This window comes from Streptomyces sp. NRRL S-378 (assembly GCF_000720645.1).
Lineage (GTDB): Bacteria > Actinomycetota > Actinomycetes > Streptomycetales > Streptomycetaceae > Streptomyces.
The window spans coordinates 1-193,435 of record NZ_JOBX01000003.1; the positions used below are offsets into that span (position 1 = coordinate 1).

Annotated in this window: 179 protein-coding genes, 6 tRNA genes and 3 pseudogenes; 79 read left to right on the plus strand and 109 right to left on the minus strand. The window is 72.1% G+C overall.

All coding sequences use genetic code 11. The features are described from left to right. Positions 1-138: 138 nt before the first annotated feature. Positions 139-631: pseudogene (locus tag IH80_RS38775) on the minus strand (TMEM165/GDT1 family protein). A 521-nt stretch (positions 632-1,152) separates the two neighbouring features. Between IH80_RS38775 and IH80_RS0103095 the strand changes: the two are divergent. The 4 genes from IH80_RS0103095 (at position 1,153) to IH80_RS0103110 (ending at position 5,269) form a co-directional block, all read left to right on the plus strand. Continuing rightward, entirely contained in the window at positions 1,153-1,806 is a 654-nt protein-coding gene (locus tag IH80_RS0103095; protein WP_030957465.1) for an HNH endonuclease family protein, read from the plus strand. 163 nt (positions 1,807-1,969) lie between these two features. Then, on the plus strand, positions 1,970-3,628 hold the full coding sequence (locus IH80_RS0103100) for an alkaline phosphatase D family protein (RefSeq protein WP_030957466.1): 1,659 nt from the start codon (positions 1,970-1,972) through the stop codon (positions 3,626-3,628). 200 nt (positions 3,629-3,828) lie between these two features. Beyond that, complete coding sequence (locus IH80_RS0103105; RefSeq protein WP_078906303.1) at positions 3,829-4,470, plus strand: DedA family protein; 642 nt, start codon at positions 3,829-3,831, stop codon at positions 4,468-4,470. Between the two features lie 268 nt (positions 4,471-4,738). Continuing rightward, a complete protein-coding gene (locus IH80_RS0103110; RefSeq protein WP_234432102.1) occupies positions 4,739-5,269 on the plus strand; it encodes a hypothetical protein in 531 nt (176 codons plus the stop codon). A gap of 8 nt (positions 5,270-5,277) precedes the next feature. Here IH80_RS0103110 and IH80_RS0103115 read toward each other — a convergent pair whose 3' ends face one another. Together IH80_RS0103115 and IH80_RS0103120 are read right to left on the minus strand one after the other, a co-directional pair. Continuing rightward, positions 5,278-5,502: a DUF2277 domain-containing protein gene (locus IH80_RS0103115; RefSeq protein ID WP_030957472.1), complete on the minus strand. Its 225-nt coding sequence runs from the start codon at positions 5,500-5,502 to the stop codon at positions 5,278-5,280. Positions 5,503-5,518: 16 nt separating this feature from the next. Then, a complete protein-coding gene (locus IH80_RS0103120; RefSeq protein WP_234432103.1) occupies positions 5,519-6,193 on the minus strand; it encodes a TRADD-N-associated membrane domain-containing protein in 675 nt (224 codons plus the stop codon). A 128-nt stretch (positions 6,194-6,321) separates the two neighbouring features. On the opposite strand from IH80_RS0103120, the gene IH80_RS47310 reads away from it, so the two are divergent. Beyond that, complete coding sequence (locus IH80_RS47310) at positions 6,322-6,396, plus strand: 50S ribosomal protein bL37 (RefSeq protein ID WP_099895366.1); 75 nt, start codon at positions 6,322-6,324, stop codon at positions 6,394-6,396. A gap of 756 nt (positions 6,397-7,152) precedes the next feature. On the opposite strand, the gene IH80_RS0103130 is transcribed toward IH80_RS47310, so the two are convergent. Further along, positions 7,153-8,472 carry a UDP-glucose dehydrogenase family protein gene (locus IH80_RS0103130; protein ID WP_030957474.1) on the minus strand — a complete coding sequence of 440 codons (1,320 nt, stop codon included), beginning with the start codon at positions 8,470-8,472 and terminating at the stop codon, positions 7,153-7,155. A 427-nt stretch (positions 8,473-8,899) separates the two neighbouring features. On the opposite strand from IH80_RS0103130, the gene IH80_RS0103135 reads away from it, so the two are divergent. From IH80_RS0103135 to IH80_RS45255, 3 genes are all read left to right on the plus strand, one after another. Next, positions 8,900-10,150 carry a glycosyltransferase family 2 protein gene (locus IH80_RS0103135; protein ID WP_234432104.1) on the plus strand — a complete coding sequence of 417 codons (1,251 nt, stop codon included), beginning with the start codon at positions 8,900-8,902 and terminating at the stop codon, positions 10,148-10,150. Continuing rightward, positions 10,143-11,279, plus strand: coding sequence for a glycoside hydrolase family 26 protein (locus tag IH80_RS0103140; RefSeq protein WP_234432105.1), 1,137 nt, complete (start codon positions 10,143-10,145; stop codon positions 11,277-11,279). Before IH80_RS0103135 ends, IH80_RS0103140 begins: the two co-directional genes overlap by 8 nt. A gap of 77 nt (positions 11,280-11,356) precedes the next feature. Continuing rightward, complete coding sequence (locus IH80_RS45255) at positions 11,357-11,599, plus strand: hypothetical protein (RefSeq protein ID WP_030957480.1); 243 nt, start codon at positions 11,357-11,359, stop codon at positions 11,597-11,599. A 3-nt stretch (positions 11,600-11,602) separates the two neighbouring features. Here the strand turns inward: IH80_RS45255 and IH80_RS0103150 are convergent, their stop codons facing one another. Both IH80_RS0103150 and IH80_RS0103155 read right to left on the minus strand, forming a co-directional pair. Next, positions 11,603-12,424, minus strand: coding sequence for a glycoside hydrolase family 26 protein (locus IH80_RS0103150; RefSeq protein WP_234432106.1), 822 nt, complete (start codon positions 12,422-12,424; stop codon positions 11,603-11,605). Positions 12,425-12,916: 492 nt separating this feature from the next. Further along, positions 12,917-12,988 (minus strand) — tRNA-Val (locus tag IH80_RS0103155). A gap of 65 nt (positions 12,989-13,053) precedes the next feature. Between IH80_RS0103155 and IH80_RS0103160 the strand changes: the two genes are divergently transcribed. From IH80_RS0103160 to IH80_RS0103170, 3 genes are all read left to right on the plus strand, one after another. Continuing rightward, the gene (locus tag IH80_RS0103160) at positions 13,054-14,337 is read left to right on the plus strand and encodes a hypothetical protein (protein WP_030957483.1); all 1,284 of its coding nucleotides are present in this window, start codon (positions 13,054-13,056) and stop codon (positions 14,335-14,337) included. Between the two features lie 176 nt (positions 14,338-14,513). Next, complete coding sequence (locus tag IH80_RS38780) at positions 14,514-15,245, plus strand: DUF4383 domain-containing protein (protein WP_030957484.1); 732 nt, start codon at positions 14,514-14,516, stop codon at positions 15,243-15,245. A 42-nt stretch (positions 15,246-15,287) separates the two neighbouring features. Continuing rightward, a complete protein-coding gene (locus IH80_RS0103170) occupies positions 15,288-15,512 on the plus strand; it encodes an FmdB family zinc ribbon protein (protein ID WP_030957486.1) in 225 nt (74 codons plus the stop codon). A gap of 112 nt (positions 15,513-15,624) precedes the next feature. Here IH80_RS0103170 and IH80_RS0103175 read toward each other — a convergent pair whose 3' ends face one another. From IH80_RS0103175 to IH80_RS0103190, 4 genes are read right to left on the minus strand one after another with little or no spacing between them, the layout of a single operon-like run. Further along, positions 15,625-16,284: an O-methyltransferase gene (locus IH80_RS0103175; RefSeq protein WP_030957488.1), complete on the minus strand. Its 660-nt coding sequence runs from the start codon at positions 16,282-16,284 to the stop codon at positions 15,625-15,627. Beyond that, entirely contained in the window at positions 16,281-17,111 is an 831-nt protein-coding gene (locus IH80_RS0103180; RefSeq protein WP_030957489.1) for a hypothetical protein, read from the minus strand. The genes IH80_RS0103175 and IH80_RS0103180 overlap by 4 nt, the downstream gene beginning before the upstream one ends. Beyond that, on the minus strand, positions 17,108-19,684 hold the full coding sequence (locus IH80_RS0103185) for a phosphoribosyltransferase (protein WP_234432107.1): 2,577 nt from the start codon (positions 19,682-19,684) through the stop codon (positions 17,108-17,110). The genes IH80_RS0103180 and IH80_RS0103185 overlap by 4 nt, the downstream gene beginning before the upstream one ends. 8 nt (positions 19,685-19,692) lie before the next feature. Continuing rightward, complete coding sequence (locus tag IH80_RS0103190; protein WP_030957492.1) at positions 19,693-20,859, minus strand: HpcH/HpaI aldolase/citrate lyase family protein; 1,167 nt, start codon at positions 20,857-20,859, stop codon at positions 19,693-19,695. A gap of 205 nt (positions 20,860-21,064) precedes the next feature. Here IH80_RS0103190 and IH80_RS0103195 point away from each other — a divergent pair, with 205 nt between their 5' ends. Further along, entirely contained in the window at positions 21,065-21,832 is a 768-nt protein-coding gene (locus tag IH80_RS0103195; RefSeq protein WP_030957494.1) for a TerD family protein, read from the plus strand. A gap of 56 nt (positions 21,833-21,888) precedes the next feature. Here the strand turns inward: IH80_RS0103195 and IH80_RS0103200 are convergent, their stop codons facing one another. The 6 genes from IH80_RS0103200 to IH80_RS0103225 all read right to left on the minus strand — a co-directional run bounded on the left by IH80_RS0103200 (position 21,889) and on the right by IH80_RS0103225 (position 26,381). Next, complete coding sequence (locus IH80_RS0103200) at positions 21,889-22,629, minus strand: TerD family protein (RefSeq protein ID WP_030957495.1); 741 nt, start codon at positions 22,627-22,629, stop codon at positions 21,889-21,891. Between the two features lie 124 nt (positions 22,630-22,753). Then, positions 22,754-23,866: a DUF475 domain-containing protein gene (locus IH80_RS0103205; RefSeq protein WP_030957496.1), complete on the minus strand. Its 1,113-nt coding sequence runs from the start codon at positions 23,864-23,866 to the stop codon at positions 22,754-22,756. 34 nt (positions 23,867-23,900) lie between these two features. Further along, entirely contained in the window at positions 23,901-24,476 is a 576-nt protein-coding gene (locus IH80_RS0103210; RefSeq protein WP_030957497.1) for a TerD family protein, read from the minus strand. Between the two features lie 118 nt (positions 24,477-24,594). Beyond that, complete coding sequence (locus IH80_RS0103215; RefSeq protein WP_030657021.1) at positions 24,595-25,170, minus strand: TerD family protein; 576 nt, start codon at positions 25,168-25,170, stop codon at positions 24,595-24,597. A 139-nt stretch (positions 25,171-25,309) separates the two neighbouring features. After that, positions 25,310-25,768, minus strand: coding sequence for a peroxiredoxin (locus IH80_RS0103220; protein ID WP_030819487.1), 459 nt, complete (start codon positions 25,766-25,768; stop codon positions 25,310-25,312). 184 nt (positions 25,769-25,952) lie between these two features. Continuing rightward, positions 25,953-26,381, minus strand: a complete 429-nt coding sequence (locus tag IH80_RS0103225) for a DUF3052 domain-containing protein (protein ID WP_030841248.1) — start codon at positions 26,379-26,381, stop codon at positions 25,953-25,955. A 477-nt stretch (positions 26,382-26,858) separates the two neighbouring features. On the opposite strand from IH80_RS0103225, the gene aceE reads away from it, so the two are divergent. Then, the gene (aceE, locus tag IH80_RS0103230; protein WP_030957499.1) at positions 26,859-29,591 is read left to right on the plus strand and encodes a pyruvate dehydrogenase (acetyl-transferring), homodimeric type; all 2,733 of its coding nucleotides are present in this window, start codon (positions 26,859-26,861) and stop codon (positions 29,589-29,591) included. 81 nt (positions 29,592-29,672) lie between these two features. Beyond that, positions 29,673-30,506: a potassium channel family protein gene (locus IH80_RS0103235; RefSeq protein WP_078906304.1), complete on the plus strand. Its 834-nt coding sequence runs from the start codon at positions 29,673-29,675 to the stop codon at positions 30,504-30,506. Here the strand turns inward: IH80_RS0103235 and IH80_RS0103240 are convergent. Continuing rightward, positions 30,487-30,882 carry a peptidase inhibitor family I36 protein gene (locus IH80_RS0103240; protein WP_030957503.1) on the minus strand — a complete coding sequence of 132 codons (396 nt, stop codon included), beginning with the start codon at positions 30,880-30,882 and terminating at the stop codon, positions 30,487-30,489. The two genes, IH80_RS0103235 and IH80_RS0103240, sit on opposite strands and share 20 nt — an antisense overlap. A 426-nt stretch (positions 30,883-31,308) precedes the next feature. On the opposite strand from IH80_RS0103240, the gene IH80_RS0103245 reads away from it, so the two are divergent. The 4 genes and pseudogenes from IH80_RS0103245 to IH80_RS38785 form a co-directional block, all read left to right on the plus strand. After that, positions 31,309-31,956 (plus strand): TetR/AcrR family transcriptional regulator, encoded by a 648-nt coding sequence (locus tag IH80_RS0103245; protein ID WP_386390942.1) that lies wholly within the window; start codon positions 31,309-31,311, stop codon positions 31,954-31,956. Positions 31,957-32,193: 237 nt separating this feature from the next. Next, positions 32,194-33,333, plus strand: a complete 1,140-nt coding sequence (locus IH80_RS0103250; RefSeq protein ID WP_037878793.1) for an alpha/beta hydrolase — start codon at positions 32,194-32,196, stop codon at positions 33,331-33,333. A 75-nt stretch (positions 33,334-33,408) separates the two neighbouring features. Continuing rightward, positions 33,409-34,251 carry a DUF4429 domain-containing protein gene (locus tag IH80_RS0103255; RefSeq protein WP_030957506.1) on the plus strand — a complete coding sequence of 281 codons (843 nt, stop codon included), beginning with the start codon at positions 33,409-33,411 and terminating at the stop codon, positions 34,249-34,251. A gap of 52 nt (positions 34,252-34,303) precedes the next feature. Further along, positions 34,304-34,732: pseudogene (locus IH80_RS38785) on the plus strand (ATP-binding cassette domain-containing protein); the annotation flags it as partial. A 56-nt stretch (positions 34,733-34,788) separates the two neighbouring features. Here the strand turns inward: IH80_RS38785 and IH80_RS0103265 are convergent. Both IH80_RS0103265 and IH80_RS0103270 read right to left on the minus strand, forming a co-directional pair. Beyond that, positions 34,789-35,811, minus strand: coding sequence for an aldo/keto reductase (locus tag IH80_RS0103265; protein WP_030957507.1), 1,023 nt, complete (start codon positions 35,809-35,811; stop codon positions 34,789-34,791). Next, positions 35,808-36,224, minus strand: a complete 417-nt coding sequence (locus IH80_RS0103270; RefSeq protein WP_051808735.1) for a MerR family transcriptional regulator — start codon at positions 36,222-36,224, stop codon at positions 35,808-35,810. The genes IH80_RS0103265 and IH80_RS0103270 overlap by 4 nt, the downstream gene beginning before the upstream one ends. A gap of 78 nt (positions 36,225-36,302) precedes the next feature. Here IH80_RS0103270 and IH80_RS0103275 point away from each other — a divergent pair, with 78 nt between their 5' ends. Further along, on the plus strand, positions 36,303-37,121 hold the full coding sequence (locus tag IH80_RS0103275) for a serine hydrolase domain-containing protein (protein WP_030957509.1): 819 nt from the start codon (positions 36,303-36,305) through the stop codon (positions 37,119-37,121). Positions 37,122-37,166: 45 nt separating this feature from the next. On the opposite strand, the gene IH80_RS0103280 is transcribed toward IH80_RS0103275, so the two are convergent. Then, complete coding sequence (locus tag IH80_RS0103280) at positions 37,167-37,823, minus strand: pirin family protein (RefSeq protein WP_030957510.1); 657 nt, start codon at positions 37,821-37,823, stop codon at positions 37,167-37,169. 92 nt (positions 37,824-37,915) lie between these two features. Here IH80_RS0103280 and IH80_RS0103285 point away from each other — a divergent pair, with 92 nt between their 5' ends. The 5 genes from IH80_RS0103285 to fabF all read left to right on the plus strand — a co-directional run bounded on the left by IH80_RS0103285 (position 37,916) and on the right by fabF (position 42,814). Then, on the plus strand, positions 37,916-39,133 hold the full coding sequence (locus IH80_RS0103285) for a PucR family transcriptional regulator (protein WP_030957511.1): 1,218 nt from the start codon (positions 37,916-37,918) through the stop codon (positions 39,131-39,133). Positions 39,134-39,222: 89 nt separating this feature from the next. Beyond that, positions 39,223-40,140, plus strand: coding sequence for an ACP S-malonyltransferase (locus tag IH80_RS0103290; protein WP_030957513.1), 918 nt, complete (start codon positions 39,223-39,225; stop codon positions 40,138-40,140). A 19-nt stretch (positions 40,141-40,159) separates the two neighbouring features. Beyond that, a complete protein-coding gene (locus IH80_RS0103295; RefSeq protein ID WP_030957515.1) occupies positions 40,160-41,164 on the plus strand; it encodes a ketoacyl-ACP synthase III in 1,005 nt (334 codons plus the stop codon). A gap of 56 nt (positions 41,165-41,220) precedes the next feature. Next, positions 41,221-41,469: an acyl carrier protein gene (locus tag IH80_RS0103300; protein ID WP_030657054.1), complete on the plus strand. Its 249-nt coding sequence runs from the start codon at positions 41,221-41,223 to the stop codon at positions 41,467-41,469. Positions 41,470-41,548: 79 nt separating this feature from the next. Continuing rightward, positions 41,549-42,814 carry a beta-ketoacyl-ACP synthase II gene (fabF, locus tag IH80_RS0103305; protein ID WP_030957516.1) on the plus strand — a complete coding sequence of 422 codons (1,266 nt, stop codon included), beginning with the start codon at positions 41,549-41,551 and terminating at the stop codon, positions 42,812-42,814. A 75-nt stretch (positions 42,815-42,889) separates the two neighbouring features. Here the strand turns inward: fabF and IH80_RS0103310 are convergent, their stop codons facing one another. Beyond that, entirely contained in the window at positions 42,890-43,384 is a 495-nt protein-coding gene (locus IH80_RS0103310; protein WP_030957517.1) for a DUF3145 domain-containing protein, read from the minus strand. Between the two features lie 249 nt (positions 43,385-43,633). Between IH80_RS0103310 and IH80_RS0103315 the strand changes: the two genes are divergently transcribed. Further along, positions 43,634-44,530, plus strand: coding sequence for an SGNH/GDSL hydrolase family protein (locus tag IH80_RS0103315; protein WP_030957519.1), 897 nt, complete (start codon positions 43,634-43,636; stop codon positions 44,528-44,530). 87 nt (positions 44,531-44,617) lie between these two features. Here the strand turns inward: IH80_RS0103315 and IH80_RS0103320 are convergent, their stop codons facing one another. Continuing rightward, a complete protein-coding gene (locus tag IH80_RS0103320) occupies positions 44,618-47,143 on the minus strand; it encodes a glycoside hydrolase family 3 C-terminal domain-containing protein (RefSeq protein WP_078906305.1) in 2,526 nt (841 codons plus the stop codon). A gap of 115 nt (positions 47,144-47,258) precedes the next feature. Here IH80_RS0103320 and IH80_RS0103325 point away from each other — a divergent pair, with 115 nt between their 5' ends. Next, a complete protein-coding gene (locus tag IH80_RS0103325; RefSeq protein WP_030957523.1) occupies positions 47,259-47,834 on the plus strand; it encodes a TetR/AcrR family transcriptional regulator in 576 nt (191 codons plus the stop codon). 16 nt (positions 47,835-47,850) lie between these two features. Here IH80_RS0103325 and IH80_RS0103330 read toward each other — a convergent pair whose 3' ends face one another. Beyond that, positions 47,851-48,174: a putative quinol monooxygenase gene (locus tag IH80_RS0103330; RefSeq protein WP_030957525.1), complete on the minus strand. Its 324-nt coding sequence runs from the start codon at positions 48,172-48,174 to the stop codon at positions 47,851-47,853. A 92-nt stretch (positions 48,175-48,266) separates the two neighbouring features. Here IH80_RS0103330 and IH80_RS0103335 point away from each other — a divergent pair, with 92 nt between their 5' ends. Both IH80_RS0103335 and IH80_RS0103340 read left to right on the plus strand, forming a co-directional pair. Continuing rightward, complete coding sequence (locus IH80_RS0103335) at positions 48,267-49,175, plus strand: LysR family transcriptional regulator (protein ID WP_420708753.1); 909 nt, start codon at positions 48,267-48,269, stop codon at positions 49,173-49,175. A 4-nt stretch (positions 49,176-49,179) separates the two neighbouring features. Beyond that, entirely contained in the window at positions 49,180-49,896 is a 717-nt protein-coding gene (locus tag IH80_RS0103340; RefSeq protein ID WP_030957527.1) for a carbon-nitrogen hydrolase family protein, read from the plus strand. 37 nt (positions 49,897-49,933) lie between these two features. Here IH80_RS0103340 and IH80_RS0103345 read toward each other — a convergent pair whose 3' ends face one another. The 3 genes from IH80_RS0103345 to IH80_RS0103355 all read right to left on the minus strand — a co-directional run bounded on the left by IH80_RS0103345 (position 49,934) and on the right by IH80_RS0103355 (position 53,752). Then, a complete protein-coding gene (locus IH80_RS0103345) occupies positions 49,934-51,520 on the minus strand; it encodes a DUF2142 domain-containing protein (RefSeq protein WP_030957528.1) in 1,587 nt (528 codons plus the stop codon). Between the two features lie 13 nt (positions 51,521-51,533). Beyond that, positions 51,534-53,216, minus strand: a complete 1,683-nt coding sequence (locus IH80_RS0103350) for a hypothetical protein (protein WP_030957530.1) — start codon at positions 53,214-53,216, stop codon at positions 51,534-51,536. Positions 53,217-53,416: 200 nt separating this feature from the next. Beyond that, positions 53,417-53,752, minus strand: a complete 336-nt coding sequence (locus tag IH80_RS0103355; RefSeq protein ID WP_030957532.1) for a winged helix-turn-helix transcriptional regulator — start codon at positions 53,750-53,752, stop codon at positions 53,417-53,419. A gap of 96 nt (positions 53,753-53,848) precedes the next feature. Here IH80_RS0103355 and IH80_RS0103360 point away from each other — a divergent pair, with 96 nt between their 5' ends. After that, the gene (locus tag IH80_RS0103360) at positions 53,849-54,739 is read left to right on the plus strand and encodes an NAD(P)-dependent oxidoreductase (protein WP_030957534.1); all 891 of its coding nucleotides are present in this window, start codon (positions 53,849-53,851) and stop codon (positions 54,737-54,739) included. Positions 54,740-54,755: 16 nt separating this feature from the next. Here the strand turns inward: IH80_RS0103360 and IH80_RS0103365 are convergent, their stop codons facing one another. The 3 genes from IH80_RS0103365 to IH80_RS0103375 form a co-directional block, all read right to left on the minus strand. Then, the gene (locus IH80_RS0103365) at positions 54,756-55,556 is read right to left on the minus strand and encodes an EI24 domain-containing protein (protein WP_030957536.1); all 801 of its coding nucleotides are present in this window, start codon (positions 55,554-55,556) and stop codon (positions 54,756-54,758) included. A 65-nt stretch (positions 55,557-55,621) separates the two neighbouring features. Continuing rightward, positions 55,622-56,044, minus strand: coding sequence for an organic hydroperoxide resistance protein (locus IH80_RS0103370; RefSeq protein WP_030657091.1), 423 nt, complete (start codon positions 56,042-56,044; stop codon positions 55,622-55,624). 65 nt (positions 56,045-56,109) lie between these two features. Next, positions 56,110-57,132: an NADP-dependent oxidoreductase gene (locus IH80_RS0103375; RefSeq protein WP_030957538.1), complete on the minus strand. Its 1,023-nt coding sequence runs from the start codon at positions 57,130-57,132 to the stop codon at positions 56,110-56,112. 95 nt (positions 57,133-57,227) lie between these two features. Here IH80_RS0103375 and IH80_RS0103380 point away from each other — a divergent pair, with 95 nt between their 5' ends. Then, positions 57,228-57,650, plus strand: a complete 423-nt coding sequence (locus IH80_RS0103380) for a MarR family winged helix-turn-helix transcriptional regulator (RefSeq protein ID WP_030957539.1) — start codon at positions 57,228-57,230, stop codon at positions 57,648-57,650. A gap of 24 nt (positions 57,651-57,674) precedes the next feature. Here the strand turns inward: IH80_RS0103380 and IH80_RS0103385 are convergent, their stop codons facing one another. After that, positions 57,675-58,397, minus strand: a complete 723-nt coding sequence (locus IH80_RS0103385; RefSeq protein WP_030957540.1) for an SCO2400 family protein — start codon at positions 58,395-58,397, stop codon at positions 57,675-57,677. Positions 58,398-58,475: 78 nt separating this feature from the next. Between IH80_RS0103385 and IH80_RS0103390 the strand changes: the two genes are divergently transcribed. Continuing rightward, on the plus strand, positions 58,476-59,030 hold the full coding sequence (locus IH80_RS0103390) for a hypothetical protein (RefSeq protein ID WP_030957542.1): 555 nt from the start codon (positions 58,476-58,478) through the stop codon (positions 59,028-59,030). Here the strand turns inward: IH80_RS0103390 and IH80_RS0103395 are convergent. Both IH80_RS0103395 and IH80_RS0103400 read right to left on the minus strand, forming a co-directional pair. Beyond that, complete coding sequence (locus IH80_RS0103395; RefSeq protein WP_030957544.1) at positions 59,021-59,350, minus strand: hypothetical protein; 330 nt, start codon at positions 59,348-59,350, stop codon at positions 59,021-59,023. The genes IH80_RS0103390 and IH80_RS0103395 overlap by 10 nt on opposite strands. A 199-nt stretch (positions 59,351-59,549) precedes the next feature. Beyond that, the gene (locus IH80_RS0103400; RefSeq protein WP_030957546.1) at positions 59,550-60,260 is read right to left on the minus strand and encodes an esterase/lipase family protein; all 711 of its coding nucleotides are present in this window, start codon (positions 60,258-60,260) and stop codon (positions 59,550-59,552) included. Between the two features lie 211 nt (positions 60,261-60,471). Between IH80_RS0103400 and IH80_RS0103405 the strand changes: the two genes are divergently transcribed. Further along, positions 60,472-61,509: a rod shape-determining protein gene (locus IH80_RS0103405; RefSeq protein WP_030957548.1), complete on the plus strand. Its 1,038-nt coding sequence runs from the start codon at positions 60,472-60,474 to the stop codon at positions 61,507-61,509. Beyond that, a complete protein-coding gene (locus IH80_RS0103410) occupies positions 61,506-63,089 on the plus strand; it encodes a GAF domain-containing sensor histidine kinase (RefSeq protein ID WP_030957550.1) in 1,584 nt (527 codons plus the stop codon). Before IH80_RS0103405 ends, IH80_RS0103410 begins: the two co-directional genes overlap by 4 nt. 30 nt (positions 63,090-63,119) lie before the next feature. Here IH80_RS0103410 and IH80_RS0103415 read toward each other — a convergent pair whose 3' ends face one another. Next, positions 63,120-63,560 carry an Lrp/AsnC family transcriptional regulator gene (locus tag IH80_RS0103415; RefSeq protein ID WP_030957551.1) on the minus strand — a complete coding sequence of 147 codons (441 nt, stop codon included), beginning with the start codon at positions 63,558-63,560 and terminating at the stop codon, positions 63,120-63,122. A gap of 70 nt (positions 63,561-63,630) precedes the next feature. Between IH80_RS0103415 and IH80_RS0103420 the strand changes: the two genes are divergently transcribed. The 4 genes from IH80_RS0103420 (at position 63,631) to IH80_RS0103435 (ending at position 67,119) form a co-directional block, all read left to right on the plus strand. Further along, a complete protein-coding gene (locus tag IH80_RS0103420) occupies positions 63,631-64,293 on the plus strand; it encodes a LysE family transporter (protein WP_051808736.1) in 663 nt (220 codons plus the stop codon). 22 nt (positions 64,294-64,315) lie between these two features. Next, positions 64,316-64,777, plus strand: a complete 462-nt coding sequence (locus IH80_RS0103425) for a hypothetical protein (RefSeq protein WP_234432108.1) — start codon at positions 64,316-64,318, stop codon at positions 64,775-64,777. 120 nt (positions 64,778-64,897) lie between these two features. After that, on the plus strand, positions 64,898-65,680 hold the full coding sequence (locus IH80_RS0103430) for a sulfite exporter TauE/SafE family protein (RefSeq protein ID WP_030957556.1): 783 nt from the start codon (positions 64,898-64,900) through the stop codon (positions 65,678-65,680). Positions 65,681-65,748: 68 nt separating this feature from the next. Continuing rightward, entirely contained in the window at positions 65,749-67,119 is a 1,371-nt protein-coding gene (locus IH80_RS0103435; protein ID WP_030957558.1) for a carboxyl transferase domain-containing protein, read from the plus strand. 86 nt (positions 67,120-67,205) lie between these two features. Here the strand turns inward: IH80_RS0103435 and IH80_RS0103440 are convergent, their stop codons facing one another. Beyond that, entirely contained in the window at positions 67,206-68,048 is an 843-nt protein-coding gene (locus IH80_RS0103440) for an AraC family transcriptional regulator (RefSeq protein WP_030957559.1), read from the minus strand. 48 nt (positions 68,049-68,096) lie between these two features. Between IH80_RS0103440 and IH80_RS0103445 the strand changes: the two genes are divergently transcribed. Next, positions 68,097-68,459 carry a cupin domain-containing protein gene (locus IH80_RS0103445; protein ID WP_030957561.1) on the plus strand — a complete coding sequence of 121 codons (363 nt, stop codon included), beginning with the start codon at positions 68,097-68,099 and terminating at the stop codon, positions 68,457-68,459. Positions 68,460-68,519: 60 nt separating this feature from the next. On the opposite strand, the gene IH80_RS0103450 is transcribed toward IH80_RS0103445, so the two are convergent. Next, complete coding sequence (locus IH80_RS0103450) at positions 68,520-69,782, minus strand: MFS transporter (protein ID WP_030957562.1); 1,263 nt, start codon at positions 69,780-69,782, stop codon at positions 68,520-68,522. A 217-nt stretch (positions 69,783-69,999) separates the two neighbouring features. Between IH80_RS0103450 and IH80_RS0103455 the strand changes: the two genes are divergently transcribed. After that, positions 70,000-71,157, plus strand: coding sequence for a carboxylate-amine ligase (locus tag IH80_RS0103455; RefSeq protein ID WP_051808737.1), 1,158 nt, complete (start codon positions 70,000-70,002; stop codon positions 71,155-71,157). Positions 71,158-71,221: 64 nt separating this feature from the next. On the opposite strand, the gene IH80_RS0103460 is transcribed toward IH80_RS0103455, so the two are convergent. The 3 genes from IH80_RS0103460 to IH80_RS0103470 form a co-directional block, all read right to left on the minus strand. After that, positions 71,222-71,295: transfer RNA gene (locus tag IH80_RS0103460), tRNA-Ile, on the minus strand. 185 nt (positions 71,296-71,480) lie between these two features. Continuing rightward, a tRNA-Asn gene (locus tag IH80_RS0103465) sits at positions 71,481-71,553 on the minus strand. A 5-nt stretch (positions 71,554-71,558) separates the two neighbouring features. Further along, a tRNA-Asn gene (locus IH80_RS0103470) sits at positions 71,559-71,631 on the minus strand. A 145-nt stretch (positions 71,632-71,776) separates the two neighbouring features. Here IH80_RS0103470 and IH80_RS0103475 point away from each other — a divergent pair. The 4 genes from IH80_RS0103475 to IH80_RS0103490 all read left to right on the plus strand — a co-directional run bounded on the left by IH80_RS0103475 (position 71,777) and on the right by IH80_RS0103490 (position 77,433). Next, positions 71,777-72,082, plus strand: coding sequence for a hypothetical protein (locus IH80_RS0103475; protein ID WP_030957565.1), 306 nt, complete (start codon positions 71,777-71,779; stop codon positions 72,080-72,082). 96 nt (positions 72,083-72,178) lie between these two features. Beyond that, on the plus strand, positions 72,179-73,627 hold the full coding sequence (locus tag IH80_RS0103480; RefSeq protein ID WP_030957567.1) for an FGGY family carbohydrate kinase: 1,449 nt from the start codon (positions 72,179-72,181) through the stop codon (positions 73,625-73,627). Between the two features lie 153 nt (positions 73,628-73,780). Further along, positions 73,781-75,514 (plus strand): ABC transporter ATP-binding protein, encoded by a 1,734-nt coding sequence (locus tag IH80_RS0103485; RefSeq protein ID WP_030957568.1) that lies wholly within the window; start codon positions 73,781-73,783, stop codon positions 75,512-75,514. Next, positions 75,511-77,433 carry an ABC transporter ATP-binding protein gene (locus IH80_RS0103490; RefSeq protein ID WP_030957569.1) on the plus strand — a complete coding sequence of 641 codons (1,923 nt, stop codon included), beginning with the start codon at positions 75,511-75,513 and terminating at the stop codon, positions 77,431-77,433. The genes IH80_RS0103485 and IH80_RS0103490 overlap by 4 nt, the downstream gene beginning before the upstream one ends. A gap of 85 nt (positions 77,434-77,518) precedes the next feature. Here IH80_RS0103490 and IH80_RS0103495 read toward each other — a convergent pair whose 3' ends face one another. Beyond that, positions 77,519-78,658, minus strand: coding sequence for an RNA polymerase sigma factor (locus tag IH80_RS0103495; protein ID WP_420708754.1), 1,140 nt, complete (start codon positions 78,656-78,658; stop codon positions 77,519-77,521). Between the two features lie 161 nt (positions 78,659-78,819). On the opposite strand from IH80_RS0103495, the gene IH80_RS44525 reads away from it, so the two are divergent. The 3 genes from IH80_RS44525 to IH80_RS0103510 are packed head-to-tail and all read left to right on the plus strand — an operon-like array spanning position 78,820 to position 81,092. Next, a complete protein-coding gene (locus tag IH80_RS44525; RefSeq protein WP_030957573.1) occupies positions 78,820-79,263 on the plus strand; it encodes a hypothetical protein in 444 nt (147 codons plus the stop codon). Next, positions 79,263-80,624: a hypothetical protein gene (locus tag IH80_RS0103505; RefSeq protein ID WP_030957575.1), complete on the plus strand. Its 1,362-nt coding sequence runs from the start codon at positions 79,263-79,265 to the stop codon at positions 80,622-80,624. Before IH80_RS44525 ends, IH80_RS0103505 begins: the two co-directional genes overlap by 1 nt. Positions 80,625-80,627: 3 nt before the next feature. Then, positions 80,628-81,092, plus strand: a complete 465-nt coding sequence (locus tag IH80_RS0103510) for a hypothetical protein (RefSeq protein ID WP_030957577.1) — start codon at positions 80,628-80,630, stop codon at positions 81,090-81,092. A gap of 52 nt (positions 81,093-81,144) precedes the next feature. Here IH80_RS0103510 and IH80_RS0103515 read toward each other — a convergent pair whose 3' ends face one another. From IH80_RS0103515 to IH80_RS0103530, 4 genes are all read right to left on the minus strand, one after another. Then, a complete protein-coding gene (locus IH80_RS0103515) occupies positions 81,145-83,244 on the minus strand; it encodes a molybdopterin oxidoreductase family protein (RefSeq protein WP_234432109.1) in 2,100 nt (699 codons plus the stop codon). A 56-nt stretch (positions 83,245-83,300) separates the two neighbouring features. Beyond that, positions 83,301-83,666 (minus strand): hypothetical protein, encoded by a 366-nt coding sequence (locus tag IH80_RS0103520; protein ID WP_234432110.1) that lies wholly within the window; start codon positions 83,664-83,666, stop codon positions 83,301-83,303. 65 nt (positions 83,667-83,731) lie between these two features. Next, positions 83,732-84,502, minus strand: coding sequence for a glucose 1-dehydrogenase (locus IH80_RS0103525; protein WP_030957581.1), 771 nt, complete (start codon positions 84,500-84,502; stop codon positions 83,732-83,734). Between the two features lie 65 nt (positions 84,503-84,567). Beyond that, a complete protein-coding gene (locus IH80_RS0103530) occupies positions 84,568-85,182 on the minus strand; it encodes a SanA/YdcF family protein (RefSeq protein ID WP_234432111.1) in 615 nt (204 codons plus the stop codon). Between IH80_RS0103530 and IH80_RS45660 the strand changes: the two genes are divergently transcribed. The 5 genes from IH80_RS45660 to dnaG all read left to right on the plus strand — a co-directional run bounded on the left by IH80_RS45660 (position 85,181) and on the right by dnaG (position 91,120). Next, complete coding sequence (locus IH80_RS45660) at positions 85,181-85,477, plus strand: hypothetical protein (protein ID WP_234432112.1); 297 nt, start codon at positions 85,181-85,183, stop codon at positions 85,475-85,477. The two genes, IH80_RS0103530 and IH80_RS45660, sit on opposite strands and share 2 nt — an antisense overlap. Before the next feature lie 227 nt (positions 85,478-85,704). Then, on the plus strand, positions 85,705-86,427 hold the full coding sequence (locus IH80_RS0103535) for a sirohydrochlorin chelatase (RefSeq protein WP_051808738.1): 723 nt from the start codon (positions 85,705-85,707) through the stop codon (positions 86,425-86,427). Between the two features lie 36 nt (positions 86,428-86,463). After that, positions 86,464-87,789, plus strand: coding sequence for a deoxyguanosinetriphosphate triphosphohydrolase (locus IH80_RS0103540; RefSeq protein WP_030957587.1), 1,326 nt, complete (start codon positions 86,464-86,466; stop codon positions 87,787-87,789). Between the two features lie 93 nt (positions 87,790-87,882). Further along, complete coding sequence (locus IH80_RS0103545; protein WP_030957589.1) at positions 87,883-89,157, plus strand: NAD(P)/FAD-dependent oxidoreductase; 1,275 nt, start codon at positions 87,883-87,885, stop codon at positions 89,155-89,157. 34 nt (positions 89,158-89,191) lie between these two features. Continuing rightward, the gene (gene dnaG, locus IH80_RS0103550) at positions 89,192-91,120 is read left to right on the plus strand and encodes a DNA primase (protein ID WP_030957591.1); all 1,929 of its coding nucleotides are present in this window, start codon (positions 89,192-89,194) and stop codon (positions 91,118-91,120) included. Here dnaG and IH80_RS0103555 read toward each other — a convergent pair. Further along, positions 91,117-91,611 carry a gamma-glutamylcyclotransferase family protein gene (locus IH80_RS0103555; protein ID WP_051808739.1) on the minus strand — a complete coding sequence of 165 codons (495 nt, stop codon included), beginning with the start codon at positions 91,609-91,611 and terminating at the stop codon, positions 91,117-91,119. The genes dnaG and IH80_RS0103555 overlap by 4 nt on opposite strands. 312 nt (positions 91,612-91,923) lie before the next feature. Between IH80_RS0103555 and IH80_RS0103560 the strand changes: the two genes are divergently transcribed. Next, the gene (locus IH80_RS0103560; RefSeq protein ID WP_063757244.1) at positions 91,924-92,466 is read left to right on the plus strand and encodes a hypothetical protein; all 543 of its coding nucleotides are present in this window, start codon (positions 91,924-91,926) and stop codon (positions 92,464-92,466) included. 130 nt (positions 92,467-92,596) lie between these two features. Then, complete coding sequence (locus IH80_RS0103565) at positions 92,597-93,226, plus strand: class F sortase (protein ID WP_030957597.1); 630 nt, start codon at positions 92,597-92,599, stop codon at positions 93,224-93,226. Positions 93,227-93,240: 14 nt separating this feature from the next. On the opposite strand, the gene IH80_RS0103570 is transcribed toward IH80_RS0103565, so the two are convergent. From IH80_RS0103570 to IH80_RS0103580, 3 genes are all read right to left on the minus strand, one after another. After that, positions 93,241-94,017 carry a sulfite exporter TauE/SafE family protein gene (locus IH80_RS0103570; RefSeq protein WP_030957599.1) on the minus strand — a complete coding sequence of 259 codons (777 nt, stop codon included), beginning with the start codon at positions 94,015-94,017 and terminating at the stop codon, positions 93,241-93,243. Between the two features lie 36 nt (positions 94,018-94,053). Further along, a complete protein-coding gene (locus IH80_RS0103575) occupies positions 94,054-94,326 on the minus strand; it encodes a hypothetical protein (protein ID WP_030957601.1) in 273 nt (90 codons plus the stop codon). Between the two features lie 292 nt (positions 94,327-94,618). After that, positions 94,619-95,914: a ferric reductase-like transmembrane domain-containing protein gene (locus IH80_RS0103580; RefSeq protein ID WP_030957603.1), complete on the minus strand. Its 1,296-nt coding sequence runs from the start codon at positions 95,912-95,914 to the stop codon at positions 94,619-94,621. 157 nt (positions 95,915-96,071) lie between these two features. Here IH80_RS0103580 and IH80_RS0103585 point away from each other — a divergent pair, with 157 nt between their 5' ends. From IH80_RS0103585 to nirD, 3 genes are read left to right on the plus strand one after another with little or no spacing between them, the layout of a single operon-like run. Then, positions 96,072-97,418 (plus strand): NAD(P)/FAD-dependent oxidoreductase, encoded by a 1,347-nt coding sequence (locus IH80_RS0103585; protein ID WP_030957604.1) that lies wholly within the window; start codon positions 96,072-96,074, stop codon positions 97,416-97,418. Between the two features lies 1 nt (position 97,419). After that, on the plus strand, positions 97,420-99,945 hold the full coding sequence (gene nirB / locus IH80_RS0103590; protein WP_030957605.1) for a nitrite reductase large subunit NirB: 2,526 nt from the start codon (positions 97,420-97,422) through the stop codon (positions 99,943-99,945). Next, a complete protein-coding gene (gene nirD, locus IH80_RS0103595) occupies positions 99,942-100,274 on the plus strand; it encodes a nitrite reductase small subunit NirD (protein WP_030957607.1) in 333 nt (110 codons plus the stop codon). The genes nirB and nirD overlap by 4 nt, the downstream gene beginning before the upstream one ends. A gap of 21 nt (positions 100,275-100,295) precedes the next feature. On the opposite strand, the gene IH80_RS0103600 is transcribed toward nirD, so the two are convergent. Next, entirely contained in the window at positions 100,296-100,709 is a 414-nt protein-coding gene (locus IH80_RS0103600) for a VOC family protein (protein WP_030957609.1), read from the minus strand. Between the two features lie 123 nt (positions 100,710-100,832). Then, a complete protein-coding gene (locus tag IH80_RS0103605) occupies positions 100,833-101,288 on the minus strand; it encodes a group III truncated hemoglobin (protein ID WP_030957611.1) in 456 nt (151 codons plus the stop codon). A 440-nt stretch (positions 101,289-101,728) separates the two neighbouring features. Here IH80_RS0103605 and IH80_RS0103610 point away from each other — a divergent pair, with 440 nt between their 5' ends. Continuing rightward, positions 101,729-102,889, plus strand: coding sequence for an alkaline phosphatase PhoX (locus IH80_RS0103610; protein WP_030957612.1), 1,161 nt, complete (start codon positions 101,729-101,731; stop codon positions 102,887-102,889). Positions 102,890-102,982: 93 nt separating this feature from the next. On the opposite strand, the gene IH80_RS0103615 is transcribed toward IH80_RS0103610, so the two are convergent. From IH80_RS0103615 to dusB, 3 genes are all read right to left on the minus strand, one after another. Beyond that, positions 102,983-103,981 carry an ArsR/SmtB family transcription factor gene (locus IH80_RS0103615; protein ID WP_030957613.1) on the minus strand — a complete coding sequence of 333 codons (999 nt, stop codon included), beginning with the start codon at positions 103,979-103,981 and terminating at the stop codon, positions 102,983-102,985. Between the two features lie 387 nt (positions 103,982-104,368). After that, the gene (gene ppdK, locus IH80_RS0103620; RefSeq protein WP_030957615.1) at positions 104,369-107,077 is read right to left on the minus strand and encodes a pyruvate, phosphate dikinase; all 2,709 of its coding nucleotides are present in this window, start codon (positions 107,075-107,077) and stop codon (positions 104,369-104,371) included. A 364-nt stretch (positions 107,078-107,441) separates the two neighbouring features. Continuing rightward, entirely contained in the window at positions 107,442-108,584 is a 1,143-nt protein-coding gene (dusB, locus tag IH80_RS0103625) for a tRNA dihydrouridine synthase DusB (protein ID WP_030957617.1), read from the minus strand. A gap of 51 nt (positions 108,585-108,635) precedes the next feature. Between dusB and IH80_RS0103630 the strand changes: the two genes are divergently transcribed. Beyond that, complete coding sequence (locus IH80_RS0103630; RefSeq protein ID WP_030957618.1) at positions 108,636-110,084, plus strand: MFS transporter; 1,449 nt, start codon at positions 108,636-108,638, stop codon at positions 110,082-110,084. 289 nt (positions 110,085-110,373) lie between these two features. Here IH80_RS0103630 and IH80_RS0103635 read toward each other — a convergent pair whose 3' ends face one another. Beyond that, positions 110,374-110,829 (minus strand): MarR family winged helix-turn-helix transcriptional regulator, encoded by a 456-nt coding sequence (locus IH80_RS0103635; protein WP_030957619.1) that lies wholly within the window; start codon positions 110,827-110,829, stop codon positions 110,374-110,376. A 91-nt stretch (positions 110,830-110,920) separates the two neighbouring features. Here IH80_RS0103635 and IH80_RS0103640 point away from each other — a divergent pair, with 91 nt between their 5' ends. The 4 genes from IH80_RS0103640 to IH80_RS0103655 all read left to right on the plus strand — a co-directional run bounded on the left by IH80_RS0103640 (position 110,921) and on the right by IH80_RS0103655 (position 113,843). Next, complete coding sequence (locus IH80_RS0103640; protein WP_030957620.1) at positions 110,921-111,265, plus strand: DoxX family protein; 345 nt, start codon at positions 110,921-110,923, stop codon at positions 111,263-111,265. A 54-nt stretch (positions 111,266-111,319) separates the two neighbouring features. Continuing rightward, positions 111,320-112,378, plus strand: a complete 1,059-nt coding sequence (locus tag IH80_RS0103645; protein WP_037878780.1) for an aldo/keto reductase — start codon at positions 111,320-111,322, stop codon at positions 112,376-112,378. 21 nt (positions 112,379-112,399) lie between these two features. Beyond that, the gene (locus tag IH80_RS0103650; RefSeq protein WP_030957624.1) at positions 112,400-112,993 is read left to right on the plus strand and encodes a TetR family transcriptional regulator; all 594 of its coding nucleotides are present in this window, start codon (positions 112,400-112,402) and stop codon (positions 112,991-112,993) included. Positions 112,994-113,126: 133 nt separating this feature from the next. Then, entirely contained in the window at positions 113,127-113,843 is a 717-nt protein-coding gene (locus tag IH80_RS0103655; protein ID WP_030957625.1) for a VC0807 family protein, read from the plus strand. A 76-nt stretch (positions 113,844-113,919) separates the two neighbouring features. On the opposite strand, the gene IH80_RS0103660 is transcribed toward IH80_RS0103655, so the two are convergent. Next, positions 113,920-115,302, minus strand: a complete 1,383-nt coding sequence (locus IH80_RS0103660; protein WP_030957627.1) for a glycine--tRNA ligase — start codon at positions 115,300-115,302, stop codon at positions 113,920-113,922. 155 nt (positions 115,303-115,457) lie between these two features. On the opposite strand from IH80_RS0103660, the gene IH80_RS0103665 reads away from it, so the two are divergent. The 4 genes from IH80_RS0103665 to IH80_RS0103680 all read left to right on the plus strand — a co-directional run bounded on the left by IH80_RS0103665 (position 115,458) and on the right by IH80_RS0103680 (position 118,695). After that, positions 115,458-116,459 (plus strand): metal ABC transporter substrate-binding protein, encoded by a 1,002-nt coding sequence (locus tag IH80_RS0103665; protein WP_030957629.1) that lies wholly within the window; start codon positions 115,458-115,460, stop codon positions 116,457-116,459. After that, positions 116,459-117,277 carry a metal ABC transporter ATP-binding protein gene (locus IH80_RS0103670; RefSeq protein WP_051808743.1) on the plus strand — a complete coding sequence of 273 codons (819 nt, stop codon included), beginning with the start codon at positions 116,459-116,461 and terminating at the stop codon, positions 117,275-117,277. Before IH80_RS0103665 ends, IH80_RS0103670 begins: the two co-directional genes overlap by 1 nt. After that, on the plus strand, positions 117,277-118,140 hold the full coding sequence (locus IH80_RS0103675) for a metal ABC transporter permease (RefSeq protein ID WP_030957633.1): 864 nt from the start codon (positions 117,277-117,279) through the stop codon (positions 118,138-118,140). The genes IH80_RS0103670 and IH80_RS0103675 overlap by 1 nt, the downstream gene beginning before the upstream one ends. Before the next feature lie 126 nt (positions 118,141-118,266). Continuing rightward, entirely contained in the window at positions 118,267-118,695 is a 429-nt protein-coding gene (locus IH80_RS0103680; protein WP_078626133.1) for a Fur family transcriptional regulator, read from the plus strand. Positions 118,696-118,719: 24 nt separating this feature from the next. On the opposite strand, the gene IH80_RS38790 is transcribed toward IH80_RS0103680, so the two are convergent. The 8 genes from IH80_RS38790 to IH80_RS0103720 form a co-directional block, all read right to left on the minus strand. Next, positions 118,720-119,567, minus strand: a protein-coding gene (locus IH80_RS38790; RefSeq protein WP_199819205.1) for an IS5 family transposase whose coding sequence is annotated in 2 segments (ribosomal slippage) — positions 118,720-119,414 and positions 119,414-119,567 — 849 coding nt in all. Because the reading frame shifts where the segments join, the coding sequence is not laid out codon by codon here. Positions 119,568-119,598: 31 nt separating this feature from the next. Beyond that, entirely contained in the window at positions 119,599-119,871 is a 273-nt protein-coding gene (locus IH80_RS0103690; protein WP_234432113.1) for a hypothetical protein, read from the minus strand. A 95-nt stretch (positions 119,872-119,966) separates the two neighbouring features. After that, a complete protein-coding gene (locus IH80_RS0103695) occupies positions 119,967-120,515 on the minus strand; it encodes a YcxB family protein (protein ID WP_030957635.1) in 549 nt (182 codons plus the stop codon). Positions 120,516-120,564: 49 nt separating this feature from the next. Further along, positions 120,565-121,386, minus strand: a complete 822-nt coding sequence (locus tag IH80_RS0103700; protein ID WP_030957637.1) for an isoprenyl transferase — start codon at positions 121,384-121,386, stop codon at positions 120,565-120,567. 11 nt (positions 121,387-121,397) lie between these two features. Next, a complete protein-coding gene (gene recO / locus IH80_RS0103705) occupies positions 121,398-122,144 on the minus strand; it encodes a DNA repair protein RecO (RefSeq protein ID WP_030957639.1) in 747 nt (248 codons plus the stop codon). A gap of 63 nt (positions 122,145-122,207) precedes the next feature. Continuing rightward, a complete protein-coding gene (locus IH80_RS0103710; protein ID WP_051808745.1) occupies positions 122,208-123,509 on the minus strand; it encodes a phospholipase D-like domain-containing protein in 1,302 nt (433 codons plus the stop codon). Positions 123,510-123,692: 183 nt separating this feature from the next. Continuing rightward, a complete protein-coding gene (locus IH80_RS0103715) occupies positions 123,693-125,234 on the minus strand; it encodes a nucleobase:cation symporter-2 family protein (protein ID WP_078906309.1) in 1,542 nt (513 codons plus the stop codon). A 547-nt stretch (positions 125,235-125,781) separates the two neighbouring features. Then, on the minus strand, positions 125,782-126,477 hold the full coding sequence (locus tag IH80_RS0103720; RefSeq protein ID WP_030957648.1) for a TerB family tellurite resistance protein: 696 nt from the start codon (positions 126,475-126,477) through the stop codon (positions 125,782-125,784). A gap of 150 nt (positions 126,478-126,627) precedes the next feature. Between IH80_RS0103720 and IH80_RS0103725 the strand changes: the two genes are divergently transcribed. Next, positions 126,628-127,386, plus strand: coding sequence for an SDR family NAD(P)-dependent oxidoreductase (locus IH80_RS0103725; protein WP_199819206.1), 759 nt, complete (start codon positions 126,628-126,630; stop codon positions 127,384-127,386). 77 nt (positions 127,387-127,463) lie between these two features. Here IH80_RS0103725 and leuA read toward each other — a convergent pair whose 3' ends face one another. Further along, a complete protein-coding gene (gene leuA, locus IH80_RS0103730) occupies positions 127,464-129,227 on the minus strand; it encodes a 2-isopropylmalate synthase (protein WP_030957652.1) in 1,764 nt (587 codons plus the stop codon). Between the two features lie 405 nt (positions 129,228-129,632). On the opposite strand from leuA, the gene IH80_RS0103735 reads away from it, so the two are divergent. The 4 genes from IH80_RS0103735 to IH80_RS0103750 all read left to right on the plus strand — a co-directional run bounded on the left by IH80_RS0103735 (position 129,633) and on the right by IH80_RS0103750 (position 132,833). Continuing rightward, positions 129,633-130,706 carry a M4 family metallopeptidase gene (locus tag IH80_RS0103735; RefSeq protein ID WP_030957653.1) on the plus strand — a complete coding sequence of 358 codons (1,074 nt, stop codon included), beginning with the start codon at positions 129,633-129,635 and terminating at the stop codon, positions 130,704-130,706. 10 nt (positions 130,707-130,716) lie between these two features. Beyond that, a complete protein-coding gene (locus tag IH80_RS0103740) occupies positions 130,717-130,986 on the plus strand; it encodes a protealysin inhibitor emfourin (RefSeq protein ID WP_030957654.1) in 270 nt (89 codons plus the stop codon). Between the two features lie 28 nt (positions 130,987-131,014). Continuing rightward, a complete protein-coding gene (locus tag IH80_RS0103745; protein ID WP_051808748.1) occupies positions 131,015-131,842 on the plus strand; it encodes a GNAT family N-acetyltransferase in 828 nt (275 codons plus the stop codon). 295 nt (positions 131,843-132,137) lie between these two features. Further along, the gene (locus IH80_RS0103750) at positions 132,138-132,833 is read left to right on the plus strand and encodes a class I SAM-dependent methyltransferase (RefSeq protein WP_030957657.1); all 696 of its coding nucleotides are present in this window, start codon (positions 132,138-132,140) and stop codon (positions 132,831-132,833) included. A 30-nt stretch (positions 132,834-132,863) separates the two neighbouring features. Here IH80_RS0103750 and era read toward each other — a convergent pair whose 3' ends face one another. From era to IH80_RS0103765, 3 genes are all read right to left on the minus strand, one after another. After that, positions 132,864-133,814, minus strand: coding sequence for a GTPase Era (era, locus tag IH80_RS44530; protein WP_037878811.1), 951 nt, complete (start codon positions 133,812-133,814; stop codon positions 132,864-132,866). Positions 133,815-134,794: 980 nt separating this feature from the next. Continuing rightward, the gene (locus IH80_RS0103760; RefSeq protein WP_037878783.1) at positions 134,795-136,087 is read right to left on the minus strand and encodes a beta-xylosidase; all 1,293 of its coding nucleotides are present in this window, start codon (positions 136,085-136,087) and stop codon (positions 134,795-134,797) included. Between the two features lie 116 nt (positions 136,088-136,203). Continuing rightward, complete coding sequence (locus IH80_RS0103765; protein ID WP_030957661.1) at positions 136,204-137,247, minus strand: GlxA family transcriptional regulator; 1,044 nt, start codon at positions 137,245-137,247, stop codon at positions 136,204-136,206. 19 nt (positions 137,248-137,266) lie between these two features. Here IH80_RS0103765 and IH80_RS0103770 point away from each other — a divergent pair, with 19 nt between their 5' ends. Next, positions 137,267-138,598 carry an MFS transporter gene (locus tag IH80_RS0103770; protein WP_078906310.1) on the plus strand — a complete coding sequence of 444 codons (1,332 nt, stop codon included), beginning with the start codon at positions 137,267-137,269 and terminating at the stop codon, positions 138,596-138,598. A 184-nt stretch (positions 138,599-138,782) separates the two neighbouring features. On the opposite strand, the gene IH80_RS0103775 is transcribed toward IH80_RS0103770, so the two are convergent. The 12 genes from IH80_RS0103775 to hrcA all read right to left on the minus strand — a co-directional run bounded on the left by IH80_RS0103775 (position 138,783) and on the right by hrcA (position 149,393). Next, a complete protein-coding gene (locus IH80_RS0103775) occupies positions 138,783-139,139 on the minus strand; it encodes a cytidine deaminase (RefSeq protein WP_030957667.1) in 357 nt (118 codons plus the stop codon). Between the two features lie 141 nt (positions 139,140-139,280). Beyond that, positions 139,281-139,634: an MmcQ/YjbR family DNA-binding protein gene (locus IH80_RS0103780; protein ID WP_030957668.1), complete on the minus strand. Its 354-nt coding sequence runs from the start codon at positions 139,632-139,634 to the stop codon at positions 139,281-139,283. Then, entirely contained in the window at positions 139,631-140,932 is a 1,302-nt protein-coding gene (locus IH80_RS0103785) for a hemolysin family protein (protein ID WP_030957669.1), read from the minus strand. Before IH80_RS0103785 ends, IH80_RS0103780 begins: the two co-directional genes overlap by 4 nt. Next, a complete protein-coding gene (ybeY, locus tag IH80_RS0103790) occupies positions 140,929-141,426 on the minus strand; it encodes an rRNA maturation RNase YbeY (protein ID WP_030957671.1) in 498 nt (165 codons plus the stop codon). Before ybeY ends, IH80_RS0103785 begins: the two co-directional genes overlap by 4 nt. Before the next feature lie 13 nt (positions 141,427-141,439). Next, complete coding sequence (locus IH80_RS0103795; protein WP_078906311.1) at positions 141,440-142,477, minus strand: PhoH family protein; 1,038 nt, start codon at positions 142,475-142,477, stop codon at positions 141,440-141,442. 148 nt (positions 142,478-142,625) lie between these two features. Then, positions 142,626-143,720: a carbohydrate kinase family protein gene (locus IH80_RS0103800; RefSeq protein WP_030957674.1), complete on the minus strand. Its 1,095-nt coding sequence runs from the start codon at positions 143,718-143,720 to the stop codon at positions 142,626-142,628. A 179-nt stretch (positions 143,721-143,899) separates the two neighbouring features. Continuing rightward, a complete protein-coding gene (locus IH80_RS0103805; protein ID WP_030957675.1) occupies positions 143,900-144,805 on the minus strand; it encodes a ribonuclease Z in 906 nt (301 codons plus the stop codon). A 3-nt stretch (positions 144,806-144,808) separates the two neighbouring features. After that, on the minus strand, positions 144,809-145,168 hold the full coding sequence (locus IH80_RS0103810) for a histidine triad nucleotide-binding protein (RefSeq protein ID WP_030819289.1): 360 nt from the start codon (positions 145,166-145,168) through the stop codon (positions 144,809-144,811). Between the two features lie 79 nt (positions 145,169-145,247). Then, positions 145,248-145,991, minus strand: a complete 744-nt coding sequence (locus IH80_RS0103815) for a 16S rRNA (uracil(1498)-N(3))-methyltransferase (protein WP_030957677.1) — start codon at positions 145,989-145,991, stop codon at positions 145,248-145,250. Continuing rightward, positions 145,988-147,079, minus strand: coding sequence for a nitronate monooxygenase (locus IH80_RS0103820; RefSeq protein ID WP_030957679.1), 1,092 nt, complete (start codon positions 147,077-147,079; stop codon positions 145,988-145,990). Before IH80_RS0103820 ends, IH80_RS0103815 begins: the two co-directional genes overlap by 4 nt. Before the next feature lie 157 nt (positions 147,080-147,236). Next, positions 147,237-148,376, minus strand: a complete 1,140-nt coding sequence (gene dnaJ / locus IH80_RS0103825; RefSeq protein ID WP_030840893.1) for a molecular chaperone DnaJ — start codon at positions 148,374-148,376, stop codon at positions 147,237-147,239. After that, a complete protein-coding gene (gene hrcA / locus IH80_RS0103830) occupies positions 148,377-149,393 on the minus strand; it encodes a heat-inducible transcriptional repressor HrcA (protein ID WP_030027783.1) in 1,017 nt (338 codons plus the stop codon). A gap of 153 nt (positions 149,394-149,546) precedes the next feature. Here hrcA and IH80_RS0103835 point away from each other — a divergent pair, with 153 nt between their 5' ends. Together IH80_RS0103835 and IH80_RS0103840 are read left to right on the plus strand one after the other, a co-directional pair. After that, positions 149,547-150,266, plus strand: a complete 720-nt coding sequence (locus IH80_RS0103835) for an MBL fold metallo-hydrolase (protein WP_030957681.1) — start codon at positions 149,547-149,549, stop codon at positions 150,264-150,266. Positions 150,267-150,300: 34 nt separating this feature from the next. Next, entirely contained in the window at positions 150,301-151,116 is an 816-nt protein-coding gene (locus IH80_RS0103840; protein WP_030957683.1) for a DUF3097 domain-containing protein, read from the plus strand. A gap of 118 nt (positions 151,117-151,234) precedes the next feature. On the opposite strand, the gene hemW is transcribed toward IH80_RS0103840, so the two are convergent. From hemW to lepA, 3 genes are all read right to left on the minus strand, one after another. Then, a complete protein-coding gene (hemW, locus tag IH80_RS0103845; protein WP_030957685.1) occupies positions 151,235-152,467 on the minus strand; it encodes a radical SAM family heme chaperone HemW in 1,233 nt (410 codons plus the stop codon). Positions 152,468-152,595: 128 nt separating this feature from the next. Beyond that, positions 152,596-154,488, minus strand: coding sequence for an AMP-dependent synthetase/ligase (locus tag IH80_RS0103850; RefSeq protein WP_030957686.1), 1,893 nt, complete (start codon positions 154,486-154,488; stop codon positions 152,596-152,598). 234 nt (positions 154,489-154,722) lie between these two features. Next, positions 154,723-156,588 (minus strand): translation elongation factor 4, encoded by a 1,866-nt coding sequence (lepA, locus tag IH80_RS0103855; RefSeq protein WP_030957687.1) that lies wholly within the window; start codon positions 156,586-156,588, stop codon positions 154,723-154,725. 256 nt (positions 156,589-156,844) lie between these two features. Here lepA and rpsT point away from each other — a divergent pair, with 256 nt between their 5' ends. Continuing rightward, complete coding sequence (gene rpsT, locus IH80_RS0103860) at positions 156,845-157,105, plus strand: 30S ribosomal protein S20 (RefSeq protein WP_030030523.1); 261 nt, start codon at positions 156,845-156,847, stop codon at positions 157,103-157,105. Positions 157,106-157,302: 197 nt separating this feature from the next. Here rpsT and holA read toward each other — a convergent pair whose 3' ends face one another. Next, the gene (gene holA, locus IH80_RS0103865) at positions 157,303-158,295 is read right to left on the minus strand and encodes a DNA polymerase III subunit delta (RefSeq protein WP_199819207.1); all 993 of its coding nucleotides are present in this window, start codon (positions 158,293-158,295) and stop codon (positions 157,303-157,305) included. A 76-nt stretch (positions 158,296-158,371) separates the two neighbouring features. Between holA and IH80_RS0103870 the strand changes: the two genes are divergently transcribed. After that, entirely contained in the window at positions 158,372-158,614 is a 243-nt protein-coding gene (locus IH80_RS0103870) for a hypothetical protein (protein ID WP_030957691.1), read from the plus strand. A 12-nt stretch (positions 158,615-158,626) separates the two neighbouring features. On the opposite strand, the gene IH80_RS0103875 is transcribed toward IH80_RS0103870, so the two are convergent. The 14 genes and pseudogenes from IH80_RS0103875 to IH80_RS45260 all read right to left on the minus strand — a co-directional run bounded on the left by IH80_RS0103875 (position 158,627) and on the right by IH80_RS45260 (position 172,795). Then, positions 158,627-159,508 (minus strand): YceI family protein, encoded by an 882-nt coding sequence (locus IH80_RS0103875; protein ID WP_030957693.1) that lies wholly within the window; start codon positions 159,506-159,508, stop codon positions 158,627-158,629. A gap of 136 nt (positions 159,509-159,644) precedes the next feature. Continuing rightward, positions 159,645-161,867 (minus strand): annotated as a pseudogene (locus tag IH80_RS41785) (ComEC/Rec2 family competence protein); the annotation flags it as partial. Positions 161,868-162,013: 146 nt separating this feature from the next. Beyond that, positions 162,014-162,793, minus strand: a complete 780-nt coding sequence (locus IH80_RS38800; RefSeq protein ID WP_420708755.1) for a helix-hairpin-helix domain-containing protein — start codon at positions 162,791-162,793, stop codon at positions 162,014-162,016. 299 nt (positions 162,794-163,092) lie between these two features. Next, positions 163,093-163,938 carry a DegV family protein gene (locus IH80_RS0103890; protein ID WP_030957696.1) on the minus strand — a complete coding sequence of 282 codons (846 nt, stop codon included), beginning with the start codon at positions 163,936-163,938 and terminating at the stop codon, positions 163,093-163,095. 319 nt (positions 163,939-164,257) lie between these two features. Then, a complete protein-coding gene (locus IH80_RS0103895) occupies positions 164,258-165,007 on the minus strand; it encodes a hypothetical protein (RefSeq protein ID WP_030957697.1) in 750 nt (249 codons plus the stop codon). A gap of 132 nt (positions 165,008-165,139) precedes the next feature. Then, positions 165,140-168,004 (minus strand): leucine--tRNA ligase, encoded by a 2,865-nt coding sequence (gene leuS, locus IH80_RS0103900; protein WP_030957698.1) that lies wholly within the window; start codon positions 168,002-168,004, stop codon positions 165,140-165,142. Between the two features lie 253 nt (positions 168,005-168,257). Further along, positions 168,258-168,330, minus strand: a tRNA-Ala gene (locus tag IH80_RS0103905). 131 nt (positions 168,331-168,461) lie between these two features. Beyond that, positions 168,462-168,695, minus strand: coding sequence for a hypothetical protein (locus IH80_RS0103910; protein WP_008738908.1), 234 nt, complete (start codon positions 168,693-168,695; stop codon positions 168,462-168,464). A gap of 143 nt (positions 168,696-168,838) precedes the next feature. Continuing rightward, positions 168,839-168,911, minus strand: a tRNA-Ala gene (locus IH80_RS0103915). A 124-nt stretch (positions 168,912-169,035) separates the two neighbouring features. After that, positions 169,036-169,692 carry a histidine phosphatase family protein gene (locus IH80_RS0103920; protein WP_030957700.1) on the minus strand — a complete coding sequence of 219 codons (657 nt, stop codon included), beginning with the start codon at positions 169,690-169,692 and terminating at the stop codon, positions 169,036-169,038. After that, entirely contained in the window at positions 169,689-170,135 is a 447-nt protein-coding gene (rsfS, locus tag IH80_RS0103925) for a ribosome silencing factor (protein ID WP_030027741.1), read from the minus strand. Before rsfS ends, IH80_RS0103920 begins: the two co-directional genes overlap by 4 nt. Before the next feature lie 119 nt (positions 170,136-170,254). After that, positions 170,255-171,949, minus strand: a complete 1,695-nt coding sequence (locus IH80_RS0103930) for an LCP family protein (RefSeq protein WP_030957701.1) — start codon at positions 171,947-171,949, stop codon at positions 170,255-170,257. Positions 171,950-171,973: 24 nt separating this feature from the next. Further along, positions 171,974-172,591 (minus strand): nicotinate-nucleotide adenylyltransferase, encoded by a 618-nt coding sequence (gene nadD / locus IH80_RS0103935; RefSeq protein ID WP_030760999.1) that lies wholly within the window; start codon positions 172,589-172,591, stop codon positions 171,974-171,976. A 36-nt stretch (positions 172,592-172,627) separates the two neighbouring features. After that, entirely contained in the window at positions 172,628-172,795 is a 168-nt protein-coding gene (locus IH80_RS45260) for a hypothetical protein (RefSeq protein WP_037661433.1), read from the minus strand. A 139-nt stretch (positions 172,796-172,934) separates the two neighbouring features. Here IH80_RS45260 and IH80_RS0103945 point away from each other — a divergent pair, with 139 nt between their 5' ends. Then, a complete protein-coding gene (locus tag IH80_RS0103945) occupies positions 172,935-174,023 on the plus strand; it encodes a M48 family metallopeptidase (protein WP_030957702.1) in 1,089 nt (362 codons plus the stop codon). Here the strand turns inward: IH80_RS0103945 and IH80_RS0103950 are convergent. From IH80_RS0103950 to IH80_RS0103980, 7 genes are all read right to left on the minus strand, one after another. Continuing rightward, the gene (locus tag IH80_RS0103950) at positions 174,007-175,158 is read right to left on the minus strand and encodes a hypothetical protein (RefSeq protein WP_030957704.1); all 1,152 of its coding nucleotides are present in this window, start codon (positions 175,156-175,158) and stop codon (positions 174,007-174,009) included. The two genes, IH80_RS0103945 and IH80_RS0103950, sit on opposite strands and share 17 nt — an antisense overlap. A 68-nt stretch (positions 175,159-175,226) precedes the next feature. Next, the gene (locus IH80_RS0103955) at positions 175,227-175,793 is read right to left on the minus strand and encodes a hypothetical protein (RefSeq protein WP_030957707.1); all 567 of its coding nucleotides are present in this window, start codon (positions 175,791-175,793) and stop codon (positions 175,227-175,229) included. A 77-nt stretch (positions 175,794-175,870) separates the two neighbouring features. After that, entirely contained in the window at positions 175,871-177,154 is a 1,284-nt protein-coding gene (locus tag IH80_RS0103960) for a glutamate-5-semialdehyde dehydrogenase (protein WP_030957709.1), read from the minus strand. A gap of 234 nt (positions 177,155-177,388) precedes the next feature. After that, positions 177,389-177,790 carry a hypothetical protein gene (locus tag IH80_RS38810; RefSeq protein WP_386390950.1) on the minus strand — a complete coding sequence of 134 codons (402 nt, stop codon included), beginning with the start codon at positions 177,788-177,790 and terminating at the stop codon, positions 177,389-177,391. Between the two features lie 105 nt (positions 177,791-177,895). Further along, positions 177,896-179,023: a glutamate 5-kinase gene (gene proB, locus IH80_RS0103970; RefSeq protein WP_030957711.1), complete on the minus strand. Its 1,128-nt coding sequence runs from the start codon at positions 179,021-179,023 to the stop codon at positions 177,896-177,898. A 77-nt stretch (positions 179,024-179,100) separates the two neighbouring features. Beyond that, a complete protein-coding gene (locus IH80_RS0103975) occupies positions 179,101-179,538 on the minus strand; it encodes a GtrA family protein (RefSeq protein WP_030957713.1) in 438 nt (145 codons plus the stop codon). Continuing rightward, positions 179,535-180,530 carry a glycosyltransferase family 2 protein gene (locus IH80_RS0103980; protein WP_030957715.1) on the minus strand — a complete coding sequence of 332 codons (996 nt, stop codon included), beginning with the start codon at positions 180,528-180,530 and terminating at the stop codon, positions 179,535-179,537. The genes IH80_RS0103975 and IH80_RS0103980 overlap by 4 nt, the downstream gene beginning before the upstream one ends. A 178-nt stretch (positions 180,531-180,708) precedes the next feature. Here IH80_RS0103980 and IH80_RS0103985 point away from each other — a divergent pair, with 178 nt between their 5' ends. Then, positions 180,709-183,588: a bifunctional glycosyltransferase/CDP-glycerol:glycerophosphate glycerophosphotransferase gene (locus IH80_RS0103985; protein WP_030957717.1), complete on the plus strand. Its 2,880-nt coding sequence runs from the start codon at positions 180,709-180,711 to the stop codon at positions 183,586-183,588. Next, complete coding sequence (locus IH80_RS0103990; protein ID WP_030957719.1) at positions 183,585-184,733, plus strand: glycosyltransferase; 1,149 nt, start codon at positions 183,585-183,587, stop codon at positions 184,731-184,733. The genes IH80_RS0103985 and IH80_RS0103990 overlap by 4 nt, the downstream gene beginning before the upstream one ends. Before the next feature lie 85 nt (positions 184,734-184,818). On the opposite strand, the gene galE is transcribed toward IH80_RS0103990, so the two are convergent. The 6 genes from galE to IH80_RS0104020 form a co-directional block, all read right to left on the minus strand. After that, positions 184,819-185,832 carry a UDP-glucose 4-epimerase GalE gene (galE, locus tag IH80_RS0103995; RefSeq protein ID WP_030957720.1) on the minus strand — a complete coding sequence of 338 codons (1,014 nt, stop codon included), beginning with the start codon at positions 185,830-185,832 and terminating at the stop codon, positions 184,819-184,821. Positions 185,833-185,891: 59 nt separating this feature from the next. After that, positions 185,892-187,508, minus strand: a complete 1,617-nt coding sequence (locus tag IH80_RS0104000; RefSeq protein ID WP_037878785.1) for a glycosyltransferase family 2 protein — start codon at positions 187,506-187,508, stop codon at positions 185,892-185,894. Positions 187,509-187,578: 70 nt separating this feature from the next. Then, positions 187,579-189,024, minus strand: coding sequence for a GTPase ObgE (obgE, locus tag IH80_RS0104005; protein WP_030957724.1), 1,446 nt, complete (start codon positions 189,022-189,024; stop codon positions 187,579-187,581). A 177-nt stretch (positions 189,025-189,201) separates the two neighbouring features. After that, positions 189,202-189,456 (minus strand): 50S ribosomal protein L27, encoded by a 255-nt coding sequence (rpmA, locus tag IH80_RS0104010; RefSeq protein WP_030840805.1) that lies wholly within the window; start codon positions 189,454-189,456, stop codon positions 189,202-189,204. Positions 189,457-189,469: 13 nt separating this feature from the next. After that, positions 189,470-189,790: a 50S ribosomal protein L21 gene (rplU, locus tag IH80_RS0104015; protein ID WP_015033583.1), complete on the minus strand. Its 321-nt coding sequence runs from the start codon at positions 189,788-189,790 to the stop codon at positions 189,470-189,472. A gap of 275 nt (positions 189,791-190,065) precedes the next feature. Continuing rightward, the coding region (locus IH80_RS0104020; RefSeq protein WP_030957726.1) for an Rne/Rng family ribonuclease at positions 190,066-193,435 on the minus strand (3,370 nt) is incomplete at its 5' end.

A 193,435-nucleotide genomic window follows, 5' to 3' on the forward strand; every position in this document is an offset into this window, starting at 1 on the left:
CCCACCCCCGCCTCGCCCCTGCCGCTCGGCCCGCCCGGGGCCACGCGGCCGACCCCGGGGCCACGCCGCCGACCCGGTGCCGCGCGGCCGACCCCGTGCTCCGCGGCCGACCCCGGACACGCACCGCGCCCGGGCCGGTCAGCCCGCGATCGCCTCGTACAGCGAGAACACGGCCAGCGCCGCCATCACGCCTGCCGCGATCTTGGTGATCAGCCGCAGGGGTACGTACTTCATCAGGGTGCGGCCGCCCAGGATGCCGATGCCCGCGACCGCCCACAGGGCCAGCACGGCGCCGATGCCGACGGAGACGGGGTCGTCGTACCGTGCCGCCAGGTTGGCGGTCATGATCTGGGTCAGGTCACCGAACTCCGCCACCAGGATCAGCATGAAGCCGGCCCCGGAAGAGGACGCCGACGACGGCCTGGACGAGGCGGTGCGGGAGCAGGGTGAGCACGCTGCCGGCCGCGATGGCGAGGGCGACGTGCACGGCGAAGGCGGCGGCGACGCCCGCGAACACGTAGGAGGCGCGGTAGCGGGTGCCGAGCATCAGGCCGGCGAGGGCCGTCTTGTCGGGGAGTTCGGCAAGGAAGACGACGCCGAAGGCGATCGCCGTGATGCTGAAGCTGAACACGGGGGTGGAACCTCAATCGGTCGGGCAGGACGCCATCGGTACCGAGAGACCTGGGGTGTGTCAGGGGTCGCTTCGGCTCGGCGGCACCCTGGCTTGCGCGTGCGCGTACGGAACGCGCCCACGCCGGGACAGGACACTGCGGCCGAAGGTCTCGCTGGCCGGCCGCTGCTCACGGCTTGCCTCCGGGCGCCGGCTGGGTGACCCAGCAGTATGTCGACGGTCCGGCGAAGAGCTACTCCCCTTCTGCTCCGAACAGAGTACGCGACGCCGACGGCCGGCCGTCATGGGTCTTTGGTCCCGGCCTGCCCGGCCTTGTCCCCGGCCCTTCGTCCGCCACGAGGTCCCGCCGACTGCGGAATCTCAACTTCCATTTAAATCAGGGGCCTTGCGTGGCTTGATGTGACGTGCCCATGTCGCCACGCTGTCATCTGGCGCCCATCCCCTCGCAACCCGATGGCGCCAGCATGGCCGAGCCCCGCCGGGGCGACACGGCCGAACCCCCCGCACCCAGGGAGCCCCTCATGGCACTCGTACCCCACGTCTACGCGCGTCGAGTTGGCGTGCTCGCGTCAGCTGCTGCGCTGGCCGCACTCACCTCCCTCCTCAACGCCCCGGCCGCCCAGGCCGCCCCGCCCACCCCCATGAGCGCCTCGGCCGCCCGCGCCTACCTGGCGACGGTCACGCCGAAGACGGAAGGGTCCACCAGCGGCTACAGCCGCGACCTCTTCCCGCACTGGAGCACCGTCTCCGGCACCTGCAACACCCGCGAGACCGTGCTGAAGCGCGACGGGGTGAACGTCGTCCAGGACTCCTCCTGCGCCGCGGTGAGCGGCAGCTGGTACTCGGAGTACGACGGCGCCACGTGGACGGTCGCCTCCGACCTCGACATCGACCACGTCGTCCCGCTCGCCGAGGCCTGGCGGTCCGGCGCCTCCTCCTGGACCACGTCCAAGCGCCAGCAGTTCGCCAACGACCTCTCCCGCCCCCAGCTCATCGCGGTCACCGACAACGTCAACCAGGCCAAGGGCGACCTCGACCCGGGCAAGTGGCTGCCGCCGCGCACGGCCTACCGCTGTACGTACGCGCGCATGTGGGTCAACGTGAAGCAGTACTGGGGCCTGAGCATGGACTCGGGCGAGAAGACGGCCCTGGTCAACGTCCTGAACGGCTGCTGAAGGGCCGCTGACCGACTGCTGACCGACTGCTGACGGACCGGTCGTCGGACGCCGGCCCGCCGCCGCCCGCCCCGCCGGTCGATCTTTCCCCCGTCAGGGGGAGGCGTGGCTCCCCCTCCCCGTCGTACCGTGATCGAAGGGGCTACGGAGGAGGGGGAGTTGCATGGCCGGATTGCGTCTGGGTCCACTGCTGCGCCACGTCGACTGGGAGACGGGCGGAGCGGCCACGGTATGGGTCGAGGCGGACCGCCCGTGCACGGCCGAGGTGCGGTGCGCGGACGGGGCCGGCGGCAGCACGCGGACCTTCCAGATAGCCGGACACCACTACGCGCTGGTGACCGTGACCGGCCTGACGCCGGGTGCCACGACGGCGTATGAGGTGCTGCTCGACGGGCGGCAGGTGTGGCCGCTGCCCGACACCGGCTTCCCGCCGAGCACGATCACCACTCCGGCCGTGGCGGGCCCGGGTCGGCCCGGGCCCGGGCTGCGCGTCACCTTCGGCTCCTGCCGTCAGGCCGCGCCGCCCGCCGGCCGGCACGGGCCGCACGGCGCGGACGCGCTCGACACCCTCGCGGCGCGGCTGGCCGCCGACCCGGAGGCGGAGCGCCCGGAGCTCCTGCTGCTGCTCGGCGACCAGGTGTACGCGGATGCCCTGTCGCAGGAGACCCGGCAGTGGCTCGCCGCCCGCCGTGATCTGCGGGAGGCTCCCGGCGCTCAGGTCGCCGACTATGAGGAGTACACCCGGCTCTACTACGAGTCGTGGCTCGATCCGGAGATCCGCTGGCTGCTGTCGACGGTCCCGAGCCTGCACATATTCGACGACCACGACGTCATCGACGACTGGAACACGAGCGCGGCGTGGCTCGCCGAGATGCGGGCGACACCGTGGTGGCGGGAGCGCGTGCTCAGCGGCCTGATGTCGTACTGGGTCTACCAGCACCTGGGCAACCTCTCGCCGGCCGAGCTGGCGGCCGACGGGCTCTACGGAGCGGTCCGCGAGGACAAGGACGGCACGGACGCGCTACGGGCCTTCGCGTCCGCGGCGGACGCCGATCCGGCCTCGGTGCGCTGGAGCTACCGGCGCGACTTCGGGCGGACCAGGCTGCTGATGGTGGACACGCGGGCGGCGCGGGTGCTGGCCGAGGACGGGCGGGCGATGCTCGATCCGGCGGAGCAGCAGTGGCTGCGGGAGAACGCGCTGGCAGGGCACGGGAATTACGACCACCTGCTGATCGGGTCCTCGCTGCCCTGGTTGATGCCGCCGCTGATCCACGACGCGGAGACGTGGAATGCGGCGCTGTGCCGCGGTGAGCGCGGGCCGCGGTGGGCCCGGATCGGTGAGGATCTGCGGCGGCGCAGCGATCTGGAGCACTGGGCGGCGTTCCCGGCGTCGTTCGCGGCGCTGACGGATCTGATCGAGGAGGTGGGGACGGGGCCGCGGGCGCCGGCGACGGTGTGCGTGCTGTCGGGGGACGTGCACCACGCGTATGTGGCCGAGCCCCGAATACCGAGCACGGCACGGGTGTTCCAGCTGACCTGTTCGCCGGTTCACAATTCCATTCATACCGTGGTGAAGTGGGGTTTCCGGCTGGGCTGGTCGCGAACGGGCCGGTGGCTGGGACGTGGCTTCTCGCTGCACGGGCGGACGGGGCGGCCGCCGCTGAACTGGCGGCGTACGGGCGGTCCGTGGTTCGGGAACCAGCTGATGACACTGGCGCTGTCCGGGCGGACGGCGCGGCTGCGGCTGGACCAGGCGCACAAGCGGCGTCAGCGTGCCCGGTTGGTGACGGTGCTGGACCGGGAGCTCACCGCGGCGGAATAGCTGCCTCCGGCAGGCGCGGTGGGTGCGGGGCGGGATGGATGGCGACGGAGGGGACACGGCGGTGGTGCACGATGCGCCCCGGAGACCCGGGGCGGGAGTGCCGGGCGTACGCTGTATGGCTGTCAGCCGCCCCTGCCGCTCCCCCGCGACGTCGCGGCGCTTCATGCCGCAGCACGTCAACCGGACTGGGGAGTCCCGCTTTGTTTGAGACTCTGGGGTCGCTGACCGCGAGCCCATGGATCTACGCCCTGGTGGCGGTGTCCGTCGTGCTCGACGTCTTCCTCCCCGTGCTGCCGAGCGGGGTGCTGGTGATCACCGCTGCGGCGGCCGCGGCGGCCGCCGGTGCGGCGGGTCCGGTGCCGGTCCCGGGGCCGGAGCAGGTGCCGGACATCCTGCTGCTGCTCGTGATCGCGACGACGGCGTCGGTGCTGGGTGACATGGCCGCGTACCGGCTGGGTCGGCGCGGCGGGGCCAGGCTGGACCGGGCCATCGCCCGCTCGCGTCGGCTGACGCGCGCCCAGGAGCGCCTGGGCGCGGCCCTCGCGCGCGGTGGCGGGGCCCTGGTGGTGATCGCGCGCTTCGCCCCGGCGGGGCGCAGCGTGGTGTCCCTGGGTGCGGGCAAGACCCAGCGCAAGGTGGCGGAGTTCTTGCCCTGGTCGGTCCTGGCGGGCATGGCGTGGGCCGGCTACAGCGTGGCTCTCGGCTATTTCGGCACCCAGTGGTTGGGTACGCAGTGGCTGGGCACGGCGGTGTCGATCGTCGCCCTGTTCGCCGCGGGCGCGCTGGCGGCCTTCCTCGTACGCCGCCCGCCCTCGGCTCCGGCCGCGTCCCCGGCGGCGTAGCGGGCGCAGGCAGCGTAGGGACGCAGGGGCGCAGGGGCGCAGGGGGCGTGGGGGGGGTGACGTCCGGTCGATCCGCCGGACACGCTCCGGGGCGAGCGCCGGATTCGGGCGCGGGCTCACCCGGGCGGAGCAGTTGCTCACCCGTTCACCCGGCCCCGATCGCCGCTTCCGGCCCGGGCTCTTAGCGTCCGGAGCATGGTGCGCAACCGAATCCGCGTCACATCCGTGGCCCGGTCGCGCCGTTTCGAGGAGCCGAGGAGTTCTCTCCATGCCCGCCACGTCGCTCGCCCAGCCGCCGGCCACCGCGCCCCGTCCGCGGTCCGCCGCTCCGCGCCGTCTGATGACCGCCGCGGCCGCCGCCCTCATCGTCACCGCTGCCACACCCGTCACGCTCGCCTACGCGGCCCCGTCCGCCAGCGTCTCCCCCACCGCGGTCGCCCCGGGCGGCCGGGTCGCCCTGAACGTCACGGGGTGCGGCACCAAGGTCGCCCGGGTCACGTCGACCGCGTTCAACGAGGTGCGGCTGACTCCCGGCAACCTCGAGGCCACCAACCTCTTCGGCAACGCCACGGTCTTCTCGAACGCCATTCCCGGCACGCACCGGGTCACCTTCGAGTGCGGAGGCCCGGGCGGCGAGAGCGTCTCCGTCTCCCTCCAGGTCACCACGGGTGCCGCGCGCGGCGGAACGGGCGGCAGCGTCGGCTCGATGAGCCCGGCCCAGATCGCCATCGGCGGCACCCTCGCCGTGGGCGCCTTGGTCGGCGGGGTGTGGGTGCTGCGCCGCCGCGCCGCCGCGTAGTCAGCCGATCACGCCGGGGTGGTCTGCCCCCGTACGTGGACGCCGTCGAGCAGGGCCGCGGTGGCCTCGGCGACGGCGTCCACCGCCGCGTCGAACACCTCGCGGTTGTGCGCGGCGGGCACCCGGAACCCGGACACCTTCCGTACGTACTGCAGGGCGGCGGCCCGGATCTCCTCCTCGGTGGCCTTCTCGGGGATGGCGGGCGGACGCAGGGTCTTGATCGATCGGCACATATCTCCACTATCCCGCTCACCGGGGCAGTTCGGCCCCGGAAAGCTTCATGATCAGGCCGGCCTGGAGGCGGGCCCTCAGCTCCGGGTCGTCGACCGTCTCCAGCAGCCCGATGGCCTGCTGGGTCGTCTCGGCGGCCCTGCGGTCGTCGCGCAGCGCGGCGGTCTGGTCGGCCATGTGCCGCAGGGCGATGTCGGCCCGCCGGTGGAAGAGCTGACCGATCAGGGTGGTGACCAGGCCCGTCGCGCTGGTGACGATGCCGAGGTACAGCTCTCCGCCTGCTTCGGCCTTCCGGACGGCGAGCCCGATGCCGAGGAGCAGGATCGCCGCCCCCGCGCCTGCGAACCGCTGGCTAGTCCCGAAGCTGCTGCGCGCCTGCGTGAGTCCGTAGGCGTAGTACTCGACGAGGATCGGGGTGAAGTCGTCCCGCCGGTCGCCGAGTTGCGCGTGCATGTCCGGGGTCCGGATGCCGCCGACGTCCTCGAACTTCCGGGGCCCCGGCACGGCGAGGGTGGGCCCTGCCGCGGCGTCGTCGGGCCCGGCGGTTCCGGCGAGGTGCGCGAGCAGCCGTTCCCGCTCCTCGTTGCGTTTCCGCTCGAAGCCCGCGCCCAGGGAGCGCTCCGTGACCACCAGTACCAGCACGGCCGCGAGCACCGCCGCGGCCACCGCGCCCCACGCGAGCCAGTCGCCCATCCTCCGACGATCCCACGCCCCCGCGCAGCGGCCAAGACCGCGGACTCCGCGGTGCTGATGCGGACACGGCGGCCCGGGCCTAGACTGGCGGCGTCATGAAGGTCACCGAGAGTAGGGAGACTGTCACCATGGCCAAGCGAGGCAACAAGAAGCGAGCCCGCAAGAAGAAGAAGGCCAACCACGGCAAGCGCCCCAACGCCTGAGCCGACCGAAAGACCCCCGCCCCACCGGGCCGGGGGTCTTCGCATGTCAGGGGAGATGCGCGCCCGTCACGTCACGGATTCCCTCACGCGATCCAGTGGCATGACCCATATCCGCGTTGCGGGGTCTCGTGGCAAAAGCAATCCGCTCGCACGGCCCTGCCGGGGCGGCCCGCACAAGAAATGATGTGACGGTCACGCTTTCCACCCCCTCCTACGCCCTGCGATGGATTTGGCTGGTGAAATAGATTTCACCAGCCCGCACCACATCTCCCTGTTCTTCCTGCAGATCGCTTTCCTGCTGGTGAGCCTGGTCGCTTTCTTCGACCCTCGTCACCGGCCGATATCCGTGACCGCTCTTCGATTCAACGTCGGCGTCATACGTGGGAACACGCGTCAGCCCTTACTGCTCCCTGCTGCTCGGCACCGACGAGCAGCCACCGTTCCGCCTGGACTCGGGCAGCCCTGACCTCAGCCCGGCCTGACGCACCGAGCCCTCCGGGCTCACCCTTCGTCAGTGCGCTCCAGGACCGGGCCGACGGAGTCCGCTGCCGTCTTCGAGGTGCAGATGGGGCCTGTCCGAAGCTCCTTCGCCGGGTGGGAGCGGCAACCGAAGGTGCCCTGCGTGACGCTGCAGGCGCGCGAGTTCGCCATGGCGCAATCACGCGCCTCTGCCCGGCACTGGCGACACCTTCGGTTCGTGAGTTTCCGCAATGTCGATCAGCGCGTTTCCTCCCGCCCCCCCCGGAGGGGGGTGTGTCACGGCCGACCGAGTGCCCGATAGGTCCATCCGGCCCGACGCCACTGCGCGGGATCCAGTACTCCACGGCCGTCGACGACACGCGGTACGGCGACCACATCGCGAAGCGGCTCCGGATTCACATTGCGGAACTCTTCCCATTCGGTCAGCAGGAGGACGAGATGCGCCCCCTGCAGTGCGTCCTTGAGGCTCTGGGCATAGCCGAGGCTCGGGAAGGACTTGCGCGCGTTGTCCATGGCCACGGGGTCGTAGACCGTGACGTCACCCCCCATCAGCTGGATCCGGCCCGCCACGTTGAGCGCGGGTGAGTCCCTCACATCGTCGGAGTCGGGCTTGAACGCGGCGCCGAGCACGGCGATCCTGCGGCCCAGGAACTGCCCGTCGCACTGTTCCCGCGCCAGTTCGACGGTACGCGTACGGCGGCGCATGTTGATGGCGTCCACCTCCCGGAGGAAGGTGAGGGCCTGATCGACACCGAGCTCTCCGGCCCGGGCCATGAATGCGCGGATGTCCTTGGGTAGGCAGCCGCCGCCGAATCCGACACCGGGCCGCAGGAACCGGCCGCCGATGCGTTCGTCGTGGGAGAGCGCCTCGGCAAGCTTGCCGACGTCGGCCCCGCCGGCCTCACAGACCTCCGCCATGGCGTTGATGAAGGAAATCTTGGTGGCGAGGAAGGCGTTGGCGGACGTCTTGACGAGCTCTGCGGTCGGGAAGTCGGTGACGACGACGGGGGTCCCCCTGTCGGTTACCTGGCGATAGACCTCTTCGAGGGTCGTTCGTGACGTGTCGGACCGTACGCCGAAGACCAGCCGGTCGGGGCTGAGGGTGTCTTCGATCGCGAAGCCTTCGCGCAGGAACTCGGGGTTCCAGGCCAGCTCGGCGAGTTCGCCGACCGGTGCGAGTTCGGCCAGCCGATCGGCGAGGCGAGAGGCCGTACCCACCGGCACGGTCGACTTGCCCACCACCAGGCACGGCCGCTTCAGATGGGGCGCGAGTTGCTCGATCACCGCGTCGACGTAGCGCACGTCCGCCGCATAGCCGTTCTTGACCTGCGGCGTTCCCACGCAGGCGAAGTGCACGTCGCCGAATGCGGCCGCTTCCTCGTAGGACGTGGTGAACCGCAGGCGGCCACTGGCCACATGCTTGGCGAGGAGGCCCTCCAAACCGGGCTCGTAGAAGGGCGCCCGGCCGGCCTGCAGTGCGGCGACCTTCTCCGGGTCGACATCGACCCCGAGCACCTCGTGTCCGATCTCGGCCATGCAGGCCGCGTGCGTGGCACCGAGGTAGCCGGTCCCTATTACTGTGACGCGGAAAGGCATGCGGCCCCCTCGGTCAGCCGCCCTGTGTGCGGTTGTTTCGCGGTTTGGATCAACACCTTAAACCCACAGAAGTCCCACGAATTCACCAGACGACCTACAGTGGCGACCCGAGAAGGGTTGTAACGGATCGGGCATCATTTCGACATCAATCCTGGAACGATTGGGCTTCACAGTCGAGGCCATTGGGTCGTAATGACCGAATTGAGACAGTTCGGAGACTGGTTAGCTCCCATAGCTTGACCGAGTCCTGAGAATTCGCTCGACAGAGCCGTCGCAATCTCTTCACTCGTTCTACACACAGACGGGACATGTGCGGTCACGCGCCCTGCGCCTGACAGCCCGGTTCCGGGGATGGCACATGCTCGCGTTCTTGCTTGAGATCAGAGAATGGTGGAATCACGGGAGTATCTACCCGTTCGCCGTTTTCATGACCATGATCTGGGCACTCTGGGTGCTTCGCATCCTGCTGGCCCGCCGCTACAAGCCCTGGACCCGGACCTACAGCGCCTCCACTTCCGTCATCATCCCGGTGGTCGACGAGCCCGAGGACCTGTTCAGGTCGGTCCTCCAGCGCATCATCGACCAGCAGCCGACGGAGATCATCGTCGTGATCAACGGTCGACAGAACCTCGAGCTCGAACGGATCTGCAACGACGTCGGCGTGATGTGGCTCTGGACCGAGATCCCCGGCAAGCGCAATGCCCTGCGCGTCGGCCTGGAGCACGCCACGGGTCAGATCGCGGTGCTCGTCGACTCGGACACCATCTGGACCAAGGACACCCTGACCGAGCTGATCAAGCCGTTCCGCCACCGCAAAATCGGCGGCGTCACCACCCGCCAGCGCATCCTGGACCCCGGCCGTTCCGTCCTGACCCGCTGGGCGGACTGGCTGGAGAGCGTCCGGTGCCAGTACTCCATGCCCGCCATGAGCGTCGTGGGCACCGTCGGCTGCCTGCCCGGCCGCACCATCGCGTTCCGCAAGCACATACTCGACACATGCATGGAAGACTTCCTGAACGAGAAGTTCCTGGGAGTCTTCCTCGAGGTGAGCGACGACCGGACCCTGACGAACTACGCGCTCAAGGCCGGATACAAGTGCGTCTACCAGTCCACGTCCCTCGTGTACACGGACGCTCCCCTGGAACTGAAGAAGCTGGCGAAGCAGCAGTACCGCTGGGCGCGCGGTTCGCAGTACAACACGATGCGCATGTTCTGGTGGATGCTCCGGCACGCCAAGATCCTTTGGCTCTTCTACATGGCCGACATCCTCGTCCCGTTCGTCCTGCTCGGCACGTTCGCGTCATGGGGAGTCTCCGCCTTCCAGCGGGACAAGCCCGGTATATACAACGAGCTGCCGCTGCCCGAGGTGAACTGGCACGCACTGCTCTTCATCCTGGCCCTCGCGGCCGTCATGTCCATCCTCTCCATGGCGGTCAGGTTCGGCAGGCACTTCGCCTACCGCCCCCAGGACATGCTCTTCCTCCCGGTCTTCATGCTGATCAACACGTTCCTTCTGCTGCCCGTACGGCTGCTGGGGTTCTTCCGCATGGCGCACAACGCGAGCTGGGGCACGCGCGCCGACAGCTTCGCCGGTGAGAGCGCCCGCAGCCCCTTGGTCGTCGTCCCCTACCTCCTCGGCGCAGCCCTGCTGTTCGGATCGGTGATGATGAGTGTCTAGGGCCAGGGTCAACAGTCGGCGCCGCAAGCGCCTGCACTGGTGGAACCGCGGTACGGGCATCCGGCTTCGCCTGTGGATGGCCTTCAACCTGGTGCTGCTGTGCGGGCTCAGCTACGGCGTCTACCTGCTGGTGCAGTCCAACGCGGCCCCCGCCTTCGCGGGATTCGGACAGCAGGAGAACAAGCCGGGCCTCACCGAACGGCTCAAGCCGGGTTCGCCCGACAAGCCGATACCGAATCGCGCGGACTTCCTCGCGCCGAAGGGCAAGCACTTCGGCGTCAGCACCTTCGAAGCGCCGTGGTCCACCTCAGAGATCGACAAGGTGGCCACCGCAGCCGGCACCCGCCCCACCATGGTCGAGTACTTCGTCAAGTGGACGGAGGACTTCAGGCCGGAGGCGGTCGACGCCTCCTACCGGCAGGGCATGCTGCCCGTGCTCTCCTGGGAACCCTGGGCTGGCCCCAAGGCGGGGTTGGACCAGCCCGTGTACTCCCTCGCGTCCATCGCGGCGGGAGAGCACGATGCGTACATCAGTCGTTTCGCCAAGGGCGTCGGTGAGCACAAGTGGCCCGTCGCCCTGCGCTTCGCCCATGAGATGAACGGCAACTGGTATCCCTGGTCCGAGCAGCGCAGCGGCAACAAGCCGGGCGATTACATCAAGGCGTGGCAGCACATCCACGGGCTCTTCAAGGCCGCCGGAGCGGAGAACGTCATCTGGGTGTGGAGTCCGAACATCCTGCGCCCCGTACCGAAGGTGAGCCTCCAGGCCCTGTACCCCGGTAAGGAGTACGTCGACTGGGTCGGCCTGGTCGGCTACGCGGCAGAAGAGAAGAATGCCGCCCAGGTGTTCGACCCCACCCTGGAAGCCCTGCGCAAGTTCGCCGCCCACCCGGTGCTCATCACCGAGACCGGGGCCCGGCCCGGCCCCCTCAAGGCACCCTGGACCGCGGACTTCTTCACCTGGCTCGACAAGGTGCCGGACGTCATCGGGTTCATCTGGTTCGAGCGCAGTGAGAACGAGGGCGGCGGCGCCGACTGGCGCTTCACCACCGACGCGGCGACGACCCAGTCCTTCAGGACGGGGCTCGGCGGAATCGACCTCGTGTCCACCGCCGGACGGTCCGGCTGACCCTCTCCACCAGCCCAGGCAAACGCGGCCCGTCGTGGAGGGGCCGGCGGGCGGCCGGCGGCCTCGACGACGTCCTCGTGGTCACGGGCCGCAACGAGCCCGCCCTTGAGGACTACCGAGACGGACCGGGATGCGCTGCCGTACGCCCGCAAGAGGCCGACGACCACGGTGACGTCCTGCGCGTGACCGACCTGGTGGAGAAGGCCGGACCGGGAACCGCCCCGAGCAACCCCGCGGCCGTCGGCCGCCACGTCCTCGCGCCCGAAGTGTTCGGCGTCCTGCGCCGCACAACGCCCGGTGAGGCGGGGAGAACAGACTGACGCTCAGCCCGACGGGACCGGCTCGCCGCCCGGGGCGTCCGCAAGGTCCAGGTCGGCGAGCCCCCCGCGGAAGGCGTTCTGCGTCTCGGCGGTCTCCGCGAACCGCCAGTCCTGCTTGCCCCCCTGATCGATGCTCCGTTCGAACCACACGAAACCGATCACGTCGGGGCGCTCCCGCAGCCAGGCGAAGAAGTCCGCGATCCACAGGGCCTTGTCGTCGCCGGGCCGAGCGCCGGTCTCCGCGATCAGGACAGGCCTCCGAGTGAACGCCCGCATCTCCTGGAGAGCCGGCTCGAAGACGTCCGCGGCCCGCAGCTCGTGCTTGCTGTAGCCGCTCAGGCCGATGATGTCGACGTACTCGTCACCGGGGTACAGCGGCTGCAGACGGACCTTCTCCACCGTGCGCAGAATGTTCGGGCTCCACTGCCAGGCCACGTTGCGGACGCCGACCTCGGTGAAGATGTCGTGGACGTGGCGCCAGGCCTGCACGTACTCGCCGGCGCTGTTCCCGTTGCGCCGCTCCGCCCACGGGAACCACGTGCCGTTCATCTCGTGCGCGAACCGCAGGATCACCGGCCGGCCGTGTGCCTTCACGTCTTGGGCGAAGCGCCTGATGTAGGCGTCGTGGCGGCCGTTGGCAATCTCCGCCAGCGCGTACTGCGGCTGCTCCGTCCCGGCCGCCACCGAGCCCCAGGGCTCCCACGTCAGCAGCGGGACAGCACCCTGCTGATACGTCGCGTCGACGGCTTCCCGGCGGTAGCCCTCGGTCCACTTCGCGAAGTACTCCAGCAGGTTCGGCCGCACACCCGCCCGCTGCGCCACCATGTCCGTCTCCTGGGGCGACCACGGCGTCTTGAGCGTGCTGATGCCGAAGTACTTGCCCCGCGCCGGGATCAGTCGCTGAGCAACCGGAGAGACGGCCAGCGCTGTGGGGCCGGGAGGGGCCGTACTCTGCTCCGGAAGGCTTTCACGCGCGGCTGAGCCCCCTGCCGACCGTTCGGGAGCTCCCGCGCTGGAACAGCCCGACAGTACCGCCGACAGCGCCAGCAGCACCGCCGGAAAGGCCCGGCGGCTCGGCCGGACGGCCGCGGGCCCGGCGGCTCTCTCACAGGTAGACACACGGGAAACCTACCTGGTGGGCGCAGACCTTCTACCGGCGAGGCCGCCGGCCGTCCTGGCAGCACCAGGTGCCGGGAACCAGACGTTCCAGCAGAGCAGTGAGGTCGGCCGTACCGGGTCTGCCAGCGGCCAAGACAAAACGGGCTCCCGGAGAGTCTTCCGGAAGCCCGTTATCAAGAAGTGCCTGGTCAAGCACGGTGGGCGCGGACGGTTTCGAACCGCCGACATCTGCTTTGTAAGAGCAGCGCTCTACCCCTGAGCTACGCACCCGTGGATGAGTGGACAGCCTACATGGCGGGCAGGCCCCCCACGCAAACCGGTTCCCGTGGGAGAGAATGGACCGGGGCATGGCGGACACGTACGGGAGAGGGACTGTGACGACGGCATCCCGGCGGTGGTTCGGTGGGCGGGACGAGGGGCGGCGGGCGGATGCGCAGGCGGCCAAGGACGCCGCCGCGGCCGCGTTCTACGAGCTGGACACGGCGCAGCGGGATCTGCGGATCTCGATCGAGACCATCGCCGCGGCGGACGGTTCGCCCGCGGCACGGCAGGCGACCGAGGGGTTCGCCGCGCTCGGGCAGCGCATCGACCAGGTCAGCCATGTCTACATCGAGGCGGTCGACGCGCACGACCTGGACCGGGCGGAGTTGGACGCCTCGGTGGCCACGCGGGCGCGGGACCAGCTGACCCGCGCCCGCGAGGAACTGGTGCGGGTCAAGGGGGAACTGGAGCGGTTCGCGCAGGGCCTGCAGCCGCTGCTGGACAAGGCCGAGACGCAGCTGGCGCGGGTCGCGCCGGCCCGGGAGCGGGCCAGGGCCGCGCTGATCGGGGCCAGCGACGCGCTGGATGCCGTACGGGCCAAGGGGATGCGGGCGGACGACCTGGCGGCGCGGCTGGCAGCGCTGGGGCCGGAGCTGACCAAGCTGAACCAGGGCGCGGCGCAGCACGGGGTGCAGGAGACGGTGCAGCGGGCGGACCGGATCCTGCGCGACGCGGAGGCCATACGGGCCGAGGCGGCGCGGCTGCCCGAGCGGGCGGCGGAGATCGACCGGCGGCTGGTGAGCCTGCGGACGCGGGCGCAGGCGTTGCGCAATCGGGCGGACCGGGTGGACCCGGTGCTCAGCGAGCTGCGGCGGCGGTTCAGTGCGGCGTGCTGGCAGGACCTGCAGCACGTGCCGGACCAGGCGGTACGGGACGTGGCGCGGGCCGAGGAGCGGTTGCGGGAGGCCGGCCGGGCGCGTGACGAGCAGCGCTGGGGGGATGTGGGGACGCTGATCGAGGCGGTCCGCGGGGCGCTGGACGCGACGGACGAGGCGGTGTCGGCTGCGCAGGACCGGCTGACGCGGCTGGAGGCGGTGGCGCGGGACCCGCAGGCGGAGGTGGACCGGACCCGCTTCGCGATCCGGGACGCGCAGCGGCTGGCGATGGCGGGCCGCAGTGTGCCGGATCCGCGGCATGCGCGGCCGCTGGACGATGCGGTGGCCCGGGTGGGCCGGGCGTTGGAGGGGCTGGAGGGGCGGCACCCGGACTACTGGGCGTTCCTGCAGGAGATGGAGGCCGTACGCGCCTCGGTGAACGAGGTGGTGACCGGGATCCGGGAGGAGCGCGGCCAAGCCTAGGCGGTTCCCCACTCCCCTCCCCCGCCCCCCTTCAGGACTTCAGGGATCAGGACTTCAGGGATCAGGGCTTCAGGGCGCGCACGGCCTCCTCCGGCCGCCGCGGCTCCCCAGGCCGGTTGTCGTGGGGCGGTGGGCGGCGGATGCTGGGGGTACGGGGCGGAGCAGAGGAGGCCTCCATGGCTGCCCACACCTTCCACAAGCCGCGTGCATCCCAGGTACCCCCGGTGTCCCACGCGCCGTACGCGCCCCACGCGACGTACGGGTGCACCGAGCCCCACGAGCACTACGCGCCCTACGTGGCCCACGAGCCGTACGGGCCGGTCGTACCGCAGGATCCGCACCCGGTGGCGCGGCGCGTGCAGCGGGCGCTGCACCCCGTCAACGCCCGGCTCGACGAGCACCTGCCCATCGATCACAAGCTCAGCCAGGTGTACCGGGTCGGGGCGGGGCTGACGGGTCTGCTGCTGGTGGTCTTCGGGATCCTGGGCCTGGTCGACCGGATCGGGTTCTTCGACACGGGCGGCGACACGGTGCTCGCGCTGAACACCAACGGCGCGCTGAGCGTCCTGTCGATCTGCATCGGCGGCCTGCTGATCTTCGGGATGGTGGTGGGCGGGACCTTCGCCTCGACGCTGAACATCGTGCTGGGCGTGCTGTTCATCGCGAGCGGCTTCGTGAACCTCGCGCTGCTGGACACCGGGCTGAACTTCCTGGCGTTCAAGATCCAGAACGTGCTGTTCAGCTTCGTCGTCGGCGTGATGCTGATGTGGTTCGGGATGTACGGGCGGGTGGGCAGTGCGCTGCCGCACGACAATCCGTACTGGCGTGCCCGCCACCCCGAGCAGGCGGCCCGGGAGGACCGGGCACGCCTGGCGCAGGGTCGGCTCGCGCGGCCCGACACCGCCTGAGAGCCGTAGCGCGGGGGCGGCGGGCGCGCTTAGCCTGTGCGCATGCCTCGTTACGAATTCCGCTGCCGGACCTGCGACGACACCTTTGAGGTGAGCCGTCCCATGGCCGAGTCCTCCGCCCCCGCCGACTGCCCGGCCGGGCACGCCGACACCGTCAAGCTGCTGTCCGCGGTCGCCGTGGGCGGGGCGAGCAGCGCTCCCGCGCCCGCCCGTCCCATGGGCGGCGGCGGAGGCGGGGGCTGCTGCGGGGGCGGCGGCTGCGGCTGACCCCCGGCTCCACCGTCCGCCGAGCGCCTGCCGACTGCCACCTGCCGCGCTACCGCCCCGCCGCCGCCCGCCTTCCGCCCTACCGCTACCGCTGGCGGGGACCGCGCGACCGCTACCGCTTGCGCGAGAGCGTCAGGCCGTCCGAGATCGCCAGCAGGACGGAGTCCATGCGCGGGTCCGCCGCGACGTGGGCGTTGAAGGCGCGCACGCCCGCCGCCGAGCCGGTGGCCGATTCGTCGAGGACCGTGCCGTGGAACAGCGTGTTGTCCGTGACGATCAGGCCGCCGGGGCGGAGTCTCGGGACGAGCTCCTCCCAGTAGGAGATCTGGCTCTCCTTGTCGGCGTCCACATAGGCCATGTCGATGTGGGGCTCGGCGGGCATCGCGCGCAAGGTCTCCAGGGCTGGCGCGATGCGCAGATCGATGCGGTCCGCGACGCCTGCCTCCTCCCAGGCCTCCCTGCCGTACGCCGTCCATTCCTCGGAGACGTCGCAGGCGATGAGGCGGCCGTCGGGCGGCAGGGCCTGGGCCATCGACAGGGCCGAGAAGCCGGTGAAGGTGCCGACCTCGACGATGTGGCGGGCGCCGGTCAGGCGGACGAGGAAGGCCAGCAGCGGCCCCTGCTCCTCCGCGGACTGCATCCCTGCGACGTCGGGGAACTTGGCGTACGTCCTCGCCACGAGCCCCCGCTGGACGGCGTCCAGCGGGGGGTTGTGGTCGAGCATGTACTGGTACAGCTCGTCCGTGATCTTCGTGCTGTTGCCTTTGCTCATGCGTCCAGTCTGCCGAGCCGCGCGGCCTCGCGGGAGAAGGCCCGCACCATTTCCTCGCCCGCCAGGACGCCCGCCTCGGTGAGGGCCGTCACCGAGGGCGCGGTCCACTGCGCGTCGGCCAGTTCGCCGTGGCCGGGGCGCCAGGCGGCGTCGGCGGCGAGCAGCAGATCGGCGTCGAGGAGCGAGTCGCCGGCGGCCAGAGTCGTGGTCGCTCCGGTCCGGCGGGCGACCTCGTGCATCGCCGCGCTCTTGGTGAGCGGGCGCGGCACGGCGTAGATCTTCCGGCCCTGGAGGGAGACCGTCCAGCCGCGGGCGCCGGCCCACTCGGCCAGGGACTTGAGCCATTCGTCGGGGACCAGGGCGCGTTCGACGACGAGGTACGCGAAGAGGTCTTCGGCGAGCCGGGCCTTGCGCAGCCACGCCGGGTCGGCGGCGGCCAGCAGGTGCTCGTGGACCTCCTCCAGCGGGGCGCACTCCTCGGCGAGGCGCGCCGCGACCTGCCGCCGCCAGTCGCGGTCCGGTACGCCGTCGACGAGGAGCTGTCCGCCATTGGCGCAGATCGCGTACCGGGCGGGGCGGCCGGGGAAGCGGATGCGCTGGTACTGCTTGCGCGTGCGGGTGGTGGTGGGGACGAAGACGACGTACGGGTCCTCGGTGAGCTCCGCCAGCAGGGCCGCGGCCGTCTCCGTCATGTAGGACAGCGGCTTGTTCTCGTGGACCTCGACGCACAGCAGCCTCGGGGCGACCGGGTCGGGCATGGTCAGACCGAGGGCGGCCGTCGAGTAGATGAGCGTACGGTCGAGGTCACTGGCTACGAGGACGGTCACTTGGAGGCCACAGCCTTTCCGTCGGCGCCGGTGGCGCCGCGCGTGAATCGGGGGTGGATGAGGCCGACGCAGGTGTAGGGCAGGCCGTCGACCTCTTCCACCGGGACGCCGCGCTGCTCGGCGAGCAGGCGTACGTGGTCCAGGTCGGCCCCGGCGCCGCGCTGCGCCAGGATCTTCCACGGCACCCGGCGCAGCAGCACGCGGGTGGTCTCGCCGACGCCGGGCTTGACGAGGTTCACGTCGTGGATGCCGTACTCCTCGCTGATCCGCTCGACCGCCGCCCAGCCCTCCCAGGTGGGAGTGCGGTCGGCCGCGAGGAGTTCCTTGACCTCCTCGTCGACGGCGTCCGCCACTTCTTCGAAGTGGGCGGCGACGGCGTCGACGAATTCGACGGAGACGTCGGCTCCGGCGAGCTCGCGGTAGAACTTCGCGCCGTGGAAGTCGGCGGGTCCGACCAGGTCGGACCTGAGAACCGTACGCGAGATGAGTCCGGAGACGGTGGAATTGAGACAGGCGGAGGGGATCAGGAAGTCCTCGCGGGTGCCGTAGGTGGGCACGCAGGAGCCGGGGTCGGCGAGGACGACGATCTCCGGGTCGAAGCCGGGGAACTCCTGCAGGGCTTCCTTCAGCTCGCGGGTGATGGCGCCCTTGCCGGTCCAGCCGTCGACGAAGACGACGTCGGCGGGGTCGTGGTGGGCGGCCAGCCAGCGCAGGGCGTTGGCGTCGATGCCGCGGCCGCGCACGATGGAGACGGCGTAGTGCGGCAGGTCCAGGCCGTGCCGGACGCGGGCCCAGCGGCGCATCAGGACGCCGACGGGGGTACCGGCCCGGGCCAGGGAGACCAGGACCGGGGAGGGGGAGCGTTCGGCGAGGACGGTCTCGGTGACCGTGCCGACGGCGCGGGCCACACGGGCGGCCGAGGCGGTCAGCGCGCTGCGGTAGAGCTCCTGGTACTGGGGCGAGGGCTGGTACTCGACGGGCAGGGACTCGGCGTAGTGGGCGCCGCCCGCCTGGATGGCCTCCTCGCGCTCCTCGGTCGGGGCTTCGAGCCGGACGCCGGAGAGGTCCTGGAGCAGCCAGCCGACGTCCTCGGGGGCGTAGGAGGAGAAGGCGGGGCCGCGCAGAGGCTCGGGCATGGTCGGCTCCTGCCGATGGTGGGACGTGCGGGACGCCACGGGGAGTACGGACGGTACGGCGGCCCGGGGCGGTATGTAGGACGGGACGACGGCCAGGACGAGGCGGCCGGTGTGCGGGGCGAGGGCCGCGAGGAGTCCGGTGTGCAGTTCGGGGGTGTCGCCGGCCGAGTCCACGACGACGACCACGGTGTCGAAGCCGGAGCCGGAGCCGTGCGCGGGGCGGGCGACGTTGTAGGCGTAGCGGTCGCCGGGGCCGTCGGCGGGGGTGTCGTGGGCCGGGAAGACGAGCCGGGTGCGGATGGCGTAGCCCGGGTCGTCCACGGCGAGGACCGGGGAGCGGGTGGTGGTGGAGAAGCGGACCTCGCGGGCCGCGCCGGTCTCCTCCAGTGCCTTGGCCAGGCGCAGGGGCGCGTACATCAGCTCCTCGTTGCCGAGTACGAGGACCCGCCCGGGGTCGGTGCCGAGCGCGGCCGTGAGCCGGGCGGCGAGGTCCGGAAGGGCGGCTTCCAGACGCTGCCGGTGCGCGGGGGTGAAGCCGTGGCGGCCGCCGTCGGGAAGTCCCCGCGGCCAGCCCAGGTCCACCCGGACGACCTCCGGGGTCGCCGGCGGGGCCGCCGCGGGCGGGGAGGCGGCGGGCTCGTGCTGCTCCACCGGTGCCCGGCCCTCGGCCTCGTGCTGCTCCACCAGGGCCTGGCCCTTGGCCAGGACCCCGTCCGGGAGGGACACGGTGCCCGAGGCGAGGGCGATCAGGTCCACGCGGGCGCCCAGCTCGGCGGCGAAGGCCGTGAGCCGCTCGCGGTCGGCCGGGGAACGCATGTCGACGAGGGCGACGACCACGTAGCGCGAGCGGGGGTGGCGGGCGTGGAGGTCGCGGATGGTGTTCAGGACCGTGTTGCCGGTGGAGAACTCGTCGTCGACGAGGACCAGCGGCCCGTCGCCCGCGAGCAGCGCGGGGTCCTCGGGCAGCAGCAGGTGGGAGGTGGCGTGCGAGTGCGCCTCCTCGAAGCCGCCCGCGGCCGCGACGCCCGGCACGGGCCGGCGGGTGGAGTGCAGGTACGGGGCGGGGCCCAGGCCGTCGGCGACGCAGTGGCCGAGCCCGGTGGCGGTCTCGGCGTAGCCGAGGACCACGGCCGCCTCGGCGGCCTCCTCGCCGAGCAGTGCCCGTACGCGTGTCCCGAGCCCGTACCCGGCCGCGTACACCGTGTGCGGGGACTGCGGGACGTGCTTGCCCAGGACCTGCGAGACCAGCAGGTGCGCGCGCTTGGGGTTGCGCCGCAGGGCCAGTCCGAGCAGGTCCGTGAGCCGCGGGCTCAGCCGCGGTCCGGGCCGCGGGCCCCCTTCGGAGTCGTGCAGGGCGACTCCCAGCCGGTCCGCGACCCAGGTACCCGACCACACCTCGTCGATCGTCTCGTCCTTCCTCGTCGTCCGCTTCGGCACGGGCCCGCTCATACCTGGAGCCCGGCCGTGAGCAGGTCGACGAAGCCGACCTGCTCCCTCGCCACACCGAAGACCTCGGCGCGCAGCATGGTGCGCTCGGCCCAGGCCCGGTGGGGCTTCACCTCGTTCATTTTGTTCGTATAAGCAGATCGCATCACCCCGCCGCCGCCGCGCTCGGGTCGCAGGATGTCCTGGGCGTCGCAGAACTCCTCGTGGGAGACGACCGACAGGGCGTGCACGGGCGGGACGTGGGCGGGGTGGATGCAGGTCTTGCCGAGCAGGCCGTTGGCCCTGTCGAGCTCGATCTCGCGGAGCAGTCCGTCCAGGTCGTGTTCGATGAGCGCGGTGCGCAGTTCCTCGACGCCCTCCTCCAGGAAGGGGCTGCGGCGCAGCTGGGGCTTGAAGAGGCGCTGCTGGCTGCGGAAGTACTCCCAGACGGGGCCGGTCACGGTGAAGCCGGTGCCGTCGGCCCTGCTGAGGACGTTGACGACGTCCGCGATGACGCCGGCGACGATCTGGACGTCGTAGGCGGTCATGTCGGGGGTGCGGCGCAGGCCGTAGGCGGAGCAGAAGTCGGTCACGCCGAGACGGAGCGCGAGGACCCGCTCGCGGTGGCTGTTGATCGTGCGGGAGATGCCGGCGAGGGCCTCGACGCGGGTTTCGAGGTGGAGGAGCTCCGGGGTCTCCAGGACGGGCATGGCATACAGCCGGTCCTTTCCGGTCGCGGCCTCCGCGTCGGCGACGGCTTCGAGGAAGGGGATGCCGCGCCGCTCGTCGAACTTGGGGAGTACGAATCCGGCCAGGTGCCGCACGGAGCGGCCCAGGCGGCGCGCCAGGTCCGGGATCTGCTCGGGCGTACGGACGCGGATGAAGAGCAGCGGGACCTCGGCGGCGTCGCCGTCGAGGTCGGCGAACTGGCGGACGAGGTTCTCCTCGGCTCCGGTCACGTCGCCGTCGCTGATGGAATCCTCCAGGCAGAGGACCATGGAGACGACGCCGCGGCGGGCCTGCTTGCGGACGTCTGCGGCGAGCGCGGGGCGGGTGGCGGGGCTGTAGAGCGTCGCCCCGAGGGCCGCCGCGAGGACGCGGGCGGGTGCGGCTCCGGTGAATTCCGCCGGTTCCTGGTGGAAGAGGTCCTTACGGACCGTGGGCGATACGTGCCCAAAGTGACGCATGTGCTCTCCCCCGTACTGCCTCGGCGGCCCAACTGGCATGGCCGGTAATAGTACGTACGAACGTGAGTCAAGAGTTCCTCAAGCACATGAAGTTCAGGTAACCCTCTTGCACCATGCCCAGCTCGCGTGATCGGCACAAGGCCTGTGGGGGGCATACGGGGGGCCGCATTGTCCCGGTCCACCCCGGGAGGGCAGGATGACGTGCATGACGCACGCGATGCAGAAGGGCTCGAACATCCCGGTGGCCCCCGTGGCGGTCCGGGCGGTGCTGCGCTGGACCGGCGGCCCCGAGGTGCCGGACGTGGACGCCTCGGCGCTGCTGGTGGGCCCGGACGGCCGGGTGCGTTCGGACGAGGACTTCGTCTTCTACAACCAGCCCCGGCACCCCTCGGGAGCCGTCTGGCGCCTGGGCAAGAAGCAGGTCGGCGACGCGATCACCGATGCCGTCCAGGCGGACCTGCGCACGGTGACCCCGAGCGTGGACCGGATCCTGGTGGTCGCCTCGGCGGAGGACGTCCCCTTCCAGCGGGTCCGTGACCTGCGGATCCTGCTGTACGACGCCACCGCGACCGGCGGCTCCGAGCCGCTGGCCTACTTCGACGTGCGGCCCGAGACCGGCGCGGAGACCGCGCTGATCTGCGGCGAGCTGTACCGCCGCGGCGACGGGTGGAAGTTCCGGGCGCTCGGCGAGGGCTACTCCGACGGGCTGGTGGGACTGGCCACCGACCACGGGATCTCGGTCGACGAGAACGCCGCCGAGGCCGATGCGGGCGTGGCCTCCGGCCCCGCGGCGGCCACCACGGGCCCGGCCTCGGAGCAGACGGCCGCGATGGCCCCGCCGACGCAGGCCCCGCCGGCCGTCCCGCCCGCCTACGGTTACCCGCAGCCGGTGTCCCCGGCTCCGGTGCCGGGCCCGGGCGGCGACCCGTCCTTCCGGCTGCCGGCGCAGGGCCCGCAGTTCATCCGCCACTGAGCGGGACCGATCCGCCCCCCAGCGGGACACGCCCCGGGGCTCCGGGGGCTGCGGGGTCACCTCTTGGTGCTCTTGTAGCCCCGCCCCCACTGGAGCCCCCAGCCGTACAGCCGGTCCAGCTCGGACTGGAACCCGTACACGAACTTCACCTCGCGCTTGACGACGAGCTCGCCCTTGGCCTTCTCCAGGGAGACGACCGCGCAGGACCGGGCCTGCGGATGCCGCTCGTCCAGCGGGATCTCGATCCGCGGGCCCGTCACGGGGTAGAGGGTCACCATGGCGTGCGTCCGGTCGAAGGCCGGGGTCTGGTCGTAGATGTAGACGAAGACCAGCAGCCGCTTGATGTCGTCGGCGTGGTCGAGGTTGATGTAGAGGGTCTCCCCGGACCCCGATCCGAACCGGTCGTCCCCGCTGAGCTTGACGAACGGCGGGTCGTTGAGGTCGCCCAGCAGGTTGCCCAGCGGCTGGACGGCGCCGCGGGTGCCGTCGGTCAGCTCGTACAGGCAGCCCATGTCGAGGTCGACGTTGACCATGCCCTGGGTGTGCGCCTGCACCATGTCCGGCTTGAACAGCTTGAAAGGGTGGCGGAAGAGCTGGCCGCTCTGGCCGGAGCGGCCGCCGATGTCCGAGGTGCGCATGCGCCAGGACAGGTTGACGCGCAGGTTGCCGTGGACGGCGCCCTGCCTGGTGAGCGACACCGTCGCATGTCGCTTGGTCAGCTCGATCGCGTTCGACGAGGCACTGCCCGACTGGAACTGCACGGCCCGGCTGCCCATGATGCCGTCGAAGAATCCCATCCCCTACCCCCCTGGTCTCCTGATCCCCTGCTCCCCGCGAAGCCTACGGAAAACGGGGCGGCCCGCCGGGTCCGTGAACCCGGCGGACCGCCCCGCCATGGAGCGTTCCGCATTAACGGCGCGGTCATGCGTCGACGGTGGAACCCTCCAGTTCCAGGCGCTTGTTGCGGCGCACCGAGGACCAGAAGGAAGCCGCGATCAGCACCACGCCGATGAGGCCGGTGATGATCTCGCTGATCTCGTGCTGGATGGTGACCAGCAGGATGACCGCGAGCGCGCCGATCGCGTAGTGCGCGCCGTGCTCCAGGTAGACGTAGTCGTCCAGGGTGCCCTGACGGACCAGGTAGACCGTGAGCGACCGGACGTACATGGCTCCGATACCGAGGCCGAGCGCCATCCAGAAGATGTGGTTGGTGATGGCGAAGGCGCCGATGACCCCGTCGAAGGAGAACGAGGCGTCGAGGACCTCGAGGTAGAGGAAGAGGAAGAACGCGGCCTTGCCGGCCAGGCCGACCGCGGAGACGGGCTTGCCCGCGGCCTTGGCCTTCTCCTCCTCCTCGTGCTCGCGCTCCTCTTCCTCCTCCAGCTTGTCCTCGAAGTAGGAGGACAGGCCGCCGACGACCAGGTACGTGATCAGGCCGGCGACGCCGGCGAGCAGCACGGTGGCGGACTTGTCCTGGTGGCCGGTGCTGGTGTGGGCGTTGACGGCGAAGGTCATCGCCGAGACGAGCAGCGCGATCAGGGCGATGCAGACCGACAGCATGTCGACCTTGCCGAGCTTGGCCAGCGGGCGCTCCAGCCACGCGAGCCACTTGTGCTCGCGCTCCTCGAAGATGAAGTCGAGGAAGATCATCAGCAGGAACATTCCGCCGAAGGCGGCGATGGCCGGGTGGGCGTCGGTGACCAGGGCCTCGTACTGCTCGGGCTGGTCCAGGGCCAGCTCGATCGCCTCGATGGGGCCGACCTTCGCACTGATGGCGACGATGGCCACCGGGAAGACCAGCCGCATTCCGAACACGGCGATCAAGATGCCGACGGTGAGGAAGATCTTCTGCCAGAAGGCATTCATCTTCTTCAGGATTCCGGCATTGACGACCGCGTTGTCGAACGACAGGGAGATCTCGAGGATCGACAGGATCAGTACGACCCCGAAGGCCTCCCACCCCCACTGCCACGCGGCAAAGGCAAGGCCGAGCGCCGTGATGGCGAACGACCAGCCGAAGGTTTTCAGAACCACTGGCACCTGGCACCCCATGCGTCTGTGTACGGCTTTACGAAACGTTGACCCCGAAGTCTAGAGCGATGCCCCGCAGCCCCGACGCGTACCCCTGCCCCACTGCACGGAACTTCCATTCGCCCCCGTACCGGTAGACCTCACCGAAGATCATCGCGGTCTCGCTCGAGGCGTCCTCGGAGAGGTCGTAGCGTGCCAGTTCCTGGCCGTCGGCCTGGTTGACCACGCGGATGAAGGCATTGCTGACCTGGCCGAAGCTCTGCCGGCGGGTGTCCGCCTCGTGGATGGAGACCGGGAAGACGATCTTGTCCACGTTCGCCGGCACCTTGGTGAGGTCGATGATGATCGACTCGTCGTCGCCGTCACCCTCGCCCGTGAGGTTGTCCCCCGTGTGCTCGACGGAGCCGTCGGGGCTCTTCAGGTTGTTGTAGAAGACGAAGTACTCGTCCCCGAGCACCCGGCCGCCGTTGCAGAGCAGCGCGCTGGCGTCGAGGTCGAAGTCGGCTCCCGTGGTCGAGCGCGCGTCCCATCCGAGACCGATCAGCACCCTGGTGAGGTTCGGTGCGGCCTTGGACAGGGAGACATTGCCCCCCTTGGCGAGTGTGACGCCCATGTTGTGGTCCTCCCCGGACGACGGTGTGCGATGTGACGGTGGTGCGGTGCAGCGGGCGAAGCGCGTCCGGCGCCGTACACACAGTGCACGGCGCCGGACGGACGAACTGCTCTCGGACTCAGACGTTGACGCCGAAGTCCTGCGCGATGCCGCGCAGGCCCGAGGCGTAGCCCTGGCCGATGGCGCGGAACTTCCACTCGGCGCCGTTGCGGTAGAGCTCGCCGAAGACCATGGCGGTCTCGGTCGAGGCGTCCTCGGAGAGGTCGTAGCGGGCGAGCTCGGTGTTGTCGGCCTGGTTCACCACGCGGATGTAGGCGTTGCGGACCTGGCCGAAGCTCTGCTGGCGGGTCTCGGCCTCGTAGATCGAGACCGGGAAGACGATCTTGGCGACGTCGCCCGGGACACCGGCGAGGTTGACCTTGATCGCCTCGTCGTCGCCCTCGCCCTCACCGGTGGTGTTGTCACCAGTGTGCTCGACCGAACCGTCGGGGCTCTTCAGGTTGTTGAAGAAGACGAAGTTCGCGTCGCTGGCGACCTTGCCCTGGTCGTTGGTCAGGATCGCGCTGGCGTCGAGGTCGAAGTCGACACCGGTGGTGGTGCGAGCGTCCCAGCCCAGACCGACGATGACCGCCGTCAGGTTAGGCGCGGCCTTGGTCAGCGAGACGTTGCCGCCCTTGCTGAGGCTGACTCCCACGGGTCCTCCATTGGGTTCTGTGTGGGGCGGTGCCCCGTCGTGCGGTTGCTACCGGATCAACGTTTCGATCCTAGTGACGGGTTCCCGCCTGTTAGCGGTTTTCGCAGGGAACTGCGCGTAACGGCCCGCGCAGTCGCACTCAGAGGCTGTCGAGCGCCTTGATGTACTCGTTCAGGTCACGCGCGTCGGGCAGTCCGTTGACGACAGTCCAGCGCACCACGCCGTCCTTGTCGATGATGAAGGTGCCGCGGACCGCGCAGCCCTTGTCCTCGTCGAAGACGCCGTACGCGCGGGAGGTCTCGCCGTGCGGCCAGAAGTCCGAGAGCAGCGGGTACTCCAGGCCCTCCTGCTCGCCGAAGACCCGCAGGGTCGGCACGGAGTCGTTCGAGACGGCGAGGAGCTGGACGTCGTCGTTCTGGAAGCGCGGGAGCTGGTCGCGCAGCTCGCACAGTTCACCGGTGCAGACACCGGTGAAGGCGAACGGGTAGAAGAGCAGCACCACGGCCTTCTCCCCCCGGAAGTCGGAGAGCCGCACGGTGGCGCCGTGGTTGTCCTTGAGCTCGAAGTCCGGGGCCTTGTCGCCGACCTCGATCGCCATCTCTCGCATCCCTTCGTTCCCGCATCCCCGCGTTGGGCTGTTCGGGTGAGTCACAGCCTAGATCCTGACCCGGCGCACCCGGATCCGCGAAACACACGAATCACGGGAAACGCACACACCCCGCCGACCGGGATCACCTGGTCGGCGGGGTGTGGAAGCGTGTCCGCTCGGCGGCGGGCGCGGCTCAGCGCTTGGACTTGGCGGCGGTCTTGGGCGTCACCAGCTTGGTGGCGGCCCACTCCTTGCCGACGCTGACGCTCCTGGTCTGCGAGAGGCCGGCGGTCTCGGCAGCCTCGCTGATGTCGCTGGCCTCGACGTAGCCGTCACGGCCCGTCTTGGGGGTCAGCAGCAGGATCAGTGCGCCGTCCTCGACCAGCTCGGTGGCATCGACCAGCGCGTCCGTCAGATCGCCGTCGTCCTCGCGGAACCACAGCAGCACCGCGTCGGCGACGTCGTCGTACTCCTCGTCGACGAGTTCGCCGACGAGCTCTTCGACGAGGTCACGGAATTCCTGATCGACGTCGTCGTCGTAGCCGATCTCCTGGACCACCTGTTCGGACTGGAAACCCAGCCGGGCGGCCAGGCTCTCCGCGTGGTCCGCGGTCGCGCTCACGGGGTGCCTCCTGCTCATGTTCGGTGAATGTCTTCGGCGGCGCGCGTACGCGCAGCATTGGGCGTAGTCCACACGGGCGCGGCGGATCGCGCAAGTACCCGGCCGCCGAGACCGTCGAAACGGTGACGATTACGGCCGTCTCGCCGCAACTTTCAGCGTGCCCGTGTGCACCTCTGGTGATTCATCCCACACCATTCCAGCTCATTCGCATCGCATGAGGACTTTCCTACCTGTTTGAGCGACGAACGGTCTCCCGGAGCCGACGGCCGCCATGGGCGTAAGGTTGCGATTTGGTCGCACCCGCCAGCCCGCACCGCGGAACCGGACCCGTCCGTACGCCGGGTCCCCGCCACCCTGCCGGGTAACCCCGTCGGTCGCAGGGATTACCCAGTGGTACGGATGACGATTACGGCCGAGCGTAAGACCATGGGAGGCGGCGAACCCAAGGCACGACTCCCCCGACAGCGAAGGAACAGCGTGGCTTCCGCATCCGATCGCAATCCGATCATCATTGGCGGCCTCCCGAGTCAGGTCCCGGACTTCGATCCGGAGGAGACCCAGGAGTGGCTCGACTCCCTGGACGCAGCGGTCGACGAGCGGGGCCGTGAACGCGCCCGCTACCTCATGCTGCGGCTGATCGAGCGGGCGCGCGAGAAGCGCGTGGCCGTGCCCGAGATGCGCAGTACGGACTACGTCAACACGATCGCCACCAAGGACGAGCCGTTCTTCCCCGGGAACGAGGAGATCGAGCGCAAGGTCCTGAACGCCACCCGGTGGAACGCGGCCGTCATGGTCTCGCGCGCCCAGCGTCCCGGGATCGGCGTCGGCGGCCACATCGCGACCTTCGCCTCCTCCGCCTCCCTCTACGACGTGGGCTTCAACCACTTCTTCCGGGGCAAGGACGAGGGCGACGGCGGCGACCAGATCTTCTTCCAGGGCCACGCCTCCCCCGGCATCTACGCCCGTGCCTACCTCCTGGACCGGCTCACCGAGCAGCAGCTCGACGCGTTCCGCCAGGAGAAGTCGAAGGCCCCGTACGGCCTCTCCAGCTACCCGCACCCGCGGCTGATGCCGGACTTCTGGGAGTTCCCGACCGTCTCGATGGGCCTCGGCCCGCTGGGGGCGATCTACCAGGCCCGGATGAACCGGTACATGGAGGCGCGCGGGATCGCGGACACCTCCAGGTCCCACGTCTGGGCGTACCTCGGCGACGGCGAGATGGACGAGCCCGAGTCGCTCGGCCAGCTGTCGATCGCCGCCCGCGAGGGCCTGGACAACCTGACCTTCGTCGTGAACTGCAACCTGCAGCGCCTCGACGGCCCGGTGCGCGGCAACGGCAAGATCATCCAGGAGCTGGAGTCGCAGTTCCGGGGCGCCGGCTGGAACGTCATCAAGCTGATCTGGGACCGCTCCTGGGACCCGCTGCTGGCCCAGGACCGCGACGGCATCCTGGTCAACAAGATGAACTCCACCCCCGACGGGCAGTTCCAGACGTACGCCACCGAGTCGGGCGCGTACATTCGCGAGCACTTCTTCGGCGGGGACCAGCGGCTGCGCGCCATGGTCGAGAACATGACCGACTACCAGATCCAGCACCTGGGCCGCGGCGGTCACGACCACAAGAAGGTCTACGCGGCATACGCGGCGGCCAAGGCGCACAAGGGCCAGCCGACGGTGATCCTGGCCCAGACGGTCAAGGGCTGGACGCTCGGCCCGAACTTCGAGGGCCGCAACGCCACGCACCAGATGAAGAAGCTGACGGTCGACGACCTCAAGGGCTTCCGCGACCGCCTGCACATCCCGATCACGGACGCGCAGCTGGAGAGCGGCGCGCCGCCGTACTACCACCCGGGCCGCAATTCGCCCGAGATCCAGTACATGCACGACCAGCGCAGCGCGCACGGCGGCTACGTGCCGACCCGCGTGGTGCGGGCGAAGCCGCTCCCGCTGCCGGACGAGAAGACCTACGCGGCCGCCAAGAAGGGCTCGGGCCAGCAGTCGATCGCCACCACGATGGCTTTCGTCCGCATCCTGAAGGACCTGATGCGGGACAAGGAGATCGGCAAGCGCTTCGTGCTGATCGCGCCCGACGAGTACCGGACCTTCGGTATGGACGCCTTCTTCCCGAGCGCCAAGATCTACAACCCGCTGGGCCAGCAGTACGAGGCGGTCGACCGCGACCTGCTCCTCGCGTACAAGGAGTCCCCGACGGGCCAGATGCTGCACGACGGCATCTCGGAGGCGGGCTGCACGGCTTCGCTGATCGCCGCGGGTTCGGCGTACGCGACGCACGGCGAGCCGCTGATCCCGGTCTACGTCTTCTACTCGATGTTCGGTTTCCAGCGCACGGGTGACCAGTTCTGGCAGATGGCCGACCAGCTGGCGCGCGGTTTCGTGCTGGGTGCGACCGCCGGGCGGACCACCCTCACGGGTGAGGGCCTGCAGCACGCGGACGGTCACTCCCAGTTGCTGGCCTCGACGAACCCGGGCTGTGTGGCGTACGACCCGGCCTACGGGTACGAGATCGCGCACATCGTCCAGGACGGTCTGCGCCGGATGTACGGCCCCGAGGCGGAGGACGTCTTCTACTACCTGACCGTCTACAACGAGCCGATCCAGCACCCGGCGGAGCCGGCGGACGTGGACGTGGACGGCATCCTCAAGGGCATCCACCGCGTCTCGCAGGGCACCGCGGGCACCATCGGGGCGCAGATCATGGCGTCCGGCGTGGCGGTGCCGTGGGCGCTGGAGGCGCAGCGGATCCTCGCCGAGGAGTGGAACGTCCGGGCGGACGTCTGGTCGGCGACCTCCTGGAACGAGCTGCGGCGCGAGGCCGTCGAGGTGGAGGAGTACAACCTGCTCCACCCGGAGGAGGAGCAGCGCGTTCCGTACGTGACGCAGAAGCTGTCGGGTGCCGAGGGGCCGTTCGTGGCGGTCTCGGACTGGATGCGGTCCGTTCCCGACCAGATCTCGCGGTGGGTGCCCGGCGCGTACACCTCGCTGGGCGCGGACGGCTTCGGCTTCGCGGACACGCGCGGTGCGGCGCGGCGCTTCTTCCACATCGACGCCCAGTCGGTGGTGCTGGCGACGCTGACCGAGCTGGCCAAGGCGGGGAAGGTGGACCGCTCGGTGCTGAAGCAGGCCGTCGACAGGTACCAGCTGCTCGACGTGACGGCGGCGGACCCGGGCGCGGCCGGCGGCGACGCGTAGTCGCCGCGCGGCGGGCGCGGGTGCGGGTCCCGGCTTCGGCCGGGGCCCGCACCCCTGCGTGCGTTGCCTACGATGCTCCGCATGAAGGAACCATCCCGCCGGCTGCTGTGGGAGCGGCGGAGCCAGACCCCGCTGCTCGTCCTCGCCGTGGCCTTCGCCGTGGCGTACGCCGTGCCCATCGTCGCTCCGGACGCGAGTGCGCGGGTGCACGGCGCCTGCACCTCTGTGGAGTGGGTGGTGTGGGGTGCCTTCGCCGCCGACTACCTGGTGCGGCTGGCCCTCTCCGAGGAGCGCGGGCGGTTCGTGCGGACCCACTGGCTGGACCTGGCGGCGGTGGTGCTGCCGCTCGTGCAGCCGCTGCGGCTGCTGCGGCTCGTGGCCACCTTGATGCTGGTGGGCCGGCGGGCCCGGATGGCCCCGCAGATCCAGCTGACGACGTACGTGGCCGGGTCGGTCGTCGGGCTGCTGATGTTCGGCTCGCTGGCCGTGCTGAGCGTGGAGCGGGACGCGCCCGACGGGAACATCAAGAACCTGGGCGACGCGGTGTGGTGGTCCTTCACCACGATGACGACGGTCGGGTACGGCGACCACTCTCCCACCACCGGCCTCGGCCGGGTCCTGGCAGTCGGGCTGATGCTGTCCGGTATCGCCCTGCTCGGTGTGGTGACCGCCAACATCGCGGCGTGGTTCATCTCCCGTTTCGAGCGCGACGACCAGGCGGAGCGGCTCCAGCTGGCGGCGATCCTGGAGCTCCAGGCGGAGGTACGGGCGCTGCGCGGCGAGGTCGCCCGGCTGGGCGGGGCGGCGGACCCGGCCGCCGCCCCGCCGGCTATCGCCGTGCCGGCTCCCGCTGTGCCGGCTCCCGCCGTGCCGGGAGCCCCGGCGCAGCGCGGAGCTAGCGCTCCCACACCTTGAAGGCGCGCACCTGGTACGGGGACTGGGGCAGCCAGACACCGTCGCCCGGATAGGTCTGGAACTCGCCGGTCTCCGCGCACTCCGCCGATTGGTACGTGGTGACCGGCCGGCCGGTCCGGTTGGCCAGCGACTGGGCGCTGGTGCCGGGGGGCAGGGCGGTGCAGCTGTTGATGTCGAGGGTGCTCAGCTCGTGGGTCTGCCGGGTGCCCTTGAAGTCCGGTTTCGCCCACAGGCACAGCTGTCCGCTCGCGCAGGCCCCGAGGCCCGGCGGGCCCGCGGCGTGCGCCGTGCCGGCGGTGGTCGGGATGAGGGCGGTGAGGGCCAGGGCGGTCGCGGCAAGGGCGGTGGTGACGCGGGTGGTTCCACACGTACGCATGACGGGTCAACTCCTTGTGGACGGCGGGCGCCCGGACCGCTTCCGGTGCTCCGCCGACACCACGCTGACCTGCGACGACGGCCGTACGGAAGAGGGGCGGGCCGGGTCCACCCTGATAGGCGACAGCCCGCGCGGAACCGTCCGGGGGGCCGTCCGCCCGTACGGAGTTGACCCCTCCGGGTGCCCTCGCGGCGGGCCCGCGCCCGCCCCGGTACGGCTGCGGACGCCGTTCGCGGCCGACCCGAACGTGTCATCCGCGACCCGCCGATCGCGTGACCGGACGGGGTCGCCTCGCCTTCGCGAAACGGCTCGGCGGATCGGCCGCCGCGCCGTCGGTGACGGGTACTCTGACCGCCCTCGGCGTCAGAAAGGAGCCCGGCGGTGACGATCGAGGAGCGGACGGCACCGGCCGCGCCGGCGGCCGCGGTGACCGGGGTGCCCGCGGTGACCGGCGTGAGCGGACTGCGTGAACGCAAGAAACGGCGCACCCGGAGCGCGCTGCTGCGTGCCGCGCTCGTGCTCTTCGTGTCGCAGGGGTACGAGCGCACCACCGTCGACGAGATCACCGCCGCGGTGTCCGTGTCCCAGCGCACCTTCTTCCGCTACTTCGCCAACAAGGAAGAGGTCGTCTTCGCCGTCCAGGAGCTGATGGAGTCGCACTTCGTCGCCGAACTGCACGCCCGGCCGCCGTCCGAGGGCCCCCTCGAAGCACTGCGGGGCGCCGTGCTCGCCGCGTGGGACACGGTCGACGGCGCCCTCGGCGGGGTCGTCCCGGTCGACCTCTACATGCGCAGCTACCGGCTGATCGAGTCCACGCCGGCCCTGCTCGCCGTGCACCTGCGGCGCTCCACGGGGCTGGAGGAGCGGATCTCCCGGCTGATCGCCGCCCGCGAGGGCCTGGACGTGGACGCCGACCCGCGGCCCCGGGTGGCCGTCGCCGCGTTCTTCGGAGTGATGAGGGTCACGGGACGGCTCTGGGGGCAGGGTGACGACACCAGCGTGGAGGCGATCCGCCGGCTGACGGACACTTACCTCGACGGCATCACCCCAGCTCTGGCCGGGCGCTGGCGCTGAGTCACCACCATAAGTGGCATTCCGGATCTTTCGCATGAAATCCGTCGGCCCGTGCTCCACCCCGTACGGGGTCCCACGGTCGGGCGTGAACCCCGTCACCCGGCGCGCCACGGCCGGAATCGGTCTCCTACGCTTGTCCCAGTGAATCTGCCCGGCCTCGCCCACCCCACCGTTACCGGCGCCGACCCGCGCCCGGCCGCCCTGCGCACCCTGCTCGCGCTGGCGGTCGTCTTCATCATGCTGGCGACGACCGGATGGACGGCCGTGCACCGGCCCGAGGGGGGCACCCCGCTGCGGGCCGCCGCCCTCGACGCCTGGTCCACGGCCCTGTTGGACGGCCGCCCGGTGCCGCCGGCGGACGCCCCCGTGCGGACGGTGGCCCGCTTCTTCGCCGGCCTCGACGGTGCGCAGCGGGCCCGTCTGGCCGACGGGCACCCGCTCGTCGTGGGCAACCTCGACGGGGCGCCGGTCACCACGCGGTACCGGGCCAACCGGCGCGGCCTGGAGAAGGCCCGCCTGGTGGAGGAGGCCCGCAGCCGCGACGTCGCGCTGACCCCGGCCGACCGGGCCGAGGCCACCCGGCGTTCCCACCGCTTCGCCTCGCTCGCCGAACCCGGCCGGCAGATCCTCGCCTTCGACCCCACCGGCGGCGGCCGGGTGGCCGAGGTCTTCGGCGACCTCGACGACGCCGAGCGGGTATCGGTGATCGTTCCGGGTGTGGACACCGACCTCCTCACCTTCGAGCGCACCCAGCGCCGGCTGACTTCCCCGGTCGGCATGGCCGAGGCCCTGTACGGGGCCGAGCGGGCGGCCTCGCCGAAGAGCCGGACGGCGGTCATCGCCTGGGCCGGCTACACCGCCCCCACCGGGGTCGGCGTGGACGCCGCGACGGGCCGGATGGCCTTCGACGGCGCCGTCCGGCTGAAGGACCTGACGGTGTCCCTGCCCGGGAACTCCAGCGTGGCGCTGTTCTGCCACAGCTACGGATCGGTGGTGTGCGGGGTCGCCGCGCGCGAGCTGCCCAAGCGGGTCACGGACGTGGTGGTGGCGGGCAGCCCCGGCATGCGGGCGGAGAACGTCGAGGACCTGCGCACCTCGGCCCGGGTCTGGGCGACCCGCGACGAGGGCGACTGGATCGCGGACGTGCCGCACCTGGAGCTCGGCGGTGTGGGCCACGGCGCCGATCCGGTGTCCCCGGAGTTCGGTGCACGGCTGCTGTCCTCGGCCCGGGCCAGGAGCCACACCGGCTATTTCGCGCCAGGTACGGACTCGGTCGCCAACTTCGCCAAGATCGGAACCGGCGCGTTCGCTTCCGTTGTGTGCGCTACCGGCGACGACGCGTGCCGGCGCGGAATTTCCGGGACAGAGCAGGACTGACGCGCGTAGAGGCGCGGAAATCGGCCACTGCATCGAGGGGGACGCACGGGGGTGGCTCCCTTTACCATGTGGCGCATGGGTGACGTACTGGCCGGAAACCATGCCGTCTGGGAGTTCGACTCGGACTCGGTGCTCATCCGCTTCGCACGGGGGATGCGAACGCCGAGACTGTGGCAAGCGCTGGGTTCGCGCCGGATCCCCCTGGAAGCGGTGTCCACCGTGACCGTGACCGCCGGAAGGCGGGACACGGTGGTCCTGCGTGCCGTCCCGCGCCCGGGCGCCGATCCGCTGATGGAGGCCGCCGCGGGTCAGCTCAAAGAGGCGTGCGACCCGTACCGGATGGTGCTGCCGGGCGACCGGGCGACATCGGCCGCCGCGTTCGCCGCCGCCCTGCGCTCCCGGCTCGGGCCGGACGCCGCCGAGCCGGCCCCGCGCTTCCTGGTCGACGTACCGGAGCCGCCGCTCCAGCTGAAGGCGTACGACGCGCGGGTGGGCTTCGACGGCTCCTCGGTCGCCTTCCACTGGTCGCGCACCGGCGCCACCGGCACGAAGTGGAAGGCGGGCGACCAGCAGTACCCGCTGGCCGAGCTCGCCGGCGTCGAATGGCGCTCCCCGGCCGGCACCGGCGGTCACCTGCGGCTGCTGCTGCGAGAGCCCCAGCAGACCCCGGCCGACCCCCGCCCCGACCACGACCTCTCGACGGCCGTCTTCGGCGTGGGCTACGGGGCGGTGCACGAGTCGCTGCCGTTCGCCGCGGCCGTCCTGGCCGCCACGCGCAGCCGCACGCCGGTCGGCGCCGCCCGCGGCCGCTCCGGCGACGAGCGGCTGCGGCACCTGAGCGAGCTCTACTCGGCCGGCCTCCTGACCGACGTCGAGTACGCCACCCTCCGGGACCGCTTCACCGCCGGTTCGCACTAGCCGCACCAGCCCCCTCAACACGCCTGACAAGGCAGCCCGTTGACGCTACGCACGACGGCGCGGCTGGGCCCTGCGCGACTGCTCCTTCCGGCTGCCCGCCCACCGCGTGTGCGCGCTCGTCGGGCCCAACGGCGCGGGCAAGTCGACCCTGCTGGCGCTCGCCGCGGGACTGCTCCGGCCGACCGAGGGCACCATCGGCGCACCGCCGCGCGAGGAGACCGCGTACGTCGGCCAGGACAAGCCCCTCTATCCGCAGCTGACCGTCGACGAGACCCTCCGCATGGGACGCGAGCTCAACCCGGGCCGCTGGGACGCGCAGAGCGCCGAGCGGATCGTCGCGGAGGGCGGGCTCGACGGCGGCGCCCGGATCCGGTCCCTCTCCGGCGGCCAGCGCACCCGGGTCGCCCTGGCCCTCGCCCTCGGCAAGCGCCCCCGCCTGCTCCTGCTGGACGAACCGATGGCGGACCTGGCCGCACTCGCCGTCTGGGGTGCCTTCGCGGTGCTGCGGAAGCGGCACCCCTGAGGGGCCGGAGGCGGTCACGCCTCCCGGGCCACCGAGGTGAAGGTCATGTCCGGGTAGCGGTCCCCGGCGACCTGCGCCGCGATCGGCTCCAGCAGCGCCAGTTGCGCCGGCGTGAGCGTGATCCGGGCCGCCGCGACGTTCTCGCGCAGTCGCTCCGCCCGGCGGGTGCCGGGGATCGGGACCACGGTCAGCCCGTGCACCGCCGCCCGCCGGTGCACCCAGGCGAGGGCGATCTGCGCGGGGCTCGCCCCCAGTTCCCGGGCGATCTCGCGGACCGGGGCCAGCAGCGCCGCGTTGGCCCTCGCGTTGTCGCCGGTGAACCGCGGCTGGCCACGCCGGAAGTCGTCCCGCGACAGCTCGGCCGACGCGTCCGCGAAGGCCCCGGTCAGGAAGCCCCGGCCGAGCGGGGAGTACGGCACGAAGGCCACGCCCAGCTCCGCCGCCGCGGCCACCGCGCTGCGCTCCACGTCCCGGCTGAACAGCGACCACTCGGACTGGAGCGCCGCGATCGGGTGCACGGCGTGCGCCTCGCGCAGCTCCGCGCCGGTGACCTCGCTCAGCCCGAGGTGGCGCACCTTGCCCTCCCGCACCAGCTCCGCCATGGCGCCCACCGACTCGGCGAACGGCACGGCCGGGTCGCGCCGGTGCATGTAGTAGAGGTCGATGACGTCCACGCCGAGCCGGCGCAGGCTGCCCTCGACAGCGGCGCGGACGTACGCACGGTCGTTGCGGACACCCCGGAAGGCCGGGTCGTCGTTGCGCTCCATGGCGAACTTCGTCGCCAGCGTGATCTCGTCCCGGTGCGCGGCCACGAACGGGGCCAGGAACTCCTCGTTGCGGCCGCGGCCGTAGACGTCCGCCGTGTCGAAGAGGGTGACCCCGGCCTCCAGCGCCGCCTCCAGGGTCTGCCGGGCGGCCGGCTCGTCGGTGTCACCGTAGAACTCGCTCATACCCATGCAGCCCAGGCCCTGGACGCCGACCCGCGGGCCGCCCCTGCCGAGTTCGGCCTGCTGCAGGGTGTCTGCGTACTCCGTCATTGCCGTCCCTTCCCCGAGACCGTCTTCATCGCATACATGTCGATCTTGTAATCCAGTACGGCCAGGGCGTCCGTCAGCTCCGCCATCCGCGCCCGCACCTCGCTCCGTGTCCGTTCCAGCAGGTCACGGCGTTCCTCGACGGTGTGCTCGCCCTCGCGGACGAGCTCGGCGTAGCGGACCATGTCCGCCACCGACATCCCCGTGGCGCGCAGCTTGCCCACGAAGCGCAGCCAGTCGAGGTCCTTGTCGGTGAAGCGGCGCTGGCCCGAGTGCGAGCGGTCCACGTGCGGCATCAGGCCGATCCGCTCGTACCAGCGCAGGGTGTGCTGGCTCAGACCGGTCCGGACCTCCACCTCGCTGATGGTGTACCGCGTCTGCGTCAGGCTCAGGCTCTGGCTCTGGCTCCGGCTCATGGGCCCACGCTAAAACCCTTGAGTGCACTCCAAGCAAGTAGGCTCGGCCGCATGGACAGCAAGGAGGCCGTGAGCGGCATGGAAAGCCTGCGGATCATCGAGACCTGGCCCGTGGACACCGCCGCGGCGGCCGTCGTACGCGCCGACGGGAGCCTCGCCGGCTCGCACGGGCCCGTCGACCACCGCTTCGCGCTGGCGTCGGTCACCAAGCCCCTGGCCGCGTACGCCGCCCTCGTCGCGTACGAGGAAGGGGCGATCGAGCTGGACGAACCGGCCGGGCCCGAGGGATCGACGGTCCGTCACCTGCTCGCGCACACCAGCGGCCTGGCCTTCGACGAGCACCGCGCGATGGCCGCGCCCGGTACGCGCCGGCTGTACTCGAACGCCGGCTTCGAGGAGCTCGGCGACCACATCGCCAAGGCCACCGGCATCCCCTTCGCGGAGTACGTGCACCAGGCCGTCTTCGAGCCGCTGGGCATGGCGTCGACCACGCTGGACGGGTCGCCCGCCAAGGACGGCGTCTCCACCGTCTCCGACCTGCTGCGCTTCGCCGCCGAACTGCAGGCGCCCCGGCTGCTCGACGTCCGCACGGTCGCCGAGGCCACCTCCGTCGTCCACCCCGGGCTCAAGGGCGTCCTGCCGGGGTACGGGAGCCAGTCCCCCAACGACTGGGGCCTCGGCATGGAGATCCGCGACGGCAAGTCCCCGCACTGGACGGGCCTGACCTCCTCCCCGCGCACCTTCGGCCACTTCGGCCAGGCCGGCACCTTCCTATGGGTGGACCCGGACGCGCGCGCCGCGTGCGTGGCGCTGACGGACCGGCCCTTCGGCCCGTGGGCGGTCGAGGCCTGGACCCCGTTCACCGACGCGGTCCTGGCCGAGCTGCGCTCCGCCTGAGCGGCGGCGGCCAGGGGGCGTCCGCCCCTGATCCGCCGGACACCCCTAGCCCGGCAGTTCCCAGATCAGCAGTTCCCCCGGGGACCCGGCGACGATCTCCAGCCCCTTCTCGTCGGTGATCCGCGCCGAGTCGCCGGGGCCCAGCTCCGCCCCGTCCAGGCGCAGGTCCCCGCGTACGACGTGCAGGTACACCCGCTCGGCGGCCGGTACGGCGACCCGCTCGCCGGCGCCCGGGCGCCGCACGTGCAGGGCGGCCCCGGCCGCGCGGACCTCGTAGGGCGTGCCGTCGGGGACGCCCCGCAGCACCTCGTACGAGGGGTCGCCGCCCGCGGCGAGCGGCGAGAGCCACATCTGCACGAAGCGCAGCGGCCGGTCGCCGTCGTTGCGCTCGACGTGGCGCGCCCCCGATCCGGCGCTGAGCCGCTGCACGTCTCCCGGCCGGACGAGGCTCTGCTCCCCGGTGCTGTCCTGGTGGGTGAGTTCGCCGTCGATCACCCAGGTCACGATTTCGGTGTGGCTGTGCGGGTGCTCGTCGAAGCCCGCGCCGGCCGCGAGGGTCTCCTCGTTGCAGGCCAGGACGGGACCGAAGCGCAGGTTGTCCGGGTCGTAGCAGGACCCGAAGGAGAAGGCGTGCCGGGTGGTGATCCCGGCGGCCGGGTCCCCTCCCTCGTACCGGTCGGCGCCGCGGCGTACATCAATCATGAGGGCCACGGTAGCCCCAGCCGCGGGACGGGGCCGGGCCCGGACACGGGACCGGACTCGGCGCAGCCCTCCCGATAAGGCAGTCTTGTCCCGTGCCTCAACCCGAACGTGAGCATTCCCCCGCCACACACTCAGCGCATCCCGCTCCCGCGCATCCGCACGCCGCGACGCTGCGCCGCCTGGAGAAGTCCTCCGGCCGGCTCGCCGCCAACGCCATCGCGCGCATGGACGAGACCCTGCCGTGGTACCGGGCGATGCCACCCGAGAACCGCTCGTGGATCGGCCTGGTCGCGCAGGCCGGTATCGCCGCGTTCACCGAGTGGTTCCGGCATCCGGAGACCCCGCAGGCGATCTCCACCGACGTCTTCGGTACGGCTCCGCGCGAGCTCACCCGGGCGATCACCCTGCGCCAGACCGTCGAGATGGTCCGCACCACGATCGAGGTCATGGAGACCGCGATCGAGGAGGTCGCGGCCCCCGGTGACGAGTCGATCCTGCGTGAGGCGCTGCTGGTGTACGCGCGGGAGATCGCCTTCGCGACCGCCCAGGTGTACGCGCAGGCCGCCGAGGCGCGCGGGGCGTGGGACGCCCGGCTGGAGTCCCTGGTCGTCAACGCGGTGCTGTCGGGTGAGGCCGACGAGGGCGCGCTGTCGCGGGCGGCGGCGCTGGGCTGGAACTCCCCGGAGCACGTGTGCGTGGTGCTCGGGACCGCGCCCGAGGGCGACAGCGAGCTGACGGTCGAGGCGATCCGGCGCGCGGCCCGCCACCACAAGCTGCAGGTCCTGACGGGTGTGCTCGGGGACCGTCTGGTCGTGATCGCGGGCGGCAGCGACAACCCGCTGCAGGTGGCGAAGTCCCTGATCGGGCCGTTCGCGGCGGGTCCGGTGGTGGCCGGCCCGGTGGTGGCCGACCTGCTGAACGCGACGAAGTCGGCGCAGGCCGCCGCGGCCGGACTCAAGGCCTGTACGGCGTGGCAGGACGCGCCGAGGCCGGTCCTGGCGGATGATCTCCTGCCGGAACGTGCGATCGCCTCCGATCCGGCAGCCAGGGAACAACTGGTGGAGGAGATCTACAGACCGCTTGAGGAGGCGGGGTCGGCGCTGCTGGAGACGTTGAGCGTCTACCTGGAGCAGGCGAGCAGCCTCGAAGGGGCTGCTCGGATGCTGTTCGTGCACCCCAATACGGTGCGCTACCGGCTGCGACGTGTGACCGACGTCACCGGATGGTCGCCGTCCGATGTCCGATCGGCGTTCACCCTGCGGATCGCCCTGATTCTGGGGCGTCTGGCCGACGGCGACACCCAGTCCTAGCATTTTGTGGGACATCAACAATTACCCCGACCGTTCTTGGTCCCTGTCCCCACGGGCGGCAGGGACCATCCACAAGAGAGAGTGTGAGGGTGCTCGTACTCGTCGCTCCCGGCCAAGGCGCTCAGACGCCCGGCTTCTTGACCCCCTGGCTCGACCTCCCCGGTGCCGCTGACCGCGTCGCCGAGTGGTCGGACGCCATCAAGCTGGACCTCGCCCGCTACGGCACGACGGCCGACGCCGAGGAGATCCGCGACACCGCGGTGGCCCAGCCCCTGCTGGTGGCCGCCGGTCTGCTGTCCGCCTCCGCGCTGGGTTCCACCGCGGCCTTCGGGGCCGTCGCGGGCCACAGCGTCGGTGAGATCACCGCCGCGGCCATCGCCGGCGTACTGCCCGAGAAGGACGCGCTGTCGTTCGTCCGGACCCGCGGGCTGGGCATGGCGGAGGCCGCCGCCGTCACCGAGACGGGCATGGCCGCGGTGCTCGGCGGGGAACCCGCCGTCGTCGTCGCACACCTCGAGAAGCTCGGCCTGACCCCGGCCAACATCAACGGCGCGGGCCAGATCGTGGCCGCCGGCACGATGGAGCAGATCGAAGCCCTGCAGGCCGACAAGCCCGAGGGTTCCATGAAGGTCGTTCCCCTCAAGGTCGCGGGCGCCTTCCACACGCACCACATGGCCCCCGCGGTCGCCGAGCTGGAGAAGGCCGCCGAGGCCCTGTCCCCGGCCGACCCGGCCCTGAAGTACGTCTCGAACAAGGACGGCCTCGTCGTCGCCACGGGCGCCGACGTCGTCGCCCGCCTGGTCGGCCAGGTCGCGAACCCGGTCCGCTGGGACCTGTGCATGGAGACGTTCGCCGAACTGGGCGTCACGGGGATCATCGAGCTGTCCCCCGGTGGCACCCTGACGGGTCTGGCCAAGCGCGCGCTGAAGGGCGTACCGAGCGTGGCGCTGAAGACCCCGGACGATCTCGAGAAGGCCGCGGCGCTGGTCGCCGAACTGACGGCCTGAGAGAAGGAGCCCACACAGCATGTCCAAGATCAAGCCGGCCAAGGGCTCCCCCTACGCCCGCATCCTCGGTGTCGGCGGCTACCGCCCGACCCGTGTGGTGCCCAACGAGGTCATCCTCGAGACCATCGACTCGTCCGACGAGTGGATCCGTTCCCGTTCCGGCATCGCGACCCGGCACTGGGCCTCGCCCCAGGAGACCGTCGCCGCGATGTCGGTGGAGGCCTCGGGCAAGGCGCTGGCCGACGCCGGTGTCGCCCCCGAGCGGATCGGTGCGGTGATCGTCTCCACGGTCTCGCACTTCAAGCAGACCCCGGCCGTCGCGACCGAGATCGCGCACCGGGTCGGCGCGGTGAAGCCCGCCGCCTTCGACATCTCCGCGGGCTGTGCCGGTTTCGGCTACGGCCTGACGCTCGCCAAGGGCATGGTGGTGGAGGGTTCCGCGGAGTACGTCCTCGTCATCGGCGTGGAGCGGCTCTCGGACCTCACGGACCTGGAGGACCGCGCGACGGCCTTCCTGTTCGGTGACGGCGCCGGCGCCGTCGTCGTCGGCCCCTCGGACGAGCCGGCCATCGGCCCCACGGTGTGGGGTTCGGAGGGTGACAAGTCCGACACGATCAAGCAGACCGTGCCGTGGGACGAGTACCTCGGCAGGGACGCCGGAGAGAAGTTCCCGGCCATCACGCAGGAGGGTCAGGCGGTCTTCCGCTGGGCCGTCTTCGAGATGGCCAAGGTGGCCCAGCAGGCGCTCGACGCCGCCGGGATCACCGCGGACGACCTGGACGTCTTCATCCCGCACCAGGCGAACATGCGGATCATCGATTCGATGGTGAAGACTCTGAAGCTGCCGGAGCACGTCACGGTCGCCCGTGACGTGGAGACCACCGGCAACACCTCGGCCGCCTCGATCCCGCTCGCCATGGAGCGGCTCCTGGCGACCGGAGCGGCGAAGAGCGGCGACACCGCGCTCGTCATCGGCTTCGGGGCGGGGCTCGTCTACGCCGCGACGGTCGTTACCCTCCCCTAGGGCCGGGATCCGCATCCCGGTCTGTCTTACCCAGTTACCCAGAGAAGGAGCGCCACATGGCCGCCACGCAGCAGGAGATCGTCGAGGGCCTCGCCGAGATCGTCAACGAGATCGCGGGCATCCCGGTCGAGGACGTCGAGATCGACAAGTCCTTCACCGACGACCTGGACGTCGACTCGCTGTCCATGGTCGAGGTCGTCGTCGCCGCCGAAGAGCGCTTCGACGTCAAGATCCCGGACGAGGACGTCAAGAACCTCAAGACGGTCGGCGACGCCGCGGACTACATCCTGAAGCACCAGGCCTGAGCCTGACGAGCGTTTGTCGCCACCCGGCGGTGGCGCCGTGACAATTCAGCACCCTCTGAGACGTGGAGAAAGAATTCCTGTGAGCCCGACCAATCGCACCGTGGTCGTCACCGGTATCGGCGCAACCACTCCGCTGGGTGGCGACAGCGCTTCGACCTGGGAAGGTCTGCTCGCCGGCCGTTCCGGCGTCAAGCCCCTGGAGGGCGAGCGCTTCGCCGAACTCCCGGTACGGATCGCCGCCCCGGTCGCCGTGGACCCCAGTGAGGTCCTGCCCCGGCCGCTGGCCCGCAAGCTGGACCGCTCGGCGCAGTTCGCCGTCATCGCGGCCCGCGAGGCGTGGGCCGACGCCGGCTACACCGCCCCGGCGGGCGAGGACGAGTCCGTCGCGCCCGACCGCCTGGGCACCGTGATTGCCTCCGGCATCGGCGGTGTCACCACTCTGCTCGACCAGTACGACGTACTGAAGGAAAAGGGCGTGCGCCGGGTCTCCCCGCACACCGTCCCCATGCTCATGCCGAACGGCCCCTCGGCCAACGTCGGCCTCGAGGTCAACGCCCAGGCGGGCGTCCACACCCCGGTCAGCGCCTGCGCGTCCGGCGCCGAGGCCATCGGCTACGCCGTCGAGATGATCCGTACCGGCCGTGCCGACGTGGTCGTCGCGGGCGGCACCGAGGCCGCGATCCACCCGCTGCCGATCGCCGCCTTCGCCAACATGATGGCGATGTCGAAGAACAACGAGAGCCCGCAGACTGCCTCCCGTCCGTACGACAAGGCCCGTGACGGGTTCGTACTGGGCGAGGGCGCGGGCGTCGTCGTCCTGGAGTCCGCCGAGCACGCCGCCAAGCGCGGCGCCCGGGTCTACTGCGAGGTGCTGGGCCAGGGTCTGTCCGCGGACAGCCACCACATCGCGCAGCCCGAGCCGACCGGCCGCGGTGTCGCGGCCGCGGTGCAGAACCTGCTCGACAACACGGGTCTCGACCCGGCCGAGCTGGTCCACGTCAACGCGCACGCCACGTCCACCCCGCAGGGTGACACGGCCGAGATCAAGGCCCTGCGCAAGGTCCTGGGCGACGACCTCGACCACATCGCGATCTCCGCGACCAAGTCGATGACCGGTCACCTGCTGGGCGGCGCGGGCGGCATCGAGACCGTCGCGACCGTGCTGGCCCTGTACCACCGCGTGGCCCCGCCGACGATCAACGTCGACGCGCTCGACGACGACATCGACGCGGACATCGTCGTGGACGAGCCGCGCAAGCTGCCGGCCGACGGCCCGATCTCCGCGATCAACAACTCCTTCGGGTTCGGCGGCCACAACGTCACCCTGGCGTTCCGCAGCGTCTGAGCCGGCCCCTTGTGGAAGGGCCCCGCACGGCAGTCGCGTGCGGGGCCCTTCCACGTGTACGGGGTACGTCCCGGCTCAGACGACCTGGTGGAGCCAGCGGACGGGTGCGCCCTCGCCCGCGTGGCGGAAGGGCTCCAGTTCGTCGTCCCAGGGCTTGCCGAGCAGTTTGGCGATCTCCGCCTCCAGGTCGGTCTCGCCGCGCACGGAGCGGGCCAGCGCGGCGCGCAGCCGGTCCTCCGGGATCAGGATGTCGCCGTGCAGACCGGTGACGGCGTGGAAGATGCCCAGCTCCGGTGTGGAGCTGTAGCGCTCCCCCTCGGCGGTCGGGCAGGGCTCCGCGGTCACCTCGAAGCGCAGCAGGTGCCAACCGCGCAGGGCGGAGGCGAGCTTCGAGGCGGTGCCCGCCTCGGCCTGCCAGGAGAACTCGGCTCTCCAGGTGCCCGGGGAGGCTGGCTGCCTGATCCAGTCGAGGTTCACCCGCACCCCGAGCACGCCCGCTACGGCCCATTCCACGTGCGGGCAGAGCGCGCGTGGTGCGGAATGCACGTACAGAACTCCACGTGTCGTCACCGGGACCTCCAGTGGTGGACGAGGTCGGGAATAAACTCCAGAAAACGGACAGTTTGTGACGTGATGTAATGTAACGGAAATTATTTGACATTGCGCTACGGGACCTGCGGCCGAAACGCCACGGGAAAAAGCTACCGTGCGCCAGGGGTCCTGGTGTGACGTACGGTCGCTCCAAGGCCGGTAAACACGGAGCTTTCACTCAGCAGGACCCCCCGGACGACGCGGGGTCGACAAGGAGGGGTCCTTCCCATGCGCACCACCCCCGCCCGCCACCGCGCGCGCCGTGCTCTCGCGGGCGCGGGCGCCGTGGTCGCGCTGCTGGCCGGGACCCTGACCGGGTGTCAGTCGGGCGGGCAGGCCGACCGGGGCGAGCGGGGGTCGCAGTCGGCGCCGCGGTGGAACACGGCGCCCACCTCGATCGCGGCCGTCGGTGATTCCATCACCCGTGGATTCGACGCCTGTTCGGTCCTCGCCGACTGCCCCGAGGTCTCCTGGGCCACGGGCAACGACCCCTCCGTCCGCTCCCTCGCCGCCCGGCTGCTCGGGGACGCCGCGGTGCCCGAGCGCAGCTGGAACTACGCGGTGACGGGCTCGCGGATGGCGGACCTGCCGGGCCAGCTGACGGCGGCCGCCGCGCACAAGCCCGACCTGGTCACGGTGATGGTGGGCTCGAACGACGCCTGCCGGCCCACCGCTTCGTCGATGACTCCGGTGGCGGAGTTCCGGTCCGGTTTCGAGCAGGCCCTGGCCCAGCTGCGGGCCGCGTCCCCGACCTCCCAGGTGTACGTCTCCAGCGTGCCCGACCTGCAGCGGCTGTGGGAACAGGGCAAGGACCTGCCGATGGTGCGGCAGGTCTGGAAGCTGGGCATCTGCCAGTCGATGCTCGCCGATCCGCTGTCGCTGGCCACGGGGGCCACGGCGCGGCGCGAGCAGGTGCGGGCGCGGGTGGTCGAGTACAACGAGGTGCTGCGCGAGGTCTGCGGGAAGGACGCGCTGTGCCGCTACGACGGCGGCGCAGTCTTCCAGTACCCCTTCGCGGCGGAGCAGTTGAGCCGCTGGGACTGGTTCCACCCGGGCAAGGACGGGCAGGCGCGGCTGGCGGAACTGGCGCACCGCCAGGTGACGGCCGCCGAACCGCCGCGTTGACGCCGCCGCGCGCGGAGGGTCCGGGGGCGGGTGTCAGGTCCCGCCCCCGGACCGCCTTTCAGGGGTGATTTCCGGCCATACGGTGTGTCACGCGATGTCGAGTGTGGCCGTCAGCCGGGTGTCGCCGTGCGCGTGGCTCGCGCGGACCTCGTAGGCGCCGCCGATCCGCCGCCAGGCGCGAGCTTCCTCGTCCCAGATCTCGAAGGCCCGGGCGGGCAGCGGGATCTCGGTCTCGACGCTCTCGCCGGGGCCCGCGGTGACGCTCGCGAAGGCGGCCAGCCAGCTCGCCGGCCGCTCCACGGTGTCCTCCAGGGGCGCCAGGTAGACCTGGACGACCTCGCGGCCGGGCCGGGTGCCGGTGTTGGTGAGGCGGACCCGTACGGTGTCGGCCGTGGCCTCCAGGGAGTCGTACGCCCAGTCGGTGTAGCCGAGGCCGTGCCCGAAGGGGTAGGCGGGGACGACGCCGTGCCGCTCGTAGGCCCGGTAGCCGATGAAGAGGCCCTCGCCGTACTCCAGGCGCCCGCCGGTGGGCACGACCTCGGTGACGGGCGCGTCCGCGTACCGCGCGGGCCAGGTGGTGGGCAGCCGCCCGCCCGGCTCCGCCTCCCCGAGCAGTACGTCGGCCAGCGCGGCCCCGCCCTCCTGCCCGGGGAACCAGGTCAGCAGGACGGATGCGACGTCCTCGCGCCACGGGAGTTCCACCGGGGAGCCGGCGTTGACGACGACCACGGTGTTCGGGTTGACGGCGGCCACGGCGCGCACCAGGTCGTCCTGGCGGCCCGGGAGGGCGAGGTCGCTCCGGTCGAAGCCCTCGGACTCCACGCGCTCGGTGGTGGCGACGACCACGACCGCGGTGTCGGCGGCGCGGGCGGCCGCGACCGCCTCGGCGATCAGCTCGTCGGGGTCGCGCCGCGGGCCGAGGTGGAGCAGCGAAAACATGACGGCCCGCATCGGGAGCCCGCTCGTGTCGGGGACCTGGTAGGTCAGCGACACCTCGACGGGCTCGCCCTCGGTGAGGGTGACGCCGCCCCGCACGCTGGGCGCCCCGAAGAAGGCCTCGAAGGGGTCGGCCTCGTCGCCCATCTCCTGGACGCCGCTCCACAGGGGCCGTCCGCCTACGGCGAGGGAGAAGGCGCCGAGTCCGCGGGTGCCGAAGGCGTGCTCGCCGCTCTCGCGCGGCATGAACGTACCGCGGACCTCGATGCTCGCCATGGTCGCGTAGGTGACGCCCGCGGGCAGGTCGTCGCCGATCCACTGGACCTGGCCGGTGGGCAGGGCCGCCTCGCCGAGGACCGCACCGGAGGCGTCGCGGCACACGGCGACGAGTTCGAAGCCCTGGCCGGCGGGGGTCGGCTCCTCGGAGGGGTCGGCGCCGACGGCGTAGGTGAGGGCCCCGTCCGGGAGGGCCGCGGCCAGTCCGTCGAGCGGGGAGACGATCCGTTCGGGGAAGACTGTGGCGCTGCCGCCGCCGAGCACCCGGGCGTCGCGCGCGGCGGCCCCGAGGAGGGCGACGGTGCGGCCGGCCGTGGCGTCCAGCGGCAGGGCGCCGTCCTCGTTGCGCACGAGGACGAAGCCCCGGGCGGCGAGCTCGCGGGCCAGCGCCTGGCCGTCGACCGGGGCCGGCGGGGTCTCGACGACCGCGGGGGCGCCCTCCAGGGCCCCGACGCGGGCGGCGAGGCGCAGGACGTTGCGCACGGCGTCGTCGACGGCGGACTCGGGAACCTCGCCGGCTCGGACGGCCCCGGCGAGGGCGGGTCCGTAGACGGTGGTGGGGCCGGGCATCGCCACGTCCATGCCGCCCAGGATGTCGGCGGCGGTGGAGCGGGCGGCCATCCAGTCGGAGACGTTGCAGCCGTCGAAGCCCCACTCCCCGCGCAGGACCTCGTTCACCAGGTGGTGGTGCTCGGTCATCGTCGTGCCGTTGACCTGGTTGTAGGCGGTCATGATGCCCCATGGGCGGGCGTTCTCGACGATGGCCTCGAAGGGGGCCAGGTACAGCTCGCGCAGTGGGCGCGGGGCGATGACGCTGTCGACGGTGAACCGGTCGGTCTCGGCGTCGTTGCCGACGAAGTGCTTGACCGTGGTCCCGACGCCGCCGTCCTGGACGCCGTTGACGTAGCCGCTGCCGATGACGCCGGTGAGGTAGGGGTCCTCGGAGTAGCACTCGAAGTGCCGGCCGCCGAGCGGCGAGCGGTGCAGGTTGACGGTGGGCGCGAGCAGGACGTGGACGCCCTTGCGGCGGGCCTCCTGGGCCAGGAGCCGGCCCGCGCGGCGGGCGAGCTCCGGGTCCCAGGCGGCGGCGAGGGACGTCGGGGAGGGCAGGGCGACGGACGGGTCGTCGGCGGTCCAGCGCACGCCGCGCACCCCGATGGGGCCGTCGGACATGACCAGGGAGCGCAGCCCGATGGCGGGGACCGCGGGCAGGGACCACATGTCCTGGCCCGCCAGGAGCAGGGTCTTGGTGTCGAGGTCGAGCTTGTCGAGCGCCGCCTCCACGGCGTCTTCCCGGATCTGATCGCGGACCTGATGGGCATCGGTCACGGCCGAGCCTCCTCGTCGAGAGCGGTGCGGTTGCGCGGTGCGGTGCGGTGCGGTGCGGTGCGGTGCGCCCATCGTGAACTCGATACCTGTCGAACGGTAGGGTTTGTTACCTTTTCGTGATATTCGAATGCCGTACGGTCCTCCTACGGTCCTGCCGACGGGAGTGGACGGAAGGGGTGCCATGGCGATGGCCAGGGCGAGGAGCGAGGAGCGCCGCGGGGAGATCGTCCGCGCGGCCGTCGAGGTGATCGCGGAGCGCGGCTACCGGGGGGCGTCCCTGGGTACCGTCGCGGAGCGCGTGGGCCTGACCCAGCAGGGGCTGCTGCACTACTTCCCGACCAAGGAGGCGCTGCTCGTCGCGGTGCTGGAGGAGCGCGACCGGTGGGACACCGGTGGCGGCTCGCGCGCGGCGGCGGGCACCTGGCGGCTGGACCTGCTGGCCTCGCTGGTGGACTACAACGCGATGCGCCCGGGCATCGTGCAGACCTTCTCGGCGCTGCTGGGCGAGAGCGTCACGGACGGGCACCCGGCCCGGGAGTTCTTCACCGAGCGCTACGCCCAGGTCCGCGCGGAGATGGCGGCGGTGCTGCGTGCGGAGTTCGGCGACCGCCTCCCGTCGGGTCTCACCCCGCAGGAGGCGGCGCCGCTGCTGACGGCGGTCATGGACGGCCTCCAGTACCAGTGGCTGCTGGACCCGGAGTCCGTGGACATGCCCGCCGCTTTCCGCGCCTTCCTGACCCTGCTGCGGGGCCCGGAAGCGTAGGTGTCGCAGTCGTCGTCTAGTCGACCTGGAGCTCGCCCATCCGGCTCCAGCCGGTCGCGCCCTCGATGGTGGTGCTGACGATCTCGGGCGTACGGGTCACCATCGGCCGCATGGTCTCCAGCGCGGCACGGAAGTGCTCGGAGGTGACGTGCGCTTCGGCGGCGTCGTCCTGGAAGGCCTCGACCAGCACGTAGGTGTCCGGCTCCTCCAGGCTGCGGGACCACTCGAACCAGAGGTTCCCTGGTTCGGCGCGGGTGGCGCGGGTGAACGCCGCGACCTTGTCGGGCCACGCGTCGACGTATTCGGGCTTGACGGGGAATTTCACCACAATGAAGATCACACAGGCATTTTATGCAGGTCGATCCATACCGTCAGCCCGTGGCCACGGCACGGCGGGTGACGGGCCGCCCATGAGCACGGCACATCCCTAGCATGGCCGCCATGCCGACTCCGCACAGCTTGTACGAGGTCTTCCTGCACGTCGCCCGTCTGGCGTCCTTCACGGCCGCCGCCCGCGTCCTCGGGTACACCCAGTCCGCCGTCTCCCGGCAGATCCAGACCCTGGAGGACGAGTGGGGCACCCCGCTCTTCGACCGCCTCCCGCGCGGCGTCCGCCTCACCGAGGCCGGCCGTCTCCTGCTCCCGCACGCCGAGGCCGTCGGCGAACGCCTGCGCACCGCCCGCGCCGAGCTCGACGCGCTGCGCACCCTCGGCGCGGGGCGGCTGCGGATCGGCTCCTTCTCCACCGCGGACGCCGCACTGCTGCCGCGCGCACTGGCTGCCTTCCGGGCCCGGCACCCCGCCGTCACGGTCACCCGTACCGAGGGTCCGTCCGCCAAGCACCTCGCCCTCCTCGCTGCCGGGGAGCTGGACCTCGCCGTGGTCGCCGACACCTCGGGGCGGCCGCCCCGGGACTGCACCCCGCACCACCTGCTCGACGAGCGGATGTACGTGGCCCTGCCGGGCGGCCACCGGCTCGCCGGGAGCACCGGGCTGCGGCTGGCCGAACTGGCCGACGAGGACTGGATCGCCGCCGGCACCCGCCCCGAGGAGACCCTCATGCACTCCGCGCTGGCGAGCGGCTTCCGCCCCCGCACGGGCTTCGTCGCCGCCGACTGGATCGCCAAGCAGGGCTTCGTCGCGGCCGGGCTCGGCGTCACGCTGGTCCCGGAGCTCGCCGCCTCCTCGGTCCGGCCCGACCTCGTACTCGTCCCCCTGCACCCGGACGACGCCCCGCGCCGCGGGGTCTACGCGGCCACCCCGCGCGGCATCTCCCCCTCCCCCGCCGCCTCGACCCTGCTGACCCTGCTGAAGGAGGCCGCGGACGGGTTGGCATCCTGAACCGGTGAAGATCGCCGCCGCACAGATGACGTGCGTCCCCGCCGATGTCCGCGCGAACGCCGCGCACGCCGCCGCGCTCGCCGTGACGGCCCGTGAGCAGGGCGCCGCGCTGGTGGTGTTCCCGGAGTTCACGCTCACCGGCTACGAACTCGACGCGCTCGCTGCCGACCCCGGTCTGTGGACCGGCGCGGACGACCCCCGGCTGGACCCGCTGCGCGCCGCCGGGATCGCCACCGCGGTCAACGTGGCCCTGCCGGGCGACGGCCCGCGGCCCGCCATCGCGACGCTGGTCCACGGCGCGGACGGCGCGCACGTCACGACGTACCGCAAGCAGCACCTGTTCCGGCACGAGCAGGACGTCTTCGAGGCCGGCACGGGCGACGGGTGCTTCGAGCTCCTCGGGGTCCGCTTCTCGCTGGGCGTCTGCTACGACAACCACTTCCCCGGACTGCCCGGCCGGGGCGCGGCCGCCGGCTGCCGGGTCCACCTGGCGAGCTCCCTGTACGGCACCGGCGACGGGATCCGCGAGCGCGCCACCGTGTACCCGGGGATCGCGGAACGGCACGGCCTGTACGTGGTCCTCGCCAACCACGTCGGCCCGGCGGGCCCGTGGACCGGCTGCGGCCGCTCGGCCGTGTGGGCCCCGGGCGGCGCGCTGCTCGCCGAGGCCGACGACCGCACCCCGTCGGTGGTGACCGCCGCGATCGGCCCCGCCGTCTGACGGGGCCCCCGGGCGGGACGGCGGCGGGCAGGATGCGTCAGGCGGGCTCGGGCACCCGCGAGCGGCGGCCCGTGCGCGGACTTGCGAGGTCCGGGAACCGCGGGGCGTCGTCCCTGCGGTCCGGGAGCAGGGCGGGCAGCACGACGGCGCAGGCCGCCGCCGCGTACAGGCAGGTCCACACGACCCACCCGCCGGGCGGGGCCCAGTGCGCCGAGGTCGCCACCCACGACCCCGCGGTGCCGACGGCGAACCGGCGCAGCGTCCAGTAGAAGGCCGCCACGTCGGCCAGGACGAGGGCGACGACGGAGAGGCCGACCAGCCGCCGCCAGGGCAGGCCGTGGTCGGGGGCGCGGGTGGCGCAGACGGCCACGGCCATCAGCGGCAGGCCGACGGCGAAGGGCAGCAGGTAACGGCCCTGCCACACCATGCCGATCCGCTCCGCCTGCGAGGCCTGCGCGACCACCGGCACCATCACGACGGCCACCAGCATGCCCAGCAGGGCGACGACGTCCCGGGCCCGGCCGTGGACGAGGGCCAGCACCACGACGGTGGCGAGCACCGCCATCCACACCAGGTACATGAAGGCCGGGGCGGGGGTGTCGAGCCAGCCGAAGAAGCCGAGCATCTGCTTGATGTAGACCTCGGTGTTGCCGAGGGTCCGCTTCGCGGCCACGCCCGTGGTCAGCGAGTCGGGGATGTCGATCTTCGAGTTGTCGGGGTGCTTCGCCGCCCAGAGCAGCGCACCGGCCGTCGCCAGGCCCAGCAGGGCCGTCCAGAGCCACAGGGCCTTGCGGCGCAGCACCTGTCCCAGCAGCCCGCGCCGCTGCGTCAGCAGCAGGCAGAAGACGACCGCCCCGCCGAACCAGATCAGCCCGAGCGGCCGGATGTTGATCAGCACCAGGCCGCCGATGCCGAGCCGGGCCAGTCTGCGGTTGAGCAGCACGGGGTCGGGCGACAGGACGATCGACAGCAGGGCCGTCCACACCAGGATCCCGGCGGCGATCTCGCCGCCGCTGGGGTTGACCATGCCGGACATGTAGAGCGTCATCGGCGTGGCCGCAACGAACACGCCGAGCATCGCCAGCGAGCGCCGCCGCCATTCGGCGGCCGTGACCACCGCGCTCGCCAGCAGGGCCGAGCAGAGCAGCGCCGACATGAAGCGCATGAGGTACAGCCCCTTGGGGCCGTCGACCAGCAGGCTCGGCCAGCCGGTCACCAGGTAGTAGCCGGGGTGGTAGCGGCCCGCTGCCGTGGTGGCCTGCGCGGTCTTCTCGGAATTGCCGAGCGAGGGCGCGCAGGATGCGGGCTGCCGCTGCTTCCACGAGTAGCACTCATGGACCCCGGGCAGGTTCCGGTACCACTCGGGGAGCTGCACGCCGGTCTCGGCGAAGTGCCCCTCGATGCCCGCGACCGTGTGCGGGACCATCACCTCGGTGCCGCCGATCTGGCCCCGGGCCACGGCGGCGGCACGGATGAAGTGCGCGTGCTCGTCGGGGGAGCTGCCGAGGGGGCTGGCGGCCGCCCACGAGCCCGTGAGCGTGAAGAACAGCGCGAACGAGATCAGCCAGAGCCGCCGGGGCGTCCCGGCCGACCAGTCGGCGAGTCGTGTCAGTGCGGAAGTCATCGGTCCCCCGGGGTCATCGGATGAAGCCGAGCCAGCTCTGGTCGCCGTCCTTGGAGCACGTGCCGCCGGGCGCGTACTTCGGGCAGCTCCCGTCCCGCTCCGTGATGGTGTGCGACACCCAGGGCAGGATCCGGTACGTGTTCTCCTTGGCCGGCATGTAGCGGTCGGCCATCGAGGAGGAGACCGTGCCGAGGAGGAGCAGCAGGGCGCACAGGGCTCCGATCACCGCGCCCTCACGACCGGGGAAGCCGGTGCCCGCCGTGGTCCGCGCCGGCCCGGCGTCCGCCGCGGGCTGCGTGCGGCGCTCGGCCATCCGCAGCGAGACCAGGTGGACGACCAGCGCGCACAGCAGCAGCCCGCAGTAGAGCAGCTGGTTGTTCGTGCGGGTGTAGAGCTGGACGGTCTGCGTCTCGTACATGTGCGAGGCGATGTACATGCGCATCACCCACGCGCTGATGAACATGGCGGCGATGGTGACCACCATCGGCTTGCGCATGCCCAGCCAGATCGCGGCGCCGAGGCCGACGAAGGTGACCAGGGCGAACAGCCCGACCCCGCCGTACTCGCCGGGCAGCGGCCACTCGCCGACCTTGCCGGGCATGTCCGTGCGCCACATGAGGTAGTACGCCGGGTCGGTGAAGTTGTCGAACCGGAAGTTGTAGTCCTTGGTCGTCTGGCCCTCGGTCAGCATGACCATGAGGTAGCGCCCGGCGACCACGAGGAACGCCGCCAGGGAGGCGCCGAGGAAGGCCGCGCCCTTGATCCGGCCGAGCCGGCCGTCCCGCCACGGGAAGTACAGCAGCGCGGCGAACAGCACGCCTCCCGCGCTCCACAGGAACCAGCCCGAGTAGGTGAGGAACATGAGGCCGAGCAGCGCGCCGAATCCCGCGCCCCTGAGCAGCAGCGGCCGCCAGCTCTGCGTGCCGCTGCGGCTCAGCGACACCACCATCGCCACCAGGACCGGGACCAGCACGACGAGGACGGTCTGGCTGTACGGCTTGTACGCGTCGATCAGCGCGAAGGCGGGGGCGACGCCGAAGGCGAGGGCCCGGACCGGGCCGAGGAGCATGCGCCAGCACAGGTAGACCAGCGGACCGAACGCCGCGGCGCCGAGGATCTGGAGGTCCTTGAACGCGTACGCGGTGTTGCCGCCGCGGAACCACTCGGCGTAGTGGCCAAGGGTGTGGAGGGGGGCCGGGGGGTAGACCGGCGAGCCCGAGGGACGGCCGTTGGCCACCGCCTGGGCCCATTCGACGATGCGGCCGCTGTCGCCGTTGAGCCCGAACATCGGCCAGGGCGTCCCGTGGAGGGCGAGGACCGCTCCGGCGGCGACGAAGCCGCTGGCCAGGCCGGCGAGGGCGGCGGAGGCGAACCGGGTGGCGAGGTCGAAGTGCCGGCCCCCGCGCAGTCGCACGGCCAGCGCCACCGCACCGATGAAGACCAGGCCTATGAGCGCGAACCGCAGCTGGATCGCGGCGAGGCCGCTGACCTGCGCGATCCGGTCCAGGGGGTTCAGCTTGAAGCCGCGGACCAGCAGCGGGAGCACGAGCGCCGCGGCGAAGGCGACGACGGCTTCGAGGAGCAGGAGCGTGCCGCGGGAGCCGATCCCACGCCGGGCGGCCGGTATCGGGCGGGCGGGCGCGGCCGGTCCGCCCGGGGGCAGCACGGTCGCCGTGCCCTCGGTACTGACTGTCACTGCTGTGTCCCTACTGCTGGTCGGTCCTCGGCCCGGTGGCCGGTGGTGGCTCGGCAAGCCGCTGCGCGACTCCGGCCCCCCGCCGAAGCTCCGGGCCAGGGCGGACTCAAGGGCAGTGGGAGACAGCCTTGGCATTTGCTGCCATGCATACTACGGGTCCGCCGGGGATGGACGGGGTCCGGCAACCGGTCTCCGGCCGGCTAGGCCGGATCCGGGAGGAGGTGCTTCGTACCCCACTGCCCCAACGGCTCCAGGGCCGCGTTCAGATCCTGTCCCAGCGCGGTCAGGGAGTACTCGACGCGCGGCGGCACTTCGTCGTACACCTCGCGGTGGACGATGCCGTCGGTCTCGAGCTCGCGCAGCTGGGCGGCGAGCACCTTCTCGGAGACGCCGGGGACGAGCCGGCGCAGCTCGCCGAAGCGGCGCGGGCGCTGCTCCAGCGTCCACAGGAGCGACACCTTCCATTTGCCGTCGATCACGGACATCGCCGCGGCGATCCCGCACTCGTCCGCACCGGGCCTCCGTGTCACCGCCATCGCACATCCTCCCCACCTGCTCGCTCACCTCGGGGTAACCACCCACTCCGAAGTGCGTACTTGAGCACCGCACTGCCTGCAACCAGGCTAAACGCCATGACCGACACCACATCGCGGAAATCGCTCACCCTGCTCGGCCTCGGCGACATGGGCACCACCCTCGCCCGCACCTGGCTCGCCGCCGGGCACTCCCTGACCGTCTGGAACCGCACCCCCGCCAAGGCCGCACCGCTCGCCGCAGAGGGCGCCGTCGCCGCCCCGAGCGCCGCGGCGGCCGTCGCGGCGAACGAGCTGGTCGTGACCTGCCTCCTGGACGACGCCAGCGTGCGTTCCACCCTGGACGGCATCGACCTGACCGGCAAGGACCTCGTCGACCTCACCACCGGCACCCCGGCCGAGGCCCGGGCCCGGGCCGCCTGGGCGGAGGCCCGCGGCGCCCGGTACACCGATGGCGGGATCATGGCCACGCCCACGATGATCGGCGTTCCCGAGGCCGGCGGATACGTCTTCTACAGCGGCTCGCGCGCCCTCTTCGACACCCACCGCGCGACGCTGGAGGTCCCGGCCGGTGCCCGCTTCGTCGGGGAGGACCCCGGGCACGCCGCCCTGCACGACGTGGCGCTGCTGAGCGCGATGTACGGGCTGTTCGCCGGCATCTCGCACGCCTACGCGCTGACCGAAGGCGAGGACATCGCCCCGAAGGACCTGTCTCCGCTGCTGTCCGAGTGGCTGGGTGCGATGGGCTTCTTCGTCGGCAACGCCGCCGAGCGGCTCACCTCGCGGGACTTCACCAGCGGGGTGGTGTCGAACCTCGCCATGCAGGTCGCAGCGAGCGGCACCCTGCTGCGCACCGCCGAGGAGCAGCAGGTCAGCGCCGAGCTGATCTCCCCGTACCTGGATCTGATGCGCCGCCGGCTGACCGCGGACCCGGCCGCCCACGGCGGGGAGGACACGGCGGGGGCCATCCTGCTGCTGAAGCAGCGGTAGGGCTCCGCGGGGACGCCTACGAGAACGCGGGCGGCGGCGGTCCGAAGCCGGCGGGTGCGGCCTCGGCGGCCGGGGTGTCGTCGGTGCGCATCAAGTCGCGCGCCATCAGCGTGGCCCCCGCCACCGCGCCCGGCATCAGGAACACCGCGACGAGCGGCACCAGGAAGGCCAGCACCAGCGGCACTCCGAAGCCCAGCACGAGCAGCCGCCGTGACCGCAGCAGCACCAGCCGCTCGGGCAGCTCCATCTTGCGGCGCTGGAGGGCCACGGAGGTGAGCTCCTGGGTCAGGAAGTAGCCGGAGACGCAGAAACCGAGCACCGGGACGACCGTCTGGCCGATCACCGGGACGAAGCCGAGCGCGAAGAGCCCGATGCCGTACAGCACCACCCGGCCCAGCACCTTGAGGCTGTCCCGGGCGGAGATCCACAGCTCCCGCCAGAGCGGGAGGCCCGACTGCGGGACCTCGCCGCCCTCGCTGCGGTCGACCTGCTCCGAGAGGGACTCGTAGAAGGGCTGGCCGATCAGCAGGGTCACCGCGGTGAAGGTGATCACCGCGAGGAAGAGCCCGAAGCCGAAGAACAGGGCGGTGAGGAAGCCGCGGAAGAGGCCGAGCCAGGGGGCTGACCAGTCGTCGGCGAACGGGGTCGCCCAGGCGGTCAGGTCGTCGGCGCCGTAGCCGAGCCCGATGAGGGCGCCGGCGTAGAGGGCGAGCGAGACGAGGCCGGGCAGCAGCCCGAAGCCCAGCCACCGGCCGTGTCGCAACACCCATCGCTGTCCGGCCAGCAGGTACCGGAAGCCCCCCGCAAGATCGTGCATGGCGCCAGTCTACGGCGAGGGCCGCACCCCGATCGGGGTGCGGCCCTCGCTGTGCGGCTGCCGGATCAGACGGCGAGCTCGACGGTGATGTTGCCGCGGGTGGCCTTGGAGTACGGGCAGACCTCGTGGGCCTTCTCGATGAGCTCCTTGGCGGTGGCGGCGTCCACGTTCGGGATCACGGCGGAGATCTTGACGATCAGGCCGAAGCCCTCGTCGTTCTTGCCGATGCCGACCTCGGCGGTGACCGTGGAGCCGGAGATGTCGGCGTTCACGTTCTTGGCGACGACGCCCAGGGCGCCCTGGAAGCATGCGCTGTAGCCGGCGGCGAAGAGCTGCTCCGGGTTGGTGCCGGCGCCGCTGCCGCCGAGCTCCTTGGGCGGGTTCACGACGACGTCGAGCTGGCCGTCGTTCGTGGCGACTCGGCCGTCGCGGCCGTTCTCGGCGGTGGCCACGGCGGTGTACGCGACGTCGGACTGCTGGATGGACATGAAGAATGTTCCTCCTGGTAATCGCCGCGACTCGCGCCCACGGTCACGACGGTTGTGGGGTGAGCCTAACCGGTGAAGGAAACGATCATCTTTCCGGTGTTCTCTCCGCGGAGCATGCCCAGGAAGGCGGAGGTGGCGTTCTCGACGCCCTCGACGACCGTCTCGTCGTAGCGCAGCTCACCGGAGCGCAGCCATCCGGCGACGTCCTGGACGAACTGCTGCTGGAGTCCGGCGTGGTCGTTGACGAGGATGCCCTGCAGGCGCAGCCGCTTGCCGATGACCTGCATCAGGTTGCGCGGGCCGGGGGCGGCCTCGGTGTCGTTGTAGTGGGCGATCGCACCGCAGAGGGTGGCGCGGCCTCCCACGTTCATGGAGGAGATGGCGGCCTCCAGGTGGTCGCCGCCGACGTTGTCGAAGTAGACGTCGATGCCCTCGGGGGCGGCGGCGGGCAGCTGCTCGGCGACGGGGCCGTTCTTGTAGTTGAAGGCGGCGTCGAAGCCGTACTTCTCCGTGAGGAGCGTCACCTTCTCGTCCGAGCCGGCGGAGCCGACGACCCGGGACGCGCCCTTGATCTTCGCGAACTGGCCGACGAGGCCGCCGACCGCGCCCGCGGCGCCGGAGACGAAGACGGAGTCGCCCTCCTTGAAGGAGGCGACCTCGAAGAGGCCGGCGTAGGCGGTCAGGCCCGGCATACCGAGGACACCGAGGTAGGTGGAGAGCGGGGCGAGGGAGGCGTCGACCTTGGTGGCGTGCTTGGCGTCCAGGTCCGCGTACTCGCGCCAGCCCAGGCCGTGCAGGACGTGGTCGCCGACGGCGAAGCCCTCGGCGTTGGAGGCGACGACCTCGCCGACCGCGCCGCCCTCCATCGGCCGGTCGAGCTGGAAGGGCGGGATGTAGGACTTCACGTCGTTCATCCGGCCGCGCATGTACGGGTCCACGGACATGTGCAGGTTGCGCACGAGGATCCGGCCTGCGGCGGGCTCGGCGGACACGGGCACCTCGCGCAGGGCGAAGTCCTCGGCGACGGGCCAGCCCTGCGGGCGACGGACGAGGTGCCACTCGCGGCTCACGGCGGGGATCTCAGACATTGCGGCGCTCCTGGTCAGAACGAATTGCTTCACTAGGTGAAACAACCATGCGCCTGGATATTTCATGTTGTCAAGTAAATGGGTACGCTGGATCCATGCCCAGTCATCGCGCAGACCCAGTGACCGTCGAGGTCGTCGAACTCATCGGCGACGTCGTGAGCCGGTACCACATGGAGTACGAGCACGCGGCAGCCAGCCATCAGCTGACCGGCGCCCAGGCCAAGGTGCTGAACCTGCTCTCCCTGGAGCCGACGCCCATGCGCCGCATCGCACAGAAGCTCCGGTGCGAGCCCTCGAACGTGACGGGCATCATCGACCGGCTGGAGGGCCGCGGCCTGGTGGAGCGCCGTCCGGATCCCGCCGACCGGCGGGTCAAGCTGGCCGCCCCCACCGAGGAGGGCCTGCGGACGGCGGAGCGGCTGCGCGAGTCGCTGGACTTCGCGCGCGAGCCCCTGGCCGGGCTGTCCCCGGCGGAGCGGGCCGTGCTGCGGGACCTGCTCAAGCGGATGCTGGCCTGATCCGGCCGGACCGCGGGCAGGGGGCTACGAGCAGAAGATCCAGAGCACGCAGCTCTTGGTCGGCTTGGGCGTGGGCGACTGCGTCGGCGGAGCCGGGGGCGGCGCCTGGGTGCTGCCGGTGACGCCCTGCGAGGGCGTGCCGGAGCCGGAAGCCTGTACGGACGGCCCGCGCCCGGGGGTCACCGACGCCGAGCCCGACAGGGTCGGGGCGGGGGCGGACTCCGTCGGGCCGGGCTGACCTGCGCTCCCGGTGGGCGCCCCGCTCCCGGACTTCTTCGTGGTCGAGCCGCCGGACTTCGCGGTGGCCCTGCCGGAGCCGGTGGGCACCGCGGCCGTCGGTGCCTGCGACAGCTGAGCGGGATCCCTGGGCGCGTCGTCCACCAGGACGACGTCGGAGGCCCGGTCGGTGCGCTCCCCGTCGGCAGCCATGCCCGCCACCATCAGGGAGCCCGCGGTCGCGAGCAGCACCCCGAGCGAGAGGGACACCACGGTGCGGCGGCGGCGCCGGTTCGCGGCCCGGCGCCGGGCGCCGGACCTGCGTCCCTCGGGGGCGGAGAGGACCACGAGCGAGTCCGCGTACACGTCGGCCGGGGCGGCCGGCGGATCGGCGGCGGGCCCCTCGACCGCGGGCGGCGGGGGCGGACCGGCAGTGGGGGCGGCGGGTATCAGGTACTCGGCGGGCGTTCCGCATCCGGCGCACGCCAGTGCGCCGTTGAGGTGCCTCCGGCAGGCGTGGCAATAGTTCATGGCGCCCGCAGGCTACGTGCTGGGGGACAACATCCGGATCCCGAGAACGTAAGGATCCTGTGTGGAATCGTTCCCTCCATGACTTCTTTCGGGCCGGCCGCGTTCCAGTTGGTGCTGTTGCGGCGGATGGCGGACTTCCAGCCGGACCTCGCCGACGAGGCCCGCCGGCGGCTGGGCGCCTCGCTCGCGGACCAGCGGGAGGCGAACAAGCGCTGGCAGGCGATGGTCCGCTCACCGCGCTCGCGCGGGGCGCTGGCCCGGTACCGCTCGGTGCTCGGACCGCCCGAGTCCACCGGGCAGCGCGCGATCGGCGACCTGGAGTGCGAGGCCCTGCTGTGGCGGCTGCCGCTCTGGCCGGACCTGCGCTTCGAGGTGCTGGCCGCGCCGGACGGGGCGGTGTGGAACGAGTGGCTCGTACGGGCCCCGGGCGCGCGGGGGCCCGTACTGGAGTCGCCGGACGACCTGCTGCCCTGGTCGGCGACGGTGGACGAGGTGGCGCGGGCCTTCGCGCCCGTACGGCCGATGGAGGGCACCGCGCCGACCCGCTGGCGCCTCGCCTTCACCGCGCGGGGGCGGCCCTGCGTGGCGGAGTTCACCTACGGCCTGCTCCAGCGCGTGGGCCCTCAGACGTGATGGTGGGCGCCGCGGGCTGGGCGCGTGATCCGTCGGACGCGCGACAGGGCGTATCCGGCCGTCACGTACCCCGCACCGGCCGACAGGGGTCCGAGCGCGGCGAGGACCGGCAGGGCCGACGACCCCAGCGGGTCGCGGGGCTGCTCCCGGCGGTGGCCGGGGCAGGGGGGCGGCAGGCCGCCGGCCGGCTCCGGGCAGGAGGCGGGCGCCAGGACGACCGTGCTCTCCGGGCCCAGTTCGAGGACCGGCTCGCTGCCCCTGCTCACGGCCTGCCGCGCGAGCAGGAGGACGACGGCGAGCAGTGCCGTCCCGGCCGCCATGCACACTCCGCCGTAGAGGCAGGTAAGGCGCAGACGGGTGACGGAACGCCGTGGCGGCGCAGGCCGCTCGTGGGTGGCGCGGGAGCGGACCCGGTCCGGCATCGGCACTTCCCCCTCAGGACGCGGCGGCCTCCCCCACTGCCGCCCGTACCTCCCAAGCAGCGCGTCGGCAGTGGCCGCCGCCCGGCCCGGGGGCGCGCTACGACGCGAGGAAGGCGCGCACTCCGGCCGAGGTCCCGTCGTCGCCGAGCAGGTCGTTGTGCGCCAGGCAGCCGACCGGTGTGTTGGTGGCGCCCGTGAGCGGGACGCTGTCGTCGGGGTTGATCACCTCGTCGCAGTCCGACCAGAAGGTCGCGTACTTCACCTCACCCGGGGTGGCGTCCCCGCTGCCCAGGTTCTTCACCACGTACGACCCGGGGGTCATGTCCCGGCAGGCCTGGTCCCACAGGGCGCAGGCCCAGGCGGTGGAGGTGCCGCGGTTGGGGCCGGCCAGGGACACCCAGTGGTCGACGGTGGCCGTGCCCCCGCCGAACTTGACGTACCAGCGGCTCACCAGCGAGCCGAAGGAGTGCGCCACGACGTCGACCTTGGCGGCACCGGTCTCCCGGCGGACCTGCTCGACGTAGGCGCCGAGCCGCCCGGCGAGGACCTCGTTGACGGACTGGTGGGTGTCGTAGCCGAAGGAGAACAGCTCCGCGTCGGTGTACCCGGCGGCGCGCAGGTCGCCGCGGAGTGCTCCCCAGACGCCGGGGTCGGCGTTGTACCCGTGCACGAAGACCACCGGGCTGCGCGGTGATGCCCGGTCAGCGGCGGGGGCGGGGCCCCGGCCGGAGGCATGGGCCGCGGCGGACGCCGTGAGCGCCAGGCAGAGCGTCAGGAGCGCGACCAGTCCCTGTCGTACCGTCAGCATCGGTGCCCCCTTACCTTGTTACGCGCGAGTAGCGCGTGCGGTGCGGGCATGGTGGTGCCTGTCGGTACAGAAATCCACCCCCATGCAGCCGCGACACACCCACGGCCGGAGCATTCCAACGGGCGGATAGTCCGAAATGCCCGAGATGATAGGACAAGCGACCGGCACTTCCGCCGGTCCTCTTGCGTCAGCGCTCTCGGGAGGTACTGCCGTGACCGTCAGTCTTGAGCAGTTGCGCCGCTGCCACGTCGCCGTCGACCTGGGGGCGGCCAGGACCCGCGTGTACGTCAAGGGCGCCGGCCTCGTGGTCGACGAACCCAGCGTCGCCGCGGTCAACACGCGCACCGGCGCACTCATCGCCGTCGGCACCTTCGCCGAGCGGATGACCGGCCGCACGCCCGACTACATCAGGGTCGTGCGCCCCGTCTCCGGCGGCACCGTCGTCGACATCGAGATGGCCCAGCGGATGCTGCGCCACCTCCTCGGCGAGAAGCTGCGGCGCGCCCTGCGGCGCAAGCCCCGGCTGCGGGCGGCCGCCTGCACCCCGCACGACGCGGACCCGCTCGCCCAGCGGGCCGCCGTGGAGACCCTGGTCGGCCTCGGGGCGCGGCGCGTCGAACTGGTCGACACCCTGATCGCGGCGGCCGTCGGCTGCGGACTGCCCGTGGAGCAGCCGACCGCGACGATGATCATGGTGTGCGGGGCTGCGGCCACCCAGGTCGCCGTCCTCTCCCTCGGCTCGATCGTCACCGCCCAGCGCATCCCCGTCGGCGGCGAGGCCATCGACCACGCCGTCGTCCAGCACCTGCGCCACGCGCACGAGCTGATGCTGCCCAGCCAGGCCGTCCGGCCGCTCCAACTGGCCCTGCACGGCAACGGCCTCACCTCCGAGGGACCGGCCTCCACCCTCATCCACGGCCGTGACGTGGCCACCGGCCTGGCACGCTCCGTCCACGTGGACACCGCGGCCGTGCGCGACGCCATCCACACCCCGCTGACCGCCGTCCTCGACGGGATCGGCAAGGTGCTGCGCGACTGCCCGCCCGACCTCGTGGCCGACCTGACGGACCGGGGGATCATGATGGTGGGCGGCAGCGCCCTGCTGCCGGGCCTGGACCAGATGCTGCGGGACGCCACCGGGATGCCGGTCGCCATCGCCGAACGGCCGGACGTGTGCGCCGTACTGGGTCTCGGCGCGATGCTCGAAGGGAAGATCGCACCCATGGTCCTCAACCCGCTGGCCGGATGACGGACGCAGGGCAGGAGAGGCCCGCCGACCGGTCCGACGAGGACCCGGCGGGCCTCCCCGTGCTGCTGGAGGCGGTACTGAGCGTCGGCTCCGAACTGGAACTGCGCGCCACCCTCCAGCACATCGTGGACTCCGCGGCCACGCTGTGTTCGGCCCGGTACGGCGCGCTCGGGATCCTCGACCCCGAGCGCGTCCTGGTGACCGCGCTGTTCACGTCGGGCCTGACCGAGGAGCAGCGGGCGGCCGTCCCCCACCTGCCCGACGGCCGCTCCGGCCTGCTCGGGGTCCTCGCCCGGGACCCTCGGCCGCTGCTCCTGGACGACCTCACCCAGGACCCCCGGGCGGCCGGCTTCCCGCCCGGCCACCCGCCCATGCACAGCTTCCTGGGCGTTCCGATCCGGGTCCACAACGAGGTCTTCGGCAACCTCTACCTCACCGAGAAGCGCGGCGGCGGCCCCTTCACCGAGGAGGACCTCGCCCTGGTGCGCGTCCTGGCCGCACAGGCCGGCATAGCGATCGGCAACGCCAGGCTGTACGAGACCGCGCGCCGCCGGGAACGCTGGATCGACGGGGCCGCCGCCGTGACCACGACCCTGCTGGCGGGACGTCCCGCGGCGGACGCCCTGATGTGCGTGGCCGAACGGGCCCGGCTGCTCGCCGACGCCGCGGCCGGGGTGGTGCTCCAGCCGACCCCCGAGGGCGGCATGAAGATCGTGGCCGCCTCCACCCAGGGGGATCCCGGGGACCTCGTGGGGACGGCCATCGCCCCCGGATCGCCGGTACTGGAACAACTCCTGGGCGGCGAACCCGTCTTCGTCGACGACTCGGCCACCGACCCGCGGATGACCACGCACGTGCGGACGCGGTTCGGGCCGAGCATGATGCTTCCGCTCCAGAGCGGCGGCCAGCTGATCGGCACCCTGGCCCTGCCGCGCGCCCGGGGCGGCCCGGCGTACGACGCGGTGGACCGGCTGCTCGCCTCGCAGTTCGCCTCGCAGGCCGCACTGGCCCTCGTCCTGGCCGACGCCCAGCACGACCGGGAACAGCTCGCGGTGTACGAGGACCGCGACCGGATCGCGCGGGACCTGCACGACCTGGTGGTCCAGCGGCTCTTCGCCACCGAGATGATGCTGGAGAGCACGCGGCGGCGCGCCGAGAACGCCCCCTCCGGGGACACCGTCGGCGACGAACTCACCCGCGCCGTCGACGAGCTCGACTCCACCATCCAGGAGGTCCGCACGGCCATCTTCGCCCTCCAGCAGCCGCCGACCGACGCCCCGACCACCTTCCGGGGGCGGGTCCTGCGCGAGACGGACGGCGCGGCGGTCCTGCTCGGCTTCCAGCCGTCGGTGCACTTCGCGGGCGCGGTGGACGCCCTGCTCCCGCCGACCGTGGCGGGCGACCTGCTCACGGCCCTGCGCGGAGCCCTGGCCGCCGCGCACCGGCGCAACCGGGTCACCTCGATCGAGGTGGTGGTGGACGCGTCGTCCCCGGGCCGGGTCCGTCTGACCGTGACCGACGACGGGCGTACGGAAGCGGGGGCGCGGGGCACGACGCTGACGTGGGAGTCGGCGCTCTGACGGCGTCGGCGCGGCCGGCCCGGGACTGCGTCAGAGCCGGCCGGGGCGGTCGGCCGCGCGCAGGGCGATCCGGGTGTTGGACTGGGCCACCCCGGCCTCCCGCTTCAGGCGGCGCAGCAGACCGTCGAGGGCTGCGGGGTCGGCGGCCCGGGCGCGTACGAGGTAGTCGTGCGCGCCGGTCACGTGCACGACCTCGGTGATCCCGGGCAGCCCCGCGACCTGACGCTCGAACTCCTCGTTGGTGGTGTCCTGGCGCAGGGTGACGTCGATGAAGACGACGAGACCGCCGGCGGTGTCGGCGGCAGGATCCACCACGACGGTGAACCCGCGGATCACCCCCTCCCGGCGCATCCGCCGCACCCGGTCCGCGGTGGCGTTGGCGCTGAGGCCGACGCGTACGCCGAGATCACGATACGAGATCCGCGCATCCTGCTGCAGGATGCCGAGGATTTCCCTGTCGAGGCGGTCCATGCCGCGATTCTCGCAGTCGCACCCGATATTCGCGTCCATAGCGCGGGCGCGAGGCCCGACCCTCGCCCGTATGAGCGAACTGATGACGCCGGCCCTGGCGGGCGCCGCCGCCGGTCTGGGCGTGGCGATGCCGATGGGTGCGATGAGCGTGCTGCTGCTCCAGGAGGCGATGCGGCACCGCCGGACGGCGGTGGCCGCGGCCACGGGCATCGCCGTGGTCGACCTCGGCTACGCGGCCCTCGCCACCGCCCTGGGCCCCTGGGTGGCTTCCCACATCGCCCCCGTCGAGGCGTGGGTCCGGCTGGCCTCGGCCGTGATCCTGCTGGCCATCGCGGCCCACGGCCTCTCCGGAGCCCGCTCGAAGGCGGCGGTCCCGCCGGTGCCGGATCCCGGGCAGGACTCCGTCCCCGGGGGCACCACGCGCACGGCCACCGACCTGCGGCCGGCCAAGGCCTTCGCCCGCTATGTCGCCCTGACCGCGGTCAACCCCACCACCGCCCTCTACTTCGCCGCCCTCACCACCGCCCAGGGCGCCACCCTCGGCTCCGCCCCGGCCGGGGCGGCGTTCCTCGTCGGCGTCGGCGCCGCCTCCCTCCTCTGGCAGCAGGCCCTCGTCGCGCTCGGCTCCCTCGCGGGCACCCGCATCTCGGCCGCCGCCCGCGTCTGGACCTTCCGCCTGGGCTACGGCCTGGTCGCCGCCTACGCGGTGAGGATCGCCCTGCCGCTGCCGTGACGGGCTGTCGGTGCCGCGTGTGATGCTCGCCGGCATAGGTGCTCTCTTCGGCTACTACGCCGCCCACGACTACGATGACGCCGAGCGGGCGGTGCGGCGCGACGGCGGCGGACCGACCGGCACCGGATACGACCAGTTCGTGGTGAAGGGCATGGATCCGGTGGTGGAGCTGCTGCCCGCCGAGGTGCTCCTCACGGGCCGGTCGGCGGAGGCCGTCGAGGCCGATCCCCGACACGGCGGGCTGATCGCGACGGCCGGAGACGGCGAGGTGATCAGCGTGTCGCTCACCGACGCCTTCCGCGACTCCCTCGCGGTCTCCGGCCCCGAGCAGCTGGACCCGGTTGCACGCGCCTGGTGCGGCTCGGACGTCTTCGCCGCGCCGCCCGGACCGGAGGCGCTCGCGGAGTTCCTGGACGCGCTCGCGGCGTTGGCGCGCCGGGCCGTCGCACACGACCGGCGCCTGTACGGCTGGATCTCGCCGTAGGGCCGACCGCCCTGCCGCCGTCCGCAGCGACTGCGGTGTTCACGAGAACGTCATGGACCTGGCCCGCCCGCGGGGCGAGGCTTGGACCGGTGGGCGGTGATCTTCCGGAAGGCGGCGGGCATGACGTGGTCGGCAGGGCTGCTCGGGTTCGCCGCCGGACTGCTGATATCGGTGGTCACCGCGCCCGTGGGGATCTCCGGGGCGGTCTTCCTGCTGCCCGTGCAGGTCAGCGTGCTGGGGGTGCCGAGCCCGGCGGTGACACCCACCAACCTCCTCTACAACGTCGTGGCCGGTCCCGGCGCCCTGCTGCGCCACCACCGGACGGGCGGCCTGAAGGGGCCCCTCACCCGTCTGCTCGTCGCCGGGACCGTCCCCGGCGTGGTCCTCGGCGCGGTGATCCGCGTGTTCGCCGTCCCCGGCCCGCGCGTCTTCCGCCTCCTCATCGCCGCACTGCTGCTCCCCCTCGGACTGTGGCTGCTGCTGCGGACCCTGCGCCCGGCGCCCGCCCGCACGGCCCGCCCGCCCTCGCCGCGCGCCACGACGGCGCTGGCCCTGACCGTCGGCGTGGCCGGGGGCGTCTACGGCATCGGCGGCGGCTCCCTGCTCGGCCCCGTCCTGGTCGGCCGCGGGGCGCCGGTGGCCGCCGTCGCGCCCGCCGCCCTGGCCGCGACCTTCGTCACCTCGCTCGTCGGGGCCGTCACCTACGCGCTGCTCTCCCTCGCCACCACGGGCTCCGTCGCCCCCGACTGGCTCCTCGGGCTGTCGTGCGGGGCCGGCGGCCTGATCGGCGGACACCTCGGCGCCCGGCTCCAGCCCCACCTGCCCGAGAGGGCCCTGCGGCTGCTGCTCGGCGGCCTGGCCACGGCCGTCGGGGCGCTGTACGCCGTCCAGTTCGTGGGCTGACCGCCACCGCCCGGCCGAAGTACTGTCGCCCGGAGACGACTTCGACCGATCCGACCTGGGGTGCACCCGTGACGACGACCCGCCTCTCGGCCCGCGCGGCCATCGCCTCCGTGACCGACCCCGGCTCCTTCGCCGAACTGCCCGCGCCCCACCGGGAGTCCCCCGCCGACGGCCCGCTGGCCTGGTCCGGGTACGACGCCTCCCGCGCCCGCGCCACCGAGCGCACCGGCGAGCAGGAATCCGTCGTCACCGGCACCGCGCTCATCGGCGGCCGCGAAGCCGTCCTGATCTCCTTCGAGTTCGGCTTCCTCGGCGGCTCCCTGGGGCAGCGCACCGGCGACCGGCTCGAAGCCGCGTACGCGCACGCCCGCGAGCACCGCCTGCCCCTGGTCTCGCTCATCGCCACGGGCGGCTCCCGGATGCAGGAGGGCATGCTCGCGCTGACGCAGCTGCAGCGCGTGGCCCGTCAGAGCGTCCTGACCCGGGCCGCCGGACTCCCCCAGCTCGCCGTCCTGCGCGATCCGACCACCGGCGGCGGCTGGGCCACCCTCGGGGCCGGCGCCGACGTGGTCCTCGCGCTGCCCGGCGCCCAGGTCGGCTTCGCCGGGTCCCGGGTGCGGCCGGCGGACGCGGACCCGGCGGCGTACAGCGCCGAAGGCCAGTACGCCGCCGGTCAGGTGGACGCCGTGGTCCCCGCCGCCCACCTGCCGGGCACCCTCGCGCACTGGCTCCGCGTCCTGGCCGCGCCCCGCTCCGGCGAGCCGGTCGAGCCCCCGGCCGCGCTGGCCGACGTACGCCCGCCCGCCACCGGCTGGGACGCGGTACGCCAGGCCCGCGACCCCGGCCGGCCGCGCGCCGAGGCGTACCTGGACGCGTACTTCGAGCTGCGCCTGCACCTCTCCGGGGACCGGGCGGGCGGTACGGACCCGGGCATGCTGTGCGGGTTCGGGCTGCGGGAGGGCCGGGCCGTGGCCTACGCCGCCCAGTGCGGGACGGCCACCCGCCCGGCGGGTTACCGCACGGCCGCCCGCGTGGTCCGCCTCGCGGACCGGCTCGGCATTCCCGTCCTCACCCTGGTGGACACCCCGGGCGCGGCCAACGACGCCGCCGCCGAGCACGCGGGCGCCGGCGCGGCCATCGCCGACACCTTCGCGGCGCTGGCGGCGGCCACCGTCCCCGTCACCACCCTCCTGATCGGCGAGGGCGGTTCGGGCGGCGCCCTCGCGCTGGCCGCCCCGGGGAACACCTGGGTGACCCCGGACAGCTACTTCTCGGTCATCGCCCCGGAACTGGCCGCGGCCATCCTCAAGCGTCCCCCGTCCGCCGCCGCGGCCACGGCGGACCAGCTCCGCATCCGCCCCCAGGACCTGGTCTCCCTGGGCGTCGCCCGCGGCGTCGTCGGCCCCGACGGCCCTCGGGACAGAGCCGACAGGGCCTAGCGTCGGCGGGCCAAAGGCCCCTGCGGTGGGAGCGTCTCACCTGCCGGGGGTGATGGCGGGCCCCCGGACGGATCCGTGCCCCTCCTTCACACGCGGGATCGGGCGAACCTGGCCGGGCTGGTCCCGACGTGCCGCGCGAAGTGCCGCGCGAGGTGGGCCTGGTCGTAGAAGCCGGCTTCCGCCGCCGCCTGCGCCGGCCGGGCCCCCGCGAGCAGCAGGCCCCGCGCGACTGCGACCCTCCGCCCCGTCAGGTACGCGTGCGGCGGCAGCCCGTAGGCCGTCCGGAAGCTGCGGATGAGGTGGGTGGGATGGACGTGGCCGAGCCGGGCCGAAGCCTCCTCCAGCGTGACCCCCTCCACCACCCGGGCGTCCAGGAGCTCGCGCAGCCGTACGGCCAGCCGCGTGCCCGGCGCCGACCCGGCCGCACTGGTCGCCCCGGCCGCCGACGGCTCCCCGCGCCCCGCCAGCCACCCGTGCAGCCGCTCCTGTACGAAGGCCAGCCGTGACTGTGCCTCCAGAGGGTCCCGCTCCCGCTCCCCGAGCGCCAGGTGCAGCCCGTGCACACGCTCGCGCAGCGCGGGGTCGGCCAGCAGCGGCGCGTCCACGGCGGCTCCGGTCAGCCGCTCCGGCAGCACCGAGGTGTCCAGGTACAGGACGCGCTTGCGAAAGCCCGTCTCGGTGACGGTCCGACCGTCGTGGACCACCCCGGGCGGCAGCAGGACCACCGCGTCCGACACCCCGGCGCCGTGGCGTTCCCGGTCGAGGGCGAAGTCCACCCGCCCGCCGTCCACGATCATCAGCGCCCAGGTGTCGTGCACATGGGCCGGATACGCGTGCTCGGTGAAGCGGGCGTGGAAGACCTCGGCGATGCCTGGCACCGGCGGCTGCCAGGCGCACACGGTGCTGCGCGGCGAAGGTATCGCGGCCATGTCAGGAACGTACAAGACCGGCCGCCCGCCCGGCACCAGGCTGTCCGCATGACGACACAGAAGATCGACATCGCCGGGAAGCTGGCCGGTTTCACCGAGCAGTGGTCGCCGCGCCGCATCGCCCGCGTCAACGACTACGAGGTCAAGGTGGCCAAGGTCCGGGGGGAGTTCGTGTGGCACGCCCACGAGGACACCGACGAGCTGTTCCTCGTCGTCTCCGGCACCCTGACGATCCGCCTGCGCGACGGGGACGTGGTCCTGGGCCCGGGCGAGATGTACGTCGTCCCGCGCGGGGCGGAGCACTGCCCGTCGGCCGACGAGGAGGCCCACATCCTGCTCTTCGAACCCTCCGGCACCGCCAACACCGGCGATGCGGGCGGCGAACGCACCCGCGAGCCGGTGGACGCGTAGCCGGTCCGACCTGGTGCTGTGACCGCCGAGGTTCACCGGGTCGCGGCGCCCGGCACGGCACTAGGCCTGCGGGGCGTGGGCGTCGTAGCGGGCGAAGTTGCGCCAGCGCAGGGCGAGCAGGCCCACCACCAGCACGCAGGCCAGCCCGCCGCCCGTGACCGCGGCGGCCGGGGAGGTCAGGTCGGCGGCGGTCCCGGCGAGGAAGTCCCCGAGCCGGGGCCCGCCCGCGACGACCACGATGAAGACGCCCTGGAGGCGCCCCCGCATGTCGTCGGGGGTGGCGGCCTGCAGCATGGTGGTGCGGAACACCATCGAGACGGTGTCCGCGTACCCGGCCAGAGCCAGGAAGAACAGCCCGAGCCACAGGTGCCGCGTGAGGCCGAACACCGCGATGGCCAGCCCCCATCCGGCGACGGCGAGCAGGATCGCCAGCCCGTGCCGCCGGATCCGTGCCTGCCAGCCGGAGAAGAGCCCGCCGAGCAGCGCCCCGGCGGCGATCGCGGCCACCATGAGGCCGACCGTCTTCGCGTCGTCCCCGTACCAGAGCACGGCGATGGCGGGGAACAGCGCCTTCGGCTGGGCCAGCACCATCGCGGCCATGTCGGTGAAGAACGTCATCCGGATGTTGGGCCGGGTACCGAGGAAGCGCAGTCCGTCGGCGACGGAGGCCCTCCCCCGCGCGCCCTCCGCCCGGTCCGGCTTCATCGACGGCAGCCGCCACATCGCGTAGAGCGCGGCGGTGAAGGTGAGGGCGTCGACCAGGTACGCCCACTCGTACCCGCCGAGGGCGACGATCAGGCCGCCCAGGGCAGGGCCGACCATCGTCCCGAAGGTCATGGTCACGGAGTTCAGGGCGTTGGCCGCGGGCAGCTGTTCCGCCGGCAGCAGCCTCGGGATCATGGCGGACCGCGCCGGGCCGGTGAGTGCCCCGCAGACGGCCTGGAGCGCGACGACGGCGTACAGGAACCAGACGTGGTGCCGGCCGAGCAGCGCGGCCACGGCGAGCGCGACCGACAGCCCCGCGGCGCCGAGGGAACTGTAGAGGCCGAGCTTGCGCCGGTCCACGGTGTCGGCGATGGCCCCGCCGTAGAGGCCGAAGACGATCAGGGGGACGAGGGAGAAGAGCCCCACCAGCCCGACGGCGAAACTGGAGCGGGTGATGTCGTAGACCTGGAGCGAGATCGCGAGGGCGGTCATCGCCTGGCCGACCCAGGAGATCGTCCCGCCGAACCACAGTCTCCGGTAGTCCGGGGACGTGCGCAGCGGGGTGAGGTCGGCGAATATCCGCCGTCGGGGGCGGGTTGGCGAACTGGTACGAGTCACATCGGATGATAAGCATCGACCCGTCGGCCCCCACCGGGGTGCCGCCCACCCGCTTCACCCACCGGCAACAGTCGCCCCATCCTGCTCCGGGCTCCCGGAGCGGGCGAAGCGTTGCCGGTAACTCGCCACTATCACCGCACATTTGACTGATTCGCCGCGCGCTCCTCACCTCGTGTTCAGCTCATGATGAAAAGACTCGTATGTCCAGGGAGGCGTAGTGATCGATCCTGGCAACAGCACCACGAGCACCGGCACGACGCACAACACGGTGCGCCCCACCGTGCCCCTCACCCTCGGCGTCGAGGAGGAGTTCCTGCTCGTCGACGCCCGCACCCTCCGGGTGGTCCCCGCCGCCCCGCTGGTCCTGGCGACGGCCGACGGGCTGCCGGGCGAGATGCATCCCGAGGGCACCCGCTACCAGGTGGAGATATCCACCCCGGTCGCCGACTCGGCGTCCTCGCTGCGCGCCGAGCTCGCCGCCCTGCGGCGCACCCTCGGCCGGGCGGCCCGCGCCCACGGCTGTCGGCTCCTGGCCGCGCCCTCGCCGGTCGTCGCGGTCGACGGGCCGCTGCACCTGACCGATGACGAGCCGCGCCAGCGCGAGCAGCACCGCCGCTTCGGCGCGCTCACCGACACCCTGGTCAGCTGCGGCCGCCACATCCACATCGGCACGCTCGACGTGGACACGGCGGTGGCGGTCTCCAACCGGATCAGACCATGGCTGCCCACGCTGATCGCGCTGGCCGCCAACTCGCCGTTCTGGGGCGGCCGTGACACCGGTCACTGCAGCTGGCGGGCGATGGCCTGGTCCGGGTGGCCCTCGGCGGGGCTGCCTCCGCACTTCACGTCCACGGCCCACTTCCGGCGCTCCGTGCAGACCCTGCTCGGTTCGGGGGCGGCCCTGGACACCAAGATGGTCTATTGGGACCTCCGGCCCTCCGGGCACTGGCCGACGCTGGAGTTCCGCGCACCGGACATGTCCCCGGGCGTCGACTCTGCGGTCCTCCAGGCCGAACTGGCCCGCGCGCTGGTGGCCACGGCGCTCCGCGAGATCGCCGAGCAGCGCCCGGAGCCGGCCGTACGGGACGACGTACTGCGCCTCGCGCGCTGGCGGGCGGCCCACGACGGCCTGGAGGGCTTCGGCCTCGACCCCTACACGGGCGCGGAACTCCCGGCGGCCGACCTCGCGGAGGCCCTGCTGGACCTGGTCGCCCCGGAACTGGCCGCCGCCGGTGACCTGGACCACGCCGCCAAGACCCTCGCCGGGCTCCTGCGCGACGGCTCGGGCGCCCACCGCCAGCGCACGGCCTACGCCCGCCGCCAGGACCTGACGGACGTCCTGCGCCACCTCGTGGACGAAACGGAGGACTTCTAGCCGGGCCGACCCCCGGAAACGCCGAAGCCGCAGGTGCGATCGTTTCTGCACCTGCGGCTCGCAGTGGGGCGGGTGGGACTCGAACCCACGGCCGACGGATTATGAGTCCGCTGCTCTAACCGGCTGAGCTACCGCCCCTTCACGGCGTGGCGCGTACACGTGTGCGCGCCGTCTGCCGCAGCATAGCCGCTCATACGATCTCCTGCTTCGGATGCCTCGCATGATCGGCTTCGTCTGTCCAGAGAGACCGCGCTGAGGGCTGCCCGGTTCCCGGAACGGGCGACAAAGCAAGAAGAGGACCCCGTAGGGTCCTCTTCTCCTTGCTCCCCCGGCTGGACTCGAACCAGCAACCCTCCGGTTAACAGCCGAATGCTCTGCCAATTGAGCTACAGGGGACTGCGCTCCCCCGACTGGACTCGAACCAGTAACCTGCCGGTTAACAGCCGGCTGCTCTGCCAATTGAGCTACAGGGGATTGCTGCGGTGCATCGAACGGCCCACCTCCGGCCTTGCCGGGGGGCGAGCGCTCGTTGCGAGACATAGATTAGCGCAAGCAGGGGGGTGCTCCGCCAATCGGTATCGACAGCAGGCCGGGCACCACACGACGAAGGGTGACAGGCATGCGGTACAAGGTCACGTTCGTGGTCGGACTGGCCCTCGGGTACGTGCTCGGAACCCGGGCCGGGCGCGAGCGCTACGAACAGCTCAAGAAGTCCGCCCGTCAGATCGCGCAGAACCCGGCGGTGCGCAACGCCGCCGAGACCGCCGGCCACACCGGCCGGGAGTACGCCGGGAAGGCCTTCGCCGCGGTGAGCGAGAAGGCCGGCGGCGCCGTGCCGGAGTCGCTCGCCCGACGGGTGCCCGGCCTGCGCGGCCGGACGGGTGGCGGGGTCGGCGACGACGAGTGGGGCACCAGCAACACCTGATGCGCCACCGGCCCTGCCCGGAGCCCCTGGGACCCATGTGGTTTCAGGGGCTCCGGGACGGTCAGGACCGGCCCCGCGTGCGGCAGAATTCTCCGCATGGGGATAGTCGCCGGGCTGGACAGCTCTTCCGCCTTCACACGCATCGTGGTCTGTGACACCGAGACCGGCGCCGTGCTGCGCCAGGGGTACGCACCCCATCCGCAGCCCGTGGGCGAACCCGACGGCGCCAGCCCCCACGAGACCGACCCGCAGGCCTGGCTGCTCTCGCTCGGCGAGGCCGCCGGCGGCGGGATCCTGGAGGGCGTCCAGGCCATCGGCGTCTCCGCGCAGCAGCACGGCCTGCTGCCGCTGGACCCGCAGGGCTCACTGGTGCGCCCCGCCCTCGTCGGCAACGACAAGCGCGGCCAGGTCGCGGCCGCCGACCTCACCGAGGCCCTCGGCGGACGGCACGCCTGGGCCGAGGCGGTGGGCTCGGTCCCGCACTCCGCGCAGCCCGTCGCGAAGCTGGCCTGGCTGGCCCGCACCGAGCCCGAGGCGGCCCGCCGGGTGGCCGTGCTGATGTCGCCGCACGACTGGCTGGTCTGGCAGCTGCTGGGCCGCCCGGCCCGGCGGACCACCGACCGCGGCGGGGCCTCGGGAACCGGCTACTGGTCGGCGGCCTCCGGAGCCTGGCGGCCCGATCTGGTGGAGCTGGCGCTCGGGCACCGGGCCCTGCTGCCGGAGGTGCTCGGCCCGGCCGACGCGGCCGGGACCACGCCGGAGGGGCTGCTGATATCCGCCGGTACCGGCGAGACGATGGCCGCGGCCCTCGGCCTGGGGCTCGGCCCCGGCGACGCGGTCGTCTCCCTCGGTGCCTCCGGTTCGGTGATGGCGGTGCACCACGAGGCGCTGTCGGAGCCGGGAGGGCTGATCACCTCCCTGGCCGACGCCACCGGCATGCACCTGCCCGTGGTGAACACCTCCAACGCCGTACGGGCCCTGCGCGGCACGGCCGAGCTGCTCGGCACCGACCTGGAGGGGCTGTCCGAGCTCGCGCTGAAGTCCACTCCGGGCGCGCACGGCCTGGTGCTCCTGCCGTACCTGGAGGGTGAGCGGACGCCGAACCTGCCGCTCGCCGCCGGGACCCTCACCGGGCTGCGCCGGGACTCGATGAAGCCCGAGCACCTGGCCCGGGCGGCCTTCGAGGGCATGCTGTGCGGGCTGGTGGACGCCCTCGACGTGCTGCGTTCGCGCGGGGTCGAGATCCGCCGGGTGTTCCTGCTGGGCGCGGCCGCCGAGCTGCCCGCCGTGCAGGCCGCGGCTCCCGGGCTGTTCGGGACCCAGGTCGTCGTGCCCGCACCGGCGGACTACGCGGCGCTCGGCGCGGCCCGCCAGGCGGCCTGGGCCCTCGGTGTGGCGCAGGGCACCCTGGCACCGCACACCCCGCCGGTCTGGCCGGCCCCCGCGGCGCAGGTCTTCGAGCCGGACGAGGACTTCCCGGCCTGGCAGGGAGTGCGCCAGCAGTACATCGCCACGCGGGAGCAGATCCACCCCGGGGCGTTCTGACCGCGGCCGGATCCGGGCGGGCGCGGGGGTCGTAGGACCCGCGCCGTGCGGCTGGTCCTTTTGACCGGCCTTTGCGAAATCCGGTGGGGATCGGTGGGCCGATTGGCCGAAGATGGGTTGAACCCCCTCGATCGTGCCGACCGGAGCCTGCGCGTGCTCATACGACTTCTGCGGACCCATCTGGGTCCGTACCGGAAACCCATCGCGGCGCTGGTCCTGCTGCAACTCCTGCAGACCAGCGCCAGCCTCTACCTGCCCACCCTGAACGCCGACATCATCGACAACGGTGTCGTCAACGGCGACACCGGCTACATCCTGCGCTTCGGCGCGCTGATGCTGGGCGTCTCGCTCGTCCAGCTCGTCTGCAACGTCGGAGCCGTCTACTACGGCGCCCGCACGGCCGCGGCCGTCGGGCGCGACGTCCGTGCCGGCGTCTTCGACCGGGTGCAGAGCTTCTCCGCCCGGGAGCTGGGCCATTTCGGTGCCCCGTCCCTGATCACCCGTACGACGAACGACGTCCAGCAGGTCCAGATGCTGGTGCTGATGACCTTCACCCTGATGGTCTCGGCGCCGATCATGTGCGTCGGCGGCATCGCCATGGCGCTCTCGCTGGACGTGCAGCTGTCGGGCGTCCTGCTGGCCGTGGTGCCCGTGCTCGGGATCTCGGTCGGCGCCATCGTCTACCGGACGCGGCCGCTGTTCCGCCGGATGCAGGACCGCCTGGACACCGTGAACCGGGTGCTGCGCGAGCAGATCACCGGCAACCGGGTGATCCGCGCCTTCGTCCGCGACGACTACGAGAAGGACCGCTTCCGCGAGGCCAACGCCGACCTCACCGGCGTCTCGCTCGCCTCGGGCCGGCTCCTCGCGCTCATGTTCCCGACCGTGATCCTGGTCGTGAACATCTCCAGCGTCGCCGTCATCTGGTTCGGCGCGATGCGCGTCGACACCGGCGGCATGGAGATCGGCCAGCTGACGGCCTTCCTCGCCTACCTGATGCAGATCGTCATGGCCGTGATGATGGCCACCTTCATGTTCATGATGGTGCCGCGGGCCGAGGTGTGCGCGGAGCGCATCCAGGAGGTGCTGGACACCGAGTCCAGCGTCGTCCCGCCCGTCGACCCGGTGCGCGAACTCACCCGCCGCGGCGTCCTGGAGCTGCGCGGCGCCGACTTCCGCTACCCGGGCGCCGAGGCCCCGGTCCTGCGCGGCGTGGACCTGGTGGCCCGCCCCGGCGAGACCACGGCGGTGATCGGCTCCACCGGAAGCGGCAAGTCCACGCTCCTGGGGCTGGTCCCCCGGCTGTTCGACGCGACCGGTGGCGAGGTGCTCGTCGACGGCGAGGACGTACGCCGGCTCGACCCCGAACTGCTGGCGAAGACGGTCGGCATGGTGCCGCAGAAGCCCTACCTGTTCTCCGGCACCGTCGCCTCCAACCTGCGCTACGGCCGCCCGGACGCCACTGACGAAGAGCTGTGGCAGGCCCTGGAGGTGGCCCAGGCCAAGGAGTTCGTCTCGGCGCTGGAGGGCGGCCTGGAGGCACCGGTCACCCAGGGCGGCACCAACGTCTCCGGCGGCCAGCGCCAGCGCCTGGCCATCGCCCGCACGCTGGTCCAGCGCCCGGAGATCTACCTCTTCGACGACTCCTTCTCGGCCCTGGACTACGCGACGGACGCGGCGCTGCGCGCGGCGCTCGCCCGCGAGACCGAGGACGCGACCGTGGTCATCGTCGCGCAGCGGGTCGCGACGATCCGCGACGCCGACCGGATCATCGTCCTGGACGAGGGGCAGGTCGTGGGCGAGGGACGCCACCACGAGCTCATGGCCGGCAACGAGACCTACCGGGAGATCGTGCTCTCCCAGCTGACGGAGGCGGAGGCCGCATGAGCGGGCCCGGAGGACGGATGATGATGGGGCCGGCCCAGCGGTCCCTGGACTTCAAGGGATCGGGCAAGCGGCTGCTGGCCCAGCTCGCGCAGGACCGGGCCAAGCTGTGGGGCATGGTCCTGGCCGTCGTCGGCAGCGTCGCCTGCGCGGTCGTCGGACCGAAGATCCTCGGCGAGGCGACCGACCTGGTCTTCGCGGGGATCGTCGGCCGGGAGATGCCGGCCGGTGTGACCAAGCAGCAGGCGCTGGACGGGATGCGCGCCCGCGGCGAGGACGGCATGGCGGACATGCTGTCCGGCACCGACTTCACCCCGGGCCAGGGCATCGACTTCGGCGCCGTCGGGGTCGTGGCGATCTGGGCGCTGGTGGTCTTCACCCTGGCGGGCCTGCTGATGCTGGTCGCGACCCGGCTGTCGAACCACGTCATGAACGGCACCCTGTACCGGATGCGCGAGGAGCTCCAGGCGAAGCTGTCGCGGCTGCCGCTGTCGTACTTCGACCAGCAGAAGCGCGGCGAGGTGCTGAGCCGGGCCACCAACGACATCGACAACATCGGCCAGACGCTCCAGCAGACGATGGGTCAGCTGCTGAACTCGCTGCTGACCATCGTCGGCGTGCTGGCGATGATGTTCTGGATCTCGCCGCTGCTGGCGCTGGTCGCGGTGGGGACCGTCCCGGTCTCGGTCTACGTCGCCGCGAAGATCGGCAAGAAGTCGCAGCCGCAGTTCGTGGAGCAGTGGAAGACGACCGGCACGCTCAACGCCCACATCGAGGAGATGTACTCGGGGCACAACCTGGTCAAGGTCTTCGGCCGTCAGAAGGAGTCCGCGGCGCTCTTCGCCGAGCAGAACGAGGCGCTGTACCGGGCATCGTTCAAGGCGCAGCTCGTCAGCGGCATCATGCAGCCGGTGATGTTCTTCATCTCGAACATCAACTACGTGCTGATCGCGGTGGTCGGCGGGCTCCGGGTCGCCTCCGGCACCCTGTCGATCGGTGACGTGCAGGCCTTCATCCAGTACTCGCGGCAGTTCTCGATGCCGCTGACCCAGGTCGCGTCGATGGCGAACCTCGTGCAGTCCGGTGTCGCCTCGGCGGAGCGGGTGTACGAGCTGCTGGACGCCCCGGAGCAGGAGCGCGACGCCGACGTGCCGGAGCGTCCGCAGGAACTGCGCGGCCAGGTCACCTTCGACAAGGTGGCCTTCCGCTACGAGCCGGACCGGCCGCTGATCGAGAACCTCTCGCTCTCGGTGGAGCCGGGCCACACGGTCGCGATCGTCGGCCCGACGGGCGCCGGAAAGACCACCCTGGTGAACCTGCTGATGCGGTTCTACGAGGTCACGGGCGGGGAGATCGCCCTGGACGGGGTGGACATCGCCAAGATGACCCGCGAGGAACTGCGCGGCGGCATCGGCATGGTGCTCCAGGACACCTGGCTGTTCGGCGGGACCATCGCGGAGAACATCGCCTACGGCGCCTCGCGCGAGGTCACGCGCGCCGAGATCGAGGAGGCGGCGCGGGCGGCGCACGCGGACCGGTTCATCCGGACGCTGCCGGACGGCTACGACACGGTGCTGGACGACGAGGGCGCGGGTGTCAGCGCGGGCGAGAAGCAGCTGATCACCATCGCCCGGGCGTTCCTGTCGGACCCGGTGATCCTGGTCCTCGACGAGGCGACGAGCTCGGTGGACACCCGTACCGAGGTGCTGATCCAGAAGGCGATGGCGCGGCTCGCGCACGGCCGTACGTCCTTCGTGATCGCGCACCGGCTCTCCACGATCCGCGACGCCGACCTGATCCTGGTGATGGAGAGCGGCTCCATCGTGGAGCAGGGCACGCACGAGGAGCTGCTCGCGTCGGGCGGGGCCTACGCCCGGCTGTACGCGGCGCAGTTCGCCCAGGCGGTCGCCGAAGTCGACTGAGACCGGACGGTCCGGACCGGTCCGCCGGGGAGCGGGGGTGGGGGCGTCCTTCGGGGCGCCCCTTGCCGTTCGGGCAGTGCCGGCTTCAGTCGAGGTATCCGCGCAGCTGGTCGGCGAAGGCATGGTCGCGGAGCTTGTTGAGGGTCTTGGACTCGATCTGGCGGATCCGCTCGCGCGTCACGCCGAAGATGCGGCCGATCTCCTCCAGGGTGCGCGGCCGTCCGTCCGCGAGCCCGTACCGCAACTGCACGACCTTGCGCTCGCGTTCCCCGAGGGTCGACAGGACCGCTTCCAGGTGCTCGCGCAGCAGGAAGAAGGCGGCCGACTCCACGGGGGAGGCGGCGTCCCCGTCCTCGATGAGGTCGCCGAGCGCGACGTCGTCCTCCTCGCCGACGGGGGCGTGCAGGGAGACCGGCTCCTGGGCGAGGCGCAGCACTTCCAGGACCCGCTCGGGGGTCAGCTCCAGGTGGACGGCGACCTCTTCGGCGGTGGGCTCGTAGCCGCGTTCCTGGAGCATGCGGCGCTGGACGCGGATGACCCGGTTGATCAGCTCGACGACGTGGACGGGCACGCGGATGGTCCGGGCCTGGTCGGCGAGGGCACGGGACATGGCCTGCCGGATCCACCAGGTGGCGTAGGTGGAGAACTTGTACCCGCGGGCGTAGTCGAACTTCTCGACGGCCCGGATCAGCCCGAGGTTGCCCTCCTGGACCAGGTCGAGCATGGTGAGCCCGCGGCCCACGTACCGCTTGGCGACGGAGACGACCAGCCGCAGGTTCGACTCGATGAGCCGGCGTTTGGCCATGCGCCCCATGACGACGAGCCGGTCGAGGTCGAGGGCGAGCCGGGAGTCGAGGTCGGGGGTGTTGCCGAGCTTCTCCTCGGCGAACAGTCCGGCTTCGACGCGCCGCGCCAGATCCACCTCCTCGGCGGCGGTGAGCAGCGGGATCCTGCCTATCTCGCGCAGGTACTGCCGGAACAGGTCGGCGGAGGGTCCCGCTCCGCCCCCGCTCCCGTCGCTGTCCCGCCGGCGCTGCAGAGGTACCGGCTCGATCAGTTCCAGTACCTCGGGCTCTTCGTCCACGGCTTCGGCCTCCGAGGACTCGCTCGCGTTCACGGTCAGGGTCCGGGTCTGCACGGGGGCGACCTCCAGGGCTCCGAGGACGGGGGCACCGCATTCAGTGTGGGGTAAGACACATGGCTGCCACGAGGGGCGTGCGAGCACTTTCTGAGTCCGGTGCGTGACCGATGGTTACCCTCGGCCGGGAACCCCGATGCGGATCGGACGCATGTCCGAGATGATCGATTGCCGGACCGCGGGAGACGACTGACCTCCTGTCAAAAACCGGTACCCCAGTGCGAATCGGGGTGTGCGAGGCTGGGGACATGACGTTCGATTTCGAAGCGGAATGGACACGGGCGAAGGGGGACGCCGCCCTGCGTCTGGCCTCCGCCGGGCCGTCGCCGTCTCCGGCTCCCTCAGCGAGCCCCTCCGCGACCCCGGCCCCTGCGGCGGGGGACCCCGACCTCGCCCTCGTCCACGGCCCCGTGCGCTCCAAGGCGTCCGGGATCCGTACGGCGAGCGCCGAGGCCCGGGGCAGGTCCACGCTCGACGACGCCGAGGCCGTGGGCCGCAGCCACGCCGGATGGGCGGCGGGGACGGCCAGCAACGACTGCGTGACCGCCTGGCAGCGCCGACTGCGGGAGCTCGCCGACCTGGTCGACGACGCGGCCGACGCCCTGACCACGGGCACGAACGCCGTCAACGCCGAGGACCAGGCGATAGCCGACCGGCTGCGCGCGGCCGGCGGCGTGCTGGAGGACGCCTGATGGTGTCCGTACCCGAGCTGAAGCAGGCCGATCCGCAGAAGTGGCGCACCGCAGCCGACGACGCGGTGGCCGTGGCGAAACAGTGCGACGGCCTCGCCTCGTACGCGCGCCAGGACGTCGCCCGGACGGTCGACCGGTGCTGGGTCGGCGAGGCCGGACGCGCCGCCACGGAACGGTTCGTGAAGCACGCCGACGACTACGAGACGTCCGCCTTGGCCCTGCGCGCGATGGCCAAGGCCTACGACGACCTGGCCGAGGCGATCGTGGGGGCACAGCGGGACCTGAACAGCGCCCTGGACTACGCCCGCGCCCGTGACCTGAAGGTCGACGACAGCGGCCGGGTCCAGCTGGCGAAGCCCGTCATGGTGCCGCAGGGCAGCACCGAGCACCTCGAACCGGTCAACCACGCGCAGGGAATCATCACCGAAGCCCTGCGGAAGGCCGGCCAGGCCGACGTGGACACGGCGCGCGCCCTGCGCACGATCGAGGGGCTGACCGCCGTCTCCGACCCGAAGCTGGCCAAGGAGGCCCTGACGCCCGGGTCCCCGCTGGCGGTCGCCCTGGCCCTGGCAGGCGGTACGGACGGACTCCACCCGATCAACGTCTCTCCGGCCCAGTTCGCCGCGGTGAACCGGGCCGCGGCCGAGACCGGCATCAGCCGCAAGCTGCTCCTGGCGATCCTGTGGCAGGAACAGCAGTGGTACCAGAACTTCAGCCCCGGCCTGACCGGTCCGCTGGCCCAGGCGGGACGGATCTTCAACTGGACGCTGCAGCAGACCGTCAAGCCCGACAAGTCCCTCGGCATCACGCACATGAAGCCGGACACCGCGCGGGCGGTGATGGACGACAACCGGAGGGCGTTCACGCTCCCGGACGGCACCTTCCTCGGGGACCTCGACGACGCGCGGCTCACCAAGTACATCGAAGAAAATCCCGACGAGAACATCCGCATGAGCGCCTACCACCTGCAACGCCTGCAGGAAGAGCCCTACGGGGCGAAGACCGACAAGCAGCTCTTCACCCTGTACGCGGCGGACACCCCGGGGGTGCGGGAGCTGAACGAGCAGTACGGCGACGAGTCGGGCGAGCGGGCCAACGACATCAGGACCCGGGGCGAGAACTGGGACAGGCTGGAACCGCACCTGGACGACGCGATGGCCTGGCACGCGCTCACGGATGAGCAGCGGGCCGGCGCCGTGCGGCAGCTCGAGTCGCAGACCCCGGCCGGACACCACGTCTCCGTCGACCCGATCTACCACGAGGGCGGCGGGCCGCACACCGGAACGGGAACCGGTCCCGCAGAACCGGGTACTCCCTCCCCGAGCCCAGGCCCGGCGCCCACACCGCCGAGGAGCAACTGACGCATGCGCACACCGAAGTGCGTCCCCCTGCTGCTGGGGGTGCTGCTGACCCTGAGCGCGTGCGGCCTCGTCGACAGGGACCGAGGACGCCCTCCGCTGACGCCGATGCCGAGCAACGTGCCGACCGGCCCCGAGTACGCCTCGGTCGACGACGTGGTCACCGCCCTGGGGAAGGGCGGCTTCGACTGCAAGGTGACCCTGCGGAACGAGAACAAGTTCGGCTCGGACGCCGTCTGCGAGGTGCAGCACCGTGGGACCACGGTCTACAACCATGTCTCTGTGCTGAGCACGGCCCGCTTCAGCAGGGACGAGGTGGGCGACAGCATCGAGGTGGGGCGCCGGGCGTACGGTCACACCATCGTCGCCGCCGGCAACTGGTTCATCTGGGTCCGGCCCGGGGTCTACGCCTACGACATGGCCGCGGCACTGCCCGGCAGCGTGGTCCTGGAGCCGCTCCCCGCGAAGTAGGCGGGGCCGGCCCGGGTCTGCCCTCGCGGCGCTCCCCGGCCGGCCCCGCCGATCAGGCCGGGCCCTGGGCCGGCTCGACGCGGACCGCGCAGACCTTGAACTCCGGCATGCGGGAGGTGGGGTCGAGGGCCGGGTTGGTCAGGGTGTTGGCGCGGCCCTCGCCCGGCCAGTGGAAGGGCATGAAGACCGTGTCCGCGCGGATGGTGTCCGTGATGCGGGCCGGTGCCACGGCGCGCCCGCGGCGGGAGGTGACGGCCAGCGGGCTGCCGTCGACCGCGCCTATGCGGGCGGCGAGGCGGGGGTGCAGTTCCACGAACGGGCCGGGTGCGGCCTCGTTGAGCTCTTCCACCCGGCGGGTCTGGGCGCCGGACTGGTACTGGGCGACCACGCGGCCGGTGGTGAGCAGGATCGGGTAGTCCGCGTCGGGGACCTCGGCGGCCTCACGGTGGGCGACGGGGACGAAGCGGGCCCGGCCGTCGTCGGTGGCGAAGCGGTCCAGGAAGAGGCGTTCGGTGCCCGTGGAGCCCTCGGGGCAGGGCCAGAAGACGCCCTGTTCGGCCTCGATGCGGTCGTAGGTGATGCCGGAGTAGTCCGCCGGGCCGCCGGCGGAGGCGCGGCGCAGTTCGTCGAAGACCTCTTCGGGGGAGGTGGGGAAGCCCTTCTCGACGCCGAGGCGGGCGGCGAGCCCGTGCAGGACGTCCAGGTCGCTGCGGACGCCCGGGGGCGGGGTCAGGGCGCGGCGCCGCAGCAGGACGCGGCCCTCCAGGTTGGTGGTGGTGCCGGTCTCCTCCGCCCACTGGGTGACGGGGAGGACGACGTCCGCGAGGGCGGCCGTCTCGGAGAGGACGACGTCGGCGACGGCGAGGAAGTCCAGCGAGCGGATCCGGTCCTCGATGTGTGCGGCGCGGGGGGCCGAGACGACCGGGTTGGAGCCCATCAGGAGGAGGGACTTCACGTCGGTGCCGAGGGCGTCGAGGAGTTCGTAGGCGCTGCGGCCGGGTCCGGGGAGGCTGTCGGGGTCGACGCCCCAGACCGCGGCGACGTGCGCCCGGGCGGCCGGGTCGGTGAGCTTGCGGTAGCCGGGGAGCTGGTCGGCCTTCTGGCCGTGCTCACGACCGCCCTGGCCGTTGCCCTGGCCGGTGAGGCAGCCGTAGCCGGAGAGCGGGCGGCCGGCCCGGCCGGTGGCCAGGCACAGGTTGATCCAGGCGCCGACGGTGTCGGTGCCCTTGGACTGCTGCTCGGGGCCGCGGGCGGTCAGCACCATCGCGGAGTCCGGTGCGCAGAAGAGGCCGACCGCCTCGCGCAGGGCCGGGACCGGGACGCCGGTGATGCGTTCCACCAGCTCGGGCCAGTGGGCCATGGCGGCGGCCCGGGCCGCTTCCCAGCCGGTGGTGCGGGCGGCGATGAACTCCTCGTCGGTGCGGCCGTCGGCGACCACGAGGTGCAGGAGGCCGAGGGCGAGGGCGAGGTCGGTGCCGGGGCGCGGGGCCAGGTGCAGGTCGGCCTGTTCGGCGGTGCGCGTGCGGCGCGGGTCGATCACGATGAGGGTGCCGCCGTTGGCCTTGAGCTCGGTGAGGTAGCGCAGGGCGGGCGGCATGGTCTCGGCCAGGTTCGAGCCGACGAGGATCACGCAGCCGGTGCGGGGGATGTCCTCCAGCGGGAAGGGCAGGCCCCGGTCGAGCCCGAAGGCCTTCTGGTGGGCGGCGGCGGCCGAGGACATGCAGAAGCGTCCGTTGTAGTCGATCTGCGAGGTGCGCAGGGCGACGCGGGCGAACTTGCCGAGCGCGTAGGCCTTCTCGTTGGTGAGCCCGCCGCCGCCGAAGACGCCGACCGCGTCGGGCCCGTGTGCGCGGGCCGTACGGGCGAGGCCCGCAGCGACCGCGTCGAGGGCCTCCTCCCAGGTGGCGGGTTCGAGCCGCCCTGCGTGGGTGCGGACGAGCGGTTCGGTGAGGCGCACCCGGGAGGAGAGCACAGCGGGGGCGGTGCGGCCCTTGCCGCACAGTGCGCCCCGGTTGACCGGGAAGTCGGCGCGCTCTTCCACCGTCACACCCGCGCCGCCGGCCTCGGGGCGCAGGTTCATCCCGCACTGCAGCGCGCAGTAGGGGCAGTGCGTGGCGATGGTGGATCCCGGCGTGTGCATACGGTTCAGCATGCGTCGGTGGTGTTACACGGGCCGCCGCTCCGCGTTACGGCTCGGGGTGCTCGACCTCAGCGCGGCCCGCCGCCCCCGGTGAGGGCGGCACGCAGCGCCGGCCGCAGCTCGGGCCGGTCGAGGACCTCCACGAACATGATCCGGCCGTGGACGACGTCGATCAGGTGCCCGCGGGCCGGGAACAGCGCCACGTTGCGGTGGCCCGGCCCGGAGGGCGTCCCCGGCGGGTGGGGCGCGGTGCGGAAGCTCCGGCAGAAGTCGTCGCCGCAGCCGCAGTCGGCGAGGGGACGGAGGTCGTGTGCGCAGAGGGCGAGATCGCGTTCGCCCTCCTCCTCCAGCAGCGTCACGAGTTCGGCGCTCAGCTGCGGGAGGACGTCGCGCAGCAGGGGTGCTGGTGCGGTGGTGTGCTCGTCCTGTTCCACAGGGCGGACCGTAGCCCTGCGCTCCGGCCGACGGCACGCACATGGTGCGCGCCCGCCGGGTGGGGTCAGTGGCCCGTCAGGTGTTTCACCGTCAGGCCCGCGGTCCAGCCGCCGTCCACCGCGAGCTCGGCACCCGTGATGTAGCCGGCGGCGTCGGAGAGCAGGAACGCGACCGCGGCGGCCACTTCCTCGGGGACGCCGACGCGGCCCATCGGGGCGCCCGGGTAGTTGCCCTCGCCCGCCCGGATGCCGACCGGGGCGGTCATGGGGGTCAGCGTCATCCCGGGGTGCACGGAGTTGACGCGGATCCCCGCCTCGGCGAGCTCGACCGCGCCGATCTTCGACAGGCCGCGCACCCCCCACTTGGAGGCGCCGTACCCGGCGGTGAGCGCGAGCCCGGTCAGGCCGGCGGCGGAGGAGATGTTGACGATGGACCCGCCGCCCTGCGCGCGCAGCAGCGGGACGGCGGTCCTGATCCCGATGAACACGCCGACCAGGTTGATCTCGACGACGCGGCGGAAGCTCTCGACGCTCTCGTGTTCCAGCAACCGGCCGGAGGCTATGCCGGCGTTGTTCACCAGGCCGTCGATCCGGCCGAACTCGGCGACCGCGTAGTCCAGCGCCGCCGCCCAGTCGGCCTCGCTGGTCACGTCGTGCCGCAGGAAGCGGGCCGCGCCGCCGAGCTTCGCGGCGGTCTCGGCGCCCTCCGCCTCCAGCACGTCGGTGATCAGGACCCGGCCGCCGCCGTCCACGACGGCCTGCGCCGCCGCGGCTCCCAGTCCCCGGGCCCCGCCGGTGATGACGACGGCCTTGCCGCCCAGATCCACTCCAGCCACGGTTCCACCCCTGACGCTCGCACCGGCCGACCTCGCATATGACGATTCGTCATATGCGGCGGTGCTCACTCTGCCAGAGCCGCCAGGGCCCGCGACACCCCGTGCTCCTTCGGTCCCAGGAAGTGCGGGGCCGGCTTGAGGGCCGCGTCCACGGCCGCCTTGCCGGCTGCGAGGAACTCGCGCGCCTGGCCGTAGCGCCAGGTGGCGTCGTGCACGTCGGCGACCCCGACGCCGTACGAGTCCAGGCCCGCCGCCTGGCACAGGGCGACGGCCCGGCGTATGTGGAAGCCCTGCGTGACCAGCACGGCCCGGTCGACCCCGAAGATCTCCTTGGCCCGCACGCAGGAGTCCCAGGTGTCGAAACCCGCGTAGTCGCTGACGATCCGCTCGTCCGGCACCCCCTTCCCGGTCAGGTAGGTGCGCATCGCGTCGGGCTCGTCGTACTCCTTGCGGCTGTTGTCCCCGGTGACCAGCACCACCCTCACCTTGCCCGTGCGGTACAGCTCGGCGGCGGCGTCGAGCCGGTCGGCGAGATAGGGGGTGGGCCGCCCCCGCCACAGGCCTGCTCCGAACACCACCGCCACGTCGGCGGCGGGCGCGTCGGCCGTCGTCCGGAGCCGGTCGGCGGCCGACGCGTGCGTCCACGCCGACGGGAGCAGTGCCAGCACACAGCCCGCCATGACGGCCTGCACCGCCAGCCGTCTGCCCCGGACTCCCCGCAGCCGCCGCGGCCACCCCGCCCGCCGGTCCGCCACCGCTCTCACCGCCACGCCCGCGCGCGCCCTCGCCCGCACCCTCACCGTCGCCATCGCCGTCGCCCAGCCCTTGATCTTCATGACCGCCCCTCCCGCACAGCGCCCGCACACGCCGTTCGCACACCCGCTCATCCGCGCACCTCGTTCGCACACATTGACGATCACCAACGGCCCGGAGTTCCACCACCACCCCCTTTCACTCGTACGAAGGACCGAGTGAGCCCCCCGCAAACACCTGTCACCCCGGCGCAACGCACCGGCAATCTGCAACCCGCAGGATCGGTTCATGACGGAGCCGGTGCACCCTCCCGACAACCTCTCCCTTCCTTCGTTCCCCTCCCTCCCGTTCGGCAGCGCGGCCGAGCTGCTGACCCGGATCACCGCCCAGCTCGGCACGCAGCTCAGCGGGCTGCGACCGCCCCGCACCCGCCCCCTCGGAGACCCCCCATGGAGCAGCCCGTCCTCGTCGCCGTGGCCCACGGCAGCCGCGACCCGCGCGCCCTGCACACCGCCCTCGCCCTCCTCGAACGGGTCCGCGAGCTCCGCCCGCGGCTCGACGTCCGGCTCGGCCACGTCGAGCTGAACGAGCCGCTGCTCGACGACACCCTGCGCGCGGTGTCCGGCGCCGCCGTGCTCGTCCCGCTGCTGCTCGGCCGCGGGTACCACGTCAAGCGCGACCTGCCCGCGGCAGCCGCCCGGGCCACCCACCTGGACACCCGCGTCGCCGCCCCGCTGGGACCGCACCCGCTGCTCGTCGAGGCCCTGTACGAACGGCTCGTGGAGGCCGGCTGGACCGCCGGAACCGCCGTGGTGCTCGCCGCCGCCGGTTCCCGCGACCCCGAGTCGGCCGCCGACACCCGCCGCACCGCCGCCCTGCTCTCCGGCCGCCTCGGCGATGTCCCGGTGGTGCCCGCCTACGCCTCGGCCGCCGCGCCCACCGCCCCCGAGGCCGTCCGGGCGCTCACCGCCCGCGGCCACCACCGGATCGCGGTGGCCTCGTACTTCGCCGCTCCCGGCCGGTTCGCCACCCAGACCGCCGCGGCCTCGCCCGCCCTCGCGGCCGCCCCGCTGGGCGACCACCCGGCCGTGGCCCGGCTGTTGCTGCACCGCTACGACGAGGCCCTGCGCCGCCCCGCCTCCCGCACCCGGCCGGAACTCGTCTCCGCCTGATCCCGGTTTGTCAGTCGTTGCGGTTACCGTCTTGTCATGGAAGGCACCACGCACGCCCCCGCAGACGACCTCGACTCGCCCTACGGCCCGGCCGACACCGAGCGCTGGGCCGCCGAGCCCGACAAACGCCCCGGCCGCACCGCCTTCCAGCGCGACCGCGCCCGCGTCCTGCACTCCGCCGCGCTGCGCCGCCTCGCCGGGAAGACCCAGGTGGTCACGCCCGGCACGCGCTCCTACGACTGGGACGCCAGCCCCCGCACCCGCCTCACGCATTCCCTGGAGTGCGCCCAGGTCGGACGGGAGCTCGGCGCCGCGCTCGGCTGCGACCCCGACCTCGTCGAGGCCGCCTGCCTCTCGCACGACATGGGTCACCCGCCCTTCGGCCACAACGGCGAGGAGGCGCTCAACGAGTTCGCGAAGGACTGCGGCGGTTTCGAGGGCAACGCCCAGTCGCTGCGCCTGCTGACCCGGCTGGAGCCCAAGCGGTTCGTGCCCGGCCCGGAGGGCGGGGAGCCCGTCAGCGTCGGCCTCAACCTCACCCGGGCCTGCCTGGACGCCGCCACCAAGTACCCGTGGGCCCGCGGCGGCCACCCGACCGACCCGGACTCGGTCAAGTTCGGGGCGTACGAGGACGACCTGCCGGTCTTCGAGTGGCTGCGCCTCGGCGCGCCCGCCGACCGCAAGTGCTTCGAGGCGCAGGTCATGGACTGGGCGGACGACGTCGCGTACTCCGTGCACGACTTCGAGGACGGCCTGCACGCCGGGCACCTCGACCCCAACCTCCTGTTCGCCGAGCCCGAGCGCGCGGCGATCTGGCAGGTCGCCATCGGCCGCTACGTCCCCGCCGGCACCTCCCCCGAGGAGCTGCGGGCCGCCCTCGACCGGCTGATGGAGCAGGAGTGGTGGCCGCACGGGTACGACGGCTCCGCGGTCGCCCAGGCCCGTCTGAAGGACGCCACGAGCCAGCTGATCGGCCGCTTCTGCCTGGCCGCCGAGGGCGCCACCCGCGAGGCGTACGGATCGGGCCGCCTCACCCGGTACGGCGCCGAACTGGTAGTCCCGCGCGAGGCGCGCCACGAGTGCGCGGTCCTCAAGGCGGTCGCCGACCTGTACGTCATGCAACGCGACGAGCAGGAGCGCATCCGCGCCGACCAGCGCATCGTCCTGGCCGAACTGGCCGAGGCGCTCAGCGCCCGGGCCCCCGATGGGCTGGACCCGCAGTTCCGGGCCATCTTCGACGCCGCCCCGGACGAGCGGGCCAGGAAGAGGGCGGTCATCGACCAGATCGCGTGTCTCACCGACGCTTCCGCCCGTTCCCTGCACGCGCGTCTCACCCGCCGCACCCGACGCGCCGAAGGGTGAGCTGATCGAGCCACTCCCCCTTCACGCGGCAGGCTCAGTGAGGGACGCTCGCATGTGGTCGCATGTGGCGCAGAGGTTATGAGGAGGCATCAGGTGGTCGACGCACACCGGACATTCGTCATCGTCGGTGCAGGGCTCGCGGGGGCGAAGGCGGCCGAAACACTGAGGTCCGAGGGGTTCACGGGGCGGGTGATCCTCATCGGCGACGAGCGTGACCATCCGTACGAGCGCCCCCCGCTGTCCAAGGGGTTCCTGACGGGCAAGGAGGAGCGGGAGAGCGTCTTCGTGCACGAACCGTCCTGGTACGCCGCCTCCGACATCGAGCTGCACCTCGGCCAGCCGGCCGTCCACCTCGACCGGGAGGCCAAGAAGGTCGTCCTCGGGGACGGCACAGTCGTGCACTACGACAAGCTGCTGCTGGCCACCGGCGCCGAGCCGCGCCGCCTGGACATCCCCGGCACCGGGCTGGCCGGAGTGCACCACCTGCGCCGACTCGCGCACGCCGAGCGGCTGCGCCACGTCCTGGCGGGCCTCGGCCGGGACAACGGCCACCTGTTGATCGCGGGCGCCGGATGGATCGGCCTGGAGGTCGCCGCGGCGGCCCGCGGGTACGGCGCCGAAGTGACCGTCGTCGAGCCGGAGGCCACCCCGCTGCACGCCGTGCTCGGCCCCGAGATCGGCCGGCTCTTCGCCGACCTGCACGCCGACCACGGGGTCCGCTTCCACTTCGGCGCCCGGCTGACCGAGATCATCGGCCAGGACGGCATGGTGCTGGCCGCCCGTACCGACGACGGGGAGGAGCACCCCGCGCACGCGGTGCTCGCCGCGATCGGGGCCGCGCCGCGGACGGCCCTCGCCGAGACCTCCGGGCTCGCCCTCGTGGACCGGGAGCACGGCGGCGGGATCGCCGTGGACGCCGCGCTGCGCACCTCCGACCCCGACATCCACGCGGTCGGTGACGTGGCGGCCGCCCACCACCCCGTGCTCGGGACCCGGCTGCGCGTCGAGCACTGGGCCAACGCGCTGAACGGCGGCCCGGCCGCCGCCCGGGCGATGCTGGGTCACGACGTCACCTACGACCGGGTGCCGTACTTCTTCTCGGACCAGTACGACGTGGGCCTGGAGTACTCCGGGTACGCCCCGCCCGGCGGCTACGACCAGGTGCTGATCCGCGGCGACGTCGGCAAGCGGGAGTTCATCGCCTTCTGGCTGTCGGAGGGGAAGGTCCTCGCCGGAATGAACGTGAACGTGTGGGACGTCACCGAGCGCATCCAGGCTCTGATCAGGTCAAAGGCCCCGGTGGACCGCGAGGCCCTCGCGGACCCGTCGGTTCCGCTTGCCTCGCTGATCCCGGCGGAGGGGGCCTGACGGGTTTGTCCGCGCCCGGCCGTAGACTTCACGGGTGGCAGGACGGATCAACGACGACGACGTGAAGGCGGTACGGGACGCGGTCCCGATCGACGCCGTGGTCTCCGACTACCTCCAGCTGCGCAACGCGGGCGGGGGCAACCTCAAGGGCCTGTGCCCCTTCCACGACGAGAAGTCCCCTTCCTTCCAGGTGAGCCCCAGCAAGGGCCTCTACCACTGCTTCGGCTGCCAGGCGGGCGGGGACACCCTCGACTTCGTCATGAAGATCGACCACCTCTCCTTCTCCGAGGCGGTCGAGCGCCTGGCCGGCCTGGCCGGGATCACCCTGCGGTACGAGGAGGGCGGCTACACCGCCGGCACCAGCGGCCGCGGTGAGCGCATCCGGCTGGTCGAGGCACACCGGGAGGCCGCCCGGTTCTACGTCGACCAGCTGGACGGACCCGAGGCCGAGATCGGCCGCAGGTTCCTGGCCGAGCGCGGCTTCGACCAGGCCGCGGCCGCCCACTTCGGCGTCGGGTACAGCCCGGCCGGATGGGACCACCTGACCCGCTTCCTGCGCGGCAAGGGCTTCACCGACAAGGAACTGATCACTTCCGGGCTCGCCCAGGACAGCCGCAGCGGCAAGCCGATCGACCGCTTCCGCGGCCGGCTGATGTGGCCGATCCGCGACACCAGCGGCGAGGTGGTCGGCTTCGGCGCGCGCAAGTTGCGCGACGACGACAACGGGCCGAAGTACCTGAACACGCCCGAGACCGCGATCTACAAGAAGTCCCAGGTGCTGTACGGCATCGACCTGGCCAAGAAGGAGATCGCCAAGACCTCCCGGGCCGTGGTCGTCGAGGGCTACACCGACGTCATGGCCTGCCACCTGGCGGGCGTCACCACCGCCATCGCGACCTGTGGCACCTCCTTCGGCGGGGACCACATCAAGATCCTTCGCCGTCTGCTGATGGACAACGCCACCGCCGAGGTGATCTTCACCTTCGACGGTGACGCGGCCGGGCAGAAGGCCGCCCTGCGGGCCTTCGAGGACGACCAGAAGTTCGCGGCCGAGACCTCGATCACCATCGCCCCCGGCGGGATGGACCCCTGCGACCTGCGCCTCGCACAGGGCGACGCGGCCATCGTCGCCCTGGTGGAGGCCCGCACCCCGCTGTTCGAGTTCGCGCTGCGGCACATCGTCGCCCGGCACAACCTGGAAAACCCGGCGGGACGGGCCGCCGCGCTGGACGAGGCGGCGCCGGTCGTCGCCAACATCAAGAACATCGCCATCCAGCACGAGTCGGCGGTCCAGCTGGCCGGCATGCTGGGCATCCGCGACGAGCAGTTCGTGGTCAAGCGGGTCGCGCAGCTCGCCCGGTGGGCGCGCGAACGCGGCCAGGGAGGCCAGGGCGGCGCACCGCAGGGGGGCCGGCCCGGCGGGAACCACCAGCGGGGCCGTCAGGCCTACGAGGACGCGCCCGCCGCCCAGCCGGCCGGCGGCCCCGCGCTGAACCTGCGCAGCCCCGCCCACCGCACCGAGCGCGAGCTGCTGAAGCTGGCCCTCCAGCGGCCCGCGCTGGTGTCCCCGGCCTTCGACGCCTACGGGATCGACGAGTTCACCGCGCCGCCCTACGCCGCCGTGCGGCGGGCGATCCAGGACGCGGGCGGCGCCGCCTCCGCCGCCGAGGACTATGTGGCCCGGGTGCGCGAGGCCGCGCCGAACGACACCGTGCGCGCCCTCGTCACCGAGCTGGCGGTGGAGGCGATCCACGCGAAGACGGTCGACGAGGTCTACGCGGGGGTCCAGCTGGTCCAGGTCCGGCTGCGCGCGGTCGACCGGCGGGTCCACGAGATCCAGGGCTCGCTGTCACGGCTCGGCGTGCAGGCGCCGCCGGAGCAACTGGCGGCGGTCCAGGAGGAGCTGTGGGTGCTCCAGCAGTACGGGCAGCGCCTGCGCAACCGCGGCGCCGAGGGACTCTAGGACATCTCCCGGCCGGCCTCAGGGTCGTGTCCGGACGGCTCGGCCGAGCGGTTGAACCAGTCTCCCCCGGGTATCTCCGTCCCCCTTTCCCGCAGGTCGCGGGCGATCAGCGGGGACGCCAGGTAGACCCAGGCGCGCACCGCGGTGCCGTCGGGGCGCAGGGCCTCACGGGCGAACCGGTCGTAGACGTTCCCCGGCCGCCCCGGCCCCTCGTACTCCTCCAGCCGGTCCAGCTCGGCCAGCAGCTCCCGGTACGCGCCGGGCTCGGCGGTGATCAGCTCCCCGACGACGGCGGTGCCCGGCCGGTGGACCGCGAACGGATAGCCCGGACCGTCGTAGAGGACCGCGTCCGGCAGGGTGGCGGGCTCCTCGGCGGCCGTGCGGCCGCGCAGGAACAGCGCGTGGTTGACCTCGCCGGGGCGCAGGGTCCCGTACACGAAGAACGGGAGCGCGGCGGTGGTCGTCTCCTGCGGCCGTTCGACCGGTGTCACGGAGCCCTCCCTCGGTTGTGGCGCAGCGCTCCACGGCCGGGCCGGCAGTCCCGGCTCCGCTGCGCCCCACCACCGTACGCACCGCTGTCGCACGACCGGCCGGCGCCTGTGCGCAACAGCCTCGGCGGCCGTCCGGGGCACCGGGTCACCCGGACGGCGCGGGCGGCCCGGATGGCTGCACTCCCACCTTGACCTGCGGGAACGTCCCGCAGTGACACACAGCGGGGCTGACCTGACGGGACATCAGCAGGCGCGGGACGGGCGGGCCGGGTTTCCTCGGACACACGACCCCGTGTCCTCAGGGAGAGTCCCATGCGCCGACGTACCGCACACGTGCTGACCGCGACCGCGCTGACCGCCGTCGCGTTCACCGGCCCGGTCGCCGGCGCGGTCGCCGCCGCGGACCTCGGCATGGTGGGTTTCGCACCCGGGGACTTCGCCCCGCTGGAGGTCTGGCCGAAGTCCGCCGCACCGGGGGCCACCGTCACCGTGAACACCACGGCCTGCGGCCCCGGAAGCCACGCGGACGGCGATGCCACCACGGTCGGCGGCGGCCGGTTCAAGCTGGTCCCGGGCACCCACAAGGAGGTGGTCGTGGGGCAGTTCCAGGTGGCCCGCGGCACCCGTCCCGGCACCTACGGCATCGGCGCGACCTGCGCGAACGGCAAGTTCGCGACCGGCGACCTGGTGGTCACCGAGCGCGGCCCGCAGGGTCACGTCAACTCCGGGGTGGGCGGTGGCACGACCACCACCACCGACCCCGCCAAGATCGCGGCGGGAGCGGCCCTGCTGGCCGCCACCGCCGTCGGCGGTACCTGGCTCCTGCGTCGCCGGGCGAGCGGCACGCGGAGCTGACGGACGCCCACCGCGGCTCCGGCCGCGGTCCGACCGGTACCGTCCCCCGTCGCCCGCCCCGCGAGGTCCCCCCGTTCGCGGGGCCGGGCGACGGCCAGTCACCTTCGGACGAGAGGCGGAGGGGGTACGCATGGCCCGCGACTTCCGTCCGACCGCCCGCCACGGCGGCCTCGTCGCTCTCGCCGCCTGCATCGGCGTCTGGCTCGTGACCAGCGGCTCCCGGGAGCCGGTCGGGCCCCCGCTGCCCTCCCCCGCAGAAGCGCTCACCGCCGCCGGCGTCGTGGGCCCCGGCATCGCCCCGCTGGTCGGCTCGCCGCCCGGGCGGATCAGGATCCCCTCCATCCGGGTGGACGCCCCGCTGATCGGGCTCGGGCTGGACCGCAACGGCCACCTCGAGGTGCCTCCGCCCGACCGGCGCGACCTCGCCGGGTGGTACCGCGAGGGCATCACCCCGGGCGCCACCGGCACCGCCGTGATCGCCGGGCACGTGGACGACTCCGCCGGGCCGGGGGTGTTCTACCACCTGGGTGCGCTGCGCCGCGGCGCCTCGATCGAGGTCCCGCGCGCGGACGGCCGTACGGCGGTGTTCACGGTCCACGCGGTGGAGGTCCACGACGCCAGGACCTTCCCGGACACCCGGGTGTACGGCCCCTCCCCGCGCGCCGAGCTGCGGGTGATCACCTGCGGCGGCGGGTTCTCACCGCGGACGGGCTACCGCGGCAACGTGGTCGTCTTCGCCCACCTCACCGCGACGTACTGACCGGCCGGGGCCGGTCAGCCCCACTGCTCCAGGCCGAGTTTGACCACCAGCGCGCCGACCACGGTCAGCAGCACCCCGCGGACGAAGCCGCTGCCCTTCTTGAGCGCCATACGGGCGCCGATCATGCTTCCGGCCAGGTTGAACACCGCCAGCAGGGCGGCGAGCTGCCACAGCACCATGCCCTGGTAGGCGAACATCGCGAGCGCCCCCGCGTTGGTGCAGCAGTTGACGATCTTGGCGGTGGCGGAGGCGGTGACCAGGTCGAGGTGGAGCAGGGCCGTGAGCGCGAGCACCAGGAAGGTGCCGGTGCCAGGCCCGATGAGGCCGTCGTAGAAGCCGATGCCCAGGCCGGCCAGACCGATGGCGAGCAGCACCCGGGCACGGCTGACGGGCGAGGTGGAGGGGGCGGTGCCGAAGCCGGGCCGGAAGAGCACGAACCCGGCGACGACCACGAGCACCACCATGATCATCGGCCGGAGTGCGTCCTTGCTGATGCCGCCTGCGAGCGCGGCGCCGCACATCGATCCGGCGAGCGCCGCCAGGCCGATGCGGACGGCCAGCTTCACGTCCACCGGGGCCTTGCGGACGTACGTCACGGCCGCACCGGCGGTGCCGACGATGGCCACTGCCTTGTTGGTGCCGAGGACGGTGGCGGGGTGTGCGTGGGGCAGGCCCAGCAGCAGCGCGGGCAGGAGCAGCAGGCCGCCGCCGCCCACCACTGCGTCGATCCAGCCCGCAGCCGCGGCCGCCACACACAGAACGATGATCATGGTCGTTGATATGTCAGGCACGAACCGACCCTATGGAGCTGTCGGTGCAGCGACCATTCATTTCCCGGAAAGTTGCGCAAAGGTTGAGCTTTGCCGGGCCGGGACCCGGTCCGGAGCCACCGGAGCGGCCGGTTCCACGACCGCCGTGAGGACGGTGGCGGCCAGCACGCCGGCCGCCCCCAGCCCCACCGCGAGCCGCCCCGCCGGGGGTACGAGGGCCAGCGCGGTCCGGACCGGCGAGGGTCTGCGCGGCTTGCGGTGCCGGGCGCCCGTCGCCGGGGCCGGGACTCCTACGGGCACGGACAGGGCGACGTGCAGCGGGTGACGCATGGGGCGATGACTCCTCGGGGACGCGGGAACGCAGGGGGACGGCGGCGTGACGACAGGGCACGGACGGGGCCGGTGCGCGGGCGGGGCGGTGCGGGGCGGTGCGGGGCGCGGGACGGTGCGGGCGGTGCACGGGGGGGTGCGCAGGCGGTGCGCGGACGGGACGGTGCGGGCGGTGCGCGGACGGGACGGTGCGCGGGCGGTGCACGGGCGGGACGGTGCGCGGGCGGTGCGCGGGCGGGACGCCGACGGGACGGTGCGGGCGCGGGACGGCACGGGGCGCACCCCTCGCGGCTCAGAAGCTGAAGCACTCCGTGTGGATCCGGCCGCCCGGCACCCCGGCCCGCAGCAGCGCGCCCCGGGTCGCCTCGGCCATCCCCGGCGGCCCGCACAGGTAGACGTCGTGCTCGGCCAGGTCGGGCACCAGCGCGGCCAGCGCCTGCGGGGCCAGCGGGTCGTAGGCGGCGCCCGACGGCCCCAGCAGGTAGTGCAGCCCCGCCCGCCGCTCGGCGGCGATGGCCTCCAGCTCGGCGCGCAGCACCAGATGCTCCTCGGTACCGGCCCGGTAGAGCAGGGTGATGTCCCCCGGGCCCCCCGGCAGCGTCTCGAACAGGGCCCGCATCGGGGTGATCCCGGCCCCGCCGGCGATCAGCAGCACCTTGGGCCGGGTCCGCCGGGCCGCGGTCAGCGCGCCGAACGGCCCGGTGGCGAGGACCCGTGTGCCGGGACGCAGCCGGCGGATGCGGCGGGAGTGCCCGCCGATCCCCTTGACGGTGATCCGCAGCGTGTCCCCGCGGACGGGGGCGGACAGGGAGAACGGCAGGGCGGTCGGCCACAGCCCCCGCTGCAGGAACCGCCAGCGCAGGAACTGCCCCGGTTCCGCGCGCAGCTCCGCCAGGTGCTCGCCCCGGACGACGACGGAGACGACCCCCGGCCCCTCGAAGCGGACCTCCGCGACCCGCAGCGCGTGCCGCACGGCCTGCCGTACGGGGACCACGGCGCGGTACCAGACCAGCAGCGCGGCGACGACGGCGTGGGCGAGTGCCCAGAACCAGACCGCAGCGACGAGGTCGGGCCCGGCGAGCTGATGGCCGAAGCCGAGGGCGGCCGCGAGGTATACGAGCAGATGCACCCCGCGCCAGGTTTCGTACGACATCCGGCGGCGTACCGCCCGGGCGGACGTCGCACCGACCGCGGCCAGGAGGACGGTCCCGGCCGCGGCGGCGGCTATGGCGGGGTAGCCGAGCAGCTCCCGGACGGCACGGACCAGGTCGGCCCCCGTGTGCACGGCGTATCCGAGCAGGGCGAACAGCCCGTGTCCGAAACAGAGGAGCAACACGTGGCGGCCGCCGAACGCGTGCCAGCGGGCGAGCCGGCCGGCGCCGACCCCGTGCTCGACCGCGGGCACCCGGGCCATCAGGAACAGCAGCACCAGCACCCCGTAACCGGCGAGCAGACCGGTCAGGTGCGCGGCGGTGGCGAAGAGCGCGTCGGGCCGCGCCGAGGGCCGCACCTGCACCGCCCAGAGCAGGACCACCACCCCCGCCCCGCCCAGGATCCCGCCCCTGACCCGCACCGCCACATCTCGCATGCGGCTCACGCTAAGGGCCCCTGCGGCGGCCCCGAGGGGCTTTAAGGCGGCCTTGAGGAAGGCCTCACCGACCCTTAAACCGGACGCTGAGGCCGGCGTTCCGTCCGGGTAACAGGGGCGATGCGGAGGGGAAACAGCGGCCGCGCACCCTCATGGCATGACCTCGGAAAAGCGTGTGGTGGTGATCGGCGGCGGCCTCGCGGGCCTGCGGCTCGCGGACCGGCTGGGCCCGGCCGCGGCGGTGACCGTCCTCGGCGAGGAGTCCCACGCCCCGTACAACCGGGTCCTGCTGGCCGAGGTCCTGGCGGGCCGGTACGCGCCGGAGGTGACCGCCCTCCCGGCGCCCGGCCCGGTGCTGCGGCGCGGTGTCCGCGCCGTGCGCGTCGACCGGGCGGAGCGGGCCGTGCACTGCGACGACGGCACGGTGGCCGGGTACGACACGCTGGTGCTGGCCACCGGCTCGAACGCGGTCCTCCCGCCGCTGCGCGGGCTGTTCGAGCCCGAGGGACGGGAACTGCCGGACGGGGTCCACGCGTTCCGCACGATGGACGACTGCCTCGCGCTCTCGGCGGCCGTGCGCCCCGGGGTGCGGGCGGTGGTGATCGGCGGGGGCCTGCTGGGCGTCTCGGCCGCCCGGGCGCTCGCCGCGCGCGGAGCGGTGGTGGTCCTGGCCCAGCAGGGCGAGCGCCTGATGGAACGCCAGCTGGACGCGGACTCCTCCGCCCTGCTGGCGACGCACCTGACCGGCCTCGGCGTGGAGATCCACACGGAGTGCCGGGTACGCGGGCTCGTCACCACAGGACCGCCCACGGCTCCGCTGCCGGGGCTCCGCCCCGGAGCCCGCGCCTCAAACGCCGCCGGGGCTGGTTCTCCAGCCCCGGCGTTCGAGGACCGGGTCCGGGCGGCGCCCGGGACACGGCGCGGCGCGGACACTGTGCGCAAGGTCACCGGCGTCGAGCTCGCCGACGGCTACCGGCTGGACGCCGACGTCGTCGTCCTCGCCTGCGGCGTGCGCCCCCGCACGGGCCTGGCGCAGGCCGCCGGTCTGGAGATCCGCAAGGGCATCGTCGTCGACGACGAGCTCCGCACCAGCGACCCCCGCATCCACGCCATCGGCGACTGCGCCGAGCACGCCGGGCAGGTCTACGGCCTCGCCGGCGCCGCCCTGGAGCAGGCCGACGCCCTCGCCGCGGTCCTGACGGGCGGCTCGGCCCCGTACACCGGCACGCGCGCCCTCACCCGCCTCACCCTCGGCGGGACCGGCGACGGCTCCCTGGACCTCGCCGCCTTCGGCGAGACCACCCCCCTCCCCGGCGACGACGTGGTCCGCCTCACCGACGGCACCCGGCGGACCTACCGCAAGGTCGTCCTGCGCGGCGACCGCCTCGTCGGCGGGGTGCTGCTCGGCGAACTCTCCACGGTGGGCGCCCTCGCCCGCACCTGGGAGGGCGGGGAAGCACCGCACGACCTGTTCCACCTGCTCACCGACGACGGAGGCCACTGACATGACCGAGCCCTCGCCCACGATCGTGCTCATCGGGCACGGCATGGTCGGCCAGCGCTACCTCGAAGCGCTCGCCGAGCGCGGGGTCACCGCCACGCACCGGATCACCGTGCTCTGCGAAGAGCCCCGGCCCGCCTACGACCGCGTGCACCTGACCTCCTACTTCTCCGGCAGCACCCCCGAGGACCTCTCCATGACGCCCGCCGGGTTCATGGAGGAGCACGGCATCTCCCTCCACCTCGACGACCCGGCCGAGCACATCGACCGGGAAGCCCGCACCGTCACCTCCCGCTCCGGGCAGGTGTTCCCGTACGACGTGCTGGTCCTGGCCACCGGCAGCTACCCCTTCGTGCCGCCCGTCCCCGGCAAGGAAGCCCCCGGCTGCTTCGTCTACCGCACCATCGAGGACCTCCTCGCCATCGAGAAGTACGCGAAGGACAAGACGACCGGCGCGGTCGTCGGCGGCGGACTCCTCGGCCTGGAGGCCGCCGGCGCCCTCCAGGGGCTCGGTCTCGCCTCCCGCATCGTGGAGTTCGCCCCGCGCCTGATGCCCGTCCAGGTCGACGAGGGCGGCGGCGCCGCCCTGCTGCGCACCATCGAGTCCATGGGCCTCACCGTCCACACCGGTGTCGGCACCCAGGAGGTGGTGACCGGCGAGGACGGCCGCGTCAGCGGAATGCGGCTCTCCGACGGCTCCACCGTCGCCACCGACCTCGTGGTCTTCTCCGCCGGAGTCCGCCCCCGCGACCAGCTGGCCCGCGACGCCGGGCTGGACGTCGGCGAGCGCGGCGGCATCGCGGTCGACGCCCGCTGCCGCACCTCCGACCCGCACGTCTACGCCATCGGCGAGTGCGCCCTCGCCGTCGACGGCCGCGTCTACGGCCTGGTCGCCCCCGGCTACGAGATGGCCGAGACCGCCGCCGACGACCTGCTGGGCCGGGAGAAGGAGTTCACCGGAGCCGACCTCTCCACCAAGCTGAAGCTGCTCGGCGTGGACGTGGCCTCCTTCGGCGACGCGCACGGCAACACCCCCGACAGCCTCGACGTCGTCTGGTCCGACTCCCGCTCCGGGATCTACAAGAAGCTGGTGGTCTCCCCCGACGGGGTCCTCCTCGGCGGGGTCCTGGTCGGCGACGCCGACGCGTACGGCCTGCTGCGCCCGCTCACCGGCAGCGTCCCGCCCGTCGCACCCGAGCAGCTGGTCCTGCCCGCGGGCGTCGGCGCACCCGTCGCGCTGGGCCCGTCCGCCCTGCCCGACACCGCGGTGATCTGCTCCTGCCACAACGTCACGAAGAAGGCCATCACCGCCTGCTCCACGCTCCCCGAGGTCAAGAAGTGCACCAAGGCGGGCACCGGCTGCGGCAGCTGCATCAAGGTGATCGGGCAGCTGCTCCCGGCCGCCGCCGACAAGGGGCTGTGCGGCTGCTTCCCGTACACGCGGGCCGAGCTGTACGAGATCGTCCGCACCCGCCGGCTCACCTCGTACGAGCAGATCCTCGACGGTCACGGCCGTCCCGAGGCGCGCGGCGGCGACGGCTGCGAGGTCTGCAAGCCGGCCGTCGGCTCGATCATCGCCTCGCTCGCCGCGACGCTCGGCGCGAGCGGCTATGTCCTGGACGGGGAGCAGGCCGCCCTCCAGGACACCAATGACCACTTCCTCGCGAACATGCAGCGCAACGGCTCGTACTCGGTCGTGCCGCGGATCCCCGGCGGTGAGATCACCCCCGACAAGCTGATCGTGATCGGCGAGGTGGCCCGCGACTTCGGCCTCTACACGAAGATCACCGGCGGGCAGCGGATCGACCTGTTCGGCGCGAGCGTGGACCAGCTCCCGCGGATCTGGGCACGGCTCGTCGACGCCGGGTTCGAGTCCGGTCACGCCTACGGCAAGGCCCTGCGGACGGTGAAGTCCTGCGTCGGGCAGACCTGGTGCCGCTACGGCGTCCAGGACAGCGTGCGGATGGCGATCGACCTGGAGCTGCGCTACCGGGGGCTGCGCGCCCCGCACAAGCTGAAGTCGGCGGTGTCCGGCTGCGCCCGCGAGTGCGCGGAGGCGCAGAGCAAGGACTTCGGGGTCATCGCGACGGCGAGCGGCTGGAACCTCTACGTGGGCGGCAACGGCGGCGCCACTCCGCGCCACGCCGACCTCCTCGCCCAGGACCTGTCGGACGCGGAGCTGATCCGGCTGATCGACCGGTTCCTGATGTTCTACATCCGCACCGCCGACCGGCTGGAGCGGACCTCCACCTGGCTGGAGCGGCTGGAGGGCGGCCTGGACCACCTGCGGGACGTGGTCGTGCACGACTCGCTGGGGCTGTGCGCGGAGCTGGAGTCCCTGATGGCCGACCACGTGGCGCACTACCGGGACGAATGGGCCGAGACGCTCCAGGACCCGGAGCGGCTGCGCCGGTTCGTGTCCTTCGTGAACGCGCCGGGCGCTCCCGACCCGACCGTGAAGTTCGTCCCCGAGCGCGACCAGGTCAAGCCCGACCTGGCCGTCCTGACCATAGGAGGCTCCGTCCGATGACCGTGGAACTGCAAGTGGCGCAGGGCTGGCTGACGGTGTGCGAGTTCTCGGCGCTCGTCCCCGGGCGCGGGGTCGCCGCGCTGCTGCCCGACGGGAGCCAGGCCGCGGTGTTCGTCGACCGCGCGGGCCGTGCGTACGCCATCGGCAACCAGGACCCCTTCACCGGCGCGCACGTGCTCTCGCGCGGCCTGGTGGGGGCGGCGGCGGGCCGGCCCTTCGTGGCCTCCCCGCTGCTCAAGCAGCGCTTCGACCTGGAGACGGGGCGCTGCCTGGACGACGAGGAGGTGGCGGTCCGTACCTACCCGGTGCGGACCGCCGCGACCTCCTGACCGGAAGGGGTGGGCCGGCGGTCAGTCCTGCTTCTGGACGACGGCCGGGTCCATCCACATGATCTCCCAGGTGTGGCCGTCGAGGTCGTCGAAGGCACGGCCGTACATGACGCCGTGGTCCTGGGCCGGTCGGGGTTCGGTGGCGCCTGCCGCCAGGGCCCCGTCCACCAGCTCGTCGACGGCGGCGCGGCTCTCGGCGCTCAGACACAGCAGGACCTCGGACGTCCTGGTGGCGTCCGCGATCTCCTTGTGGGTGAAGTCCTTGTAGCGGGCCTCGGTCAGGAGCATCGCGACGATGGTGTCGCTGATGACCATCGAGGCGCAGTTCTCGTCGGTGAACTGGGCGTTGAAGGAGTAGCCCAGCTTGCCCCAGAAGGCCTTGCTGGCGTCCAGGTCCTTGACGGGCAGGTTGACGAAGATCATGGTCGCGGACATCGAGGTCTCTCTTTCCGGCTGTTCGGTCGGTGCTTTCGAGAGGTAGACCGAAGGGCCGCCGAAAACTCATCGCCGTGCGCGACGTTTTTTTGAGGTTTTCTTCTCGACCGGCGAAACCGCAGGTCAGGCGGCCGAGCGCAGCTCCAGCGCCGCGAGGGGGACGAAGCCCGTGGTGCCCTCGCCCCGCAGGTCGGCGTCCGGGCCGGCGAGGCGCCGGTGGAGGGTCAGCGCGATCCGCTCGCCCTGGGCCTTGGCCCGCTCGGCGTTCGGCCCGCTGTGCAGCCCGTCGATCGTCGCGTGCCACAGCTGGACCCAGCGGCCGAAGTCGGCGGCGGTCAGCGTCCGCACCGAGTGCAGCGCGGCGTGCGGGGCGAAGGCGTTGCGCCGGTACGGGGCGGTGCGGAAGAGGGAGCGCTCCCAGAAGTCTGCGATCCGGGGCAGGTGGACCTCGAGGTCCGTGCCGGCGATGCGGGTGAAGTAGGGCCCGATCCGCGGGTCGGCGAAGGCGGCCGTGTAGAAGCGGCGCAGCACGACGTCGAGGTCGGCACGGCCCGAGATGTCGGCGGCGAAACGGTTCATGCCTCCACCGTCCTCCTCCCCCGGGCACCTTCCCAGGGCCCAAGGTCCCGTCATGGGTCGTTTCACGCCACCGTGTGCGGCCGCCTCCTAAACCCCGGGCGCCGAGACAGGCCGGAACTGGCGGGTGCGGCGCACCGGGCCGACCGTACGGCGGGCGCCGGGCCGCCGGTGTCTTCGCGGACGCGGCGCTGTGCGAACGCCGCCGGCCGTACGCCGGGCCGGGCGCGGGAATCCCGCCGGTGCCGATGCCGCGCGGGCCGGGGTGGGCCCGGGGAAAAAGGGCCGGGCGCCGCGAAATCCCCGCCGAGGGATTGAACGCCGAGCGGTCGCTCGGGCGTAATGAGGATTTGGCGCCGCGTCAACCGGCGTCTCCTAGGTTCCTCGACGCGTGCGACCCCGCGTCCGACCGGCCGCGGGGCCTTCCTCCCACAGGAGTGACCGTGGAACGTCGTACCTTCCTGCGCGGCGCAGTGATCGGTTCGTCGGCGGCCGCCTTCGGCGGCACGTTGATGCACGGGGCGGCCTACGCGGCGCCCGCCCAGCCCGGTGCCGGTCCCTACGGGGCGCTCGGCGCGGCCGACGCCAACGGGATCATGCTCCCGAGCGGTTTCACCAGCCGGGTGATCGCCCGCTCGGGCCAGACCGTCGGCGGCACCTCGTACACCTGGCACAGCGCCCCCGACGGTGGTGCCTGTTACGCCGACGGCTCGGGCTGGATCTACGTGTCGAACTCGGAGATCAACCCCTCCGGCGGCGCGAGCGCGGTGAAGTTCAACTCCTCCGGCACCGTGACCGGCGCCTACCGGATCCTGTCGAACACCCGGCAGAACTGCGCGGGCGGCAAGACCCCGTGGAACACCTGGCTGTCCTGCGAGGAGGTCGACCGCGGCTTCGTCTACGAGGCCGACCCGTACGGCGTGAACGCGGCGGTCCAGCGCCCGGCGATGGGCCGCTTCAAGCACGAGGCCGCCGCCGCCGACCCGGTCCGTCAGGTGATCTACCTGACGGAGGACGAGTCGAGCGGCTGCTTCTACCGCTTCATCCCCACCACCTGGGGCAACCTCTCCTCCGGCACCCTCCAGGTCCTCAAGGCCGGTACGGCCACCTCCGGCTCCTTCACGTGGCAGAACGTCCCGGACCCGGACGGCTCCCCGACGGCGACCCGCAGCCAGGTCTCCGGCTCCAAGAAGTTCAACGGCGGCGAGGGCTGCCACTACGCCAACGACACCGTCTGGTTCACCACCAAGGGCGACAACCGCGTCTGGCAGCTCAACCTCACGAACAACACCTACGAGCTGGCCTACGACGACTCGCTCGTACCCGGCGGCGCGGCTCCGCTGACGGGTGTCGACAACGTCACCGGCTCCTCCTACGGCGACCTGTACGTCGCGGAGGACGGCGGCACCATGGAGATCTGCGTGATCACCCCGGACGACGTGGTGGCGCCCTTCCTGCGGATCACCGGACAGTCCTCCTCGGAGATCACCGGCCCGGCCTTCTCGCCCGCAGGCGACCGGCTCTACTTCTCCAGCCAGCGCGGCACGAGCGGCAGCTCCTCCGGCGGCATCACCTACGAGGTGACGGGCCCGTTCCGGACCTGACGGACGTTCCCGCGGCCCCCGGTTCCCCCGGCCTCCGGCCCTGGTGGGGCCGGGGGCCGCCGTCGTATCAGGAGGCGACGGCCCCGCCGGCTCTCAGGAGGCCACGGCCCCGCCCTTGAGCAGCGCGGCTCCCAGCGGGGTCACGGTGTGCAGGACCGCGTTGCCGCGGCGCAGGGTGGTGACCAGGCCCGCCTCGCGCATCACGCAGGCGTGCTGGCTCGCGGAGGCCAGTGAGACCCCGGCCCGCCGTGCCAGCTCGCTGGTGGTCGCGCCGTCCCCGATGGCCCGCAGCACGACCGAGCGGGTGTGCCCGACCAGCTTGCCCAGGGTGCGCTGGCGCTGCTCCTCGGCGGGCCGGGCCGCCTCGCCGCTCCCCGGCGCGGAGGCCAGCTGCGCGGCGGCCGGGTACACCAGCACCGGCGGCAGTTCCGGGTCGTGCAGGGTCACTGCGGTGCGCCGGCAGAAGAAGGACGGCTGGAGCAGCAGCCCGCGTCCCCGCAGCCGTACGTCCCGGTCCACCGGGTAGTCGCACTCCAGTACCGGGGCCCGCCAGCGCAGCATGGGCGGCAGCGAGGCCAGCAGCTCGTCGGCTCCGCCGTCGAGCAACGCGCGGCCGCGTGCCGCCCGTTCGGCTTCTATCTGGGCCTGTATGTGGGTCCAGTACGGCTCCACGGCGGCCCGGTGGTAGGCGCGCAGCTCGCCCATCAGCCGCGGGAGCTGCTTGGTGCCGCCCTCCATGAAGTCCCGCAGCCGTGGTGTCGCGGGCGCGCCGGCGCCCAGCAGCTGGAGCTCCCGGCGCATGCGCTCGGGGCGGATCCCGCGCAGCGCGTCGAGGCCCACGTCCCACCCGTACTGCCCCTCCACAGGGGTCAGGAAATCGGGGAAATAACCGCGACTCGGTATGAGCATACCGAGCGTGCGTGTTTCACTATTCAACCTGCTCCGGGTTTCCGTACGCCATTCACCGAACAACCGGGCATCGCGCCGGTCTCTTAAGCGGTGAAAGCTGAGAATCGTCTCCCACAACGCATCGGGACGCCCTGCCATCCGTACGCGTGCCAGGTCCACTCCAGTGAAATGGATACGCAGCACCGAACCCCCACCTGTGCAACCGCAATCCCCCCGCCCCATGAGTATGCACGCAGTCACACGTGGTCACCACGCCCTTTCGGCCACAGTTGAAACCCCTTTCGGCAGGGGCGTGACAACCGAAATCCTGTACTCCGCCGGGCACACTCCGGTGCGACCGAAACGCTCCGCGAAGGCCGTGGGGGGCTTTGCGGGGCCTGGCGGTCGGTCGCACTGGGAAGCGCCGACGTGCCCGGCAGAATGACAGCGGCGGTGGACGGGTGGGGATCCGTCCACCGCCTGCTGGCGTAAAGACTTGTTGAACAAGAAATTGAGGCGCGCCCGCCCCCGGGCAGTCAGGGAACCCGGGGACAGGCGCGGTCTGTGGGGCCCTTGTGAGGGGCCGGTGGGTCAGCGGCTGTCGCTGCCCTTCGCCTCGGCGGCGGCACGGCCGGCCTCCAGGCGCGCCACCGGAATCCGGAAGGGCGAGCAGGAGACGTAGTCGAGGCCGACCTCGTGGAAGAAGTGGACGGACTCGGGGTCACCGCCGTGCTCACCGCAGACGCCGAGCTTGAGGTCGGGGCGGGTGGCCCGGCCCTGCTCGACCGCGTGGCGCACGAGGGAGCCGACGCCGTCCTTGTCGATGGTCTCGAAGGGCGAGACCCCGAAGATGCCCTTCTCCAGGTACGCGGTGAAGAAGCTGGCCTCGACGTCGTCGCGGGAGAAGCCCCACACCGTCTGGGTCAGGTCGTTCGTACCGAAGGAGAAGAACTGCGCGGCCTCGGCGATCTGGGCGGCCGTCAGGGCGGCGCGCGGCAGCTCGATCATGGTGCCGATGGAGAGCTTGAGGGTGGTGCCGGTGGCGGCCTCGACCTCGGCGATGACCGCGTCGGCCTCCTCGCGGACGATCTCCAGCTCCTGGACGGTGCCCACGAGCGGGATCATGATCTCGACGCGGGGGTCGCCCTTGGCGTTCTTGCGCTCGGCCGCGGCCTCGGCGATCGCCCGGACCTGCATGGCGAACAGACCGGGGATGACCAGGCCCAGGCGGACACCGCGCAGACCCAGCATCGGGTTCTGCTCGTGCAGCTTGTGGACGGCCTGGAGCAGGCGCAGGTCGTTCTCGTTGGCGTCCTTGCGGGACTCGGCGAGGGCGACGCGCACCGACAGCTCGGTGATGTCGGGCAGGAACTCGTGCAGCGGCGGGTCGAGCAGGCGGACGGTGACGGGCAGGCCGTCCATCGCCTCGAACAGCTCGATGAAGTCCTTCTTCTGCAGCGGCAGCAGGGCACTGAGTGCCTCGTCGCGCTCGCCGTCGGTGTCGGCGAGGATCAGGCGCTCGACCATCTCGCGGCGCTCACCGAGGAACATGTGCTCGGTGCGGCACAGGCCGATGCCCTGGGCGCCGAAGCGACGGGCGCGCAGCGCGTCCTCGGCGTTGTCGGCGTTGGCGCGCACCCGCAGGCGGCGGACACGGTCCGCGTAGGCCATGATCCGGTGCACGGCGGCAACGAGCTCGTCGGCGTCGTCGGCGCCGGCGTGCATGCGCCCCTCGAAGTACTCGACGACCGGGGAGGGTACGACGGGTACCTCGCCGAGGTAGACCTTGCCGGTGGAGCCGTCGATGGAGACGACGTCGCCCTCTTCGATGACCGTCTCGCCGACCGTCATGCGGCGGCGCTTGGTGTCGACGTCGAGCTCCTCGGCACCGCAGACGCAGGTCTTGCCCATGCCGCGGGCGACGACGGCCGCGTGCGAGGTCTTGCCGCCGCGCGAGGTCAGGATGCCCTCGGAGGCGATCATGCCGTCCAGGTCGTCGGGGTTGGTCTCGCGGCGGATCAGGATGACCTTCTCGCCGGAGCGGGACCACTTGACGGCCGTGTAGGAGTCGAAGACGGCCTTGCCGACCGCCGCGCCCGGGGAGGCGGCGATGCCGCGGCCGAGCAGGGTGGTCTTCGCGCCCTCGTCGAAACGCGGGAACATCAGCTGGGCCAGCTGGTGGCCGCTGACGCGCTGGAGGGCCTCGGCCTCGTCGATCAGGCCCTGGTCCACGAGCTGGGTGGCAATGCGGAAGGCGGCGCCGGCGGTGCGCTTGCCGACACGGGTCTGGAGCATCCACAGCTGGCCGCGCTCGATCGTGAACTCGATGTCGCAGAGGTCCTTGTAGTGGGTCTCCAGCGTCGTCATGATCGTCATGAGCTGGTCGTACGAGGCCTTGTCGATGGCCTCCAGGTCCGCGAGCGGCACGGTGTTGCGGATGCCCGCGACGACGTCCTCGCCCTGGGCGTTCTGGAGGTAGTCGCCGTAGACGCCCGCGTGGCCGCTGGCGGGGTCACGGGTGAAGGCGACGCCGGTGCCGGAGTCGGGGCCCAGGTTGCCGAAGACCATGGAGCAGACGTTGACCGCGGTGCCCAGGTCGCTCGGGATGCGCTCCTGGCGGCGGTACAGCTTGGCGCGGTCGGTGTTCCACGAGTTGAAGACGGCCTCGACGGCGAGGTCCATCTGCTCGCGGGCGTCCTGCGGGAACTCGCGGCCGGCCTCCTTCGCCACGATCTTCTTGAAGACCTTGACGAGCTTCTTCAGGTCGGCGGCGTCGAGGTCGGTGTCGACGGTGACCTTCTTGGCGGCCTTGGCCTCGTCCAGGGCGTCCTCGAAGAGCTCGCCCTCGACGCCGAGGACGGTCTTGCCGAACATCTGGATCAGGCGGCGGTAGGAGTCCCACGCGAAGCGCTCGTCACCGGCCTGGGAGGCGAGGCCGGTGACCGACTCGTCGGAGAGGCCGATGTTCAGGACGGTGTCCATCATGCCGGGCATCGAGAACTTGGCGCCGGAACGCACGGAGACCAGCAGCGGGTCGTCCGACTGGCCGAGCTTCTTGCCCATCTTCGACTCGAGGGCGGCAAGGTGGGCGCTGACCTCGTCGCGCAGCGCGGCCGGGGCCGAGCCGCTCTCGAGGTAGACCTTGCAGGCCTCGGTGGTGATGGTGAAGCCGGGAGGGACCGGCAGACCCAGGTTGGTCATCTCGGCGAGGTTGGCTCCCTTGCCGCCGAGGAGGTCCTTGAGGTCGCGGTTGCCCTCGGTGAAGTCGTAGACGAACTTCTGATCTTTGTTTTCCGACACGGGTCTCGACTCCTCGAGGCTCGGTGGCTGCCCTGACGGCCAGGAACATACCCAGATCGAAGGCTTCTGGGTACGTCCACTTGGCCGTCATGCGGACGTAACCACCCGTGCGCCAGCAGATCGAAAGTAACTCAAGGGTAACCAGAAAGTACGAAGAGCGTTCAGATCCCGAAGGGGCAGGGGGCTCCTGAGGCCTGTTCACGCTCGGATGAGCGATCATCGATACATTTGTGTTCAAGTATTGAACACACAAAGGGTGGCACCCAGTGCCACCCTTTGAAAGTCTTACCCGTGACTTACGCGCTCATCTGAGCGAAACCTCTCCCATGCGTGGCGTATATCACGCACCACGGAGGGCGATTTGTCAGCCTCCGGAGGTGTCCAGTTCCGCGTCCTCGCTCACGCCCGCGCAGTCGTACGGGTCCTTCAGCCAGCCGTCCGGCAGGACAACTCGGTTGTTTCCGGACGTCCGGCCGCGCGGGCCGTCCGCGCTCTCCGGCCACTCTTGATCCAGATCGAGCTCGCTCAGATGAGCGTTCAACTCGGCCAGGGAAGAGGTGACCGCGAGCTTCTTGCGCATCTCGGACCCGACCGAGAAGCCCTTCAGGTACCAGGCGACGTGCTTACGGAAGTCGATCACGCCGCGCGTCTCGTCGCCGATCCACTCGCCCAGCAGCTGGGCGTGCCGGTGCATCGTCTGCGCGACCTCGCGCAGCGCGGGCCGGTGGAAGTCCTCGGGCCGCCCCTCGAAGGCCGCCACCAGGTCGTTGAACAGCCACGGCCGCCCCAGGCACCCGCGGCCCACGACCACGCCGTCGCAGCCGGTCTCGCGGACCATGCGCAGCGCGTCCTCGGCGCACCAGATGTCGCCGTTGCCCAGTACCGGTATCTCCGGCACGTGCTCCTTCAGCCGCGCGATGGCGTCCCAGTCTGCGGTGCCGCCGTAGTGCTGCGCCGTGGTCCGCCCGTGCAGGGCGATCGCGGTGACCCCCTCCTCGACGGCGATGCGGCCGGCGTCGAGGTAGGTGAGGTGGTCGTCGTCGATGCCCTTGCGCATCTTCATGGTCACCGGCAGGTCACCGGCCCCGGCGACGGCCTCGCGCAGGATCGCGCGCAGCAGGTTGCGCTTGTAGGGCAGCGCGGAGCCGCCACCCTTCCGGGTGACCTTGGGGACCGGGCAGCCGAAGTTGAGGTCGATGTGGTCGGCACGGTCCTCCTCGACGATCATGCGGACCGCCTTGCCCACCGTCACCGGGTCGACCCCGTACAGCTGAATCGACCGGGGCTTCTCGGTCTCGTCGAAGTGGATCAGCTGCATGGTCTTCTCGTTGCGCTCGACCAGGGCGCGGGTCGTGATCATTTCGCTCACGAACAGCCCCTTGCCGCCCGAGAACTCCCGGCAGAGGGTACGGAACGGGGCATTGGTGATGCCGGCCATGGGCGCGAGCACCACCGGGGGCTGCACGGTGTGCGGGCCGATCGCGAGAGGCGGAGGGAGCGTGGTCATCCGCCCATTGTCCCGCATGCCGAGGGGGTCGGGCGGACGTAGCATCGGCGCATGATCGAGCCGAGTCACCGGCAGCGCACGATCGTCCTGGCGATCTGCTGCATGAGCCTGCTCATCGTCAGCCTCGACAACACCGTGCTCAACGTCGCGCTCCCGTCGATGCGCCGCGAGCTGGACGCCTCGGTCGCCGGCCTCCAGTGGACCATCGACGCGTACACGCTCGTCCTGGCCTCGCTGCTGATGCTCGCGGGATCCACGGCCGACCGGATCGGCCGCCGCAAGGTGTTCGTCGCCGGTCTGCTGACCTTCGGCCTGGGCTCCCTGCTCTGTTCGCTCGCGCCGAGCCTCGGCTGGCTCATCGTCTTCCGGATGGTGCAGGCGGTCGGCGGCGCGATGCTCAACCCGGTCGCGATGTCGATCATCACCAACACCTACACGGACCCGGCCGAACGGGCCCGGGCCATCGGCGTGTGGGGCGCGGTCGGCGGCATCTCCATGGCGGCGGGCCCGCTGATCGGCGGGGTGCTGGTGGACTCGGTGGGCTGGCGCTCGATCTTCCTGATCAACGTGCCGATCGGCCTGGCGGCGCTCGCGCTGACCCTGCGCCACATCCCGGAGTCCCGGGCGGCCCGCCCGCGCCGCCCCGACCCGCTGGGCCAGGTGCTGGTCATCGCGCTGCTCGGCAGCCTGACGTACGGGATCATCGAGGCGCCCGCCGCCGGCTGGCGGTCGCCGCTGATCATGGGGTGCGCGGTGGTGGCCGTCGCCTCCTTCGTCGGGCTGCTGGTCCATGAGCCCCGGTGCGCGGAGCCGCTGATCGACCTCCGGTTCTTCCGCAGTGCGCCCTTCAGCGGCTCGACGGTGATCGCGATCAGCGCCTTCGCCGGGCTGGCCGGCTTCCTCTTCCTGAACACGCTCTACCTGCAGGACGTACGGGGGCTCAGCGCCCTGCACGCCGGGCTGTACATGCTGCCGATGGCCGGCCTGACCGTGCTGTTCGCGCCGCTGGCGGGGCGGCTGGTGGGCAGCCGGGGGCCGCGGATCTGCCTGCTGATCGCGGGGGTGGCGATGGCGACCAGCGGGCTGCTGTTCGCCCTGTTCGAGGCGGAGACCTCCAACCCGCTGCTCTTCACCGGGTACGTCCTCTTCGGGCTCGGCTTCGGCATGGTGAACGCGCCGATCACCAACACGGCGGTGTCGGGGATGCCGCGCTCCCAGGCGGGTGTCGCGGCGGCCATCGCCTCCACCAGCCGGCAGACGGGCGGCACGCTGGGCGTCGCGGTCATCGGCTCGGTGCTGGCGGCGGGGCTGGCCGGTGGCGCCGACTTCTCCGGGGCGGCCCAGCCGGCCTGGTGGATCATCACGCTGTGCGGGCTGCTCGTCCTGGTCGTGGGCGCGGCGACGAGCGGCAACTGGGCCCGCGGGACGGCGGAGCGCACGGCCCGCAGGCTGGAGGAGTCGGCGGGCCCCACGGCGCCCGTGGGCTCCCCGCGCGGCTAGGCGCTGCCCGGCCCTGATCCGCCGCGGTGCCGCCGGGGGGCGTGTCCGCAGGGGCCGCCTGTCCCGTGGCGACCGGCCCCGCACCTCACCGCGCCGCCGGGGCGCGCGCGAGTACGTCCCGTACTCGGCCGGGCCGGCGTGCGGGGCTCCCCCTCGGCCCGGCGGCCCGGAGAGGGCCCCGTGGCAGCGGACGCCCGCCCGGCCCGACCTCCGGGCGGGCGGCGCTACGTCGCGGACACGCCCCCGGGCGCGTCCTTTCGCGTCCTGCCGGTCACGGCCCCGGACGGGGTCACTCGTCGCAGGCGAAGTCCTCGGCCGAGGCGTTGACCCGGTCGAGGAGGGTGCGCAGGTGATCGCGTTCCTGGGCCGACAGGCCCGCGAACATGCCGTCCTCGACCTCGTCGAGGGCGGCGTTCGTCTTCGCGAGGGCGGCTTCCCCGGCGGGGGTGATGCCCACGTTGTGTCGGCGCCGGTCGGCGGGGTCGCGGCGGCGTTCGGCGAGGCCTTCGCCCTCCAGGTCGTTCAGGATCCCGACGAGGACGCTCGGGTCCACCTCCAGCCGGTCGGCGAGCGCCCGCTGGCTGATGGGGCCGCCCTCCAGGTGCATCAGCGTCATCGCGTGCCGCGCGGTGAGCCCGGCCGCGCCGAGGGCGCGCTTCATGCGGGTCTGGGTGACCGCTCCGTGCCAGGCCAGCAGCAGGCCCAGTCGCTGCGGGGGGTGCGATCCGTCCTGGTCTGGGGTCATGGTCCACATCGTAGCAACCGGGAAATGATTGCGATGAGCACATCGTTGATGCTATTCAATGATCTGACATCGCCAATCATTGGAGCTCCCCATGTTCCTCGGCTACGCCGTCGTCGGCGGCCTGCTCGCCCTCGTCCTGGCCGCCTCCGCCGCCTTCACCCTCCAGCGCAACGACCAGATCGTCGCGAGCATGCGGAAGGTCCAGGTCCCCGACTCCTGGCTGCCACGACTGGCCACCCTCAAGGCCGCGGGAGCGGCGGGCCTGGTCGCCGGCCTCTGGATCACTCCGCTCGGGGTGGCCGCGGCGGTAGGCGTGACCCTCTACTTCGTCGGCGCCGTCATCAGCCACCTGCGGGTCAAGGACTACGAGCTGGCACCGGCGGCCGTCCTCGCCCTGGCCGCCGCGGCTGCGCTGACGCTGCGGATCCTCGCATGACACCGACGAGTGACAGATATTGAAATCTGTCACTCGTCATGCCATTCTCGTTCCATGACCACGAACGAGCGCTTCGGCGCGACCACCGCAACCACGACCGCACGGCGGCGCCTCGGCAGCACCGGCCCCGCCGTCTTCCCGGTCGGGCTGGGCTGCATGGGGATGTCCGCCCTCTACGGCGAGGCCGACCGCTCCGAGTCCATCGCGACCATCCACGCGTACCTGGACGCCGTCCCCGAGGGCGCGAGCGCACTGCTCGACACCGGCGACTTCTACGGCATGGGCCACAACGAGCTGCTGATCCACGAAGCCCTGCGCACAGCACCCGCGGCGGCCCGGGACCGGGCGCTGACCAGCGTCAAGTTCGGCGCGCTGCGCACGGTCGAGGGCGGCTTCACCGGATACGACGGCCGGCCCCAGGCCGTCAGGAACTTCCTGGCCTACTCGCTCCAGCGGCTCGGCCGGGACCACATCGACGTCTACCGGATCGCCCGGGTGGACCCGGACGTGCCGATCGAGGAGACCGTCGGGGCCATCGCCGAAGCGGTCGAGGCCGGGCACGTGCGCCACATCGGCCTCTCCGAGGTCGGTGCCGACACCCTGCGCCGGGCCGCCGCCGTGGCCCCGATCTCCGACCTCCAGATCGAGTACTCGCTGATCTCGCGCGGGATCGAGGACGCGATCCTGCCGACCGCGCGCGAGCTCGGCATCGGCGTCACGGCGTACGGGGTGCTCTCCCGCGGTCTGATCAGCGGCCACTTCACCCGTGACCGGGCTCTGGCCCCGGGGGACTTCCGCGGGATGAGCCCCCGCTTCCAGGGCGAGAACCTCCACCGCAACCTGGACCTGGTCGACGCCCTGCGCAAGGTCGCCGACGACAAGGGCGTGAGCGTCGCCCAGACCGCCATCGCCTGGGTGCTCTCGCGCGGTGAGGACATCGTGCCGCTGGTGGGCGCCCGGCGCCGGGACCGCCTCACCGAGGCACTGGGTGCCCTGCGGATCGACCTGGGCCCGGCGGACCTGGCCGCCATCGAGGCGGCCGTGCCCGTCGGCGCGGCGGCGGGCGACCGGTATCCCGCGGCGCAGATGGCCCACCTCGACAGCGAGCACTGAGCTGGCGGTACGGTCGTACCCATGCCACCCGCTGCCGCCGAGCCCCTCACCCCCGAACGCATCCTCGAGACCACCGAGGAGGTGCTGCGCCGCTTCGGCCCCACCAAGGCGACCGTCGTGGACGTGGCGCGCGCCCTGGGCGTCAGCCACGGCAGCGTCTACCGGCACTTCCCCTCGAAGGCCGCGCTGCGCGAGGCGGTCACGGACCGCTGGCTCGCCAAGAGCGTCGTGATGCTGGAGCAGATCACCTCGGCCCCCGCCGAGAGCACGCCCGGCAAGCTGGAGGCCTGGCTGGAGGCGCTGTTCGAGGCCAAGCGCCACAAGGCCGGTGACGATCCCGAGCTGTTCGCCACGTACACGGTGCTCCTCGCCGAGAACAGCGGGACGGTGGAGCAGCATCTGACCGAGCTGATCGACCAGTTGGCGCGGATCATCGCCCAGGGCGTCGCCGACGGTTCACTCGCGGCCCGCGACGTGCCGGCTGCGGCCCGCGCGGTCTTCGACGCCACCGGCCGCTTCCACGACCCGCAGTACGCGGCGGAGTGGTTCTCCCCCACCATCGTCACGGAGTTCGAGGCGGTCACGGCTCTGGTGATCCGGGGCCTGCGCGCCTGACACGCGCCCGATCATCCCGAACGGGCCGTCCGGCACGGTTTTGTGATCCTTTTGGGTACGCCGCACTTGTTCGTGCGCAGTCAAGATTCATACGGTTCCCCCACCAGCCTCATCAGGCATCTACGGGGGAACCATGTCCGCTCAAGACAACCGGACGGAACGACCAGCGCCTCCGGCGCGTTCGGGCGGCGCAGCCGCCCTCGGATGGCTCCTGACCATCGGGCTCAACGTGGTCGCGCCGATCATCACGTACCACCAGCTGCGCGACCACGGCTGGAGCGAGTTCGGCGCGCTCCTGCTCAGCAGCGCGTGGCCCGTGCTCGACAGCGCGATCAATCTGGCCTGGCGCCGCAAGCTCGACGAATTCGCCGTCGTCACCCTGGTCTTCCTGGTGATCACGGCGGTCGTCTCGCTGATCGGCGCGCATTCGGCCCGGGCCCTGCTGATCAAGGACTCAGGGGTGACCGGGCTGTTCGGTCTGCTCTGCCTGGCCACGCTGCTCGCGCCCAGGCCGCTGATGTTCTACTTCGGGCGGAAGTTCGCCACCGACGGCACGCCCGAGAGCACGGCCTGGTGGAACGGCCTGTGGCAGTACGAGGGCTTCCGCCGGACGATGATCGTGATGACCACCGTCTGGGGCGTCGTGTACCTCGCCGAGGCGGCGGTGCGGATCGCCCTGGCCTTCGTCGTGGACACCGACACGATGGTCGTGGTCAGCCCGGTCATGATCTACACGGTTCTCGGCTGCCTGGGCGTGTGGACCGCTCTGTACGGCAAGCGCTCGCAGGCCGAGGGCGAGAGGCGGGCCGCCGAGGCGGCCGCCGCGGAGGCGGAGGCCTCGGCGGCCTGACCGCAGCAGAGAAGAACGACCGGTGGCCCGGGGCGCAATGTGCGCACCGGGCCACCGGTCGTTCGTGCGACGGTCGTCAGCAGCCGAGCAGGCGGCTGCCGAGGTAGCCCTGGATCTGGTCCAGGGACACGCGCTCCTGCTTCATGGTGTCGCGCTCGCGCACGGTCACCGCGTTGTCGTCCAGGGTGTCGAAGTCGACGGTGACGCAGAACGGCGTACCGATCTCGTCCTGGCGGCGGTAGCGGCGGCCGATGGCACCCGCGTCGTCGAACTCGATGTTCCAGTTCTTGCGCAGGTCGGCGGCGAGGCCCTTGGCCTTCGGCGACAGCTGCGCGTTGCGGGACAGCGGCAGGACGGCGACCTTGATCGGGGCCAGGCGCGGGTCGAGGCGCATCACGGTGCGCTTCTCCATGACGCCCTTGGCGTTGGGGGCCTCGTCCTCGTTGTACGCGTCGAGCATGAAGGCGAGCATGGCGCGGTTCACACCGGCCGCCGGCTCGATGACGAACGGGGTGTAGCGCTCGCCGGCCTCCTGGTCGAAGAAGGAGAGGTCCTGGCCGGAGGCCGCGGAGTGCGCCTTGAGGTCGTAGTCGGTGCGGTTGGCGACGCCCTCGAGCTCGGAGAACTCACTGCCACCGAAGTTGAAGCGGTACTCGATGTCGGCGGTGCGCTTCGAGTAGTGGGACAGCTTCTCCTTCGGGTGCTCGTACCAGCGGATGTTCTCCTCGCGGATGCCGAGGTCGCGGTACCAGTTCCACCGCTCCTGCATCCAGTACTCCTGCCACTGCTCGTCCTCGCCGGGCTTGACGAAGAACTCCATCTCCATCTGCTCGAACTCGCGGGTGCGGAAGATGAAGTTGCCCGGCGTGATCTCGTTGCGGAAGGACTTGCCCATCTGCGCGATACCGAAGGGCGGCTTCTTGCGCGAGGTCACCTGGACCTGGGCGAACTGCGTGAAGATGCCCTGGGCGGTCTCGGGGCGCAGGTAGGCCTTGGAGCCGGTGTCCTGGGTCGGGCCGAGGTGGGTCTCCAGCATGCCGGAGAACTGCTTCGGCTCGGTGAACTGGCCCTTCACACCGCAGTTGGGGCAGTTGATGTCGGCCAGACCGTTGGCGGGGAGGCGGCCGTGCTTGGCCTCGTACGCCTCTTCCAGGTGGTCGGCGCGGTGGCGCTTGTGGCAGGAGGTGCACTCGGTCAGCGGGTCCGAGAACGTGGCGACGTGGCCGGAGGCCACCCAGACCTCGGGGGCCAGGATCACGGACGAGTCGAGACCGACGACGTCCTCACGCCCGGTGACCATGGCCTTCCACCACTGGCGCTTGATGTTCTCCTTGAGCTCGACACCCAGCGGACCGTAATCCCAGGCAGCCCGGGAGCCGCCGTAGATCTCACTGCACGGGAAAACGAAGCCACGGCGCTTGCTCAGGCTGACGATGGTGTCGATCTTGTCGGCGGCCACGGTGCTCTCTTCATTACGAGGACGAACGGCGAAGTCCTTAGGTTACCGGCGCCCGCACCCCCCCTTTCAAATCGGTTCCCCTTCCACGGCAGCCCACCCGGCTCTCCCACCTGGGTTTTTGACAACCGTTTCCATCTTTGATGAAAATGGATGTCATGAACGTACGACGCCTCATACCCACCGCCGCCCTCGCCGGCGCCGTCGCCCTCGGCGCCACGGCCCTGACCGCCTGCTCCGGAGCGGGCGCCACCGGCGGCGAGGACGGCAAGCTCGGCGTGACGGCGTCGTTCTACCCGCTGCAGTTCCTCGCCGAGCAGATCGGCAAGGAGCACGTGAAGGTCGACGGTCTGACCAAGCCGGGCGTCGAACCGCACGACCTGGAGATCACTCCCCAGCAGACCGCGCAGCTCGGCGAGGCCGACGTGGTCCTCTACCTCAAGAACCTGCAGCCCGCCGTCGACAAGGCCGTCGCCCAGTCCGGCGTGAAGAACATCGTCGACACCGCCACCCTCACCTCGCTGGAGGCCCACGGCGCCGGGCCGGGCCACGGCGAGGAGGGCCACGCGCACCAGGAGGGCGACGAGCACGCCGGGGAGCACGCCGGCGAGCACGAGGGCCACGACCACGGCGGGAGCGGCACCGACCCCCACGTCTGGCTCGACCCCGTCAAGTACGCGGAGGTCGCCAAGGGCGTCGGCGCGGCCCTGGAGAAGGCCGACCCCGGCCACGCGGCGGACTACCGGAAGAACACCGACGAACTGGTCGGCAAGCTGGCCGCGTTGGACACCGAGTTCAAGGACGGCCTGAAGAACACGGCCTCCCGGACCTTCATCACCACCCACTCCGCCTTCGGTCACCTCGCCGAGCGCTACGGCCTCGACCAGGAGGGCATCGCCGGCGTCGACCCCGAGTCCGAGCCCAGCCCGGCCAGGATGAAGGATCTTCAGGCCGTCGCGAAGAAGGACAATGTCACCACCGTGTTCTTCGAGACGCTGGCCAGCGACAAGACGGCGAAGACCCTCGCGACGGACACCGGCCTGAAGACCGACGTCCTCGACCCCATCGAGGGCATCACCGACACGTCCCAGGGCACCGACTACTTCGAGGTCATGCGGTCCAACCTGAAGAACCTCCAGAAGGCACTCGGAGCCAAGTGATGACAGCAGCAACGGAGGCGCGAGCCATGCAGTCCCCGCCCCGGCCGGCCGACGACCGGCCCGTCATATCCCTGCGCGGGGCCAAGGCCTCGCTCGGCTCGCGCCCCGTGCTGCGCGGAATCGACCTCACCGTCCACCGCGGCGAGGTCGTCGCCCTGCTCGGGGCCAACGGCTCCGGCAAGTCCACGGCCGTCCGCGCCGTGGTCGGGCAGGTCCCGCTGACCGACGGCTCCCTCAGCCTCTTCGGCACCGACTTCAAGCGCTTCCGCGACTGGTCGCGCATCGGGTACGTGCCACAGCGCACCACCGCCGCTGGCGGCGTCCCGGCCACCGTCCGCGAGGTCGTCTCCTCCGGCCGCCTCGCCCGCTCCCGTTTCGGCCTCCTGCGCAAGGCCGACAAGGCCGCCATCGAGCACGCCCTGGAGCTGGTCGGCATGGACGCGCACGCCGACGTCTCGGTGGACGCCCTCTCCGGCGGCCAGCACCAGCGCGTCCTCATAGCCCGGGCGCTCGCCGTCGAACCCGAACTGCTGATCATGGACGAGCCGATGGCGGGCGTGGACCTCGCCAACCAGGAGGTCCTGGCGAGCGCCCTGCGCGCGCAGGTCGAAGCCGGCTCGGCCGTCCTGCTCGTCCTGCACGAGCTGGGTCCGCTGGAGCCCCTGATCGACCGCGCCGTCGTCCTGCGCGACGGCTGCGTCGTCCACGACGGCCCGCCCCCGGAGGCCGTGGGCCAGCACGCCCTGCCCGGCCACGACCACGTACACCCCCACGCGGCGCACGACGCCGAGCCCCTGCGGACGGGACTGCTCAGCTGATGGACATCCTCGAGTACGCCTTCATGCAGCGCGCGCTGATCGCGGCCGCCCTGGTCGGCGTCACGGCCCCCGCCATCGGCACGTACCTCGTCCAGCGCCGCCAGGCGCTCATGGGCGACGGCCTCGGCCACGTCGCCATGACCGGTGTCGCCCTCGGCTTCGTGCTGCAGTCCAGCCCGGTCTGGATGGCGACCCTGGTCGCCGTCGTCGGCGCCGTCGGCATGGAACTGATCCGCGCCCGTGGCAGGACCAGCGGGGACGTCGCCCTCGCCATGCTGTTCTACGGCGGCCTCGCCGGCGGCGTCATGATCATCAACCTCGGCGGCGGCCAGACCGCCAGCCTCCTGGGCTCCATGTTCGGCTCGATCACCACGGTCGCCGCCGAGGACGTGACCGCGATGGCGATCCTCGCCGCCTTCGTCCTCGCCGTCGCGATCGGCCTGCGCCGGCAGCTCTTCGCCGTCTGCCAGGACGAGGAGTTCGCCCGGGTCACCGGCCTGCCCGTCCGCGCGCTGAACCTGCTGATCGCGGTCACCGCCGCGGTCACCGTCACCGTCGCCATGCGCATCGTCGGCCTGCTGCTGGTCAGCGCGATGCTGGTGATCCCGGTCGCCGCCGCCCAGCGGCTCACCCGCAGCTTCGCCACCACGCTGGGGCTGGCCATGGCCATCAGCGTGACCGTCTCCCTGACCGGCACGGCCGCCACCTACTACATCAACGTGCCGTCGGGCGCGACGATCGTGCTGCTCGCGATCGGCGTCTTCATGGTGCTGACCGCCCTTTCCGCCCCCCTGGCCCGCCGCCGGGCCAGGGCCGCGCAGACGGCCGAAGAGGTCTGCACGCGCGACGATGTGAAGGTCTAGGGGGTCTTGCCGGTCAGGCCGGATCAGGGTGCCGGAGCCCACGAGCCCGGCATGATCGACAAGGCGCCCCCTGGGGGCCTTGAAGGGCTGGCACAATGGCGGCAAGCCCTATACGAGGAGGAACCGGTGGCGACTGCGCCTGGCGAGATGAATACCGCGCCAGTACGAGGACGGTCCACCCGCCAGCGGGCCGCGGTGGCGGCCGCACTGGACGAGGTGGACGAGTTCCGCAGCGCCCAGGAACTCCACGACATGCTCAAGCACCGCGGTGATTCCGTGGGCCTGACCACCGTCTACCGCACCCTGCAGTCCCTGGCGGACGCGGGCGAGGTCGACGTCCTGCGCACCAGCGACGGCGAGTCCGTCTACCGCCGCTGCTCCACCGGCGACCACCACCACCACCTGGTGTGCCGCAAGTGCGGCAAGGCCGTCGAGGTCGAGGGCCCGGCCGTGGAGAAGTGGGCGGAGTCCATCGCCGCCGAACACGGCTACGTGAACGTCGCCCACACGGTGGAGATCTTCGGCACCTGCGCCGACTGCGCCGCCGCGGGCTGACCGGCCTAGGCCGTTTCTCTCGGATCATCGCGCTGACCAGATGAGGATGGCTGCGACGTGGAGTCCGGCGAGGTAGACGGTGGCGGTCTTCTCGTAGCGGGTGGCAATCCCTCGCCACTGTTTGAGGCGGTTGATGCATCGCTCGACGGTGTTGCGCTGCTTGTATGCCTCGCGGTCGAAGGCAGGCGGCCGGCCGCCGTGGCTGCCCCGACGGAGCCGGTGGCCCTGCTGGTCGGCTGGGACCGGGATGACCGTCCGAATCCCTCGCCGTCGCAGGTGTTCGCGGATGGCCCGGGAGGAGTACGCCTTGTCGGCCAGAACCATGTCGGGCCGAATCCGGGGACGCCCGACGCGTCGGGGGACGCGCAGTCTTGCCATCACTTCGGTGAAGGCGGGCGCGTCACCGGCCTGTCCGGCCGAAAGCACGAAAGCCAGCGGCCGGCAGTTGCCGTCGGCGGCGAGGTGGATCTTCGTAGTCAGCCCGCCTCGGGAGCGGCCGATGGCGTGGTCCCGCTGGCTCGTCGGCTGGAGCCCCTTTTTGCGGGCTCCAGCCGCATGCTGATGTGCCCGAACGACCGTGGAGTCGACGGATACCACCCAGCTCAGGTCCTCATCGGCGTCCGCCTGGGCCAGCAGGGTGGTGAACACTCGCTCCCAGGTCCCGTCGATCGCCCAGTTCCGCAGACGGCTGTAGGCGCCTTTCCACGAGCCGAACTCCCGGGCAGATCCATCCACGGAGATCCAGTCCGGTATTTCCAGGCGATCGCGTCGATCACCTGCCGGTGATCACGCCACCTTCCCCCTCGGCGGGGAGTCCGGTCCGGCAACAGGGGCTCGATCCTGGCCCACTGGGCGTCGGTCAACACGCTCAATACAACGAGGGGTCGCCTGTGCCGCAACGCCTCAGAACCCAGCCATGGACTTGTCGAGCACCCCGCCCAGCGCGCCGTAGACGCTGCAGCGGACCGAGTGCTTCGCCCTGCGACGCAGCGCGAACCCCACGATGAACGACAACGCGAAGAGCCCGCCGAGGACCGTCGCTAGGAGCGGGTTGTAGACGAAGCACACGAAGCACGTGATACCAGCCCAGACCAGGATCGGCAGGAGCGAGCCGCGCAGCACCGTCCCGAACCTGATCGGTTCCGGCCCCGACGGCAGTACACGTTCATGCCACACCTCGATGTGGTTCCTGGTCACACAGCGCTCAGGTCGCATGAAGCCATCACACCACCAACAGCTCGGGTCTGGTGCAGTGATCCGTAAGAAACTGCCTAGAGCCGCCTCAGGTTCGCGTCCAGGATCGCCCGCAGTGCGTCGGCGTCGCCCGGCGCTCGGATCCCCCGCTTGGGCAGGACCGTCATGGACACTGCCTGCTTGTCGTCGCTCAGCATGACGAACGCGTCGTCCGTCTCCACGTACCTCGGCTGCGCGGACCAGCCGATGCGCGACTCGCAGGCGGCCGCCGTCACCAGGACTCCCGAGCCGTCGATGACGGCCCGGGTCTCCCCCGACCTCTCCAGCAGTCCGCGGAAGGCCCGCGCCTGGAGCCGCGGACCGAACAGGGTGATCACCCAGAGCAGCACGCCGGCGGCCACCAGCCCCAGCGGTGCTCCGACGACGGTCCCGTCGGTCACCATCACCAGGACGCCGACGCCCATTCCGAACGTTCCGGCGAGGGGGAAGGCCCATCGCCTGCGCCGTCCCGCCGCCGTGTGCGCGTCCCGGGCACGGAGCGCCCGCGCGATGTCCGTCGTGGTGGTCCGGTAGACGAGCTCGAGCGTCCGCTCGTCCCGCCGGACCGCCCGATCATTCGTGTTCATGACAGGGGACCCTACCGGCGGGACGGCGCCCGACTGCCACGCGTCCCCGTCACCCGGCGGAACCCTCGGGCTGGTTGGGCACGGCGCCGCCGAAGCGGCGGTCGCGCTGGGCGTACTCCAGGCACGCCGCCCACAGGTTGCGGCGGTCGAAGTCCGGCCACAGCACGTCCTGGAAGACCATCTCGGCGTACGCGCTCTGCCAGATCAGGTAGTTGGAGGTGCGCTGCTCGCCGCTCGGGCGCAGGAACAGGTCCACGTCCGGCATGTCGGGGTAGTAGATGTACTTGGCGAAGGTCTTCTCGTTGACCTTCGAGGGGTCGAGCTTGCCCGCCGCCACGTCCCGGGCGATGGCCTGTGCCGCGTCGGCGATCTCCGCGCGGCCGCCGTAGTTCACGCAGAAGTACAGCGTCATGGCGTCGTTGTCGACGGTCTGCTCCTGTGCGACCTGGAGCTCCTGGACGACCGACTTCCACATCTTCGGCATCCGGCCGACCCAGCGGATGCGGATGCCGAGCTCGTTCATCTCGTCGCGGCGGCGCCGGATGACGTCGCGGTTGAAGTTCATCAGGAAGCGGACCTCGTCGGGCGAGCGCTTCCAGTTCTCCGTCGAGAAGGCGTACAGGGAGAGGTTCTTGACGCCCATCTCCAGGCAGCCCTTGAGCACGTCGAGCACGACGCCCTCGCCGACCTTGTGCCCCTCGGTGCGCGGCAGGCCGCGTTCCTTGGCCCAGCGGCCGTTGCCGTCCATGACGACGGCGACGTGGTTCGGGACCAGCTCGCCGGGGATCTTCGGCGGGACCGCACCGGAGGGGTGCGGCTCGGGAACCTTGTACTCCCGGCGAGAGCGTCCCAGAATCCCGCGTCGTGCCATGTGCCCAGCTCCTATTTCTCGACGTATCGCAGGGAGCGTAGCCCGCGCTCCAGATGCCAGTGCAAATAGGCGGAGACCAGCCCGCTGCCCTCCCGCACGTGACGCGCCTCACACGCGTCGGCATGCCCCCAGTCGCCCGTCAGCAGTGCGCTGAGCAGGGCGATGGCCTCCGACGAGGGTACGACGCTGCCGGGCACCCGGCAGTCCCCGCATATGATCCCGCCCGCGGCGACGGAGAAGTGCCGGTTGGGTCCGTGGATACCGCACTTCGCGCAGTCCTCGAAGCTGGGCGCGTAGCCGTTGACGGCGAGCGAGCGCAGCAGGAAGGCGTCCAGGATGAGGTGCGGCTCGTGTTCGCCGCGCGAGAGGGTGCGCAGGGCTCCGACGAGCAGCAGGTACTGCTGAACGGCGGGCTCGCCCTCGTTCTCGGTGAACCGCTCGGCGGTCTCCAGCATGGCGGTGCCGGCGGTGTAGCGGGCGTAGTCGGTGACGATGCCGTTGCCGTACGGGGCGATGATCTCGGTCTGGGTGCAGAGCGGGAGGCTGCGGCCGACCAGTTCGCTGCCGCGGGCGAAGAACTGCACGTCGGCGTGGGAGAAAGGTTCCAGCCGGGCGCCGAACTTGGACTTCGTGCGCCGGACCCCGCGGGCGACGGCCCGCACCCTGCCGTGGCCCCTGGTCAGCAGCGTGATGATGCGGTCCGCCTCACCCAGCTTCTGGGTGCGCAGCACGATGCCGTCGTCGCGGAACAGACTCATGCGCCCATTGTCCCGCACCGGCTGCGGGACAACGGGCGCCGGTTCCCGCCGTGCGCGCGGGTCCTACTGGAAGGGGACCGCCTGGGGCGGCCGGCAGATGCCCTTCTTGTCCCCCGTGCCGCTGAGCACGTCGTCGAAGTTGTTCTCGAACTGCTGGTACACGGTGCGGTCGGAGATCTTCAGGAGCGTGTCGTCGTGACCTCGCAGGGTCGGGACGGTGTAGTTGGCGCTGCCCGTGAAGACGAGGGCAGTGTCGTCCACGTCGCCGTACGCACCTTCGATGAGCAGGTACTTCGAATGCAGGCCCACGCCCTGGCCGGGCTGGTTCGGCGAGTCGGCCACGCAGGCGGTCCGGGCGCTGAGCTTGCGGACCTTGCCGCTGTCGAGGGCGGTGATCACATCACCGCTCACGGAGCTGCCCTCGTCGGTCTTCGTGTAGCCGTTGTAGAAGACGTAGACGTGGCATCCCTGGTCGCGCAGTGACGCCAGCTTCTTGGCCACTTCCTCGCGGGTGAAGGCGAACATGGCGACGCGGACCTTGGTGCCCTGGTCGGGCAGGCACCGGACGTTGTCGAGCACCGAGACCACGGTGTCGGTGGACGCGTCCGTCACGGGAGCGCCCTGCTTCTCCTGGCGGGGGAAGAAGAACGTCTCGTAGGGGCCGTCCTGGCGGGTCTTGTAGTAGTGCGTGAGGCCGGGACCCTGTCCTCGGGTCACCAGCTCCTGGTGGTACTTGCGGTAGGTGGAGTGGAGACCGGCGTGCGGGATGACGACGGCGTTGTTGTACAGGTTGTTGCGCTGGCTCTCGGTGAGGTTCGCGGAGGACTGGTAGACGACGTTCTGCGCGCCGGCGACCTTGCTGAAGAGGAAGAACTTGTTGTGGTTGATCGGTGCGCTGTTCAGGCCCGTGCGGGCGCCGATGCAGCCCCGGCCGGCCGGGCAGCTGAAGAGGTAGGACCCGGCGGCCGTGTCGGTGCCGAGTGCCTCGCGCAGCCTGGGGACCTGGGAGTCCTTCTGTTCCAGCGCCTTGGCGTCGACGATCATCCTGACCTTGACGCCCCGGACCGCCGCGCGGATCAGGGCGGTGGCGACGGGCTCGTCGTTGAACAGGAAGACGGTGCCGTTGATCTCGGAGCCGTTGTCCGCCCGCTGGATCAGGTCGACGAGTTCGTTGCGTACGGCGTCGCGCTTGCCCGCGTCCGCCGACATGGGGTCGTTGAAGACCGCCGTCGCCTGGGTGGGGACTGTGTACGCCGGGTTGCGGAGGGGGTCCTCGGCGGCCCCCGCGCCGCTGGTGGTGAGCAGGGCGGCCAGGGTGGCCAGGGCGGTTGCGGCGGCGGTGCGGCCGAGGAGGCGCATGCGCATGTAGGGGTCCGTTCGTCCGGGAAGGTGCTGGCTTCGTGGGGGGGCTCCGCGCGGAGCGAAGATGATCTTAAGAAGCCGGCGCCCCTCCGCCGTAGCGGTTTTCGGACGGGGACGGAGCGGGGACGGCGACGGCCCCTCGTCCGGACGTCGGTCCGGACGAGGGGTCGGCACCCCTTGGGAGGGTCAGGGAGCGGACGGGGACGGCGAGGGGTCGGCGTCGTCCGCCTTCTCGGCTGCGGGAGCGGGGGCGGCGGCCTGGGCGGGCACCGCCGCGGGGACCTCTGCGGGCGCGGGGCCGGTGCCGGGCGCGGTGTCGACCTCGGCCTCGGCGAGCGCCTGGGCTCCGGCCGCCGGGGCGTCGTGGGCGTTGTCCTTCGCCGGGCCGTTGAAGATGAGGTTGAGCACGATGGCGGCCGTGGCACCCAGCGTGACGCCGCTGTTGAGCAGCGAGGACAGGTCCGCGTCCATGTGCTTGGTGAAGAAGACCGGGACGGTCGCCGGGAGCAGGGCGAAGGCGAGGGAGACGCCGACGATCAGCGCGTTCTTCTCCTCCTTCAGGTCCACCTTGCCCAGGGTCTGGATGCCGGCCAGCGCGACCATGGCGAACATGACGGTCGCGGCGCCGCCGAGGACTCCGTGCGGGACGGCGGCCACGATCGCGGCGGCCTTGGGCAGCAGCCCGAGGATGATCATGAAGACGCCCGCGGCGACGACCACGAACCGGCTCTTCACCTTCGTCATCCGCACCAGGCCGACGTTCTCGGCGAAGGCGACGTACGGGAAGGAGTTGAGGACGCCGCCGAGGGCGGTGGCGGCGCCGTCGGCGCGCAGGGCGCGGGCCACGGTCTCGCTGTCGACCTCCTTGCCGACGATGTCGCCGACGGCGTACGTGTCACCGGTCGTCTCGACCATGGTGATCAGCATGACGATGAGCATCAGGACGATGGGGAACCACTCGAACTTCGGGACACCGAAGTGGAAGGGCGTGGTGACGCCGATCCAGTCGGACTTGGCCACGTCGCCGAACTTCGCGTCGCCGAGGAGGAAGGCGACACCGGTCCCGACGACCAGGCCGAGGAGGATCGCGATGCTGGAGAGGAACGGCCTGCCGAGCTTCATCAGGATCAGGATGAAGAGCATCGTGCCGCCGGCGTAGGCGAAGTTCTTCGGCTCGCCGAAGTCGGGGCTGCCGAGGCCGCCGGCCGCGTCGTTGAGGCCGACCGGTATCAGGACGATGCCGAGCACGGTGATCACCGTGCCGGTGACGACCGGCGGGAAGAGCCGCATGACCATCCGGAAGGCCTTGGCCGGCAGCCAGGCGAAGGCGAAGGTGGCGATACCGGCCGTGATGACCGCGCCGTAGATGACCAGCAGGGCGGCCGTTCCGCCGCCCGCGCCGAGGCCGATGGCGATCATCGGGGACACGGCGGTGAAGGTCACGCCCTGGATCAGCGGCAGTCGCGCGCCGATCCGGCCGATGCCCCAGGCCTGGAGGATCGATGCGATGCCGCAGGTGAAGAGGTCCGCGTTGATCAGGTAGACCAGCTGTTCAGGGCTCAGCTTGAGCGCGCTGCCCACGATGATCGGGACGATCACCGCGCCGGCGTAGAAGGCGAGTACGTGCTGGAAGCCGTACAGCGCGAGCTTGGGGACGGGGAGCACCTCGTCGACCGGGTGCGTGCTCTGCTTTCCGTCGGCGGAAAGCCGGGCGGCGACACGTGCCATCTCAGCCTTGCCCTTCAAGGTAGGTAAGTGAGAGGAGATCTGGTTATCCCTGGGCGAAGTGGGTCGTTAACCCGTTGGTTCGCCAGGGTTTTCAGTACGTTCACGTGGGTCGAAGTCCCGCTGTGCGGGGCGGCGGCTTCTCGGCGTGTGACCGGAATTGAACGCCTGTGGGAGGCCTCACAGATATCGTCGACTTCTACAAACTGTTGACCGTCCCCGGCTTCAGATCTGTAGATTTCTCCAGTGGTGGCGGAACCTGCGCAGGCGTATGAGCCGGGCTTTCCGAAGAAGGCTGTTCCGGCTTCGCGTGAGCGAAGTGCATCGACCACGACCCGCTGCGACCTGCCGGGACGCACTGTGCAGCCGTTCAGCTACGCAAAAAGGAGAGGCCCGTTCCGGCGGCCTCGGAGGCGGCCTGAACGGGCCCGGAGTCTTCGGCTCCGCTGTTCACAAAGTGTTCACCAGGCGAGATTTCGGCCCCCGCGAGGCCGGATCGTTACGTCGGACCGCCGTGTTCCGGCCGGTCCGGGGAGCGCTGCGGCTCCGCTCAGGGCGCGCGCACCGCCGACAGCAGCCGCGCCACCTCGTCCGCGCCGATCCGCAGCGCCGATCCGACGGTGGCCAGCACCTCGCGCTCGGCCGGGATGTACGGGCCGTCGGCGAGGGCGATCCGGGCGCCCTGCAGCAGGATCGACTCCCGGCCCGGACCGGCCAGGTGCGGGGCGAGCGGCTCCAGCGCCTCGTGGAGCTCTATCGACAGCGCGGCCCCGCAGCACTCCGGGATGTCGTACAGCCCGAGCCGGCCCTCGTCCGTGGACAGCGCCTCCACGAGGGACTCCAGCTGCTCCTCGGTGCAGTCCTGGAAGCCGGCGGCCCGTACGGCGCACACGGCGGCCTCCAGCGCGCTGCGCGAGGCCGTCCCGCCCGCCGTGAGCACCGCCAGGGCGACGGTGTGCACGGCGTCCCGCAGGAGGGCCGTGAACCGGGTGGTGGTGAGGTGGTCCAGGACGTCGGTGCCGAAGCGCTCGCGGCAGCCCTGGCACTCGACGACGGGCCCCGCCTGCCCGCGCGGCAGCAGCGGCACCCCGAGGACGGTGAACCGGCGGCGGCCGGTGCGCCTGCGGTAGTTGCGGTCCCCACCGCAGTCCGGGCAGAAGAACTCCCCGTCACCCACGGTGCTCCAGGTGGTACGGATGCCCCAGACCGTCAGCTTCCGGCCGTCCCCACCCCGAACTGGCAGCACGTCGCACCTCCGTGGTCGTCCGGCAGCATCGCCGGGTTGGCGTGATGTTAGCCACATCGGTGAGGATGCGTCAGTCGTGCGACAAGACAACATGTCCCGCGCCCGGGAGTTGGCCGATCTGCGCCCACGGTTCCGCTTATGGTCTGGCGCATGAACGAGAAGTCGTGTCTGGTGACCGGGGCCGCGAGCGGGATCGGCCGGGCCACCGCCGTGCTGCTGGCCCGCTCCGGCGCCCGGGTGACCGCGGCCGATATCAACGGCCCCGGGGTCGAGCAGCTGCGTACGGATCTGGCCGGCGAGGGCCACACGATCACCGTGGTGGGCGGGGACGTCTCCGACCCGGACGACAACCGGGCGATGGTGGCCGCCGCGGTGGAGGCCCACGGACGCCTCGACGTCGCCGTGGCCAACGCCGGAGTACTCCCTCTTTCGGATGTACGGGAGACCACTGCGCAGGACTGGGACCACGTCATGGCGGTCGACGGCCGTGGGATGTTCCTGACGTGCAAGTACGCCATCGAGGCGATGACCGCGCAGCCGCGCCCCGGCGGGGCCCTGGTCTGCGTGTCCTCGATCTCGGGCGTGGCCGGGCAGGCGCGCCAGGCGGCGTACGGGCCCGCGAAGTTCGTCGCGTCGGGGCTGACCAAGCACCTCGCGGTCGAGTGGGCGGCGCACGGGATCCGCGTCAACGCGGTGGCTCCCGGAACGATCCGGACGGAGCGGGTGATCGCGCTGGACGACGAGCCCGGTGGGCCGGAGTACCTCGCGCAGGTCACGGCGGCGCACCCGATGGGGCGGCTCGGCGAGCCGGAGGAGGTGGCCCGGGTCATCGCCTTCCTCGCCTCGGACGCGGCCTCGTTCGTGACGGGCGTGGTCCTGCCCGTGGACGGCGGCTACCTGGCCCGCTGAGGCCCGTGGCCCGCGAGCCCCGGTGACGACGGAACCCCGCCCCTGCGGAAGGAGGAGCGGGGTTCACGGACGAGCGGTCAGCGGCCCGCGCGGTTGACGGCGGAGATGACCGCCTTCAGAGAGGCACGGGTGGTGTTGGCGTCGATGCCGATGCCCCACAGGACCCGGCCGTCGATCGCGCACTCGATGTAGGAGGCGGCCACGGCGGACGCGCCCTCGCTCATGGTGTGCTCGGTGTAGTCCAGCAGGCGGGCGTCGACGCCAATGCCGGCCAGCGCGTCGAAGAAGGCCGAGATCGGACCGTTGCCGGTGCCGTTCAGGACCGTCTCCACGCCGTCCACGACCGCCTCGACGGTCAGCGTGTCCGTACCGTCCTTGTCGGTGGCCGTCGAGCCGGAGCGCAGCTGGATGCGGCCCCACGGGTTCTCCGGGTTGGGCAGGTACTCGTCGGAGAAGACGTCCCAGATCGCCTTCGGCGTGACCTCGCCGCCCTCGGCGTCGGTCTTGGCCTGGATGATCTTCGAGAACTCGATCTGCATGCGGCGCGGCAGGTCCAGCTTGTGGTCGTTCTTCAGGACATACGCGATGCCGCCCTTGCCGGACTGCGAGTTGACCCGGATGACCGCCTCGTAGGAGCGGCCGACGTCCTTGGGGTCGATGGGCAGGTACGGCACGGCCCACTCGATGTCGTCGACGGTCTTTCCCTGGGCGGCCGCGTCGGCCTCCATGGCGTCGAAGCCCTTCTTGATGGCGTCCTGGTGGGAGCCGGAGAAGGCGGTGTAGACCAGGTCGCCCGCGTAGGGGTGGCGCGGGTGGACCGGCATCTGGTTGCAGTACTCGCTGGTGCGGCGGATCTCGTCGATCTGCGAGAAGTCGATCTGCGGGTCGATGCCCTGGGAGAACAGGTTCATGCCCAGCGTGATCAGGTCGACGTTGCCGGTGCGCTCGCCCTGCCCGAACAGGCAGCCCTCGATGCGGTCGGCGCCGGCCATCAGGGCCAGCTCGGCGGCTGCGACGGCGGTGCCCCGGTCGTTGTGCGGGTGCACGGAGATGCAGATGTGCTCGCGGCGGGTCAGGTTGCGGGCCATCCACTCGAAGCGGTCCGCGTGGGTGGACGGCGTCGAACGCTCCACGGTGGCGGGCAGGTTCAGGATGATCTCGCGGCCCTCGGACGGCTGCCAGACGTCACAGACGGCCTCGCAGACCTCCAGGGCGAAGTCCAGCTCGGTGTCGGTGAAGATCTCCGGGCTGTACTGGTAGCCGAAGGTGGTCTCGGGGCCCAGCAGCTTCTCGGCGTACTCCATCACCAGGCGGGTGCCGTCGACCGCGATCTGCTTGATCTGCTCCTTGGAGCCGCGGAAGACGACCCGGCGGAAGGTCGGCGCGGTCGCGTTGTAGAGGTGCACGGTGGCGCGCTTGGCGCCGACCAGGGACTCCACGGTCCGCTCGATCAGGTCCTCGCGGGCCTGCGTCAGTACGGAGATGGTGACGTCGTCCGGGATCGCGCCCTCTTCGATGATGGAGCGCACGAAGGCGAAGTCGGTCTCGCCGGAGGACGGGAAGCCGACCTCGATCTCCTTGTAGCCCATGCGCACCAGCAGGTCGAACATCTCGCGCTTGCGGGCGGGGGTCATGGGGTCGATCAGCGACTGGTTGCCGTCCCGCAGGTCGGTGGACAGCCAGCGGGGGGCCTTGGTGACGCGGGCATCGGGCCAGGTGCGGTCCGGGATGTCCACCTGTTCGTACGCGCCGTACTTGTGGATCGGCATCCCGGAGGACTTCTGGGTGTGGGTCGCGTTCGTGATGGGCGTGGGGCGACCGACAAAAGGCTGCTGGCTCATGGCGTTGGGCTCCTCGCGTGTCCGCGGTAGTTCGCTGGGACGGCCGACGGCGGTAGTGAAAACCGCAACACCAAACTCCGCGGGGAGGGGGCCGGCCTACGACTACAGACCCTCGCCGCGGCAGCTAAGGAGAAGCAGCCCGAAACGCATGATGGACCGAGCCTAGCCGAGCCGCGCCGTAACGCGAGGACCTGTTTCAGTATGCAAGACCCGAGCGTCCGATTTGCACCAAATGTGAGCCAAGCCTCCTTTCCGCCCCCAGGTCGGGGCGATCCCCCCAAAGCGCCCCGGCCCGGCCGTGCGATGACACCAGGCACGTTTCTGCGGAGACGGGAGGTGACACAACCGAATGAATCATGGTTGCAACTGGTGACATGGCGGTGACTCGGTGCCACATTGCCGGGCATGGATGCCTCCCACACTCACCGCCACCCCGTCTTCTGCACGGTCGTGCCGCCGCACCTCCTCGACAAGGCCGCGCTGTCCGCGGACACCCGGCGCGCCGACCTCGCCCAGCGCACCCTCGAACGTGACTCCCTGCTGCGCACCCGGCGCCGGGTCACCGCCGTGCGCGGGCTCGTGCCCACGCCCGCCGCACCGGCGGGCGACGATCCGCAACGGACGATCTTCGACGCCCAGCACCGTACGCAGCTGCCGGGGACGAAGGTCCGCGAGGAGGGCGACCCGCTGAGCAAGGACGCCACCGTCAACCGTGCCTACGCGGGCCTCGGGGCGACGTACGAACTGTTCCTGAAGGGCTTCGGGCGCCGCTCGATCGACGACTCCGGGCTCCCGCTGGACGCCACCGTCCACTACGGCGAGGACTACAACAACGCCTTCTGGGACGGGCAGCAGATGGTCTTCGGCGACGGGGACGGTGACCTCTTCCTCGACTTCACCGTGTCGGTGGACGTCATCGGGCACGAGCTGACCCACGGCGTCACCCAGTACACGGCGAACCTCCGCTACCGCGGCCAGTCGGGCGCCCTGAACGAGTCGATGTCGGACGTCTTCGGCTCCCTGATCAAGCAGTACTCACTGGAACAGACCGCCGACCAGGCCGACTGGCTGATCGGTGCCGGACTGCTCGGACCCGACGTGACGGGGGTCGCCCTGCGCTCCATGAAGGCGCCGGGCACCGCGTACGACGACGACGAGCTCGGCAAGGACCCGCAGCCGGCCACCATGGACGACTACGTCAACACCCACAGCGACAACGGCGGGGTCCACATCAACTCCGGCATCCCCAACCACGCCTTCTACATCGCGGCGACCGAGCTCGGGGGCAAGGCCTGGGAGCGGGCCGGACAGATCTGGTACGACACCCTGACCGGCGGGGACCTCACCCCCAAGGCGGACTTCGCGGACTTCGCCCGGCTGTCGACGGCGGCCGCCGCCACCCGCTACGGGGACGGCGGGGCGGAGCACCAGGCACTCCAGAAGGCATGGTCGGTCGTGGGCGTCCCGTTCTCGGGGTAGGACGGCTCCCATGCGGATTCTGGTGGTACGGACGGGCGGCTTCGCGGGCATCGAGCGACGGGCCGAGGTGGACACCTCCGGCCTGCCGGACGAGGACGAGTGGCAGGCCCTGGCCCAGCTCGCGCTGCGGCCCGGCCCGCCCGGCGACCCGGCGGACCGGGTGCGGGACGGCTTCTCCTACCGGATCACGGTGGACGGCCGGACGGTCTCCTGCGCCGAGCCGCGCCTGTCGGAGGCCCAGCGGGCGCTGATCTCCCGGGTCCTGAAAGAAGGTGCCTGACCACCGGCCCCTTTGCTTGGATGGCCGGATGACCCATCACATGATCGATTCGCCGCTCTCCGAGCTGGAGCGGTACTACGACACGGTGCCGCGGGTGGGCGGGGCCCGGGCCGAGGACTTCGGGCCGCTGACCCTGTTCGTCCAGGAGGGCGCGGGCTGGCCGTACTACGCGCGGCCCGCGCTCGGCGGCTCCGACGCGACGGCCGCCGACGTGGAGCGGGTCCTCGCCCGCCAGCGCGAACTCGGCGTGCCCGAGTCCTTCGAGTGGGTCGCCGAGACCAGTCCGGCGCTTCGCGCCGCTGTGGAGGCGGCGGGTCTGCACGTCCACGCCCACCCGCTGATGGTGCTGGAGGCCTCCGAGGACCTGCCCCCGCACCCGGAGGTACGGCTGCTCGACGCCGAGGACCCGCTGCTGTCGGCCGCACTGGCGGTACCGGCGCTGGCCTTCGCGGACCCGGGCACGGCGGTGGGCGAGGCCGGGCCGGCGGAGCTGGCGGCCGCGCTGGAGGACCCGTCGGTGGAGACCCGCCGGGCGAGCGTCTCGGCGAAGCTGGCGGCGGGCACGTCCGGCATGGCCGCGGCCGTGCGCGACGGCGTGGTGCTCTGCTCGGGCATGTTCAACCCGGTCGGGGACGTCGCCGAGGTCGTGGGCGTCGGCACCCTCCCGTCCGCCCGCCGCCAGGGACTGGCCCTCGGGGTCACCTCGGCCCTCGTCGCGCAGGCCCGCGCGCGGGGCGCCCGTACGGTCTTCCTCTCGGCGGGCGACGAGGACGTGGCCCGGATCTACGGCCGTGCCGGCTTCCGCCGGGTGGGCACCGCCCTGATCGCCGAGCCGCCGGCGGAGCCCGGGGCATGACCGGCCGGCTCCGGCTGCCGTGGCGCCGCAGCCGCACCGGCCGGCAGGGGCCGGCCACCACCCGCCGAGGACGACGAGCAGTGGGCGCGCGGGCGGCGCGCCCCCGCCGGCCTTGCGGGAGTGACGCGAGGGGGGCCTGACCAACCCCCCGCACCTGCGGGGACCGGACTGGGGCCGGCCCGCGCCCCTCTGCCCCGGCCACGTCCCGTTTGCCGGGTCGGCAACATTGTTTGCCGAGCGGGGCGGGGTGGGCGCAGCATCGGGGGCACGAAGACCCCGAGCGGAAGAGGCCCCCATGGCGACGCACCAGCACGACCACGAGCACCCGCACGAGCACGCGCACGAGACGCAGGAGAACGGGAACGGGCCCGTCGCCGGCGGCGCGGAGTTCTGGGACGAGCGCTACGGCGAGAGCACGCGCATCTGGAGCGGCAACCCCAACGCCCTCCTGGTCCGCGAGGCCCAGGACCTCGCCCCCGGCCGGGCCCTCGACCTCGGCTGCGGGGAGGGCGCGGACACCGTATGGCTGGCCCGCCGCGGATGGCGGGTCACCGCCACCGACATCTCGAAGGTGGCCCTCGGCCGCGCCGCCGAGCACGCCGTCGAGGCGGGGGTCGAGGACCTCGTCGACTGGCAGCAGCACGACTTCGCGCAGTCCTTCCCCGAGGGGGAGTTCGACCTCGTCTCGGCGTGCTTCCTGCACAGCTACGGGGACTTCCCGCGCGAGCGGATCCTGCGCCGGGCCGCCGCCGCGGTGGCCCCCGGCGGGACCCTCCTCGTGGTGGGCCACGCGGGCGGGCCGTCGTGGAACCCGGAGGCCCTCGCCGACATCCACTTCCCCACCCCGCACGAGGTGCTGGCGCAGCTGGATCTGCCGGAGGGCGGCTGGGAGGTCCTCACCGCGGCCGAGCACGTGCAGGCCATGACCGACCCGGAGGGCCGGCCCGGGACCCGTCCCGACAACGCGCTGAAGATCCGGCGCATCGCCTAGAGCGCGTGCCGGGCGGGCCCGGGCGGCCGGTCAGAAGCCGAGCTTGCGCAGCTGCTTGGGGTCCCGCTGCCAGTCCTTGGCGACCTTCACGTGGAGGTCGAGGAAGACGGGGGTGCCGAGCAGCGCCTCGATGTGCTTGCGCGACTTCATCCCGACCTCCTTCAGGCGGGAGCCCTTCGGGCCGATGATGATGCCCTTCTGGCTCGGCCGCTCGATGTAGACGTTGGCGTGGATGTCGAGCAGCGGGCGGTCGGCCGGGCGGTTCTCCCGCGGGATCATCTCCTCGACGACCACGGCGATGGAGTGCGGGAGCTCGTCCCGTACGCCCTCGAGGGCGGCCTCGCGGATCAGCTCGGCGACCATGACCATCTCGGGTTCGTCGGTGAGGTCGCCCTCCGGGTAGAGCGGCGGGCTCTCCGGCAGCAGCGGCGCGATCAGGTCGGCCAGCAGCTGGACCTGGTTGTCGCCGACCGCCGAGACGGGGACGATCTCGGCCCATTCGATGCCGAGCTCGGCGCCGAGCTGGTGGATGGCGAGCAGCTGCTCGGCCAGGGCCTTGGACTCGACCAGGTCGGTCTTGGTCACGATGGCGATCTTGGGGGTCTTCTTGATCCCCGCGAGCTCCTTGGCGATGAACTTGTCGCCGGGGCCGAGCTTCTGGTCGGCCGGCAGGCAGAAGCCGATGACGTCGACCTCGGCCCAGGTGGTGCGCACGACGTCGTTGAGCCGCTCGCCGAGCAGGGTGCGCGGCTTGTGCAGGCCGGGCGTGTCGACGAGGACGAGCTGGGCGTCGGGGCGGTGCACGATGCCGCGGACGGTGTGGCGGGTGGTCTGCGGCCGGTTGGAGGTGATCGCGACCTTCGTGCCCACGAGTGCGTTGGTCAGGGTCGACTTCCCGGCGTTGGGACGGCCGACGAAGCAGGCGAAGCCCGCACGGTGCGGGGCGGTGGACTCGGGGGAACGATCGCTCATACGGGCCATTCTCCCCGATGCCGCTCCCAGCGCCGACCAGCCCAGGGCGATGACGGCGAGCACAGCCGCGAGCGGCGGGTGCGCGGCGTAGGCGGCACGGCCCTGAGCTGTGGTTCCGTCGGACCACGCCCGCACCGCCACCCGCGCCCATTCGACCGTGGGCGGGCCGTCCCAGCGGGCCCGCAGGCGCACTTCCTGACCCGGCAGCAGTTCGGCGGGCAGCCCGGAGAGTCCTCGGTCGAGCAGCCGGCGGCCGAGCGCACCGTCGGCGGTGAGGGTGGCCCGGGGGCGGAGGGTGACGTTGCCGATGTTGTGGAGGGTGTACGAGACCTCCGCGTCGGCGCCGCGACGGTCCACGGTGACGTCCCGGACGGCGAGGGCGGGCGCGGTGGGGCCGGTGACCCGCAGGTACAGCCGGGCGCCGACGGCCTGCTGCACCCCGATGCCCCGCGGGGCGGCGGCTCCGGGCGGCCGTTCCTCCAGGGCCGCGACGGCGCCGGGGTGGTCCCCCGGCGCGGCGCGGTCGGGGACGGTGAGCGTGAAGCCGACGCGGACCGTACCGCCGGCCGGGACGGTGACCCGCTCCCGCTCGAGCTTCGTCCACGCGGCGACGGCCCGGCGCGGCTCGTCGGGCCCGCGGAGGGCGAAGCCGCCGTCGCGGGCGGTGTTGTGGGCGTCGGCGACGTAGAGGCGGAACGTGCGGGGGCGGTCGGTCCCGTTGGTGACGGTGACGGCGTCGGAGACGCTCCGGCCGGGCGCGGCGGCGAGGTGGAAGCAGGGCCGCCGGCCGACGGTGCTCGCGGCGGGCAGGACGGACCACCGGCCCTCCTCGGCCCGTGCCGGCCCGCCGGGCAGCAGGACGAGGCCCGTCGCGGCCACGGCCGTCGCCAGCACGGCGGCCGACCGGAGCCAGGGGCTTCGCACCGCGGCGCCGCCCGGGGCCCTGCCCCCGGGCCTCCGCGCCCCGGTCGCCCGCGAGGCCGGACGCCTCACGACAGGGTCAGCGTCAGGACCGCCGTGTAGGCGCCCGGCGGGGTGTAGGGCGGCACGTGCAGGGTGACCGCCGCGTCGATCGTGAAGGTGCCGCCGACCAGTGGTGCGTCGGGGGTGGAGGCCAGGAGCGCTCCCTCCGGGCCGACGACGCCCGCACTGCCCGGCGTACAGGGGCTGGGGCTGCCCGGGGCCGCCACGCACGACGGGGTCCAGGACAGGGACGCGCCCGGGATGCGGATCCCGCCCGGTCCGGTGAAGTCGGTGACCTTGCCGGTCAGGGACCAGCCGGCCGGACCGCCGCGGTCGTCGGTGACGGTCACGGTGCCGATCCGGCCGGGGGCGGCTCCGCCGTCGCCGTACGGGACCGCGCCGAGGGTGATGTCCTCGCCCGCCTGGGTCATGCCGAGCCCGCCCGGCTCAACGGTGGCGGTGACCTTCTGCGTGCCCGACGTCGGCGGCGCCGCGTCGACGACCGTGTACGCGGCCGGACCGGAGCCCTGCCGCGCGGACCAGGCCGCACCCTCGTAGGCGATCATGGCGGTGGTGGCCCGGTCGGTGACCGGCAGCTCCACGACCGCCGTGCCCAGGCCGTCGGCGGTGGCGCTCACCCGGTCCGCGGTCTCGGCGGCGCCGGCCCGCCCCGCGACGGTCACGGCGGCGCCCGGCGGGAAACCGGCGGCGGTGACCTTCACCCCGGCTCCGGGCCTACCGTGGGCGGCCGCGAGGAGGACGGTGCGCAGGTTGGCCGTGGGCAGTCCGGTGGCAGTGAGGCGGGCAGAGACGGGCGCGGCGTCCGGGGCGGCGGCGGTGCAGGTGGTGTCGAGGTCCACCCGGTGGCCGGTGTGCAGGGTGTAGGCGCCCGGGGCCAGGGTGATCTCGCCGGGCGCGGTGACGGTGAACGTACCGGTCATGGTGACGGCGGGCAGGGACGCGCCGGCCGGGACGGGGTCGTTGCGTTGCGCGCCGACGACGGTGACCTCGCCGCTCTGGGCGCCCGCCAGCAGGATCCGGCCGGCCGGGGTGAGCGTGTCGGCGGGGAGTTCACCGCCGACCGGGTTCAGGGCCGGGGTCCCGAGCACCTGGTAGGTCACGGTGACGGTGTCACCGACCCGGGGTGCCGGGTCGTCCACGGTGATCCGGGCGGTGGTCCGCCCGGCGGCGGGCGGGAGTCCGGCCTCCTGGGGCGCCAGGCACTGCGTGGGGAAGTCCACCTGTCCCGGGGGCGTCTCCCCCTCGGCCGCGGCGGGTGCGCCGAGGGCGCCCCCGGCCGAGGCCGCGAGAGCGGCCACGGCGACCGCTGCCGACCATCTCCGGTTCCGCGCCCGTGTTCGCACTGCCCGCCCCCTGGGTTCCCTCGCGCCGCGCCCCGCGCAGGGGGCCATTCACGAGCGGACGACGGGAGAAGTCAATGCACGGACCCCACATCGACTGATGGCCCATCAGGAGATGGCGGCGTGGTGTCGCTGCCTCCCGCTCCTGCGGTGGCCCGGAAGGTCCGCCGGTAGGCCGTCGGACTCACCCCCAGCGCCGCCTGCACGTGCTTGCGCAGCGACTGCGCCGTCCCGAAGCCGCTCTCCCGCGCGACCTGTTCCATCGACAGTTCCGTCTGCTCCAGCAGCCGCCGCGCCCGCTCCACCCGCCGACCGGTGATCCACTGGCCCGGGCTGACGCCCGCCTCCTCCCGGAAGCGGCGGGTGAAGGTCCGTACCGACATGGCCTCCTGCCGGGCCATGTCGGTCAGCCGGAGCGGCTCGTGCAGCCGGTCCAGCACCCAGGCGCGGGCCGCGGTGGTGGTGGCGAGCTGCGGCTCCGGCATCGGGCGTTCGATGAACTGCGCCTGTCCGCCCTCGCGGTGGGGCGGTACGACGGTCCGCCGGGCGGCGTCGTTGGCGACGGCCGCCCCGTGGTCGCGGCGCACGATGTGCAGGCACAGGTCGATGCCGGCGGCGACGCCCGCGGAGGTCAGCACGTCCCCGTCGTCGGTGTAGAGCACGTCGGGGTCGACCCGCACGGCCGGGAAGAGCTGCTGGAAGTGTGCGGCGGAGGCCCAGTGGGTGGTGGCCCGCCGGCCGTCCAGGTAGCCGGCGGCGGCCAGCACGTAGCCGCCCGTGCAGATGGAGACGAGCCGGGTCCCGGGCCGGATGTGCGCCAGCGCCGCCGCGAGCTCGTCGGTCAGCCTGCCCTCCTCGTGGACCGGGCCCAACTCGTACGAGGCCGGCACGACCACCGTGTCGGCGGTGGCGAGCAGCTCGGGGCCCCGTGCGACGTGGATGTCGAAGTCGGCGTCCGTGGGAACCGGGCCGGGGGCGAGCCCGCAGGTGAGGATCCGGTACAGCGGCCGCCCGTCCCCGTCCTTGGCGCGGCCGAAGATCCGGTGGGGGATCCCGAGCTCGAAGGGCAGCAGCCCCGGGAGGGCCAGGACGACGACGCGGTGGGGCGAAGACTCCATGGCCCGATCGTATCGAAGCATGACAGTCAGGCCACTGTCGGCGGGGGCCCGCCGGCCGGAAGCTGTCGGCGTGACACAGACAGCCCCCGCCCCCGGCACGCTCCCCCACTCCCCTCCCCCGCCGAAGACCGCACGCGTCCACCGCGCCTGGTTCGTCGCCGCCGTCACCTTCGTGACGATCATCGGCGCCGCCGGTTTCGCCTCCCTGCCAGGACTGCTCATCGAGCCGCTGCACGAGGAGTTCGGCTGGTCGCACGGCACCATCGGCGTGGCCGTCTCGGTGAACATGGCCCTCTACGGGATCACCGCGCCCTTCGCCGCGGCGCTGATGGACCGCTTCGGCATCCGGCGCGTCGTGGCGGTGGCCCTGACCGTCATCGCGGGCGGTGCGCTGGCCACGGTCTGGATGACCGAGCCCTGGCAACTGGTGCTGTGCTGGGGCCTGCTGGTGGGACTGGGCAGCGGCTCGATGGCCCTGGCCTTCGCCGCGACGGTGACGGGCCGCTGGTTCACCGCCCGGCGCGGCCTGGTCACGGGCATCCTGACCGCCGCCGGGGCCTCCGGGCAGCTGGTCTTCCTGCCGCTCCTGGCGTGGCTGGTGGACCGGCACGGCTGGCGCCCGGCGACGGTGACGGTCGCCGTGGCCGCGCTGGCCGTCGTGCCCTTCGTCTGGCTGCTGCTGCGCGACCACCCGGCGGACGTGGGGCTGGCGCCGTACGGCGGCACGTACGCGCCCAGGCCCGCCCCGGCGGCGGGTGCGGCCCGGCGCACGCTGAAGGTCCTGGCCGAGGCGGCCCGGACCGGCCCCTTCTGGCTCCTCGCGGGCACCTTCGCGATCTGCGGGGCCTCGACGAACGGGCTGGTGCGGACGCACTTCGTGCCCGCCGCGCACGACCACGGCATGCCGGTGACGGCCGCCGCCGGGCTGCTGGCGGTGATCGGCGTCTTCGACGTCGTCGGCACGATCGCCTCGGGCTGGTTCACGGACCGCTACGAGTCCCGGCGGCTGCTGGCCGTCTACTACGCCCTGCGCGGGGTGTCGCTGCTGTTCCTGCCGATCCTGCTGGCGCCGTCGGTGCGCCCGCCGCTGGTCTTCTTCATCGTCTTCTACGGCCTGGACTGGGTCGCGACCGTCCCCCCGACGATCGCCCTGTGCCGCGAGCACTACGGGGACGACGGCGCGATCGTCTTCGGCTGGGTGCTGGCCTCGCACCAGATCGGCGCGGCCGTGGTGGCCTTCCTGGGCGGCCTGGCCCGTGACCTCACGGGCTCGTACGACGTCGTCTGGTACGCGTCCGGTGCCTTGTGCGCGATGGCGGCCCTGATGGCCATGGTCATCCGCCGCCGCTAGCCTCCCGGCGGGGCAGCCGACCTCCCCCGCGCGGGCCCGCCGTCAGCGCCACCGCCGGACCCGCCGGCCACCCGGCCGGGCCGGGCCAACCCCCAGCCCCGCCGGCGTGGCTGGAAGGGCCGGGCGGGGCCGCCTGGGCGTCCGCCGGGCGGCGGCCGCACGGGACGGCGACCCCGCCGGGAGGCTAGGGGCCGGCCGGGGTCGTGGACTTCAGCGTGCCGTCCGGGGCCGCCAGGAGGACCGGGGTGTCCGGCCCGCCGAGGTCGCGGACCGCCGCCCGGTCGGCCTCGGCCGGAGCGTCGGCCGCGCTCACCACGGCGGCGGCCTCCAGGGACCGCGCCCCGCTGGCCACGGCCATCGCGACCGCGGTCTGCAGCGCGCTCAGCTTCAGGGAGTCGAGCTCCACCGTGCCCGCGACGTACGTCCGTCCCGTCTCGTCCCGCACCGCCGCCCCCTCGGGCACCCCGTTGCGGGCCCGGGCGCTGCGCGCCAGCGTGATGATCTTGCTGTCCTCGGGGTCGATCCCGGTGCTCTCCGTCATGGTCGAAAGCATAGGGAGCCCCCCGCCCGGGCCGCGCAACGACCCCGCCGCGGGCCGGGATCGGGCCGTGATCGGGCCGGGATCGGGCCGTGATCGGGCCGGGATCGGGGCCGGCACCGGGCCGGGATCGGGCCGCCGGGGTCAGGGCCGGTCGAGCTTCAGGCGCTCCGCACGCGGCAGCCCCGCGACCACCAGGTCGTAGGAGTCCTCGACGAGCTCGCGCAGCATCGCGTCGGGGATCCCGCCCACCGTCACCGTGTTCCAGTGCCGCTTGTTCATGTGATAGCCCGGCGCGATCGCCCCGTGCTCCTCGCGCAGCCGCACGGCCAGCTCCGGCTCGCACTTGAGGTTGACCTTCAGGGGCTCGGCGTCCAGCGCGCTGAGCGCGAACATCTTGCCCTTCACCTTGAACACCGAGGTCTCCGGCGTGAAGGGGAACTCCTCCACCGCCGCGTTGAATCCCAGACAGAACTCCCGCAGCTGCGCCGGGGTCATTCCCCCTCCTCCCCCGCGGCCGCCGCGGCCACCGGTTCGACGAGCACCGTCACGATCTTGTTCCGCCGGCCCGCGGGCGCCTCCGCCGTCAGCCGCAGCGGACGGCCGTCGGGCAGTTCCACGACCGCCGAGGCGCCCGCGATCGGCACCCGGCCCAGCGCCTTCGCCAGCAGTCCGCCGACCGTCTCGACGTCCTCGTCGTCGAAGGCCTCGACCTTGAACAGCTCACCGAGGTCGGTGATGTCCAGGCGCGCCGTGACCCGGTAGCGGTCCTCGCCCAGGTCCTCGACCGGCGGGAGCTCCCGGTCGTACTCGTCCGTGATCTCGCCGACGATCTCCTCGAGGATGTCCTCGATGGTGACGATGCCGGCCGTGCCGCCGTACTCGTCGATGACGACGGCCACGTGGTTGCGCACCTGCTGCATCTCGCGGAGCAGATCGCCCGCGTTCTTGGTGTCCGGCACGAAGACGGCCGGCCGCATCGCCGTCGACACCAGGTCGGCCTCGGACTCCCGGTTGATGTGCGTCTTGCGGACCAGGTCCTTGAGGTAGACGATCCCGACGATGTCGTCCTCGTTCTCCCCGGTGACCGGGATGCGCGAGAAACCCGACCGCAGGGCGAGCGTGGTCGCCTGACGGACCGTCTTGTAGCGCTCGATGCAGACGAGGTCGGTGCGCGGCACCATCACCTCGCGCACGAGGGTGTCGCCGAGTTCGAAGACCTGGTGCACCATCCGGCGCTCGTCGTCCTCGATGAGCGATTCCTTCTCGGCGAGGTCGACCATCGCCCGCAGTTCGGCCTCGGAGGCGAAGGGCCCCTTGCGGAAGCCCTTGCCCGGCGTGAGCGCGTTGCCGATGAGGATCAGCAGCTGCGGGATCGGCCCCATGATCCTGGCGAGCGGTACGAGGACGTACGCGGCCGCCGTCGCCGTGTTCAGCGGGTGCTGGCGGCCGATCGTGCGCGGGGAGACGCCCACGGCGACGAAGGAGACCAGCACCATCACGGCGATGGCCACGAGCAGCGCGGTCCAGTTCTCACCGAACGCGTCGAGGCAGACGTACGTGACGAGGACCCCGGCCGCCATCTCGCAGGTGACCCGGACCAGCAGGGCCACGTTGAGGTAGCGGGTGGGGTCGCCGGCGACCTGGGCGAGCTTCTCGCTGCCGCGCCTGCCCTCCCGTACGGCCTGCTCGGCGCGGAAGATCGAGATGCGGGCGATGCCGGACTCCGCGCACGCCGCGAACCAGGCCACGACCACCAGCAGCACCGCGCCGGTGATCAGTTGCGGGGCGCTCACGAGACGGTCGGAGCCGGGGACGGGCCGGTCAGCCCGCGCTCACCGCGCCAGCCGTCCACGATGGCCGCCTGGAGGCCGAACATCTCGGCCTTCTCGTCGGGCTCCTCGTGGTCGTAGCCGAGCAGGTGCAGCACTCCGTGGACGGTCAGGAGCTGGAGCTCCTCGTCCATGGAGTGCTGCGTCGGAGCTTCCTCGCCCTGCTTCTTCGCGACTTCGGGGCAGAGCACGATGTCGCCGAGGAGCCCCTGCGGGGGCTCCTCGTCGTCCTTCGACGGCGGACGGAGCTCGTCCATCGGGAAGGACATGACGTCGGTCGGGCCGGGCAGGTCCATCCACTGGATGTGGAGTTGCTCCATGGCGTCCTCGTCGATGACGATGACGGAGAGCTCCGAGAGCGGGTGGATCCGCATCCGGGTGAGCGCGTAGCGGGCGATGTCGAGGATCGCCTGCTCGTCGACCTCGGTTCCGGACTCGTTGTTGACGTCGATCGACATGGTGCGCTGGGTTCTACTTCCGCTGGTAGCCGTTGGCGGCCTGCCGGCCGTCGTCGTACTTCTCGTACGCATCGACGATACGGCCGACCAGCTTGTGCCGGACGACATCCTCGGACGTGAGCCTGGAGAAGTGAATGTCCGGTACCCCGTCGAGGATTTCCTGAACCTGGCGCAGACCGCTCCTGGCCCCGCCGGGCAGGTCGATCTGGGTGATGTCACCGGTGATCACGATCTTGGAGTCGAAGCCGAGCCGGGTCAGGAACATCTTCATCTGCTCCGTGGTCGTGTTCTGGGCCTCGTCGAGGACCACGAACGCGTCGTTGAGCGTGCGGCCGCGCATGTAGGCCAGCGGCGCGACCTCGATCGTGCCCGCCGCCATGAGGCGCGGGATCGAGTCGGGGTCGAGCATGTCGTGCAGCGCGTCGTAGAGCGGGCGCAGGTACGGGTCGATCTTGTCGAAGAGGGTGCCCGGCAGGAAGCCGAGCCGCTCCCCCGCCTCGACGGCGGGCCGGGTCAGGATGATCCGGCTGACCTGCTTGGACTGGAGGGCCTGGACCGCCTTGGCCATGGCGAGGTAGGTCTTTCCGGTACCGGCGGGGCCGATGCCGAAGACGATCGTGTTCTTGTCGATCGCGTCGACGTACCGCTTCTGGTTGAGGGTCTTGGGGCGGATGGTCCGGCCGCGGCTGGAGAGGATGTTCTGGGTGAGCACCTCCGCCGGGGTCTCCTCCGGCCCGTTGCCGTTGCCGCTCGCCTTGAGCATGGCGATCGAGCGTTCCACTGCGTCCTCCGTCATCGGCTGCCCGGTGCGGAGCACCAGCATCATCTCGTCGAACAGTCGCTGGATCAGGGCGACTTCCGCCGCTTCTCCGATCGCGCTGACCTGATTGCCCCGAACATGGATGTCGGCCTTCGGGAAGGCCTTCTCGATCACGCGCAACAGGGCGTCGCCCGAGCCGAGCACCGTCACCATCGGGTGTGTCGCCGGTACGGTGAAGTGTGCTCGCGCCTGCCCCGGCGCGGGGATGTGGGCTGTCGATGTCTGAGTCATGGGCCGGCACTGTGGCCTGCGCATACCTCCCGCTGAGGGGCCGCGCCGATCGACGACCTCCGGAGTACCAAGCGTACGTCGCCGGCGCGGCTTCCCCGAGAGGTTTTCCCCGCCGCCCCGCCCCCGGACCACGTCCGCGGTCCCGCGGCTACGCGGAGTGGCGGAAGCCGATGGTCGGCACGGCTCTGCGCCGGGCGGCCGGGGCCGCGGCCGGCGGGATCAGCTCGTCCAGGAAGCCGTAGCGGCCGCGCAGCGCGTGCGGGGCGGCCCGCCACCAGTGGGCCACCTCCGGCCAGCCGGGCGCCGACAGGGACCCGCCGAACTCCTGGACCGACAGGGCCGCGGTCAGCCCGGCGAAGGCCAGCCGGTCCGCGAGCGGCCAGCCCGCCAGGGTGCCGGTGACGAAGCCCGCCACGTAGACGTCGCCCGCCCCCGTCGGGTCCAGCTCCTCCACGGCGATCCCGGGGACGTGGGCGGTCTCCCCGGTGCGGCTGTCGACCGCGTACGAGCCCTCCGCTCCCATGGTGACCACCGCGACCGGGACCTTCTCGGCCAGTGCTCGGGCCGCCGCCCGCGGACAGTCGGTGCGCGTGTACCGCATCGCCTCGCCGGCGTTCGGCAGGAAGGCCTCGCAGTGCTCCAGGTCGGCCAGGGCCCCCAGGTCCCACCGTCCGCTCTCGTCCCAGCCCACGTCCGCGAAGATCCGCGAACCGCGCCGGGCGGCCTCGCCGATCCATTCCTCGCCGCGGCCGGGCTCCAGCGAGGCGACGGCGGCGCGGGCCCTCGGCGGGCACTGCGCGAAGGGTCCGGGGCCCGCCGGCGGAGGGGCCTCGTGGCCGTGGGAGACCATCGTGCGCTCTCCCTCGTAGGCCATCGAGACGGTGACGGGGCTGTGCCAGCCGGGCACGGTGCGGGACATGGCCAGGTCGATGCCCTCGCCCTGCTCCAGGGCGTCCCAGCAGTACTCGCCGTAGTGGTCGTCGCCGAAGGCCGCGGCCAGCGAGGTGCGCAGGCCGAGCCGGGCCAGGGCGGTGGCCATGTTGGCGACGCCGCCGGGGCTGGAGCCCATGCCGCGCGCCCAGGACTCCGTACCGCGCACCGGCGCCGAGTCCAGGCCGGTGAAGATGATGTCGAGGAAGACCGTCCCGGTCAGGAAGACGTCGCAGCCCGGTTCCTCCGGGTCGCGCACCGGACCGAGCGGGTCCAGGGCTGCGGTGCGGCTGTCGAGGTCCCCACTGGTCACGGTGGTCTCCCCTGTCGGTCTCGAAGGGCCGTTTCTCGGTGAAAGCTGCCAGGTATCCCCGCCCCGGGCGGGATCAAAACCCAGTGTGGCGCAGATCACCCGCACCCTGCCTTCCGGGCCGGTCCCCGGAAGCCGCGCTGCGGACCGGGACGCACGGCCGCGCCCCCGGACCGCCAGCGTCAGCCCCGCTTCGGCAGCGGCACCCGCATCAGGTCCGCGGCCACGGTGAGTTCCCCCTCGAACCCGGCCGCCCGCGCCTGGCGTTCGAATGCAGTGGGGTCGGTGTACCGCTGCGAGAAGTGCGTCAGCACGAGGTGGCGCACGCCCGCGTCCCGCGCCACCCGGGCCGCCTGGCCGGCGGTGAGGTGCCCGTGGTCGGTGGCCAGGCGTTCGTCCTCGTCGAGGAAGGTCGACTCGATCACCAGCATGTCGCAGCCCTCGGCGAGCTCGTCCACCCCGCTGCAGAGCCGGGTGTCCATGACGAAGGCGAAGCGCTGCCCGGGCCTGGGCTCGCTGACCTCCTCCAGCGTGACCTCGCCGAGGCGCCCGTCCCGCTGGATCCGGCCCACGTCGGGGCCCTTGATCCCGTACCGGGCGAGCAGTCCGGGCACCATCCGGCGCCCGTCGGGCTCGGTGATCCGGTAGCCGAAGGACTCCACGGGGTGCGAGAGCAGCCGGGTCTCCAGGACGTACGAGGCCCCCTGGGCCACCGGCCCGTCCTCGGACACCGGTTCCTCCCGGAGCGGCACGGTCTCCCGGTAGGCCGTGGCGTACCGGAGCCGGTCGAAGAACTTCTGTCCGGACGCCGGGTAGTGCGCGGCGACGGGGTGCGGGACCTGGTCGAGGTTGATCCGCTGGATCACCCCGGCGAGGCCGAGGCTGTGGTCGCCGTGGAAGTGGGTGATGCAGATCCGGTTGATGTCGTGCGCGGCCACGCCGGCACGCAGCATCTGGCGCTGCGTGCCCTCGCCCGGGTCGAAGAGGATGCCCTCGCCGTCCCAGCGCAGCAGGTAGCCGTTGTGGTTGCGGTGGCGGGTGGGCACCTGGCTGGCGGTGCCCAGCACCACGAACTCTCTGACGGACACGTGCTATCCCGGGGGCCACTGGAGGCCGCGGCCGCCCAGGACGTGCGCGTGGGCGTGCCAGACGGTCTGGCCGGCGCCGGATCCGGTGTTGAAGACGATCCGGTAGCCGTGGTCGTCGATCTTCTCGTCGGCGGCGACCTGGGCGGCCTCACGCAGTATGTCGGCGGCGACGCCCGGCTCGGCGGCCGCGAGGGAGGCCGCGTCGCGGTAGTGCACCTTGGGGATGACGAGCACGTGCGTGGGCGCCTGCGGGTTGATGTCCCGGAAGGCGACGGTGGTCTCGGTCTCCCGGACCACGGTCGCCGGGACGGCACCCTCGACGATCTTGCAGAACAGGCAGTCGGCCTGCGGTTCCCCGGCCATTGCTCACCCTCCCGTGATGTTGATCGGTCCGGGCATCGTATCGAGCCGGGGGCCCGCCGCGGGCGCGCATTTCGGCCGGTCAGGCCCAGCGTCCCGTACGGGCGAGGAGGACCGCCGCAGCCGCGGTGCCGGCGGTGGAGGTCCGCAGGACCGAACGGCCCAGACGGTAGGGGTGCGCCCCCGCCGCGGCGAAGACCTCCAGCTCCTCCGGGGAGACACCGCCTTCCGGCCCGACCACCAGGACGACGGAACCGGAGGCGGGCAGCTCGGCCGTGGCCAGGGCCTGGGACGGGGTGTCGCGGTCCTCGTGCAGGACCATCGCCAGGTCGGCGCCGGCCAGCAGCGCGGCGACCTGCTTGGTGGACATGGCCTCGGCCACCTCCGGGAAACGGACGCGGCGGGACTGCTTGCCCGCCTCGCGGGCCGTGGCCCGCCACTTGGCCAGGGACTTGGCCCCGCGGTCGCCGCGCCACTGCGTGATGCAGCGCGAGGCCTGCCAGGGCACGATCGCGTCCACGCCGGTCTCGGTCATCGTCTCGACGGCCAGCTCGCCCCGGTCCCCCTTGGGCAGGGCCTGGACCACGGTGATGCGGACCCCGGGCTCTGCCTCCTGCCCGGCGGCGGCGACCGCCACGACGAGCCGGTCCTTGCCCTCGGCGGCCTTCACGACCGCCTCCGCCCAGCCGCCGCGGCCGTCCGTGAGGACCACCTGCTCGCCCGGGTTCAGCCGTTTCACGGACACGGCGTGCCGGCCCTCCGGGCCGTCCAGGACGAACTCCGCCCCCGCGGGGACCTCTTCGACCACGAACACCGGGGCCGTCATGACGCACTCCTCATCTGCTTTTCCTTCAACATGCTCTGCGCCTCGGCCAGTTCGGCCGCCAGCACCTCCACCAGCTGCGCCGCCGGCAGCGCTCTCGCCAGCCGGTGCCCCTGTCCGGCCCACAGGGCCATGCCCTGCGGGTCCCCGGCCGCGGCGGCCGCCTTGCGCAGCCCCGAGGTCAGGTGGTGCACCTGGGGGTAGGCGGCCGGGGCGTAGGGGCCGTGCTCCCGCACGAAGCGGTTGACCAGCCCCCGCGCCGGCCGCCCGGAGAAGGCCCGGGTCAGTTCCGTCCGGACGAAGAGCGGATCGGTCAGTGCCTTCTTGTGGACGGGGTCCGCTCCCGATTCGGGGCACACCAGGAAGGCCGTGCCGAGCTGCGCCGCCGCCGCGCCGGCCGCCAGCAGCGCGGCGATCTGCGCGCCCCGCATGACACCGCCCGCGGCGATGATCGGCAGGGCCACGGCCTCCCGCACCTGCGCCACCAGCGCGAGCAGTCCCACGGCCGCCGTGCCGTCGATCTGCGGGTCGTCCCGGTGCGTGCCCTGGTGGCCGCCCGCCTCGACGCCCTGGACGCAGACGGCGTCGGCGCCCGCCTGCTGGGCGCTGCGGGCCTCCTCGACGGAGGTCACCGTGACGACGGTGTACGTACCGGCCTTGCGCAGGGCGGCCAGGGCCGTGGGCTCGGGACAGCCGAAGGTGAACGACACCACCGGGACCGGGTCCTCGAGGAGGATAGCGAGCTTGGCGTCGTAGCCGTCGTCGCTGGTGCCGATGATGTCCTCCTCGGCGAGCGAGATCTCGTACCAGCTCGCCTCGCCGGCCAGCTGCCCGCGGTACGCCTCCACGGCGGCCGGGTCGACGTGCCCGGTCTGCGGCATGAAGAGGTTCACGCCGAAGCGGTACCGGGTGAGGGCGCGCACCTGTTTGATCTCCTGGTACATCCCGTCGGCGGTCTTGTAGCCGCCGGCGAGGAAGCCCAGTCCGCCCGCCTCGCACACGGCGGCGACGAGCGGCGGGCAGGAGGCGCCGCCCGCCATGGGAGCCTGCACGATCGGGTGGGGGGAGAGACCGTTCGCGGCGGTGGACATGGACTGCATCGTGCCACGTCCCGCCCAGGGGGCCGAATCACCGCATTCGCCTGGCATAGTCCGCTCCCGGCGGGCCCGCGGGCGGCTGCCGGGGGCACGCGAAGAGCCCGGCCGGGGGCCTCCCCGGACCGGGCTCGAAGCGGTGCGCACCCTTGGGTCAGCGACCGTTGAACGCGTCCTTCAGACGGCTGAAGAGGCCCTGCTGGCCCGGCGCGAACTGGCCCATGGGCCGCTCCTCGCCGCGCAGCTTCGCCAGCTGGCGCAGCAGCTCCTCCTGCTGGGCGTCCAGCTTGGTCGGGGTGGTGACCTCGACGTGGACGATCAGGTCGCCGCGCCCGCCGCCGCGCAGGTGGGTGACGCCGCGCCCGTGCAGCGGGATCGCCTGGCCCGACCCGGTGCCGGGCCGGATGTCGATCTCCTCCAGCCCGTCGAGCGTCTCGAGCGGGCATTTGGTGCCCAGCGCGGCCGCCGTCATCGGGATGGTCACCGTGCAGTGCAGGTCGTCCCCGCGCCGCTGGAAGGTCGGGTGCGCCAGCTCGTGGATCTCCACGTAGAGGTCGCCGGCGGGTCCGCCTCCGGGGCCGACCTCACCCTCGCCCGCGAGCTGGATCCGGGTGCCGTTCTCGACACCGGCCGGGATCTTGACCGTGAGGCTGCGGCGGGAGCGGACCCGGCCGTCGCCCGCGCACTCGTGGCACGGTGTCGGGACGACGGTGCCGAAGCCCTGGCACTGCGGGCAGGGGCGCGAGGTCATGACCTGGCCCAGGAAGGACCGGGTGACCTGCGAGACCTCACCGCGGCCGCGGCACATGTCACACGTCTGCGCCGAGGTGCCGGGGGCGGCACCCTCGCCGGAGCAGGTGGTGCAGACGACGGCCGTGTCGACCTGGATGTCCTTGGTGGTCCCGAAGGCCGCCTCGTCCAGCTCCAGGTCGAGGCGGATCATGGCGTCCTGGCCGCGCCGGGTCCGCGAGCGCGGGCCGCGCTGCGAGGCCTGGCCGAAGAAGGCGTCCATGATGTCGGAGAAGTTGCCGAAGCCGCCCGCGCCGAAGCCGCCGGCTCCGCCGCCACCGCCGGAGGCGGACAGCGGGTCGCCGCCGAGGTCGTAGACCTGCTTCTTCTGCGGGTCCGAGAGCACCTCGTAGGCCGCGTTGATCTCCTTGAAGCGCTCCTGCGTCTTCGGGTCCGGATTCACGTCCGGGTGGAGTTCACGCGCGAGGCGCCGGAAGGCCTTCTTGATCTCGTCCTGCGATGCGTCGCGGCGCACGCCGAGAACGGCGTAGTAGTCCGTGGCCACTTACGACTCCGCCAGGATCTGTCCGACGTAACGTGCCACTGCGCGTACCGCTCCCATCGTTCCGGGGTAGTCCATGCGGGTCGGTCCGACCACGCCGAGTTTGGCGACCGTTTCGCCGCCCGAACCGTAACCGACCGAGACGACCGACGTGGAGTTGAGCCCCTCGTAGGCGTTCTCGTGCCCGATCCTTACGGCCATCCCCGACTCGTTGGCCTCGCCGAGCAGCTTGAGGAGCACGACCTGCTCCTCCAGCGCCTCCAGCACCGGCCTGATCGTCAGGGGGAAATCGTGTCCGAAGCGGGTGAGATTGGCGGTACCGCCGATCATCAGCCGCTCCTCCGCCTCCTCCACCAGCGTTTCGAGGAGGGTCGACAGCACGGTGGAGACCGTGCCGCGGTCGTCCGCCTCGAAGGACTCCGGCAGGTCCTGGACGAGCGGGGGCACGTCGGTGAAGCGACGGCCGACGACCCTGCTGTTGAGCCGGGCCCGCAGGTCCGCCAGCGAGGCCTCGCCGAAGGGGCTCGGGCAGTCGACGAGCCGCTGCTCGACGCGTCCGGTGTCCGTGATCAGTACCAGCATCAGGCGCGCCGGGGCGAGCGAGAGCAGCTCCACGTGCCGGACGGTCGACCGGGTCAGGCTCGGGTACTGGACGACCGCCACCTGCCGGGTGAGCTGCGCGAGCAGCCGCACCGTGCGGCCGACGACGTCGTCGAGGTCGACGGCGCCGTCGAGGAAGTTCTGGATGGCCCGTCGCTCGGGGGTGGACAGCGGCTTGACCCCCGCCAGCTTGTCGACGAAGAGGCGGTAGCCCTTGTCGGTGGGGATCCGGCCGGCGCTGGTGTGGGGCTGGGCGATGTAGCCCTCTTCCTCCAGCACGGCCATGTCGTTGCGCACGGTGGCGGGCGAGACGCCGAGTCGGTGCCGCTCGGTGAGCGCCTTGGAGCCGACCGGCTCCTCCGTCCCGACGTAGTCCTGGACGATGGCGCGCAGCACTTCGAGTCTGCGTTCACTGAGCATCGCGCACACCTCCAGCGTGATCCGTTGCCGTGTTCTGCCGTGTTCTGACGTTCGTTGGCACTCTGTGGGTTCGAGTGCCAGAGAGCCCCCGCTCAGTGTACGGCCGGGTAGTAAGACCATGGCAAGGGAGGCCCGCCAGGGTAGCGTCGCGGCATGGACGTGCGATGGGAAGAGGCGGGCTGGGAACGGCTCACCGGACGGGCCGGCCGACGGCGTCTGCCGGTGTGGGACTGCACGGTGGGGCTGGTGGTGGGGGACGAGTCCGTACTCCTGATCGACCCCGGGTCGTGCGTGCGCGAGGGCGCCGGGGTGCGGGCCGAGGCCGAGCGGCTGACGGGCCGGAGCGTGACCCATATCGCATTCACGCACGGCCATTTCGATCACATCCTGGGTGCGGCCGCCTTCCCGGGGGCCGAGGTGTACGGCGCGGTCGGCCTGGCCGCGCTGCTCGCCGCGGACCGCGAGGAGCTGCGGGGGGACGCGGTGCGGCACGGGCTCGCCGAGGCGGAGGCGGCCGAGGCCGTGGCGCGGCTGGTGCTGCCCGGCCATCAGGTGTCGGGCGAGTGGACGCTGGACCTGGGCGGGGTGCAGGTGCTGCTGGCCAACGTGGGGCCCGGCCACACCGGGCACGACCTGGCCGTCTTCGTCCCGGGCGACCGCGAGACGGTGTTCTGCGGGGACCTGGTCGAGGAGTCGGGTGAGCCGATGGCGGGCCCGGACGCGATGCCCCGGCAGTGGCCCGCCGCCCTGGACCGGCTGCTGTCACTGGGCGGTGAGGACGCCTTGTACGTGCCCGGTCACGGAGCGGTGGTCACCGCGGAGTTCGTGCGTGCGCAACGCGCCACACTCGCGGCCCGTTCCGGCGTGTCGTAGGCGGGACGCGTTCGGCTCTCCTAGTGTCGGCCGGATGCGCGAGTACTCCCCCGACCTGACCCCGCAGTGGAAGCGGCCCAAGGCCGTCCCCGACGTCGCCGCCGAACCGGACCTGGTCGTCGAGGTGGCGGGTACGGACTTCTGCGGCGCGGTGGTGGCCTGCGAGGCGGGCACGGTGACCCTGGAGGACCGCTTCGGCAAGCGCCGGGTGTTCCCGATGGAGCCGCGGGGCTTCCTGCTGGACGGCGCGGTGGTCACCCTGGTCCGACCGTCCAGGGGCCCGTCGGCGCCGGCCCGTACGGCCTCGGGGTCGATCGCCGTCCCGGGAGCCCGGGCGCGGGTGGCCCGGGCGGGCCGGATCTACGTCGAGGGCCGGCACGACGCCGAGCTGGTGGAGCGGGTCTGGGGCGACGACCTGCGCATCGAGGGCGTGGTGGTCGAGTACCTGGAGGGCGTCGACGACCTGCCCGCGGTGGTGGCGGAGTTCGGGCCGGCTCCGGACGCCCGGCTGGGGGTGCTGGTGGACCATCTAGTGCCGGGCTCCAAGGAGTCCCGTATCGCGGCCTCGGTCGGCGCGACCTCACCGGACGTACTGGTGGTGGGCCACCCGTACGTGGACGTCTGGCAGGCGGTGAAGCCGTCGGCGCTGGGCATCCCCGCCTGGCCGGTGGTCCCGCGCGGCCAGGACTGGAAGACGGGCGTCTGCCGGGCCCTGGGCTGGCCGGAGAACACCGGGGCCGCCTGGCAGCACATCCTGTCCCGGGTGACGTCCTACAAGGACCTGGAGCCGACCCTGCTGGGCCGCGTGGAGGAGCTCATCGACTTCGTCACGGGTGACGGTGGGGCCTGACGCCCCCGAAGGTTCCGAAGTCGTGGTCCTCCGCATCCGCCGCGTACTGCCGGCGGCCGCCCAGGGACAGCGTAGGCAGTCCGGACAGAGATCCCCGGGTATTCACCCCACCAGGTGATCAGTCGACCAGGTCGCGGACCACCGCGTCGGCCAGCAGCCGTCCGCGCAGGGTCAGCACGGCCCTCCCGGCCTCGTAGGGCGCGGACTCCAGGAGGCCGTCCGAGAGGGCCTTACGGGACGCCGCGAGGCCGGCCGGGGCGAGCAGGGACAGCGGGACCCCGTCCACGAGGCGCAGCTCCAGCAGGATCCGCTCCACGCGGCGGTCCTCGTCCGAGAGGAGTTCACGCCCGGCACCCGGGGAGCGCCCCTCCGCGAGCGCGGCGGCGTAGGCGCCGGGGTGCTTGACGTTCCACCAGCGCACCCCGCCCACGTGCGAGTGCGCGCCCGGTCCGGCGCCCCACCAGTCGGCGCCGCGCCAGTACAGCTCGTTGTGGAGGCAGCGCCCGGCCTCCGAGGTGGCCCAGTTCGACACCTCGTACCAGGAGTACCCGGCCTGGGCCATGACCTCGTCCGCGATCAGGTAGCGGTCGGCGTGGACGTCGTCGTCGGTCATGGGAACCTCGCCGCGACGGATCCGGCGGGCCAGCTGCGTGCCCTCCTCAACGATCAGCGCGTAGGCGCTGACGTGGTCCGGGCCGGCCCCGAGGGCGGCGGCGAGGGAGTCCCGCCAGTCCTGGTCCGTCTCGCCCGGCGTCCCGTAGATCAGGTCGAGGTTGACGTGCTCGAAGCCCGCCGCGCGGGCCTCCGCCACGCACGCCTCGGGGCGCCCGGGGGTGTGGGTGCGGTCCAGGACCTTCAGGACGTGCTGCTTGGCGCTCTGCATGCCGAAGGAGATCCGGTTGAAGCCCCCGGCGCGCAGCTCGGCCAGGTAGGCCGGGTCCACGGACTCCGGGTTGGCCTCCGTCGTGATCTCGGCGTCGTCGGCCAGGCCGAACTCGTCCCGGATCGCCGCGAGCATCCGTACCAGGTCGGCGGCGGGCAGCAGGGTCGGCGTGCCGCCACCGACGAAGACGGTGCGGACGGCCCTCGGGTCGTCGCCGAGCACCTTCCGGGCGAGCCGGACCTCGTCGATCAGGGTGTCGGCGTAGTTCTCCCGGGAGGCGAGCACGCCTCCGGTGCCCCGCAGCTCGGTGGCCGTGTAGGTGTTGAAGTCGCAGTACCCGCAGCGCGTGGCGCAGTACGGGACGTGCAGGTAGAACCCGAGCGGCCGCTCTCCCGCGCCCGCCAGGGCATGCGACGGCAGCGAGCCGTCTTCGGGCATGGGTTCACCGTCGGGGAGTGCGGAAGGCATACCCCCATCATCCCGCACCGGCCACCGGGCTCCGCCCCGCTCTTCGGGGTACGGGGCCCCGGGCGGAAGGGCCGGGAGGGCCGTGCGGGGCGGGCCACGGCCCCGCCCCGCACGGCCCGCGGCAGGCGCTACGCCTCGCGGGCGCCCTCGTACATCTCGTCGATCAGGTGCTTGAACTCACGCTCGACCACCGGGCGCTTCAGCTTGAGGCTGGGGGTGAGGTCGCCGTGCTCGACGTCCAGGTCGCGCGGCAGGATCCGGAACTTCTTGACCGTCTGCCAGCGCTGGAGGCCCTCGTTCAGGGTCTGGACGTAGGTCTCGATCAGCCGGTCGGTCTCGGGCGCGGCCAGGACCTCCTTGTAGGTCCTGCCCTCCAGCCCGTTCTCGGCCGCCCAGGTCAGGATCGACGGCTCGTCGAGCGCGATCAGCGCCGTGCAGAAGTTCCGGTCGGCGCCGTGCACGACGATGGTCGACACGTACGGGCAGATCGCCTTGAACTGGCCCTCGATCTCCGCCGGGGCGACGTACTTGCCGCCCGAGGTCTTGATCAGGTCCTTCTTGCGGTCGGTGATGCGCAGGTAGCCGTCGGCCGACAGCTCTCCGATGTCACCGGTGTGCAGCCAGCCGTCGGGCTCCAGGACCTCGGCGGTCTTGTCCGGCTGCTTGTGGTAGCCCTGCATGATGCCGGGGCCGCGCAGCAGGACCTCGCCGTCGTCGGCGATGCGTACCTCGGTGCCGGGGAGCGGCTTGCCGACCGTGCCGGTGCGGTAGGCCTCGCCGGGGTTGACGAAGGAGGCCGCGCTGGACTCGGTCAGTCCGTAGCCCTCCAGGATGTGGACGCCCGCGCCGGAGAAGAAGAAGCCGATCTCGGGGGCCAGGGCGGACGCGCCGGAGACGGCGGCACGCAGCCTGCCGCCGAAGGCGTCACGGAGCTTGGAGTAGACGAGCGCGTCGGCGACCTTGTGCTTGGTGGTCAGGCCGAAGGGGGCGGTGGCCCGCCCGGTGCGCCGGAAGTTGTCCTGCGTGACCTTGGCGTACTCGCGGGCGACGCCGACCGACCACTGGAAGATCTTGTACTTGGCGCCGCCGCCGGCCCGGGCCTTGGCGGCCACGCCGTTGTAGACCTTCTCGAAGATGCGCGGGACGGCCGCCATGTAGGTCGGCTGCACGACCGGCAGGTTCTCGATGATCTTGTCGATGCGGCCGTCGACCGCGGTGACGTGCCCGGCTTCGATCTGCCCGGAGGTCAGGACCTTGCCGAAGACGTGGGCCAGCGGCAGCCACAGGTACTGGACGTCCTCCTTGCCGATCAGCCCGGTGGCGACCATGGCCTTGGCCAGGTACGACCAGTTGTCGTGCAGCAGCCGGACGCCCTTGGGGCGGCCCGTGGTGCCGGAGGTGTAGATGAGGGTGGCGAGCTGCTCGGAGGTGATGGACGCGATGCGCTCGTCGACCGCCTCCGGGTGCTTGGCGAGGTATTCACGGCCTCTCGCCTCCAGGTCGGCGAGCGAGAGCACCCAGCCTTCCGGGTCGCCTTCGGCGGGCACCGCGTCGGCGGCTTCCATCACCACGACGTGGTGCAGGTGCGGCAGGTCGGCCCGCCGTTCGCGCGCCTTCGCCAGCTGCGCGGCGTCCTCGGCGATGAGCACCCGGCTCTCGGAGTCCGCGAGGATGAACGCCGACTCGTCCGCGTTGGTGCTGGGGTAGATCGTGGTGACCGCGCCGCCGGCGCACATCACACCGAGGTCGGACAGGATCCACTCGACCCTGGTGTTGGAGGCGAGCGCGACGCGCTCTTCCGTTTTGAGGCCGAGGGAGATCATTCCGGCGGCGATGGCGTAGACCCGCTCGGCCGCCTGGCGCCAGCTCAGCGACTTCCAGTCGTCGGTGCCGCCCCCGCCGTCGGTCGCTGGCACCGGATACCGGTAGGCCTCGTCGTTCGGCGTCGCGGCGACGCGCTCACGGAAGAGCACCGCCACGGTGGGCGGGCGGTTCTCGAGATAGGTCTGTGTGTCGCTCACGACATCCTCCGGACCGATCCACGCGACAGCGCGTGGGCGTGGGGCGCTGGGGGCGCTTGGGACTGGCGGGTTTGCAGCCGTTGACTTTCTGAACTGGCGAGTAACCGTCGAGCAGTGATCAGACTAGAGCGCGTCCGCCGCCCGCGTAAGAGCTGACGAGCGGCCGGTTCATAACGAAACAGGCCCCCGCACTTGTGCGCGGGGGCCTGTGTACGCCGGGTGACGGACAGGTGGCTACTTCTTCTTGCCGCCGGACTCGTCACTGGAGAGGACGGCGATGAAGGCCTCCTGCGGGACCTCCACGGAGCCGACCATCTTCATGCGCTTCTTGCCTTCCTTCTGCTTCTCCAGCAGCTTCCGCTTACGGGAGATGTCACCGCCGTAGCACTTCGCGAGGACGTCCTTGCGGATGGCGCGGATGGTCTCGCGGGCGATGACGCGGGAGCCGATGGCGGCCTGGACCGGCACCTCGAAGGCCTGCCGCGGGATCAGCTCGCGCAGCTTGGCGACGAGGCGCACGCCGTAGGCGTAGGCGGCGTCCTTGTGGCAGACGGCCGAGAAGGCGTCGACCTTGTCGCCGTGCAGCAGGATGTCGACCTTGACCAGGCTGGAGGCCTGCTCGCCGGTGGGCTCGTAGTCGAGGGAGGCGTAGCCGCGGGTCTTGGACTTCAGCTGGTCGAAGAAGTCGAAGACGATCTCGGCGAGCGGGAGGGTGTAGCGGATCTCGACGCGGTCCTCGGAGAGGTAGTCCATGCCCAGGAGCGTGCCGCGGCGCTGCTGGCACAGCTCCATGATCGCCCCGATGAACTCGGTCGGGGCGAGCACGGTGGCCCGGACGACCGGCTCGAAGACGTCCTTGATCTTGCCTTCGGGGAACTCGCTCGGGTTGGTGACGGTGACTTCCTTGCCGTCCTCCAGGACCACCCGGTAGACCACGTTCGGCGCGGTGGCGATCAGGTCGAGGCCGAACTCGCGCTCCAGGCGCTCGCGGACCACGTCCAGGTGGAGCAGGCCGAGGAAGCCGACGCGGAAGCCGAAGCCGAGGGCCGCCGAGGTCTCGGGCTCGTAGACCAGCGCGGCGTCGTTGAGCTGGAGCTTGTCCAGGGCCTCGCGCAGGTCCGGGTAGTCCGAGCCGTCGAGCGGGTAGAGGCCCGAGAAGACCATCGGCTTCGGGTCCTTGTAGCCGCCGAGGGCCTCGGTCGCGCCGTTGGTCAGGCTGGTGATGGTGTCACCGACCTTGGACTGACGGACGTCCTTCACGCCGGTGATGATGTAGCCCACCTCGCCGACGCCGATGCCGTCGGCCGGGGTCATCTCCGGGGAGGAGACACCGATCTCCAGCAGCTCGTGGGTGGCGCCCGTGGACATCATCCTGATGCGCTCGCGCTTGTTCAGCTGCCCGTCGACCACACGGACGTACGTCACGACGCCGCGGTACGAGTCGTAGACCGAGTCGAAGATCATCGCACGGGCGGGGGCGTCCTTCACGCCCACCGGGGCCGGGACGGTGGCGACGACCTTGTCCAGCAGGGCGTCGACGCCCATGCCGGTCTTGGCCGAGACGCGCAGCACGTCGTCGGGGTCGCAGCCGACCAGGTTCGCGAGCTCCTCGGCGAACTTCTCCGGCTGGGCGGCCGGCAGGTCGATCTTGTTGAGGACGGGAACGATCGCGAGGTCGTTCTCCATCGCCAGGTACAGGTTGGCGAGGGTCTGCGCCTCGATGCCCTGGGCGGCGTCCACCAGGAGGATCGTGCCCTCGCACGCGGCGAGGGAGCGCGAGACCTCGTAGGTGAAGTCGACGTGCCCGGGGGTGTCGATCATGTTGAGGATGTGGGTGCTGCCCTGACCCTCGCCCGTGGTGGGCGCCCAGGGCAGTCGCACCGCCTGGGACTTGATCGTGATGCCGCGCTCACGCTCGATGTCCATGCGGTCGAGGTACTGGGCGCGCATCTGCCGCTGATCGACGACACCGGTGAGCTGGAGCATCCGGTCGGCAAGGGTCGACTTGCCGTGGTCGATGTGCGCGATGATGCAGAAGTTGCGGATCAGCGCCGGGTCGGTACGGCTCGGCTCGGGCACGTGGCTGGGGATCGCGGGCACGCAGTGTCCTGATTCTCGGGTCGCAGTCGGAAGCGTTATCGGAGCGTCGGTCGCAGCGGACGGTCCGGCTCCGGTCGCTCTCGGCGGCGCGATGTCGGTCCATACGCAGGCTCCCATGGTCCCATGGACGGGGCAGTGCGCTCGGTTTGGGCCGCCGGGAGCGTGCCTGGTAGCCTGGGCAGCTGTGTCTCGTGTGCCCTCTCAGCCGTCGAGACACAATCCGAAGATCAACCTCTGAACCTGAAAAGGCTCTTTCGTGGCGAACATCAAGTCCCAGATCAAGCGGAACAAGACCAACGAGAAGGCTCGCCTTCGCAACAAGTCGGTCAAGTCCGAGCTGCGCACCTTCATCCGCAAGGCCAACGAGGCCATCCTCGCCGGCGACGCGGAGAAGGCCACCGCTGCGGCCCGTCTGGCTTCCAAGAAGCTGGACAAGGCCGTCTCGAAGGGTGTCATCCACAAGAACGCCGCCGCCAACAAGAAGTCGGCGCTGGCCTCCAAGGTTGCCGCCATCTGAGTTCCGCACTCGATGTGATCGCCGGAAGGGACCCAGTGGGCCCTCTCTCCCGCTCCTGACCGGCACCCCGCTCCGCACACGAAGCGTTCGCCACGCGGGTGCGGCGCACAAGCAGTGACCGGAGGCCCCGGTCGCCGTCCTTCCCCAGGACGGCGACCGGGGCCTTCGATTTGCCCGGGATCAGCGGTGTGCAGGGATCAGCGGCGCTGGGGGCGGGCGGCGCGGGCGACCGCGACGACCGCCTTCTCCAGGGCGTACTCCGGATCGTCGCCGCCGCCCTTGACCCCCGCGTCGGCGGCGGCCACGGCGCGCAGCGCGTCCGCGACGCCGTCCGCCGACCAGCCCCGCATCTGCTGGCGGACCCGGTCGATCTTCCACGGCGGCATGCCGAGGTCCCGGGCGAGGTCCCCGGGCCGGGCGCCGCGCGGGGCGGAGGCGAGCTTGCCGATCGCCCGGACCGCCTGCGCCAGGGCACTGGTGATCAGGACCGGGGCCACGCCGGTGGCCAGGGACCAGCGCAGGGCCTCCAGGGCCTCCGCCGCACGCCCCTCGACCGCCCGGTCGGCGACCGTGAAGCTGGAGGCCTCGGCCCGGCCCGTGTAGTAGCGGCCGACGACGGCTTCGTCGATGGTTCCCTCGACGTCCGCGCACAGCTGCGCCGCGGCACTCGCCAGCTCCCGCAGGTCGCTGCCGATCGCGTCGACCAGGCTCTGGCACGCCTCCGGGGTCGCCGACCGGCCCAGCGTGCGGAACTCCCCCCGTACGAACGCGAGCCGGTCCGCCGCCTTCGTCATCTTCGGGCAGGCGATCTCCCGGGCGCCCGCCTTGCGCGCCGCGTCCAGCAGGCCCTTGCCCTTGACGCCGCCCGCGTGGAGGAGGACCAGCGCGATCTCCTCGTAGGGCGCGGCGAGGTAGGCCTTGACCTCCTTGACCGTGTCGGCGGACAGGTCCTGCGCGTTGCGCACGACGAGCACCTTGCGCTCGGAGAAGAGCGAGGGGCTCGCAAGCTCGGCGAGCGTGCCGGGCTGGAGCTGGTCGGAGGTGAGGTCGCGGACGTCGGTCTCGGCGTCGGCGGCACGGGCGGCCGCCACCACCTCCCGCACGGCGCGGTCGAGCAGCAGCTCCTCCTGCCCCACCGCGAGGGTGATCGGGGCAAGCGGATCGTCGGTGGAATTCTTCCTGGTGGCCATCGCCCCCAGCATCCCACGTCGCACTGACAGCCCCCCGCGCCCCGGCCCCCTCCACCCGGTGTCCGACAATGGGCGGGTGAACGTGCGACATGTACTCGTCCTGCCCGACCGCGACGCCGCCGAGGAGGTGGCGCAGGAGGCCGTGGACCGCTTCGGCCTGCCGGAGGAACCGCAGTTGGTCCGCGACGCGCTGGCCGGCGAGGACGACGCCGAGGACGCCCAGTGGCTGGTCGTCGTCGAGGATCCGCAGGACCGGCTCGACTCGACCGCCCTGGACGGCCTCGCCGCCGAGTACGAAGGCTGGCTGGAAGCCCCCTGAGCCCGTCCGGGGTCAGGCCTTGTGCACGATCTGGACGTCCAGCGTCACGTCCACGCTCGAACCGATCGCGGCGATCCCGTGCGCCAGCATCGACTGCCAGTTGAGGGTGAAGTCCTCGCGGTGCAGTTCGGCGGTGGCCCGGCAGGCCGCCCGCACCTCGCCCTCCATGCCCGTTCCGAGACCCAGGTACTGGGTGTCCAGGGTCACGGACCGGCTCACCCCGTGGAGCGTCAGGGCGCCCGCGACGGCCCAGCGGCTGCCGGTGCGGTGGATGAACCGTTCGCTGTAGAACTCCACCGTGGGGTGGCGGACCGCGTCCAGGAAGTCCCCCGACCGCAGGTGGTCGTCGCGCAGCCGCAGCCCGGTGTCGATGCTCGCCGCGTCGATGATCACGCGCATGGAGGACTCCTCCATGCGGTCGGCTATCCGCACCGCCCCGGCGAACGTGTTGAACCGTCCGTTGATCCGGGCCATGCCGATGTGCCGGGCCGTGAAGCCGATGGACGAATGCGCCGGGTCGAGCTCCCAGTGGCCGGGCTGCGGCAGGACCGGCGGCTCCACGGCGTCGAGGATGATCTCCCCCGTACCGGGCTGCGCCGGATCTCCCACGAGCGTGACCCCGTGGAAGGGCGTGTACCCCTCGGCGATGACGGAGAGCCGGTACTCCCCTTCGGGGACAGCGGCCGTGAAGCCGCCGAACGGATCGGTCTCGCCGCTGACGATCCGGCGGCCGATCGGATCCGTCACCTCGAACGCGGCCTGCCGGATGGGCCGGTGGACCGTGTCGAGGACTCGGCAGCTGAGCAGACGCGCCGTCGGCGGCAGCGTCAGCGTCGCGGATGTCTGAGGGCTGGAACTTCCGGCCGACTCCATCCCCCGTCGGCGACCGAACATGACGTGTGCACCCCCGTGCAGTGTGGACTTTGACCGTTCTGGCGAAGAGGCATTCGATCATGCTGTCGGGTTGTGGGCAAACAGAGCGGGCACGCCCGGTATGCCCGCATCGAATGCGCCGTCCCCTGGCTGGAAACGCACGCAGCCGAACACCGGTTCCACCGACCGCGATCGAACCGTCGGTGTCGGTGCGCAGCACCGTCGCACCCACGGCCCGCAGGCGGGCGAGCGTACCCGGCGCGGGGTGCCCGTAGCGGTTTTTTGTACCGACGGGAACAATCGCGAGACGCGGCCGGACCCGTTCGTGCAGCCCGGGATCCTGGTGCGCCGAGCCGTGGTGGGCGACCTTGAGGACATCGACCGGACCGAGCTGCGGATGCTCCCTCAGGAGGGCCTCCTGCGCCGCCGGTTCGAGGTCACCGAGCAGCAGCAGGGTCAGCCCCGCGCCGCGCACCAGCAGCACGACGCTCGCATCGTTGGGCCCGTCGAAGTACGACCCGGCGGGCGGCGGCCACAGCACCTGCCATTCGAAGGGGCCGGCCCGGCGCCGCTCCCCCTGCACGGCCCGTACGACCGGCACCCCGGCGGCCGCCGCGACCCGGCGGACGAACTCGGCCTGCCCGGCCGGCTCTTCCAGCACCGAGGCCTGGATCATCCCCACGGAACGGCCCCGCAGGACGCCCTGCAGGCCTCCCACGTGGTCGGCGTGAAAGTGTGTCAGCAGCAGCATCGGCACCCGGCGCACCCCCAGCTCGCGCAGGCACTCGTCCACCGGCCCGGGATCCGGGCCGGCGTCCACCACCAGCGCCTCCCCCGGCCCGACGGAGAGGACGGCCGCGTCCCCCTGTCCCACGGCGCACTGGACGTAGCTCCAGTCGGGCGGAGGCCAGCCGGTGACCGTACGGGTGAGCTGCGGCGGCCGCAGCACGGCGAGGAGCAGCAGCACCGCCAGCACGCAGCACAGCCACCGACGCCGCCCCCACCGGGCAGCGAGGACGACCACCGCCAGGGTGACCGCGGCCAGCAGCAGCCCGCCGGCGAGCCCGCCCGGCCAGGACAGCTCCGCGCCGGGGAAACCCGCCCCGGCCCGTGCGACGGCCGCGATCCACCCCGCGGGCACCCCGGCGCACCGGGCGAGCACCTGCGCGACGGGCATCGAGAGCGGGGCCGCCGCCAGCGCGGCGAAGCCGAGGACGGTCGCCGGCCCGGCGGCCAGCTCGGCCAGCAGGTTGCAGGGCACCGCCACCAGGCTGACCCGGGCCGCGAGCACGGCGACCACGGGCGCGCACACCGCCTGGGCGGCTGCGGCGGCGCCCACGGCATCGGCGAGCCGGGGCCCCATCCCGCGCCGCCGCAGCGCCTCGCTCCACCGGGGGGCGAGCGTCAGCAGCGCCCCGGTGGCCAGCACCGAGAGCAGGAAGCCGTAACTGCGGGCCAGCCACGGGTCGAAGAGCACCAGCAGCAGCACCGCGGCTCCCAGCGCGGGGATCAGGGACCTGCGCCGGCCGGTGGCGATGGCCAGCAGGGTGACCGCTCCGCAGGCCGCTGCCCGCAGCACGCTCGGCTCCGGCCGGCACACCACCACGAACGCCAGGGTCAGCCCCGCCCCGCACAGGGCGGTCGTCCGCAGCGAGAGCCCGAGCCGGGGCGCCAGCCCGCGCCGCTCCGCCCGCTGCGCGCGGCCCGGGGGCCCGATGAGCAGGAACAGCACCACGGTCAGGTTCGACCCGGAGACGGCCAGCAGGTGGAGCAGATCGGTGGCCCGGAAGGCCTCGTGCAGGTCGGGCGGAACCCTGGAGGTGTCCCCGACGACCAGTCCCGGCAGCAGCGCCCGCGCATCCGGTGCGAGCCCTTCGGTGGCCCCGCGCAGCCCGGCCCGCAGCCGGCCCGCCAGCCGCTGCGCGGCGTCCGGGCCGCCGGTCACCCCCGGCGGCGTGTCACCGCCCGGGCGGAGCAGCGCCACGGCCCGCTCGCCGTCCCGCGCCGGGGCCAGCCGGGCGACCACCGTCACGCGGGTGGAGGGCAGGAGCCCGGCCCATCCCGGGTGAACGGCCAGCACCCGCACCGGGGTCTCGACCCGGGTGCTCACCCCGTCGGGCCCGGTCACCCGGGTCACCACCGCGTCCAGCACCACCACCGGCGGCCCGCTCCCCATCCGCGCGGTCCTGGGGTCGGAGTCGACGGTGAGCTCCGCGAGGACCCTGGCGTGGTCCCGCGCCAGCCCGGAGACCGGCCCGGCCCGCGCCTCGGCCACCTGGAGCCCCGCGACACCGGCTCCGGCGGCCGCGCACAGCATGGCCGCCGCCACGGCCGGGGCGGCCCTCCCCAGCGCCCCCGGGCGCCGTGCCTGCACCAGCATCAGGAGCCCCGCGCCGACCGCCGCCAGCCCCGCGCCGAAGGCGGTCCGCCCGACGGGTGCGTCGAGGGCGAGGGCGGCCGCCGCCCAGGCGGCCAGGGCCGGCCCCGCGAGACGCAGATCCGCCGGACGCGCCCCCTCCGGGCGGTTCACGGCCGCACCAGCTTGCGCAGGTCGGCGAAGCGCCGCTCACCGATGCCGTTGACCTGGCGGAGGTCCTCCACGGAGCGGAAGCCGCCGCGGGCGGTGCGGAAGTCCACGATGTGCTGGGCGAGGACGGGGCCCACCCCCGGCAGGCCGTCCAACTGCTCGACGGTGGCCGAGCCCAGGCTGAGCGGCGCGACGGCCGGCGCGCCCGCGGTCCCGCCCGGCGGCGGCTGCGCCGTCACCCCCACCAGCACCTGCTCGCCGTCCACCAGCACCCGGGCCCGGTTCAGCCCGGTGGTGTCCGTGCCCGGACGCACTCCCCCGGCGGCGGCGAGCGCGTCCTCGACCCGGGAACCGGCCGGCAGCCGCCGGACTCCGGGATCCCGGACCTTGCCGCCGACGTCGACGACGATCCGTGCGGGCCCCGCGCCGCCGCCCGCCGCGGCCGGTGCCGCCGCCGAGGCGGTGACCCCCGCCGGCAGCACCGGCGGGGCGGCCGGCGCCGGGGCGGTCACCTCCTGCGGCCTGGCCGACCAGTACTGCTGCCCGGCCAGGCCCACGGCGACGACCAGCACCACCCCGACCGCTGCCACCGTGCGCGGCTCCACCGCGCACCGGGCCTGCAGCCACACCGGCAGCCGCTCCCGCACCGCCAGCCTGCGCGCCCTGCCGACGGGCAGGGCTTCGGCCGCTTCACCGGGCGGTGCCGGGGGATCCGCCGCGGCCGACGGCGGTTGCTGCGGCGGGCCGCCGCCGAGCAGCGCTTCGGCCCTGCGCCGCACCGCGTCCGCCCCCGGATCGGGATGCGGAGGTGGAGGCAGGGGCGGAGGCGGGGGCGCGGCGCGGAGACCGTGGCGGCGCCTGCCCGGGCCACCGCCGTGGCGCAGGCGGCTGTCGGACAGGCGGGAACGGCCCGGGCCACTGGTGGCACCCGACGGACGGAACGTACGGGAAGTGCGGGAAGCACGCGTTCGAAGAGTCATGGCACGACCGTAGGGACAGATCCCGACCGCCGTGCGGACCCTTCAATTCCGGTGGACGACCGCCCCGTTGTGGATAACCGGGCCACCCGTTCCGGTGATCAGCGGGGCGAGACGACCGCCGCGAGGAGCCCCGGCCCGGTGTGCGCGCCGATCACCGCGCCGACCTCGCTGACGTGCAGCTCGACCAGGCCGGGGATCCGCTCGCGGAGCCGCTCCGCGAGCTTCTCGGCCCGCTCCGGTGCCGCGAGGTGGTGCACCGCCACGTCCACGTCGGCGGAACCGGCGCGCTCGACCGCCAGCTCCTCCAGGCGGGCGATGGCCTTGGAGGCCGTGCGCACCTTCTCCAGCATCTCGATCCGCCCGCCGTCCAGGGTCAGCAGCGGCTTCACCGCCAGGGCCGAGCCGAGCAGGGCCTGCGCGGCCCCGATCCGGCCGCCGCGGCGCAGGTAGTCGAGGGTGTCGACGTAGAAGTAGGCGGCCATGTCCGCCGCCCGCTTCTCGGCCGCGGCCACGGCCTCGTCCACGGCGCCGCCCGCCTCGGCGACCTCGGCCGCGGCGAGCGCGCAGAAGCCGAGGGCCATCGCGACCATGCCGGTGTCCACGACGCGTACGGGCACGGGCGCGGTCCTGGCGGCCACCACGGCGGCGTCGTAGGTCCCCGAGAACTCGGCGGACAGGTGCAGGCTGACGATGCCGGTCGCCCCGGCGTCGGCGGCGGCCCGGTAGGCCCGTACGAACTCCTCGGGGCCGGGGCGGGACGTGGTGACCGAGCGGCGCTTCTGCAGGGCGAGGGCCAGGCTGCGCGCCGAGATCTCCGTGCCTTCCTCGAGCGCCTCCCCGCCGAGCACCACGGTGAGCGGGACGGAGGTGATTCCGTGCCGTGCCATGGCCGGTCGGGGCAGGTAGGCCGTGGAATCGGTGACGATGGCGACATGGCGGGACATGAGGCGGAGGTTACCGCTCGCGGGGGTGCGACGGCAGCCGGGGCCCCCACCGGCGCGGGGGCGGCCCGTGACGGCCGGCGCCGGGGGCGGGCAGGAGCCTACGCAGCGCGTGGCGGGCGGCTCTCGTCGGGGCCCCTGCGGGGCTCTCCCGCGCCCCTTCCCGAAACGGGGGCTCCAGCCCGGGGCAACGCTCCCGGGACCCTGCCCCGGCCTCCGCGCGGGGCAGCGCCCCGTGCGCGGGGCGCCGCGCCGGACCCTCAGGGGTTGTGTGTCCCCGGACCCTGCTCTCCCGGGGCCCCGGCGTGGGCAGTGGTCCCGTTCAGCCGGCGCTTTCCGGGCGGGGGGCCTTCTGCCAGGGGTACTGCATCGTCGGTGTCGGCGGGTTCACGGCCGCCGGCGGGGGCGTGGGCGCAGGCTTCGAGGCCGGGTTCGAGGTCGGCTTCGAGGTCGTGGTCGGTGACGGGGCCGGCGCGGTCTGGGCCGCGTCCCACTCGGCGGCCGCCGCCGCCAGGTCGTCCACCGGCTCGCTGGACCAGTCGCGCAGCGCGCCCGACTCCATCTCGATCTGCTCCGACAGCAGCGACAGGTCGTCCTCCGCGAAGCGCCGTGCCCGGTCGCGGGCGGCCCACCGCAGCGAGTCCGCCGCCTGGATGATCTGGGCCGCGCGCTCCCGCAGGTCCGGCAGGAGCTGTGCCGTGCGCTGCTTGTCGGGCTCCTGCTCCAGTCGCTTCAGCTCCCCGTCGAGCTCGTGCCCGTGGGCGCTCAGCCGCTCGAACAGCGCGAGGGACTCCCGCAGCGAGGCGTCCGTCCGGGCCCCGTCCGCCAGTGCCTGCTGGGTGGCGCGCATCGACGTCCGCAGGTCGAGCCGCAGCTGCGCCAGCGCACCCGCCACTCCGACCTGGCCGAAGCTCTTGGCGCGCAGCGTGGTGTCCTCCACCGTGCGCCGCGCCTGTACGACGGTGCGCTCCACACCTCGCTTGGCCGCGCCCACCGCCTTGACCGTGAGGTACGCGCCGAGGCCCACGACCATCAGCAACATCAGCGCGAAGATGATCAACGCGGCCTCCATAACGGCCCCTTTCCCCAGGCGTCGGCTCTTCCCCTCCACGGTAAACGCCTCGGGCAGGCCAGGGGTTCCATTCGAACCCCCAACCTGCCCGTACGGGATCTCCCCTACTCAGGGGTGGCGCCTTCCGGCGGCTCAGATCACGATGTTCACCAGCTTAGGCGCGCGCACGATCACCTTGCGGATCTCCGCACCGCCCAGCGCCGCGACGACACCGGCGTCGGTCACGGCCAGCTGCTCCAGGTCGGCGTCGGTGATCGTCGGCGGGACCTCCAGGCGCGCCTTGACCTTGCCCTTGACCTGCACCACGCACGTCACGGTCTCGTCCACGACGTACGCCGGGTCCGCTACGGGGAAGTCCTGGTGGACCACCGACTCGCGGTGGCCCAGCCGGTGCCACAGCTCCTCCGCGATGTGCGGGGCCAGCGGGGCGACCAGCAGGACCAGCCGCTCGGCGACGGAGCGCTCCAGCGGGCGTCCCGCCTTCGTCAGGGTGTTGTTCAGCTCGGTGATCTTGGCGATGGCGGTGTTGAACCGCAGCCCCGCCAGATCGGCCCCCGCCCCGTCGATGGCCTTGTGCAGCGCGCGCAGGGTGTCCTCGGCGGGCTCGGCGTCGACGACGGTGACCGCGCCGGTCTCCTCGTCCACGATGTTGCGCCACAGGCGCTGCAGCAGCCGGTACTGGCCGACCACGGCGCGCGTGTCCCACGGACGGGAGACGTCCAGCGGGCCCATCGCCATCTCGTACAGGCGCAGCGTGTCGGCGCCGTACTCCTCGCAGATCTCGTCGGGCGTGACGGCGTTCTTCAGGGACTTGCCCATCTTGCCGTGCTCGCGCTTGACCTGCTTGCCCTGGTAGAAGTACGCACCGTCGCGCTCCTCGACCTCGGCCGCCGGGACGTACACACCGCGCTCGTCGGTGTAGGCGTACGCCTGGATCATGCCCTGGTTGAACAGCTTGTGGAACGGCTCCGCCGACGACACGTGGCCCAGGTCGAACAGCACCTTCGACCAGAAGCGGGCGTACAGCAGGTGCAGCACCGCGTGCTCGGCGCCGCCCACGTACAGGTCGACACCGCCGTGCGGAGCGCCCTCGCGGGGGCCCATCCAGTACTGCTCGATCTCCGGGTCGACCAGCGCGGAGGTGTTGTTCGGGTCCAGGTAGCGCAGCTCGTACCAGCAGGAACCGGCCCAGTTGGGCATGGTGTTGGTCTCGCGCCGGTAGGACTTCACGCCGTCGCCCAGGTCCAGCTCGACGTTGACCCAGTCGGCCTTGCGCGACAGCGGGGTCTCCGGCTGCGAGTCCGCGTCGTCCGGCTCGAAGGTGCGCGGCGAGTAGTCCTCGACCTCCGGCAGCTCCAGCGGCAGCATCGACTCGGGCAGGGGGTGCGCGACGCCGTCCTCGTCGTAGACGATCGGGAAGGGCTCGCCCCAGTACCGCTGGCGGCTGAACAGCCAGTCGCGCAGACGGAAGTTGACCGTCCCCTCACCGATGCCGCGCTCGGTCAGCCACTCGGTGATCGCGGCCTTCGCCTCGACGACGCCCAGGCCGTCCAGCGAGATGCCCTCGCCCGTGGAGTTGATCAGCTTCGCGTCGTACGAGGCGAAAGCGTCGTCCCACTCGGCCGGGTCGGTGCCGCGGCCGTCCGACGGCTGCACGACGCAGCGCATCGGCAGCTCGAAGGCGCGCGCGAACTCGAAGTCCCGGCTGTCGTGGGCCGGAACGGCCATGATCGCGCCAGTGCCGTAGCCCATCAGGACGTAGTCGGCGATGAAGACCGGGACCTTGTCGCCGCTGACCGGGTTGACCGCGTACTCGCCGGTGAAGACACCGGTCTTGTCCTTGGCCTCGGCCTGGCGCTCGACGTCCGACTTCGAGGCGGCCTGCTTGCGGTAGGCGGTGACGGCCTCGGCCGGGGTGGCGTGGCCGCCCGTCCACACGTCGTGGGTGCCCTCGGGCCAGGCGGCCGGGATGAACTTCTCGACCAGCGGGTGCTCGGGCGCCAGCACCATGTACGTGGCGCCGAACAGCGTGTCCGGGCGGGTGGTGAAGACGGTGATGGCCTCGTCGCCCAGCGCGAAGTCGACGCGCGCGCCCTCGCTGCGGCCGATCCAGTTGCGCTGCTGCAGCTTGATGGCCTCGGGCCAGTCCAGCGCGTCCAGGTCGTCCAGCAGCCGGTCGGCGTACGCGGTGATCCGCATGTTCCACTGGCTCAGCTTGGACTTGAAGACCGGGAAGTTGCCGCGCTCGGAGCGGCCGTCGGCGGTGACCTCCTCGTTGGCCAGTACGGTGCCCAGCCCGGGGCACCAGTTGACGGGCGCGTCGGAGGAGTAGGCCAGCCGGAAGCCGTTCAGCACGTCGGCCCGCTCGGCCGCGGTCAGGCCGGCCCAGGCGCGGCCGCCGGGGACCTCACGGGAGCCGTCCTCGAAGGCGGCGACCAGCTCGGCGATCGGCCGGGCCTTCTTCGCGTCCGCGTCGTACCAGGAGTTGTAGATCTGCAGGAAGATCCACTGGGTCCACTTGTAGTAGTCCGGGTCGATCGTGGCGAACGACCGGCGCTTGTCGTGGCCCAGGCCCAGCCGGCGCAGCTGGATCTTCATGTTCTCGATGTTCGCCTCGGTCGACACGCGCGGGTGCGTGCCGGTCTGCACGGCGTACTGCTCGGCCGGCAGGCCGAAGGCGTCGAATCCCAGGGTGTGCAGGACGTTGTGGCCGGTCATCCGCTGGTGGCGGGCGTACACGTCGGTGGCGATGTACCCGAGCGGGTGACCGACGTGCAGGCCCGCACCGGACGGGTACGGGAACATGTCCATGATGAACTTCTTGGGCCGCGCGACGACCGCCGGGTCCCCGGCCAGGTCACCGGTCGGGTTCGGGGCCTCGTAGGTGCCCTGCGCGTCCCAGACGTCCTGCCAGCGTGCCTCGATGTCGGCGGCCATGGCAGCCGTGTAACGGTGCGCCTCGGCCGCCTCGGGGGCCGGGGTGTTCGTCTCGCTCATGATTCCTGAAGCTCCATCGATCGTCTCTGCCGTCTCTGCTGTCCAAACGAAAAAACCCCTCACACAGGAGGGGGCGCCGCGCCGAGGCCGACCGTTTCGAAGTCGGTACTGATCAGCGCGGCTCGGTAAGCAGGAGGCGTACGGCACGCATGGCGTCAGGGTACCGCAGCGGCCCCCGCCGACGCTCGGCCGTTCCACCCGGTGACACAACGAGAAGCGGGCCACCCGATCCGGGTGGCCCGCTTCTTGACTGTGGAGCTAAGGAGAATTGAACTCCTGACCTCCTGCATGCCATGCAGGCGCTCTACCAACTGAGCTATAGCCCCTTGTCCTGCTTGCCGCTTCGGTTTCCCTTGCTGGTCCCCCTTGGCGACGTCCCAAACATTACACGGTCATGGCCCTGGTCCAAAAATCGGTTTCCACCAACCCCGGGCCATGTCCGGTTTGCGACGATCTGTCACGCTCTCGCGAACTGGTAGAACCGCTTGAGCGTGCAGTGCTCATCGAGCAGCCGTCCGTAGATCGGCTCCCCTTCCAGCTCCCGGTACGTCTCGATCGGGTCGCCTTTTATGATCAGCGCCCGCGCGCATTCCTCGCACCAGTACTGGTAGTCGGGGTTGACCGGGTCCATGTCCCGCACGATCGGCGTCCCGTTGTTGCACCAGTCGCACCGGCGCCGGTGTGCACCCATCCGTTCGCGACTCCCTCCCGCGTCGGGCCGTCGACTCCCCCTCCGGCCGTCCGATTCTGCCACGCCGGTGCGGGCCAGGTCAGCAAACGCAAAGGGTACAAAAACAAGGATCCCGCCCCCACTTGGGGACGGGATCCTGATTGTGGAGCTAAGGAGAATTGAACTCCTGACCTCCTGCATGCCATGCAGGCGCTCTACCAACTGAGCTATAGCCCCGCTCTCCGCTGCGCTTCCCCCGTCTCCGGTGTTCTTCGCTGCGAACAAGAAGAACTCTAGCCTGTGACCAGCCGGAAAGTGAAATCCGGGTCGGAGCCCCGGTGGGAAGCGGCAGGGAGCCCGTTCAGTCGTCGTCGCCGAGCACCGGTTCCGGCAGGGTGCCGGCGTTGTGCTCCAGCAGGCGCCAGCCGCGTGCGCCCTCGCCGAGGACGGACCAGCAGCAGTTGGAGAGCCCGCCCAGGCTCTCCCAGGAGTGCGGCTCCAGGCCCAGCAGGCGGCCGATGGTCGTACGGATGGTGCCGCCGTGGCTGACCACGACGAGGGTGCCGTTCTCCGGCAGCCGGTCGGTGTGGTCCATCACCACGGGCCCGGCGCGGTCGGCGACCTCGGTCTCCAGCTCACCGCCGCCCCTGCGCACCGGCTCGCCGCGCTTCCACGCCGCGTACTGCTCGCCGTACTTCTCGACGATCTCCTCGTGCGTCAGGCCCTGCCAGTCGCCGGCGTACGTCTCGCGCAGCGCCTCGCTGTGCGTCACGGGCAGGCCCGTGACCGCGGCCAGCTCGGCCGCGGTGGCAGCGGCACGCTTCAGGTCGGACGCGACGATGGCGTCCGGCTTCAGCGAGGCGAGCAGCCGCGCCGAGCGGCGCGCCTGCGCCAGGCCCGTCTCGGTCAGCTCGATGTCCGTCGAGCCCTGGAAGCGCCGCTCCAGGTTCCACGAGGTCTGGCCGTGCCGCCAGAGGACGATCTTCCGGCCGGAGCGGCCCGAGGTGGTCGTGCTCAGAACAGATCACCGTCCAGGTCGTCGTCGCCCGCCGCCTCGCGCAGCTTGGCGTGCTCCTCGGCCTTGCCGATGGTGAGCTTGGCGTCCTCGGGGAGCTCGATCTCGGGGCAGTCCTTCCACAGGCGCTCCAGCGCGTAGAAGACCCGCTCCTCGCTGTGCTGGACGTGGACGACGATGTCGACGTAGTCGAGCAGGATCCAGCGGGCGTCGCGGTCGCCCTCCCGGCGCACCGGCTTGGCGCCGAGCTCCTTCTGCAGGCGCTCCTCGATCTCGTCGACGATCGACTTGACCTGACGGTCGTTGGGCGCCGAGGCGAGCAGGAAGGCGTCGGTGATCGACAGCACGTCGCTGACGTCGTACGCGATGATGTCGTGCGCGAGCCGGTCGGCCGCGGCCTGGGCAGCGGTGGTGATGAGCTCGATGGAGCGGTCCGTGGCGGTCACTGGCCATGCTTTCGGGTTGGCGGGCAGATCCTTACAAGGGTCTCATGTGCCGCCGACGACGCCCGCGCAGAACGTTCCGCGCGGGCGCGAACACCCCTGCCGGCCGGGCCGCGGCCCGGTCAGGGGGCCTTGTAGTCCTTCCCGAGGATCACCACGACGTCGGCGTTCACGACGTTCTCGGCCTTCTTCACGACCGTCTCCGGCAGCCCCAGCGTCTTGGCGACCTCGATCGCTCGGTCGCGCTGGGCGTCGTCCTGGTAGGTGATCTGCGAGGCGGACGCGGTCTTGTCGGCCTTGCCGCCGTCCACGAAGGCGTAGCCGCCGTTCATCAGCGCCGCCTTGGCCGCGACCTGCGTCTTCTCGTCGCCGGAGGCGTCCTTGAGACCGACGCGCGGGGTGGCGCCGGGCTGCGCCGCGCCGGCGGAGCCGCCGAGCACCTCCTTGACGACCTTCTTGTTGGCGTCGTCCGTGAGCGTCCCGTCCGGCTTCACCGCGATGAGGTCGGTGCGGTACGCACCCACCTTGGCGTGCGCGCCGAGCTTGGACAGCATCGTTCCCAGGGTCTGCGCGTTCAGTGCGGGATCGAGGATCTGGCCGATGCTCTCGACCGTGACCGCCCCCGCCTTCGGGTCGCTGGGGAACTTGCGCAGGACCGCGTGGAGCACCTTGCCCGTGCGCTCCAGCTGCTTGGCCTCCGGTTCGCCCTGGGCGCGGTACGTGGCGTACGCGACGGCCATCGGGCCGCTCAGGCTCTGCTTCTGGCCCTGGGCCACGGCCGGGGTCCTGGCCGCGTCGTCGGCCGGGACCGCGGTGTCGGTGTCGGCCTCGATGCCGCCGACCAGCTCGACCAGGTTCTCCAGGAAAGGTGTGTCCAGGCGCCAGGTGCCGCCGATGCGGGTGCCGAGCACGGAGTCGAGGGCCTCGCGGGTGCCCAGACCGCCCTCCCCGACCGCCTTGCCGAGTGCCGTGACGGTCCCGTCCTGGCCGGTGAGGGCGAGGGTGTTCGGCAGCAGGACGGTGGCGCCCTGCTGGGTGGTGACGTTGTCGACGAGCAGCGCCGAGGAGGTGCCGCCCTTCTTGGTGTTGTGCAGGTGTACGACGATCATGTCGCGCTTCTGCGCCCCGGCGTCCGCGGTGGCGGCGGTCTTCTTCCCGCCGGGACCGTCGAGGAACGGCAGCTTGCCCGCGTACCAGAGGTAGCCGAGGCCTGCGACGACGAACACCGCCAGGACGACGATGAGCGCGACCACCCGGTTGCGGCCGCGGCGGCGGGCCTCCTCGCGGCGTTCGGTGCGGCTCTCGGTGAACTTGAGCCAGTCGATGACGTCCTCGGAGTCCTCGTCCGGCTGGTCGATGAAGGCGAACATCTCGGTGCGGTAGTCCCGCCCCGCCTCGGACCCGCCCTCGGGCCGGCGCGGCTCGGGGACCTGGGCGGCCGGCCGGCCCGCCGGGGAGGCGGGCTGCTCGGCTGCCGCCGGCTGGGGCGCCGTCTGCTGCGGGATCCACTGCTGGGCCTGCTGCTGCGTCTGCTGCGGGGCCTGCTGGGGGCTCTGCTGCGCGCCGTACCCGTAGGAGGGCGCCTGGGTGTACTCCTGCTGCCCGTACTCCTGGGCCGCCGGCTGCTGCTGGTAGTACTGCTGCGGCTGCTGCTGCCGGCCGTAGTCCTGGTAGTCGTAGCCGTAGCCCTGCTGCTCGTACTGGGGGGCGGACTGCGCGGGCGCCTGGCCGTACACCGGCCGCCCGTACGCGTCGTAGCCGATGAGCTGCTGCTCGTGGGCGGCGTACGGGTCGTACGGATCCTGTCGGTCGTTCACCGCGGGGCCCCTCTCTCCGGAAGCTCAGGCTCCCCGGTACAGCTCACGCTTGTCGATGTAGCGCACCACGCCGTCCGGCACCAGGTACCAGACGGGATCCCCCTGGGCGACCCGCGCGCGGCAGTCCGTGGACGAGATCGCCAGTGCGGGCACCTCGACCAGGGAGACGCCGCCCTCGGGGAGCCCGTCGTCGGTGAGCACGTGGCCCGGCCGGGTGACTCCGATGAAGTGGGCGAGCGAGAAGAGCTCGTCGGCGTTCCGCCAGGTCAGGATCTGGGCGAGCGCGTCGGCGCCCGTGATGAAGAACAGGTCGGCGTCGTCGTTCAGCGCCTTCAGGTCCCGCAGGGTGTCGATCGTGTAGGTCGGCCCGCCGCGGTCGATGTCGATGCGGCTCACCGAGAACTGCGGGTTCGACGCCGTGGCGATGACCGTCATCAGGTAGCGGTCCTCGGCGGGCGAGACGGCCCGCTGGGACTTCTGCCACGGCTCGCCCGTCGGCACGAACACCACCTCGTCGAGGTGGAACAGGGCGGCCACCTCGCTGGCGGCCACCAGGTGTCCGTGGTGGATCGGGTCGAATGTCCCGCCCATCACGCCGAGCCGGCGCTTGACCGGACCGGTAGGCGTCTCCTGCTCTCCCATGAGCGCAGAGCCTACTGGCCCGGCGGACCGGTCCGACTAGCGGTCGCGGTTCAGGCGCGTGGTGACCCAGAGCATCAGCATCAGGATGATGAAGGCGGCGCCGCCGGTCACGTAGGGGTTGAGGCTGTCGTGGTTGCCGCCGTGCTGCTCGGCCCCCTCCGAGGCGAGGACGACCAGGTTGTGGGCGGTGGAGGAGAGGCTCATCAGGCAGGTACCTATCGAGTCGGGGAGCGGGCGGAGACTTCGCTCACATCGTATGCGGGTGCCCGGGGCACGCTCGCGCCGACTCAGGCGTTGGAGAGGATAGACGCATGGTCTGGCAGGTCAATCAGGGGAGGGCGCAATGACGGAGACGGGTTTCGAGAAAGTACCGGCGCGGGACCGCAGGAGGTTCCCCGGTATCTCCTCGCGGGCGTACGAACACCCGGCGGACCGTTCGGCCCTGGTGGCGCTGCGCAAGCTGAGCGGCTTCGACACGGTCTTCAAGGCCCTCAGCGGCCTCCTCCCGGAGCGGAGCCTGCGGCTGCTGTTCCTGTCGGACTCGGTGCGGGTGGGCGAGACGCAGTTCCCGCACCTGCACGCGATGCTCCGCGACGCCTGTTACATCCTGGACCTGGAGAAGGTCCCGCAGATGTACGTGCAGCAGGACCCGCGGCCCAATGCCATGTGCATCGGGCTGGACGAGCCGATCATCGTGGTGACCACGAGCCTCGTCGAGCTGCTCGACGAGGAGGAGATGCGGGCGGTGGTCGGCCACGAGGTGGGTCACGCGCTGTCGGGGCACTCGGTGTACCGCACGATCCTGCTGTTCCTGACGAACCTGGCGCTCAAGGTCGCGTGGATCCCGCTGGGCAACGTGGCGATCATGACGCTCGTGACCGCGCTGCGGGAGTGGTTCCGCAAGTCGGAGCTCTCGGCCGACCGGGCCGGACTGCTGGTGGGGCAGGACGTGACGGCCTCGATGCGCGGCCTGATGAAGCTGGCGGGCGGCAACCACCTCCACGAGATGAACGTGGACGCCTTCCTGGAGCAGGCCGACGAGTACGAGAAGGGCGGCGACCTGCGGGATTCCGTGCTGAAGATCCTCAACATGCTGCCGCGCACGCACCCCTTCACCACGGTCCGGGCGGCCGAGCTGAAGAAGTGGTCGCAGAGCCGGGACTACCAGCGGATCATGGACGGCCACTACCCGCGCCGCGAAGAGGACAAGGACACCTCGGTCACGGACTCCTTCCGGGAGTCGGCCGCGCACTACGCGGACTCGGTGCGCACCAGCAAGGACCCGCTGTTCAAGCTGGTGGGCGACATCGCGGGCGGGGCGGCCGACATGGGCGGCAGGCTCCGTGACAAGTTCACCGGCGCCGGCGCCGCAGGCGGCTCCGGCGCGGACGCGGCCTCCGAGGGCAAGGGCGGCGCTACGGGGCGGGGCTGACCGGGGCGCCCGGAGTCGCGGAGGGGGCCAGTACGCCGCACAGCCCGGCCGAGCGCCGGGGATGGCCGCTGGCGTACGGGTCGCTCGCGGCCGGTCCCACGGTGGTGGGGCCGGCCCCGGCCAGGAGCGGGCGGAAGCCCCCGGCCGGGTCGGCGGAGCAGTCCTGCGGTCCGGCCATCACATAGGCCGATGCCAGCTCCAGCCGGCGGGCGCTCAGGTCGTAGCGGTCGAAGCGCATCCGCAGCTCGCGCCGGACGGTGAAGAGCGACGCGCCCTCGGCCGCCGACGGGGCCCCGGTGGCCGGCCGTACGGCGTACACGAAGGTGTGATCGGTGGTGACCTCCAGGACGTCCTGGGCCACCTCCTCGAAGGCGAGGGTGCCGCTCACCCGGACCCGGGAGTCGGCCATGACGGCGGCGGGATCGAAGCGGACCAGCCAGCCGGTGACCGCGTGCCGGCCGTCGCCGGAGGGCGAGGTCATGCTGCGGTCGAACTGCGCCAGCTGGTCGGGATCGAGCAGCACGCGCACGGGCCGGGTGGCGGATCCGGCCAGGACGTCGGGGTCCAGCGAGGACTGCACCAGGTAGTCCTTGGCGATGGACAGCGCGGTGACGACCTGGACGTCGGTGAAGTGGTGCGTGCGGCGCACCGCGGGCAGGGTGATGCCGGCCGCGCCGACCCGGTAGTCGGCGGCGGGGCTCTTCGCGAACAGCTCGGGCGGCAGCCCGCCGGGCACGGCCGCGGCCGGCGCGAGCGGCACCACGGTGCTGGTGAGCGCCTGGGCGGGCCCGCCGGGCGGGGGCAGGTAGGGGTTGCGCAGCCCCAGGTAGACGGCGACGGCGAAGGCCGTGGCGATGAGCAGCACGAGCAGCATGCCCTGCCGGGCGCCGCGGCCGGGGGTGCTGGTCCGGGGCGCGGAGCCGCTGGACCATATGGACCGGCTGCGCACGGCCCGGGCGTGCTCGCCCATGCGTTCCTGGGCGGAGTACTCCTGGAGCCGGGCAGCACGGACGAACTCCTCGTCGAACACCACGGACCGGTACTCGTCCGACCGGAACTCGTCCGACCGGAAGTCGTCGTCGCCCCCGCCGGTGCCGTCGGGGGCGCCGTTGGGTGGATCTCCTGGCACGGCCATCGCTTCTCCCCGCTGTTCCCGCTTCAGAGAAGCCCCCAGCTCCGGCGGACGCGAGTGGGGTCGTACCTTCAGGGTTGGCGTACTGAGGGGTACGTAAACGCGCCGACGCCGGTGACTTCACGCCTGGGGGTGCTGGCGGGTGCGGGAGCGGGGTCCGCTTCGCCCGCGGCACTGCGGTAGACGGCACTGAAGGCGAGCGCGACCATGCCGAGGCCCATCACGAAGGCGAGCACCCAGGCGACCGGGCGCAGCCACGGTGCGCGGCCCCGGTAGGGACGCAGGCTGCCGCCGTAGGCCCCGTACGGGCCGTCGGGGTGGCCGTGGCCCCGCTCGTGGTCGCCGCCGTGCTCCCAGCCGTACTCGTCGGCGTCGTACCCGTCGGGGTGGCCGTAGCCGTAGCCGTCGTGGTCGTCGTCGCCCGTCCAGCCGCCGGGGACGGCACGGGCGGCTTCCGCCTCCGCGCGCGCCCGGTCGGCCGCCCGCTGGCGCTCGGCGGCGCTCGGTTCATGGATCTCGGCGTTCCGGACGAAGTCCTCGTCGAACACCACGGAGGCGAAGTACTCTTCCGCGCCTCCGCGGTCGTCGTCGGGCTCCCCGTCGTCCGGGAACGGCTTGCCCCCCACGTCGTCCGGCACGGGAACAGCGTAGACCTGGGGGGCACCGTTGGGCAGGGTGTACGCCGAATTCCGGCCACCCGGGGTGGGCGGAGGGACTACCGAACGTGACCGTCGCCGGTGACGATGTACTTGGTGGAGGTGAGCTCGGGAAGCCCCATCGGGCCCCGGGCGTGCAGCTTCTGCGTGGAGATGCCGATCTCGGCACCGAAACCGAACTGGCCACCGTCGGTGAACCGGGTGGATGCATTCACGGCGACGGTGGTGGAGTCGACCAGCTGGGTGAAGCGGCGGGCGGCGGCCTGTGAGGTGGTGACGATCGCCTCGGTGTGGCCGGAGGTCCAGCGGCGGATGTGGGTGACGGCCTCGTCGAGGGAGTCCACGACGGCCGCGGCGATGTCGTAGGAGAGGTACTCGGCGGCCCAGTCCTCGTCGGTGGCGGGGAGGGCGGTGGCCTTGGTGCCCTCGGCGGCTGCCAGGACGGCCGGGTCGCCGTGGACGGTGACGCCGGCGTCGGCGAGCGCGTCGAGGGCGCGCGGCAGGAAGGCGTCGGCGATCTCGCGGTGGACCAGGAGGGTCTCGGCGGCGTTGCAGACGGAGGGTCGCTGCGCCTTGGAGTTGATGAGGATGTCCACGGCCATGTCGAGGTCGGCCTGGGCGTCGACGTAGACGTGGCAGTTGCCGGTACCGGTCTCGATGACCGGGACGGTGGACTCCTCGACCACGGTCCTGATGAGGGAGGCACCGCCGCGCGGGATGAGGACGTCGACAACGCCGCGGGCGCGCATCAGCTCGCGGACGGAGTCGCGGGACTCGCCGGGGACGAGCTGGATCGCGTCGGCGGGCAGCCCGGTGCTCTCGACGGCGTCGCGGAGGATGGCGACGAGGGCGGTGTTGGAGGCGTAGGCGGAGGAGCTGCCGCGCAGGAGGACGGCGTTGCCGGACTTGAGGCAGAGCGCCGCGGCGTCGACGGTGACGTTGGGGCGGGCCTCGTAGATGATGCCGACGACCCCGAGGGGGACGCGGATCTGCCGCAGGTCGATGCCGTTGGGCAGGGTGCTGCCGCGGACGACCTCGCCGACGGGGTCGGGGAGGGCGGCGACGTCCCGTACGTCGGAGGCGATGGCGGCGATCCGCTCCGGGGTCAGGGTGAGGCGGTCGATGACGGTCTCGCTCGTGCCGGCCGTGCGGGCCTTGTCCGTGTCCACGGTGTTGGCCGCGATGATCTCGGCGGTACGGGCCTCCAGCGCGTCCGCGATCGCCAGCAGGGCCGTGTCCTTGGCGGACCGCGGGAGTGGGGCGATGGCCGCGGCGGCGGTCCGGGCGCGGTGCGCGGTGGCCAGGACGGGCGAGGTGACGGTGGCGTCGTCGAGCGAGGTCATGTCGCCAGGGTAAGCCCCTGCCCGTGCCCGGCCGACGGAGCTTCCATCCCGCGAGACGGGACTCCGGGGGACGCCGCTGCGCGGAGCCGTCTCCCCGCGCCGCCCTTTCTCCGTTTCCCGTGGCTCCGCCCCCGGAGCCCGCGCCTCCATCGCCCGGGCTGGGGAGCCGCCCGGGGCTCCGCCCCATAGCCCCCGCGCCTCAAACGCAGGGCTGGAAGGGCCGGGGCTCCGAGGTCAGTACGGGTGGACGCCCACCGGGTGGGCCGGGGGCGGGCCGTAGCCCTCCGCGACGCGCAGGTGGTAGGTGGGGCGGTCGATGACCTCCAGGCCGACGATCTCCCACGGCGGCAGCTGCGCCGAGGAGCGGTGCTCGCCCCACAGGCGCAGGGCCACCGCCGCCGCGTCGTGGAGGTCGCGGGCCTCTTCCCAGTAGCGGATCTCCGCGTGGTCGTCGGCGTACCGGCTGGTCAGGAGGAACGGGTGGTCATGGGCCAGTTGCTCCAGTCCCCGCCGGACCTCGGACAGCGGGGCCGGCTTGCCGGAGACGCTCAGGGTGACGTGCCACAGGCGCGAGGCCTGGTCCTGTTCGTGCTCGTGGCCGCCGCCGTCACCGTCCCCCGGACCGACGCTGGTCAGCGCTCGTCTCACCAGCCGCCTCCTGTCTCCGCTACGCGTGTCCGCCTGCTCCGCCCCTCACAGTTGACCAGTCCCCGGGCGGCCGCGCTGCGGTTTTGCCGAACCTCAGCCCTGGAGCAGGACCAGATCGTCACGGTGGACGACCTCCCGCTCGTACGCGGGTCCGAGTTCCCGTGCGAGCTCGCGAGTGGAGCGGCCGAGGAGCTGCGGGAGCTCCTTGGCGTCGAAGTTGACGAGCCCCCGGGCCACGGGGCGGCCGTCGGCGGAGCGCAGCTCCACCGGGTCCCCGGCCACGAAGTCGCCCTCGACGGCCGCGATGCCCGCGGGCAGCAGCGAGCTGCCGCGCTGGGTGACCGCCCTGACCGCGCCGTCGTCGAGGACCAGGTGGCCCTGCGGGGTCGAGGCGTGCTGGAGCCAGAGCAGCCGGTCGGCGGAGCGGCGCCCGGTGGCGTGGAAGAAGGTGCCGGTCCCCCGGCCCGCCAGGGCGTCGGCGGCCTGGCTGGCGGAGGTGAGCACCACCGGGATCCCGGCGGCGGCCGCGATCCGGGCCGCCTCGACCTTGGTGACCATGCCGCCGGTGCCCACGCCCGCCTTGCCCGCGCTGCCGATGGAGACGTGCGCGATGTCCTCGGGCCCGCGGACCTCCTCGATGCGGGTGGTGCCGGGCTGGGACGGGTCGCCGTCGTAGAGGCCGTCGACGTCGGAGAGCAGGACCAGGAGGTCCGCGCGGACGAGGTGGGCGACGAGGGCGGCCAGCCGGTCGTTGTCGCCGAAGCGGATCTCGTCCGTGGCGACGGTGTCGTTCTCGTTGACGACCGGGAGGGCGCCCATGGCCAGCAGCTGGTCGAGGGTGCGGTACGCGTTGCGGTAGTGGGCGCGCCGGCTGGTGTCGTCGGTGGTGAGCAGCACCTGGCCGACGCGCAGGCCGTAGCGCGCGAAGGAGGCGGTGTAGCGGGCGACGAGCAGACCCTGCCCGACGCTGGCGGCGGCCTGCTGGCGGGCCAGGTCCTTGGGGCGGCGGCGCAGGCCGAGCGGGGAGAGTCCGGCGGCGATGGCTCCGCTGGAGACCAGGACGATCTCCTTCTCACCGCCGCTGCGGGCCTTGGCCAGGACGTCGACGAGCGCGTCCACCCGGTCGGCGTCGAGTCCGCCGGCTGCGGTGGTCAGGGAGGAGGAGCCGACCTTGACCACGATCCTGCGGGCGTCCACGACACCTTGCCTAGCCGCTGACACGTTCTTCCCCTTGCCCCTTGCCGTCAATGCCTGCCACCTCAATCTACGGGGTGGCGGACGGGAGCCGCTCAGGGGTTTCAGACCGTGGACGAGGTCCTGGCCCGCCCCTGGCGCTCGTCCTCCTCGGCGGCCCGGGCGGCGCCGGGCACGAGGATCTTGCGGGACAGCAGGAAGGTGAACGGGATGGCCACGATCGCCGCGACCAGCGGGGCGATCCGGGTGTCCATTCCGGCCCAGGTCACCAGGGCGTACAGGCCGGCGGACTGGATGACGTAGTTGGTCACGTTCGTCAGCGGGAAGAGCAGGAACTTCTTCCAGGTCGGCCGGGTCCGGTAGGTGAAGTAGGTGTTCATGAAGAACGAGCCGACCATGGCCAGCACGAAGGCGAGCGAGTAGGCGGCGAAGTACGGCATCCACGGGTGCAGGAGCAGGTAGATGCCGAAGAAGGTGCCGGTGTTGACGCCGCCCACGAGGGCGAAACGGAATACCTGGCCGAGCTGCTCCTTGCGGGTCATCGGGCGCTGCGCTCCACGATCGTCGGCTCCGCCGCCGGGGTGGTGCCCGCGGCCCTCGGCAGGGGTTCGGAGCCGTGCGACTCCTTCACCAGGAAGTGCGGCCGGCGCTTGGTCTCGTAGTAGATGCGCCCGATGTACTCGCCGACCAGGCCCAGCATGATCAGCTGCACGCCGCCCAGGCCCGTGATGATGGCCACCAGGGTGACGTAGCCCGGGGAGTCCACGCCGTTGGTGATCGCCATGATCGTGATCCACAGCGCGTACAGCCCGGTCAGGGCGACCAGCGACACGCCGAACCAGATCCCGATCCGCAGCGGCCGGTTGTTGAAGGAGATCAGGCCGTCCATGCCGTAGTTGAGCAGGGAGCCGAACTTCCACTTGGTCTCGCCGGCCTCGCGCTGCGCGTTGCGGTAGTCGAAGTGGACGGTGTCGAAGCCGATCCAGGAGAACAGGCCCTTGGAGAAACGGTTGTACTCCGGCAGGGACAGCAGGGCGTCCACGGCCGGGCGCGACAGCATCCGGAAGTCGCCGACGCCGTCGGTGAGCTCCACGTCGACCCAGCGGTTGACGCCCCGGTAGTAGAGGCGGCTGAGCGCGGAGCGCACCTTCTTGTCGCCCTCGCGCGTGCGGCGGGCGATGATCTGGTCGTGGCCCTGCCGGTAGTGCTCCAGCATGGTCGCGATGAGCTCCGGCGGGTGCTGCAGGTCGGCGTCCATGATCACGACGGCGTCGCCGGTGGCCTCGCGCAGGCCGGCGAGCATGCCGGCCTCCTTGCCGAAATTGCGGCTGAAGGAGACGTAGCGGGTCTGTTCGCCGTGTTCCGCGGCGATCTTCCGGAGCTTGTCGAGGGTCCCGTCGCGGCTTCCGTCGTCGACGTAGCAGACCTCGTACTCGACGGGGAGGGCGTCCAGGACCTTGCGGATCTCCAGGTCGAACCGGTCGATGACGGCTTCTTCGTTGTAGCAGGGGACAACTACGGACAGCTTGGTCATGAACACTTCCTGCTGGATCCGAACGGGTGATTGTCGGCGACCGGACCCGCCTCTCACCTCTTCCTTAGAAGTATGCACGGCGAGGGGCGACCGAGAGTCGCCCTGCCTGAGCCGAGGGCGGCACACGGTAGCTTTGACGGGATAAGCGGAATGAGCGGAATGAAACGAAGGGATCGAGGTGCACGTGCCCGACGTCTCCGTGGTCGTCATCGTCTACAACGACGCAGAGCGTCTGTCGACAGCAGTCCAGTCGGTTCTCGACCAGACACTTCAGGGCGTCGAGGTCGTGATCGTCGACGACTGCAGCCAGGACCGCTCCTTCGCGGTCGCCCAGGAACTCGAGTCCGCGCACCCGGGGAGGGTGCGCGCCTTCCAGCTGCCGCAGAACAGCGGCGGCTGCGGTGCGCCGCGCAACCACGGCATCCAGCAGGCCACCGGAACGTACGTGATGTTCCTGGACAGCGACGACGTGCTGGAGCGCAACGCCTGCCGCAACATGCTGGCCGCCGCCGAGCGGACCGGCTCCGACCTGGTCTCGGGCATGTGCGTACGCGTGCACCTCGACAACCGGTGGGGCAAGACCACCGAGTGGTACCCCTGGATCTACTCGCGCACCCGCACGCTGGAGTCGATCACCGAGTTCCCGGACCTGCTGGTCTACGACACCCTCTCCACCAACAAGTGCTACCGGCGCGCGTTCCTGCTGGAGCAGGGCCTGGAGTTCCCGGTCGGCATCCACTACGAGGACCTGCTGTTCTCCGCGCAGGCGTACGTGGCGGCCCGGCGGATCACCCTGATCCCCAACCACGTGTACTTCTGGAACGTGGTCGAGAAGGCCGCGGCCAAGTCGATCAGCAACCGGCGCCACGAGATCGCGAACTTCGTCCACCGGATGGAGATCCACCGGCGCGTCGACGAGCTGCTGGCGGCCAAGGGCCACACCGACATCAAGTCCGCGAAGGACGCCAAGTTCCTCAAGCACGACCTGGTCCTGCACCTGCGCGACCTGCCGCTGCTGAGCGACGAGTACCGCCAGGAGTTCGCGGGCCTCGCCAACGGCTACCTCGCCGGCATCGACCCGGAGGCGTACGAGCACGTCACCCACCTCCAGGCCATCTGTGCGTACCTGCTGGGCAAGGAGGACTGGGACAACCTGCTCCCGGCCGCCGACGCCATGATCAACAAGGGTCGGCTGACCTCCCCGCTCGCCGAGCGCGACGGCCGCGTCTACTGGTGCGCGCAGCACATCGACGGCCCCGACGCCGACGAGGCCCGCCGGATACTGGACGTCACCGAGCAGGGCTTCCACACCACCCCGCTCCCCTCCCTCACCCTGGGCAACCGCCTCACCTCCTACGAGGACGACGGCCGCGGCACCGTCACGCTGTCCGGCACCGTGGTGAACCCGCTGGGCCGCATCGCCGACGACGCCGAGCTGAAGGCAACGCTGGAGCTCCGGGCCCGCCGCCAGGTCGGCGTGCGCTCCTTCAGCTTCCCCGTGGCAACCATGCGACACGCAGGTGACACGATCGAGTGGCGCACCACCGCCGACATCGGCGGCACCGTCCGGCCCCTCGGCATCATCGACGCCGTCTGGGACGTCCGCCTCAAGCTGACCGCAGGCGGCGAGAGGATCATCACCCGGGTCTCGGTCGGCGGACTCGACCTTGACTCGGCGGCCCGGCTGCGCGTCCGGCCGCGGCTGACCCGTCTGGTCTCCGACCGCTTCACGGCGGAGATGACCAAGAAGGGCAACCTGTCCTACGTCCTGACCGCCGAGGGCGCCGCCGCCGTCCGCACCCAGTCGCTGATCAACAACGCCATACAGGGCAAGGCGGCCGGCGTGGTCAAGCGGGGCCTGCGCAAGGCGCTGCGGGCCCGCCGCAACATGGGCTCCGGCGAGCAGAAGGTGAAGATCTACCACGAGGTCTTCTCGAAGCTGCCGATCAAGAAGGGCACGGTCGTCTTCGAGAGCCACATGGGCAAGCAGTACAGCGACAGCCCGAAGGCCGTCTACGAGGAGATGGTCCGCCAGGGCGTGCCCTTCGAGGCGATCTGGTCGTACGCGGGCGCCAGGCCCACCGGCTTCCCGAAGGAGGCCACCCTGGTCAAGCGCTGGAGCTGGCAGTACCTGCGCGCCCTGGCCCAGGCCGAGTTCTGGGTCGACAACCAGGGCTTCCCGCTGGCCCTCGCCAAGCGCCCGGGCACCACGTACATCCAGACCTGGCACGGCTCCGCGCTCAAGCGGATGGGCTTCCACGAGCCCCGCACCAAGGCGCAGGGACGGGCCGGGCAGGCCCGGTTCCAGGCTGCCGTCGACCGCTTCGACCACTTCCTGATCCGCTCCGAACACGACGCCCGCACCCTCGCCAAGGGCTTCCGGCTGCGCGACGAGGTCCTGCTGCGCACGGGCTACCCGCGCAACGACGCCCTCGTCGAGGCGCACCGGGCCGAGGTGGACAGCGGCGAGCGGGTCCGCGGCGCCCTCGCCACGGAACTCGGCATCGACCCGGACAAGAAGGTGCTGCTGTACGCGCCGACCTTCCGGGCGGGCGCGGACGGCGCGGTGGAGGGCTTCACCTTCCCCTTCGACGTGGAGGAGTTCGCGGACCGGCTCGGCGACCGCTTCACGCTGCTGGTGCGGACCCACTACCTCAACAGCGTCTCGCTGCCGCCGTCGGTCGCCGGCCGGGTCGTCGACGTGTCACGGCACCACGACATCACCCCGCTGCTGGCCCTCGCCGACGGGCTGATCACCGACTACTCGTCCGTGATGTTCGACTACGCGGTCCTGGACCGGCCGATGGTGTTCTTCGCGTACGACTACGAGAAGTACGCCACCGACATCCGCGGCACGTACTTCGACCTGAAGGAGAAGGCTCCGGGCCCGGTGGTGGCGACCGCCGACGAACTCCTTCAGGCGCTGGCGGCCTTCGAGGAGGCGGACGCCAAGTACGCGGAGGCGCGGCAGCGTTTCCTCACCGAGTTCGGCGAGTACGACCGCGGGGACGCGGCCCGCCAGATCGTCGAGAAGTTCTTCACCGGGAGCGGCAAGTGAGCCGGGACATCTTCATCGTCTCCAACAGCGTCGACGAGATCGGCGGCGTGACCACCTGGTCGCACCAGATGGCCCGGCAGTTCACCGACCGCGGGCACCGGGTGCACATCGTCGGCATCGCGCCGGTCGCCGAGGAGATCCGGCAGAAGCTGCCGCAGGACCTGCCCTACGCGACGACCACGCTGTACGAGGCCCACCCGCCGTCGGCGCGCCGGCTGCGCGGCATCAAGGGCCGGCTGAACGCGCCCGAGCGGCGCCGCCAGGCGGCCCGTCGGGCGCAGATGCGGGTCAAGGCGGACCGGCTGAGCGAGCTGCTGCGCGGGGCCCGTCCGGGCGGGGTCGTCATCGTCACCCAGGTCTGGGCGATGGAGTGGGTGGCGCTCGCCGACACCAAGGGGCTGTCCGTCATCGGCATGAGCCACGAGTCGTTCGAGGCCAGCCAGAAGTCCACCCGCGGCGAGCGGGTCCGGCGGTACTACCCGGAGGTCGACCGGCTGCTGGTGCTGACCGCCGAGGACGCCGACCTGTGGATCCGTGCGGGCATGGAGAACGTCGGCAGCATGCCGAACCCGATCCCCTTCATGCCCGCCACCCCCGCTCCGCGCACCGGGAAGGTCGTGGCGAGCGTCGGCCGCCTCGCCTTCGAGAAGGGCGTCGACCTGCTGCTCGACGCGTGGGCGGACGCCGCCCCGCACCACCCCGACTGGGTCCTGCGGATCTACGGCGCGGGCGTGGAGGAGGCGGCGCTGCGGGCGCACTGCACCGCGCTCGGTCTCGACGACAGTGTCGAATGGATGGGCAGCACCGACGACGTGCTGGGGGCGCTGCGCGAGGCCTCGGTGTTCGCGCAGGCCTCGCGCGCCGAGGGCTTCCCGATCACGCTGCTCGAGGCGATGGCGGCGGGCGTGGCTCCGGCCGCCTTCGACTGCGCGCCGGGCGTACGGGAGATCGTCGAGCACGGCGAGGACGGCCTGCTGGCCAGGCTGGGCAACACGATGGAGCTCGCCGGACACCTGCACGCCCTGATGTCCGACCGCGAGCTGCGCGACCGGCTCGGGGACAACGCCTTCCGTTCGGTGAAGCGCTACTCCAGCACCGAGATCACCGACCGGTGGGAGGAGCTGTTCTCCTTCCTGGAGCGCTGAGGGCACCCCTCACGTGACACGGCGAAGCCGCCCGTCCCGGACATCTCCGGGGCGGGCGGCTTCGCCGTACGGCGGGTGGTACCCGTCAGGCCTTGTGGACGTCGCGGTGCGCGTCCTTGCGGGCGACCTTGTTGGCCTCCCAGCCGGCCCAGGCGGAGGTGACCATCTCGCTGACGTCGTGGCGGGCCTTCCAGCCGAGCACGGCGTTGATCCGGTCGGCGGAGGCCACGACCTTCGCCGGGTCGCCGGGGCGGCGCGGGCTGATCACCGGGGCGCGGTCGTGCCCGGTGCCCTTGTTCAGGAGCTCGACCATCTCGGCGACCGAGACGCCCTCGCCGCGCCCGATGTTGACGGTGAGGTCCTTGTAGTCCTCGGCCGCGGCCCACTCGGCCAGCTTGCGGGCGGCCGCCACGTGGGCCTCCGCCAGGTCCTCGACGTGGATGTAGTCGCGGATGCAGGTGCCGTCCGGCGTGGGGTAGTCGTCACCGAAGATCTTGGCGCCCTCGCCGGCGTCGTACCGCTCGAAGACCATCGGCACCAGGTTGAAGACGCCGGTGTCCGCGAGCTCCGGGGTCGCGGCGCCCGCCACGTTGAAGTAGCGCAGGCAGGCGGTGGAGATGCCGTGCGCCTTGCCCGCGGCGCGGACCAGCCACTCGCCGGCCAGCTTGGTCTCGCCGTACGGGCTCAGCGGCGCGCACGGGGTGTCCTCGGTGACCAGGTCCACGTCGGGCATGCCGTACACGGAGGCGGAGGAGGAGAAGAGGAAGTTGCGCACGCCCGCGTCGGCCACGGCCTGGAGCAGGACCGTGAGGCCCTGGACGTTCTCGTGGTAGTAGTACAGCGGCTTCTCGACGGACTCGCCGACCTGCTTCTTGCCCGCCAGGTGCACCACGCCCGTGATCTTGTGCTCGCGGATGGTCTTCTCCAGCACCAGCCGGTCCAGGACGGAACCGACCACCAGCGGGACGCCCTCCGGGACGCGGTCCTCGTTGCCCGTGGACAGGTCGTCGAGGACCACGACCTTCTCTCCCGCGAGCAGCATCGCGCGGACGACGTGCGCGCCGATGTAACCGGCGCCACCGGTGATCAGAAACGTCATGTGTATCTCCTTGGTCCTGTCCGACTTCGGTGGGGAAAGCGCAGCGGGGCGCATCCGGTTCAGCCCGCCCCCCGGGCCGCCCGGGCCCGGTGGAGGCGGTTGCGTACGAGCTGCAGGGCTCCCTCGGCGCCCGGCGCGAGGCGCAGCGCGAGGGCGCCGGCCCCCGTCCGGTAGGGCTGCGCCAGCAGAACACCGTACCGGCTGCTGGGCAGGGCCCGACGGCGGAGCAGCCGGCCGCGGGGGCGCAGGGAGGTGAGCACCGAGCTCCCGTCGGCGCACCGCACGCCCACCCCGACGTTCCAGGCCTGCATCCTGCGCAGCCCCCGGCGGCGGCCGGTGACGGCCAGGTCGGCGAGCCGGAACGGCAGCACGGCCATCCAGCCGCCGCTGCGGTCGGGCAGCAGCTCGACGGGGCGCGCGAGGACGGCCTCGCCCCCGGCCCGGGGCATGAAGCTCAGCCGGGCGGTCTGCGGGCCGGCCCCGGCGAGGCGTCCGTAGAGGTCGTGCACGCGGATCCGGACGGCGCCGCGGCCGGCCGGCTCGGCGTCGACGGTGACGGGCAGCTCCTCGACCGGCAGCGTCGTCAGGCCGTCCAGCTCGACGGGGAGCTCCTCGCTCCACACCGGCTCGCCGGAGGCGCCGACGGCGTACGGGGGCAGCAGGCGCGGCGGTTCGGCCGCGAGGCGGGTGAGCCGCTCGACGTCGGCGGGCGGCGTCTCGGTGGCGCGCAGCACCCGGACGATCCAGCGTGCGTGGGCCGCGGCCGCGTCGACGTCCGCCTCGGCGAAGGTGTCGACGTACTCGCGGGTGAGGGTCCACCAGGCGGCCCGGTAGCCGGGGTCCGAGCCCAGCTCGCGCAGGTACATGCGCAGGTCGTACTCCAGGAACTTCACCTGGCAGGCGCTGCCCAGGACCGGGGAGGCCGCGGCGAGGGTCCGGGCGGCCGTGCGGTGGGCCTCGATGCGGGAGCGCCAGTTCCCGACGTCCTTGCGGTCCAGGGAGATCGACACCTGGGCGGCGCTGCGGCGCACGTGCCACACGTAGACGAGGTCGCCGGTGACGGCGATGCGGGGGGCCGCGGCGAGCACGCGGGACGTGAAGACGAAGTCCTCGTAGATGAAGCGGCCGTCCGGGAAGCGCAGGCCGTGCTCCTCCAGGAAGGCGCGCTCGTAGAGCTTGTTGACGCAGAGGGTGTCGCGGACGAGCTCGGGCCGGTCCGCCGGGCGCTCGATGACGTCGCCCGGGGTGTAGAGACCGGGCATCCACGGCACGTCGTGGTGCTGGGGCAGCTCGCGCCGCACGGCCGCGCCGACGGTGACCGGGGCGCGGTGCTCCTCGGCGGTGCGCACCAGGGCGTCCGCCGCGCCCGGCGGCAGGATGTCGTCGCTGTCGAGGAAGAGCACGTACCGGCCGGACGCCGCGGCGATCCCGTCGTTTCGGGGGGTGCCGCACCCGCCGCTGTTCTCCGTCCGGTGCACGACCTTGAGGCGGGGATGGACGGAGGCCAGTTCGTCCAGCACCCGCGCGGTGCCGTCGGACGAGGCGTCGTTCACCGCGATGACCTCGGTGACCACCGGGCCCTGGGCGAGGGCCGAGGAGACGGCCTCGCCCACGAGTCCGGCGTCGTTGTACGCGATGACCACGACCGAGACCGTGGGGAGGTTGCTGCTGTTCACCCGGAGGATCCTAGGCGACCCGCATAAAGACGCCTTCAAACCCTCCGGGGCGGATCACCCCGGGAGGGAACTAGAACGGCCGGAACTCGTCGTACTCCTTCTGCGCCGAGTCCCCGCGCCGGGCTTCCTTCTCCTTGCGGCGCTGGGTGGCCGGGCGCGGTGCCTCCATGCGGTGGTCCTCACCGCGGCGGCCCAGCATCTCGGCACCGGCCATCATGGTCGGCTCCCAGTCGAACACGACCGCGTTCTCGTCGGAGCCGATGGCGACGCCGTCACCGGCGCGGGCGCCGGCCTTCTTGAGCGCGTCCTCGACACCGAGGCGGTTGAGCCGGTCGGCCAGGTAGCCGACGGCTTCGTCGTTGTTGAAGTCGGTCTGGCGGACCCAGCGTTCCGGCTTCTCGCCGCGCACCACGTACACGTCCTCGGCCTCGTCGTAGGCGACGGTGAAGCCGGCGTCGTCCACGGCCTTCGGGCGGATGACGATACGGGTCGCCTCCTCCTTCGGCTTGCGGGCGCGTGCCTTGGCGATGACCTCGGCGAGGAAGTAGGAGAGCTCCTTCAGGCCCGTACGGGCGACCGCGGAGACCTCGAAGACCTTGTAGCCGCGCGCCTCCAGGTCGGGGCGCACCATGTCGGCGAGCTCCTGGCCGTCCGGGATGTCGACCTTGTTGAGGACGACGAGGCGCGGGCGCTTCTCCAGCCCGCCGCCGTAGAGCTTGAGCTCCTCCTCGATGACGTCGAGGTCGGCGATCGGGTCGCGGTCGGTCTCCAGGGTGGCCGTGTCCAGGACGTGCACGAGCACCGAGCAGCGCTCGACGTGGCGCAGGAACTCGAGGCCGAGGCCCCTGCCCTGGCTGGCGCCGGGGATCAGGCCCGGGACGTCGGCGATCGTGTAGACGGTCGAGCCGGCGGTGACGACGCCCAGGTTCGGGACGAGGGTGGTGAAGGGGTAGTCCGCGATCTTCGGCTTGGCGGAGGAGAGCACGGAGATCAGCGAGGACTTGCCGGCGCTCGGGAAACCGACCAGCGCCACGTCCGCGACGGTCTTGAGCTCCAGGACGATGTCGCCGGTGGTGCCGGGGACGCCGAGGAGCGCGAAGCCGGGGGCTTTGCGGCGGGCGGAGGCGAGCGCGGCGTTGCCGAGGCCGCCGCGGCCGCCCTCGGCAGCCACGTAGGTGGTGCCCTGGCCGACGAGGTCGGCGAGGACGTTGCCCTGCTTGTCGAGGACGACGGTGCCGTCCGGAACGGGCAGGATCAGGTCCTGGCCGTCCTTGCCGGAGCGGTTGCCGCCCTCGCCGGGCTTGCCGTTGGTGGCCTTGCGGTGGGGGCTGTGGTGGTAGTCGAGCAGGGTGGTGATCGCCTGCTCCACCACCAGGATGACGTCGCCGCCACGGCCGCCGTTGCCGCCGTCGGGGCCGCCGAGCGGCTTGAACTTCTCCCGGTGAACGGAGGCGCAGCCGTGGCCTCCGTTACCCGCGGCGACGTGCAGCTCGACGCGGTCCACGAAGGTGGTCATGGTTGTTCCTCCAGATACAGCGGTGATAGTCCGGAATGTCCGGTGGCAGGCCTTGCTGCCCATTAAACGTGTCTATGGGACAACGCGCCGAGGGCGGACCTCTCTTCCCGGCCTGAGCCGGGAAGAGCTGAGATCCGCCCTCGGGAAGTTACGAACGCTCGATCAGCCGAAGCTGGATCAGGCGGCCGGAACGATGTTCACGACCTTGCGGCCACGGTGCGTGCCGAACTGCACGGAACCGGCCTGCAGCGCGAACAGCGTGTCGTCGCCACCACGACCGACACCCGAGCCCGGGTGGAAGTGGGTGCCGCGCTGGCGGACGAGGATCTCGCCGGCGGAGACGACCTGACCGCCGAAGCGCTTCACGCCGAGCCGCTGGGCATTGGAGTCGCGCCCGTTCCGGGTGGACGATGCGCCCTTCTTGTGTGCCATGTCTCAGTCCCTCTTACTTCGCAGCCGCGGGGATACCGGTGACCTTGATCGCCGTGTACTGCTGACGGTGACCCTGGCGACGGCGGTAGCCGGTCTTGTTCTTGTAGCGCAGGATGTCGATCTTGGCGCCCTTGTGGTGGTCCACGACCTCGGCCGTGACCTTGATGCCGGCCAGGACCCACGGGTCGCTGGTCACGGCGTCGCCGTCGACAACGAGCAGGGTCGAGAGCTCGACCGTGTCGCCAACCTTGGCAGTGGAAATCTTGTCAACCTCAACGATGTCGCCGACAGCAACCTTGTGCTGGCGACCACCGCTGCGCACGATGGCGTACACGCGGATCTCTCTCTCACTCGGGACGGATGCTCCTGAAGCCAGCCGCTCAGGCGGGCCGGGGCCCACGCTGATCCGGAATGGACGAGCGGCCTCTCCCGCACAGCGCTTGCGCGCGGTACGCGGGAGGAAGGTGCTCAGGAGCGCGGCGCACGCTGGACGGATTCGTCCAGGACACGCCGACGGTCTAGGTTACGGGGCCGGTTCCGGAGGGTCAAACCGGGCCCCGCACGGCCGTGGGCCCCGCCGGTCGGCGGGACCCACGGTCACGGGACGGATCAGCCCTCGGTCGGGGCCGAGACGGACGGGGCAGCCTGCTGCTCCGCCGCCGCGGTCTTCTTCGTCGTCCGCTTCGCCGCGGTCTTCTTGGTCGTGGCCGCCTTCTTGGCCACGGTCTTCTTGGCGGCCGCCGCCTTCTTGGCCGGGGCCTTCTTCGCCGTGGTCGCCTTCTTGGCCGGAGCCTTCTTGGCGGCCTTCTTCGCCGGCGCGGCCTCCTCGGCGGGCGCGGCTTCCTCGGCCGGCGCAGCGGCTTCGGTCACCGGGCTCTCCACGACCACCACGGCGGCCTCCGCCGCACCTGCCGGGGAACCGGCGGGCGCGGTGGCCTTGCGGGTGGCACGGCGGCGCGGACGGGCCGGAGCGGCCTCCACCACGGGGGCCTCCTCGGCCTCGGCGACGGGCTCGGCCTCGGCGACGGGCTCGGGCTCCGGCACGACGACCGGCTCGGGCTCCGGCTCCGGCTCCGGCTCGACCACCGGGGCCGGTTCGGCGGCGACCGGCGCGGGCGCGGTGGCCTTACGGGTCGCCCGGCGACGGGTACGGCCCTTCGGCGCGGCCTCCTCGACCGGGGCGACCGGGGCGGCCTCGACGGTCTCCGCGGCCTCGACTGCCTCGGCGACGACCTCGGAGACCGGTTCCAGGACGGTGTCGGCAGGCTCGGTCACCGGCTCGGCGACGACCTCGGCCACCGGGGCCGGGGCCTGCGCCGGAGCGGCTTCGCGCCGCGGGGCGCCCGCCGGAGCGGTCGCCTTGCGGGTGGCCCGGCGCCGGTTGCGGCGGCCGCTCAGGCCCGCCGCGGCCTCCGCCTCGGCCGGGGAGCCGTAGAGCTCCTCGCCCGCGGCGAACTCCGGCTCGGGCAGCGCCTTCGGCACCGCGACCTCGGCGGCGACCTCGGCCTCGGTCTCGAAGGCCTCGAGCTCCGCCTCGGCGGTCTCGACGGTCTCGACGTCGTGGTCGTGCTGGTCGAACTCGGTGCGGCCACCACGGCGCTTGGAGCGCTTGCCGTTGCCACCGCCGCCGATCGCGGCCGGCGTCTCCATGTGGACGATGACACCGCGGCCGTTGCAGTGGACGCAGGTCTCGGAGAAGGACTCCAGCAGACCCTGGCCGACCCGCTTGCGGGTCATCTGGACCAGGCCCAGCGAGGTGACCTCGGCGACCTGGTGCTTCGTACGGTCGCGGCCCAGGCACTCCAGCATGCGCCGCAGGACCAGGTCGCGGTTGGACTCCAGGACCATGTCGATGAAGTCGATGACGACGATGCCGCCGAGGTCGCGCAGCCGCAGCTGGCGCACGATCTCCTCGGCCGCCTCCAGGTTGTTCCTGGTGACGGTCTCCTCGAGGTTGCCGCCCTGACCGGTGAACTTGCCGGTGTTGACGTCGATGACGATCATCGCCTCGGTCTTGTCGATCACGAGGGAGCCGCCGGAGGGCAGCCACACCTTGCGGTCGAGCGCCTTGGCGAGCTGCTCGTCGATCCGGTACGTCGCGAAGACGTCGACCTCGGAGGTCCAACGCTGGAGCCGGTCGGCCAGGTCCGGGGCCACGTGCGAGACGTAGCCGTGGATGGTCTCCCAGGCGCCGTCACCGCTGACGATGACCTTCGAGAAGTCCTCGTTGAAGATGTCGCGCACGACGCGGACGGTCATGTCCGGCTCGCCGTACAGCAGGGACGGCGAAGAGGTCGTGATCTGCTTCGACTTCTTCTGGATGTCCTCCCACTGGGCCTGCAGGCGCTCGACGTCACGGCGCAGCTCGTCCTCGCTCGCGCCCTCGGCGGCGGTGCGCACGATGACGCCGGCGTCCTCGGGGACGATCTTCTTGAGGATGGTCTTCAGGCGCGCGCGCTCGGTGTCGGGCAGCTTGCGGCTGATGCCGGTCATCGAGCCCTCGGGCACGTAGACCAGGTAGCGGCCGGGCAGCGAGACCTGACTGGTCAGGCGGGCGCCCTTGTGGCCGATCGGGTCCTTGGTGACCTGCACGAGGACCGACTGGCCGGACTTGAGGGCGGACTCGATGCGGCGCGGCCCGTTGGCCATGCCGAGCGCCTCGAAGTTGACCTCACCGGCGTACAGGACGGCGTTGCGGCCCTTGCCGATGTCGATGAAGGCGGCCTCCATCGACGGCAGCACGTTCTGGACCTTGCCCAGGTAGACGTTGCCGACGTAGGAGGTGGCCTCTTCCTTGTTGACGTAGTGCTCGACGAGCACGTTGTCCTCGAGGACGCCGATCTGGGTGCGCTCGCCGGACTGGCGGACGACCATCACCCGCTCGACGGCCTCCCGGCGGGCCAGGAACTCGGCCTCGGTGATGATCGGCACGCGACGACGGCCCTGCTCGCGGCCCTCGCGGCGGCGCTGCTTCTTCGCCTCCAGGCGGGTCGAGCCCTTGATGGACTGGACCTCGTCGGACGGCTCGGCCTTCTCGCGCGCCGGGCGCGGCTCGCGGACCTTGACGACGGTGCGCACGCCGTCCTCGTCACCGGCCGACTCGCCGGTCACGTCGGCGGGCTCACCGCTGCGGCGACGGCGACGGCGGCGACGGCGGCTGGAGGTGGAACCGAGGGCCTCTTCGGTCTCCTCCTCCTCTTCCTCGTCGGCCTCCTGGGCCTCGGCCTCGGCCTCGGCCTCGTCCTCTGCGGACTCGTCGAGGTCGGCGGCCTCGCCGCGACGGCGACGGCGGCCACCACGACGGCGGCGGCGCGAGGGGCGCTCGCCCGACTCGTCGCCCTCGTCGAACTCGGCGGACTCGGCGGACTCGTCCTCGAGGTCGGCGGCCTCGGCCTCCGGCTCCTCCTCGGCGAGCACCTCGGGCAGGGAGACCGGCGCGGCCTCGGCGGCGCCGCGGCCACGACGGCGGCGACGGCCTGCGGGCTGCACGGGCTCGGCGGGAGCGGCGGCCTCGACCTCCTCCTCCTCGGCCTCCTCGGCCTCGGCCTCGGCGGCGGCCGCGGCGGCGGCCATGGCGGCGGTCTCGGGGGTCTGGAACATCGGCTCGGTGAAGACCGGCGCCTGGAAGACGGCCACGGCGGGACGCACCGCGCGGCGGGCGCGGGCCGGAGCGGCGGGCGCCTCGGCGGCCTCGGGCTCGGCGGCGGGCTGCTGCGGGGCGGCGGCGGCCGCGGTGGTGGAACGGGTGGCGCGGCGGCGGCCGCGCTTCGGGGCGTCCACGGCGTCGGCGACGGTCACGGCGCGGGCGGCGGCGGCCTTGGGGGCCTCCTCCGCGGCGGCGGCCGGAGCTTCGGCAACCGGAGCCTCGGCGGCCTCGGTGACCGGAGCGGCCACGGCGCGGGTCGCACGACGACGGGCACGCGGAGCCGGAGCAGCCGCAGCCTCCTCGACGGCCGGAGCCGGAGCAGCCTCGACGGCG

Bases quoted from the DNA above. Each gene is read 5' to 3' on its own strand.
- IH80_RS0103095 (WP_030957465.1), top strand. From the start codon at position 1,153: ATGGCACTCGTACCCCACGTCTACGCGCGTCGAGTTGGCGTGCTCGCG.
- IH80_RS0103100 (WP_030957466.1), top strand. From the start codon at position 1,970: ATGGCCGGATTGCGTCTGGGTCCACTGCTGCGCCACGTCGACTGGGAG.
- IH80_RS0103110 (WP_234432102.1), top strand. From the start codon at position 4,739: ATGCCCGCCACGTCGCTCGCCCAGCCGCCGGCCACCGCGCCCCGTCCG.
- IH80_RS0103115 (WP_030957472.1), bottom strand. From the start codon at position 5,502: ATGTGCCGATCGATCAAGACCCTGCGTCCGCCCGCCATCCCCGAGAAG.
- IH80_RS0103120 (WP_234432103.1), bottom strand. From the start codon at position 6,193: ATGGGCGACTGGCTCGCGTGGGGCGCGGTGGCCGCGGCGGTGCTCGCG.
- IH80_RS0103130 (WP_030957474.1), bottom strand. From the start codon at position 8,472: ATGCCTTTCCGCGTCACAGTAATAGGGACCGGCTACCTCGGTGCCACG.
- IH80_RS0103135 (WP_234432104.1), top strand. From the start codon at position 8,900: ATGACCATGATCTGGGCACTCTGGGTGCTTCGCATCCTGCTGGCCCGC.
- IH80_RS0103150 (WP_234432106.1), bottom strand. From the start codon at position 12,424: ATGGTGGCGCAGCGGGCGGGTGTGCGGCCGAACCTGCTGGAGTACTTC.
- IH80_RS0103160 (WP_030957483.1), top strand. From the start codon at position 13,054: ATGGACCGGGGCATGGCGGACACGTACGGGAGAGGGACTGTGACGACG.
- IH80_RS38780 (WP_030957484.1), top strand. From the start codon at position 14,514: ATGGCTGCCCACACCTTCCACAAGCCGCGTGCATCCCAGGTACCCCCG.
- IH80_RS0103170 (WP_030957486.1), top strand. From the start codon at position 15,288: ATGCCTCGTTACGAATTCCGCTGCCGGACCTGCGACGACACCTTTGAG.
- IH80_RS0103175 (WP_030957488.1), bottom strand. From the start codon at position 16,284: ATGAGCAAAGGCAACAGCACGAAGATCACGGACGAGCTGTACCAGTAC.
- IH80_RS0103190 (WP_030957492.1), bottom strand. From the start codon at position 20,859: ATGCGTCACTTTGGGCACGTATCGCCCACGGTCCGTAAGGACCTCTTC.
- IH80_RS0103195 (WP_030957494.1), top strand. From the start codon at position 21,065: ATGACGCACGCGATGCAGAAGGGCTCGAACATCCCGGTGGCCCCCGTG.
- IH80_RS0103200 (WP_030957495.1), bottom strand. From the start codon at position 22,629: ATGGGATTCTTCGACGGCATCATGGGCAGCCGGGCCGTGCAGTTCCAG.
- IH80_RS0103210 (WP_030957497.1), bottom strand. From the start codon at position 24,476: ATGGGCGTCACACTCGCCAAGGGGGGCAATGTCTCCCTGTCCAAGGCC.
- IH80_RS0103220 (WP_030819487.1), bottom strand. From the start codon at position 25,768: ATGGCGATCGAGGTCGGCGACAAGGCCCCGGACTTCGAGCTCAAGGAC.
- IH80_RS0103235 (WP_078906304.1), top strand. From the start codon at position 29,673: ATGAAGGAACCATCCCGCCGGCTGCTGTGGGAGCGGCGGAGCCAGACC.
- IH80_RS0103240 (WP_030957503.1), bottom strand. From the start codon at position 30,882: ATGCGTACGTGTGGAACCACCCGCGTCACCACCGCCCTTGCCGCGACC.
- IH80_RS0103250 (WP_037878793.1), top strand. From the start codon at position 32,194: ATGCTGGCGACGACCGGATGGACGGCCGTGCACCGGCCCGAGGGGGGC.
- IH80_RS0103255 (WP_030957506.1), top strand. From the start codon at position 33,409: ATGGGTGACGTACTGGCCGGAAACCATGCCGTCTGGGAGTTCGACTCG.
- IH80_RS0103265 (WP_030957507.1), bottom strand. From the start codon at position 35,811: ATGACGGAGTACGCAGACACCCTGCAGCAGGCCGAACTCGGCAGGGGC.
- IH80_RS0103270 (WP_051808735.1), bottom strand. From the start codon at position 36,224: ATGAGCCGGAGCCAGAGCCAGAGCCTGAGCCTGACGCAGACGCGGTAC.
- IH80_RS0103275 (WP_030957509.1), top strand. From the start codon at position 36,303: ATGGAAAGCCTGCGGATCATCGAGACCTGGCCCGTGGACACCGCCGCG.
- IH80_RS0103280 (WP_030957510.1), bottom strand. From the start codon at position 37,823: ATGATTGATGTACGCCGCGGCGCCGACCGGTACGAGGGAGGGGACCCG.
- IH80_RS0103295 (WP_030957515.1), top strand. From the start codon at position 40,160: ATGTCCAAGATCAAGCCGGCCAAGGGCTCCCCCTACGCCCGCATCCTC.
- IH80_RS0103300 (WP_030657054.1), top strand. From the start codon at position 41,221: ATGGCCGCCACGCAGCAGGAGATCGTCGAGGGCCTCGCCGAGATCGTC.
- IH80_RS0103315 (WP_030957519.1), top strand. From the start codon at position 43,634: ATGCGCACCACCCCCGCCCGCCACCGCGCGCGCCGTGCTCTCGCGGGC.
- IH80_RS0103320 (WP_078906305.1), bottom strand. From the start codon at position 47,143: ATGGGCGCACCGCACCGCACCGCACCGCACCGCACCGCGCAACCGCAC.
- IH80_RS0103325 (WP_030957523.1), top strand. From the start codon at position 47,259: ATGGCCAGGGCGAGGAGCGAGGAGCGCCGCGGGGAGATCGTCCGCGCG.
- IH80_RS0103335 (WP_420708753.1), top strand. From the start codon at position 48,267: ATGGCCGCCATGCCGACTCCGCACAGCTTGTACGAGGTCTTCCTGCAC.
- IH80_RS0103345 (WP_030957528.1), bottom strand. From the start codon at position 51,520: ATGACTTCCGCACTGACACGACTCGCCGACTGGTCGGCCGGGACGCCC.
- IH80_RS0103355 (WP_030957532.1), bottom strand. From the start codon at position 53,752: ATGGCGGTGACACGGAGGCCCGGTGCGGACGAGTGCGGGATCGCCGCG.
- IH80_RS0103360 (WP_030957534.1), top strand. From the start codon at position 53,849: ATGACCGACACCACATCGCGGAAATCGCTCACCCTGCTCGGCCTCGGC.
- IH80_RS0103365 (WP_030957536.1), bottom strand. From the start codon at position 55,556: ATGCACGATCTTGCGGGGGGCTTCCGGTACCTGCTGGCCGGACAGCGA.
- IH80_RS0103370 (WP_030657091.1), bottom strand. From the start codon at position 56,044: ATGTCCATCCAGCAGTCCGACGTCGCGTACACCGCCGTGGCCACCGCC.
- IH80_RS0103375 (WP_030957538.1), bottom strand. From the start codon at position 57,132: ATGTCTGAGATCCCCGCCGTGAGCCGCGAGTGGCACCTCGTCCGTCGC.
- IH80_RS0103380 (WP_030957539.1), top strand. From the start codon at position 57,228: ATGCCCAGTCATCGCGCAGACCCAGTGACCGTCGAGGTCGTCGAACTC.
- IH80_RS0103385 (WP_030957540.1), bottom strand. From the start codon at position 58,397: ATGAACTATTGCCACGCCTGCCGGAGGCACCTCAACGGCGCACTGGCG.
- IH80_RS0103390 (WP_030957542.1), top strand. From the start codon at position 58,476: ATGACTTCTTTCGGGCCGGCCGCGTTCCAGTTGGTGCTGTTGCGGCGG.
- IH80_RS0103395 (WP_030957544.1), bottom strand. From the start codon at position 59,350: ATGGCGGCCGGGACGGCACTGCTCGCCGTCGTCCTCCTGCTCGCGCGG.
- IH80_RS0103400 (WP_030957546.1), bottom strand. From the start codon at position 60,260: ATGCTGACGGTACGACAGGGACTGGTCGCGCTCCTGACGCTCTGCCTG.
- IH80_RS0103410 (WP_030957550.1), top strand. From the start codon at position 61,506: ATGACGGACGCAGGGCAGGAGAGGCCCGCCGACCGGTCCGACGAGGAC.
- IH80_RS0103415 (WP_030957551.1), bottom strand. From the start codon at position 63,560: ATGGACCGCCTCGACAGGGAAATCCTCGGCATCCTGCAGCAGGATGCG.
- IH80_RS0103420 (WP_051808736.1), top strand. From the start codon at position 63,631: ATGAGCGAACTGATGACGCCGGCCCTGGCGGGCGCCGCCGCCGGTCTG.
- IH80_RS0103425 (WP_234432108.1), top strand. From the start codon at position 64,316: ATGCTCGCCGGCATAGGTGCTCTCTTCGGCTACTACGCCGCCCACGAC.
- IH80_RS0103430 (WP_030957556.1), top strand. From the start codon at position 64,898: ATGACGTGGTCGGCAGGGCTGCTCGGGTTCGCCGCCGGACTGCTGATA.
- IH80_RS0103440 (WP_030957559.1), bottom strand. From the start codon at position 68,048: ATGGCCGCGATACCTTCGCCGCGCAGCACCGTGTGCGCCTGGCAGCCG.
- IH80_RS0103445 (WP_030957561.1), top strand. From the start codon at position 68,097: ATGACGACACAGAAGATCGACATCGCCGGGAAGCTGGCCGGTTTCACC.
- IH80_RS0103475 (WP_030957565.1), top strand. From the start codon at position 71,777: ATGCGGTACAAGGTCACGTTCGTGGTCGGACTGGCCCTCGGGTACGTG.
- IH80_RS0103480 (WP_030957567.1), top strand. From the start codon at position 72,179: ATGGGGATAGTCGCCGGGCTGGACAGCTCTTCCGCCTTCACACGCATC.
- IH80_RS0103490 (WP_030957569.1), top strand. From the start codon at position 75,511: ATGAGCGGGCCCGGAGGACGGATGATGATGGGGCCGGCCCAGCGGTCC.
- IH80_RS44525 (WP_030957573.1), top strand. From the start codon at position 78,820: ATGACGTTCGATTTCGAAGCGGAATGGACACGGGCGAAGGGGGACGCC.
- IH80_RS0103505 (WP_030957575.1), top strand. From the start codon at position 79,263: ATGGTGTCCGTACCCGAGCTGAAGCAGGCCGATCCGCAGAAGTGGCGC.
- IH80_RS0103510 (WP_030957577.1), top strand. From the start codon at position 80,628: ATGCGCACACCGAAGTGCGTCCCCCTGCTGCTGGGGGTGCTGCTGACC.
- IH80_RS0103515 (WP_234432109.1), bottom strand. From the start codon at position 83,244: ATGCTGAACCGTATGCACACGCCGGGATCCACCATCGCCACGCACTGC.
- IH80_RS45660 (WP_234432112.1), top strand. From the start codon at position 85,181: ATGACGGCCTGCACCGCCAGCCGTCTGCCCCGGACTCCCCGCAGCCGC.
- IH80_RS0103530 (WP_234432111.1), bottom strand. From the start codon at position 85,182: ATGGCGGGCTGTGTGCTGGCACTGCTCCCGTCGGCGTGGACGCACGCG.
- IH80_RS0103535 (WP_051808738.1), top strand. From the start codon at position 85,705: ATGGAGCAGCCCGTCCTCGTCGCCGTGGCCCACGGCAGCCGCGACCCG.
- IH80_RS0103540 (WP_030957587.1), top strand. From the start codon at position 86,464: ATGGAAGGCACCACGCACGCCCCCGCAGACGACCTCGACTCGCCCTAC.
- IH80_RS0103560 (WP_063757244.1), top strand. From the start codon at position 91,924: ATGCGCCGACGTACCGCACACGTGCTGACCGCGACCGCGCTGACCGCC.
- IH80_RS0103565 (WP_030957597.1), top strand. From the start codon at position 92,597: ATGGCCCGCGACTTCCGTCCGACCGCCCGCCACGGCGGCCTCGTCGCT.
- IH80_RS0103575 (WP_030957601.1), bottom strand. From the start codon at position 94,326: ATGCGTCACCCGCTGCACGTCGCCCTGTCCGTGCCCGTAGGAGTCCCG.
- IH80_RS0103580 (WP_030957603.1), bottom strand. From the start codon at position 95,914: ATGCGAGATGTGGCGGTGCGGGTCAGGGGCGGGATCCTGGGCGGGGCG.
- IH80_RS0103585 (WP_030957604.1), top strand. From the start codon at position 96,072: ATGACCTCGGAAAAGCGTGTGGTGGTGATCGGCGGCGGCCTCGCGGGC.
- nirB (WP_030957605.1), top strand. From the start codon at position 97,420: ATGACCGAGCCCTCGCCCACGATCGTGCTCATCGGGCACGGCATGGTC.
- nirD (WP_030957607.1), top strand. From the start codon at position 99,942: ATGACCGTGGAACTGCAAGTGGCGCAGGGCTGGCTGACGGTGTGCGAG.
- IH80_RS0103600 (WP_030957609.1), bottom strand. From the start codon at position 100,709: ATGTCCGCGACCATGATCTTCGTCAACCTGCCCGTCAAGGACCTGGAC.
- IH80_RS0103605 (WP_030957611.1), bottom strand. From the start codon at position 101,288: ATGAACCGTTTCGCCGCCGACATCTCGGGCCGTGCCGACCTCGACGTC.
- dusB (WP_030957617.1), bottom strand. From the start codon at position 108,584: ATGACCACGCTCCCTCCGCCTCTCGCGATCGGCCCGCACACCGTGCAG.
- IH80_RS0103630 (WP_030957618.1), top strand. From the start codon at position 108,636: ATGATCGAGCCGAGTCACCGGCAGCGCACGATCGTCCTGGCGATCTGC.
- IH80_RS0103635 (WP_030957619.1), bottom strand. From the start codon at position 110,829: ATGACCCCAGACCAGGACGGATCGCACCCCCCGCAGCGACTGGGCCTG.
- IH80_RS0103640 (WP_030957620.1), top strand. From the start codon at position 110,921: ATGTTCCTCGGCTACGCCGTCGTCGGCGGCCTGCTCGCCCTCGTCCTG.
- IH80_RS0103645 (WP_037878780.1), top strand. From the start codon at position 111,320: ATGACCACGAACGAGCGCTTCGGCGCGACCACCGCAACCACGACCGCA.
- IH80_RS0103650 (WP_030957624.1), top strand. From the start codon at position 112,400: ATGCCACCCGCTGCCGCCGAGCCCCTCACCCCCGAACGCATCCTCGAG.
- IH80_RS0103655 (WP_030957625.1), top strand. From the start codon at position 113,127: ATGTCCGCTCAAGACAACCGGACGGAACGACCAGCGCCTCCGGCGCGT.
- IH80_RS0103665 (WP_030957629.1), top strand. From the start codon at position 115,458: ATGAACGTACGACGCCTCATACCCACCGCCGCCCTCGCCGGCGCCGTC.
- IH80_RS0103670 (WP_051808743.1), top strand. From the start codon at position 116,459: ATGACAGCAGCAACGGAGGCGCGAGCCATGCAGTCCCCGCCCCGGCCG.
- IH80_RS0103675 (WP_030957633.1), top strand. From the start codon at position 117,277: ATGGACATCCTCGAGTACGCCTTCATGCAGCGCGCGCTGATCGCGGCC.
- IH80_RS0103695 (WP_030957635.1), bottom strand. From the start codon at position 120,515: ATGAACACGAATGATCGGGCGGTCCGGCGGGACGAGCGGACGCTCGAG.
- IH80_RS0103700 (WP_030957637.1), bottom strand. From the start codon at position 121,386: ATGGCACGACGCGGGATTCTGGGACGCTCTCGCCGGGAGTACAAGGTT.
- recO (WP_030957639.1), bottom strand. From the start codon at position 122,144: ATGAGTCTGTTCCGCGACGACGGCATCGTGCTGCGCACCCAGAAGCTG.
- IH80_RS0103710 (WP_051808745.1), bottom strand. From the start codon at position 123,509: ATGCGCATGCGCCTCCTCGGCCGCACCGCCGCCGCAACCGCCCTGGCC.
- IH80_RS0103715 (WP_078906309.1), bottom strand. From the start codon at position 125,234: ATGGCACGTGTCGCCGCCCGGCTTTCCGCCGACGGAAAGCAGAGCACG.
- IH80_RS0103725 (WP_199819206.1), top strand. From the start codon at position 126,628: ATGAACGAGAAGTCGTGTCTGGTGACCGGGGCCGCGAGCGGGATCGGC.
- leuA (WP_030957652.1), bottom strand. From the start codon at position 129,227: ATGAGCCAGCAGCCTTTTGTCGGTCGCCCCACGCCCATCACGAACGCG.
- IH80_RS0103735 (WP_030957653.1), top strand. From the start codon at position 129,633: ATGGATGCCTCCCACACTCACCGCCACCCCGTCTTCTGCACGGTCGTG.
- IH80_RS0103740 (WP_030957654.1), top strand. From the start codon at position 130,717: ATGCGGATTCTGGTGGTACGGACGGGCGGCTTCGCGGGCATCGAGCGA.
- IH80_RS0103745 (WP_051808748.1), top strand. From the start codon at position 131,015: ATGACCCATCACATGATCGATTCGCCGCTCTCCGAGCTGGAGCGGTAC.
- IH80_RS0103750 (WP_030957657.1), top strand. From the start codon at position 132,138: ATGGCGACGCACCAGCACGACCACGAGCACCCGCACGAGCACGCGCAC.
- era (WP_037878811.1), bottom strand. From the start codon at position 133,814: ATGGCCCGTATGAGCGATCGTTCCCCCGAGTCCACCGCCCCGCACCGT.
- IH80_RS0103765 (WP_030957661.1), bottom strand. From the start codon at position 137,247: ATGGAGTCTTCGCCCCACCGCGTCGTCGTCCTGGCCCTCCCGGGGCTG.
- IH80_RS0103770 (WP_078906310.1), top strand. From the start codon at position 137,267: ATGACAGTCAGGCCACTGTCGGCGGGGGCCCGCCGGCCGGAAGCTGTC.
- IH80_RS0103775 (WP_030957667.1), bottom strand. From the start codon at position 139,139: ATGACGGAGAGCACCGGGATCGACCCCGAGGACAGCAAGATCATCACG.
- IH80_RS0103780 (WP_030957668.1), bottom strand. From the start codon at position 139,634: ATGACCCCGGCGCAGCTGCGGGAGTTCTGTCTGGGATTCAACGCGGCG.
- ybeY (WP_030957671.1), bottom strand. From the start codon at position 141,426: ATGTCGATCGACGTCAACAACGAGTCCGGAACCGAGGTCGACGAGCAG.
- IH80_RS0103795 (WP_078906311.1), bottom strand. From the start codon at position 142,477: ATGACTCAGACATCGACAGCCCACATCCCCGCGCCGGGGCAGGCGCGA.
- IH80_RS0103810 (WP_030819289.1), bottom strand. From the start codon at position 145,168: ATGGCCGGGGAACCGCAGGCCGACTGCCTGTTCTGCAAGATCGTCGAG.
- IH80_RS0103815 (WP_030957677.1), bottom strand. From the start codon at position 145,991: ATGACGGCCCCGGTGTTCGTGGTCGAAGAGGTCCCCGCGGGGGCGGAG.
- IH80_RS0103820 (WP_030957679.1), bottom strand. From the start codon at position 147,079: ATGTCCACCGCCGCGAACGGTCTCTCCCCCCACCCGATCGTGCAGGCT.
- hrcA (WP_030027783.1), bottom strand. From the start codon at position 149,393: ATGCTCAGTGAACGCAGACTCGAAGTGCTGCGCGCCATCGTCCAGGAC.
- IH80_RS0103835 (WP_030957681.1), top strand. From the start codon at position 149,547: ATGGACGTGCGATGGGAAGAGGCGGGCTGGGAACGGCTCACCGGACGG.
- IH80_RS0103840 (WP_030957683.1), top strand. From the start codon at position 150,301: ATGCGCGAGTACTCCCCCGACCTGACCCCGCAGTGGAAGCGGCCCAAG.
- hemW (WP_030957685.1), bottom strand. From the start codon at position 152,467: ATGCCTTCCGCACTCCCCGACGGTGAACCCATGCCCGAAGACGGCTCG.
- holA (WP_199819207.1), bottom strand. From the start codon at position 158,295: ATGGCCACCAGGAAGAATTCCACCGACGATCCGCTTGCCCCGATCACC.
- IH80_RS0103875 (WP_030957693.1), bottom strand. From the start codon at position 159,508: ATGTTCGGTCGCCGACGGGGGATGGAGTCGGCCGGAAGTTCCAGCCCT.
- IH80_RS0103890 (WP_030957696.1), bottom strand. From the start codon at position 163,938: ATGTCCCGCCATGTCGCCATCGTCACCGATTCCACGGCCTACCTGCCC.
- IH80_RS0103895 (WP_030957697.1), bottom strand. From the start codon at position 165,007: ATGGAGGCCGCGTTGATCATCTTCGCGCTGATGTTGCTGATGGTCGTG.
- leuS (WP_030957698.1), bottom strand. From the start codon at position 168,004: ATGAGCGAGACGAACACCCCGGCCCCCGAGGCGGCCGAGGCGCACCGT.
- IH80_RS0103910 (WP_008738908.1), bottom strand. From the start codon at position 168,695: ATGGGTGCACACCGGCGCCGGTGCGACTGGTGCAACAACGGGACGCCG.
- nadD (WP_030760999.1), bottom strand. From the start codon at position 172,591: ATGGGAGAGCAGGAGACGCCTACCGGTCCGGTCAAGCGCCGGCTCGGC.
- IH80_RS45260 (WP_037661433.1), bottom strand. From the start codon at position 172,795: ATGAGCCTCTCCTCCACCGCCCACAACCTGGTCGTCCTCGCCTCGGAG.
- IH80_RS0103945 (WP_030957702.1), top strand. From the start codon at position 172,935: ATGACGGAGACGGGTTTCGAGAAAGTACCGGCGCGGGACCGCAGGAGG.
- IH80_RS0103950 (WP_030957704.1), bottom strand. From the start codon at position 175,158: ATGGCCGTGCCAGGAGATCCACCCAACGGCGCCCCCGACGGCACCGGC.
- IH80_RS0103960 (WP_030957709.1), bottom strand. From the start codon at position 177,154: ATGACCTCGCTCGACGACGCCACCGTCACCTCGCCCGTCCTGGCCACC.
- IH80_RS0103975 (WP_030957713.1), bottom strand. From the start codon at position 179,538: ATGACCCGCAAGGAGCAGCTCGGCCAGGTATTCCGTTTCGCCCTCGTG.
- IH80_RS0103980 (WP_030957715.1), bottom strand. From the start codon at position 180,530: ATGACCAAGCTGTCCGTAGTTGTCCCCTGCTACAACGAAGAAGCCGTC.
- galE (WP_030957720.1), bottom strand. From the start codon at position 185,832: ATGACGTTTCTGATCACCGGTGGCGCCGGTTACATCGGCGCGCACGTC.
- obgE (WP_030957724.1), bottom strand. From the start codon at position 189,024: ATGACCACCTTCGTGGACCGCGTCGAGCTGCACGTCGCCGCGGGTAAC.
- rpmA (WP_030840805.1), bottom strand. From the start codon at position 189,456: ATGGCACACAAGAAGGGCGCATCGTCCACCCGGAACGGGCGCGACTCC.